This window comes from Pseudomonas sp. HP_12, from assembly GCF_055283955.1.
Genome location: NZ_JBTOQG010000001.1, coordinates 112,725 through 343,410, shown reverse-complemented (window position 1 = coordinate 343,410; position 230,686 = coordinate 112,725). Strand labels below are relative to the sequence as shown.

Genomic DNA, 230,686 nt, shown 5'->3' with positions numbered 1-230,686 from the left:
TCATCTCCGAGCTGCAGGGCCATGCCGCTTTCGCCGGCTGCACGGTGCTGTTTCTCACCAGCTCGCAACTCGACGATGGCAGTCCCGAGCACACCATGGTTGACGGTGTGATCGAGATGGGCGAAGACATGGTCGGCTCCCGTACGGTGCGCCGGATCAAAATGCGCAAGACCCGGGGCAGCGGCGCGATCCCCGGCGCCCATGAATTCGAGATCAACGACCAGGGCATTTCCATTTACCCGCGTCTTGAATGCATGCTCACCCGAACCGGTGCGATGCCCGAACACCCTCACACCCTCCTGAGCAGCGGCATTGGCGGGCTGGACTCACACATCGGTGGCGGTCTGGTCCGGTCGTCGGTGACGCTGATCATGGGCCCTTCAGGCGCCGGGAAGACGTCTCTGGGCATCCAGTTTCTGAGCCAATGCTCTGCGCAGGAGCCGGGGCTGTACTTCGGCTTTCATGAGTCGCCGCAGCGGGCCATGACCAAAGCGCGTTCTCTGGGCGTGGACTTCACGGCGCTGCAGGCGTCGGGCGCGCTGCACGTCGTCTGGACACCGGCATCGGCAGGGCTTATCGACCGGGTGTGCTACGACCTGCTCGACAGGGTGGAGCGGCTGCAGATCAAGCGCGTCTTCATCGACAGTCTCAATGCCCTGAGTCGGGCGGCCACCGATCAGCGTCGGGTGCCGGACGTTCTCGAAACCGTGCTTGGCGAGCTTCGCGCGCGCGGCGTCACGGTTATGGCTTCCTGGGAAGCGCATCGGTTGTTCGACGATCAAACGAGCATCCCGGCGCCTGACGTCTCCGGCGTGGTCGATAACCTGCTGCTCGTCCAGTTCGTTCAGCATCGGACTGAACTTCAACGCCAGGTTTCTATTCTGAAGATCAGAGACAACGCCTACGATCCCTCGCCACTTGAAGTCGTGATGAGCAACGCTGGAATCACCATGAAGAAGGTCTGAGATATGCGATTCGCAACGTGGGGATGGCCAGAACCATTGAGTTGCCTGACCAGGTGCCTGACCCTCGCGACATCGTGGGCCCGCCGGGAAATGGCCCTCTGATGCCAACCATTCTGATCATCGATGATGAATACCTGATTGCCGATATCCTCAGCTTCGCGCTGGAGGACGAGGGCTTTCAGACCGTGGTGGCCGGAAGCGGGCGCAAGGCACTGGAGATTCTTGAACGCGAGCGCCCCGACTTGATCATCACCGATTTCATGATGCCCGGCATGACCGGTCTGGAACTTGCCGAGACGATCAAGTCTCGGGACGTGCACATGTCGACGCCTATCATGCTCATGAGTGGCGCCCAGGCGTACATGGGGGCCGAGCGGCCAGACCTGTTTGATGAGGTGATTGAAAAGCCCTTTGATATCGACCAGGTCATCGGCAAGATTCACGCCCTGTTTCAAGCCCGCCGCTAAGCCCGCCTGTAAGGTTCTCGCAGTCCATCGTTATTGCCGTTGAACGAATCGATTCAGCCCAGGGTCGATACTGATAACGCTTATTGAGATGGGCAGTGCAATGAATACCTGGTACAGCAAATCGTTGGGTGAAGGCACCGTCGTCTACCGCCGCTTACGTGTGTTGAACGAACTTCGTCATCAAGTTTGTCCCGACGCTTCCTGCCCCTATTCGCTATACATGGACGCCGTCAGCGCGGAAACCATCGTGTTGTTTGATCCCGAGCAGATTGTGCTGGCCACCGCTTTTGGCGCACTGCCGTGTGGGCAACCCCATATCAATGGGGTTCGGTTGATCGATCTTGAATACCGTCCGCTGCCCGTCACATCCCAAAGTGCACAACTGTTCAGCTCTCCACGCATCCACCCGCAACCCCGGTTCTACGCTGAATACCGCGCGTGACGAGTGGTGCCCTTGAATATTCAAGCTGATAACCGACGCAAGCCAGTTCCAGCGTGAGCGGCTGCGTTTGCTGTCAGTGCTGACCGCAGGAGAATCATCATGGCCGTGGCCGTCGTCAGACTGGAAGGTGAAGACATCCCCCTCGAACACAGGCAGTCGGGCGCAACCGCCGTCTTCCGTGTCAAAGATGACGAGGGCGCCGTACTATATTTCGAAGATGAAGTGGAAGCGGCAAAGTTGGCTGTTGAACTAAGCAATGCCGAGCAATCTTGAATTGGCAGCGGTCTGACAGAAACTTGTGCTCAGTGATTTCTCAACAGGCTTAATATCGCATCGGTGAATTCTTGCGGTGTTTCTTGCGGCACATTGTGGCCCACTCTCGCTATCACTTGCCGCCGGACTGGGCCTGCAAAGCCCCGTATCGCTGCACTGTCCTTGCGTTTCGATGAGACGCCATCGTCTGCTCCTGCCAGAATCACCGTGGGCACTATGATCGGGGGCTTCTGCGCGAGCTTCTCCTGAATCGCCGCGCAGGCAGGATCGCCCGGCGCCAGTCCATAGCGGTGTCGATAAGAATGCACGACCACGTCGATAAAGTCCGGGTTATCAAATGACTGCGCACTTTCAGTGAACCTGGATTCCGCAAATTGCCACGTTGGTGACCATAATTTCCAGAGCAAGTGGCAGAACTCATTTCGATTGGCCGCAAGGCCGGCGCGTCCGCGCTCACCGTGCAGGTAGTACTGATACCAGAGCCGTCGCTCTGTTTCGGGTGACGCAGGTGTGGTGGCTGCAGCAATGTCCTGAATGTTGTAGCCCGGGTCGCAACTGACCAGCCCGGTCACCCGTTCCGGCCACAGCGCAGCCACCACACACGCCGCGCGTCCGCCCCAGTCGTAGCCAGCGAGAATGGCTTTCGGGATATTCAATGCATCCAGCAGTGCCAGCAGGTCGGCGCCCAATGCGGCCTGTTCGCCCGAGCGGGGCGTGGCTGAATCCATAAAACGGGTAGGGCCGTATCCCCTCAGATAAGGCACGATGCAGCGGCAGCCGGCCTGGACAAGCTGCGTCGACACGTCGTCGTACGCGTGAATGTCATAGGGAAATCCGTGGAGCAATACCACAACCGGCCCATCGCCTGGGCCCATGTCGTGATATGAAACATCCAGCACGCCAGCAACTATATTCTTCACGGGAGTACTCCGGCAGACAGCAGTGAGGGAGCCCTGACGAATGCCGGGCTGACGTGTGAGGCGAAGAGGTTAAAACGATCCAATTGCGCGATTGGCAATTGCAGACTAACAACAGAGCAATGATCGAATCACCGATGCCGCGCGACGGGCGCGGGCATCGGGAGATCGGCAACGGAGCGAAGGCTAATCACCTGTCCCCCCGTTTACAGACCCATCAGGAAACCCAGGATTCGACGGTGTCGGAACCGTGTTCGGCTTTCCATTCTTTCAAGGTCTTGTGATTGCCGCCTTTGGTTTCGACGACTTCACCGGTGTGCGGGTTTTTGTAGACTTTAACGGCGCGGGCTTTGCGAGTGGTCTTCTCGGGGGCAGTAGCGTTCTTGCCCTGTTTGGATCCGGTAGGGTGATCCAGAATCGAAATAATATCTTTCAGGCTCTTATTGTATTCGCCGAGCAGCGTACGCAATTTGCCTTCGAATTCGATTTCCTGTTCCAGGCCTTTATCGCCTTTCATGGCCTCAAGGGCCGCGAGCTGATCGGCAAGGTGACGTTCGAGTTGGCGGTATTCAGCAAGTTTAGACATTGGAACTCCATGTTTCGGTTTGTTGATACTGACGTGCGGCGTTAGCACTGGCGAACATTGGAGCGCACGGTGGTGACTGGTGTGACCGTGGACACTGTAGTGCGAGTGGGTGCATGGATGCCAGTACTAACAGCAAACTTTTCTGCCTTCTTTCCTGCCTTGACTGCAAAGCTGGCAGTTCAAATGGCGCAGGCCGCTTTACAACATCAACGGCCGTCACGTTTCGGCCAGGGCTGCAGGCTGCAAAGCGGTATTCAAAGCAGGCTTCAATGCCAGGCCGCCAAACGAGGTGGTCGGGTCTACATAACGCAGCGCCGATTTAATGTCTTTCCAGCCGACGTAATTCATCAGGCTTTTAATATCCCAGCCGTTACCGGACGCCCAAGTTGCAAATCCTCGACGCATTGAGTGACTGCTGTAGAGGTCATCAGGCAACCCGGCGTCTTTAAAGATGCGCCGCAACATCGGCACCAGGCTGTGGGAATTGATGGCTTCCATGGACAGGTTGCCCCAACGATCAATACGGCGGAACACCGGACCGTGGGTCAGGCCGGCCACGGTAATCCAGTTGATATAGGCATTGACCGGGCAGAGCGTCTTCAGCGCGGGGGTGCGAAACGTGGTGCCCTCATGCTGGCGGTCGCCTTTGGTGTAAGGCAGATAAAAGCTGATGCCTTCGCCCGCCTGGGCCTGGGTGTTGCCGACGTCCAGTCTGGCCAGCTCATCGCCGCGGAACCCTCGCCAGAAACCGATCAGGACCAGGGCGATAGAGCGTCGGTGACGCATCAATGACTTGTGGTCTCCACGTGCCCAGGCAGCATCTGCCTCGTTCTCCAGCCACGTCACCGCTTGCTCGAGGTGACGCAACAGCAACGGCGCCGCCTGTTTGGCTTGCGCCGGGTGGACGACGCGGATGCCTTTGAGCAGCTGCCGCACCGTGGGCGTTTTAGTCGGGTCCGGAAACCCCTGGGTGACGTGCCACTGGGCCAGCGCCGCCAGACGCTGCTTCAGCGTGCTGATGGCGTGTTTGTCGGCGTACTCCGCGAGGTAGCGCACGATACCGTCGCCCGTGGTGGGCAGGTAACCGCCCCAGACCACTTCGAAATGTTCGATCGCTGCCCGGTAGCTGCGGCGCGTGTTGGCGCGGGTGCCTGCTGACAGGTACCGATCTGCTTTCTCCATACATACCTCAATCGACGTGACACGGGCGCTTTGCTGGCTCAAATCGCGACTTCAGCGTTTGGAAAGCGATAAAGCACTATTATCGGCTCCTGGCAGAAACATTTCCACACAACGTTTTAACTGGTATCGTGACCTGTAATAGCGTGTTACGTAACACGGTACGAAATTGTAGGAGATGGCATGGCACGCGGTGGCATTAACAAGGCGGTAGTGGAGCGGGCCCGACAGGCATTGCTGAGCAAGGGCGCTTACCCCAGCATCGACGCGGTGCGCGTGGAACTGGGCAACACCGGTTCGAAAACCACCATTGCCCGCTATCTCAAAGAGCTGGACGCCCAAGCGCCGGCCGAAGCGTCGTCCCGACAGCGCATGGGCGAAGAGCTCAAATCATTGGTTGAAAGCTTGCTTGATCGGCTGACGGAGGAGGGCGAGGAGGTCGTCGCCCAGGCCCAGGCGGACTTCGATCGTCAGCGGATAGCCTGGGAGGCCCGACTGGAAGCCCTTGAGCTGGAGCTGAAATCAGCCCGGCACCAGTGCGAATCCCAGCACGCCGCGTTGACCGAGCAGGGCGCCCAGCTGCAAACCACCCATTCTTCCTGGCAGTCGGAGCTGACGCGCAATGCCGGTCTGAGCCAGCAGTGCCAGGACCTTGAACGGCGGGTGCAGGACAAAGACCTGCAGATCCAGTCCCTCGAAGAAAAGCATGTGCACGCCCGCGCCGCGCTGGAGCATTACCGCGAGGCCATCAAGGAACAACGCGAGCAGGATCAGCGTCGCCACGAAGCCCAGCTGCAGCAGATTCAGCTTGAACAGCGAAAACTTCAGGAGACACTGGTCATCAAGCAGGATGAATCCACGCGCCTGAACCGCGACAACGAACGCTTGCTCGGCGAAATGCGTCAGCAGGTTCGGGCGCTGGCCGATCAGCAAGACCAGACCCAGCGCCTCGCCACAGAACTCCGCGAAGCGCAGATGGCCACCGCGAAAGCCGATGGCGCCCGTGAGCAGCTGCAGGAGCAGTTGGCGGCGATAAAAGTGGACAGTAAATCTCTGGCGACAGCAGTGGCACTGGCCAATGAGCGTTTGGCGCACGCCAACCAGCAGATAGCTGCCTTGACCGAAGACAACGACAGCCTGCGTGCTCAGGTGCAGCTCATCATTGCCACACCGCCGCCGATACAGACGTAAGCGACCTGCCGGTCTTCAGCTTGCGGAAAACCATGCCAAACCAGCCCACCCCCGATGTCATCAAATCCGCCAGCCCCTCGACCGTTGCTTTGGCGCGGGGCTCGTTGTTCAAATTTGTGTTCCTGCTGGCAGGCGTGTTTCTGCTGGCCGCTTACCTGTTGGCGTTCCTCGCCCATGACCTCGATCACACCGAGGAGATCGAGAGCGCTTTCTACACCGACAAGGCGGTGCGCTCGCTGCAAAAAACGCTGACCGTCACGACCAAGGATTATGCGTTCTGGGGCGATGCCTACCGTTACCTGCACCTGAGTGTCGACCCCGACTGGGCCTTTGTCCGTCAGAACATCGGGCCGACGCTATTCAGCGATTTCGGATTCCAGGGCGTGTTCGTCATCGATGACACCGGCCGCACGGTGTATGCCGTGGTGGAAGGGCAACTGGAAAAGGTCGATGCCGAGCCGTGGCTGGGCCCTGCCAAGGACGCGTTGCTGGCCCAGGCCCGGGAGGGCGCCGAGACAGAAACCCCTGTTACCACTTTCATTGACTTGAACGGCACACCCGCGTTGGTCGCTGCAGCCGCCATCACCCCTGGCACCGATCCAAGCGTCGTGCCTGATGGCCGGACGCCCTCGGTGTTGATCTTCGTCGATGTGCTGGACGACGCCAAGCTGGCCGTTCTGGGCAAGGAATACGGCGTAGAGGGGTTGCACGTTGCAACGGCCGACGAGCGCGACCAGGTCTCGATCTTTCCGCTGGGCGAGGGCGGTGTCGCCGGCGCCTTGCACTGGACACCACCCAAGCCTGGCCAGCGATTGCTGGCCCTCGGTTTGCCGCTGATTGGCCTGGCCGCGGCGCTGGTGTGCCTGATGACCTGGGCGATCTTGCGTCGCACCACCGCCGCGGCGCGCTCCCTTGATGACAGTTACGCGTCCCTGCAAAAAAGCGAAAGCGCCCTCGCCACCAGCGAAGCGCGCTTTCGTGACGTGGTTGAAGCCAGCTCGGACTGGGTCTGGGAGATCGACAGCGAAGGGCGCTTCACTTACCTTTCCGACCGCTTCGAAAGCGTCACCGGCTTGAACCGCACGCAGTGGATCGGGGCACTGATGGACGACCTGCTGCAGACCGAGCTCGGCCGGGTGTCCCAGTGGCTGGCGATCCCCAACCGTCGCCCTGACATCACCATTCAGTGCCGCTACCTGGAGACCTGCGGCCGCGAGCGCATCAGTCGTCTGTCGGCGCGTTCTATGACGGCGAGTGGATTCCGTGGCACGGCCACCGATGTCACCGAAGAAGTGGAAGCCCGTCGGCGCATCGAGTTTCTCTCCCAGCACGACGCCCTGACCGGGCTGCCCAATCGGGTCCGCTTGCAGGAGTTTCTGGACGGCAAACTGAAAGCATTGCCAACCCTTGACCAGCCACTGGTGATGCTGAGCATTGACCTGGACCGCTTCAAGCCGGTGAACGACCTGCTCGGCCACGCCGCCGGCGACCGCGTGCTCAATGACGTGTCCAGTCGGCTGTCCGATTGCGTGCGCCATGGCGATCTGGTCGCGCGGGTGGGCGGCGACGAATTCGTGCTGATCCTCAGCGACGCCCAGACCCAGGACGAAGTCGAATCGCTGTGCCGGCGACTGATCGAGTCCATCGAACGCCCGGTGCAGATCGACGACCAGGAAATATTCGTCAGCGCCAGCATCGGCATCGCCATGGCACCCACCGATGCGCGCGAGGCGGCCGAGCTGCTGCGCTACGCCGATATCGCGCTGTATGAGGCCAAGGCCAGCGGTCGCGGCACCTGGCGGTTTTATGCTGGCGACATGAACGCCAAAATCATCGAGCGCAGGCGTCTGGAGAGCGACCTGCGCTATGCGATCAAACACAACGAACTGCGTCTGCATTTCCAGCCACGCTTTCGCATTTCCGATGGCAAGATGGTCGGCGCCGAAGCGCTGGTGCGTTGGCAGCATCCGCAGCGCGGTCTGATTCCGCCGGACACCTTCATTCCCATCGCCGAAGAAAGCGGGCTGATCATCCCCCTCAGCGACTGGGTCATGACCCAGGCATGCGGTGAAGCCGCGCGCTGGCCGAAACACCTGTTCATTTCCATCAACCTGTCGCCTGCCGAATTCAAGCGCGGCAACCTGCCGGCGCGCATTCAGTTCGCCCTCAAGGCCACCGGGATCGAGCCGTCGCGGGTCGAACTGGAGATCACCGAAGGGGTGATGATCGAGGACGCCGTGGGGGCGCTCGATGTCATGCAGACGCTGAAGCAGCTGGGGGTGCGCATCGCCATGGATGACTTCGGCACCGGTTATTCGTCGTTGAGTTACCTGCGCACGTTCCCCTTCGACGGGCTGAAGATCGACCGCAGCTTCCTGACCCGCCTCAGCGAAAGCGAAGGCGACCGCTCCATCGTGCAGGCCATTGTCGGACTGGGCCGGGCGCTTTCACTGACGGTCACGGCCGAGGGCATTGAAACCGCCGAGCATCTGGCATTGCTGAAGGCAGTGCAGTGCGAGGAAGGTCAGGGGTATTTTCTGAGTCATCCCCTGACCACGTCGGACTTCCACGCGCTGCTGGACGCGAGAAGTGCGGCAGCGGCGGATACAAACGTATAAAGTGCCCGCGCTGTCCCGGCAGCACCTCTTCCATCACATCCGCTGCCGCACCCGGCCACTGTTCATTTCTGGAGTGTTCATGACTCACCCGCGCGCTGTTTTCACCGAAGGCTCGGTGGCCCGGCACGTCATGGTGATGTCGAGCACCAGCGCGTTGAGCCTGCTCGCGGTGTTTCTGGTGGACATTTTCACGCTGCTCTACGTGTCGATGCTCCACGACCCGATGCTGCTCGCCGCGACCGGGGTGGCGAAGGTGCTGATCTTCCTCAACAGCGCCGTCTCCAGCGGCCTGATCATCGCCGCCGCCACGGTGTTGTCCGAGCGGATCGGTCATCGCGCATCGAAGGCGTCTTCGCGGCTGGTCACTCACTTGATGCTGATGGTGGTGATCGCGTCGGGCGCGGCGGCGGCGTTGCAACTGGCGCTACTGGTGCCGCTCACTCGCTGGCTCGGCGCGGACGCCAGCACCTACGAAGCCGCGCGGATTTTCATCTGGCTGACCCTGCCGTTCAGCGTGCTGCAATCGGCCATGCAAATGGCGGCACAGATCCTGCGAACCGCCGGCGACAGCCGCCGCGCCCTGTGCGTGGTGCTTTCGGGCGCGGCGACACTGGCCCTGGCCGATCCACTGTTCATTTTCGGCTTTGGCCTCGGGCTTGAGGGCGCGGGGATTTCCTATGCGCTGTCGGCGCTGGTGTCCCTGAGCCTGGGCATTTACTGGCTGCGGGCGCGGCTGGCGATGCCGTTTTCCATCCGCTGGCGACTGCTGCGCCTGCACACGCGCAAGGTCATGCGGGTCGGTTTGCCAGCGATGGTCGGGAATCTGGCGACGCCCGTTGGCCTGACCTATCTGGTTTCGTCGATCGGCGCCTATGGCACATCGGCGCTGGCCGCCATGTCGGTGATGGACCGCGTCATGCAGTTCGCTTACTGCGTGTTCTTTTCCCTGCCCAGCGCCCTCGCGCCAGTGCTAGGGCAGAACATCGGCGCCCATCGACACGCTCGTGTGGCCAGGGCCATTGGCTTCAGCCGCAAGCTGGTGATCGTCTACGGCCTGTTGGTCTGGGCCGTGCTGTTGCTGGCGGCGAATCCGCTGGCGGACACCTATCAACTGGAAGGCACCGGTCGGGCGATCTTTCTTGCGTTCTGCCACGTCGGCGGCGGGCTGTGGGCGCTGATCGGGCTGGATTTCGTCGCCATCGCGATGTTCGTCACCCTGGGCCGCCCATGGCTGGTGGCGCTGTTCGCCTGGCTGCGGGCGACGCTGGGCACCGTGCCGTTCGTGCTCGGCGGGATTCACCTGTTTGGCGCGGCCGGTGCGTTCCCGGCCATGCTGACCGGTAACGCATTGATCGCCGTGACTTCGATTACAATCGCGTCCCTGACCGCCAGACGGTTTTTTCAGCGCCGGGGCGCTGCCCAGGCCGTGGCGTGAGCAGGCCAATGCCGGGCTCTGTCAGGCTTTATCCGAATCAACGAGACAAGGTGTTATGACAGACGACGAATCAGGGAATGACTCGCCCGAGGTGGCCTCGCCGAAACGCCGCCGTGCGCCAAAGGGTGAAATGCGTCGCGCCGCCTTGCTCGATGCGGCGACGCTGATCTTCGCCCGCAATGGTTACTCCAGTGCGTCGATGAAGGACGTCGCGCAGCTCGCCGGCATCACCACCGTTGGCTTGCTGCATCACTTTCCCAACAAGGAAGCGCTGCTCAATGCGCTACTGGAGCGTCGGGATCAGCGGGTGGTGTCGCGGTTCAGTGAACTGACCATGGAGATGACGCTGGAGGGGTTCATCAAATTCGTGCGGATGAGCATGAGCTTCAGCGTCCAGGACGCGGCCGAATGCCAGGCAGCGATGGTGCTCAACACGGAAAGCCTGTCCGAGGCCCATCCGGCCTTCGACTGGTACAAGACGCGCTTTCACATCACCCACGAACATGCGCGGGGGCATCTGCAGGCGTTGATCGAGGCGGGAGAGGTGCGGCCGGACATCGACGTGAAGGCGCTCGCTCAGGAGATCTTTTCGGTCATGGACGGTGTGCAGATCCAGTGGCTCAGGGCCCCGGAAGATGTCGACGTGATGGCCGTATTCGAGGGCTATCTGCGCCGTTTGAACGCCGACCTTCAAGCTCGTCCCTGAGCTTGAAGTGACAGTTTGAACCCCGACCGGAAACCCGACCGGGTACCCACTCAGTAGGTTTGCGAAGCGCTGACCTGCACTGCCTTGCGCAGTGGCAGCGGCAGCGGGTTGCTGTCGCGGGTGGTCAGGTGTTCCGGGAACAGCGTGATCAAGGTGCGATCCAGCGGCAGGTCTTCGGAGTCCGGCCCTACGAGGATCTTGAACTTGCCGGCGTCCACATCCCAGCTGTCGGTCTTCTCGACGTAATACGCCAGGGAGCGCGAGTCGATCGGGATGCTCACGGTCTTGCTTTCACCCGGTTGCAGGTAAACCTTGGTGAAGCCCTTCAGCTCCTTCTCGGGACGGTCGACCGCCGGGTTGTTCGGGTGTACGTACAGCTGGGCCACTTCGAAGCCGGCCTTGTCACCGGTGTTGGTCACTTTGAAAGTGACATCGACGGTGCTGCCCGGCGCCATGACGTTGGTCGACAGCTTCAGGTCGCTGTAACCGAACGTGGTGTAGGACAGGCCGTAGCCGAACGGATACAGCGGCTTGGCGTGCTTCTTGTCATAACCGCGATAACCCATGTACAGGCCTTCGCTGTAGGTCATTTCGGTCAGCGCATTGTCGCCACGGTAGGCAGCCGGATCCGGGTACGACGCGTAGCTCGGGTTGTCCTCGATCTTCTTGTCGATGGTGATCGGCAGCTTGCCCGACGGGTTGACCTTGCCAAACAGAATCTCGGCCAGGGCCTGGCCGCCTTGCTGACCCGGGAACCAAGCTTGCAGCGATGCGCCGACCTTGTTGGCCCACGGCTGCATGTCCATCGAACCGCCGCCGTGCATGACCACTATGGTGTTGGGGTTGGCTTTGGTGACGAAGCTGATCAGCTCTGCTTGCTGGTCAGGCAGCTCGAAACCGTGGTCGGAACCTTCGCCTTCATGCTCGTAGTTGGAACCTGTTGCGATGACGACCGCGTCGTACTTCGACAGGTCCTTCGGTGGACGCAGCGCGGCCCAGCTCATCTGCACGCCAGTCACGCCACCCAGTGCCGGGATGAAGTTGCCCTGAATGCGTTGGTACTCAAGCTTCACCGAGTACGACTTGCCAGCCACCAGTGCGGCGGTTTTACCCGACGTCGTCAGCGCGTTGACCACGTCGGCAGAGTACGGCGCACCGTCGCTCTGCAGGACCAGCTCATCATTGACCCAGAGTTTGTACGGGCCGTCCGCACGGACCTTGAACACCTGGGCGCCGGAAACGGTCGGCTTGATGGTGGCCGTGTAACGCGCCGAAAACGCGCCCGGGGTCGGGCTGAAACCGGACACCGCGGTGGTGCCTGCGTTGGTTTCGTTGGTGCCGGTGGTCCAGTTGAGGTTCACGCCGGGTTCAACGCGGGTCACGACCGGGCTTCCGGAGAAGCTGGTGTTGGAGAAGTATTCCGCCTTCACGCCGGCGTTGTTGACGTTATTGCTGCCCACCGCAGGCTGAAACCAGGCCGAGGCTTTAGGGTTCAGGCTCAGCTCGGACAGGTAGGTGACGTTGGTGCTGCTGGACGCCAGTTGCTGCAGACCGCTCAGCTCGGTGACGTAGCTGTTGGGCGGCGAGTTGGCGGTGCCGAACGGCGACGCAGGCGCCTGATAGGCCCAGTCACCGATGACCGCGATCTTCGCGTCGCGCGCCAGCGGCAGCAGCGGTTTGCCGGCCGCCGTGTTCTCGTTGCGCAGCAGCACGATCGACTCACGCGCCGTGTTCAGCGATGCGCGCTGGCCGTACTCGGGGTGGTCCAGGGTCTTGGCGGTGTTGAGGTTTTCCTGGAAGTCGTAGCTGACGATGGCGCGCAGGTTGCGTTTGACCTTGTCGTCGATGACGTTCTGGCTCAACTGGCCGCTCCACACGTACGGCATCAGGTTGGCTTCGGTGAATTGCAGGCCCGACGGCATGTCGATGTCGGTGCCGGCCCAGGCGCCTTTGAACGCGTCATGGATTGCGTTGAAGTCACTGATCACGGTGCCCTGATAACCCCATTCACCCTTGAGCACGTCAGTGATCAGGTGATGGTTTTCACAGGCGTAATCGCCGTTGATCTTGTTGAAGCCACACATGATCGACGCGACGTTGGCGTTCTTCACCATCGACTCGAAGCCCGGCAGGTACAGCTCGCGCAGGGTACGCTCGTCGACCACCACGTTGACGGCCTGCCGGTTGGCTTCCTGCTCGTTGGCCAGGTAGTGCTTGCCGCTCGCCTGAATGCCCTGAGCCTGAATGCCGTTGACCACGGCCGGCGCCAGTACGGCGCCGATGAACGGGTCTTCACCGCTGGCGTATTCCGCCGAGCGCCCGTTGTACGGCGTGCGGTACAGGTTGACGCCGGGGGAGAGCATTTGCTGACCGCCGGAGATCCGCGTCTCGTAGGCAATCGCCAGACCGAATTCCTTGGCGCGGTTGATGCTCCAGGTCGCCGCGAGGGCGGACTGCGACGGGTACTGCGCGCCAAAGGTGGCGTTGTTGACGTGCACGCCCATGGAGGAGTCATAGGCGACGGTGCCCTTGATGCCCCATTTGAGCAAAGGCGGGATCATGTGGCCGTCGTTGACGCGGGTGAAGTTGATCTTCTCGGACTGATTCATGTTGTCGAGGATCGAACTGACCCGGGCTTCGACGGCGTTGCCGGTGGCAGGCGTGACCGCCGCCAGTGCCAGGTTGGCTTGCAGCACGCCAAGGGACAACAGGCTCAAGGCCAGGGTGTGTTTGAAGGCTGACATCGGGAATGCGCTCACTGGTCGCTGACGGTGGCCGGACGGCGGGGTGCGTGGGTCGGTCATGGCTTCTGCACCAGAACCGGCGCGTCACCGGTGTCGACCGGCGCATCGAGCATGGCGGAAGAGGTCTGGGTGGTCGGCACGGCAACCTTGTCGACGCCGGACAACTGATCGCGCTGTTTCTCAACATTTACGCGAAGTGTTTCTGCCGAGTTCGTTGTTTGGGTGTTCGTGGAGTCCGCCGCAACAGCAGCAAAACTGCAGGCGCCGAAAAGCACGACGCTGCAAACAGACAGCAGGGGTCTATTCATCGATTGTTTCTCGATTGATGGGGTGTGGAAAATATATGAACGCGCAAACCCGCCCCGTGAGAACAGGACGAACGTTAAGTCTGCGGAATCTACTGATTAGTTCAGGGTTTGCAAGATTATTTTTAAATTAGACGAGCGGTGATCGAAAAGCCGCGTTCAGGAGGGTTTCCGAGCAGGGCAGAGTGCTGGGTAGCAGACTATGAATCACTATTTAACGCAATAAATCACTCGTTTAATCGATTTAAGTGGCGATTAATTGCTCAGAATAACGGATAAACGTGACTTATATTGCTATGTGGAAAACCTAATTGCTATTAGGTTTAGCTTGCTGATAAGCTCTCTCCGCGCTGAGTAATCCTCGACCATTCAGACGACTGCATAGCCGCCTTAGTTGCCGATACACAGTCGCCAGCTATGGCGGTTAATAGCATTCAGTCGTTTAGTTATATTCAACTAAAAAGTACCCAAGTTAAACGCAGGCCGATTGAAAGCCGTTGGATGAATCATCCGCGGCTTATAGCGCGTGGGCGCTATTAAATAGCCGCCGTATTCATTAGTTAACCCTTCATCCAGACCCATAACCGCCATGCCCCTAAACCCGCTCGACGCCAGACAGTTGCAGATTCCGGACGCCGAGCAGGTCTGCGCATGGCTATCGGCGAACGCCGGGCTGAAGGCTGCTGATCTGGAGCGGGCGCGGCGCTTGATGGCCGAATCCGAAGGGTCCGGGCTGCTGGCTTTACTGACCCGCCTGGGGCTGGTCTCGGAAACCGAGATGGCCCGGGCCTGGGCGGCGCTGCTGCAGATACCAGTCCTGACGCTCGACGCGGCGGCCGACATGCTTGATCCCTTGCCGGCCCTGACCGAGCGCTTCATGCGGCATTTCCAGGTGGTGCCCCTGGCGTGGCGCGAAGACGGTCTGCACGTCGCCTCCGCAAACCCATGCGAGCAATACGCCTTCGAAGCCATCGCCTATTGCTGTCAGGTGCCGGTGTGGCTGTCGATCGGTTCGCGCAATGACGTCGACACCCTGATCGAGCGCTATTACGGCCAGGGCCGCAGCGCCATCGGCACGCTGATCGAATCCCTCGACGACCACAACGGCTCGCCCGAAGACATCGAGCACTTGAAGGACCTGGCGTCGGAAGCGCCGGTGATTCGGCTGGTCAACCTGATCCTGCAGCGGGCCGTCGAGCAGCGGGCCTCGGACATTCACATCGAGCCGTTCGAGAGCCAGTTGAAGGTGCGTTATCGCATCGACGGCGTGCTCCACGAAGCCGAAGCGCCGCCGTCCAGTTCCTCGGCAGCGGTGATCTCCCGGCTGAAAATCATGGCGCGCCTCGACATCGCCGAACGGCGCTTGCCCCAGGACGGCCGGATCATGCTGCGGATTCAGGGCAAGGAGCTGGACCTGCGGGTGAGCACGGTGCCTACCAGCTTTGGCGAATCGGTGGTGATGCGCCTGCTCGATCGACAAACCATCAACTTCGATTTCCCCAGCCTCGGGTTCGACGGCGAGCGCCTCGATGCCTTTCTGGCGGTGCTCGAGCGGCCCCACGGCATCCTGCTGGTGACCGGGCCGACCGGCTCTGGCAAAACCACCACGCTGTACACCGCGCTGTCGCGGCTCAACACGGCCGAACGCAAGATCATCACCGTTGAAGACCCGGTGGAATACCAACTCGAAGGGATCAATCAGATTCAGGTCAAACCGGCCATCGGTCTGGACTTCGCCGGGGCGCTGCGCTCCATCGTCCGCCAGGACCCGGACGTGATCATGATCGGTGAAATGCGCGATCTGGAAACCTGCCGCATCGCCATTCAGTCCTCGCTGACCGGCCATCTGGTGCTGTCGACGCTGCACACCAACAGCGCGGCGGCAAGTATCACGCGCTTGCTGGACATGGGCGTCGAGAGCTACCTGATCGCCTCGACAGTCAACGGCATTCTCGCCCAGCGCCTGGTGCGCCGCCTTGATCCGCTGACCCGCGAAGCCTTCGAAGCCCCCCAGGCGCTGATCGACGAACACGACCTGGAGCGCTTCACCGACCAGCGTCCGATTCTTCTGTACCGCCCGCGCACCGATGCGCCCGGCGGCGGTTATCGCGGCCGCAGTGCAATCACTGAACTGCTGGTGATGAACGAGGAGCTTCGCAGCCTGCTGATGAGCCGCGCCGATGCCTCGACGCTTGAGCAGGCCGCGCGGCGCGCCGGGTTGCGCACGCTGCATGAGGAAGGCCTGCGTCAGGCGGTGGCGGGGATTACCTCGCTGGAAGAAGTCCTGCGCGTGACCCGAGGCGAATGACATGACGCCGTTCAAATACCGCGCGCTGGACGGTCAGAGTGCTGAACACAATGGCCTGCTGGACGCCGCCGACCGTGACGCCGCCATCGCCTTGCTGCACAAGCGCGGCTTGATGGTCCTGCAGATCGACCCGTCGAGTCTGGGCGGTCTGCGTCAGGCCCTCGGCCGCGGCGCATTGAGCGGCGCCGCGCTGATGAGCTTCACCCAGCAACTGGCGACCCTGCTCGGCGCCGGCCAGCCGCTGGAACGCTCGCTGACCATCCTGCTGCGCCAACCCGGCCAGTCCCGGAACCAGATTCAGACCCGCGCGCTGATCGAGCGCATTCGCGAGCAGGTCAAGGCCGGCAAGCCGCTGTCGGTGGCGCTGGAAGAAGAGGGCCAGCAGTTTTCCCCGCTGTACATCAGCATGGTCCGCGCAGGGGAAGCCGGCGGCGCACTGGAAAACACCCTGCGTCAGCTCAGCGAGTACCTGGAGCGCAGCCAGATGCTGCGCGGCGAGGTGATCAACGCGCTGATCTACCCGGCGTTTCTGGTGGTCGGCGTGCTCGGCTCCCTGGCGCTACTGCTCGCGTATGTCGTGCCGCAATTCGTGCCGATCTTCCGCGACCTCGGCGTGCCGATTCCCTTCATCACCCAGGCGATTCTCTGGCTCGGGCAGTTCCTCAGTGAATACGGGCTGATACTGCTCGCCGGCAGCATCGCGTTGATCTGGATCATCGCCCTGCGCGCCCGCGATCCCCAACGCCGCTTGCGACGTGACCGGCGTCTGTTGCGCATGCGTGTGATCGGCCCGTTGCTGCAGCGCATCGAAGCGGCCCGGCTGGCGCGCACCCTCGGCACCTTGCTGAACAACGGCGTGGCGCTTTTGCAGGCGCTGGTCATCGCCCGGCAAGTCTGCAGCAACCGCGCGCTGCAGCAGCAGGTCGAGCAGGCCAGTGAATCGGTGAAAGGCGGCGGCACGCTGGCCAGTGCGTTCGGCGAGCAACCGCTGCTGCCGGACCTGGCCCTGCAAATGATCGAAGTCGGCGAACAGGCCGGCGAACTGGACACCATGTTGCTGAAGGTGGCCGACGTGTTCGACGTCGAGGCCAAACGCGGCATCGACCGCATGCTCGCCGCGCTGGTGCCGACCCTGACCGTGGTCATGGCGGTGCTGGTGGCGGTGATCATGCTGGCCATCATGCTGCCGCTGATGAGCCTGACCAGCAATATTTGAAGCCCACCCCCTTTCAATCAGAGAACCAGACCGATGCGCCGCACGCCGTTCACCGCTGTCACCCGCCGCCAGCGCGGCTTCACCCTGCTGGAAATGCTCGCGGTCATCGTGCTGCTAGGCATCGTCGCCACCATCGTTGTGCGTCAGGTCGGCGGCAACGTCGACAAGGGCAAGTACGGCGCCGGCAAGGCGCAGTTGGCGAGCCTGAGCATGAAGATCGAAAGCTACGGCCTGGACTTGGGTTCGCCGCCGAAAACCCTGCAGCAACTGGTCGAAAAACCGGCCAACGCCTCAGGCTGGGCCGGGCCGTACGCCAAGCCGTCGGACCTCAAAGACCCCTTCGGTCACGCCTTCGGCTATCGCTTTCCGGGTCAGCACGGCCCGTTCGACCTGATTTTCTACGGTCAGGACGGCCAGCCCGGCGGCGAAGGCTACAACGCCGACCTGGGCAACTGGGAGTAATCGGCGAGCATGAACGGGACTGGGGCAAGCCGCGGTTTTACCCTGCTGGAGATGCTGGTGGTCATCGTCTTGATGAGCATCGGCATCGGCGTGGTTGGCTTTGGCTTGCATAAGGGTTTGCAGCAGGCCGCGGACCGTCAGTTGCTCGGGCAAATGGTTCAGGCCCTGCGCACGACCCGCAGCGCGGCGATCATCAGCGGGCAGCCTCGGGAGACTTCATTTGATCTCGACCGCCGCACCTTTCAGGCCCCCGGCAAACGGCCCCAGCAATGGCCGGCTGAAGTGGGCGTGCAGCTGAACACGGCGGCGGATCTGAATGCAGCTGTCGCGTTCTACCCGGACGGCAGTTCCAGCGGCGGCAATCTGCTGGTGTTCCAGGGTGAGCGGCGCTGGCGCATCGACATCGGCTGGCTCACCGGCAGCGTCAAGAGCCGTGCTTTGCCATGAAGGCTCGCACCGGTCAGGCCGGTTTCACCCTGCTGGAAATGCTCGCCGCGCTGGTGGTCATGGCCCTGTGCGGTGGCGTGCTGTTGATGGCGTTCGGGCAAAGCGCTCGCTCGTTACAGCAGGTTGATCGCGCGGACCGGCTCAGTCAGGCAGCGCGTTCGGTGCTGGATGATCAGGCCGTCGGCGTGTTGCAACCGGGGCTGAGCAACGGCGTGATGGACGATGGCATTGAATGGGCAATGAACGTCTGGGCGTTGCCCACCGACGCCGGCCAGCCGCGAATGTTGCGGGTGAATGTGATCGTCAGCGAAGGCCGGCGTGAGGCGCGGTTCAGCACCCTGCGGCTGGTCAGTCCGGCCAGGGCGAGCACCCAATGAGCAAACGACAAACCGGTTTCACGCTGCTGGAAATCATGATCGTGCTGAGCCTGCTGGCGGTGCTGCTGACCCTGGTCGGCGGCGCGCTGGTGGGGGCGAATCGGGCGATGGTGAAGGCCGATCATTACACCTCACGGCTGGATGAGCGGCGGGCGGCCCAGGGCTTTTTGCGTCAGGCCATCTGCCAGGCGCTGCCGCTGGATCTCGCCGAAAACGACGCTTCCGGCGCGGGGCTGTTCGTGGGTTCGGCCCAGCGCATGCAGTTCGCCGCGACCTTGCCGGGCAACCTGGGCGGCGGCATTCAGCTGCACACCCTGGAGATGTCCGGGCCGGAAGCGGACCGTCGCTTGCAGATCGCCTTCGCCCAGGTCCAGGACAACGTATTGCGCGCGTGGGGTGAGCCCCAGGTGTTGCTTCACGGGGTAAACAGTTTGTCGTTGAGCTATCGCGGCGTGACGCCAAAAGGTGAGGCGACCGGCTGGCTGACTGAGTGGCCGTGGCCCAACCGTTTGCCCCGCGCCGTGCGCGTCGAGGTGCAGATGGACGGCCCGGTGAACTGGCCCAGCCAAATCATCGCCCTGCGGCTGGACCTGTCCGGCGGTGCATCCGGTGCTACGTCCGCTGCGGGAGGCGCGCAATGAATCGGCAGCGCGGCGTGGCCTTGTTGCTGGTGCTCTGGGCAGTGGCGACGCTGAGCCTGTTGCTCGGCGGTCTGGCCGGCTGGGTGCAGCTGGAAACCCGACAGGCTTTATGGCAGCGGCAGCACACCCAGGCGCTGCTGGCGGCCCAGGCCGGGATGAGCCTGGCGTTGCAGTCGTTGCTGGACCTGAATCACCGACCGCGCTGGATCGCCGACGGCCGCACCGTGCCGCTGGCCTTCGACGACGCGCAGATGGTGGTCAGCGTCAGCAGCGAGCGCGGCAAGCTCGATCTGAATGCGGCCAGCAACGAGGACATCACTCGGGTCGCCCAGGCCTGCGGCGCTGATCGCGACGAGGCGACCCGCCTGGGCCGTGCCTTACAGGCGCGTCGCGACGGCAGCGCTGCGCCGTTGCGGGTCATCGAAGAACTGCGCCAGGTCCCGGGGATGACCCAACGCCTATACCAGCGCATGGCCCCGGAAGTGACGCTGTGGAGCGGGCTGTCTCGGCCGGACGCCGCATTCGCCTCGCCGTTGCTGCGCAGCGCCTTGAATCTGCCGCAAGAGACAGCCACGGGCACCGACCCTGGCAGCGTGCTGAGCATCGACAGTCAGGCGCAACTGCCGGATGGCGTTGTCGCCCGGCTTCAGACCACCGTTCTACTGTCCCCATCGGAGGGTAACGCTCAGCCTTATCGGGTGCTGCGTTGGCAAGAATGAATTCACTCCTTTCAGTCCCTGCGCCGCTTCGGGCATACCTGGCCAACGTCGAACGGCGCTGGCAGGGCAGCGTGGCGCAACGTGTCTGGCAGCTCTGGCTGGCGGAATTGCGAAGCTGCGTGCCGGCGCGTTTGCGCCATCGCCTCAGCGCACAGGTACCCGTGCAGACCCATCGCTGGCCCATCACGATGCCCGGCCCCGAAGTGCAGGCCGGCGCCCGGCAAGTGTTGATGCTGCCGACCCCTTTGGTGATGATTCATCGCCTGCAGTTGCCGACGGCGGCGGCGCGGGATCTCACCGCCGTGGTCGGCTATGAGCTGGACAAATACACGCCGTATCCCCGCGACCAGTTGCTTTATGTAGTGCGCCAGGACGGCCGCAGCGCCGGGTGGTTGCAAGTCACCCTGATCGCCATCCTCCGCGAGCGCATGAACGCGATTCTGGCGGACTGCACCGCCCTCGGCTTGAAGCCGCAACGGGTGGACGTCTGGGCAGAGGACGGCACGCCGCTGGGCATCGACCTGCTGCCCGACGCCGCGCGTCCGGTGAATCCGCGCGCAGGCGTGGACCGGCGTCGTGTGCTTGGCGGGTCATGCGCCGTGCTGCTCATCACGCTGATGGGCCTGTGGCTGCACGATCGTCAGCAACGGCTGCAAGACATGCGCGCCACGGTGCAAGCCCAGAAAGCCGAGGTGGCGCAGGTCCAGCAACTGCGTCAGCAACTGACCAACACCCTCGGCGCCGCCGATTACCTGAACCGGCACAAGGCCGCGCGCCCGACCATGGCCGCGCTGATGAGTGAACTGACCGCCTGCCTGCCCGACGACACCTGGCTGGAGCAGCTCGAAATCGACGCTGACGACGTGTCGTTTTCCGGCCAGAGCGTGCGTGCCAGTGCGCTGATCGGCCGTTTGAAAGACTGCCGCAGCCTGGAAAACCCGCAGTTTCAGGGCGTGATCCAACCCGACGCCGCCAGCGGCAAAGAACGCTTCGCCTTGCACGCACGCCTGCATCAGGAGGCCACCGATGGGCCGAACACTGACACCCCGTGAACGTCGCGGCGCTGCATTGATCGTCCTCGCGCTGGTGATCGGCGCAGGCTACTGGCTGCTGATCGACAGTTGGTTCGCCGGCCCGCTGCGGGACATGGCCGAAGAGACCGAGCAACTCAAGTCCCAACAGCAGCGCTACGCCGGCGTGCTGCAGCAGCGCGAAAGCCTGACCGCAGCGCTGGAAACGGCCGCGCAGGACCCGGCCAGCAGCACGAGCCTGTTGACCGGCGAAGACCCCAGCGCCGTGGCCGCCGATCTCATGCAGCACGTCGCTGACGTCATCACTGCCCAAGGCGCGAACGGCGCCGGCTGCACGCTCACTCAACGGATGCCGATCACCCCGGAGCAGGACGGCAGCGAGCCGTTTCGCCAGGTCAAGGTCAGCGTCACCCTGGAATGCGCCATCGAGCCGTTGATGGCGGTGTTGCACGGGCTGGAGTATCAGCGGCCGTTGCTGTTCATCGATCACATGAGCGTGCGCCGCGCGAGCAGTGCGCCTGGCAAAGGCGGGGCAGGGCGGTTGACGGTGCAACTGCTGATTCGCGGCTATTTGCAGCCGGTGGCGGCCAAGGCAACTGCCGATCAACCCGACGCCGCGCAGGCCGCCCCATGATGCGATTCCCGATAACGGCCGAGCGCGCGCTGATGGCCGTCGCCCTTGTCCTGCTGGTGCTGATCGCTCTGGTGCTCAACGGCACCTGGCAGTCGGCGGACTGGCTGCCTGCCGAATCGGCTCATCGCCCGGCCGTCGCAGCAAAAACGCTGGTGTTGTCGCCCGTGGCATTGCCCAGTCTGGCCAACGCCTGGCAGACCCCGCTGTTCAGCGTCGACCGCCGACCGGACCTGCAACAGCCGGCCAATCAGGCAGCGTCCAGCCTGAGCGGGCTGACCCTGACCGGCGTGCTGCTCGACGGCACGGTGCAGCTGGCATTCATCAAACCGGCCACCGGCCCGGCGCTGAAAGTCCGCCTCAACGGGCCGTTGCCCAACGGCTGGACCCTACGCGCCATCAGCCCGACGAGTGCCACGTTTGGCCTCGGCGAGCGCAACGAAACCCTCACTGTCCGGCGCCTGCGATTGCCTGCGCCGTCGACCTCACCACCGCTTTCCCTTTCCCGTGAAGACCTCCATGAACCTGCCCCGTAATCCTTCCCTGCGCCGTGCCCGCAGCACCAAACCCGTCGCGACGCTGCGCTCGCCCTTGCTGTGCCTGGCGGCGGCCGTCGCCCTGAGCGGCTGCACCACTGCGCCGACGACCCTTGAGCCGGACAACGGCATGCTCCGCGAGGCGCTGGACGGAACCGGAAGCCAACGCCGGCCGGTCGACCCGCGCAGCGAACAAATGCCGGTCCAGGCACAAGCCAGTCCCGCGGACAGCTCGACGGCGACTACCGGTACCCGGCAAATCATCAGGGGCACCCAGCGCTTCGTGAAAACACCGGCGCCGACAGCCGCAACGCCTCGCGCGGCGGAAGGCGACATCGTCTTCAATTTCGCCAACCAGCCCATCGAAGCGGTGGTCAACAGCATCCTCGGCGACATGCTTCACGAGAGCTACACCATTGCCCAAGGGGTAAAGGGCGAAGTGAGTTTCTCCACGTCCCGGCCGGTCAATCCGCAGCAGGCGCTGTCGATTCTGGAGACCCTGCTGTCGTGGACCGACAACGCGATGATTCGCCAGGGCAATCGCTACGTAATCCTTCCGGCCAGCCAGGCGATTGCCGGCAAACTGGTGCCGGAAATGGCCGTGGCCCAGCCCTCTGCCGGGTTGTCGGCGCGGCTGTTCCCGCTGCGCTACATCTCCGCCACCGAGATGCAGAAGCTGCTCAAGCCGTTCGCCCGGGAGAACGCGTTCCTGCTGGTGGACCCTGCGCGCAATGTGCTGAGCCTGGCGGGCACCGCTGAGGAGCTGGGGAACTATCAGCAGACCATCGACACCTTCGACGTCGACTGGCTCAAGGGCATGTCGGTCGGCGTGTTCGGCCTGCAACGGGCCTCGGTCAGCGAGCTGATGCCGGAGCTGCAGAAGCTGTTCGGGCCGGACAGCGGCATGCCGTTGGCGGGGATGGTGCGCTTTCTGCCCATTGAGCGGACCAACTCGGTCGTGGCGTTTTCGTCCCAGCCTGAGTACCTGAACGAAGTGGGCACCTGGATTCGCACCATCGATGAGGGCGGCGGCAACGAGCCGCAGCTGTACGTGTACGACGTGCGCAACATGAAGGCCACTGACCTGGCGAAATACCTCAAGCAGATCTACGGCACGGGCGCGGTACAAGAGGAGAGCGCGGCGAAGGTCGCGCCGGGTTTGCGCACGCGCTCGATGTCATCGTTGACGGGGGGCACGTCTGGCGGTCTGGGTTCAGGTAGTGGATTGAATGGCAGCGCCGGTTTGAACAGCAATGGCCAAGGCGGCATGTCCCAGAACGGGACTCAGAACACGGCGACCTCGGACGACGAGCAGGAGCAAGACGCGGACACCAGCAGCGACAGCGGTTCCGACGACAGCACGTCATCGGCCACTGCCAGCTCGGGCAACGGGCAGAAAGGCTTGGACTCGACCACCCGCATCTCGGCGCAGAAGAGCAGCAACCAGCTGCTGGTGCGCACGCGGCCAGCGCAGTGGAAAGAGATCGAAGCGGCGATCAAACGTCTGGACAATGCGCCGCTGCAAGTGCAGATCGAAACGCGGATCCTCGAGGTCAAGCTGACCGGCGAGCTGGATCAGGGGGTTCAGTGGTACCTCGGTCGCCTGGCCGGCAATTCCACCAGCACAACCGTCGCCAACACTGCCGGCAGTCAGGGTGCGCTGGGGGGAGGCGGTGCCGGGCTGGGTTCAACGGATTCGCTGTTCTATTCCTTCGTCAGCACCAACCTGCAGGTAGCGATTCACGCGCTGGAAACCAACGGCCGCACCCAGGTGCTGTCGGCGCCGTCGCTGGTGGTGATGAATAACGAAAGCGCGCAGATTCAGGTCGGCGACAACATCCCCATCAGCCAGACCACCGTCAACACCGGCACCTCGGACACCACCCTGAGCAGTGTCGAGTACTTGCAGACCGGCGTGATTCTGAACGTCGTCCCGCGCATCAACCCAGGTGGTCTGGTGTACATGGACATTCAGCAGCAGGTCAGCGATGCCGACGACACCGTGACGGTGAACGGCAACCCGCGCATCTCGACGCGCTCGGTGTCGACTCAGGTCGCTGCGCAAAGCGGGCAGACCGTGTTGCTCGGCGGGCTGATCAAGCAGGACAACAGCGAGAGTGTCAGCGCCGTGCCGTACCTGGGCCGGGTGCCCGGGCTGGGCTGGCTGTTCGGCAATCGCAGCAAGTCCAGGGACCGCACCGAGTTGCTGGTGCTGATCACGCCGCGGGTCATCAACAGCAGCAGCCAGGCACGCCAGGTCACCGACGATTATCGTCAGCAGATGCAGTTGTTGAACGGCGCCGGCACGCCACAAGCCCTGCGCTAGACGCTCGCGCAGCTGTAACAAAGTTTTCCAGGGTGCGGGGTGTGAGCGCTAATATGGGCGGGAACGCTTGCGAACGGGCGGCTCGGACGTCCCGTTTTCGCCCACTTCCCACACGGGAGCCATCACCGGCCCCAACACGGAAAACCAACGATGATCTTGAGAGTGACTGGGGTGGTGATGGCGATTTTCGCCATTGCCCTGTTGTACATGGGTGCGCAACTGGTGGCCGCCGGCGGCTCGGCGGCGTACTCGATTATTGCCCTCGCGGTATTGGCTTCGGCGGTGCTGCTGATGCTGAAGAAGCAATCAGCGCTGACGGTGTATGCGCTGCTGATGTGGGGGATTCTGATCTGGATCGTCTACGAGGTCGGCTTCGACAAATGGCAGTGGATTCCGCGCGGCGACCTTTTCGCGCTGCTGGGTCTGTGGCTGGCGCTGCCGTGGGTGGTGCGTCCGCTGTACAAGGCGCAGAACCCGGGCGACACGCGCCGCTTCCATCCGTTTCTGGGTGGCACCGTGGGCGTGATGATACTGATCGTGCTGGCGGTGATGTTCTACGACCCGTACCCGGTGGCCGGCAAGATCGACACCCCGCAGGCGACGCGCAGCACGGGCGAAGCCGCTAACGACTGGGTCGCCTACGGCGGCACCAACGACGGTCAGCGTTTCTCCAGCCTCGACCAGATCAATGCGGGCAACGTGAAGAAGCTCTCGGTGGCGTGGGAATACCACACCGGCGATCTGCGCGATGCCGCCAAAGACGCCGGCGAGTACACCTTCGAAGCCACGCCGCTGAAGGTCAACAACCGGGTCTATGTCTGCACCGCACACAACGAAGTGCACGCGTTGAATCCTGAAACCGGCAAGCTGGACTGGAAGTGGGAACCGGAGAAAAACCGCTCCTACCTGCAGCAGCATCAGACCTGCCGCGGGGTCAGTTACTACGCGTCGGCCGCAACGGCTGCGGCCGATGCCTCGCCGAGCCAGTGCGCCAAACGCATCCTCACCGCCACGACTGACGCGAAGCTGGTAGCCCTCGACGCCGATACCGGCAAGCTGTGCAGCGATTTCGGCAACAACGGCGTGGTCGATCTCAGCGCCAATATGGGCGATATCCGTCCCCACGCGTTGATGCAGACGGCAGCGCCGCTGATCGCCGGTGATCTGGTCATCGTCGGCGGTTCGGTGATGGACAACGGCTACAACGACGGCAACCCGTCGGGGGTGATCCGCGCCTACAACGCCATGACCGGCCAGTTGGTGTGGAATTTCGATCCGGCCAACCCGGCCATGACCCAGCCCATCGCGGCCGACCAGACCTACCCGCAGGACACACCCGTGGCGTGGGGCACCTTGAGCGCCGACATGAAAAACGGCCTGGTGTTTGTGCCGTTCGGCAACGCCTCGCCGGACGAGCTGGGCATCAACCGCGACCCGAACAGCAACACGGAAAAATTCCGCGACACCCTGGTGGCCCTGGACTTGAACACCGGTGCGTTCAAGTGGAAATTCCAGTCGTCGAACAACGACCTGTGGGACCGCGATAACCCCTCGCAGCCGACCCTGATGGACGTGGGCAAAGAGGGCAGCAAGCAACCGGCGCTGATCCTGCCGACCAAAGTGGGCAACATCTTTGTGCTGAACCGGCTGACCGGCGAACCGATTTTTCCGGTCGATCAGGTCAAGGTGTCGACCCAGGGCGGCGTGCCGGGCGAGCATTTCGCGCCGACCCAGCCGGTGTCGAAGATCAACTTCATCCCGGAACCGCTGAGCGAAAAATCGATGTGGGGCCTGACGCCGTTCGATCAGATGTCCTGCCGCACGACCTACAACACGCTGCGCTACGACGGCAATCCATGGACGCCGAGCACCGAGCAGGGGTCGCTGATCTTCCCGGGCAACATCGGGGCGTTCAACTGGGGCTCGGTGGCGGTCGACCCGGATCGGCAGATTCTGATCGCCGCGCCGGTGCGTCTGGCCTACACCTATCACCTGATCAAGCGCACCCCGGAAACCGCCGAGAAACGGCTGTTCACCCAGGACGGCACGCCGTACTGGAACGAGAACTTCAACGGTGACTACGCGATTCGCATCAAGCAGTTCGCCTCGGCGCTGGGCGTGCCGTGCATTGCGCCGCCGTGGGGCCGCATGGTCGGGGTTGACCTGACCACCGGCAACACCGAGTGGATGCGCCGCACCGGCACCACCCAAAACCTCAAGACCAGCTTCCTGCCGGGCCGCTTCCCGATCGGCTTCCCGATGGGCATGGTCGCCCACGGCGGTCCGCTGGTGACGGCGGGCGGCGTGGTGTTCCATGGCGCCACGGCGGACAACTTTATCCGCGCGTACGACATCAACACCGGTGACGTGCTCTGGGAGAAGGAGCTGCCAGCGGGCGGCCAGGCGACGCCTTCGACTTACATGGGCAGCGACGGCAAGCAGTACGTCGTCATCTCGGCCGGCGGGCACGGCTCGCTCGGTACCACGTTGGGCGACAGCGTGATTGCGTTTCGTCTGGATTGATTGACTGACGTGTGAAAAGGCCGTGACGCAGTGGTGCGTCACGGCCTTTTTTTGTGATGGCATCCCGCAAATTCGAGTGTGCTCACACCGGCGTCTTCCCGGCTGAAGCCGGTCCTACAAAACTAATATTCAGCAGCATCCCCTTCAGCCCTAAAAAACGATGTCCCGGTAGAACGCTTTCAGCGTATCAACGAACTCTTCGGACAATTTTGTCCGCGTCTGGGCCGGGGCCCACATGACGTAGGTGGGGAAGAGGATCTGCGGCACGAACGGGCGGATCACGATATCGCGATGGCGATAATCACGGGCCACCAGCGGGTGGGCGAGGGTGATGCCCATGCCCAGTGCCACCATCTCGCAATTGATCGCGCTGTACTGCGCCTCCACGGTCATGACCCGTTCCACGCCCGCCTGCTCGAACAGGCCATCGACCAGCGCACGGGTGCCGTCGCCGTGGCAGAGCGAAACAAAGGTCTCTCCCTCCAGGTCGGTAAAGGTGATCTCTTTCCGGCTCGCCAATGGATGAGCCGCCGGCAGCACGCACACCGCCGCCACTTCGCTCAGCAACTCGATCTGCTGACTGTCGACATCGCCGGGGTGCACCACAATCCCCACGTCGCAGAACTGCGACTTCACCCATTGCTCGACGGTGGGCGAGGAGTTCACGTGCAGGGAAACCGTCAGTTCCGGTCGCGACTCGGTAAACGCCTTCAGCACCCGGGGAATCATGCTCAGCCCGGTCGAAGGCACCGCCGCCACCCGCAAGCGCCCCGTGCCCAGGTTACGGATGTTTTTGGCCGACAGCTTGAGGCTGTCCAGCCCGACGTAGGCCCGCTCGACCTCTTGAAAAAACGCCTGACCCTCCTGGGTCGGAATCAGTCTGACGCCCGCCCGCTTGAACAGGGTCAGCCCGGTGCTCAGTTCCAGTTGGGCAATCAGCCGGCTGATGTTGGGTTGCGAGGTAAACAGCACCTCCGCCGCAGCGGTCATGGAACCCAGGCGCATGACGCTGCGGAAGGCTTCGATCTGTCTCAGGTTCATGGCGCGCTCCATATCAAATATGAATAACTAAGGCGGATATCCGTATTTGACCATATGGAGGGGCCGTCGCAATACTCGAACCAGCCACCCATAGCGCACATGAAGATGCGCCACCCCGCGATGGATTCGCCGGGAGCATGCACGCTGCATGCACGCTGCATGCACGGCCTCGGTTCACGCCGAAGCGACTGACGCATTGTTCGATCTGCCCCACGCACTTCGGAGATAGTCTGTGAATAGCCTTGACCTTCCCTCAGCAGCACGACCGTTTCGTCCCTTCCATCGCAATGCCGTGGCTATTGCCCTGACGCTCGCAGCAATCAGCAGCACGCCGGCCTTCGCCGAGACCACGCTGTACGTGGCCGGGGTCGGCGGTTCCACCGAGCAGATGTACAAAAACCGCGTCATCCCGGCCTTCGAAAAACAGCACAACGTCAAAGTCGTCTACGTGGCCGGCAACTCCACGGAGACCCTGGCCAAGCTGCAGGCGCAGAAAGGCCGTCAGCAGATCAACGTCGCGATGATGGACGACGGCCCGATGTACCAGGCGTTGCAGATGGGCCTGTGCGAAAAGCTCAGCGACGCGCCGGTCTACAAGGACCTTTATCCGCTGGCCCGGCTGAGCCCTGAAGCCACGGGGATTGGCGTGGTAGCCACCGGTATCGGCTACAACGAAGACGCGTTCAAGAAGCGCGGCTGGGCGGCACCGGATTCCTGGGAAAACCTCACCGACCCGCGTTTCAAGCAACTGCTCGGCATGCCGCCGGTGACCAACACCTACGGCCTGCACACGCTGGTGGAAATGGCCCGTCTGAGGGGCGGCGGCGAGAAAAACATCGACCCCGGCTTCAAGGCGCTCAAGGATGAAATCGGCCCCAATGTGCTGGCGTGGGTGTCGGCGCCGGGCGAGATGGACGGCATGATGCAGAACGGCGACATCGTCATGGCGGTGTACGGCAGCGGTCGGGCCGTGGCGTTGCAGGGCACCGGCTTCCCGCTGAAATTCATCTACCCGAAGGAAGGCGGCATCGCACTGCAGGTCGCCGCGTGCAGCGTGACCCCCAACGCGCAATCCGAACTGGCCCAGGCGTTCATTCAGTACGTGCTGTCACCTGAAGTGCAGGAAATTCAGGCGCGGGAGAATGGTTTTGCGCCGGTGAACCAGACCGTCAAGCTGCCGGACGACGTCGCCGCGCGCATGCCGTACGGGCCGGAGAAGGTTAACGCGCTGATCAAGGTCGATTGGGAAACCATCAACCAGCAGCGCAGCGAGTGGACCACGCGCTGGAACCGCACCGTCGAGCGATAGCGGTCGATCTACCGATCCCTTTCGCTGATCGACAGTCGCTGATCGACGTAAGCGCCGATCTTCCCCAGCACCCTTCTGGAGACGCAGGTTCGCCTGCGTGGCACGCCCATGGCATTTCTCACCCTTGAAGGCATCGTCAAGACCTACGGCACGTTCAGGGCCATTGACGGTTTGAACCTAGAAGTCCGGCATGGCGAGTTCATCGCCTTGCTCGGCCCGTCCGGGTGCGGCAAGACCACCACGCTGCAATCCATCGCAGGCTTCGTGCAGCCCACCGAAGGTCGCATTGTCCTCGACGGCCGCGACATCACCCACGTGCGCCCCGAGCAGCGCGGGCTGGGCATCGTCTTTCAGAGTTATGCGCTGTTTCCGCACATGACCGTGGCGCAGAACATCAGCTTTGGCCTGGAAATGCGCGGCGTGCCCAGGGCCGAGCGCGGCAAGCGCGTCGACGAAGCGCTGGATCTGGTGCGCCTCGCGGGCCTCGGTGAGCGTTACCCGAAAGCCTTGTCGGGCGGTCAGCGCCAGCGGGTGGCGATTGCCCGCGCCCTGGCGATCCGTCCGAACCTGCTGCTGCTCGACGAGCCGATGTCCAACCTCGACGCCAAGCTGCGCGAAGAGATGCACATCGAACTGCGGGCGATTCAGCGCGAGCTGGGCATCACCACCATTCTGGTGACCCACGATCAGGTCGAAGCGATGACCATGAGCGACCGCATTGCGGTGATGCAGAAGGGCCGCATCGTGCAGATCGACACGCCTTTCGAAGCCTACGAGCGGCCGCATTCGCCCTTCGCGTCGGCATTCCTCGGCAAGACCAACGCCTTCGCCGGCGCCGTGCAATTGCGCAACGACCGTTGCTGTCACGTGCAGGTCCACGACACGCTGATGCACGTGCCCCACGAAGACCGCACGCTGGGGAATGACGTCAACGTCTACATCCGCCCGGAGAAAATCCGTCTGGTGGCGCTGGGCAGCGGGCGGTTTTCCGGGCGCGTCCGGCTGCGGGTGTTCCTCGGCAATCTGTGGCTGATGGCGGTGGAAAGTCGCCTGGGCCTGGTGCACATGACCCTGCCAAACCTCGGCATGCCGCCGCCGGAGGAGGGCAGTGAGGTCGGGCTGGATTGGTCGGATGACGACCTGCGCCTGCTGGACCGGGAGGTCACCCATGGCCAGGTATGACGCCGAACGGGTGGGCGTGGCGCCGTGGTTGCTGAGCGGGCCGGCATTGCTGGTGTTCATCGCGCTGTTGCTGGCGCCCTTGCTGCTGACCGCCGTGCTGTCGTTGAACCTGTTCAGCGACACCGACGGCGTGGTGCCGAGCTACAGCCTTGGCAATTACCTGGAAGTATTCAAGGACGATTACTTCCACGAGATCTTCCTGCGCACCGGCGGCATGGCCCTGGCAGTCACGGTGTTGTGCGTGCTGTTGGGCATTCCGGAAACCATCATCATTGCGCGCATGGCGCCGCGCTTGCGTTCGCTGTTCCTGCTGGTGGTGTTGGGGCCGCTGCTGATCTCCGTGGTGGTGCGGACCCTGGGCTGGGCAATCCTGCTGGGCAACAACGGCCTGATCAATGATGCCCTGCAAGCGCTGGGAATCACTGACCAACCGGTGAAAATGCTGTTTACCCAAGTCGGCGTGGTCATTGCCCTGACCCACGTGCTGGTGCCGTTCATGGTCATTGCGGTCTGGGCCACCCTGCAACGGCTGGACCTTCAAGTGGAGTGGGCAGGCCTGTCCCTCGGCGCGTCGCGACTGACGGTGTTCCGCCGGATCATCCTGCCGCAGATCATGCCCGGCGTGCTGTCCGGCTCGATCATCGTCTTCGCCCTGGCCGCGTCGGCCTTCGCCACCCCGGCGATCATCGGCGGCCGACGCCTGAAAGTGGTCGCCACGGCGGCCTACGACGAGTTCCTCGGCACCCTCAACTGGCCCCTCGGCGCGGCCATCGCGATGCTTCTGCTGCTGGCGAATCTGATCATCATTCTGGGTTGCAGCAAACTGGCCGAGCGCCGGTTCAAGCAAGTCTTCGAGTAGCCGACCATGCACAAGAACGGATTTTTCTCGCTGCTGTTCCATGCCTTGTTCGTCACGTTCATCGTCGCGCCGCTGGTGGTGGTGATGGCCATGGCGTTCACCAGCAAGGGCTACCTGTCGCTGCCCACCGAAGGCCTGTCGCTGCGCTGGTTTCGGGCGCTGGCGGACAACCAGGACATGCTCGACGCCTTCGCGCTGTCGATCAAACTCGGCCTGGCGTCGGCGACCATTGCCGCCCTGCTGGCGATACCGGCGGCACTGGCCATCAGCCGTTATGACTTTCCCGGCCGGGGCGCGGTAACCGGGTTTCTGCTGTCGCCGCTGATGATCCCCTCGGTGGTGCTCGGCATCGCGTTCCTGCGCTTCTTTTCCCTGGCGCAGATCGGCGGCTCGTTCTGGGCGCTGACCCTCACCCACGTGATTGTCGTGCTGCCCTATGCGCTGCGCCTGACGCTGGCCTCGACCATCGGCCTTGAGCGGGACATCGAGCACGCCGCGCTGTCCCTCGGTGCCAGCCGCTGGACGGCGTTTTACCGGGTGGTGCTGCCGCGGATTCGCACCGGTGTGGTCGGCGGCTGGATGCTCGCGTTCATCCAGAGCTTCGACGAACTGACCATGACTGTGTTCGTCGCCACCCCCGGTACCACGACGCTGCCGGTGGCGATGTACAACCAGATTTCCCAGACCATCAACCCGTTGATCACGGCGGTGTCGACGGTGCTGATCGTCGGCACCTTGCTGCTGATGCTGATATTGGACCGAATGGTCGGACTGGACCGGGTCTTGATTGGAGAAGGCAAATGAGTCAGGGCACACAGAGCGTCATTCACTCGGACGTGATCGTCATCGGCGGCGGGCTGGTGGGGACGGCAGTCGCTTACGGCCTGGCCCGCAGCTGCGCCGACACCGTGGTGCTGGACCAGGGCGACGATGCGTTTCGCGCCTCACGGGGCAATTTCGGTTTGGTCTGGGTTCAGGGCAAGGGCCACGATTTGCCGGACTACTCGCGCTGGACGCGTTCCTCGGCGAGCCGCTGGCCGGACTTCGCCCGGGCGCTGATGGCCGACAGCGGGGTGGACGTGCAGCTCCGTCAGCCCGGTGGCTTCCACATGTGTTTCAGCGACGAGGAGCTGATCGAGCGGCAATCGCGTCTGCAAACCCTGCAGGACGCCCTCGGCGACTATCCCTTTCAGATGCTCGACGCCGCCGACCTCAAGGCGCGCTTGCCCTTGATCGGCCCGTCCGTGGTGGGCGCCAGTTACACGCCCCAGGACGGTCACGTCAATCCGCTGAAACTGCTGCGCGCATTGCACACCTCGGCCCAGGCCAAAGGCGCGCGGTTTTACGGCGGCATTCAGGTGGATTGCATCGACGGTGCCACCGGTGAGTATTGCGTCACCGCCGGCACTCAACGCTTCATCGCGCCACGGGTGGTGCTGGCGGCCGGGCTGGGCAATCCGGGGCTGGCCCGCCAAGTGGGGCTGCATGCGCCAGTGGCGCCGAACCGCGGCCAGGTGCTGGTCAGCGAGCGGGTCCGGCCGTTTCTTGATCACCCGACGGTCCACGTTCGGCAGACCGACGAAGGCACCGTGCAACTGGGCGACTCAATGGAAGAGGTGGGGTTCGACGACAGCACCTCCACCCACGTGCTTGAAGCCATCGCCCGGCGCGGTGTCGCGACCTTTCCATTGCTGCGTGAGGTGCGGCTGATTCGGGCCTGGGCGGCGCTGCGCGTCCTGAGCCCCGATGGATTTCCCATTTATCAGCAATCGGCCAGCCACCCGGGCGCCTTCGTGGTGACCTGCCACAGTGGCGTGACCCTGGCCGCCGCCCACGCCCTGCGCATCGCGCCGTGGGTGATGGGCGGTGCCATGCCTGACGAGCTCGGCGCATTCGCCGGCGAGCGTTTCCTGACTGACAAGGTGTTTTCCCATGCGCACTGATCCGCTGTTTCAACCGGTCATGAGTGAAGTCAGGTCGACGCGGACTGTCCGCCTCAGCTTCAACGATCAAACCCTCGAGGTGCCAGCGGGCATCAGCGTGGCAGCGGCACTGCTGATGTCCGGGATCAACCGTTTTCGCGCGACGCCGGTGAGCGAATCGCCTCGGGCGCCGTATTGCATGATGGGCGTGTGCTTCGAGTGCCTGGTGGACATCGACGGCGTGCCCAACCGCCAGAGCTGCCTGATCGAAGTGGCGGACGGCATGCGCATCCGCTCCCAGGAAGGCGCGCGGGACCTGATTTTCCAGCCCTGCGATGTGCAGACCGTCGGGGTGCAGTCATGAATGATCTTTTTGGCGGCGTCGTCGACGCTGTGGACGTGGTCGTCGTCGGCGCAGGTGCCGCCGGCATGGCAGGCGCCGTGGCCCTGGCCGGGTTCGGTTTGCAGGTGGTGTTGCTGGACGAGCAGGGCAGTCCGGGCGGGCAGATTTATCGCGGCATCACCCTCGCGCCGCTGTCGCGAAGGGATCTCCTCGGCGCGGATTATGCCCATGGCAACTTGTTGGCCCAGGCCCTGGCGTCGTCATCGGTGCGTTATGAAAAAGGCGCGGCGGTCTGGCAGGTGATTCGGGATCATCAGGTCAGCTACCTGCGCGACGGACGCTTGCACACGCTTCAGGCCAAGGCCGTGTTGCTTGCCACTGGCGCCATGGAACGGCCGTTTCCCATTCCGGGCTGGACCTTGCCCGGTGTCATGAGCGCAGGCGCCGCGCAGATTCTGCTAAAGAGTGCCGGTCTTGCGCCGACCGAGCCGGTGGTGCTGGCCGGCTGTGGCCCGCTGCTGTACCTGCTCGGCTGGCAATACCTGCGCGCGGGCGTGCCGATCAAGGCCTTGGTTGATACCACGCGGCCGGAAGATTACTGGCGGGCGCGGCGTCATCTGTTCGCGGCGCTGCGCGCCTGGCCGTATTTGCGCAAGGGGCTGGAATTGATGCGCAGCCTGCGCAGCGCCCGCATCCCGCACCATACGGGCGCCGAGCAACTGGCGATTGAGGGTGACGACGCCGCCACCGCATTGACCTTCACCGTGGCCGGCAAGGCTCAGCGGATCGACGCGCGTTGCGTGCTGTTGCATCAGGGCGTAGTCCCGAACATCCAATTCAGTCAGTCGTTGCGCGCACGCCATGTCTGGGACGTCGATCAGTTGTGCTTCAGCCCGGTGGTCGACCCGTGGGGTGAGCTGGACGTGCCGGGGATGTTTGTCGCCGGTGACGGCGCCGGCATTGGCGGTGCCCAGGCCGCGGCCCTGCAGGGTGAGTTGGCGGCGCTGGGCATCGCGCAACAATTGGGCAGGTTCGATACAGGTCAGCGTGATGAACGGGCAGGGCCGCTGCGTGAAAAGCTCGCGTTAAACCTGCGCATTCGGCCGTTTCTTGATGCGCTCTATCAGCCGAAGGAAGCGAACCGCATCCCCGCCGATGAGGTCATCGTCTGCCGCTGCGAGGAAGTCACGGCGGGGGACCTGCGCAAATTCGTCGCCCTGGGCTGCGCCGGCCCCAATCAGGCCAAATCCTTCGGCCGCTGTGGCATGGGGCCTTGTCAGGGCCGGATGTGCGGGCTGACCGTCACTGAGGTGATCGCCAAGGCCCGCGGCGTGTCGGCGGCGGAAGTCGGCTACTACCGCATTCGCCCGCCGATCAAGCCCATCACCCTGGGAGAGCTGGCCGGTGAGTGAGGCGCGGGCAAGGCACAGCGACGTGCTGGTGATAGGCGGCGGCATTCACGGTCTGAGCACTGCGCTGCACCTGGCTCAGCGCGGCGTCGAGGTCACAGTGCTGGAGGCTGACTACTGCGGTCGGCATGCCTCCGGGGTCAACGCCGGCGGGGTGCGCACCCTCGGCCGTCACGATGCGGAAATCCCCCTGGCGCTGTCGTCCCGCGCTCTCTGGCATGACCTGGCGCAGACACTGGGGGATGACGGCGGTTTCGTGCCCAGTGGCCAGCTCAAACTCGCGGAAACCGCCGCCGAACTCGATGAATGCCGACGGCGGGTCGAACACTTGCAGCGCCTGGGTTTCACCCATGAAGTGCTGATCGACGCTCAACAGGTGTTCGAGATCATTCCTACGGTTGCCCGGCATGTGGTGGGCGGCATCTGGGTCAAGGATGACGGCTATGCCATTCCCTACAGAACGGTGACGAGCTTTCGGCTGGCGGCGGAAAAGCTCGGGGTGAAGGTGCTTGAAATGACACCGGCCCAACGCATCGAGCAACGCGGCAGTGAGTGGCAAGTCACCACGCCCGCCGGGGTGTTCAGCGCCGGGCATCTGGTGATCACCGCCGGGGCCTGGGCGCGGGAGCTGGCCGAACAAGTCGGCGAATCGGTGCCGGCCCATCCCGAAGGCTTGATGCTGATGGTGACTCACCGCGTCGCGCCGTTTTGCGCGCCGGTGCTGGGGGCAACCGGTCGCTCGCTGTCATTCAAGCAGTTCGCCAATGGCACGGTGGTGATCGGCGGCAAACTGATTGGCAGCGTGGATTTCCCGGCGCGCCACGGCGAAGTGGACCTGGCCCGGCTTGGCATCAGCGCGAGGACCGTCACCGACCTGTTTCCCCATCTCAAGCACCTGGGCGTCAATCGCGTCTGGGCCGGCGTCGAAGCGTTTACCGCGGATGATTTGCCGGTGATTGGCGCGAGCCGCAAGGCCAGTAATCTCAGTTATTCCTTCGGCTTCTGCGGCAGCGGCTTCCAGATGGGCCCCGGCACCGGCAAGCGCCTGGCGCAGCAGATCCTCGGCGAGCATTCGGACATTTCGCTGGAGGCGTTCGACATCGGCCGGTTTGATGACGCCCGTTGTAAAACGCCTCAGTTCGATATTTCAAGCGGCGCCCATTTAGTCGTTCGATAAACCCTTAACACCCTCCCTCCCATAAGGAGTTCACATGCTGGAAATCAATCGCATCGAAACCAACCAACGCATGAGCCGCGTCGTGCAGTGCAACGGCTTTACCTTCCTCGGCGGCCAGACCGCAACGGATCGCACCCTCGACATCAAAGGGCAGACCGCGCAAGTGCTGGAGAAGATCGACAACTACCTGGCCAAGGCCGGCCTCGATAAAACGCGGATTCTTACCGCGCAGGTCTGGCTGTCGGACATCGCGGCGAATTTCGCCGGCATGAATGAAGTCTGGGACGCCTGGGCGCCGGAAGGGCACGCACCCGCGCGGGCTACCGTGGAATCACGCCTGGCAGCGCCGGATTTGCTGGTCGAAATCACAGTGGTGGCGGCGGGCTGAGTCAGCCGGCTGTGTGAATGCGCGGCGCCGGGCGGGGTCTATCCCTCACCCGGCGTTGTCGCTCAAGGGCGGACAGACGCTTCGGCGGAGTTGGTCACCAGGTGATTCTGGGTCGCGCGGCGCTGCTGGGTAATCAGCACCTGGGGCACCGATGAACAGCGGTATTTGATGCCCTTTCTGGTCGGCATCACGGCAACGCTTTCCATGCATTCTGCGCGGGTCGAATACGCCGTCGGCTGGCTCTCGTCCAGACATCCTTCCCCACCGGAACACATAGTCATTACAACCACAAAGATGCTCTTCATTGCTCTCATTCCTTTTTGGCAAATCACGGCGCGGGACAGCGGGTGTGCGGCGATTTTGAGGGGAGGTGATGGCTTATGGCAATGCGGCGGAGATGCATTTCGTCGGGAATATGACGCTTTTCAGCGTCGTGTTGATTTAGGTGTCGTTTGGCAGTCGGTAATTTGACGCCATCCTTTTAAAGGGGGTTTGCTTTACTCAAGTCTGGCGTCAATTCAATGCGCTGGCGTGGGTCTCCAGAACCGTTTTAGAGACCGGAATCTGGCTCGGACTCAATAACGCGCAACCAGTCCCAGCGTGCCTGATAGTCCTGCGCCTTTTTTCGGAACTGCGCCGGTTGCGGGAAGTTCGGGTTCATACGCAAAACCCCCGGTTCGAGCTCATCCAGGCCATGGGGCGCGTAGAGCTCGCCCGTGTCGATGTGCAGTCCGACGCAGGTCGAGCAGATGAGGAAGCGGTCAATGCCTTCTTTCGCGGACTGGAGCGGCGGGTAGTCATAGCCAAACCGATCTGCGAACCACAGGTGCACGCGCGCCTGATTGCGCAGCTCCACTTTGACGTCCAAGTCCTCAAAGAGCGCCTGCGCCGCCACAATGACGCGGTTCTCTGCCTCCCATGAGAGGTCCTCATCGAAATAGAACACGTCGTAATCATTCACGCCCCATTCGGCGGGACGGTTGGATAGCCGATTCCAGACCGCCTGAAACAGGCAGCCTGCGGTGAGCAGGGTCTGGTTGAGCCCCAGGGATGGAAGTCGCTCGACAAGTTGAGCGTTAACCGGGTTGGACAAGGCCAGATCGATGAGGGTGGAGGCGGTCAGTGTCATGTGGACTTCCTGGGTGGGGCAGCTTTGGCAGCGAGCTCTGTTTGAAAAAAAACCGATCAGGACGGGTCTGCGCGGGTGAATCTACCGCCGCTGTTTGCCTGCTCAAGCAGCGGCAGAACATCCTCCAATGCATCCACGGTAGTGACGGGCGCCGCTTCCGACTGCGGCCAGGGGTGAAACCCGCTTAACCACACTGCCTTCATGCCAGCGGATTCAGCGCCTTTGACGTCGTTGATCGGATGATCGCCCACGTACATGCATTCGCCTGCATCGAGCCCCAGCAGTTGAGCCGCCTGCAGAAAAATCCGCGGATCGGGTTTTCGCCAGCCTGCTGCCTCGGAGCTCACCAGATGCGTGACGTGCCGTGCAAAGGGGAGGCGAGCGACTGTGCGCTCGCGTGATCGCTGGGTGCCGTTGGAAATGATACCGACGGTGATGCCGTGTCCCAGCAGCGTGTCTATCAGCGTCCGAGCGCCCGGCATCTCGACGGTTTGCGCCGGGAACAGCTCGACCCAGTGCGCTGCCAGCTCTGCCACGTCCACCGGTAGCCGCCATTGCAGGCGTTCAACCAGCGCTGATGCGACAGCCATTCTGATAGTGGGGTGAGGACTGTCCGCTGATAGATAACCGCCGTTGTCCTGAGCTGCAATCAGGTCGGCGATCAGCGCAAGATCATGGCTGCCAAGGTGCGATGCATACTCGCGCACAAACACTTCCGCGTAGGCATCGATGCTTTGCCGGCGATGGACCAGCGTGTTGTCGAGGTCGAACAAAACGGCGCGGATGTGCATGGGTGGTTCAACTCAAAATGTTGTCTTCAAAGGGTCTGATTTATTTGATCTTGAACACCACTGGCGGCGCTGGCATCCCTCATATGAGTAAATTAGCCTGCTTTTTCAGTACATCCTATGGGGAGTCTAAGATGCTCATCGTCTTCAGTGGTTTGCCCGGCACCGGTAAGACAACCCTCGCCAAGGGTCTGGCCGCGACGCTGGGTGCCGTCTATGTGCGCATCGATACGATTGAACAAGCCCTTCGTGATTCGCCGGAATTTGCGCGGGATGTGGGCCGCACGGGTTATCAGATCGCCTACGAGTTGGCGGCCAGCAACCTTGGTTTGGGCAGCACGGTGGTTGTCGACTGTGTGAATCCCGTGATGGAGAGCCGGAGAGCGTGGACCGACGTATCCTCTCGCTCTGGCGCGCCACTGATGAATGTTCAGGTCATCTGTTCCGACATGACGGAGCATCGGCGCAGGGTGGAGACCCGGCAGGTCGATATCCTGGGGCTGACGCCTCCTACCTGGCAATCCGTTATGAACCATGAGTATGAGCCTTGGGACAAATCACCCTTCACCGTAGACACCGCACTTGATTCCCCGGCAGAGGCATTGGCAGCGATCGTCGAGCATATTTCAGTATATGAATCCAAAGGCACCTGAATTGAAAAAAGGGGCCTCAACCAAACCGCTCAACCATGAACTCGATAAAGCTGCGGCCTTGGTCTAGGCCTGGCGGTCAGGCAGATGCAGCAGGTTCAACGGATGAGGTGATCAATTACCGTGAAGTCGCCGAGCCGGTCACGCGACAGTCATAAACCAGACGGAAGGCAGGGGGGGGTGACTCAAGTTGTGACGCGCTGGGCAGATAACCGTGATGTCAGTTACATACGCAACATTGTTCAAGGATCGAACCCATGACCCAGCGTCAATCCAGCCCCATTTCCGTTCTCCGCTCTCGGCGCTTTCTCGGGTTCACCCTCGTTCCGGTCGTGCCCGCCGTCGCCTGGATACTGTTCCAGTCGACCTCTCTCCCTAACCTCATCGCGTGCGCGGCACTGGTTCTGGTCGGCCTCGGCGCGGGGGTGTGGAGTGCTGTTTCCCAACGTGACGTGGTGCTGCGAGCCACTGCCCGAGCACAAGCGGATCAGTCAGAGGCAGACGCGGCGAGCAACGGCATGACCTCGCGGGTACAACTCGATGAGGTATTGCTGGGCGCCATGCCGATCTGGGCCCGGCAAGTGGAAAGCTCTCGGTATCAGACCGAAGAAGCGATTGTGAATCTGACCAATCGCTTCATCGGAATCGCAGCGCGGTTGCAGGAAACGGTTCAGGCTTCCCAGCGCGCGGCCGGCGAACTCGACGGGCAAACCGCGGACGGGGCGCTCGAAGTGCTGTCCCTCAGCGAAAGCGATTTAAGCCAGGTGATCAACTCGCTCAAGGCCGCTCAAACCAGCCGTGACCAGACCCTGGCCCAGGTGCGCGGTCTCACCGCGTATACCGGCGAACTGCGCACCATGGCCGCCGACGTGGCGGCGATTGCCGCGCAGACCAACCTGCTGGCACTCAACGCCGCCATTGAAGCGGCCCGTGCGGGTGAAGCCGGTCGCGGCTTTGCCGTGGTGGCCGACGCGGTACGCAGCCTGTCGAGCAAATCCAGCGAGACCGGCCAGCAGATGTCGGCCAAGGTCGACATCATCAATAACGGCATCACCCAATTGGTGCACGCCGCCTCCAGCAGCGCCGATCAGGACAGTCAATCGGTGGCCGCGTCAGAGAACAGTATTCAAGTCGTGCTCGAGCGTTTTCATAACATCACTCGCCGCCTGGCCGAATCCGCGGACCTGCTCAAGCAGGAAAGCCGGGGCATTGGTGACGAGATGACCGAGGTGCTGGTCGACCTGCAATTCCAGGACCGTGTGAGCCAGATCCTCAGCCATGTGCGGGACAACATGGACGACTTGCATGGCCACCTGCTCCAGGCCAGCGAGGCCCCGGAGCAGGCGACGTCCATCGATGCCCGCCAGTGGTTGGCGCGCATGGACGCCACTTACGCCACTGACGAGCAGCGGCGCACCCATCGTGGCGAGACGCCTGTGCAGCAGAACTCTCAAGACATCACCTTCTTTTAGGAGCCCCTCATGGCGAAGAATGTATTAGTGGTCGACGACTCCAGCAGCGTGCGGCAAGTGGTAGGCATTGCCTTGAAAAGCGCCGGTTACGACGTGATCGAGGCGTGCGACGGCAAGGATGCGCTGGGCAAGCTCACCGGGCAGAAAGTGCACCTGATCATCAGCGACGTGAACATGCCCAACATGGACGGCATCACCTTCGTCAAGGAGGTCAAGAAGCTGGCCAGCTACAAGTTCACCCCGATCATCATGCTGACCACCGAATCCCAGGAGTCGAAGAAGGCCGAGGGCCAGGCGGCGGGTGCCAAGGCGTGGGTGGTCAAGCCGTTCCAGCCCGCGCAGATGCTGGCAGCGGTGTCGAAACTCATCCTGCCCTGAATCCTTGCGCGAGGGAGTCTGCGATGCCCATCACCATCGAAACACTCGACGACAGCACCTGCGTCAGCATTGACGGCGAGCTTACGATCTACTCCGTCGCCGAACTGGCGGGCGCGCTATTGCCGCAGATGGGTGGGGCGCCACGCCTGAAGCTCGACCTCTCGCAGGTCATCGAAATGGATGGAGCGGGGCTGCAGTTGCTCGCGGTCATCCAGCGTGAAGCCGACAACGCCGGCACCGCGTTAAGCGTCACCGGCCAGAGCGTGGCGGTCACGCAGGCCCTTGAGCTGTGTCGCAAAGCGGCCTCATAGCCAGCGCCCGCCACGCCAGTCTCAGCCACGTTCATTGCACGTTCATTGATAGACAAGGAAGGTCCAGGTGAGCATCAATCTCGACCAGGCATTGCAGACATTCATTGTTGAGGCGCACGAGCTGCTGCAGGTGATGGAGCAATCCCTGCTGCAACTGGAAACCGAGCCCGCTGACCAGGATGCCATCGGCGCGATTTTTCGTGCCGCGCACACCATCAAGGGTTCCGCCGGTCTGTTCGGCCTGAACCCCGTCGTCAGCTTCACGCACATCGTCGAGGACGTACTCGACCGTCTGCGCGACGGCAGTGTGGCAGTCGACACCGGGCTGATCGCGGTGCTGCTCAAGTGCGGCGATCATATGCTGGAGTTGATCAATGTCGTCGCCAGCCGTGGCGAAACGCTCCAGCCTGCGGCCCTGGAGCGTGAAGCGGCATTGCGCGAGGCGTTGAGCACCTATCAGGCCCCGCACAGTACTCCCGACACCGGCGTTCAAAACACCGAAACCGGCTCTGCCGACACGTCAGCCGAGGTGCTCTGGCATATTTCCCTGCGCTTCGGTGTGGACGTGTTTCGCAATGGAATGGACCCGCTGTCGTTCCTGCGCTACCTGGAAACCTTGGGGCAGATCACGCAGGTCACGACCCTCACCGACAGCATTCCGGCACTGGACAGCTGGGACCCGGAAAGCTGCTACTTGGGATTCGAGATCGAGCTGCGCTCAACGGCCAGCCACGCCACCCTCAACGAAGTCTTCGACTTTGTGCGTGACGACTGTGAAGTGCGCATCGAGGCCGTCGACCAAACGTCAGACGATGCGGTGTCCACCGGCAGCGAACTGGTTGCCCAGGCGGAGCAGGGCCCATTGACGGCGTCGGTGCAGCGGCTACCGGCGGCCAGTGAGCCGAAAACCCGGGACGGCAACTACGTGCGCGTCAATGCGGACAAGCTTGACGAGCTGATTAACCTGGTCGGCGAACTGGTGATCGCGAGCGCCGGTGCCAGCCTGTTGGCACGTAACTGTCAGAACGACCCGCTGCAAGAGGCGACCTCGACGGTATCAGGACTGGTGGAGGAGATTCTTGATGGCGCACTGCACCTGCGCATGATCCCCATCGGCGACACGTTCAACCGCTTCCGCCGCGTGGTGCGCGACATCAGCCAGGAGCTGGGCAAGGACATCGAGTTGACCATCAGCGGTGCAGAAACCGAACTGGACAAGACCGTCGTCGAGAAAATCGGCGACCCATTGATGCACCTGCTGCGCAACGCCATGGACCACGGCATCGAAAGCGCCGATGCCCGGCGCGCTGCCGGCAAGGCGGGGAAGGGCCATCTGAGCCTCAACGCCTACCACGACTCGGGCAGCATCGTCATCGAAATCGCCGACGACGGCAACGGACTCAACCGCGAACGGATCCTGGAGAAAGCTCAAGAGCGCGGTTTGGTGGCCAGCGGCGCGGTGCTTTCTGATCAGGAGATCTACAACCTGATTTTTGAACCGGGATTCTCGACCGCCGAGGCGGTGACCAATCTGTCGGGCCGTGGCGTCGGCATGGATGTGGTCAAGCGCAACATCACGCTGCTGCGCGGCACTGTCGATCTGGACAGTCGCCCGGGCGAAGGCACCGTGGTGCGCATTCGCTTGCCGCTGACCCTGGCGATCATCAACGGTTTTCTGGTCGGCATCGATACATCCACCTACGTGATTCCGCTGGACATGGTTCAGGAATGCATCGAACTGGACGAACACCAGCGCCAGTCGAGCCGCGACCAGGGTTACCTGGATTTGCGTGGCGAGGTGTTGCCGCTGGTGGACCTGCGCGAGCACTTCAGCCACGAAGGCAGCGCCGGCCGACGCCAGAATGTGGTGGTAGTCCGCTACGCCGAGCACAAGGCCGGGCTGGTCGTTGACGACCTGCTCGGTGAGTTCCAGACCGTGATCAAACCGTTGGGCAAGTTGTTTGGCGCACTGCGCGGCATCAGCGGCTCCACCATATTGGGCAGTGGCGCGGTGGCCCTGATCCTCGACATACCGGCCTTGCTCAACCAAATCGTACAACTGGAAGCCCGCACGACTCAGGCGGCTTATTCGCCAACCGTCGTCGCCCGCTGACGTATTCGCAACACCCTGGAGGCTCCACGATGAAATGGTTTTACGATCTCAAAATATCCACCAAGTTGATCAGCTCCTTCCTGGTGGTCCTGGCACTCACCGCGGCGATGGGCGTCTTTGCCATTCATCAGCTGGGGGCCGTGAACCAGGCGGCCCAGGACATCCGGGGTAACTGGATGCCTTCCATGCGTGCAGCGGCAGGCATGCGTTTTTTTGCCGCCAACTATCGCTTGAAAGAGTACCGCTCCATAACGACCGACGTCGCTGAAGAGAAGGCTCAGGCTGAGCGGGAAGCCGCCGAGTCCCGCCAGCAGTTCGAAACCCGCGTGGGCACCTATGAGCAGTTGCTGTCGAACGACGAAGATCGTCAGCTTCTGGCCGCTGCGAAAAGCGCATGGGCCGCCTACCTGGCAACCAGCAATCAGGTGCTTGAACTGTCCCGGCAGAACCAGGAAGACCGGGCACGCGTCTTGCTGAGGGGCGAGTCCAAAACGCGCTTTGATGATGTGACCAACCGCCTGCAAAAAATGGTCGAGCTCAATGACGGCGGCGCAACGGCTGCCGGTGACAAGGGCTCGGCGCTGTATGAAAGCGCGCGCCTTGCGATCATCGTGGCGCTGGTGGCGGCGTTATTGATCGGCCTGGGTCTGGCTGTGTTCATCGCGCGGATCATTTCGCGTCCGCTGAGACAAGCCGCCACCGCCGCCGAGCAGTTGGCCGAAGGCAATCTCAGTGCACCTATCGCACCGGGGACGAAGGATGAAACCGGCATGGTGCTCAACGCCATGCGCAACATGGTCGGCAAGCTGGGACACATCATCGGTGAAGTGCGTAACGCCGCCGACAACCTGGCCAGCGCGTCCGAGCAGGTCAGCGCCACCGCGCAATCGATGAGCCAGGCCACTAGTGAACAAGCGGCGAGCGTCGAGGAAACCAGTGCCTCGATCGAGCAGATGAGCGCCAGCATCAACCAGAACACCGAAAACGCCAAAGTGACCGATGGCATGGCCAGCAAAGCCGCCAAGGAAGCCACCGAAGGCGGCGATTCGGTGCAGCAGACCGTTGTGGCAATGAAAAAAATCGCCCAGCGCATCAGCATCATCGATGACATCGCCTACCAGACCAACCTGCTGGCCCTCAACGCCGCCATCGAGGCCGCTCGAGCCGGCGAGCATGGCAAGGGTTTCGCGGTAGTCGCGGCCGAAGTGCGCAAACTGGCCGAACGCAGTCAGGTGGCCGCCCAGGAAATCGGCGAGCTGTCTTCCAGCAGTGTGGACATGGCCGAGAAGGCCGGCAAGTTGCTCGGTGAGATGGTGCCGTCCATCAACAAGACCAGCGACCTGGTGCAGGAAATCAGCGCGGCCTCCGAAGAGCAGGCCGCCGGTGTCGCGCAGATCAACACGGCGATGACCCAGCTCAACCAGGTGACCCAGCAGAACGCGTCGAGCAGCGAGGAACTGGCCGCCACCGCCGAAGAGATGAGCAGCCAGGCCGAACAGCTGCAACAGGCCATGAGTTTCTTCGTGCTGGATTCAACACCACGGCCCGCCGCTCAAAGCAACAGCGTGGACAACTCCGGCAGCAAGCCGGGCCATCAGCCGCCTCGGGTCAAACCGCAGCCGCCGCGCAAAGCGTTTGCGTACAGCATGGCCAGTGCCCCGGACGAATCGGAATTCACCCGCTTCTGATCACACCAATCGATGCGGGCCTACAGGGATAACGACATGGGCGCAGTGACCACCACTCGGCAAACCGCAGTTGCGGTGGATGAGGACGCGCAGTACCTGACCTTCATGCTCGGCGGCGAAATGTTTGCCATCGGCATTCTGGGGATCAAGGAAATTATTGAATACGGCAGCCTGACGGTGGTGCCCATGATGCCCGCCTTCGTGCGCGGGGTGATCAACCTGCGCGGTGCGGTGGTGCCGGTGGTCGATCTGTCGGCGCGCTTCGGGCGAGCCAACTCCGCGATCACTCGGCGCTCCTGCGTCATCATCATTGAGGCGAGCACCGAGGAGGGGCAGGCGCAGGACATCGGTTTGCTGGTCGACACCGTGTCTGCGGTGCAAGAGATTCCGTCCGCGCAGATCGAGCCGCCGCCCAGCTTCGGCGCACGGATTCGATCGGATTTCATCAACGGGATGGCGAAGGTCGATGGCAAGTTCGTGATTGTGCTGGATGTAGACAACGTGCTGTCCATCGATGAAATGTCCAGCCTTGCCGAAGCCGGTCAGGTACCGTCCCTTGATCTCGACCCGCGTTGAGGCCCGAACATGGCAGACACCGCTACCATCGATGACCGTGAGTTCGGTCAGTTCCAGAGCTGGCTGTACCGCGCGGCCGGCATCAACCTGTCGCCCGCCAAGAAAGCGCTGGTGGCCGGGCGCCTGTTCAAGCGCCTCAAGCATTACGAGCTGCAGAGTTATGGCGAGTATTTCAAGCTGATCATGAATGACCAGCGCAAGGGCGAGCTGCAAGTTGCCCTGGATTTGCTGACCACCAACGAAACCTATTTTTTTCGCGAGCCCAAGCACTTCGACTTTTTGCGTCAGCAGGTGCTGCCCAAGGCTGCGCCGGGCAAGGTGTTTCGGGTGTGGAGCGCGGCCAGTTCCTCGGGCGAAGAACCCTACAGCCTGGCGATGACCCTGGCGGAAGGCCTGGGTACCACGCCCTGGGAAGTGGTCGGCTCGGACATCAGCACCCAAGTGCTGGCCAAGGCGCGCAGCGGCCATTACGCCATGGGGCGTGCCGAGACGTTGCCTCAGCCGTTGCTGGTCAAGTATTGCCTGAAGGGCATCGGGCGCCAGGAGGGGACCTTCCTGATCGACAAAACCCTGCGCAGCCGCGTCAACTTTGTCCAGGTAAACCTCAACGAAGCGCTGCCCGCACTCGGTGAATTCGAGGTGATCTTCCTGCGCAATGTGATGATTTACTTTGACCAGCCGACCAAGGCCCAGGTCGTCGCACGCATGCTGCCGCTGCTCAAACCCGGTGGCTACTTGATCATCAGTCACTCGGAAAGCCTCCACGGTGTTAATGACACCCTGAAGCTGGTGGCGCCCTCGATTTACCGCAAGCCATGAAAATGCCCGTCGGCGCCGCCGAAGTGGTATTGGTCCCGGGTCAGGTCAGTTTCGCGACTCGCCCGACGCGCTTGCGCACACTGCTCGGTTCCTGCGTAGCGATCACGTTCTGGCACCCGCAACGGCTGATCGGCGGCATGTGTCACTTCATGCTGCCAGGACGCCTGCGCCACGATCAGCCGCTGGACGGCCGATATGGCGACGAGGCGCTGGAGTTACTGCTTCAACACGCCCTCGCCAATGGGACTCACGTCCAGGACTACCAGATCAAGCTGTTCGGCGGCGGCAGAATGTTTCCCGATCAGCCGCGCGACCCGCGCACGCAGGACGTCGCCAGTATGAACATTCGCGCGGCGCTGGCCCTGGCCGAGCGTTACCACCTGCACCTGACTGCTCAGGACATGGGCAGCACCGGTCACCGCACGATCATGTTCGACGTGTGGAACGGCAACGTCTGGGTTCGGCACCAACCAATGGGAACACTTCAACACGATGCCTACCAAAAAAATCAGCGTACTGCTGGTCGATGACTCGGCCGTGGTGCGTCAGGTGCTGATGGCCATTCTCAGCGACACGCCGGATATCCACGTCATGGGTGCCGCGTCCGACCCGATTTTCGCCATGGACAAGCTCGCCCGGGAATGGCCCGATGTGATCGTACTGGACGTGGAAATGCCACGGATGGACGGCATCACCTTTCTCAAGAAAATCATGAGCGAGCGGCCGACGCCGGTGGTCATCTGTTCCTCGCTGACCCAGAAAGGCGCGGAAACCTCCCTGCAGGCGTTGTCGGCAGGCGCAGTGGAAATCATCACCAAACCCACGACCGGGTTGAAAAATTTCCTGATCGAATCGGCAGCCGAGTTGGTGGCCGCGATACGCGCTGCCGCCAACTCCAACGTCAGGAACCTGAGAAAGCGCAGCGCCAGCCCGGCGCCGTTGCCAGTTCCGGCCGGTAAGTTGACTGCGGATGCGATCCTGCCTGCCGCCAGTGGCCACGCCATGGCACAGACCACTGAGCGCATCGTCGCCATCGGCACCTCCACGGGCGGAACCCAGGCGCTGGAAGCGGTGCTCAAGGCGCTGCCGAGGGTGTGTCCGGGCATTGTGATCGTGCAGCACATGCCGGAGAAGTTCACCGCCTCGTTTGCCGAACGCCTCAACAGCATCTGTGCGATTGAGGTGCGCGAAGCGCGGAACAACGATCGAATCCTCCCAGGCTTGGCCTTGATCGCGCCCGGTGGCAAGCACCTGATGGTCAACCGCAGTGGCGCTTATTATCACGCCCAGGTGATTGACGGCCCGCAGGTGAATCGGCATCGACCTTCAGTGGATGTGCTGTTTCGGTCGGTGGCCAAGTTCGCCGGCAAGAACGCCACCGGGATCATCATGACCGGCATGGGCGATGACGGCGCGCGCGGTCTCAAGGAGATGCTCGACGCCGGCGCCGCCACCGTGGCCCAGGATGAAGCGAGCTGCGTGGTGTTCGGCATGCCCAAGGAGGCCATCAAGCTCAACGCTGCCCAGCGGATCATGCCGCTGGAGCATATTCATCAGGCAATCCTCAACAGTTAGCCTGACCGCTGACCTTCAGCATCTGCCCAGGGAATGACCGATCACGATCGCTCTTTCATGGGCAGACGCTTGACCGAATACGCCCGCTTTTCATCCTCGGAGTTGTAGTAGACGTTCTGTGTCGTGCTGAGGCTGTTATGGCGCAGATCGACCTGCAGATCCTTCATGTCCCGGTGCGGTGCATCGAAGGTCGCCGAGGTGTGGCGCAGCCAGTGCAAGGACGCCGCGCGCAGGCGACCGACGTCTTCATCCGGCCAGTGCTCGGCCTGCATGCGCTGCAGCGCGCGATCAAATACCTCTTGCAGCAGCACGCGGATATGCCGGTCGGATAACCCGGCGCGTCCCCGTTGAGTGGCAATCAGCGGTGTGCTTTCGCGGAAGCCGGGCAGGGGTGACAGGCCCTGGTGCAGACGCCAGCGCTTGAGGTAGTTGTCGACATAGTCGTCACGCACGCTGATCTTGCCGGCTTTATTGCCTTTGCCCACCACGTGATACCACCAGTTCCCGGCGCCGTCCTTGCGCAGACCGCCCATGGTCGGCTTCCAGTTATCGCGGCCCACCAGATCGGAAACGCGGAGGTACATGGAGAAAATCGTTGCCACGATAAACAGCGTGCGCTCGTACTTGGCGTCCTCGGCCGCCAGCAACTCGGCGGTCTCCAACACGAAATCCCACTGCAGCGAGGTCAGGATGCGCGTGTCCTGGTTCTCGGTGTTGCGCTCTTTGTATTTGCTCTTTTGCTTCACCGCGCGAAACGGGTTTTGCTCGCAGAAACCCTCATCAATCGCGTGCTGGAAAAAGCTGCCACACACCGCGAAGATCTGCGCGATAGAGCCTTGGGCCAGCCGATACGTGTCCTGAAGGGCAGGCCGGTTTTCTTCCTGCGCGCGCTTGCGTTCTTCCTTGGCGACGGTTTGGCTGAAGGGGCGCCAATCAGGGTTGAGCACGTAGGTGTCCGTTGCGGTTTTTTTGCGCGCACCGAGGCGGGTGAAGCGGGATTTGACCACCGGACCTACCCATGCCGGATCGGGCGCCAGGCAGAATTCCATAAAGTTTTCAGCCTGGGTGCGGCGCATGGCGAGGAGGGGTGTTCTGGATTTGAGCAGCGTCCACAGCAGCAGACGCTCGACGTGGGTCCGGTAGGAATTGAACGTGGATTCGTTGCCGGCGTAGGACTTGAGAAAGCTGCGCACGGCGCGGTAGCCTTCGACCGCCTGGGTTTCAGCAGGGAATTGCTCCAGATAATCCCGGATCGCCGGAAGCTCTTCCTTTAAGGAACTGAAGTTCAGCTCACCGAACTTCGCGTAGGTTTCAAACAGCGGATGGGGTGACGAAGGCGCGGGCATGGAATTCGCTGGCTGTAAGTGCGGGAGGTGCCGGCATGATCCTGCAGGTGACGTGCATATGCAATATCCGGGTCTGACAGTTATCGGATATTGCATTTTTGGGTTGGGGTGTGTTAGTCGGGGTACCTGGATCTCTCTGGCTTTTGTGGGCTGATTTGGGCATCTCAGGCCATTGGGCTGGTTGCTTCTGAATCGGGCTGCGGTTTTGCGAGGTTTTGGCGAGTTTTGGCAAGTTTGGGCGTGTGAATGCGGCGGTTTTGCTGACTGTACCGGCGTTGTCAGTCTCGCGTATATGGGCTGCAGGGCCTGTATTACGGGGCTTTCAGAGAATACTCGGCCGTAATCGAGCTTAAATGTTCGACTTTAGACTGCCTTAGGTTAAGTGGTTTCGTTGGCTTACCGTGCGGGCTGTCCTGGGTTTTGGCTGGGGACGGCTGGGCCTGTTAAGACTGGGTATCGAGGGTTCGCTGTTTAAATCAGGGTGATCAGGCACGTGATGTTGAACTGCGTCGTTATCGGTCGGAGCCTAAGCCGTGTGAACTGCGGTGCGAATCTTTGGCGTCCGTCAGACATCGGCATTCACTTAATGCGAGCACTAAGTGCGATTCGGCTGCTGAGTGGCTGTGGCGCTCATCGGGTGTTCGGTGCGAATTCAAACGTGGGCCTGGCATTGCAAGAAGCAGCTGTAGCGAACGCAGATCGTGATGGATGGGGCTGGGGACTTAAGGTCGATCGGTAAGCGTCGGAATCTGGAGCGAGCGTTGGTGTGGGTTGAGCTGGAATGCTGAAGGCGCAGGGTTTTGGATTTGAGAGGCAGCACATTCGATTCTCCGTCACACCGCCTCAGCACCGTAATACCTTGTTACGCATAATGTATATTATGTTAAATTATGAAACACTTTACGTTGTACATCAGCCCAGCCGCTTCTTGACAGCTGGACTCCAACAGCGCCTGTGATGCCGAACCTTACGCTCTCCAGGTCTTGGCGATCTGAGCGCACGCATCCTCCACCTTGTCATGCCGACTCGTTCTTTCTCAAAATGTCGGTTAGGCCATAACGTCTTTCTCAAGTACCGGGCTCAAGATGCTGGCGAGTTTTCTCGCGGGTGATGGCAACCCTGACGAGCAAACCGGTGACATGCCAGTGAGCATCCGCGCCCTGCTGACGCTAATCCTTCCGCTACCGTTACTTTTGCTTTGTCTGAAACTGCAAATATTCAAGCGCTTGGAACGGCCGCAGTCATCAGTCAGTGAGGGCGTCGAATCAGCGTTAAAGGTGTGCGTAAGTGTTATCCGTTCGGGTAAAGTGGCGCCGCTCGATAATTGGATTCGGGCTTTATTCAATGGAGTTTGTAAGTGAAGTCCTTCAGCAAAATCATCGTTTCTGCAGCATGTGGTCTGGTTCTCGCGGGTTGCACCGGCACCGCCATGAAGACCCAGCAATACGACAGCAGCCAGTACACCGTCGTTGGCCATAGTGAGGCAAGCGCCACTGGCCTGATGCTTTTCGGTCTGATCCCGATTCGTCAGAACGACCGTTTTGTCCGCGCGCAGAGTTACGCCATCCAGGCCAAAGGTGGCGATGCGCTGATTAACACTCAAGTGCAGGAAAAGTGGTTCTGGGCATGGGTTCTGAACGGCTACACCACCACCGTATCCGGTGACGTGATCAAACTGAAAGCCGCTCGATAAGTAGCGCTCGGTTTAAGAGAGCCCGGTTCGCCGGGCTTTTCTGTTTTTAGCGGTTGGAATGTATGGTGCCGCAGAAGTGTGCGGCGAACAAAACGGTTTGAATGTTTGTGGTCCTCAATAAGCATTCGGCGGACCTCTGCGCGCCACTTAGTGTGCGCCCGGATCCGACTTCGCTCTGGCGGCTGCTCTTGCCCTGAAGGCGCTAACTTTGGCAATCGTCCCGCAAGCCCTGCCATCCACCCCGCCTTTGGTCATGCCACACCAACGTTTGCTACCGTTGCGGGTGTTGTCGTAGAAAGCCCAACGGCAATCGCCACACGTTTTAAGTCGCGACCATGTACCTGACGAAATGGCATTGGCTACCGCCGCAAGAATATAGGCAATGTAACTGCCGTCTGCAGGCATCACACAGAGTTGGGACGCCCCCTCCTCCACAGATTTAACGCGAACTGACAGAGAGACTCGCGAGAACCAGGCGTTCAGCAGACCATTCGCCTCATCCAGTCCCTCGCATGACTTACGTAAGTCCGAGCGCAACTCCCGTAGCTGCTCCAAGGAATTCTTATCGGCCGGAGGATGAAGCGAAAGTGCCTCGCGCCAGCTTTCAGCGTCCCTTGCAAGCAGCGGCAGGTCATCCGTTGCCGTGCGTGTCTGGTTTGGAATCGACCACGTGTTAATGAAGCGTCGAACGTATTCGAGATCCCCCGGTGCTGCTTGATGCTGAGGTTGCATCGCCCTCTCCTATTGCAAACGCCATTTATCTAGGTAACCATCAAAATAACATTGACGGTTACGGAGCCTCAACATGATCAAGGAAGTGCAGCCCGAACGACCGTTCTGGCCCCACGATATCCGCAGATTGCTGTGGATGCAGGGTCTGATGAATGCCTCCCATTTTATGACTATCCCACTGCTGGCCCTGTATATGTCGGCGAACCTTCATTTTGGTGCTGCCGCACTCGCGTCGGTGATGTCCGCCAATTTGCTTTCCGCGCAGGTGTTGCCGCTCGCCGCAGGCGCGATTACTGATCGGTTCGGCTCACACAGGGTCATCACCTTGGGCCTCCTGCTGCGAGGCTTGGGCTTTCTGGGTTTCAGCTATTTCGAGGGGGTGAGCGCCTGGGTAGTCTTCGCGGTGATCGCCGGTACCGGTGTCGCATGCTACGAGGGTGGCGTGTATGGCCTCTTCGGCCGGCAACCCAAAGAATCCCACTCAGCCCTCTTCGCGTCCAACAACCAAATGCTGAACGTCGGAGCAGTGGTGGGTCCTACAGTCGGCGGTCTTGCGGGCCTGGCTGATATTCGTGTGGCTTTCGGAGTCAGCGCCATTTTGTTCATTACCCTCAGCGTCGTCGCCCACCGGTCGAAATTCGGATCATCAGTGAGCTTCCGAAGGCAGTCCATGATTGAAAGCCTGAAGGCGGCCGCCACACATGCCGGGCTATGGCGGTTGATCGTGGTTTCATTACCGTGGTTTTTCCTGTTCCCACAGCTCTACGTTGCGTTTCCAATGTACGCAGGACAACTGGCCGGGCCTCATGCCGCTTCCGCCATTTATGTCATCAATGGCGTGGCCGGCCTCGCCTTTATCATTCTGGCGAAAGGGTGGATGACGAAAGTAAATCCTGCATCACTGACCACTTGGGCGTATCTGGGGGCGGGAGCTAGCTTCGCCAGTCTCGCTATGCTGCGCGGCATCGAATGGTTTCTGCTGTTTATCGTCGCCTATTCAGTCGTCGAGACCATCCTGTTGCCCACGCTCGAAAGCATGACCGCATCATTGGCAACGGAAGGGAGTCAGGGAACATTCTTCGGAGTGATGAGCGCAGTGGGGGCGCTCAGCGCCGCCGCCGGTTATTACGTGGGTAGCTGGCTCATACTAAACCGCACCCCTGTCGAGACCTGGTTAGCATTAGGGAGCGTAGGGCTTTTGGGATTTGTCAGCTCAGTGCTGTTACTTCGTGGGCCGGAATCCAAGGCGCTTGTCAGCTAATCTGCGCCTTGGCGAGCGGGTCGTTCGCGTGCACCGCGCGTCTACAGGTCCGACTACCTTTATTCCTCACCAAGGAGGTGGATTCCTAAATCATGCCGATCAGGTGCAAGGTGTGGCTTGAGCGTCAGTGCCGGAATTTCATAGTCGCCAGCGTTTTGCCTGCGAAACCGCAAAGGCTGGTCAAGGAACAGGTTATCCAGCCGAGTGGCATAGGCTGCGCATATCTGTTCGAACCGATCGGCGTCGGTTTTGCTGGTTTTATAGATCGGGAACGGCGGCATCACAGTGAATCCCGGGTAGAAAAGCACACCGTGCTGGATAGGGAACAGCACGTCATTCAAGGCACCATTGACGCCCCGGCCACTGTAGTGGGATTCCCAACCTCCCATCGTGACCACCAGCATCGCACGCTTGCCCGCCATGCTTCCCTCGCCGTAGCGATCCCCCCAGTGGCTTTCGCTGTGTTCGCCGACGCCGTAGGCAAAACCATGGGCGTACACGCGATCAATCCAGCCCTTCAGAATCGCGGGCATGGAAAACCACCACAAGGGAAACTGGAAGATCACGGCATCGGCCCACAGCAACTTGGCCTGCTCGGTCTCGATGTCCGCCGGCTGGGTACCGGCGACAAATACGCGATGGGACTCTGTCGCCGGGTTGAAGGGCTTATCGCTGGCGTAGCCGGGTGCGTCGTCCGGGTCCAGGGCGGCCTTCCAGCGCATCTGGTAGAGATCCGAGACTTGGACGTCATGCCCTGCGGCTGTCAGATGGGCAACCGCAAAATCTCTCAATGCGCCATTGAGAGAGCGAGGTTCGGGGTGGGCATAGATTAGAAGTAGCTTCATTGCGGGCTCCGAGTGGGTTGATGGCCTCACCGTAGCGTCGGGTCTACTATGTTGGAAATGAATTCCCGAAACACATGGTATTTACATGGGCAATAGCTTGCATCGGCTGGATCTAAATCTTTTGGTCACGCTGGACGCGCTGTTGGCCGAGCAAAACGTTACCCGAGCGGCGCGGTTGCTGAACCTTGCTCAGCCAACTGTCAGCCTGCAGCTAGGCCGTCTCAGAGAGATGCTGAACGATCCGTTGTTGCTGCCGGGCCCTCGAGGGATGTTGCCCACAGAGCGGGGTCGCGAATTGCGTGGCCCGCTGCGTGAAGCACTCGCGGCTCTAGAAGGCGCGCTCAGCCCCACTGTGGCCTTTGAGCCCTTACTGTCGACTCAAACCTGGAAGGTGGCTGCCAGTGATTACGCCACTGCCGCTCTGGTATGGCCGTCACTCGGGCCGATGCGGTGCCTTGCGCCAAACACTCGATTGGCGCTGCTCAGCAAATACCCGACCGACCTGGCTCATGATCTGGAGAACGGTCGGCTCGACCTGGCTTTGCACATCCGCGATGAAGCGCCGCCGAAGTTACGGCAGCGCTCGTTGGTTCACGAGCGCTACGTGCTGGCCGGGCGGCGTGATCACCCGGCGTTGGCGTCCAGGCTAAGCCTCAAAGCGTTCTGCAAGCTTGAGCATGCGGTCATGTCTCCAAACGGAGCGGGTTTTGTAGGCAGCACTGACCAGGCACTTGCTGCCAAAGGTCTGGAACGGCGCGTCGTCTTGTCGGTGCCCAACTTCAACTCGCTGCTATCCGCATTGGCGCACAGTGATCTTGTTGCAGTTGTGCCTGAAAGGCTGGTACGTGATGAGCCGGCCCTCCTTGTCCAGGAGCCGCCGCTCAGCATTCCGGGGTTTGAAATGCTCATGCTATGGCCGGAGCGACTGCACCGAGACCCCGCCCATATGTGGCTACGCGAACTCATCGCTTCGAATGTGCCTGGAAAGCCCAATCCCCAGGTCTGAGTAGTCAATGCGACGACTCAATGCTGTCGGTCGATCAGTCGCAGTCGATCCGACGCTGAACACACGTCAGCGCTGTGACATCGCAACTAACCGGGGAAGCGCGGTCGCCTTTCATCACTCTTTGCAGTGGCCGCGCTTTTTCTGATGCTTGGTGCAGTATTTTTTGTCATCCCCATGCAGCCATTTGTCTTGCTGCGCTTTTTCCCAAGGCGACAGACAGGAATTGAAACCGCGTCCCCACCCTTGCCAGTAGCGCCCTTGGAGATGAGCCCGGGCGTCAGCATCCCGCGCCTCATAGCCCGCCCCCTGCTCCCGAGCTTCGCAGCCACGATGGAAACCTTCCCCGTAAGCTCCGGTTAGAGGAACTGTCTGAAACCAGGCGCACCCAGTCAGACACAACATCACAAACATGACAATCCAGGTACTGAGGAACCGTTTGGCCACAAAGCCCTTCCCGGGGAGCGAGAGACATAGAAGTTGAGATCCACGAATGAGATCACAATGGCATCACTTTGTTCGGCGAGAGGTCTGTGCTATCAGGATATTTAGTGCCGAATGAAAAGAAGGTAAGCATGAACAACACCCGAACTGCATTGGTGACAGGTGCTACCAAAGGGATAGGTTTAGCGCTCAGCTCCCATTTGACAGAGTCAGGATGGGATGTGGTTGGCATCGCCAGGCGAGCGATTGACAATTTTCCCGGCACGCTAGTGCTGTGTGATTTAGCTAACGCCCAGAAAACGGGTGAGATGCTTCGGAAACTGTTAGAGCGGACTTCCATTGACGCCGTCGTCAACAATGCAGGTATTGCGACCCCGCAGAGCCTTGAAAAGCTTGACCTTGAGACACTCCACAGCGTCCTTGACCTGAATGTGAGGGCGTCGGTACAGGTCACTCAGGCTTGCCTGCCATCCCTCAAGCAGTCCTCTGCAGGACGCATAGTGAATGTTTGCAGCCGAGCCATTTATGGAGCACGAGATCGAACAGCATACTCTGCCGCCAAAAGCGCTTTGGTGGGCATTACTCGTACTTGGGCGCTTGAATTGGCGCCGATCGGAATCACAGTAAATGCAGTCGCGCCTGGCCCTATAGAAACAGAGCTTTTCCGAGCCACAAGGCCAGTGGGGAGTGATGCTGAGCGTCAAATACTATCCACGATTCCGATGCGAAGGCTGGGAACGCCATCAGAAGTTGCCTCGCTGATCACCTTCCTGCTTAGTGAAAGTGCATCCTTTGTGACGGGCCAAGTGATCAGCGTCGATGGTGGCGGAAGTCTGGGAGGCAGATAGCGACTCAAGAAGTATAGATAGTCAGCCACCCTCTCATCGCCTTTAGCTCCAAGCGCACCTCCTCCAGCCAAACAAACCGGCCAGGAGGCTATGTGAAGATGAATTAAATGAGTTGCTCGTTGCCTCCGGCGCACTCGCATCGTAAGCAAATAAACGGGGAGCCTCAGGAGATTCCTGTCCACGCTTTCCTCCCCCCGAAGCTGCTAGGGGGCAGTCCTCGGGAGGCAGGCACATCTAAACTTAACGGGAAGACACCTGTAGGAGCGTCCCTCGTTCTTCACTCAGCGGCGAAAGAGACGGTCCAGAATCAGCAAAGCAATTCCACCAATGGCAACTGCAGCGACTGGTTTCTCTTTAACAAACGCAGAGATGCTGTCCATCGCATCGCCATAAGCTTGGGTCAACTGACCAGAAGCCTGGCGACCGGTACCTTCCGCCTCCAGCTTCGAATCACCAAACAGTTTCCCTACTGCGCTCTGTGCTTTGCCGGCAACCTGCTCTACAACGCCTTCTACCTGTTCGCTCTTCATGATTCACCAAACCTTCGTGTGTGAGTGACCCAGGATCAGCCTGGGATTGGCGCAACGTGCGCAGAATTAGGGGACGGGCGCAGTGATTAGTTCAGCGGGGATGAGCCTCCGGATTCCTCCGCATGACACCCACCACCCCTACCCGCCGCCATCCTGACCGAGACGCGGCCTTCGAGAAGGCTGCTGACTACTGATTTCGCAACCTTTTAGAACCACAGTGCGACACAACAGTCTGTCCCTACACACCTTTCCATCTCATAGGGATCTTCATGATCATCGTTCATCATCTCAATAATTCCCGCTCGCAGCGCATCCTCTGGCTACTCGAAGAGCTCGCCCTGCCCTACGAAATCAAGCACTACCAAAGAGACGCCAAGACCAACCTGGCGCCACCTGAACTGAAAGCCATAAACCCGCTGGGCAAATCACCGGTTATTCAGGATGGTCCTCATGTGCTGATCGAATCCGGGGCTATCGTCGATTATCTGATCCGCCGCCACGGCGACGGCCGCTTGCAACCTGACCCGGCCACCGCAACCTATGACGAATATGTGCAATGGCTACATTTCGCAGAAGGGTCGGCCATGCTGCCGTTGATGCTCAGCCTTTATGTCGGGCGCCTTGGGGAAGCTGGCAAGCCGCTGCAGCCGCGAATCGAATCTGAACTGGCCAACTATCTAGGTTACCTGGAGACCGCCTTGAAACTTACTCCCTACTTGTTGGGTGAAGAAATCAGCGGCGCGGATATCCAGATGAGCTTTATTGGCGAGTTTGCAAAGTCCCAAGGCATGCTGCACGACTACCCTGGCCTCTGCGCGTGGATCGACCGGTTCCAGGCGCGGCCGGCCTATATCAGTGCGGTAAAAAAAGGCGGTGATTACAAGTTCGCAAGCTGAGTACTAAACACGCCGGCTTGGTAGGTCCTGCCCAGGAAGCGTCTCCAAACGCTTCACAGCTCACGTCAGAGCGCAATCGCAGCCATAAAAAAGCCGTCTTACGACGGCTGTTTCAACTCCAACGGGTCATTTAACCAACCAGTTCTCAACCTCGTCGCCGAACTGGCCTTTCCAGGCTTTCAGCAGCTTGTGGTTGCCGCCCTTGGTTTCTACGACCTCACCTGTCAGCGGGTTTTTATAAACCTTCATCTCTCGGGCCTTACGGGTCTTTTTCTCGGCAGCCACTGGAGCAGACGGCCGACCGCTGGTTCCCTGAGGATCGAGAATGCCGACTATCTCTCTCAAGCTGAAGCCGTACTCTCCGAGCAGGCCACGCAGTTTGGTTTCAAATTCGATTTCTTTCTTCAAACCGCTGTCATTTTTCAGGGTTTCAAGTTCGGCAAGCTGGGCTGCGAGCTGTTGTTCAAGTTTGCGGAATTCAGCAAGGCGGGACATTTAAATCTCCAAGGTCGTTATGATATGACCGATGTTAGCCGAACGCCGGTAATCAGTCATTCGCCTAGGTATATCTATTCCGCTTCGAATCCTGACGGGCTGCACCCAACCGGTTTCTCCAGCTTACTGGCTGAAGCGTTGCTCTCGCCGAGGCGCATCAAGCACAGCGCTCATACGTAAGATAATCATGTGCGCCGGTACCCGTGTGTACAAAGCCAAACCGCTCATACATCAACCTTGCAGGGTTGTCTGCTCGCACACTCAAGCGCAACTGACTAAAGTCCTGACTCTTGGCATCTAGCGCATACGCTGCCAGCAGCGCTGTTCCAACGCCGCTGCGCCTATAACTTGAATCTACATGGATTGTGCAAAGCTCAGCGCATTCGGGCTGCCGAGTCCAAAGTGAGTAACCTGCGAAATGACCGTACAAAAGAGCTATGTTTAGCCGATCGAAATTCTCCACCCAGCATGTCAGGTGCTTCTCGAATTGGGAGTTCCAGGAAGCCTCGTGGTCGGGCTCCCAGGAACGGATATAGCTCTGCTCTCCCCGGTAGATGGCCGGGAGATCGGTGACGACTGCTTGTCTCATTATGAGTGTCATTTCCTGCCCTTGGAGTGTGTCGCCCGTCCGCTCTTTGAGGCTAAAACTTGCTTAGAACACGGGCTCACTTTGAGCGACGGCGTTCGTTGATGATCACAGGCTCTGCTGTAGCTCTCTACCTTCGGCTGCGGTGATCAATGCTTGAGTGAAGAATCCAACCCCACCCCCGTCATCTCTTCAATCAGCAACACCATCGACGCCGTGTACTCGACATTCGATCGCGTCACAATCTCATAAGGCTCGCTAGTGGACTGAATCGTCAGCGCCAGCTTCACCAACATACCGTGCTCCACCGCCATTTGAGCGACGTCGTTCGGCATGACGGCCACCAGATTCGGATCCTTGAGCAGCAGCGACAACGTCGTGAAGGTCGACGAGGTTTCGATCGCGTAAAGCGGAAAGCTCAGCCCCACCTGGCGAAACTCGCGCTCCAAGGTCAGGCGCATGGGCATGTTGACCGGGAAGACTACCCAGCGGCTGTCCATCAAGTCGTCCAACTGCAGCTTCGGCGCATGTGCCAGGCGATGCGCCGGATTCGCCACCACCACCAGCGGTTCCTGTGCGCGGAAGCGGGTTTGATAAGCGCCCGGACGCGGGCTCACGCTGGTTCGGCAGATCGCAACGTCCAGCCTTCCCTGATCCAGCAAGCTCAACAACCGCGAACTGGTGTCTTCGACGATGGAAATTGACAACTCCGGCTGTTTGTCACGCAGTCGCGCCAGGCTGTCCACCAGCGTCGGCACGGCCCCCATGATCGTGCCGATGGCCAGACGCCCGCCTTGTCCTTTCAGGATGCCGACCATTTCTTCGCGAAGGTGCTCAAGGTCGGTTTGAATCAAACGGGCATAACGAATCACGCAGCGGCCAAGATCGTTGGCCTCCAGACCCTTGCTCGTGCGCTCGAAGAGGCTGGAACCGAAAACCGTCTCGATTTCCTGCAACGCCTTGGTGGCGCCCGGTTGCGACAGCGCCATGATCTCGGACGCCTTGCGCACCGAGCCATGCTCGTCGAGGGCAATCAACAGGCGCAGCTGCTTGAGTCGCAGGCGAGACACCATGGATGAGAAGGACGGCAGCATGGGTATACCTAAAGGTTATCGCTTGGGTCGTAACTCTCATTAGGCAGCAGCAGGCTGGAAATTTAAAGTGGCCTCAACCATAACAACAAGCCGAGGCCTCACCATGCGTTTAATCCAGTTTGAAGATTCCACGGGCCAGCGTCGTGTTGGCGTGGTCGAGGGCGACTCGATTCAGGTGGTCAACGGCACATCCAGCACGCGCACCCTTGCCCTCGCCGCCATTACCAATGGCCACAGCCTGCAGCAGGAAGTTCAAAGCGCGGGCACCTCACTGTATGCCGAAGGTTATACCCGGCTGCTGGAAACCCACCGCGTCCTGCCGCCACTGGACCATGAAGACCCGGCCCATTGCCTGATCAGCGGCACTGGCCTGACTCACCTGGGAAGCGCTTCGACTCGCGACAAAATGCACCAGGAAAAAGCCGACAATCAGGCTGAGATGACGGACACCGCGCGGATGTTCCAGTGGGGGATCGACGGCGGCCGTCCGGCGGCCGGCACCGTGGGCGCTCAGCCAGAGTGGTTCTACAAAGGCGACGGCTCGATTGTGGTACGCCCGAACCAAGCGTTCCAGTCGCCGGGCTTCGCTGAAGATGCGGGCGAAGAACCCGAGCTGACCGGCCTCTACGTCATCGGCCATGACGGCACGCCTTACCGCCTGGGCTTCGCCTTAGGCAACGAGTTCTCCGACCATGTCATGGAGCGTCGCAATTACCTGTACCTGGCCCACTCCAAGCTGCGCAACTGCGCCTACGGGCCAGAGCTGCGCGTCGGTGATCTGCCCCGACACCTGGCGGGCACCAGCCGGATCTGGCGCGACGGCAATGTGTTATGGGAAAAAGAGTTTCTCAGCGGCGAGGACAACATGTGCCACAGCCTGGAGAATCTGGAATACCACCACTTCAAGTACACCCAGTTCATGCGCCCGGGCGATGTGCATGTGCACTTCTTCGGCACGGCCACCCTGTCGGTTGCAGACAACGTCAAAACTCAGCCGGGTGATCGGTTCGAGATCAGCATGGAGGAGTTCGGAAAACCCCTGTGCAACTCCTTCGAAGTCGTCGACTCAGCGTTCAATGTTGGAGAAACAAGATCGCTCTGAAGGGTCAGGCCCTGCACCGGGCCCTTAGCAACGGATGCATTTCATAATAAACATAAGAGTGAGATGAACATGACCACTGGCAATGTACAGGCCGTTACGCCTGCTGCTTCGACGAGTGCCGCGAGCGCCCGTCCCACCACGGTGCGGTGGAGGATATTCCTGCTTCTGCTGCTCCTGTCGGCCATCAACTACATCGACCGGGCTTCGCTGTCCGTTGCGCTGCCGTTGATCTCCGCTGATTTCAACATGACGCCGGCGCTGGAAGGTTTGATGCTCAGCGCGTTTTTCTGGTCGTATGCGCTGATGCAGATCCCTGGCGGCATGCTGCTCGACCGTTTTCAGACCCGCAACATTGTCGGCATCGCCACCATTGGCTGGGGCCTGTTTCAGGCCTTGGCCGGCGGCGCGCACAACTGGATCACGCTGCTCATTACGCGCATCGGCCTGGGTGTCGCAGAGTCACCGATCATGCCGGCCGGGGCCAAGCTCAACGGCGCCTGGCTCACGCCCAATGAGCGCGGACGCGGTGCGACCCTCGTCGATGGCGGCGCACCGCTGGGCACTGCATTGGGCGCCATCCTCATCGCGGGATTGATCACCTGGTTTGGCTCCTGGCGGATCGCATTCGTCATCGCCGGCGTCGGCACCATGGTCGTAGGCGTCTGGGCGTGGTGGTACATCAGAAACCACCCCAGTGAACACCCCAAGGTCAATGCCGCGGAGCTCGCGTACATCACTGACGCCAATGAGGCGGCCAGAAAAGCCACGGGCGGGCGCAAGGCGATCCTCAAGGAATTGCTCAAGAGCCGTTCCGTGCTGGCCATGTTCGCGGGCTTCGCTTGCTACAACAGCGTGTTTTACGGCCTGCTGACCTGGATGCCGAGCTACTTGCACCAGGCCCATAACCTGGACATCAAGGCCATGGGCGGCGCGACCTTTCTGATCTTCATGTGCGGGTTCATCGGCGAACTGTTTGGCGGCTGGGTGGCGGACAAATGGAAAGCGGCCGGCGGTCAACCCAACACGGTCATGCGCAGCATGTTCGCAGGCTCCGCAGCCATTGCCGCCCTATGCATTCTCGCCGTGGCTTATACCGGCGACGCCATCGCTGTCATCTCGCTGCTGTGCGTCGCGCTGTTTTTCATTCGCTGGTGCGGCATGTACTGGTGCCTGCCCGCGATCCTCGGCGGCCAGTCCAAAGCGGGTGTGTTGGGCGGCAGCATGAACTTCTGCGGGAATATGGTCGGCGTGATTGTGCCCATCCTGATTGGCCTGATCGTGCAGTACACCGGTTCGTACTTCCTGGCGCTGATCTTCTTCGTCGTCATGGCATCCGGGCTGATGCTGTTCTCCAGCCTGATCGATTACCGCGAGCGTGGACTGGCCTGACCTGCCCTGCACGCTCCACTCCCATTGCGCTCACTGAATAAACCGAGGCAATCGTCATGCAGCTCATAACTACAACAGGCAGTGCAACCGCTGCCAATGCCGTGATCAGACTCAACGTGCTGGACGATGTGTTGATCGCGCGGCAACCACTGGTCAAAGGTCTGGTGCTTCAAGCCGAAGGTATCGAGGTGCTTGAGCCTGTGCCTTCCGGTCACAAAGTCGCGGCGCGCCATATCGACGTGGGCCAACCCGTGCGCCGCTACGGCCAGATTATCGGCTTCGCGAGCCAGCCCATCGAAGCGGGACAACACGTCCACGTCCACAACGTCGCCATAAGCGATTTCTCGCGGGACTACGCGTTCGGTGTCGACGCCAAGGGCAGCCCCGCCCCGACCGCAGAGACCTTCATGGGTATCGTGCGCGCCGATGGCCGTGTGGCTACTCGCAATTACATCGGCATTCTGACGTCGGTCAATTGTTCCGCGACTGTGGCGCGGGCGATTGCCGACTACTTTCGCCGCGACATTCACCCTGAGGCGCTGGTTGAATACCCCAACGTCGACGGCGTCGTCGCGCTCACCCACGGCGTGGGCTGCGCTGTCGACCCGGGTGGCGAGGCACTGGCCATGTTGCGCAGGACGTTGGGGGGCTATGCCGTTCACCCGAACTTTGCCTCGGTCCTGATGATCGGCCTGGGTTGCGAGACCAACCAGATATCCGATCTGCTGGCCGCGCAGGGCCTCACCAGCAGCCATTCGCTTCGCACGTTCACCATTCAGGGCACCGGCGGCACGTCGAAAACCATTGCCAGTGGCATCGCCCAAGTGAAGTCACTGCTGGCAGAAGCCAACAACGTCAAACGCGAACCCGTCAGCGCCAGGCACCTGATCATCGGCCTGCAATGTGGTGGATCGGATGGCTACTCGGGCATCACGGCCAACCCGGCCTTGGGCAATGCGGTCGATCGCCTGGTGGCAGCTGGCGGCACCGCGATTCTGTCGGAAACGCCAGAGGTCTACGGCGCCGAACACCTGCTGACCCGTCGCGCCGTCAGCCAGACGGTCGGTGAAAAGCTCATCGCCCGTATCCACTGGTGGGAGGCCTATTGCAAGCGAATGGACGCCGAGCTGAACAACAACCCTTCTGCGGGCAACAAAGCCGGAGGCTTGACCACCATTCTGGAGAAGTCGCTGGGTGCCGTCGCCAAGGCGGGCTCCACCGATCTGGTGGATGTCTACGAATACGCTGAAACCGTCAGGGCGCACGGCCTGGTGTTCATGGACACCCCCGGCTACGACCCGATCTCCGCCACCGGCCAGGTCGCCGGCGGCGCCAATCTGATTGCCTTCACCACGGGGCGCGGTTCGGCGTATGGCTGTGCGCCCTCGCCGTCCATCAAGCTCGCCACCAACAACCGTCTCTGGGAAACCCAGGAAGAAGACATGGACGTCAACTGCGGCGGAATCGCCGACGGCTCCATGACCATCGAAGAACGCGGCGAGTACATCTTCCGCATGATGCTGCGCATCGCCTCGGGTGACAAAAGCAAAAGCGAACAGCATGGCTATGGCCAGAACGAGTTCGTACCGTGGCAGATCGGCGCCATCACTTAAGACTTCGCATCCCCTTTTGCATCCCCTTCGACACGCGGGCTCCCGTCGTCCAGCACGACGCGGAGCCGCTTCATTTAGCGGGCTTCCCGTCTCGCAGATTCATTACTCATTTAAACAGGAAACCTGACATGACTCAGATGCTCGGTCTGAACTACATCGGTGGACAGCGACTCGGCGCTGGCAGTGTGCAGCTGCAAAGTTTCGATGCGACCACAAACGAGGCCCTCCCCGGCCATTTCACCCAGGCGACCCGAGACGAAGTCGACGCGGCAGCCAGGGCGGCCAGCGCTGCCTACCCGATTTACCGCCATCTGCCGGCGTTCTGCCGCGCTGAATTCCTGGACAGCATCGCCGACGAGCTGGATGCCTTGGGGGACGACTTCGTCAGCACCGTCTGCCGTGAGACGGCGTTGCCTGCCGGGCGTATCCAGGGCGAGCGTGCTCGCACCAGTGGGCAAATGCGCCTGTTCGCCAACGTGCTGCGTCGCGGTGACTTTTACGGCGCGCGAATTGACCGGCCTTTGCCGGATCGTAAACCCCTGCCCCGCCCCGATTTGCGTCAGTTCCGGATCGCTGTGGGCCCGGTCGCCGTGTTCGGTGCGAGCAACTTTCCCCTCGCATTCTCCACTGCCGGGGGAGACACCGCTTCCGCTCTGGCGGCGGGTTGCCCGGTGGTGTTCAAGGCGCACAGCGGCCACATGGCCACCGCCGAATGGGTCGCAGACGCGATCATGCGCGCCGCCGAGCGCAGCGGTATGCCCGCGGGTGTGTTCAACATGATTTATGGCGGCGGGGTCGGCGAGTGGTTGGTCAAGCATCCATCGATTCAAGCCGTGGGGTTCACCGGCTCCCTCAAAGGCGGCAACGCCTTGTGCAAGATGGCGGCGGAGCGTCCCCAGCCGATTCCGGTGTTTGCCGAGATGTCGAGCATCAACCCGGTGATCATCCTGCCGGAGGCCCTCAAGGTGCGTGGCGACACCATTGCCAAGGAGCTCGCGGGTTCCGTGACCTTGGGTTGCGGGCAGTTCTGCACCAATCCCGGGCTGATCGTCGGCGTGCAGTCGGCCGATTTCTCGGCGTTCCTGGCCCGCTTCGCTGCGCAGATGAACGATCAACCGGCGCAGACCATGCTCAACGTCGGCGCCCTCGCCAGCTACAGCAAGGGCCTGCAACACTTGCTCGCTCATCCCGGCGTGGAGCATCTGGCGGGGAGTCCGCAACAGGGTAATCAGGCTCAACCGCAGTTGTTCAAAGCCGACGTCAGCCTGCTGCTCACCGGTGACGAACTGCTCCAGGAAGAAGTATTCGGGCCAGCCACGATCGTCATCGAAGTCGCCGATCAGGCGCAACTGGCCGCAGCGCTCAATGGCCTGCGCGGACAGTTGACCGCCACCGTCCTCGGTGAAGCGGAAGATCTGCTGGAATACCGCTGGCTGACCGAGTTTCTCCAGGAGAAGGTCGGCCGGATTCTGTTGAATGGCTATCCGACCGGCGTGGAAGTCACCGAGACGATGGTGCATGGCGGGCCGTACCCGGCGACGTCAGACGCCCGCGGAACATCGGTGGGGACATTGGCCATTGACCGCTTCCTGCGCCCGGTGTGTTTCCAGAACTACCCGGACGATCTGCTGCCACCCGCACTTCAAGACGCCAACCCGTTGGGGATTCGGCGGTTGGTGGATGGGCAGCATACGAATGGAGCGCTGTGACAGGTAGGTCGACGGAGCCATAAAAAACTGCCTGATTCGAGCGGTTTCTGTCAGCGGTTCGGCCCAACTGATGGTACGACGCGCTGTTTTCCAGATTCAAACATCGTCAGGCGTGACTCTGATCCGATAGCAATCAGATGGCCCAAGCGTTTCGCCACTCGCAGATTGAACCGCCATCCTCATCACCGGCTGACCGGTTGCGTTGTCCAGCAGCACTGAGCGGGTTTCATGGGGTGCAAACTGAAAACGTTCGCCCCACTGACGCAGGCTGACCACTATCGGAAATATTTCACGTCCTTTTTCGGTGAGGACGTATTCCTTGTAGGCGCTGCCATCGGACGCAGGGCAAATCTCAAACACCCCGACTTCAACCAACGCCTTCAAGCGCGCAGCCAGAATATTCTTGGCCACGCCCAGGCTCTTTTGAAACTCGCTGAATCGACGTATATCGTCGAACGCGTCGCGGATGATGAGCAACGACCATCGATCACCGATGACCTCCGAAGCTCTCGCAACCGGGCACTCGTGCCGGTGTGACGAATCGTGGTCGATCATCATTTACCTTCCGAACGGTGAGGCATGTGAAGCACTGCGTAACTCCTGAAAATCTGGTTGCAAACTGAAACAGGATTAAGCCAGAATCCATTCAGGTTGCACATTGCAACCAGTCTACCGGCAAGGAGCGAGTTATGACAGAGAATAATAAGTCGACACCGGAAGGATTGTCCCCGTCGTGTCCACCGCAATCCAGGCCGCATCGGAGTCCGGACGTCATCCCCCAAGAACCGACGGTATCGGCGTGGCTCACGCTTTTGTTATCGGTCACTTGTGCGCTGGCGGTTGCCAACGTTTATTTCGCCCAGCCCCTGCTCGACGCCATGGCCGAGAGTCTGGCCGTTGACGCAGGACTGATCGGTGTCGTTGTCACGGCGACTCAAGCCGGTTATGCGCTGGGTTTGCTGCTCATCGTCCCGTTGGGTGATCTGGTCAATCGCAAAAGGCTGGTGCTGAGTCAGACAGCTATATCGGCCATTGCGCTTGCGGCAGTCGGCGCGGCGCCGTCCTGGCTGGCGCTACTGGGGGCCTTGATCGTCGTGGGTTTGATGGCAGTGGTCGTTCAGGTGCTGGTCGCCTATGCCGCCGTCCTTGCAGCGCCGTCACAACGGGGGCAGATCGTTGGCAGGGTCACCAGCGGGATTGTGCTGGGGATTCTTATGGCGCGTTTTGCTTCAGGCATCGTTGCGGATCTGGCGGGCTGGCGTGCGGTGTATTTCGTGTCCTCGGGCTTGATGCTCACGCTCTGCGCAGTGCTATGGAAAGGCTTGCCTGACTCCCCATCGCCCCGCGGCTCAGGCACCTACCTGAAACTGATCGGGTCGGTTTTCACGCTGATGATCAGCGAGCCGGTGTTGAGAATACGCGGGGTGCTGGCTCTGCTCATCTTCGCGGCGTTTTCTGTGTTGTGGACGGCGATGGTCATGCCCTTGAGCGCCCCGCCGCTCTCGCTTTCGCACACGGTCATTGGTCTGTTCGGTCTGGCGGGAGTGGCAGGTGCGCTTGCCGCCAGGCGAGCAGGACGCTGGGCCGATCAAGGTCTGGGGCAGCGAGTCACCGGCGTTGCGCTGGGCGTGCTGACGTTTTCCTGGTTACCCATCAGCTTTGCGCAGACGTCACTGCTGGCCTTCGTCTGCGGCGTGATCCTGCTCGACTTCGCCGTCCAGGCGGTCCATGTCACCAGTCAGAATCTGATCTTCGCGGCGCGCCCCGATGCGCAAAGTCGCATGGTCGGGGCTTACATGTGTTTCTACTCGATAGGCAGCGCCTCAGGCGCGGTGGCTGCAACCCAGGCCTATGCGCGCTGGGGATGGGACGCGGTGAGCCTGCTTGGCGCCTGCATCAGCGCCGCCGCGCTGATCCTGTGGTTCGTGACCCGTAACTCAGGCGCTTTGAGCCGCAGAAACAGTCTGATGTGAAGCTTCCAGCTCCCGTACAAGTGGCAGTACGTGTTCACCGAAATAAGCGACTTCCTCCTGAAAGTGCAGAAATGCAGAGAGCACCAGATCCACGCCCACGGCTTTCAGCGCCACAATGCGCTCCGCAATTTGCTTCGGCGTTCCAATCAGATTCGTTTTAAACCCGTCGTTGTATTGAACCAGGTCTTCAAACGTGGATTTGGCCCAATTACCCTCACCTTCAGGACTGGCCTTACCGGCCTGTTTTGCCGCATCGCCGAAGGCATTCACGGCTTCCGGGTCAGCCTGATCGATGATTTCCTGGAGCACCGCGCGCGCTTGCTCTTCGGTTTCGCGAGCGATGATGAAGGCATTGACCCCGATCTTCACTGAATGCCCGTTGGCCGCTGCCTTCGCGCGAATATCATCCACCTGCGCCTTGATACCTTCTACCGTGTTGCCATTGGTGAAGTACCAGTCGGAGACGCGTGCAGCCATGTCCCGGGCCGCGCGGGAACTGCCGCCCTGAAAGATTTCAGGATGGGGCTGCTGAATCGGTTTCGGACGCAGTGTGTAATTGTGGAAGCGATAGAAATCGCCTTTGAAGGTGAAATTGTCGGTTGTCCAGACCCCTTTCAACGCCTGGATGAACTCTTCCGAACGACGGTAGCGCTCGTCATGCTCCAGCCATGGTTCGCCAATGGCCTGGAATTCACCTTTGAACCAGCCACTGACGATGTTGATCGCCACACGGCCGGCCGTGAGTTGATCGATTGTCGCCAGTTGCTTGGCAACCACGGCGGGCGTCCAGGGCCCGGGAAGGATGGCGGCAATCACCTTGAGTTTCTCGGTCGCCGCCAGCAATGCATGGCTGAACGCAACAGACTCATGCTGGTTATCGGCGCCGTATCCGGCGGTGAAACGGATTTGCGTGAGCCCGTACTCAAAACCCGATTGCTCGGCAATTTGCGCGAGCTTGCGGTTGTATTCGATGCCCCAGTGGGTGCGCTGCTCGATTTTACTGACGATCAAACCGCCGCTGACGTTGGGTACCCAGTATGCGAATTTAATTGCGTTCTGACTCATCTACCGATCTCCAAATAGAGCAAGCAAGCCGCCCGGCGTGGTCGCCAAGTACGCTGTGCCCACTTGCCTGACAAGGAAATAGCAGCAACTGTGCCAGCTGTTCATACCTAGCCTTCTCAATAAGTTACGGCCCGGCCATGTGTTTACCTGACGCCTGGCAAACAACGCTTTGCTGAACAGGTGTTTCCAGACCAACAGTTGTCTTTAGCGCACGCGGCGAAACGCTGTCGCGGAGCAGCCAGCCAAACAGCACAACTGTTGATGCATCAACAGCAGCGTCCGTGAATTCAACGCATCAACCCTGATTAATCGGCCATTTAGGGTCCGGCATGGAGCATGCAAAGAGGGTGTAACAAAGCCGCCAGCACTGGACGGCTCTTATCCTCACGGGAGTTTCCCATGCCTGACGCGCTGAACAATCCGCTTTCTCTGGGTACCGACTACGAAGCGCTCGCCAGTCGTTTTCGACCGTTGTTCCAGCAGATTGCTGCTGGCAGCCTTGAGCGAGAACAGGCTCGTACCCTTCCCTACGAACCCATCAAGTGGCTCAAACAGGCCGGGTTCGGTGCTGTTCGGGTGCCCAGGGAATATGGCGGCGCCGGCGCGTCTGTTGAGCAACTGTTCCAACTGCTGATCGAACTGGCTGAAGCCGACTCCAACATTCCGCAATCCCTGCGCGGCCACTTCGCCTTCGTGGAAGATCAACTGCATTCGCCCCCGACGGCGGAACGCGACACATGGTTTCGGCGCTTCGTTGAAGGCGATCTGGTGGGCAACGCCTGGACAGAAACAGGCACTGTGAAGCTCGGTGAAGTCATCACCAAAGCGATTCCGGACGGAGCGCAGTTTCTGTTGAGCGGGAAAAAGTACTACAGCACCGGCAGTCTGTTTTCAGACTGGATCGATGTGTACGCGCAGCGCTCGGACAATGGTGCCGACGTAATTGCAGTGGTGGATGCCCATCACGCCGGCGTACTACTAAGCGATGACTGGGACGGTTTCGGCCAGCGCACTACAGGCAGTGGGACCTCAGTGTTCAATAACGTTCCAGTTCCCGCTACACACATCATCCCCTTCGAAAACCGTTTCAAATATCAAACCGCGTTCTACCAACTGGTGTTGCTGGCGGTATTGGCGGGCACAGGTCGGGCTATAGAACGCGACATTACCCAGCAGATCCGCGAGCGCACACGCGTTTACAGCCACGGTAATGCCAGCCGCGTCAGCGCCGATGTCCAGATCCAGCAGGTGGTGGGCCAAATTTCCGCTCAGGTTTACGCTGCACAGGCCACCACTCTTCGCTCTGCAAGACCGTTGCAGCAAGCCTATGAAGCTCGCTTTTCGGGGAACCCCGAGGCAGAGCGAACGGCAAACATTGCAGCAGAAATCGAAGCGGCGAAAGCACAGGTCGTCGTCTCTGACCTCATTCTGCGAGCCGCTACCGACCTGTTCAATGCGCTCGGCGCCTCAGGCATCAGCGTCAATAAAGCCCTGGATCGACACTGGCGTAACGCGCGGACCGTCGCGTCCCATAACCCGCTCATTTACAAGGCGAAGATCGTAGGTGACTGGAGTATCAACGGCACCGAGCCACCCTATGTCTGGCAAATCGGGCAGGGAGAGCCGGAGGCCAGGCCGCAATAAACGGCGACCCACCCCAAACCCCGAACGTATTCTGCTCAGCCCGCGAGGCGGCCCGTCTATTCCTGCGTACCGGTCATCTCCAATCCCCTGACGACGTTGCTCAGATTGATCAGCGTCATCCAGCGCACCTGATCACCCTTGCCGATGCTCACCAGGCTGCGCAGGCGGTCGTTGACCGAACCCCTGACTCTGACGCTCTGCTCCCAACCCTCGGGATGCTCGGAGGCCGGGTGGGTGAAGGTTTCAATGGAGTCGGTCCGGTTGACCACCAGCCCGAAGCTATTAAGCTCGCCCTTGACCAGCAGTACCCGCTCCAGCCTATTGTCGGGAGGCGTTCCGCCTTCTATCAGACTGCTCAGGCAGACCAGCGGAATCTGTTCGCCACGTAAATTGAAACTGCCCAACAAATGGGTTTCCTGTTGCGCGAAGCGGACAAAGTGCTCAGGCATATCCAGGATTTCCAGCACTTGGTCCAGCGGAACCACGAACGGCTGAGAGGCCTGGAACACCAGGCACGTCTGGTTCATCTGCGCGAGACGAGAGGCGAGCGCATCCTGGCTCGGCGGACTGGTCTGGTAGATCCGGGCGAAACTGAGCGTCTCCTGTCGCTCCACCAGCGCGCGATGTTCCAGCAACAGCGCCTGTTCTCCGTTTTCCAGGCCGACGACACCGGCAAAGAGCGCGGGCTCCCGTAACCCATAACGCGGCAACGGCAGGATTTCATGAGCACGCTTGCGCACGATCGAGATCATTCGGTCATAGGTCAGACCGATGCGATAGCCTTCCCGCGAGGTCAACACCAGCAATTGGGTCTGGTTGCACGCCTGCTCAGTCGCCGGGCATTCAATGCCCAGTATCCGGTTCAGGTTCAAGGCAGGCACATCCACGCCACGCCGGTTCACCACGCCCAGGCAATAGTCGCCCCCCAGCTTGCTGGGCAGCATCTCCGGTCGGTCCACCAGCTCGGTGATCGCCTTCGCGTCCACGGCGTAGCGCTTTCCTTCGCACTCGAACAACAGCAAGTGATGCAGCTCTCGGGCGGGGTCCTGAACCTGCTTCTCCTGGTTTACATCCCAGGAGTGCGCAGTCAAGACCTGGGGCAAGCCGCACAGTGCTTGCAGATCGAGCCGGTAGATCATTCGCTCACTGTCCAGCAGCGCGAGTTCGGGCAGCAGCGCAACCGCGGTGCCCTCTCCGCTGAGCCGGCACAGATTTCGCGGCTCGACCTTCATCACATCACTGACGCCGCTGACCGCAATGCCCAGGCGTCGACCTTGATGATTGACGATGGCGACCATCTCCAGCGGATCGTGAGAGGAGACGTCATGCTCACCGAGCAACGACCGCAGTTCGATCAGCGGCAGCGCCCTCCCGCGCAGGCTGAACATGCCGAGCAGCGCGCCGCCTTGCTGCGGGTGAGGCTGCAGCCGGGCGGGCCAGTTGATCACCTGTTCCAGTGCGTGGGCGTCGATCGCGACTTCCAGCCCGGCAATCTTGACGACCCCAAAAGCCAGGGCGTCGCTCACAGGCTTTCAACCTGGCCTGGCACGCTCAGGCCTTTGCCCAACCCGGTCGCCAGCTTGATACGGTTGAGCTCGCCGATCAGTTCGGCTACCCGCTCAGCCAGATGATGCTGTTCCTGAGTGGCCGCGCCGATGGTCGTCATCGCGCCATTGGTTTTTTCGACACCGGCCACGATCCGCTCGAACGCACTGCCCGCGCTGCGGGAGATCTCGCTGCCGGAATTGATGCGGCGCACCGTCTCCTGAATCAGTTTGTTGATTTTGGTAGTGGCCTGGGAGGATTTTTCAGCCAGCTTGCGCACTTCATCCGCCACCACTGAAAAGCCCAGTCCATGTTCACCGGCCCGTGCCGCTTCGATCGCTGCGTTGAACGCGAGCATGTTGGTCTGGCCGGCGATCGTACTGATCACCTCAATGATTTCCTGGATGTCCTCTGCCGATTTGCCAATGGTGTCCATCGCCGCCGACGCCTCGTTGAGGGTCTGGGAACCGCGCTGGGCTTCATCCTGGGTAATGCGTGCCTGATCGTTGGCGTCGCCGGTGGTTTTGACCACTTCGGCAATGGCCTGCATCAGGCGGGTGACTGACTCATCCATGGCCTGGGTCTTGGCTTCAATGGCTTCTTCCAGCTCGACCTGGGCGGTAATGTCGGTGGCGAACTTGACCACCTTGTAGGGTTGCCCCACCGCGTTGAACACAGGATTGTAGGTGGCCTGAATCCATATTTTCTGCCCGTATTTGCTGATGCGCATGAAGCGACCTGTGAAGAACTTGCCGCTGCTCAGGGCGCCCCAGAACTCACGATAAGGCGTGGTCTTGACGTACTCGGGTTCACAGAACAGCGAGTGATGGCGGTCCTTCAATTCCTCCATCCGGTAACCCACCAGATCCAGAAAGTTAGCGTTGGCCGAGAGAATATTGCCGCTCAGGTCGAATTCGATCACGCCCTGGGCGCGGTTGATGGCGTTGACCTTGCCTTCGTGCTCCATCGTCCGCAGTTTGGTCTCGGTGACGTCGGTGGCGAACTTGACGATCTTGTAGGTCTGCCCCTGGGCATCAAGAATCGGGTTGTAGGACGCTTGAATCCACACATCCCGACCGTCCTTGCTCAGGCGCTTGTACTCGTTGGAGTCGTATTCCCCCTTGCCGAGTTTCTCCCAGAACTCGCGGTAAGCCAGAGAAGCCGCGTATTCGGGTTCACAGAACATGCGGTGATGTTGGCCCACGACTTCTTCCAGGCTGTAACCCATGGCCGCGAGAAACTTGCTGTTGGCGTTCAACACATAACCTTCAGGCGTGAACTCGATCAACGCCTGGGAGCGCTCGATTGCAGCGATTTTGCTTTCCCATTCGGCATTGCGATTGCGCACTTCCGTGACGTCGCTGGCAAATTTGACGATTTTGAAAGGCTTGCCGTTGTTGTCCATTACCGGGTTGTAGGTAGCCTGCAGCCAGATCTGGCGCCCGTCCTTGGCCTGACGCTGGTACTGACCGGCGTCAAATTTACCGGTGCCCAGCTTCTCCCAGAACATCAGGTATTCCTTGCTGGTCGCATAGTCGGGCATGCAAAACAGCCGGTGATGGCGCCCACGAATTTCCTCGATTTCGTAACCCATGCAATCGAGGAAGTTCTGGTTGGCGTACAGCACGTTGCCCTGCAGGTCGAATTCGATGACGGCCTGGGAGCGGTCGATGGCGCTCAGGAGGGAGTTCAAGTCAGCGCCGGCCTGGGCAAGTTCGGCAGCAGGGTTTGATCGGTTGTTCATGGGGCAGGTCCGCTAATTGGAGTTGGATGGGCGGGGTTCCTTCCCTGAAAGTAACAAGCAGCAGCTATTCACTTTCCAGCGTTCGAGAGCGTCGCCTGAGATGAAGCTCGGGGAAACTCGGCTTGCGTTGTTCGCTGGCCAGGCAACAATCGGCGGGCCTGGCCAGTACAAAACGTGCGTGCTGGCCTATTCGCATCGGCTGCGGATGGGATGAACTTGAGCCCGGGTTGTACATTTATTTATGCATGTACAACGTTGTACCTCGGCAAGTCGACCGGCGGGGGTTGTAGGGTGCCTCGGCAGGCCTTTAACATTCACTGGCTTTTTGAAGCACATTGAAGGAGACACCGTGTCTTTGTCCCTCTGGCTGCCTACGCCGCCTTAGCGCTACGCCCCCCTCGCAACACGCTGACCGCCCCCTGATTGCGGTCTAATTCTGCCGTGCCTGATTGATCGTCGCGGCGACCCCAAAAACTCTATTGATTACAGACGCACCTGCATGCCTCAGCGTTTGGCGCTGGGCCTCATGCCGTGCCTGCTATGGGTAAATACATGCGCGAACCTATCAAAACCGCCTGGTTATCAAACATCAGGGCGGATGTCCTTGCCGGCCTGGTGGTGGCGCTGGCCCTCATCCCCGAGGCCATTGCGTTTTCCATCATTGCCGGCGTCGACCCCAAGGTCGGTCTTTACGCCTCATTCTGTATTTGTACGGTCATCGCCTTCATTGGCGGTCGTCCCGCGATGATTTCCGCCGCCACGGGCGCCATGGCGTTGTTGATGGTGAACCTGGTCAAGGACCATGGCCTTCAGTACCTGCTGGTGGCGTCCCTGGTGTGTGGCGTTCTGCAGATAATGGCTGGCTACCTGCGGCTGGGCGAACTGATGCGATTCGTGTCTCGCTCGGTCGTCACCGGCTTTGTGAATGCCCTGGCAATCCTGATCTTCATGGCGCAGCTCCCCGAGCTCACCGGGGTTACCTGGCCGGTTTATGCCATGACCGCGGGAGGCCTGGCGATTATCTACTTCTTCCCCCGCCTGCCCGTGCTGGGGAAACTGCTTCCTTCGCCGCTGGTGTGCATCGTTGTACTCACAGCTGTTTCAATCAACATGGGCCTGAGCATCCATACAGTGGGAGACATGGGATCGTTGCCCGACAGCTTGCCGGTTTTCATGTGGCCGGATGTCCCGCTGACGCTGGAAACACTGTTGATCGTGCTGCCCTACTCTGCCGCGCTGGCCGTGGTGGGGCTACTCGAATCGATGATGACAGCGACCATCGTCGACGACCTCACCGACACGGGGAGCGATAAAAACCGTGAGTGCAAAGGCCAGGGTGTCGCCAACATCGCGGCCAGTCTCATCGGTGGCATGGCGGGTTGCGCCATGATCGGGCAATCGATGATTAACGTGAAATCGGGTGGCCGAACCCGCTTGTCGACCCTGAGCGCAGGGGTGTCCCTGCTGATCATGATGGTTTTCCTGGGTGACTGGCTGGCCCGCATTCCCATGGCAGCATTGGTCGCGGTCATGATCATGGTGTCCATCAGCACCTTTAGCTGGGATTCCATCCGCAACCTCAAGGCGCACCCCCTTCCAACCAACATCGTAATGATCGTCACGGTGGTGGTCGTCGTTGCCACAGACAACCTGGCGTTCGGCGTCATCGCCGGCACCTTGCTCGCGGCGATGTTCTTCGCCAACAAGATCGGGCATGACCTGGAGGTCACGTCCAGCCGCGACCCTGAACATCGTCACCGCACCTACTACGTATCAGGCCAGGTGTTCTTCGCCTCATCGGACCGGTTCTCCAAGGCCTTTGATCTCAAGGAGCCATTGGCAACGCTGGCCATTGACCTGCGCGAGGCCCACTTGTGGGACATTACGGCAGTCGCGGCTCTGGACAAAGTGGTGTTGAAGCTTCGCCGTGAAGGCGTGCAGGTGGACGTGATCGGGATGAATCGGGCGACTGCCAGCCTGGTGGACCGCTTCGGCATCCATGACAAACCGGGCAGCGTTCATACACTGATGGGGCATTGACGGCCCGCGATGCGAGCTGTGGCTGTGGCTGCGGAGCGCCCGTCAAGCGCCCGTCCATGCTCCGTTGTCCGGAAAGCCACCGGGGCGATGCGGCGGTACGCGCGTTCGTCCGTTCGAACGACCTGTTGAACTTCATCGCCGCGCCGATACCGAAGATGCTGAACGATCTGCCCGTGGGCGGCCGCTCTCCCGCACAGCCGTACACGCCCTTGCTCGACCCGATGCGGGTCGAACGATGGCCTGACACTTCGCCCCCTTTTCAGGTAATGCACATGGCAGCAAAGGCTCACCTCGGTTTAAAAAATCATGAAGTTCTGGGGCATTTTCTAGACGCAGCTTCGCACCTGACCGGGGCGGCGGGCGCCATACTGATCCTGCAAGACGAAGACCAATGGCACACGGTAGCGACCCACGGCGCCGCACCGCTGGTGCGTCCGGACGAAATCACCGGCGGTTGGCTGAAGATGATGTTGTCCTACGGTGACGTCGTCGACGTAGGCGCAGCGATGCCCGCTGACACCGTACTGCCTGCCGGGCTCGATCAGATTGTCAACGCATCGCTGGTGTGCGTCGCGATCAGGGATTGCAACGCGGTGCTGGCCGGAGCGGTACTGATGACAATCCCGCTGCCCCATACACGACTCAGCGCCGCACACATCTACGGCCTGCAAACCCATGCCGCCGATCTTTACGACGCGCTGAAGATGGACCCGGCCAACGGGGCCGGCGCGTCTGCGGTGATCGAACGTCTGCGCTTGCTGGAGTCGGTGGTGGTCAACGCCAAGGACGCCATCCTGATCACCGAGGCGGAACCCATCGATTTGCCGGGGCCACGCATTGTTTATTGCAATCCAGCGTTCCTGACCACCACCGGCTTCAGCCTCGACGAGGTCATGGGAAAGACGCCGCGGATTCTGCAATGCCCGGAGACCGATCGCCAGACGCTGCAAAAAATCAGGGATGCGCTGCAACGGTGGGACCCTGTTGAAGTCGAGCTCATCAACACCCGGCGTGACGGCACTCAGTTCTGGGTGCAGCTCAGCATCGTGCCGGTTGCAAACGAGAAAGGCTGGTTCACCCACTGGGTTTCCGTTCAGCGCGACATCACCGAGCGCAAAGACGCAGAGCAGCATTTTCGGCAGGCTCAGCTTGATCGTGAGGAGCGCGTGGCGCTCGAGTCGAGGTTGATCGAGCGAGAGCGTATTCAGGACGAGTTGTCCTACGCGGCGTTTCATGACGAGTTGACGCGGCTCAAAAACCGGGGCTATTTCATGGCCCGCATCCATTCGGCCCTAAGCAAAGGGACCACGCAGAAGCCCGGCGCGGCGACGGTGTTGTACCTGGATCTGGATCGATTCAAATACGTCAACGACGGCATGGGCCACCACGCCGGGGACAGCCTGCTGAAAAGCGTTGCCCTCCGCCTGAGCGAATGCATCGATCCCACCGCGGTGATTGCCCGCATCGGAGGCGACGAGTTCGCGATCCTGTTGACCGACGAAGGCCATCAGGAACAGGCCATCGAGACGGCCAAGCGCGTGACCCACGCCTTAAGCCTGCCGACCGCCATCGACGGGCAACAACTCTTTATCTCCTGCAGCATTGGCATTGCGACGCTGGACGTTCAGCACACCACCGCCGAAGACCTGATCCGTGACGCGGACGTGGCCATGTACGCCGCCAAGAAGAAAGGCCGTGGCAGCTGGGCCGTTTTCGACCTCTCGATGCGTCAGGCGTCGATCGACATGCTGCTGATGCAGAACGCGCTCAAGCACGCGATCACCCGCAATGAGTTCTATCTGGTGTACCAGCCGATCTATTCCATTGCGACTGAGACGATCGTAGGCGTTGAAGCCCTGGTCAGGTGGCGCCACTCGACTCTCGGCATCATCGCGCCGGATGTGTTCATCAGCGTCGCAGAGGACATTGGCGTCATCTGCGACCTTGGGCAGTGGGTCATGCGCAGCGCGTGTCGCGAAGTCAAGAAATGGAGTGACGCCGCCGGAGCAGTCACCCTCAAGCTGAACGTCAACGTGTCCGGCGTTGAACTGAACCGCAGCGACTTCGTCACGCAGGTCGCCGAGATTATCGCCGAGACCGGATTCGATGCCCGCGCCCTGCAGATCGAGATCACCGAGTCAGTGTTCCTCCATGAGCCGGAGATTGTGGCCAAAACCCTTGAAGACCTTCGCGCTCAAGGCATCCGCATTGCGCTGGACGATTTCGGCACCGGGTACAGCTCCCTTGGTTACATCGACCGCTACCCCATTGACGCGATCAAGATCGACCGTTCCTTTGTCACGCGCATGATGAAACATGAACGCAGCGTCGCCATCGTCAACAGTATTTTGTCGCTGGGGCAGGCACTGGACCTGGCGATTGTCGCCGAGGGCGTCGAGACCCTTGGCCAGCTCGATCAGCTCAGGGAATTAGGCTGCCCTTACGCCCAGGGTTTCCTGCTCAGTCCGCCGGTGCTGGCTGAAGATGTGCTGGCGATGCTGATGACGAACAAACGCCAGCCCCTCCCTTGATGCGTTAGCCACTCGAAGCTGCCGTTGCCAGGGCCACGTGCTGTATGAGCTGGAAGCGCTTACGCGGCTTAAACGATGTCGTCAACCACACCGCCATCAACCCGCAGCGCTGCGCCGGTAGTGGCCGATGCCTGGGGCGAGCACACGTAGACGATCATATTGGCGACCTCTTCGACGGTGGCGGCACGCTGAATAATCGAGCTGGGACGGTGCTCGGTTACGAAGGCCTTGGTCACTTCCTCCAGGGATTTGCCCGTGCGCGCCACTTCACTTTGCATCATGGCGGCAACGCCATCGGACAAAGTCGGCCCCGGCAGCACGCTGTTGACCGTCACCCCGCTGCCCGCAACCCGTTTCGCAAGGCCCCGGGCCAAGGCCAACTGCGCGGTCTTGGAGACGCCGTAGTGAATCATGTCAGCGGGGATGTTGCGTGCGGACTCGGACGACACGAACACCACCCTGCCCCATTTCCTGGCCACCATTGCCGGGAGCAGTGCGCGACTCAGGCGTACCCCTGACATCACGTTGGTCTGCCAGTAGCTGTCCCACACCTCATCTTCGGTTTCAAAAAAATCCTGGGGGCCATAGATCCCGGCGTTGTTGACCAAGACGTCGATAGGCCCGGCCCCCTGCAGCAGCGTTTCAACACCGCCTGCATCACTTAGATCTGCGGCGACGCCGGTAATCGTGGCACCGGGCGCAGCGCTCACCAATCGGGCAATTGCTTGCTTGACCGAGCTTTCACTGCGGCCATTGATCACCACCTCGGCACCCGCCTCGGCCAGACCTTTGGCAATCGCGAAACCGATGCCGCCGGTTGACGCGGTAACCAGCGCACGTTTGCTATTCAGCTGAATGTTCATTTCCACTCCGTCACGTTTGGGTTGGGGGGCAGTACAGAACTCACCCTATTTGAGCTGCCACGGCTTGCATAGACGCAATCGCGTCTTTCGCCATCGAGTGGCCACAAGCCGCGTCTCAGAGCCTTTTGCCAGCATTTACCGTTCGTCACTCCCGGCCAATCTCTTTGAACGACAGGCCGGCACGGTCGTACTAAATCTGGCGCATATATGTCCATATCTGCACCTCATTCTTCTGGAGAACCCATGAAAGCCATTATTTACAACGGTCCTTACGACGTCAGCGTTCAGAACGTTCCCGATGCCAAAATCGAAAAAGCGACCGACGTGCTGGTCCGCATTACCACGACCAACATCTGCGGCTCCGATTTGCATATGTATGAAGGCCGCACCAGCTTCGAAACGGGCCGGATTCTGGGTCACGAGAACCTGGGCGAAGTCATCGAAGTGGGCGCCGCAGTTGATCGCGTGAAAGTGGGCGATATGGTCTGCCTGCCGTTCAATATCGGTTGCGGCTTCTGCGAAAACTGCGAGCGCGGCCTGACCGGCTACTGCCTGACCGTCAACCCTGGCAGTGCCGGTGGTGCCTACGGTTTTGCGGAAATGGGCCCTTATGAGGGTGGTCAGGCTGAATTGCTGCGCGTGCCGTATGGCGACTTCAATTGCCTGGTGCTGCCTGAAGATGCCAAGGAGAAAGAAGACGACTACGTCATGCTGTCTGACATCCTCCCAACCGGCTGGCACGCGACTGAGTTGTCCGGCTTGCTGCCGGGTGAAAGCATCGCGATCTACGGCGCAGGCCCGGTCGGACTGATGGCCGCCCATGCCGCAATGATCAAAGGCGCCTCGCAAGTCTTTGTGGTCGACAACCATCCAGACCGTCTGGCACTCGCTGCCAAGCTGGGCGCCACGCCGATCAACACGGCACAGACCCAGGCCGTGGAGCAGATCATGAATCTCACCAATGGCAAAGGCACTGACCGTGGCTGCGAATGCGTGGGCTATCAGTGCTGCGACAAGCATGGCCATGAAGCCAATCACGAAACCATGAACAACCTGGTCGCCTCCACCAAGCCCACCGGCGGTATCGGCGTCGTGGGTGTCTTCGTGCCCCAGGATCCCAACGCTGCAAGTGATCTGGCGAAAGAAGGCAAGATGGCTTTCGACTTCGGTTCCTTCTGGTTCAAGGGTCAGCAGATCCGTACCGGCCAGGCCAATGTCAAGGCGTACAACCGTCGCCTCGCCGAGCTGATCCATCATGACCGCGCCAAGCCGTCGCAGATCATTTCCCACAGCCTGAAGTTGTCCGAAGGTCCGGACGCCTACAAGCACTTTGATCAGCGTGATGACGGCTGGACCAAAGTGGTGCTCAAGCCTTCGGCGTAACGCTGCCGGGTAATCCGTCGACGTCACGCGTTGACAGGCGATCGGGACCGGAGGGGATTTTCTCCTTCGGTCCCGAACTGCGTTTACAGGCCCGAAACGTGCCGCATGTGAGGCATTTACCCCGGTTCCTTCCACGGCAAAGCAACTCACAGCACCTTGCGTATCTCGGCGACCACCTGCATCGTCGCGTCTTCGATCCGCCCTTCGTTTCGACACAAAACCCAGCCGTTATCAGAGACCGCCCGCGCGAACGCCTCAGTGCAAGCCGCGTGCTCCTCCAGCCTGTGAATCACCGTGCTGCTCAACCCACGCCGTCGTGCGGCTGCCCTCGCCCATGAAACCTCGGCCGCCGTCACGACCCCTACGTGCAAATCCGGCACCTGCACCTCCTGGTCGATGTTCAGCTGCAGGATGTCCGCAAAAGGGACGGTCCGGCGAAACGCGGCATCGGACGGGTACCAGCGGTCGATCAGGATGATGCTGTCAGGTGGCTGTCTGGTCAGCACGTGCTGCGAAATCCAGCCACGGCTGGCGGCCAGACGCTTGCACACCTCCCACTCCAGATCCCGGTCCGGACCTCTCACCAGTTGGTTAACCAGGGCCATGGTTTCACGCCGGTGAGGGTCACTTTTGCTTTCGCTCAGCCGGATCACTTTGTGCTTATCAGCCCTCAGTGATTGGGTGATGGCTTCCAGCAGAGTGGTTTTACCGACACCCTTTGGCCCGTCCAGCGAAACGAACAGCGGACGACTCATGCTTCAAACAGCAAGGGCTTCGTCAATGGCGGCGGTGAGGCGTGGATCGTCGGCGGTCACATCCGGCGCAAAGCGGCCAATCACCTTGCCGTCTCGCCCGATCAGGAATTTCTCGAAATTCCACAGCACGTCGGCGCCCGAGCCGCTTTCGATGCCGTAGCCCCTGAGGCGCTCACGGAACGGCCCGTCGCCGGTGGCAGCGGGCTGGGCGGCGGTCAGTTCGCGGTGGAGCGGGTGCGTATCATCGCCGGCAACCGAGATCTTCGAGAACAGCGGGAAGTGCACGTCATAAGTGGTCGAGCAAAACGACTGGATGTCGCTGTCACTGCCCGGCTCCTGTTCCTTGAAGTTGTTGGCCGGAAAGCCCAGCACTTCAAGCCCGGCGTCTTTCTTGCCTTGGTAAAGGCTTTCAAGCCCTTCGTATTGTGGCGTCAGTCCGCATTTGGAAGCTACGTTCACCACCAGCAGCACTTTGCCCTTGTACTGGCCCAGAGTGGCTGGCGTGCCGTCGATTTGCTTGAGGGGAATGTCGTACAGAGAATCCGTCATGGGTGGCTCCTGCTTGCTGGGTCGGAATGTCTGGACCAACCTCATCGGTCAGCCTTTAGGGACACCTTAAAGCATGCGGCCGATGATTCGTTGATGTTTTTCGCCCTCCTCCCAAGGCTTTGTCAGAGAGGCAGAACATGGTTCGGCCCTTTCCTCGTTTCCGGTCGAGCGGAGATACCGTTCAGCGTCCCGGGCGTAATTCTTCGATCAACGGTCAGAACCTATTTGACATTATGGCAGTCTGACATCACATATTATTTTCTCGGCCCTGCGAGGCCTGACATGAATGACCTGCACCGCCGCAACCCGTGTCGCCTGCCTGTACTGCTATTGATCACGCTGTCCACGGTGATCGCACTTTCCATCGTGTGGGAATTCGAGCTCGAAGCCTGGGTGATGCGCTGGCTCGCCTTGCCCTATGACGCTGACTTCGAAGACGCCGAAAGATGGCGATTCGTCCTCACTGTCACAGGGTTTTCCCTGATCTCGTTGATCATCCCGACGATCCTGCTCAAACGCCTGATCGCCAACGCCCAGTCCAGCTTCCGCGGACTGAAACAAGCACAGGCGCAGACTGAAACCCTGGCCACCTATGACTCGCTCAGTGGGCTGATCAACCGGCGCATCTTCATGGACATGGTTCGCAATCAGCTCGGTTTGAAGCGGCCTGCGGCAGTCATGCTCATCGATCTGGACCATTTCAAGGCGGTCAATGATCAGCACGGCCACGCCGCCGGCGATACGGTGCTCGTGGAAATAGCGCGCAGGCTTGAAGCCATCGCCGACGATAACGGCGGCGTGGCGGTGCGCCTGGGCGGTGATGAGTTCTGCCTGCTGTTTCTCACGTTCAAACACCAGGCCGAGCTCTGCCGGATCGCCGAGGCGGCTGTGTCCGGGCTTGGCGCGCCATTGTCCGGCGCCGTCGAGCCTTCGGCGTTGGGCGCCACCATTGGCATTGCACGCTCGTGGACCGACGCACAGGAGGCTTCGGCGTTGCTGCACTGCGCCGACACGGCGATGTACCGAGGCAAGAAGGACGGGCGTTCCACCTACAACTTCTACGACAGCGAATACGAAAAGCAGCGCCGGGCCCAGGCCGACCTTGAACTGGCACTGAGACGGGCGGTTGAAGCAGACGAAATCGTGCCCTACTTCCAGCCCATCGTGGCGCTCCCTTCTCAGGAGGTTGTGGGATTTGAAGTCCTCGCACGCTGGCTCAAGCCCGACGGCAGCACCGCCACACCGGCCGACTTCATTCCGGTGCTGGAGCGCCTGGGATTGATCCCGGCCATGACCCGCTCGCTGATCAGCCAAGCCTGTCGCGCCGCGAATCGTTGGGACGATCACCTGCGCTTGTCCATGAACGTCAGCGCCGCCATGGTGACCGACGCGCTGTTTCCCGATCAACTGCTGGAGCAGCTGCGGCAAGAGCAGTTTGCGTTTCACCGCTTCGAAGTCGAAATCACCGAGGAAGCCCTGGTCGGCAATCTGGACGTGGCGCGGCAGAACCTGAGCAAATTGCACGAGCACGGCATTACGGTGGCGCTGGATGACTTCGGTATCGGGTATTCCAGCCTGTATCACCTGACCCGCCTGTCCATCGACAAGATCAAAATAGACCGGTCGTTCTTTGAACCCGGGCAAACCGATCACCTGCCCATGGTCGAAGCGATCCTGGGCATGGCGCGCAGCCTGAAAATGCAGGTCACGGCCGAAGGCGTCGAGGAGTTCCACCTGCCCCATCTGCCGTCCTGGCTGGCCAACAGCGGATGTGATTATGCCCAGGGCTACCTCTACGGCCGCCCGAAGCCTGCTTCGAGTCTGTTCTGCTACAACCACCCATCGTTTGCCCAGCTGGCAGGCTGAGGCATCGTCGGCATGTGCGCGGGTCATAGCGTCTGCGCTTCCGGGTCTTCGCGGGCCAGTCGGCGCGGCTCAGTCAGTGCGGTTTGAAATGCACTGAACGCTGGCGCCGGCCTTGACTCCAAATCTTGCCCCGACGCTCACGGCCAACGTGTCGCGTCGGCGAGCATTCGAATCATCTGCCAGATCAAGGAATTCCCATGACCGATCCACGTAACGTCGCCCACGACAAAAAAGTCCAGCAAGAGAAGAAGAACCACGGCGAAGAAGTCGCGCCGGATGCCGTGCACGCGCCGCAGCCAGGCATGAAGCCGGCGCTCAAGCACGACGATGATGCGACTGAGCACGACGAGCAAGCGTGAGTCAGGCACTGGCCTGAGTGTGAGATCACCGGTGGGCGGCGCTGACTGACCGTCACCTGCCGCCCTATCGGCGCCCACCTCGTTTGGACGTGGCATGGGTTCATCTCAACACGGTAAAGATCGCCTACGACGCCTTCGACGTGTTCAAGTTGAACAACGTCGCTGCCGTGCCTCTTCGGTAGTCGGTCGGCGTCTGGTTCATCTCGTAACGGAAGTGTCGATTAAAGTTCGACAGGTTGATGTAACCCACTTCAAAGCAGACATCGGCGATGGACATCTGCGTCTGCAGCAGCAAGCGGCAGGCTTTCTGGATGCGCAGCTTGCGCATCAGGTCGATAAACCCGTGGCCCGTCGCGCGCTTGAAGAACCGCGAGAACCCCGGCTCGCTCATGTGCAGGCGCTCGGCGATCACTGACAGCCTGATATCCCCCGTCAGCTCCCGTTGCAGGTAGTCGAACGCCCGATGAACCCGCTCGGCGCTTTTGGCATCCAGAGCAGGCGCGTAGCACGAACTCGCCAGCGTGCGAGCTTCACGGGTAGGCGCTGTGCTCAGGATGTTGAGCAGCTCGAGAAACAGCAGCAAGCGTTGCAAGCCGTTCGCCGTGCCGATGCGTTCAAGCAGCTCGGCCGCCTGAATTGCTGTACCGCCGGTAAATTCCAGCCCGCGGCGGGCGCGGTCAAACAACCCCTGCAGTTCACCCAGTTCAGGCAGCGTTTCGCGCAGCGCCAGCAACGTAGCGCCGTCGAATTGCAGTACGACGTCCCGGCCTTGCAGGTGCTCCCCCGGCGCCAGATCGCCCATCCAGTCATGGGGCAGATCAGGGCCGATCAGCGCGACATGGCCGGGGCCGAAAGCGCCGATGTAATCGCCCGCCACCAGTTTGCCGCTGCCTTTGCGGATCAGATGAATTTCGTACTCAGGGTGATGATTCCAGCGCGCGAGCGGATAGGGATAGTCGTGCTCGTACCAGCGAAAACTCTGCTGGGGCGCCGGCAGGATGATCTCCAGTTCGGCAGGCATCTGCTCGAATAAGGCGGTTCGGCTTTCAGGCATGTCTGCCCCTTTTTTGTCGTTGTTGGCGCGAGCGTCCACACACCATACCCCTCTTGCTTCCCTCAGCTCCACCTCGCCTGCCACTGCGCGCTGATACTTTTTTAGCCGGACGCAGGGCTGGGCTGCACGGTTAAAAAAGCATCAGTGGAACATCCTCAGCGTGTTTGTTGCAGCGCGTGCGAGCTGCTGTAATCGGCACGCCACTGCCCCGAAGTGAGACGTCAGAGGGACCGGCAGTGCTCAAAAACAACAATAACGATTCCGCGCCACCGGCGTGGAATGGAGATCACCATGAAGATCACCCATCACGCTCTGCTGCTGTCTGCCGGTCTGTCCCTGGCGGGCGTCAGTCAGGCTGCCGAGACGATCACCATCGCCACCGTCAACAACAACGACATGATCCGCATGCAGCGGCTTTCCAGGGTATTCGAACAGCAGCACCCGGACGTCAAGCTCAATTGGGTGGTGCTCGAAGAAAACGTCCTGCGCCAACGACTGACCACCGACATCGCCACCCAGGGCGGCCAGTTCGATGTGCTGACCATCGGCACCTATGAGACGCCATTATGGGGCGCAAAAGGCTGGCTGGAGCCGATGAAGGATTTGCCGGCCAGCTACGACCTGGACGACATCATCCCGTCCGTGCGCCAGGGCCTGTCGGTCAACGACACCCTGTATGCATTGCCCTTCTATGGCGAGAGCACGGTGACCTATTACCGCACCGATCTGTTCAAACAGGCCGGGCTGAGCATGCCCGAGCGCCCGACCTGGACCCAGCTCGGCGAGTTCGCCGCCAAACTGCATCACCCCGATCAAGGTCAGTACGGCATGTGCCTGAGGGGCAAGGCCGGCTGGGGCGAGAACATGGCCTTGCTGACGACGATGGCCAACGCCTTTGGCGCCCGCTGGTTCGACGAACAATGGCAACCTCAGCTGACCAGCCCCGAGTGGACGGCCGCTGCCAACTTCTACGTCAATACGCTGAAAAACTACGGCCCGCCCGGCGTCTCCAGCAACGGCTTCAATGAAACCCTGGCGCTGTTCAACAGCGGCAAATGCGCAATCTGGGTCGATGCCAGCGTGGCAGGCTCGTTCACCACCGACAAAGAACAGAGCCGGGTCGTGGACAGCGTGGGTTTCGCGCCGGCGCCCGTTGAAGTGACCGACAAGGGTTCGTCCTGGCTGTACGCCTGGTCCCTGGCGATTCCCGCGACCTCCAAGCACAAAGATGCCGCCAAGACGTTCACCACGTGGGCCACCTCCAGGGAATACATCCAGCTGGTCGCGCAGAAGGATGGCATCACCAACGTGCCGCCTGGCACCCGCACCTCCACCTACAGCGACGCGTACCTCAAGGCCGCGCCGTTCGCCAAAGTGACACTGGAAATGATGAAGCACGCCGACCCGACGCACCCGTCGGCCCAGCCTGTGCCCTACGTCGGCATCCAGTACGTGACCATCGCGGAATTCCAGGCGATCGGCACGTCCGTGGGCAAACTCTTCTCGGCCGCGCTCACCGGCCAGATCACTGTCGAGCAAGCCCTGGCGTCCGCGCAGTCGACGACGGAGCGGGAAATGAAACGCGCCGGTTACCCGAAAAAATAAATGCCCTGTCGGCAGCCCCCTGCCGCCTCTTTCTGCATGACGGATGACTCTTTCAATGAAACGACTCGAAGGTAAAAGCGCACTGATCACAGGTTCAGCCCGGGGTATCGGGCGTGCCTACGCCGAAGCCTACATTCGCGAAGGCGCGACAGTGGCCATCGCCGACATCAATCTGGAGCGCGCGACCCAGACCGCCACCGAACTGGGCGCCAGTGCCTACCCGGTGAGGATGGATGTCACCGATCAATCGTCCATCGACGCGGCCATTGCGGCCGTCGTCGCCACCACCGGCAAGCTGGATATCCTGATCAACAACGCTGCATTGTTTGATTTGGCGCCCATCACGGACATCACCCGCGAGAGTTACGAGCGGCTGTTCTCCATCAATGTGGCCGGCACGTTGTTCACCCTTCAGGCGGCGGCCAGGCAGATGATCGCCCAGGGTCATGGCGGCAAGATCATCAATATGGCGAGCCAGGCCGGCCGGCGCGGCGAGGCACTGGTGGGCGTTTACTGCGCGACCAAGGCCGCGGTCATCAGCGTGACCCAGTCAGCGGGACTGAACCTGATCAAGCACCGGATCAACGTCAATGCGATCGCCCCGGGCGTCGTCGACGGCGAGCACTGGGACGGTGTGGACGCGCTGTTTGCCAAACACGAGAACCGGCCGTTGGGCGAGAAGAAACGGCTCGTCGGCGCCGAAGTGCCGTACGGCCGCATGGGCACTGCCCAGGACCTGACCGGCATGGCGATCTTTCTGGCGTCGGCTGAGAGCGATTATGTCGTCGCCCAGACCTACAACGTTGATGGCGGTAACTGGATGAGTTGAGCCCAAGGAGTGACCTCCAGGATATCGGGCATTGCTTTGCATCGGGCCTTACGCGACCCGGTGGAATTGAGTATACCGAGACCGGCCTCTTCCCGGCTGAAGCCGACTCCACTGACTGATCGCGCACATCCCGTTATGATTGACCGCTCAATGAAAAGGGACGCAGGTCACATGGACATCAGAGAATCAGGCGTCATCGCCACAGCCAATGGCCTCGCGATAGACCCCGACGTGCGCTTCGAATGCGTCGGCTGTGGCGCGTGCTGTCGCGGCCGCTTCGTGCCCTTGACCCTGGGTGAAGCCGTGACCTGGCTGAAACGCGGCGATCCTGTGGGGGTATTGCTTGAGGCATTCGACGATTCACTCTGGCCGGTCGACTCACCCGAGTACGCCTACAACGCCGGGCGATCCGCGCCGGTCACCGGCGGTTCGGGCACGCTGCGGGTGACGGTGATTCTGGCGGCCAATGCGATCCCTGAATGCCCGAACCTTCAAAAAGACGGGCTCTGCTCGGTGTATCTGGAGCGGCCGCTGGTGTGCCGGATCTACCCGATGGAGATCAGTCCTTTCATTGAGCTGAAACCTGAAGCCAAGGACTGCCCGCCGGAAAGCTGGCAACAGGGCAGCCTGCTGGCCTCGGATCAGGGGTTGGCGATGCTGGTCCAGCAATCCCGCCAGACCGACCGCGAGGATGCCCGACGCAAAGTGGCAGTGTGCGAAAGCCTGGGCCTGACCGTCGCCGGCTGGAAAGGCAACGGTCTGGTGATTCACCAGCCCTCGGTCGAAACACTGCTCGCCGCCTGCGAAAGCGCTGAGGTCAATGCCGGCCCCGCTGCTCAAGCCTGGCAGATCAAGGCAGAAGACCCGGCGTTGAGGGCTTATCTCCACGCTCAGTCCGTGCCCCTGGCTGACTCACCCAGCGACGATTACATCTTCCACCCACTGCCCCGCTGAACGGCCGCCGCTGAACCGCTTGCAGCTTGCCGCCTCAGCCTATTACCCGCGCATACACCCCCCGGTCCACATTCCCCCCGGACAGAATGACACCGACCTTCTTCCCTGCCATGGCCCGGCGTTCCTGGATGAGCGCCGCCAGTGCAGCGGCCCCTGCGCCCTCCGCGAGGTTATGGGTGTCGGTGTAATAGACGCGCATGGCCTCGGCGATTTCTTCCTCGCTGACGGCGACGATGCGCTCCGCCCCGGTTCGATAGATCGCGAAGGCCGCAGGAATGGGCCGGCGTACGGCGAGGCCGTCGGCGAAGGTGTTCGCCGACGGGGTCTGCAAAATAGTGCCTTCCTCGAACGACCATTTGGCGGCCGCTGCCTCGGTGGAGACCACACCGACCACCCGAGTCTCCAGGCCCAGCGCGTCACGGGCGGCAATAACGCCGCAAATGCCCGACCCACAGCCGATCGGCACGTAAACCGTGTCCAGATCCGGCGCGGCCATGAACAACTCCAGCCCATAGGTGGCCACGCCCTTGAGCAACTCGATGTGGAATGGCGGGACCAGGTAGTGCCCATGCAGATCCGCCAGCCGCGCGGCCTCTTCCCGGGCTTCGTCGAAATCCCGGCCGCATTCGATGACGGTGCCGCCAAGTGCACGCATGGCGTTGTTCTTCTCCGGCGAGTTGCCTTCCGGCACCACGATCGACGCACTCAAGCCCAGCGCGGTGGCGGCCAGCGCCAGGCTCTGACCGTGGTTGCCCCGCGTCGCCGTGACGATGCCTCTGACGGTCGGGAAAGTGCGGTTGAGCCAGTGCATGAACGTAATTCCGCCGCGCACCTTGAACGCTCCGGTGGGCGTGTGGTTCTCGTGCTTGACCCACACCGTGCTGTTCAGCCGCTCGGCCAGTAACGGCCACGGGTATTGGGCGGTGGGCGGCATGACCTCGTACACCTGGCGAGCGGCCTGTTCGATATCGTCCCGTGTCAGTCCGTGCATGGGCTGTCTCCTCGAAAATGTGGCCCAGTCTAGGCAGACGCTCGCCGCGCCGGCTTTCAAAAAACTGACCTGACTTTTGCTGAATCACTTGATTACTATGAGGCCCATGAACCCGACAAAACGCCCGCCCCACTCGCTCCCGTCTGAACCGGTTCGCCGTGTCGAAGCAGGCCCGTGGATGATCGAATTGCTGCCTGCCGCCGGTTATGCCACGCGGTATGTGGCGACCCAGGCGGCGATCGGCTTTGCCTTCGAAAGCCAGCGTGGTCTGCACGCCATCGGCAGCGACCGGGTGCAGCCCTTCGACGCAGTGCCCAACGGCCTGGCGTTCGTGCCCGCCGGGTGCGACGTGTTATCGGAGTCGCCCGCGGGCGGTGAATACCTGCGGCTGCTGCGCACCGACGGGCTCGCTCTGAAGGGGGATCACGCTTTCAACAACCGCATTGATGCTCAATCGATCGTCCTGGCCATGAGGATGCGCGCGGCATTGTTGCAGCGCTCGGCGGCGGATGACTGGGAGGGCTGGGCGCTGGCCCTAGCTGAACGGGCCGATAACAAGAGCGCTTTCGACGCGCCGCTGCAAGGCTCGATCAACGGCAGCCGGATGCGCAGACTCGATGAGTTCATCGACGCCGGCATCGACGGCCCGCTGGGGGTGCAGGCCATGGCGCAGATGCTGGGGTTGTCCGAGGGTTATTTCATCCGGGCGTTCAAGCACACCACGGGCAAGAGCCCGCACAGTTACCTGATCGACCGGCGTATGGCGAAGGCCCGGGCCCTGATGCGCGATTCAAGCGCGCGACTGGCGGAGATCGCCCACGCCTGCGGCTTCAGCTCCCAGGCGCATATGGCGACGGCGTTTCGGCTGCGCATGGGCATCAGCCCGGCGAAGCTACGCAGTCAGTTGTCGTCGTAACTGTTCACGCGTCTCACCAGCCGTGCCGCTGCAGCACCGCCTTGATAGCGGGGTGATGATCGACGACGTCCAAAGACCCATGAAACTCGGGCCGGGACGCCCGGAGGTGTTCCCGCGCCCCACTCCACTGGCTGGCCACGCAGGCGAGAATTTCGACGGCGCTTGGGGCATGGGGATGCCAGACAACCGGGTTGTAAAACACATCGGCGAACACCTCCCACTGACTGTGCAGCTTGCTCCGGGCACCTGCGACCAATCGGTCTAATTGGCCAGGCTCGGCGTCAGGCAGCCACCGCTCCGGATAATCGATCAGGCCGATGGACGCATAACAATTGGTGGTGAGGTACGCCAGGGCCCGGAGTTGCTGGGCTCGCTTAAGGGTGTCTTGAGACAGCAGGCCGGACAGCGGAAAGGCCAGGCCCAGGTGCGTGAGGATGGCCGCGCTCTCCGTCATCACTCCGCCGCCGGGGATGACCATCGTCGGCACCTGCATCAACGGGTTCAGACGCTTCAGCTCGTCCTGCCCTGCACCGGCTTCCCATGAACTTGCGCCCATCAAGCGGTAATCGGCGCCGCACAGCGTGAGCGCGATCTCAATAGCGGCCGAGCCGGATCTGTCGGCCCCGAATAATCTGAACATGCTGTCTCCCGCTCTCATCAGGCTTTATAGCCGTGGCGCCGTTGCCATTCATCCGCAACATCGCCCAGGGTCTTGGCGCTGTCGTTGCGTATCCACGCCATGAAGTCGCGGTCGAACTTGAAGGCCGGCCCGCACTGCGCGGTCATGAACCGGCGCACGTTCTGGGTGTTGCGGTAACCATGGGTGACAGGGGTGTCTCGGGAAAGGGATTCGCTGTGCCAATCGAAGGCCATGGGGACTTGGTCCAAGTAAGGGGGGCGCCGCACAGTCTAGTCGGGAAATACGTATGGGTCAGACCGAGCGACAGGCGCCAGGCAAGGCAGTGCGCCGGTCGCGGGATCCATTCCACATTTATTTCAACTATCCCCCCCTCTTACAGTCACACAGTCATTCCCGCCCATTGACTGATGATGTATCCGCATGAGTTTCATTCTTTGCATGACCGTCTTCGGTGTCCTCCTGATGCTGCTGGCGCTGACTTCTTCTTACCTGCGCTGGCTGCCGGTCACGACGTCGGCGGTGTGTCTGGCGTTTGGCGCCGCGATCGGGCCCTGGGGCCTGGACATCGCGCAGCTCGACGTTCGCGATGCACGCCACTGGCTTGAACGCCTGACTGAAATCGCCGTGCTGTTTTCCCTGTTCAACACCGGTATCAAGCTGCGCCTGCCCCTGAACCGCGGCGCCTGGCATTCGGCGTATTTGCTGGCCGGGCCGGTGATGCTGGCGACGATTGCCGGTGTCAGCCTGACCGCCCATTACCTGTTCGGCCTGTCATGGCCGATCGCGCTGTTGCTCGGCGCCATGCTCTCGCCCACCGACCCGGTGCTGGCCGGGCTTGTGCAGGTCAACAGCGCCCAGGACCTGGACCGGGTGCGCTTCGGCCTGTCCGGTGAGGCCGGGCTCAACGACGGCACCGCGTTCCCCTTCGTGATTTTCGCCCTGATGTTCATCACCCACGGTTTTTCGGATTTCGACTGGACCCAGGGCTGGCTGCTGAAAAACATCATCTGGGGCGTGCCCGTCGGGCTGATGCTGGGTTACGGCCTGGGCCGTGGCGTCGGGCATCTGATGATTTACCTGCGCATCAAGAACGCCGACAGCACCCTGTCGCCGAATGACTTCCTCGCCCTGGCGCTGATTGCGATTGCCTACGTCACCGCCGAAGGCCTGGGCGCCTATGGATTCCTGGCGGTGTTCGCGGCGGGCATTGGCCTGCGTCACGCCGAATCCAACACCACCCAGTCGGAGGTGCCTTCGGAACACGTGGCCATTCCGGTGGTGGGCCACACCCACAGCGATCCGGAGTCGGCGATCATGGGCGACCGCGATTCGCTGTCCGACAGTCAACTCGCCGCCGGCGTGATGATGGGCGACATGATGGTATTCGGCAGCCTGGTGGAGCGCGCCATGGAGGTGCTGCTGATCACCCTCCTCGGCGCGGCCCTGGCCAGTTACTGGGACTGGCGCGCCGTCGGTCTGGGCCTGGCGTTGTTCTGCGTGATCCGGCCCTTGAGCGTGTGGCTGCTGATCAGTGGCAGACTGCTCACCCGGCCGCAGAAAGCGCTGGTGGGCTGGTTCGGCATTCGCGGCATCGGCACGCTGTATTACCTCTGCTATGCGCTGACCCACGGCCTGCCGACCGAGGCGGTCCACACCACCATCAGCCTGACGCTGTCGGTGGTTGCGCTGAGCATTCTTTTGCACGGGATCAGCATTCAGCCGCTGCTGGAGCGCTATGAGCGCAGCATCACCAGGGACAGCAAGGACTAGCGCAGGGATCGCGAACACTTTGATCTGCAGAGCCGGCCTTGTGACTAAAACCCTCGTGATAGACAGCGTCGATGACCCTATCGGAACAAGCGATTGGACGCTCAAGACCCCGATCGGTAGCGTGCTCACTAATTGATCAGGCCTTTTGGGCGCCCTCTGCCATGCGGTTTAACGTCGCAGCGGCACGCCCATCAGAGATCGGCGCGGTGTCCGCTGACACTCCCGCGCACCAAGACTGGATGCTTGAACCCCTCCTTCGTTTTCGCGTCACGGCTCATTCAGTCGTGGCGCGGTTCATTGCTTGCGAGCCTGAAAGCCTATGTCCATCAATACACCGCAGCAGATCGCCGAGATCACCATCGAGGCCGGCGTCAAGAAGTCCCATCTGCCGACCCCGGCGATCCTGGTGCTGGGCTTTCTCGCCGGGGCGTTCATCGCCCTGGGCTTTTTGCTGGACATCCACGTCAGCACGATGATCCCGCCGCAGTGGGCCTCATTGGGCAACCTGCTGGGCGCGGCGGTGTTTCCGCTGGGTTTGATTCTGGTGATCCTCGCCGGCGGCGAGCTGCTCACGGGCAATATGATGAGCCTGCCGACGGCAATGTTCGCCGGTCGGGTGCCGCTGTCGGCGGTGGCGCGTAACTGGGCGCTGGTGACGTTCGCCAACCTGCTCGGCGCGCTGTTCGTCGCCTACTTCTTCGGCCATGTGCTGGGCCTGACGGAAGGTGCGTATCTGGCCAAGACCCTGGCCATCGCCAAGGCCAAGGCCAGCGCAGATTTCAGCCAGGCGTTTATTTCCGGCATTGGTTGCAACTGGCTGGTGTGTCTGGCGGTCTGGTTGTCATACGCCAGCAAAGACGTGACCGGAAAGGTCGTTGCCATGTGGTTCCCGATCATGGCCTTCGTCGCCATCGGCTTCCAGCACGTCGTCGCCAATATGTTCGTGATCCCGGCGGCGATCTTTGCCGACGCCCTGAGCTGGACCGATTTCGTTGAAAACTTCGTCGCGGTGTTCCTGGGCAACGCCGTGGGGGGTGCAATTTTCGTCGGGCTCGCGTATTACGTGTCCTATTCGAAAGCCATTCAGGCTTCGGCCGCCGGCGTCGCTGCAGCCAGTATCGAGCAGCAGACCGGTCGCCAGATTTAACGCTGCAGCCGCGCGCTTCGTTGCTGCAGGCGCGCACCCTGTTTCTGCCACGCGTCACGTTGTGAGAGTAATCAATGTCAGATCGAGTCCTGATGGACAGCTATTCACGCAAGGTCGATTACGTCCGCATGTCGGTCACGGATCGCTGCGATTTTCGCTGCGTGTATTGCATGGCCGAGGACATGACGTTCCTGCCGCGTCAGCAGATTCTTTCCCTCGAAGAAATCCATCAACTGGCCGAGCGTTTCGTAGCGCTCGGCACAAAGAAGATTCGCCTGACCGGCGGTGAACCACTGGTGCGCTCCGGCATCGTCGGGCTGGTTCGCAGCATCGCCGCCCTGCCCGGCCTGCGCGAACTGTGCATGACCACCAACGGCTCGCAGCTGGACAAACTCGCCGTGCCGCTGTTCGAAGCCGGCCTCAAGCGCCTCAACATCAGCCTCGACAGCCTGGACCCGGCGCGCTTCAAGGAATTGACCCGCACCGGTGATCTGAGCAAGGTCATCGCCGGAATCGACGCTGCCAACGCGGCGGGCTTCGAGCGCACCAAACTCAATTGCGTGGTGATGCAAGGCCGCAACGACCACGAGATCAATGATCTGGTGGCCTTCGCCATTGATCGCGGCGTCGATATCACCTTTATCGAAGAGATGCCGCTGGGCACGATCAGCGAGCACAGCCGCGCCGAGTCGTTCTACTCCAGCGAGCAGGTGCGCGAGCGCATCGCCGAGCGCTACACCCTGGTGCATTCGACGGAAACCACCTCCGGGCCTTCGCGTTACTGGCGCGTGGCTGAAGCGCCGCACATCCGCATCGGCTTCATCTCGCCCCACAGCCACAACTTCTGCGCAACCTGCAACCGTGTGCGCGTCACGGTGGAAGGTCGTTTGCTGTTGTGTCTGGGCAATGAGCATTCGGCTGATTTGAAAGCTGTGCTGCGGGCCAATCCGGGGCAACCGGACAAGCTGGAAAAAGCCATCGTCAACGCCATGCAATTGAAGCCGTGGAAGCACAACTTCGAGCTCAACGATGACGTGCAGGTGGTGCGTTTCATGAACATGACCGGCGGCTAATACGCCCTTGGGGCTGAGCTGTCAGCGCATGACGAAAAGCCTGGCAGCCTCCAGCCCCGAGACTGCCAGTCCTTGCTGAACAGGCTGATCAGCCCTTGATGAAGCCCAGCAGGATCGCGTTGATTTCTTCCGCCTGAACCGTGCACATGCCGTGGGACCCACCCTTGACCACGTGCAATGTCGAGCCTTCTACCAACTCGTGACTCTTGTAGCCGGACGCGACGATCGGGACGATCTGGTCGTCATCGCCGTGCAGGATCAGGGTTGGCACGTCAATCTTTTTCAGGTCTTCGGTGAAGTCGGTTTCCGAGAACGCCTTGATGCAATCGAATTCGCCTTTGACGCCGCCGAGCATGCCGATGGACCAGAACGAGTCGATGGCGCCCTGGGAGGTTTTCACGCCGTCGCGGTTGAAGCCGAAGAACGGCACGGCCAGATCCTTGAAGAATTGCGAGCGGTCGGCGGTGAAGCCGGCGCGGATGCCATCAAACACGTCGATCGGCAGGCCTTCGGGGTTTGCGTCGGTTTTGAGCATGAGGGGTGGCACGGCGCCGATGAGGACGGCTTTGGCGACGCGAGCGGTGCCGTGGCGGCCGATGTAGCGGGCGACTTCACCGCCGCCGGTGGAGTGGCCGATCATGATGGCGTCTTTGAGGTCGAGGGCTTCGAACAGTTGGGCGAGGTCGTCGGCGTAGGTGTCCATGTCGTTGCCGTCCCAGGTCTGGCCGGAGCGGCCGTGACCACGGCGGTCGTGGGCGATGACGCGGTAGCCGTGCTGGCCGAGGAAGAGCATTTGTGCATCCCATGCGTCGCCGTCGAGGGGCCAGCCATGGGAGAAGACGATCGGCTGGCCGGAGCCCCAGTCTTTGTAGAAGAATTCGGTGCCGTCTTTCAGGGTCAGGGTGGTCATGGGATGCGGTCCTCGGGATAGGGTTCGGGGGAAGGTTGAGCGTAGTCGCTCGTGGCGCGGCTGGATTGGAGATATGTGCTTGTTTGCGCTTCGCGAGATCAGGATCAAGATCAAGGGCGTCGGCCTAACGGCTCGACTGTTTCGCCTTCGGCGAGTTACTTGGAAAAGCACCCCAAGTAACCAAGGGTGCCTGCTCCTGGTTTGGCCCTTCCTTCGTCAGGGTTCCTTCACTCCGATCTCGCTCCGTGGGCCCGCGCCGAACGGACATCCATGTCCTGACGGCGCTCTCGCCGCATCCATGCGGCTCGGCCCACTCCACGAGACCTGCGTTCAGCCTGCACCCAAGTCGCGACTGGCGGTGACTGGCCTTTTTGCGTACGAAGATCAAAAGCGCTGCGCAGATCAAGAGCTTCCCGGCTGAAGCCGGTCCCACAGGATTGCTGACCGCACGCGGTGTGTTAGTGGGACCGGCTTTAGCCGGGAAGAGGCCGGTGTGGACGCCATCAATTTCCTGGCGACCACCATCCATGTAGGAGTGAGCTTGCTCACGAAAATGACCGCAAGCGGTGTTTTAGTGGGACCGGCTTTAGCCGGGAAGAGGCCGGTGTGGACGCCATCAATCTCTTGGCAACTACCATCCATGTGGGAGTGAGCTTGCTCACGAAGACGGCGTGTCGGACGCTGAAGATTTGATCGTGCTCACGCCCGGCCTAACCAGCGCGCAAGATGCCTCAGCCCTGGCTGCCTCCGCGGCTCAACGCACCCAGACGACCGGAGATCGACTGCATGCCTTTGCCCAGTTCGCGCAGGGTGCCGGCATCCCGGGCGCCTTGTTCGCTGGAGGCGTGGATGCGCACCGCCAGCTCATTGATTTCGTGAGTGACGTGGCTCTGCTCCTGGGCGGCCACGGCGATTTGATGGGCGCGCTGGACGATGTCGTCGAAGCTGAAGACGGTGGTGCCCAGTGTGGCGGCAACATTAACCGCCTGCTGCACCGACTCACGGGTGCGATGGGCGCCGTTCTGCATCGTCGAGACCGCCGCACTGGAGGCCTGACGCAGTTGCGAGATCATCTCTTGAATTTCGTTCGCCGAGGCCTGGGTTCTCCCGGCCAGCGTGCGCACCTCATCAGCCACCACCGCAAAGCCGCGCCCTTGCTCACCTGCACGCGCCGCTTCGATCGCGGCGTTGAGGGCCAGCAGATTGGTCTGTTGGGAGATCGATTTGATCACCTCCAGCACGCTGCCCACGCGCTCGATGTCATCGCCCAGTTGGGTGATGGCGCCCGCCGCGCCGGCAATGTCCGTTGCCAGCACTTCGATGGACTGGCTGTTGCTGTTGACCTGATCCTGGCTTTTCTGCGCATCGCCCAGGGAACGGCGGGCGGTGTCGGAGCAGTCGGTGGTGTTCTGGGCGACTTCGTTGGCACTGGCCGACATCTCGGTGATTGCGGTCGCCAGTAAGGTGTTGTCCTGACGCTGGGATTCGGCCCGCTCGGCGACGCCTTGGGACAGCTGCGCCAGCTCGTTGGCCTGGCGTTCCAGGGACACCGACTCCTCGGCGATGCGGTGCAGCATGTCGCGCAGGGAACCGGCGTAGCGGTTGACCGACTCACGCAGCGCGCCGATCTCGTCGGCCCGCACAATGGCCAGTTGAGTATCGATCTGACCGCCCTGCCCCAGACTCGATATCTGCGCGGTGGTTTCCTCCAGCTGCGCCAGCAGGCGCTTGCCGGCCAGCCAGGCCAGACCCAGCAGCACCCCAAGCAGCGGCAGCAGAAACAACAGAATCTGGCCGGTGAGGCGGTTGGCCAGGCCGACGACGCGGGCTTCCGGGGTCACCAGCCCAATGCGCCAGCCCGTGCCGGCCATGGTCGCCAGGGTGACGTAGGCCGGGCCGTTGAGCCGACCGTCGTGCTCAATCCTCAGGGTCGAGAGGGCCGAAGTGTTGCTCGCGAGCTGATCAGCCACCGGCTTCAACCAGGGTTGTTCCTGGCTCAAACCGGTAATGGTCAGCAGGCCCTTGGTGCCCTTCGCATCGGGGAAATACAGCAAATTCCCTGAAGGATCGACCGCAAATGCGTAGCCGTCCGTAACGCCGCCTTTCTCTTTGAGGAAAGCTGCCAGACCATCAAGTTTCAAATCGATGGTCGCGACACCGGCGAACGCGCCCTGCGCCCGATAAGGGACGCTGCAGGTGGTCATTGCCACGCCGCTGACCGGGTCCTGATAGGCATCGGACCAGACGCACCGGCCTGCCGGTGAAGACTTGGCCCCGGTGTACCAGGATTCAGCCTGATAAGGCGGCGTTTTGGCCTGATTGTATTCGTCCGAGAAGCCCAGTCGGTTGCTGGCGTCCCGTGCCCAGAAAAAACTGCGACGTTCGGTGCCTGGGGAAAAGGCATTGGGCTCCGGCCACACGCCGCCACCGGCGATGGCGGAATCCCCCTGGCTGTCGATCAAGCCGGGGAAATTGCTCATGTACAGGGTTTCTTCGTGTGGCAGTGTCTCCGCCAGCAGCGCCATGGCGGCAGCGGTCCCCTCGATGCGGCTCAATGGCAACGCCAGCTGACGGGTAATGGCGCTGGCTGACTGCTCCGCCGACTCGGTGCCGGCGGCCACCAGTTGGGGTTTGCCCCCCAGGGTCATGACCGCGAAAATCGCGACGGCCGTGAGAATCAGCAATGTCAGGATCCCCAAGGTCATTCGTCCAGCAATACGGCGGGGAATCAACGACATGGTCAAGCTCCGAAGGAAATGTAGGGCTACATTTGCAACGGCCGTGACAGGGAAAAGTTGAAGCCGGACCGAGGTTTAAACGGCATAGGCGACAGGAGGTCATGGGATGACTCGCCAAACGTCTCCCCGCCCGCCCCGTTCAGACCTCCATTGCGTCCCGCGCCACCCGAATGTGGTCGGGCAGCTCCGCGGAATGCTCCAGCAACCACGCATCCAGCGTATGCCCGACATGGGTCAACACGGCCTGATCGGGCTTGAGCGCTTCAATGATCTGCAGCGCCAGGTTCACATCATTGTGGTTGCGCGGCGTCTGCGGTTGCGGCGGCATGGAGCAGTCGAGGACCAGCACGTCGACCGCCTCGCGCTGCAAAAAAGCCTGTGTGTCGTGGGGCAAACCGACGGTGTCGGTGAGATAGGCGATGCGGCGGCCACCGCCTTCCAGCAGGTAACCCAGCGTCGGCTTGGAGTGCAGCAGCGGCAGCGCGGTGACTTGCAGTTCGCCCAGGGCGCGGCTTTCGAACGGCATGAAGGGCTGACTGAAATCGAGAATGCCGGGGTGTTTGTACAGGTCCGACAGCCCTTCCGGGTCCACCGGGCCGTGCACCGGGATGATCAGACCCTGGCCCCAGCGCAGGTGCAACAGGCCCTGGGCATGGTCGGCGTGGTAGTGGGTTTGCAGGATGCCGCTGAGGCTGCGCGGCGGGAAGCGTTCAGTCAGGTCGGGCAAGCCGCTGTCGATCAGCCAGCGTTGCTCGCCCAGTTCCACCAGCGCGCAACACGGGCGGCGGCGCAGGCGTTGGTCGGCGTGGGCGGCGCAACAGGCCACGCATTCGCAGCCGTAGACCGGCACTTGCCGCGCATCCCCCGTACCCAGCAGGGTCAGGCGCATGCGGGGGTTCGCTCCAGTCGCTGCAACAGTCGGGCGACGGTTTGCTCCAGCGCGCCGGAGTTGTCGAGCACGATCAACGACGGGTCGCTCACCTGTAGGTCGTCAGCAAACTGCGCGTTGCGCGCCAGTCGGGTTTCGATGTCTTCGGCCGATTCCCGTGCCCGGCTGAGTAATCGATCCCGCAGCACCGATTGATCCACCGTCAGCAGCACCACCCACAGCGACGGATACCGCGACCGCGCTTGGGGCAGATGACCGCGCGAGCCGTTGACCAGCACGTCGTGCCCGTCGGCCAGCCATTGATCGATCTCTTTGGGGATGCCGTAATGCAGGCCGTTGGCGAACCAGCTCAAGGCAAACGCGCCCTGGGCCTGCAGTTCGTCGAAGCGCTCGACGCTGACGGCCTGGGCCGCTTCGCCCTTAGCTTCCGCCGAACGGGTGATGACCCGCCGCACGATGCGGCAGTCCCGCTCGGCCAATGCCTCGCGGGCCGCGTCCAGCAGGCTGTCCTTGCCCGAACCCGACGGCCCGATGAGATAGATCAACCTGCCTGCCATCAGAACACCCTCTTCGCTTGTCGCCAGACTTGTTGAATGATTGGCAGTGTGCCGACAGCCCGGGCGTGGATCAGGTCGGCGCGCAGGCCGACGCGGATCTCGCCGCGATCGTGCAAGCCCGCCGAACGGGCCGGTGCCAGGCTCACCGTGGTCACGGCACGCGCCAGCCCGGCGCCCGTCGACTCACCCGCTGACACCTGCGACTCATCCAGCTGAGCCCCCAGGGTGAACGCCGCCTGCAACAGGCTGGCCGGATAGTAATCGCTGGAGAGAATATCCAGTAGCCCTTCTTCGGCCAGTGTCGCCGCCGCGATGTTGCCCGAGTGCGAGCCGCCGCGAACGATGTTCGGCGCGCCCATCAACACGCTCATGCCCAGACGCCGGCAGCCCTGCGCGGCCTCGAGGGTGGTCGGGAACTCGGCGATGCTCATGCCGTAGGCCGCCGACTCCTCGACGTGGGCCAGTGTCGCGTCGTCATGACTGGCCACCGACAGCCCGCGTGCCAGGCAGATGTCGACGATGGCCCGGCGATAACGGTCGCTGTAGGTCTTGGAGTTGGCGACCTGCTCAACGATGAATTCGTCCATCTGCTCAATGCTCAGGTGGTATTTGCCCATGTAGTACTCACGGTACTTGGATTCGAGGGCGAACTGGCGCTGGCCCGGCGAATGGTCCATCACCGACACCAACTGCACCAGCGGCTGCTCGACCAGGTCGCGGAACACGCTGAGGGTGTCGGGGTGGCAAACCTCGCAGCGCAGGTGCAGGCGGTGCTCGGCGCGGGTCATGTCGGCGGCGTTGGCCTTGGCGATCGCGTCGACCATGCCTGGCAGTTGCTGCATGCGCTTGCCCTTGGGATTGACGTCGCCGATGGACAGCGCGTCGAACACCGTGGTGATGCCCGCCGCGATGATTTGCGCGTCGTGGCTCATCACCGCCGACGCCGACGGCCAGTCCACACCGGGGCGCGGGCTCAGGTGTTTTTCCAGGTTGTCGGTGTGCAGCTCGACCAGCCCCGGCAGCAGGTAATCGCCGTTGAGGTTCTGCGCCTGGGACAGCTGGCTGATGCTGTCGTCCACCTCGCTGATCAACCCGTCGCGCAGGACGACGGTGCCGGTGAAGACCTGCTCGGCGGTGACGATCTTGGCGTGGGTCAGGATCTGTTCGTTCAGCATTGTTCGGTCTCCTTCGGGCTCGATGCCATGGATGCCATTGAGGCCTGCGGATCAAGGTCGGGCGGGGTCATGTCCAGATGGCGGTCGGACACCGCTTCCCGGGCCAGTCGGTCGTGGAAGATGCCGATCACCGCAGCGCCGGCGCTCTTCGCCTCATTGATCAATTCGAGGACCACCTGGCGATTGCCGTCGTCCAGCGATGCGGTCGGCTCGTCCAGCAGCATCACCGGCCACGGCACCATGAAGCCGCGGGCGATGTTGACGCGCTGCTGTTCGCCACCGGAAAACGTCCCCGGCGCCAGTTGCCACAGGCGCTGCGGAATGTTCAGCCGAGCGAGCAGATGCTCGGCGCGGGCCTGGGCGTCTTCACGCTTCCAGCCCCGGGCCAGCGCCGGTTCCATGACCACGTCGAGGGTGGCGACGCGAGGAATGACGCGCAGAAACTGGCTGACGTAACCGAGGGTGTGCTGGCGCACTTGCAGCACCTCCCGGGGCGCGGCGCCGACCAGTTCCAGCCACTCGCCCTGATGCTGCACGCGAATGCTGCCGCCAGACGGCAGGTAGTTGCCGTACAAGGTGCGCAGCAGCGTGCTTTTGCCCGCACCGGAATGGCCGTGAAGCACCAGGCATTCGCCGCCACTGACGGCGAAGTTCAGGCCGCGCAGCACGTTGAGCACGACGCCGTTCTGCTGGTGCAGGGTGAAGGTTTTCGAGAGGTCACGGACCTCGATCAGCGTGTTCATTGAAGGCATCCCGAAAGGCGGATCATGGCTGCAGCACCGAAGACACCAGCAGCTGCGAATACGGATGTTGCGGGTCGTCGAGGATCTGGTCGGTGAGGCCGGTTTCGACGACGTGGGAACGGCGCATGACCATCAGCCGATCGGCGAGCAAGCGGGCCACGGCCAGGTCGTGGGTGACGATCACCACCGCCAGGTCCAGCTCGCGCACCAGGCCGCGCATCAGGTCGAGCAAACGCGCCTGCACCGACACGTCGAGGCCGCCGGTGGGCTCGTCCATGAACACCAGCCGTGGGCCGGACACCAGATTTCGGGCGATTTGCAGGCGCTGCTGCATGCCGCCGGAAAAGGTCCGCGGCAGGTCGTCAATGCGCGCCGGGTCGATCTCCACCTGATTGAGCCAGTCCAGCCCTGCCGCCCGCAGCGCCTGATAATTGCGCACGCCCTGGGCCATCAGCCGCTCGCCGATGTTGGCCCCGGCCGACACCGCCATGCGCAGGCCGTCCCGAGGGTTCTGCTCGACGAAGCCCCATTCGGTGCGCAGCAAGGTGCGCCGCTCGGCCTCGCTGGCGCTGTACAGGTCCAGCCACTGGCCGGCGCTTTTGTGGGTGTCGGCGAGGCGGTAATCGATGACGCCGCTGTCGGGCGGGCAACGGCCGCTGAGCAGTGAAAGCAGCGTCGACTTGCCCGAGCCGGACTCGCCGACAATGCCCAGCACCTCCCCCGGGTACAATTCGAAACTGACGTCCTGGCAGCCTTTCTCCGGGCCGTACAACTTGGTCAGGCCGCGCACTTTCAGCAGTGGCTGGGTGCGATCGCGGTTGATCTGTTGAGCGGCGTTCATTGCGCAGCCCTCCCCTGGCTAACCCGTTGCGCGCAGTAGTCGGTGTCCGAGCAGACGAAACTCTGAGTGCCCTGATCGTCGAGGATCAGCTCGTCGAGGAACGAATCCTGGCTGCCGCAGATGGCGCAGTGGTGGTCCCACTTCTGCACTTCAAAAGGGTGATCTTCAAAATCGAGGCTGGTGACGCGGGTAAAGGGCGGCACGGCGTAAAGACGCTTCTCGCGACCGGCGCCGAACAGCATCAATGCCGGGCTCATGTCCAGCTTGGGGTTGTCAAATTTGGGGATCGGCGACGGGTCCATGACGTAGCGTTCGTCGACGGTCACCGGGTAGGCGTACGCCGTGGCGATGTGGCCGAAGGTGGCGATGTCTTCGTAGAGCTTGACGTGCATGACGCCGTAATCATTCAGGGCGTGCATGGTGCGGGTCTCGGTTTCCGACGGTTCGATGAAGCGCAGCGGCTCGGGAATCGGCACCTGATAGACCATTATCTGATCGGCGTGCAGCGGCGTTTCCGGGATGCGGTGGCGGGTCTGGATGATCGTCGCCTCGGGGGTGCGCTCGGTGGTGGCGACGCCGGCGGTGCGGGCGAAGAAGCGGCGAATCGACACCGCGTTGGTGGTGTCGTCGGCGCCCTGATCGATGACTTTGAGCACGTCCTCGGCGCCGAGGATCGCAGCGGTCAGTTGCATGCCGCCGGTGCCCCAGCCATAGGGCAGCGGCATTTCACGGCCACCGAAGGGCACTTGATAACCGGGAATTGCCACGGCCTTGAGCAGGCCGCGACGGATCATGCGTTTGGTCTGTTCATCCAGATAGGCGAAGTTGTACGCCCCGTCTCGCGGCGTCGGCGGTAATGGCTGTGGGCGTGGCGGCGTTGCGGCATTCATTGGGCCTGCTCCCTGGAGGGCGTGCGCAGTTTGCGGATCAGTTCCAGTTCGGCCTGGAAGTCCACGTAGTGCGGCAATTTCAAGTGCGAGACGAAACCTGCGGCTTCGACGTTGTCGCAGTGGGCCAGGACGAATTCTTCCTGCTGGGCCGGCGAGACGATCTCCTCGCTGTATTCCCCGGCGCGCAGCGAGCGGTCCACCAGCGCCATGCCCATGGCTTTGCGTTCGGCGTGCCCGAAAGCCAGGCCATAGCCGCGAGTGAACTGCGGCAGCTCGGTGGCGGACCCGACGAACTGGTTGACCATCTCGCACTCGGTCACTTCGATGGCGCCGATGGAGATCGGAAAGCCCAGCTCTTCCGGCTCGATCCACACCTCCACTTCTCCCACCCGAATCTCCCCGGCAAACGGGTGGTTGCGGCCGTAGCCGCGCTGGGTCGAATAACCCAGCGCCAGCAGAAAGCCTTCATCGCCCCGGGCCAGCGCCTGCAGGCGCTCGGCGCGGCTGGCCGGGTACTCCAGCGGCTCGCGGGTGATGTCGGCGACCGGCGCGCCGGTGTCCTGTTCTTCCTTGATCAGGCCTTCTTTGGCCAGCAGGCCAGAGACCCGCGGACAGGCCTGAACCGTTGCGTCGGCCTGGGTTTCAGGGCCGGGAAACTTGCCTTCGGCCAGTAAGGTGAAATCAAGCAAGCGGTGGGTGTAATCGAATGTCGGGCCCAATAGCTGCCCGCCCGGCACGTCCTTGAACGTGGCCGACAGACGTCGGTTGAGCTGCATGGCAGAGGTGTCGATGGGCAGGCTGGCACTGAAGCGGGTCAGCGTCGTGCGGTAGGCGCGCAGCAGGAAAATCGCTTCAACCAGATCGCCCGCCGATTGCTTGATCGCCAGCGCCGCCAGTTCGGCGTCGTACAGCGAGCCTTCGGTCATCACCCGGGCGACGGCCAGCGGCAATTGCTGACGGATCTGTTCCACGCCCAGTTCCGCGACCGACGTGTCGCCCCGGCGCTGTTTCGCCAGCAGTTTGTGGGCATTGTCGATGGCCTGTTCGCCACCCTTGACGGCGACGTACATCAGGCCACCCCTCTTGACGGCTGAGGCTTGAACAGCACCTGGGTGCTGCGCGGCAGGCCGAGCAATTCATTGCCCGCGACGAAGAACACGTCGATTCCCCGGGGGAAGTCATTGCGCGCTTCGCGCTCCTGCCAGAACGCTTCCTGCAACGGCAGGCTGACGTGGTTTTTGCTTTCGATGCCCGGGCCACGCCAGGCCAGTTGCGTGCCGCCCTGCAGACTCGGCAACTGGACCAGCAGCGTGCAGGACTGGTCGGGATAACGATCGTTGCCCAGGTCAAAACCGCTGAGGTCGTGCAGCTGGCTGTCGTCGAGCAGCGCGAAGCGGGCGTTCTGCCGGTCGCTGACGATCGGGCAGCCACAATGGAAGGTCAGGTTGGCGCGAATGGCCTGGGTGTCGAACGTCGGCGCGAGCCACAGCGGCGTGTCGATGTCCAGCAGCGCCAGACACAGGGCGTGGCTGGCCGCAGCAAGGCCTTCGAGGTGCGGCGGGGTTTGCGTGGCGAGCAGGCTTTGCGCGACACCGGGACCGGCCAGCGCCTTGAGGGCGGCGCGAAAACTGCGCTGTGCATCCAGCACCGGATCGGCAAATGCCGGCTGCAACAGCGAAGCGGGCAAGGATTGAGTGGCGAGAGAGGTGCTCATCAGTTTTCTCCTCTGACCAAGGTGAAGAAGTCCACTTTGGTCGCGGCGGTTTCGGCTTGTTGTTGGGCCCGGCGCAGATCCTGCGCGCGGGCCAGGGGGGCGATCAGGTCAGTCATCCAGTGCGCCTGTTGCGCGCCCTGCAAATGCGCGTCGGCCAGGGCGGCGAGTTCGGCGTGGGCCTTGTCGCGCCCAGCCAGGTAGCTGAAGCCGGTGCGGCCGTCGGCCAAGCGCACCACGCAGCGGGTCACGGTCATTTCGCCAACGTTGAACGGCGCACCGCTGCCGCCCATGCGGCCCCGCACCAGGGTCATGCCAATTTCCGGCGCACGGATCAGTTGGTAGTCGGCGTCACGCAACGCGGCTTCATGGGCCAGCAGTTCGGCGCGGCGGCTGCGCGAGAGCACGCCGATCCAGTGCTGGCGGGCAGCGTGGCCGGGTGTTTGGGCGTCGGGCGCGCTGGAAGAAACGGGTGTGGCAGTCATCGAGGGCATCTCCGTCAGGTGACGATCTGATACTGGAAGCGGTCGGAGCGGCTGGTGGAATGGGCGATCTCCACCGGGTTTCCGTGCGCATCGTGGGAAAGGGTCAGCACCGTCAGCGCCGGCAGGTGACGCGGCATCAGCAGCACGCTGGCTTCTTCGCGACTGGGCAGGCGCGCGCCGATCAGGCTGAAAGTGCGGGTCAAGGGCAACTGTCGCTCGGTGAGGAACTGGCGCACCGAGCCGCTGACGTAGTCGGCGATCAGTGACGCGCGGGTGGCGCAGTAGCGGTGGCGAATCAGGCAGACCGGCTGGCCGTCGAGGCGGCGCAGGGTTTGCAGTTCAATCAGCGGCGCATGGGGTTCGAGGCCCAGATGCCCGGCCTCCTCCGCCGTCGCCGTGCAATGGCGGCGTTGCAGCAGGACCGCTTCAACGCCGTGGCCCAGCGCCGCGAGGGATTCGCTGTAGGCGCTGCCGGCGGCAACCGGGTACACCAGCGGACGGCCCAGCACCTGGGTGCCTTTGCCCTGGCGGCGCAGCAAACTGCCTTCGCGCACCAACTCGTCGATGGCCCGGCGCACGGTGTGCCGGTTGACCTCAAAGCGCGCCGCCAGCTGGATTTCGGCGGGCAGGTATTCACCGGCGGTGTAGCGGTCGAGTTCACGGCGCAGGGTTTGCGCCAGTTCGAGGTACATCGGTTCTCGGTGTAGGGCTTCGGATTGTCTAGACAACTGCATGGCTAAAAAAAGGGTTCGCACCCTCTCCTGTCGTGGTCGTTAGATGAACTGCTTGCGCAGGCGCTGGGAGAAGATGTCGATGACGCTCACCACCACGATGATCACCAGCAGCACCGAGCAGGTCTGGGTGAACTGGAAGGCGCGGATGTTTTCCCAGAGGATCACGCCGATCCCGCCGGCACCGACCATTCCCACCACCGTCGCCGAACGCACGTTGGATTCGAAGCGGTACAGCGCGTAGGAAATCCACAGCGGCATCACCTGCGGGATGACCCCGAAAATCACTTCCTGCAGGGCACTGGCCCCGGTGGCTCGCACGCCTTCAACGGGGCCGGGATCAATCGCTTCCACCGCTTCAGCAAACAGCTTGGCGAGCACGCCGGTGGTGCTGATCCACAACGCCAGCACGCCGGCGAATGGGCCGAGGCCGACCGCCACCACGAAGAGCATGGCGAAGACCATTTCGTTGATCGATCGGAACGAATCCATGACCCGGCGCAGCGGTTGATGAATCCACCACGGCGTGATGTTGTCGGCGCAAAGGATGCCCAGCGGCACCGAGCAGACGATCGCCAGCAACGTGCCCCACAGGGCGATCTGCACGGTGACGATCATTTCCTTGAGGTACGCGCGCCATTCGTGGAAGTCGGGCGGGAAGAAGTCGGCGGCGAACGTCGCCATGTTGCCGGAGTCGCGGTACAGGGCGAGCGGGTTCATTTCCGCGCCGTGCCAGGCCCAGGCCATCATCGCCAGGAACAGGCCCCAGCCCAGGTATTGCGGCCAGCTGCGCTTGCCAGCGGCCTGGATGTAAGCAGCGTGAGTGGTCATAAAAAGTCCGGTTGCGATCGGGTGAGGCGTCATGACTGGCGCGCCGTGCCTGCACGGGGCTTACCCCCACAGGCAGGCGTGCCCCGTGCATCAACCCGCCTTGGCGGTGCCTTGTTTTTCCAGCTCGGAAATACGGTCCTGCAGCTTCGCCAAACCAGCGTCGATGTCTTTCAGGCGGGTGGCCTTTTCGTCGGCGCTGAGGGTGGTGCTGGCGGTGGTTTCGGTCTTCTGCTTGAACAGCTCCAGCTGGCGGATGGTCAGCAACTGGTCGTCCGAAGACTTGAGGAACTTGCCCATCTGCATGTTCTTCAACACGGCCTTTTCTTCGTCGGTGCCGCCGTAGTTGGCGAAGAAGTCGCGGATCTTGTTCTTCTCCGCGTCGGACATGCCCTTGCGCCAGACCATCGGGTCGGCCGGGATCAGCGGCGATTTCCAGATCACCTTGAGCATTGCGGCCTTGTCTGGCTGGGTGACTTCCAGACGGTCCCAGCTTTCGGTGTTGAAAGTGGCGACGTCCAGTTGCCCTTTGGCCACGCTGAGGGCGTTGACTTCGTGGCTGGAATTCAGCGTCCGTTTGAAGGCGGTGGCGGCGTCGACGTGATTCTGCGCGAACACGTAGTAGCCCGGCACCAGGTAGCCCGAGGTGGAGTTCGGGTCGCCGTTGCCGAAGGTCAGTTCCTTGGCGTGCTTGAGCATGTCCTCGACCGAATTGATCGGGCTGTCCTTGCGCGCAATGATCACGCTCCAGTAGCCAGGCGCACCGTTGGCCGCAACGGTCTGGGCGAAGATCTCGCCGCCGGAACGGTCCACCGCTTCCATGGCCGCCTTGTTGCCCAGCCAGGCCACGTCGACCTTGTTGAAACGCATGCCCTGAATCAGGCCGGCATAGTCAGAGGCGAAGGTGGCGTTGACTTTAAGCCCGGTCTTTTTCGACATGTCGTCGAGGAACGGCTGCCACACGCTTTTCAGGTTCTGCGACGACTCGGTGGACATGATGCCGAAGTTGATGACGGTGTCGTCGGCCTGCGCGTTGCCCAGCAGGCAACCGGCGGCGACAGCGGCAGACGCGAAGACGCGCCCGATACGGTTCAACATGGGGAACTCCCGGAGCTGGTTTTGGGTGTGGGGTTGGGTGTTGCCTGTTACCGGTGCCGCCACCGAGTCAGGCGCGAGCCAACATCAGTCGCGACGGTCGTTCGGTGTCCCGCGCGCTGCCGTCGAACATCAGGCTGGTATCGGCGTCGGCGCCATACAAGTCGTTTAGGAACTGGCTGTTGAGCTCGGCGCCGTTGCCGTCGAAGTGAATCCGTCCGCCCTTGAGCGCCACGGCACGCGGGCAATAGCGCACGGCGTAATCCACTTGATGCAACGTGACGACGACGGTCTTGCCGTCCCGGCGATTGATGTCGGCGAGGATTTCCATGACCTTGCGCGCAGACTCGGGGTCGAGGGAGGCAATGGGCTCGTCGGCGAGAATGACTTCGGCCTGCTGGGTCAGCGCGCGGGCGATGGCCACCCGCTGCTGCTGGCCGCCGGACAGGGTCGAAGCCCGTTGCGGCGCCAGATCGGCAAGGCCGACGCGGTCAAGGTTGGCCATGGCCCGGGCCTTTTCCTCGGCGTTGAACAGGCCCAGGCTGCCACGCCAGCGAGGCATACGGCCCAGACAGCCGAGGAGCACGTTGTCGAGCACGCTCAGGCGATTGACCAGATTGAACTGCTGAAAGATGTAGCCGATGTCGGCCCGCAGGCGGCGCACTTTGCCGTTCAGCCGGCCCGAAGCCTGCACTTCCCGGCCCAGCACCTGGACGCTGCCGCCATTGGTGCGATCACAACAGGCCAGACCGGCCAGATGGCGCAACAGCGTGGATTTGCCGGAACCGGAAGCGCCGATCAGCGCAACCATTTCCCCGTGTTGTATAGACAATGCAAGGTCAACCAAAGCGGTCTTTCGGGCGAATGTCTTGTTCAAGCGGTCGACGTGGATGGCTGCGGTCATGGGCTTCTCTGGTGTTGTGATTCCAGCGTCCTGCCGGGGATGAATGATCAGCCGCACGACCGTCCCTGGCCGCGTTCGGTGCGAGTGACATTAGGGGCAGCCTGTGGCAGTTCCATGAATCGACGATGACGACGGCGTTTCACTTCGGAGACGGTTTGATGCGGGATTTCTCGGGGGGTTTGTGGACATCACGAGGTTAAAGGGCGGTCTAGCGGCGGTGCGGGCTAGACAAGTTGGAGGGTTGTTGAGGATTCAGTGGAGGGGATTGCGGGAGGGCTGAAACAAATAATTCGTGCCGTTGGTCCGTTGGCAGAATGCGATGCCGCTAGTGGTGCCGGCTTTAGCCGGGAAAGCGTCGGATGTCACTGCGGAATTTAGGGTGTTCAGACTGGCCTCTTCCCGGCTGAAGCCGGTCCCACTATGGACATGCGTTTCGACCGTAGGACTGGCTTTAGCCGGGAAGGCGTCGGGTGGCGCGCTGCGGGATTGAGGGTGTAAAGGCTGGCCCCTTCCCGGCTGAAGCCGGTCCTACAAGAGCACCGCATCCCGTCAGTAACACCTGTGACGCGGAGCGTCAGGGGATGCATTCCCACGCGTAGCGTAGGGAACGATCACCTCGTACCTAGTGGGACCGGATTCAGCCGGGAAGCTTTTGATCTTGATTTGCTTTTAATCTTCATACGCAAAAAGCCCAAACACCACAAATCGCGACTTGGGTGCAGGCCGAACGCAGACGACGCGCAGTGGGTCGAGCCGCATGGCGGCGAGAGCGCCGTTGCGGACATGGATGTCCGTTCGGCGCGGGCCCACGGAGCGTCGTGGGAGTGAGGTATTCCGACGAAGGAGGAACCCAACCGAGAGCAAGCACCCTTGGTTACTTGGGGTGCTTTTCCAAGTAACTCGCCGAAGGCGAAACAGAGGCCGTTAGGCCGACGCTCTTGATCTTGATCTTGATCTTGATCTTGATCTTGATCTTGATCTTGATCTTGATCTTGATCTTGATCTTGATCTTGATCTTGATCTTGATCAGGCGTTTAGATCCGGAAAGTGCCGACCAGATGCTGCAGCCGTGCCGTCTGATGCTCCAGATGCGCACAAGCATCGAGAGTGGATTTCAGGTTATCGACGCCCTCCTGATTCAGCGTATTGATCTCCGTAATGTCGACATTGATCGACTCTACCACCGCCGTCTGCTCCTCGGTCGCGGTCGCCACCGACTGGTTCATGCCATCGATCTCACTGATCCGGCGGGTCACGCTATTGAGCCGTTCGCCCGCCTGATTGGCGATAGTCACACTGTTCTCGCTCTGGCGCTGGCTCTCGGTCATGTTGATCACCGCATCGCGCGCGCCGACCTGCAACTCCTCGATCATGCCCTGCACCTGCTGCGCCGAATCCTGGGTGCGGTGCGCCAGATTCCTCACCTCGTCCGCCACCACCGCAAAACCACGCCCCGCTTCCCCTGCCCGCGCCGCTTCGATGGCAGCGTTGAGCGCCAGCAAGTTGGTCTGCTGAGAAATACCGGTAATCACTTCCAGAATCTGCCCGATGTTGGCGGTCTTGTTGTTCAGCGTTTCAATGTTGGCGCACGACTCGCTGATCTTCTCCGACAGCTGATTCATCGCCGTGATGGTCTGGCTGACAACGCCCTGCCCTTCGCTGGCCAGTTGCGTGGCCTCGCTGGAATGCTGCGACGCCAGCGCGGCGTTCTGGGCGATTTCCTGAGCGGCGGCGCCGAGCTGGTTGATCGCAGCGGCCACACTGCTGGTGCGGCTGGTCTGCTGATCGGAATTGCCCATCGACGAGTTCGAGGCACCGACCACGCGGGCCGCGACTTCACCCAGCTGCCCGGCGGTGGAGGCCACTTCGCGGATCGAGCCGTGAATACGCTCCACAAAACGATTGAACGACTGCGCCAGCGCGCCAAACTCATCCTGGGACACGATGGCCAGACGCATGGTCAAGTCGCCTTCTCCGTCGGCGATGTCCTGCATGGCACGGCCCATCTGGTGCAACGGCTGCATCAGCACGCGGATCAACAGGCCCAGCAGCACCATGATGATCGCCACAGCGATGACCATCGCGAAAATTGCCGAAGAGCGGAATTCGCTCAGCATCGAGTAGGCAGCGTCGCGGTCAAGCACCAGCGCCACGTACCAGTTCGCCGACGACAGCCCCTCCACCTTGGTAAACGAGATGATCTGCGCCTTGCCGCCGGACTCGATTTCCGCCACGCCCGGCGCGATGGTTGGCGCACCGCTCGGATAGGCTTCGCTGACGTTCTTGAGGATCAGCTTGCTGTCCGGGTGAATCAGAATCTTGCCGTCGGCGCTGACGATGTACGCATAACCGTGGCCGCCGAAGTTCAGCGAGTTGATGGTCTTGCTGATGGCGTCCAGGGAAATGTCCGCACCCGCGACGCCGATCATCTGCCCTTGCTGGCGGACCGGCGTGGCCAGTGTCACCACCAGCTTGCCCGACGAAGCTGCGATGTAAGGCTCGGTGACGATAATGCCCTGCGCCGCGTCGGCCGCCTTGTACCAGCCACGGGCCCGCGGGTCATAGTCGGCCGGGCGATTGCCCGTCGGCACGGAGAACATCACGCCGTCCTTGCTGCCGAAATAACTGAGCTGGAAATTGTCCGGATACACCGGCAAACCGATCGCCCGCTGCAAGCTGTCCTGGGCCGGACCGTCGACCGCGATCTGCTGGGCCATGGAGTTGAGCAACTGCGTGCGGCTGTCGAGCCAGGTTTGAATGTTTTGCGTGGTCAGACTGCCCATCTGTTGAAGTTCGGAGGCGACGCTGTTCTTCAGGGTTTCGCGCTGGCGATAATCGTTCACCAGAATAAAACACGAGAAAGCAACTACCACGATGAGTGCAGCGGCCAGCAAGATCTTTTTGCTGAAACCCAGACGTTTGATCATATGCGTGTGTCCATAACAGAGATGACAGCGACAAGAGTGCGATGCCGATAGGTGCGCTGCGCTTTGCACGGGTGCTGCAGGAAAGAGAAGGCACGGCCTGAAAGATGTTTCGGCAGCGAACCCGGGGAATTTAGGGCCGGATGTCGATGAAAGTTGAGTGCTGTTCTATGAGGGGAGAAATAGTTCAACTTCAATTCAATTGCGGGGCATTAGTTCAAGTAGTGGATCCAATAAAGACCGTTAGTTGTATAGGGCTTATATAACCGAGCTAAATACTGGCGGGGTTGATAGCCAATCTGTTTGCGCAGCCAATTGCGACCGACTCCGACGGTAAGACCGGCTTCAGCCGGGAAGCTGTCGAGGGATCACACCCGATCGGTCATCGCCGCCATGGCCACGGAGGTGGCAGCGGTGCGGGTTTCGACGCCGAGTTTGATGTAGATGTGTTCCAGGTGTTTGTTCACCGTTCGCGGGCTCAGTTGCAGGATGTCGGCGATGTCTTTGTTGGTTTTGCCGCAGGACACCCAGCGCAGCACTTCGATTTCCCGGTCGGTGAGCTGGAAGCGGCGGGACAATGTGCCGTAGGCGGATTTGTCTTCGAACGTCACCGGCTGCGACGCCGTGCGGGCGGTTTGCAGGATGCGCGCGGTGCGCAAATGTGAAGCGACCCGGGCCAGCACTTCGGCGCACTCGATCGGCTTGGTGACATAGTCGATGGCGCCGGCCTCGAAACCCTGCACCACGTGCTCGCTGTCGGTCAGCGCGGTCATGAACAGCACGGGGATGTTGGCGGTGTCCGGTTGCGCCTTGATCTGGCGGCAGGTGTCGAAGCCGTTCAGGCCGGGCATCATCGCGTCCAGCAGAATCAGGTCCGGACGCCGACGCTGGATGCGGGTCAACGCACTGTGCCCGTCCAGCGCCACCAGCACCATGTACCCCGCCTCGTCCAGCGCATCGGACAGCAGCGCCAGGTTATCGGGTACGTCATCGACGATCAGGATGACGCCGTTTTCAGCGGCTCGGGTCATGGCGTCCATTAAGGGCCTCCTTCAATTGAAGACTGAGTTCATCCAGGCGAAAACCTGACGCCAGGGTGCGCAGGCGGGTGACAAAACCGGCGCTGTGGGTGTTCTCGCGCTCGATGGCGTCGAGTTTTTGTTGAATGCCACGGATGTAGCCCAGGCCGCACAGTTCATACAGCTCTTCCAGATCCTCCCGCGACGGCAACACCCCCGGCGTCTGCACGAGCACCGGGGCGCTGCGCAAACGCCGCTGCCAAGTCAGTTGCAGATGATGCTGAATGCGGTCCAGCAGTTGCGGCAAATGCAGGGGTTTGGCCAGGTAGTCATTGCACACCTGCAGGCTGCGTTCCTTGTCATCGGCGAAGGCATTGGCGTTGGCCGACAGCACGATGATCGGCGCCAGGGACAGCGCGTTGCGGCGGATCATGCGACTGGTCGCCCAACCGTCCATGTCCGGCATGGACAGGTCCATCAGGATCAGGTCCGGGTGCAGCAGCGACACCTGCCTGACCGCCTCTTGCCCGTTGGCCGCCTGCGCCACGTCAAAACCCAGCGGCATAAGCATGCCGCTGATGACCTTGCGGTGCTCGATGTGATCGTCCACCACCAGAATCAGCCGCCGCGGACCGTCGTAACCGATGACGTCGTGGTTGACGTCGACGATCGCCTTGGGCACCCGCACTTCGGACAGGAACAGCCGCACCTGAAACCGCGTCCCTTCCTCGGGCTGGCTGCTGACGGACAGGGCGCCGCCCATCAACGCCGTGAGCATCCGCGTGATGGTCAGCCCCAGGCCCACGCCGTTGTCTTGCCGTACCAGCCCGCCCCGTTCGAACGGCTGGAAAATCCGTTCGATCTGTTCCGGCGCGATGCCGATCCCGGTGTCGATGATGTCGAAGGTCGCTGTTTCACGCCGGTAACTGACGCGCAGGCAGACTTCTCCGCTGTCCGTAAAGTTGATCGCGTTGCCCAGCAGGTTGATCAGAATCTGCCGCACCCGCTTCTCGTCGCCGCGCACCACTTCCGGCATGCGTCCGATCAGCTCCAGTCGAAAGTGCAGGCCTTTCTCCCGGGCCGTGCTGGCGAACATTTTCTCCAGATCGTCGAGAAACTCCTGGAACAGGATTTCCGTCGGCTCCAGCCGCAGCTTGCCGGCTTCGATCTTGGCCACGTCCAGCAGGCCGTCGATCAGCGACAGCAAATGCGAACTGCTGCGCATGATGGTCGCCAGGGAATCCAGGTGTTTACTCGGGGTGGCGACGTCCCGCTGCAGGATCTGGGTGAAACCGAGAATGCTGTTGAGCGGCGTGCGCAGCTCGTGGGAAAGCCCGGTGACGTAGCGACTCTTGGCGGCGTTGGCGGCCTCCGAGGCTTCCTTGGCCTCCTGCAGCGCCTGATCGGTTTTGTGGTGCGCCTCGATTTCCTGCATCAGCAACGCTGTCTGCCGCTCGGATTCTTCCAGGGCCACGCGCCGGCTCTCCCGGGTCAGCACCACCCACCAGGCCAGTACGCCGGCGAACACGCAAAAGGTCAGGAACGCCTTGAGAAACGCCAGCATCAGGGTGTGATGCACCTGCGGTGATTGATCGATCAACCCATGTGAAACCTGGCTGTAAATCATCGTCAGCGCCCCGGTCAGGGTCAGCACCAACACGGTAAGCAGGCCCAGGTAGTGCGCCAGTCGGGTGTGCAGGTACTGGCGCGGCAAGCGGGGCAGCAGGCGGCCGATCAGGTCCTCGAATTGCATCGACAGCCGCGAGCGGGTTTTGCATTGATCGCCGCAACGGGCGTCCAGCGAACAGCACAACGAGCAGATGGGCGAACCGTACGCCGGGCACCAGGCCATGTCAGGGGTTTCGAAACGGTTGCTGCACACGCCACAGCGCAGGCTGGTCTGGCGGCCGAGGGGGAACAGCAGACCGGGGTCGCTTTCCCGGGCGATGTAGTAACGGCCTTTGGTCAGCCAGGCGATCAACGGCGCCGCGACCAGTGCGCTGGTCAGGGAAATCAGCGGCGGCGCAGCCCGCGCCACCTCCCCCAGCGCACCGAAATGGGCACACATCGACAACAATGAGGCAATGAACATCGCGCCGACGCCCACCGGGTTGATGTCGTAGAGGTGCGCGCGTTTGAACTCAATGTACTTGGGCGACAGGCCGAGAGGCTTGTTGATCACCAGATCGGCCACCAGCGCGCCAATCCAGGCGATGGCGACGTTGGCGTACAGGCCGAGCACTTCCTCGATGGCGTCGAACACGCCCAGTTCCATGAGGATCAGCGCGATAGCGACGTTGAACACCAGCCAGACCACCCGGCCCGGATGGCTATGGGTGACCCGGGCAAAGAAGTTCGACCAGGCCAGGGATCCGGCGTAGGCATTGGTCATGTTGATCTTGATCTGGGAAATGATCACGAACAGCACCATGGCCGCCAGCGCCCATTCCGGGGACGCAAACACATCATTGAACGCCACCAGGTACATCTGCGTCGGCTCGGCCGCGCGCTCGATGGGCACTTGATGCTGCAGGGCGAGGAAGGCGAGAAAGGCGCCGGCCATGATTTTCAGGCCGCCGGGGATGACCCAGCCGGGCCCGGCCATCAGCACCGCGGCCCACCAGCGCTTGCGGTTGCGGCGGGTTTTCTCCGGCATAAACCGCAGGTAGTCCACCTGCTCGCCGATCTGCGTCACCAGGGACAACGCCACGCTGAACGCGGCACCGAACAGCAGCAGATTGAACGTGCCGCCCTCGCCCTCCCGGCCGGCAAAGGTGGTGAGGTCGGACAGCGCGTCGGGGTTTTTCCAGATCACGAACACGTAGGGCACGATCAGCAACGTCAGCCACAACGGTTGCGACCACATTTGCAGGCGACTGATCAGGGTGATGCCGTAGGCCACCAGCGGGATGACGATGATCGAGCAAATCACGTACGCCAGCGCCAGCGGAATGTGGGTGTACAGCTCCAGGGCCAGCGCCATGATGGCCGCTTCCAGGGCGAAGAACAGGAAGGTGAAACTGGCGTAGATCAACGAGGTGATGGTCGAGCCGATGTAGCCGAAGCCGGCGCCACGGGTCAGCAGGTCCATGTCCACGCCATAGCGCGCGGCGTAGTAGCTGATGGGCAGCCCGGTGAAAAAGATCACCACCGTCATGGCGATGATGGCCCATAAGGTGTTGGTGAAGCCGTAGCTCATCACCAGCGCGCCGCCAATGGCTTCCAGTGCCAGGAACGACACAGCCCCGACAGCCGTGTTGGCGATGCGGAATTCCGACCATTTGCGGAAAGACTTGGGCGTGAAACGCAACGCGTAGTCTTCCATGGTCTCGTCGGCGACCAGACGATTGTAATCGCGGCGCACCTTGATGATGCGTTGAGAGCCGGAGGGTCGCACTGAGGGGTTCCTGATGAGAGAGAGCGAATTCGCCACTCACCGTCCTTGCTGGCGCGAAACTGAGAACTGTGTTCAAACAGCAACTTCTGTGCCGCGGGCGCAATCATGCCTCGGTCCGGCGTTCCCGGCCCTACGTCAAATGACGTACGCGCATACGTCACGCTGCGTATACCTCGATTCCCGCGCCCGCCTCATCCTTGCTCGCAGCTCGCGACGGACCCTCACCCGGCCGCCGCGAATCACCAGCACAGGAGCGGGAACATGGATTCACGACTGACAGGCCCCACGCGCTTTTTCCCCCGACGCCTGGCATTGGGGGCGGCAGCCCTTTCGCTGATCGCCGCCAGCGTGTTCAGCCAGATGACCCTGGCCGACGATGTCAACACCACCGGTCTGGCCGTCACGCCGACCGAAGTGACCGTCGGCCAGCTGCACTCGGCCACCGGCACCATGGCGATCTCCGAAACCGGTTCGATCCAGGCCGAACGCCTGGCCATCGACCAGATCAACGCGTCGGGCGGCATCCTCGGTCGCCAGATCAAAATCGTGCAGGAGGACGGCGCGTCCGACTGGCCGACCTTCGCCGAGAAAGCCCGCAAGCTGCTGGTCAACGACAAGGTGGCCACGGTGTTCGGCTGCTGGACCTCGGCGTCGCGTAAGGCGGTGTTGCCGGTGTTCGAGAAAGAAAACGGCCTGTTGTACTACCCGACCTTCTACGAAGGGCTGGAACAGTCGAAAAACGTGATCTACACCGGGCAGGAAGCGACCCAGCAGATCCTTGCCAGCCTGGACTGGATCGCCAAGACCAAGGGCGCCAAGACCTTTTACCTGATCGGTTCGGATTACATCTGGCCGCGCACCTCGATGAAGATCGCCCGCAAGCACATCGAGAACGTGCTCCACGGCACGGTCGTCGGCGAAGACTACTACCCGCTGGGCAATACCCAGTTCGGCTCGCTGATCAACAAAGTCAAATTGAAGAAACCTGACGTGGTGTTCGCCGCAGTCGTGGGCGGCTCCAACGTGGCGTTCTACAAGCAGCTCAAAGCCGCTGGCGTCGATTCCACCAAGCAGACGCTGTTGACCCTCTCGGTCACCGAAGACGAACTGCTGGGCATTGGCGGCGAGAACATGAAGGGCTTCTACGCGTCGATGAAGTACTTCCAGAGCCTGGATAACCCCAACAACAAAGCGTTCGTTGAGGCGTTCAAGGCCAAGTACGGCAAGGATTCGGTGATGGGCGACGTGACCCAGGCCGCCTACCTCGGTCCGTGGTTGTGGAAAGCCGCGGTCGAGAAAGCCGGCAGCTTCGACGTCGACAAAGTGGTGGCGGCGTCCCCGGGCATCGAGCTGAAGACCGCGCCCGAAGGCTACGTGAAGATTCACGAAAACCATCACCTGTGGAGCAAGACCCGCATCGGTGAAGTCCAGGCCGATGGCCAGTTCAAGGTGGTTTACGAGTCGGACTTGATTGAGCCGAATCCGTTTCCGAAGGGTTACCAGTAATTGCTGCTGACATGGCGCGCTGATCGTTCCCACGCTCTGCGTGGGAATGCCGGTCCGGCCGCTCTGCGGCCATGCAGGACGCGGAGCGTCCGGGCTGCGTTACCACGCTGAGCGTGGGAACGATCAAGCACACGTGGATGGCCAATCAATTTTTCACCTCGGAGACCATCATCATGGAATGGCTATCGGAATTTGGTGCCATCGCGGCCATGCAGGGGTTCAACGGGCTTTCCGTGTTCTGCGTGCTGTTGTTGATGGCCCTGGGGCTGGCGATCATTTTTGGTCAGATGGGCGTGATCAACATGGCCCACGGTGAATTCCTCACCATCGGCGCCTACACCACTTACCTGCTGTCGACCCTGGTGCAGACCTATTGGCCGTGGATGCAGCCGTACTATTTCTTCTTTGCCATCGCGTTGTCGTTCGTGGTGGCCGGTGCCGTGGGTTGGGTGGTGGAGTGGGTGATGATCAGTCGCCTTTACCACCGACCGCTCGACACCCTGCTGGCGACATGGGGCCTGTCCCTGGTCATGCAGCAAGCGTTCCGTTCCATCTTCGGCGCCCGTGAAGTCAGCGCCAACCCGCCCGAATGGCTGATGGGCGCGGTCAACCTCACTGAATCCATCGAAATCCCGCGCAACGGCCTGTTCGTCATGGGCCTGACCGTGCTGATGACCGGCGGGATTTTTCTCATGCTGTACCGCAGCCGCTGGGGGTTGCACGTCCGCGCCACGGTGCAGAACCGCATCATGAGCCGGGCGGTGGGCATCAACACCCGCAAGGTCGACCGCATGACCTTCGCCCTGGGCTGCGGCGTTGCCGGGGTCGCGGGGGCGGCGTTCACCACCATCGGTTCCACCGGCCCCACCGCCGGCTCCCTGTACATCGTCGACACCTTTCTGGTGGTGGTTTTCGGCGGCGCGGCCAGCCTGTTCGGCACCATTGCCTCGGCGTTCGCCATTGCCCAGACCCAGTCGCTGTCGGAGTTCTTCATGAGTGGCTCGATGGCCAAGGTCCTGACCCTGTCCATCGTGATCCTGATCCTGTTGATGCGCCCCCAGGGGTTGTTCGCCAGCAAGGTTCGTAAATAAGTGTGCGCCAGAGAGGTAGCCCCATGAACGCGCTAAACAAAATGCTCGGTGGACGCCAGGGCGTGGTCGGCCTGCTGATCCTCGCGGCCCTGATCCTGGTGGTCTTCCCCCTGACTCTGGACGCCTTTCGCCTGAACATGGTCGGCAAATACCTGACCTACGCGTTCGTCGCCGTGGGCCTGGTGTTGTGCTGGGGGTACGGCGGCATTCTCAGCCTGGGGCAAGGGGTGTTCTTCGGCCTGGGCGGCTACTGCATGGCGATGTTTCTCAAGCTCGAAGCATCTGATCCGGAGAGCACGAAAATCCAGTCGACCCCTGGCATTCCGGACTTCATGGACTGGAACCAGATCACCGAACTGCCGTGGCTGTGGGTGCCGTTTCACAGCTTCACGTTCACGGTGATGGCGGTCATCGTGTTGCCGGTGCTGCTGGCGTTGATCATTGGCGTCGCGCTGTTCAGACGCCGGGTGGGCGATGTGTATTTTTCCATCGTCACCCAGGCCATCGCGTTGATCCTCACGGTGCTGATCATCGGCCAGCAAGGCATGACCGGCGGGATCAACGGCATCACCGATCTCAAGACCCTGCTGGGGTGGGACATCCGCAGCGACAGCGCCAAACTGCTGTTGTACTTCATCAATGCGGGCCTGCTGTTCGCCTGCATCCTGTTCGGCAAATTCATCCTCCATTCCAAACTCGGCCGGCTGCTGATGGCCATGCGCGACAAGGAAGAGCGCGTGCGGTTCTCCGGTTACGACGTGGCGGCGTTCAAGGTCTTCGTGTACTGCGTCGCGGCGTGTTTCTCGGCCATCGGCGGGGCGATGTTCGCCTTGCAGGTGGGGTTCATGTCGCCGTCGTTCGTGGGCATCGTGCCGTCCATCGAGATGGTGATCTTCGCCGCCGTCGGTGGGCGCATGTCGCTGCTGGGCGCGGTGTACGGCTCGCTGCTGGTGAATTACGGCAAGACCTACTTCTCCGAGTCGTTCCCCGAATTGTGGCTGTACCTCATGGGCGGGCTGTTCATCGCCGTGGTCATGTATTTCCCCAACGGCCTGGCCGGTCTGTGGGAAAGCCACGGGCGCAAATGGTTGTCGGGCTTCACGCGCAAGCCGGCACCGGTGATTGCCTCCCCTGCCCCGGTCATCACGCCACCCCCCGCCCCCGCTGACAAGAAAGCCGCCAGCCCGCTGGAGATTCAGCCATGACCCGCCCGACAGGCTTTCAGATGAACAAACCGGTCCTGGCCATTGAGGGCCTGACCGTGTCCTTCGACGGTTTCAAGGCGGTGGATGACCTCAACCTGTACATCGACCGCAACGAAGTGCGGGTGGTCATCGGCCCCAACGGCGCGGGGAAGACCACGGTGCTCGACCTGATCTGCGGCAAGACCCGGGCCACGGGCGGCAGCATCCAGTTCAAGGACCGCGAGCTGACCACCATGAACGAGTACGACATCGTCCGTGCCGGGGTCGGGCGCAAGTTCCAGACGCCATCGATCTACGACAACCTGAGCGTGTTCGAGAACCTGGAGATGTCGTTTCCGGCGGGGCGCTCGGTGTTCGGCGCGCTGTTCTTCAAGCGCACCCAAGAGGTGCTGGACCGGGTCAATCAAGTGGCCGCCGACATCTTCCTCGGTGACCGGCTGCAGCAGCAGGCGGGCCTGTTATCCCACGGCCAGAAGCAGTGGCTGGAGATCGGCATGTTGCTGATGCAGGACCCGGAACTGCTGATGCTCGACGAGCCGGTGGCGGGCATGAGCGTCAGCGAGCGGGCGCAAACCTCCGACCTGTTGAATCGCATCAGCCAGGGCCGTTCGGTGCTGGTGATCGAGCACGACATGGAGTTCGTCAAGAGCATCGCCCACAAGGTCACGGTGCTGCATCAGGGCAAGGTGCTGGCCGAAGGCAGCATGGAGTCGGTGCAGAACAACCCGAAAGTCATCGAAGTCTATCTGGGCCATTGAGGAGCGCAGCATGTTCAACATTCAGCAGCTGGCATGTGGTTATGGCCAGAGTCAGGTCCTCCACGACCTGAGCCTCTCGGTGCAGAAGCAGGAAATCGTCGCGGTGATGGGCCGCAACGGCATGGGCAAGACCACGCTGTTCAAGAGCCTGATGGGCATCCTGCCGCAATGGGGCGGCCAGGTTCAGCTGGACGGCGTGGACGTGTCCGCCCTGGAAACCCACAACCGTGTCGCCGAGGGCATGGCCTACGTGCCCCAGGGGCGGATGATTTTTCCGTCTATGAGCGTGCTGGAAAACATCCAGACCGGCCTCCCCGCCTCAGCGGGCGGCAAGGTCCCGGAAGACCTGTACGCGCTGTTCCCGGTGCTGTTCGACATGCGCGGCCGACGCGGCGGCAACCTGTCCGGCGGCCAGCAACAGCAGCTGGCCATCGCCCGGGCCCTGGCGACCAATCCCAAGGTGTTGTTGCTCGACGAGCCCACCGAAGGCATCCAGCCGTCGATCATCAAGGACATCGCCCGCACCCTTAAAGAGATCCGCGCCCTGCGCAACCTGACGATCATCGTCTCGGAGCAGGTGCTGTCCTTCACCCTGGAAATCGCCGACCGCTTGCTGGTGATCGAGAAAGGCCGCTTCGTCATCGAAGAAACCCGCGCCAATGTCGATGAAGCGACGATCAGTCGGTATTTGTCGGTGTAGCAAGGCCCGGAGACATGCAGCGTCATTAGCACCTACCGAGAACCCAAGGAGAACCCCCCATGACCGATACCTTGATCAAAGTCGACCTCAACCAGCCTGTCACCGAAAACGAGCAGATCCACAACCGCTGGCACCCGGACATCCCGATGGCCTGCTGGGTCAAGCCGGGGGATGATTTCATCCTCGAAACCTACGACTGGACCGCTGGCGCGATCAAGAACGACGACGATGCCAGCGACGTGCGCGACGTCGACCTGACCACCGTGCATTACCTGTCCGGGCCGGTCGGTGTGCATGGCGCCCAGCCCGGCGACCTGCTGGTGGTGGAGCTGCTGGACATCGGCGCCCGAGCCGATTCGCAATGGGGCTTCAACGGCTTCTTTTCCAAACAGAACGGCGGCGGCTTCCTCACCGAGCATTTCCCCCTGGCGCAGAAATCCATCTGGGATTTCAAAGGCATGATGACCAGCTCCCGGCACATCCCCGGCGTCGAGTTCGCAGGCTTGATTCACCCCGGTCTGATCGGCTGTCTGCCGGATCACAAGATGCTCGCCGAGTGGAACCGGCGCGAGCAGGAACTGATCGACACCGACCCGGACCGCGTCCCGGCCCTGGCCTGTCCGCCCTGCGCCAGCACGGCGCACCTGGGCAAACTCAAAGGCCCGGCCCGCGACCTGGCCGCCGCCACGGGCGCACGCACCGTGCCGCCCCGTGAGCACGGCGGCAACTGCGACATCAAGGACTTGTCCCGGGGCTCGAAAGTGTTCTTCCCGGTCTACGTCGACGGCGCGGGTCTGTCCGTGGGCGACCTGCACTTCAGCCAGGGCGACGGCGAAATCACCTTCTGCGGCGCCATCGAAATGGCCGGCTGGGTGCACATGCGCGTCGAGCTGATCAAGGATGGCATGGCCAAGTACGGGATCAGAAACCCGGTCTTCAAACCCAGCCCCATCGTGCCGAACTACAACAACTACCTGATCTTCGAGGGCATATCGGTCGACGAAGCCGGCCAGCAGCACTACCTGGACGTCAACGTCGCCTACCGCCAGGCGTGCCTGAACGCGATCAACTACATGACCAAGTTCGGTTACTCCCCGGCCCAGGGTTATTCGCTGTTGGGCTCGGCACCGGTGCAGGGTCACATCAGCGGCGTGGTCGACATCCCCAACGCGTGCGCCACCTTGTGGCTGCCGACCGAGATCTTCAAATTCGACATCAACCCCAACGCCAATGGCCCGACGAAATTCATCGACGGCACCGTGGATTTGCCGATCGCGCAGGATAAATAACGCCGGGCTGACTCCCGACCTGCAGGCGCGAATGATCCGCGCCTGCAGCATGCACTCTGACGAGAGGATTTGAGCCATGCCCCTGTACGAATACGACTGCCCTGACTGCGGGGATTTCACTTCGCTGCGGCCCATGGCCGAGAGCGCGCTGCCGTGCGAGTGCCCGGCATGCGGCGCATCGAGCCTGCGGGTGATTCTGTCCGCGCCAGGGCTGAGCACCATGCCCGGCAACACCCGCACCGCCATCGCCCGCAACGAGCAAAGCGCCCACGCGCCAAAAACCATGGACCAGTACAAAGAGAGCCGGGGGCACCCCAGCGGCTGCAGTTGCTGCGGCCCGACGAAAAGACTCGAACCGACCAAAGCCAATCCCCACGCCCTGAAAGGCAAGCCAGCGGGCCGACCGTGGATGATCAGCCATTGATCTTTAAACGGAATCTTTATAGGGGACTGATTTATTTATCGCGCTTCTTTGATAAATCAATCTGTCCCCGAGGAAGGTAAACGAGCCGGGAGACAGATTAACTTACGGTGAAGCGCTGTAAATAAATCAGTCCCCTCCCCACTAGTTCCCTCCGCACTTACGACTCGAGATGACAGCGCACGGACTCCTCACTGCCTTTTACCGGTAATAACGCCTGGGGCTTTTCGCAGCCGTGGGTGGCTTTCGGGCAGCGGTCGCGAAAGTAACATCCGGTCGGCAACGTGCGATTGCCCGGCAGCTCGGTCGGCGCCGACACCTGCGCGTCGTCCACCGCCACCCCCAGACGCGGCACCGCCTCCAGCAACAGCTGCGTATACGGATGACGCGGCCGCTCCAGCACTTCCGCCGTCGTACCCAACTCCACAATCTGCCCCAGGTACATCACCGCCACCCGGTCAGCCATGTGCCGCACCACCGAGACGTTGTGGGAGATCAGGATGTAGGTCAGGTCGCGACTGCGCTGCAGCTCGGCCAGCAAATTGAGGATCTGCGCCTGCACTGAGATGTCCAGTGCCGAGGTCGGTTCGTCGAGGACGATGATGTCCGGGTTGGACGACAAGGCCCGGGCAATCGCAATCCGCTGACGCTGTCCACCGGAAAACTGATGAGGAAAGCGATCAAGGTATTCCGTGCGAATACCCACCTGAGCCGCCACCTTCTCCGCGATGCCACGCATGTCGTGGCGCGGCGCCGATCGCTGAACGAACAACGGCTCGGTGATCACTTTCCACACCGGCAGCCTGGGGTCGAGGGACGACTGCGGGTCCTGAAACACAATCTGCACGTTGCTGCTTCGTTCCTTGTCGCTGTTGTAAATCCAGTCGAGTCGCCCGGATGTTGGCTTGATCAAGCCCATCAGCAATTGCGCCAGGGTGCTTTTGCCGCAGCCGGATTCGCCGACCACGCCGAGGGTTTCGCCGGCACGAACCTGGAGATCGATGCCATTCAGGGCATGGGCCAAAGCCTTGGGCCGACCGAGCCAGTCCTTGCCCATCGGGTAATGCACGCGCACATCTTGCAGACCGAGGATGGTCGGGCTCTCGCCAGGCGATGTCTGCAGGGCTGAATGGATCATGGCCGCGACTCCTGTGGGGTGGCGTGTAAGGGCGCGCTCAACCAGCAGGCGCTTTTGCGGTCGGCGGCGGCGTCGATGGTCTGCATCGGTGGGCGTTGCAGGCATTGCGCCGTGGCATGGGCGCAGCGATCCAGGAACGTGCACCCTTCCGGCAACGCCGACAGATTGGGCACTTGGCCGGGAATAGTCATCAGGTCCTGGCCCGGTTCGACTTGCTCCGGCAATCCGCTGAGCAGGCCCTGGGTGTACGGATGCCGGGGGTCCGCCATCACTTGCGCGGTGATGCCCTGCTCCACCACTGCGCCGGTGTACATCACGTACACCCGGTCGCAGAACTGCGACACCAGCGCCATGTCATGGGTGATCAGCAGAATCGCCGTGCCCCGCGCCCGGGCCTTTTCCCGCAGCAGCAACAGCACTTGCCGCTGCACCGTGACGTCCAGCGCGGTGGTCGGTTCGTCGGCGATCAGCAATTGCGGATCGCAGGAGAATGCCAGCGCAATCATCACCCGCTGACGCATGCCGCCGGAAAGCTCGAAGGGGTAGCTGTTCATCACCTGCTCGGGGTCGGCGATGTGCATGTCCCGCAGCAACGCGATGGCTTTGGCCTTGGCGTCGGCCTTGCTCAGCCGTTGGTGATGAATGATCACGTCAAGCATCTGCCGACCGATGCGCCGGGTCGGATTGAGCGCGGTCATGGGTTCCTGAAAGATCATCGCGGCGTCACGGCCACGCACGCTCAACAGGTCCTTTTCTTTGGCGGTGAGCATGTCGCGGCCGAGAATGCTCAGGCTGCCACTTTTCACCTCGTAGGCGCGCTCCGGCAGCAGGCGCAGGCTGAGCATCGCGGTGACCGACTTGCCGGAGCCGGACTCGCCGATCACACCGACGATCTCGCCGGGATTGACGTGCAGCGACACGCCGTTGAGGGCCTTGACCGTGCTTTTATAGGCCGGAAATTCAATGCACAGATCGTCGATGACCAGCACCGGGGCCTGCGCGGTAAGGGATTGTTGTGCGGAAGCTTGCATGGTCATTTCCCCTGCTGCCGTGGGTCGAGCAAGTCACGCACGCCGTCGCCCAAAAGGTTGAAACCGGTGGCGGTGATCAGAATCGCCACGCCGGGAAAGGTCGAGTACCACCATTGATCGAGGATGTAGTTGCGCCCGGTGGCGACCATCGCGCCCCACTCCGCCGTCGGCTGTTGTGCGCCCAGGCCGATGAAGCCCAGGGCCGAGGCCATGAGAATGGCGCTGCCGATGTCCAGGCTCAGCTGCACCAGCAACGGCGGCATGGCGTTGCGCGCCACGTGCCAGATGACCATGTGCCAGCGTCCGGCGCCGAAGGTTCCGGCCGCCTTGACATAACCCATCTGGCGGATGCTCAGGGCCTGACCTCGGGCCAGCCGCACGTAGAACGGAATCCGCACCAGGGTGATCGCCAGCATGGCGTTGAACAGGCTCGGGCCCAGTGCCGCGGCCAGGGCCATGATCAGCACCAGCGACGGCACCGACAGCATGATGTCCATCAGGCGCATGATCAGGCTGTCGAAACGCCCGCCGATGATGCCGGACATGCAGCCCAGCAAGCCGCCGGCAAAACACGAAGCGAAGGCCACGAACAGACCGACGCCGACGGATTGCCGGCTGCCGTACAGCACGCGGCTGAACAGATCCCGGCCCACTTCGTCGGTGCCGAACCAATGGGCGGCGGACGGCGCGGCCAAGCGCTGGGTCAGGTTCAGCGCGTTGGGATCATGGGACGCGAGCCAGGGCGCAAAGGCCATCACCAACAGCACTATTACAGTGATCAGCAGCCCGGCCATGGTCAGCGGACTGCGGCGAATCTGATGGGCCAAGTAGGCCCATTTGTCTTGCCAGCGCGAGGCGGCCGGCAGTGGCGCCACGGCGGGCGCGATGATCGGAGTCGTCATGTCAGTTGACCTCGCCAATGCGCGGATCGATCAGGCGGTACAGCAGATCGATGGCCATGTTCAGCAGCACGTAAATGAAAGAGACCATGATCGCGAAGCCCATGACCGCCGGAAAATCCAGCGACTGGATCGACTTGACCACATAGGCGCCCATGCCGGGCCAGGCGAACACGGTTTCCGTGAGCACCGCGCCATAGAGCAAGTCGCCCAGGGTCAGGCCCAGCACGGTGACCGAGGGGATCAACGCGTTGGGCAAGGCATGGCGCAGAATCACCGCCCATTTCGACAGGCCGTAGGCCCGCGCGGTACGGATGTAATCTTCGCCGAGCTGGTCGAGCATGGCCGAGCGGATCTGCCGCGCGACGACGCCGAGGTTGACGAAGCCCAGGGTGATGGCCGGCAGTATCAGGTGCTGCACGGCGTTGAAAAACAGCCCGGTGTCGCCGGCCAGCAGCGTGTCGATCAGGTAGAACCCGGTAACGGTTCGGGGCGGGTCCAGCCCTTCGTCAAGACGACCGCTGCCGGGCAGCCAGTTCAAATGGCCGTAGAACAGCACGATCAGGCCCAGCCCGAGCCAGAACGCCGGGGTCGAAATCCCGGTCACCGCCAGGGTGCGCGCGACTTGGTCAATGAAGCGGTTGTGGTACACCGCCGAGAGTACGCCCAGCGGCACACCCACCAGAATCGACAGGGTCAGGGCCGCCAGCGCCAGTTCCAGCGTGGCCGGGAAGAACGCCTGCAAATCTTCGAGCACCGGGCGATGGGTGCGAATCGACGTGCCCAGGTCGCCGTGCAGCAGGTCGAGCATGTAGCGGCCGTATTGTTGATACAGCGGCAGATCCAGCCCCAACTGATGGCGGATGTTGTCGACGATGGCGTCGGTGGCGCGGTCCCCGGCGATCAGTCGTGCGGGGTCGCCCGGAATCAGGTGCGAGATGGAAAAGGTAATCAGAGAAACGCCGAACACCACCAGCAGCAGGCCGCCCAGGCGTTTGCGCAGCATATTCAGGAAGGCCATGGGGCACCTCGGTCACGCAGTCGATCAATAACGCGAAACAGCTCGCGGACACAGCGCTGCTTCACCGGGCCCCGCCTCCCTTGCAGGGCCCTATGAGTCACAGCGATTTACGGGATGCAGCGCTTACTTGGTGATCGTGCCGACGTTGAACACCTGTTCCAGCATCGGGTTGAACACGTAGCCCTTGACCTTCTCGCTCATCGGCAAGGTGTAGGCCTTCTGATAGAGGTAGGCGTAGACGCTGTCGTTGAGCACGATCTTCTGCGCCTGCTGGTACAGCTCGGTGCGCTTGGCCATGTCGTTGGTGGTCGCCGATTCACGAATCAGCTTGTCCACCGCCGGGTTGTCGTAGAACGAACGGTTGCCGGCCAGGCCTTTCAGCTTCGAGTCAAAGAAGAAGTTCATGAACATGTAGGGGTCGGCGAAGTCCGGGCTCCACGAGCCGATGGCGATGTCGAAATCACCGGTGCCCAGGCGCTCACGCATGCTGGCGTTGGCGAGTTTTTCCAGCTTGAGGTTCACGCCCAGCGGTTGAAGGCCGGCTTGCAGGGTCAGGCCGATGGGCTCCCAGTTCGGGTCCTTGTCGGAGTACATGAACGTCAGGTTGCTGACCTTCGGCGACACTTTCCCAAGATCGGCTTTGGCCTTTTCCATGTCCTGCTTGAACGCCGGCAGCTTCTCGTCGTAGGCCCACATGCCCTGGGGGATCGGCCCGTTCAGCGGCTTGGCTTTGCCTTTCAGGATGCCGTTGATGATGCCGTCGTAATCCAGGGATTCGACAATCGCGCGCCGCGCATCGGGGTTATTCATCGGCGCTTTCTGGGTGTTGAGGTAAAGCAGCGTCACCCGTAGCGACGGGTAATCGCCAACGACGATGCCGGACTTTTTCGCCAGCGCTTCGAGCTGGTCTTCGGGCATGTCTTCGATGATGTCCAGGTCACCGTGCTCCAGCTGCAGACGACGCACGGAAGCCTCGCCGATGATCTTCACCACGACTTTTTTCAGGGTCGGCTTGGGACCGGCGTAGTAGCTGTTCTGCTCCATGGTCAGGGTCTGGCCTTTCTGCCAGTTGACCAGCTTGAACGCCCCCGAACCTGCGGTGTGGTTGGACAGGTAGGCGTCCGCGCCTTCGGTTTTCTTCGCAACGTCCGGGTTGATGATCGCCGCGCCGTTGTGGGCCAGCGTGGAGAGGAACGGCGCGTACGGCGCTTTCAGGGTGAAGCGCACGGTCAGCGGATCGACCACCGACACGGCCATGTCCTCGGGGAAGGCGCCGGACGGGCCTTGCTTGAGCTTCATCACCCGGTCAAAGGAGAACTTCACCGCCTCGGCGTTGACCTCGGCGCCGTCATCGAATTTGTTGCCGGGCTTGAGCTTGAATTCCCAGGTCAGGTTGTCCGCCGAGGTGGTCCAGCTGCTGGCCAGCTCCCCTGCCACTTCGGTGCTGCCCTTGCCGTTTTCGACCTTGTAGGTCACCAGCCGCTGGTACGCCGGGTAGGTCACGGTCCAGTCGTTGTTGTCGATGGTCACGGCCGGGTCGAGGGTCTGCGGGTCGGACGGCTTGCCGATCATCAGGGTGTCCTGGGGCACGGCTGCGCTGGCCGATTGCCAGGCGCCAAGGCCCATAGCGGTGCAGAGGACTGCCATCGCCAGCGTGCGTGGGGTAAGGAGTGATTTCATGCCGGTTCCTTGATCGTTCGATGTCTGAAAGTTCGTCAGGTTTGTTATTGAAGCTATACCGGGCAGTTCAAGCTCACAGGCCTCAGGCCTGCGAAATGGCGCGCCCTGCTCTTGCGAGGTCGGGTGACGCCAGATTCAGCCGGGATTCATGGTTGTCCCGGTCGTGTGCGGTGTTGCGTGATGCGTGATGCGTGATGCGTTTTTAGTGAGCGGGCTGGATCGAGCCGTCGTCGATCAGCGGATAGTCATCGGCGTCGGGCAGTTCGTAGTGCCACCACTCGCTGTCGATGTAGGTGAACCCCGCCGCCAGCATGATCCCCAGCAACAGCAGGCGGTTGCGCTGTATGTCGGCGGGCAGATCAGCGAAGAACTGATGGGACTGCTCGCGCATGTCGTCGAAGCCGGTGCCCATGTCCAGGGCGTAGCCGCTGGCGTCGATCAGGGTCAGGTCCACGGCCACGCCCCGGGTGTGGTGGGAACCCAGGCTGGGGTCGCGCACGTATTCGGGGTTGGGCAGCGCCTGCCACAGCAGGTATTGCGCGTACCCCGGGCGATAGGCGTCGAAGATGCGCAGGCGCAACCCGGCCTGGCGCGCCAAGGTGCTCGCCTTGCGCAGACAGCGCTCGGCGTCGCGATGCAGCAGGCAGCGCGGATCCTGGTAAATCTGCTTGCCGGCGAGGTTGTCGACGCCGGCGTAGATCAGGTCGACCTCGACCTGCAGCGCGTGGACATCGACTTCGACGAGGGGGCTATTCACGTAACGAAACTCCAGATCAGCATGTTCATTCATTATGTATTGGGGGCGATGCTTCCCCCCGTAGGACCGGCTTTAGCCGGGAAGCCTTATCTATTCAAACTGGCCAAACAGTTGTTGCAGCTCACGGTTCTTCGCCAGCCTCTGGTCGAGGCGGTCGCCGTATTTATCGGCGACCGCCGACACCATCAAATTGAACAGGCAGGTCAGCGGCGCCAGGGAATCCCAGAACTGCCCCACATCGGAATTGAGCTGCAGCAGATCGCTCGGGTAATCCCTGGCCCACGGGCAATGAAAATCGGTGATAAAGGCCAGGCCTACGTTCTGCTGGTGGGCGACTTCGCAGAAGGTCCGCGTCACGGCGGAATAGGTGCGGAAGTCGGCGATCACGGCGTAGGGATTTTCGAACTGGGAATTCAGTGATTCGGCGTAGGTGCCGGACAAACCATCGACGTAGTACACCTTGGGCCGGATGTACTCCAGGTGACTGAAAAACGCGTTGAGGATGCCGCGGGTGGTCTGAATGCCGACGATGAACACCGCGTCGGCGCTGTGCAGCCGCTCAACGATGCGGGCGAAGGTTTCGCCACGGGCCAGGGCGTAGACCCGCTGGATCGCTTCCAGCTCACGGTTCATCGAGCGTTCCAGCGCATCGCCCTGGGTGTTTTCTTCACGAAAGGCGCCGAGCCGATCAGTGATCACCCAAGGGCTGGCGCTGTCACCGCGCAGGCTCTGTTTGACGTCGTCGATGTTGCGATAGCCCAAAGAGCGCAGGAACCGTCCGACCGAAATGCCGGTGGTGCCGGTCTGCTGGGCGATGCTGTCAGCGGTTTCGAACGGCAGCTTTTGCGGATTGGCCAACAGGTAGCCGGCGATGCGCTTGCCGGTGGGCGTCAGGTCGCTGAACCGCTGTTCCAGTGCATCGAGGAAGGGACGCTTTTCCATGGGAATTCCGCAGAGGGAGCCGGGTTGCGTGGACCGGGATAATGTTATCCGGCGGTCATTTTGCAACAAGATGTTAGCAACATAACATCGTGTTTCGAGATGGCACAATGATTATTTTTAAGAGATTGGCGAGGGGCAAGCGGCGTGTTTCAGGGTGGTGCGAGGGTGCGGAGGATGCGCGTTTTGGGGGCGAAAAACGGCCACCTGTATCTTTCAGAAAACGAGGGTTCATCTGCAAAAGCGCACTGCAATCACAAATGAACCCATGCTGAGAGGGTATCTATTTATGCCGCGCTCTCGCCGAAGAATCGGAAAAGCACAGCGCGATCATTTCCATTCTCCCGGTAATAGGCCTTCAACAGGATATCCACTCCGTTCTGGATGATAAGCTCAGTGGCCGGTCCGATGTTTGGGTGAACCACTGAACCGTCTGAACCAAACGCCATGTCACGATTCCCGTCTTTCAGCAACCGGATCAATCGGACATCAAGCGCTGTTTGATTATAGGAGATGACCATGCGCTGTTGATCGTCGACCGTCATCAGAGCAAAGGTCTGGATCGACGTATCAACCTCAGGGACGACCAATGGCTGCCCACCGTGGAACGCTGGATCATACCCGCCGTATTGAGTCAGTTTGATAATCACCAGCTTATTCTTGCCGTCACTGTCTTTAATATTCGCCTGAAGCGTTACGCCGTTATCATCGCCGTAACAGACTTTCTTTAACAGGATGTTAGTGACGCCGGGCAACTCAGGGAACTCAGAAAGATCAATAATTTTGCGACCGCCCGCAAACTGCGTGTCGAGCTCGCCGGCCGAGGTATATCGGGAGACAACGCCCAAGACCCTGCCATTGTTGAAATGACCCGCCAGTGTGACGCTGCCGTCGCTGGCCGCTGCATAGTCTGCCCAAACATCAGACGTGGGCGTAATCGCTTTAACCCCGTGATCGCCCCAACCCTTAGCCGGAAGGCCGTTAACGTCGAGTTTGACTAGGTGAAAGGTAGCAACTCTGTTATTGATGAGTCTGCACGGAAATAGAATGCTGCCATCCTGTTGCCGCACGGACGCGCGGACGGAATTCCAAGGGGATGGGTATTCCTTTCTGTCGGTGTCGGCTTCACCGTCTACCTTTAACTTAAACAACTGCTTGCCGCCTTTACCGAACTTGATATCTGGCTTGCCAGTTGCGAATATCCGAATGGCGGCCGGAACGTTCACCAGAGAACCGGTACCTTCTGGCTTCAGGAACTCCGAAACCCCGACGCAGGTGATAGTTGTCTCCTTTTGATCAGTGCTGAAAATAAAACCTTCGCTGTCCAGAACGGTTGGGTAAAGGTCGTCCATAAATGGGAAAATGAAGCGCCCCCCATTGCCAAAATCATGATCCAATGTTCCATCCGGCTTATGACGGCCGATATTACCCTTATACGACCCCCTTTGACCGTTTTGGATTTCGTAAAATTCTTGGTCACTCTTACTTCGCGGATCAGGCACATACAGTTGATAGGGGTTCAGAATATAACCACTACCGTTGAATTCAACATCTCGATCGCCCGCTTGATGAACAGCGTTGGCAGGATTCGCTTTCTTATCACTCATGATCGTTCTTCCTTGAGGATTTAATTGAAACCAAAGACTACCCCCAATCAACATCTCCGTCCACTGAGTGAGATTATTCATATTTTCAATACAGAACTGAAAATATCGAATACAAACAAAGTGTTAGCATCGGTTATAGCGAATCGCAATTATGCCAACTTCGATTCAATCTAGGCAGCAAATAAACATCGCAATAAATGGCAAGCTACTCATGAGTATCTGTTCTAGCAGTCAACGCGTCGGCGCTGTAAAGCTGCTCGACGATACGGGCGAAGGTTTCGCCACGGGCCAGGGCGTAGACCCGCTGTATCGCTTCCAGCTCACGGTTCATCGAGCGTTCCAGTGCATCGCCCTGGGTGTTTTCTTCACGAAAGGCGCCGAGCCGATCAGTGATCACCCAAGGGCTGGCGCTGTCACCGCGCAGGCTTTGCTTGACGTCGTCGATGTTGCGATAGCCCAGCGAACGCAGGAAGCGCCCGACCGAAATGCCGGTGGTGCCGGTCTGCTGGGCGATGCTGTCAGCGGTTTCGAACGGCAGCTTTTGCGGATTGGCCAACAGGTAGCCGGCGATGCGCTTGCCCGTCGGCGTCAGGTCGCTGAACCGCTGTTCCAGTGCATCGAGGAAGGGACGCTTTTCCATGGGAATTCCGCTGATAGAGCCGGGTTGCGTGGACCAGGATAATGTTATCCGGCAATCATTTTGCAACAAGATGTTAGCAACATAACATCGTGTTTTGAGGGCTTACAACGCTTTTTTCAAGAGATTTCAAACGGGGATTTTGGTGATTCAGGGTGGTGCGAGGGTGAGTGGAAATGCGCGATTAGGGGGCAAAAATCGACGCTTTGGCGGGATGAGAATGTGGGTTGCTAGCACCGGCGCCTTCCCGGCTAAAGCCGGTCCTACAAAGGGCGCGCGGTGTGTCAGCGGGCCTGGACCAGCCGAGATATCGCCGGTGCGACTGGATGCATGCGATTTATTGGTAGGACCGGCTTTAGCCGGGAAGAGGCCTGTGTGAACACCCCCGATTTTTTGACAAACCACGCTCTTTAGTTCCTGAAAATCCTATGCAGGGACAAGGCTTAAGTAAGGTGATTAAAAAGATTTTTTAGTTGTATATCTATACACCTGTCACCTTTGACAGTAGACATCGACACTTCAACTAAATAACTTGGATTCTGCACAGGGAGCAATAGGCAGTCACCGGTAACAGGTAAAGCCATTCCCTGATTGATGATTGTGAATCTCTATCCGGAGCAACCACCGATGGCAAACTTTAAAGTGACTCTAGTGGACCCGACGGGAATTAAACAAACGCTAAACGTACCCGAAAACCAATACATATTGGAGGCAGCGGAAGACGCGGGAATTGTACTACCCTTCAATTGCAGAGCGGGCGCCTGCTCTAGCTGCACAGCAAAGATAATAAAAGGTAGTGTCAATCAATCCGAAGGTTATTTTCTGCATCCAAGACATTTATCCGATCAATTTGTTTTGCTTTGTGTGGCGTACCCTACCAGTGACTGCGTCATTGAGACCGACAAGGAGGTGGATTTGGAATGATCCAGTCTCATTACTGCATTTGGACAGTGGAGCTGAATAACCGAAGGGTGGCCTAGTGCGATGCTGCAATTGTAAATAAACCTACTTGCAAACCTGTTTTCGTTTAGATCTGGCTTGGCGCGGCGCCATGAATCGAGACGCCGGGCGGCGCCGGTTTTCCCCGAATCAAGGCAGTAGCACGATAAGCTTCGAGCCGCGAGGTACCAGCGAACCTTCGACAGCAGGATACCGCTGGCCCAGTAGGATGCATGCAATCTGTTTAGTGGGATCGGTTTTAGCCGGGAAGAGGCCCGTGTGAACACCCTCGATTTTGCGGGGTAGCAACCGACGTCTTCCCGGCTGAAGCCGGTCCCACATGGGTACGGGATTTATTTGTGGGACCGGCTTTAGCCGGGAAGAGGCCTGTGTAAACACCCTCGATTTTGCGGTGTGGCAACTGACGCATTCCCGGCTAAAGCCGGTCTCACATTGGATGCATGCCGCCAATCAGCGCAAATTAGTCTTCGCCAATTCCAGCACCATGTCCGCTTTACCGTTCATCACAGCCTTGAGCATGAACAGGCTGAAGCCTTTCGCCTGGGCGAGTTTGATCTTCGGCGGCATGCCCAGTTCCTGTTTCGCGGTCACGACATCCACCACCACAGGCCCTGGATGTTCGAAGGCTTTCTTCAGCGCATTGGGCAGGTCCGCCGAGTCTTCCACGCGAATCCCCAGAATCCCCGCGCCAATGGCGATGTTGGCAAAATTGGTGCTGTTGAAGTCAGTGTCATGGGGCACGTAACCGCCTGCCTGCATTTCCATCGCCACAAACCCCAGCGAGCTGTTGTTGAACACCACCAGCTTGATCGGCAGGTTCAGTTGGCGGATCGACAGCAAGTCGCCCATCAGCATCGACAAGCCGCCATCACCGCACAGCGCTACCACTTGCCGTTGCGGGAACGCCGCTTTCGCGCCCAGCGCCTGGGGCATGGCATTGGCCATGGAGCCGTGGTTGAACGAGCCGAGCAGCGAGCGCTTGCCGTTCATGGTCAGGTAACGCGCCGCCCACAGGGTCGGCGTGCCGACATCGACGGTGAAGATCGCGTCCGGGTCGGCGTAGGCATCGACCAGTCGCGTCAGGTATTGAGGGTGAATCGGCTCGCCATGGCCTGACGGCGTGGCCAGTTCATCGAGCTCGTCGCGGGATTTGGCGTAATGATCCAGCGCCTTGTCGAGGAACTTGCGATCGGCGTGGGCCTTGAGGCGGGGCAGTACGGCGTCGAGGGTTTCAGCGACGCCGCCGGCCAGACCGAGGGCCACCGGCACGCGACGGCCGAGGGCCGTCGGATCGATGTCAATCTGGATGACGGTTGCTTTTTCCGGGTAGAAATTGCGGTATGGGAAGCTGCTGCCGAGGATCACCAGCGTGTCGCAGGCCATCATCGCGTGGTAGCCGGAGCTGAAACCGATCAGCCCGGTCATGCCGACGTCGAAGGGGTTGGCGTATTCGATGTACTGCTTGCCGCGCAGAGCGTGAACCACTGGGGCCGACAATTTTTCTGCCAGCGCCACCACCTGATCGTGGGCCTCGGCACAGCCAGCGCCCGCAAGAATGGTCACCGCCTTGGATGTGTCCAGCAGGTCCACCAGGCGTTGTAAATCGGCTTCGGCCGGGATGACCCGCGCAGGCGCGTGATCGACCCACAGGGGTTTGATGTCAGGCGCTGCGCTCAGGGCGACGTCGCCGGAAATCACGATGACCGCAACGCCGCGCTGGCTGATGGCCGCGCGCATCGCCCGCTCCAGCACCCGAGGGAACTGCTCGGGGGTACTGACGGTTTCGACGAAGTGGCTGCACTCCTTGAACAGGTCGGTGGGGTGGGTTTCCTGGAAGTAATTCAGGCCGATCTCGGAGGACGGAATCTGCGCCGCGATAGCGAGGACTGGCACACCGCTGCGATGGCAGTCATACAGGCCGTTGATCAAGTGCAGGTTGCCCGGGCCGCAACTGCCCGCACACACCGCCAGCTTGCCGGTGGACGCCGCTTCCGCCCCGGCCGCGAACGCCGCGACCTCTTCGTGACGGGTGTGCATCCACTTGATCTTGCCCAGACGCTGGAGGCTGTCGGTCAGACCGTTCAGGCTGTCGCCGCTGACGCCCCAGATCTTCGAGACGCCGGCTGCGGCGAGGGTTTGGGCGAGGTAATCGGCGATGGTTCTGCTGGACATGGGGCAAGTTCCTTGTCGAGTCGAATGAGCGCGCGGTGCCGGAACAGACATCACGCGTGGTCTCAAATCGACCCGTCACGCCGGGCACAGTTCAGTGCGTGTGGGCAAACGTGCCTACCCACCCACAGACGCCTGCCATCACACCGGCGGCTGGCCCGGCGCCTTGCTCGGCGCGGCGATCTGCACCTTGGGGTTGATTGGTGTGACACTCGGCGTCGCGTACTGCTGTTTCAGGTGACCGTCCTGATCCAGCAGCCAGGCATCGAGGATCTCCCGCACCACGGGACCCGCCACCCGTCCGCCCGCCTCGCCGTTCTCGATCATCACCGCGACGACAATCTTTGGATTGGCCGCGGGGGCAAAGCCGACGAACAAGGCGTTGTCGCGGTGCCGTTCCAGCGTCTTGTCGCGGTTGTAGCGTTCGCCCTGCTTGATCGCCACCACCTGCGCGGTGCCGCTCTTGCCGGCGATGCGGTACTGCGCACCTTGCGCGGCCGCACGGGCGATGCCGCGCGGGTCGTGCATCACCGCTTGCATGCCGTTGTTGACCTGATCCCACTCGTGGGAATCGCGCAGCACGATGTTCGGCATCGGATGCTCGTCCACCGGCGCCACGCCGCCGATTTCCTTGGCCAGATGCGGACGGTGCCAGATGCCCTTGCTGGCGATCAGGGTCGTCGCCTGGGCCAGTTGCAGCGGCGTCACCTGCATGTAGCCCTGGCCGATGCCGAGGATCACGGTTTCCCCCGGGAACCAGGCCTGACGCCGGGTGATGCGCTTCCATTCCTTGGACGGCATCAGCCCCGCCGATTCTTCGAACATGTCCAGCGAGACCTTCTGGCCGATACCGAACATGGTCAGGTAATCGTGAAGGCGGTCGATGCCCAGCTTGTGGGCCAGGTCATAAAAATAGGTGTCGTTGGAGCGCATGATTGCCGCGTACAGGTCCACCCAGCCATCGCCGCTGTGGTTCCAGTTGCGGTACTTGTGATCGAAATCAGGCAGCTGGAAATAGCCCGGGTCGAACACCCGCGTAGACGGCGTGACGACCCCGCTGTCCAGCCCGGCAATCGCCACTTCCGGCTTGATGGTCGAACCCGGCGCATACAAGCCGCGCAGCACGCGGTTGAACAACGGTCGGTCAACCGAATCCCGCAGCGCCGAATATTCCTTGAAGCTGATGCCGGTAACGAACAGGTTCGGGTCGAAGCTCGGCTTGCTGACCATCGCCAGCACTTCGCCGGTGGCCGGATCGATCGCCACCACTGAGCCGCGACGATCGCCCAAGGCATGTTCCGCCGCCTCTTGCAGCTTGATGTCCAGGCTCAGGGTGATGTTCTTTCCGGCCACCGGATCAGTGTGTTTGAGCACGCGCAATACACGACCTTGCGCGTTGGTTTCCACTTCTTCGTAGCCGACATGGCCATGCAGCTCGCTTTCGTAGAAGCGCTCGACACCGGTCTTGCCGATGGACTGTGTGCCGCGGTATTCCACCTGATCGAGCTGAGTCGCTTCCTTCTCGTTGATCCGCCCGACGTAGCCGATGGAGTGGGCGAAGTGCTCCGCCAGCGGGTAGTGGCGAACGAACTGGGCCTCGACGTCCAGCCCTGGCAGGCGGAACTGATTGACCGCCAACAGGGCGATCTGCTCTTCGGTCAGTTCATACAACAGCGTCACCGGCACGAAGCGGTGAGGCGAGTTTTTCATCGCCTTGTCAAAAATAATGCGGTCCTCGTCGGGCAGGTTGAGGATCTGCATCAGTTCGTCGATCACCGCATGCCAGTCGCCTGCGCGCTCGCGGGTCATGGTCAGGTTGAAGCTGGGCCGGTTGTCGGCGAGGATCACGCCGTTGCGATCGAAGATCAGCCCCCGCTCGGGCGGAATCGGCAGGACATGGACGCGGTTGTTTTCGGAGATGGTCGAGTGGTAGGCGAATTCGGTGACTTGCAGGAAGTACATGCGGCACACCAGCGCGACGCTGAGCATGGCCACGAACACGGCGCAGGCGATCAAGCGTTTGTTGACCAGCCGGGTTTCCTTCTCGTGGTCTTTTAAAGGTATTGGATCGGGCATTTCTGCAGCTACTCGGTGAACAGATGGACAGCACAGTCAGCACCCCGCGTGAATAGGCGGGACGCAAATGGCGTGCACGATACCAAGAAGTGCTCCTGGCGACGGACTCGGCTTTATGAAGATTCTGTCAGGTTCGAGCCGCCGCCCGCGCTGACACTCAAACCGTAAGGCCCGGTTGGGCGAAACGACACGCGCCGTCGCCGGCTCATTGTTACTCGAACGGACCGTGACTGTTACGGGATCGGTAAGAGTCATTTACAGAATTCACTCGCCGCAACACGTCGTAACACATCTATCATGCCAGTTGGCGTGAAAAAACAGGGATCAGTTACGGCAACTCCCCGCTCAGCGTGCGCTATTCGGCCGCCGGGCTGCCAGAGACCCAATGTCACACCCCGCCAAGAGCCACTTGCCGTGCACATCGTATGCGCGGCAACACCCGTGATAAAGAACGCAGAGCACAGCCCCGGCACGGACCATTCCCCAATGGCCTGTGGGGCGTGGTTTTGCAGGAGCCCTGAATGACAGAGAAATCCAAAGGCCTTACCCGCCGCCAGTTGCTCAAAGGTTCAGCCACGACGCTGGCCGTGGGCGCCGCCGCTACGGCCCACGCCGCCACCGTCGTTGGTGTTCCACAGTGGGTGCCCTTCGACCACAACGGTCCGATGCATTACGACACCCCCGGCTGGCAGTTCTTCACCGACGCCGAGGCCACTGCGGTGGAAGCCATTGTCGCCCGACTGATTCCCGCCGATGACCTCAGCGTCAGCGGCAAGGACGCCGGCTGCGCGGTGTTCATCGACCGTCAGCTGGCCGGCGAATACGGCACCTTCAGCCGTCTGTACATGCAGGGGCCGTTCGTTCAGGGCACGCCGATGCAGGGTGACCAGTCGGAACTGGTGCCGCGCCAGCGCTACCGTCTCGGCCTCGCCGGCCTCGAAGGCTATTGCCAGAAGCAGTTTCAGAAAAGCTTCAGCGGCCTGACCGCAGAACAACAGGACAAGGTCCTGACCGGTCTGGACAAGGCGGAAATCACGCTGGACGGCATCGACGCCAAGCTGTTCTTTCAGCAGGTGCTCGGCAACACCATGGAAGGCTTCTTTGCCGACCCGGTCTACGGCGGTAACCGCGACATGGTGTCGTGGAAAATGATCGGCTTCCCCGGTGCCCGCTACGACTACCGCGAGTACATCGGGCTGCACAACCAGAAGCTGAATCTGGTGCCGCTCTCCATCATCGGCAGCTCCGCCTGGACCAAGAAGGGTTAATTCGACATGGCCAAAAAACTACCTTCCACGGACGTCGTGGTTGTCGGGCTCGGCTGGGCCGGATCCATCATCGCCAATGAACTGGCTGACGAAAATCTGAAGATCATCGGTTTCGAACGCGGCCCTTGGCGCGACACCGCCGCTGATTTCAACGTCGCGTCGGCGGCGGACGAACTGCGCTACAACCGCCGTCAGGACCTGATGCTGAGGACCCGGCAAAACACCACGACCATTCGTAACAGCGTGACCGAGACAGCGCTACCCATGCGCAGCTGGGGTTCGTTTCACCCGGGCAATGGGACCGGCGGCGCAGGCAATCACTGGGCCGGCATCACCTTCCGTTTCCAGCCCCACGAATTCCGGCTGCACAGCCACCTGACCGAGCGTTATGGCAAGGAGTTGTCGCCTGAATTGACCCTGCAGGATTGGGGCACCGACTGGGACGAAATGGAGCCGTTCTACGCCAAGTTCGATCGCCTGGCGGGCATCTCCGGCAAGGCCGGCAATATCAAAGGCGTGATCCAGGAAGGCGGCAACACCTTCGAAGGCGCGCGCTCGGAGGAATACCCGAACCCGCCGACAGCACAGACTTACGCGCCGACGCTGTTCGCCGAAGCCGCGAAGAACCTGGGCTACAAGCCGTTCCCGGTGCCCTCGGCCTTGGTATCGCGTCCGTACGTGAACTCCCTTGGCGTGGCCATGGGTGCCTGCACCTTCTGCGGTTTCTGCACCAACTACGGCTGCGCCAACTACTCCAAAGCCAGCGCCATCACCACGGTGTTGCCGGTGCTGGTGCGCAAGCCGAACTTCACCGCGATGACCAACTGCGAAGTCCTGCGCGTGACCATGGACAGTAGCGGCAAGCGCGCCACCGGCATCGTCTACATGGATTCCAACGGCGAAGAGTGGGAACAACCCGCCGAACTGGTGGTGATCAGCGCCTTCATCTTCGAAAACGTGCGCCTGATGCTGCTCTCCGGCGTCGGCCAGCCATACGACCCGGTGACCAACACCGGCACCACGGGCCGCAACTACGCCTACCAGACCGCCAACAGCGTGCGCATGTTCTTCGATGACAAGAACTTCAACCCGTTTATCGGCGGCGGCGCCATCGGCATGGGCATCGACGAGTTCAACAACGACAACTTCGACCACTCGGGTCTGGGTTTCGTCGGCGGCGGCAGCACTCGCGTGACGCCGATCGGCGCCGCGCCCATCGACTCCCGCCCTCTCCCGCCCGGCACCCCGGCCTGGGGTTCGGAGTGGAAGAAAGCCACGGTGAAGAACTACGCCAGCACCATGTCCATCGGCTGCGAAGCAAGCAGCTACGCGACCCGCACCAACTACCTGTCGCTGGACCCGACCTATAAAGATCCGCTGGGTCGTCCGTTGCTGCGCATCACCTTCGACTTCCCGGAGAACGACCGCAAGATGGCCGCTTACGTCACCGGCAAGGTCGGCGAAATCGCCAAGAGCATGAACCCGCGGCATATGGTGCCCAGCTCCCAGCAAGGGCATTGGAACAGCGCGCCGTATCAGTCGTCGCACATCGTCGGCGGCTTCATCATGGGCGCCGACCCGAAAAACAGCTCGGTGAACAAGCACCTGCAAGTGTGGGGCGTGCCGAACCTGTTCGTGGTCGGCTCTTCCGCCTTCCCGCAGAACCCGGGCTACAACCCGACCGGCACCGTCGCGGCGCTGGCCTTCAAAGCGGCGGATGCCATCCGCACCCGCTACCTCAAGCGTCCAGGGGAGATGATCAGCGTATGAAGACTCTTCTGACGGTCTGCGCAGGCGTTATCGGCCTGTCTGTTTCCCTGGCTCATGCCGCAACCGGCGCCGATTCCTACAACATCGTGGAAAAAGGCCGCTATCTGACCACTCTGGGCGACTGCACCGCGTGCCACACGATCCCGGGCAAGCCGCTGTTCTCCGGTGGCGTGATCCTCGACACGCCGTTTGGCAAGCTGGCCGGCGCCAACATCACCCCGGACCCGGCGACCGGCATCGGCCGCTGGAGCTTCGAGGATTTCCAGAACGCCATGTCCAAGGGCCACGGCCTGGACGGCAAGCGTTTGTACGGCGCCATGCCGTTCACCGCGTACACCAAGGTGCTGCGTGAGGACAATCTGGCGATCTTCGCGTACCTGAAAACGGTCGACCCGGTGGAAAACAAGGTTGAAACCAACCAGCTGCCCTTCCCCTTCAACGTGCGCACCAGCTTGATCGGCTGGAACCTGATCAACTTCAAGGAAGGCGAATTCAAGGCCGATCCGCAGAAGTCCGAGCAGTGGAATCGCGGCGCGTATCTGGTGGAAGGTCTGGGCCACTGCGGCACGTGCCATACGCCGAAGAACCTGATTGGCGGTGACAAGAACGATCAGTTCCTCACCGGCGCCAATCTGCAGAGCTGGGTCGCACCGAACATCACCTCCACTGGCCACGATGGCATTGGTGCGTGGAGCGAGGCGGACATCGTCAAGTACCTGAAGACCGGCGCAAACCGTTTCGACATCGCCTCCGGGCCAATGGCCGAGGAAGTCGAGCATTCTTCGCAGCACTGGAAGGATGAGGATTTGCTGGCGGTGGCGGTGTACTTGAAGGACGGTGCCAAGCCGGTTGAGGCGGCCAAGCCAGTCGCTGCGGATGATGCGGCGATGGTGGCGGGCAAGGCGATTTATGCGGATCGCTGCTCGGCGTGCCATACCCCGACCGGTGAAGGCGCGGCCAATCTGTTCCCGAAACTGGCGTTGGCGCCGTTGGTGAATAGCAACGATCCGTCGTCACTGATTCGTGTGGTGCTGGCGGGCAGTCGTGCGGGTGCGACGGATGCTGCGCCGACGGCTCCGGCGATGCCGGCGTTTGGCTGGAATCTGTCGGATGAGAATGTGGCGGATGTGCTGACGTATGTGCGTAATACGTGGGGCAATGCGGCGCCGGCGGTGTCCGGTTCGGATGTGAAGGATGTGCGTGAGGGGTTGAGGGCGAAGTAGTTTTTCCGCCTGCCTGACGATGGAGATCAAGATCAAGATCAAAATCAAGAGCGTCTGCCTGGGGGCAGACGTTTCGCCTTCGGCGAGTTACTTGATAAAGCCCCAAGTAACCAAGGGCTTGTGCTCCTGGTTTGGCCCTTCCTTCGTCAGGGTTCCTTCACTCCGGTCTCGCTCCGTGGGCCCGCGCCGAACGGACATCCATGTCCTGACGGCGCTCTCGCCGCATCCATGCGGCTCGGCCCACTCCACGAAACCTCCGTTCAGCCTGCACCCAAGTCGCGATTTGTGGTGTCTGAACTTTTTGCGTTTGAAGATCAAAAGCTTCCCGGCTAAACCCGGTCCCACTGGCTGCGCGCGTTGCTTTTAGTGGGACCGGCTTTAGCCGGGAAGAGGCCTGTTTGCGCACCGATATCGTCGGAGGGTGAGCTGGATACCCGCCCATCATTCACTTGTACGATGTCTTATCACGAGGTATTACTAGCGTCCCGTAAAAAAATAATAGAACGGAGATCGCTACATGGACTCATCCCTGTCCGCCTTGCCCCCGCACGCTGAAACCGCTGGTCACTCAAGCGGCAACACGCGCCGCAGCTTCCTGAAAAAATCCCTCGCTGTCTCTGCCACGCTGGCCACCGTCGGCACCGCCGCCCTGCCCCGCCTCGCTTCTGCTGCAGAGCCTTTGAGCCAGCGATACCCGGATCCGCTCATTCACATTCTCGACGACAGCTTTCTCGAACTGCGGGTCTTCAACGCCAGCGTGGAAAAACTCGCCACCGGCATGCGTTGGGCCGAGGGGCCGGTGTGGGTCGGCGACGGGCGTTACTTGCTGGTCAGCGACATCCCTAACAACCGCATCATGCGTTGGGACGAAATCACTGACACTTTCACGGTGTACCGCGAGCATTCCAACTTCTCAAACGGCATGTGCCGCGATCGTCAGGGACGCCTCATCGTCTGCGAAGGTTCGACCACGACCAGCGAAGGCCGGCGCATCACCCGCACGGAATACAACGGCACCATCACCGTGCTGGCCGACAGCTTCGACGGCAAGCCCTTCAACTCCCCCAACGACATCGTCTGCAAAAGCGACGGCTCGATCTGGTTCAGCGACCCGCCCTTCCAGACCAGCAACAACTACGAAGGCCACAAAATCACCCCGACCCAGCCCCACGCCGTCTACCGCATCGACGGCGAGAGCAGGAAAGTCACCCGGGTGATCGACGACCTCGCCGGCCCCAACGGCCTGTGCTTCTCCCCTGACGAAAAGACCCTGTACGTCGTCGAAGGTCGCGCCAAACCCAACCGCCTGATCTGGGCCATCGCGGTCAAGGACGACGGCACCCTGGGCGAACGCCGCAAACACATCGAAGGCCTGGACTACGCCGCCATCGACGGCATGAAGTGCGACGAAGCGGGCAACCTTTGGTGTGGCTGGGGCGGCAACGGCGACCCCAAGGCCGACCTCGAAAAACTCGACGGCGTGCGGGTCTTCAACCCCCAGGGCAAGGCCATCGGGCACATCTCGCTGCCAGAACGCTGCCCGAACTTGTGCTTCGGCGGACGCGAAGGGAATCGGTTGTTCATGGCGAGCAGTCACTCGATTTATTCGCTGTTTGTGAATACGCGCGGGACTGCGTTTGCGGTTTAAGGGGCTGGCTGGATCACAAGACGGTCAAACGACCGTCTACCTGCGCACTGCTCTTGGACTAAAGGGGACCGTCCCCTTAAGGATTTAAGTGTCACAGTCCGAAAATATGAAGATGTCCAAGTTGAAATGCCTCGCTCAGCTCAACTTCCTCATTAACGTCCCCCTCACTCAAACACTTGCATGGCCTATTCTCCAGCGCTACGCGCACCAGGTCATGTAGCGCCGACGATTTAAAATTGACCTCAAGCCATAGTGTACTGTCATCATCATGGCTCAAGCGTGCGTCATAATCCGCTTTAGTCTTAGAATTTTGATCTTTCAAGTACAAAAATTCTTGATCTGCTCGAACGCAAGACTCACTCGCCTTTAAAAAATCCATAATGCGCTGAGCTGTAAGATCGTTGGAAAACACCAGTCTATATTCATGACTCATGAGCCGTGCGGCCTCCCTCGGACTGTGTGTAAATCAATGGAATTAAGAATGCCGATATGACTTTTGTTTGGATCCGTCGTGCCGGTGCCATGATCATCTAGAGTGTTTCCATAAGGATTAACTTTATTGAGCGAAAGGAGTCCGACCCCTTTAACAGCCCCTCTAAGCCTGATTGGTCACAGGCGAGCGAGATTTTCTGCCCCGAACGCAGGATAGGTCTGTCATAGGGTGCCGGTGCAAAAGATCGGTATTGCACCTGGCGTTGCGAGTTGCGCCTGCTCACCGGTCTTACGCCCAAATATCAAGTTCTCCATGGCTTGAACAAAGCCCAGTCCCTGTATCCAAAGCCCGTCGTGGATGAGGCTCAAGAGGTAGCAGCAACCCTTTTCGTCGATCAACAGCGCGCCGTGGCCGTGATGGACTTCGGCGATGCTCACCAAGGTAGTGCCCAGGCGTTGCTGCCACTCAAGGAAATCTTCGCTTCCATGCAGATGTTCAAATGTGCCAAAGGCGACATCACTGGTAGCACACTCCTCTCCTGCGCCGCAGATGCCCACCTGCACCCCGGCAAGCTGTTCAAGTAGAGCAGCGGCAGGATGCTCGGGTGGAACGTAATGCGGTAGTGGTATGGTGGAAGTGCTGGGCCAGCCTGCGGCAAGAAACAGTGGGCTCAGGCTTTCAGGGAGTTCGATTAGCGGGGGTACGTTCAATGTGTCGGTCACGATTTTACCAAGCTGTTAGTGGGAGATATAAAGAAAAAATAAAGGAGTCTGTCCCATTCGAACACGCTGGAATCGGATCGGATCGGTCAGGCCGACTTCTTCGGCGAATTCAGAGAGTTAAAGGGTCCGTCCCCTTCAACTCTGTAATGTTGGAGGATGCTTAAGACGAAAGGCCTTATGTAATGGAACTTCATCATCTTGCTCCCCACCCTCTAAGCATCTGTATTGTTTGGTGTCAATTGCAGCCTTCAGCAACTCGTATAAATTCGGGGATCGAAAGCCTACTTCGAGCCAGAGTGAATTAGAGTCCTCTAGCGTTAGTCTCACATCATAGGCTGCTTCACTGTTCACACTCAGCTCTTTCAAGCAAATACATTCGCCAGCCGCACCAATGCATGCCGTACTGGTTTTCACCGAGTCAAGGACATTGCGAGCTGAAAACGAGTCCTCGAATACTAATCTGAATTCATGGCTCATAATCCGCGTGGTCTCCCCCGGACAATAGGTAAGTCTTTAGGGTTACGAATACCAATATGGTACTTATCTGGATCGGTTGTTATCTCTCCTTTATCGTCAAGCTGGTTTTCACATGGGTCCTCTTTGTGCATGTGCGAGTTAAAGGGGTCTGTCCCCTTTAGCCCAAGATCAACACGTTCGTGCCTAGTGCCTTCCACTCTAAAGGTGTGACTGATAAAAGCATCTGCGCCTCCGCACTTACTCGCATTATCGATATATTTTCCGCCTTTTTGAAAGCATCGTCACGGATGGCAAGATCCTTCCTGAGAAGTGTTGCCTTTAACTCACTCAGATTTTGCTTAGAGTTAACGGGGTCCGTACCCTTTAGCCTCTTAAGCCAGCTAAAGGGGCAGCGCACTTTCGCTTTTTATCTGCACAATTAAGAGGGTTCACCCCCTATAATGCTCTACATTAATAAAAGATTAACTCGCGGACGCTGTTCACGAAACGAATCTCGGCATCACCGCCCACTATTTCTTCAAACTCTCTAAAAAAGAAGTCCAAGTCCTTTGAGAACACAAAGAATGCATCACGACCATGCTCTCCAGACACCAATGCTCGTAGTATGTAGTGGCAGCTTTCATGTAGTGCTTCATACAACTCTTTTCCGTTTATCGATAAATATTGAGCCTGAACAATACTAGCTAGCATCGAACTTTTAGGCATTGTTGTGGGCCTATGCCTCGAGATCACGTTGTGTTTCCTGAGGTCTTTGTCATACTGCATATGTTCTTGAACCAGCCTTTCGAATTTGCCGGCTTTACCTCGAAACAGGAGCCGAGGCATTCCTTCGACGTCTTCCGCCAGTGGTATTTTTATACTCAAATTATTTATATCGACTGAATAGCATTTTGATACAAGCGCTTTTATAGCCGCTTCACCTTGGGCCGTCGTTCCGAAGCCAACCCCTCCTTGCAGATTCGTAGCCATCACCAAGGCGAACTCGTCAGTATCATCCGCGGACATTTCTCTTATAAAATCGTTAGCATGATTTTTAAACTCACCAAATTCGGCTTTAAAGCATAAGATCTTGTAGTATTTCATATCAGATTCCTTTACGTCCTGCCGGGTAGGTGAACACTATTACCGCACCCTTTGTATTTGTGGCGTGAACATGTGGAATTTCATGGTGAGCTGGTTGATCATCTCCGACCAAGTCAGGGTGCCCATCTGGATGCTCGAACACCTCTGCTACACCATTTTTATCCCTGCGCCCTAGCGTGGTGATCCCGCGACTTTTCATACAGTTGCAATTCACTCCATGGCTACTCAGGTTGAGATCTTTCATTGGGATCGCCTCCCCACCTCTACCTAACCGCGGTACCTGAGCATGTTGCTGGGCCTTTTTCATTGCGCTCCTACGGCTATTTGTTGCGACAACTTTTTGCAAACCGAGTGGGTCGATCCAACCCGTCGGATTTGAAACGTAGTGATAGAGATTCAGCCCGCCACTGTAGCCAATCGGATCCTTGCTGATAAACCGCCCGACCTTTGGATCATAGTACCGATGGCGGTTGTAGTGCAGGCCGGTCTCGTGGTCGTGGTATTGGCCCTGGAATCGGATGGGGTTGGTCAGGCCGATTTGTTGGGCGAATTCAGAGCGCTGTTCTTGTGCTTCGCCCCACGCTTTGTATTGGGCGCTCCAGACGATGTTGCCGTTTTGGTCGGTGATTTCCTGGGGCGTGCCGAGGTGGTCGCATTGGTACCAGGCGAGGACGTCGATTGGCAGTGCGACCGGTTTGTAGTTCCAGAGCGGATCTTCCTTGAAGTTGTAGCGGCCGGTGTAAGTTGGCTGGCTGACGAGACGAATCGTTTCGTGGCGGATGGCCTGGGCCACCGGGACGAAGGTGCCGGGTTCGTGGATGTAGTGGACGGTTCGGCCGAGGGCGCCGGCGTATGGCGGCGGACTGCTTTCCCAGGCGAGGTTGTCTCCGTCCCAGCCGTATAAGGTGAAGCCGCAGCCGAGCTCGCGCTCTTTGCGGGCGTGTTCGTTTTCATTCCAGCCGGTGCCGGCTTCTGGTCGCGGTCGGTAATGGGCTTTTGAGAGTTTGTAGAGGCGACGTCCGAGGGGGTCGTAGCCGAAGTCGACAGTGAGGCGCGGATCGCGGAAGTGCACCAGACGATCGAATAGGTCCCAGTGCAGTTCGCTGCGCAGGCCGTTGGTCCAGCGCTCGGTCTGGTTGCCGCGTTCGTCGTATTCGTAGTGGTTGCCGGCGTAGTCGCGGAGCAGGTTGTCCACGAGTTTATGGCGGACAGGTTCGGGGTCTAGAGGGCGGCGCACGGGTGCGGCGCTGTCGTTGAGCAAGTTGCTCGCAGGGTCGAAGGCGAAGGTTTCCAGGCCCAGGCGGCTGGTAGCGCTGAGCAAACGACTGACTGGGTCGTAGCGGTAACTTAATTGGCCGCGACGGCTGTCATTGATGTCGGTGAGTTGGCCAGCTGCGTCGTATCGGTAAGCACGTTTGATCAGGACGGATTTATCGTCGCTGCGCCCTAACAATTGTTTCTGCAGGCGTCCCGCTGGGTCCCAAGTCTGGGTTTGCAACAGTTGGTTGCCCTGATGACGGGCGACCTCTCGGTGTAAATCATCGCGCTCGTAACTGAGCAGTTCGTGCTCGTCGAGCTTCAAGCCGAGCAGATGGCCACTGCCGTAGGTCAGCCAGCTGACGCGATGGCCGTCCGGGCGAATGGTGGCAATGCGGTTGTTGAGCGCGTCGTACTCATGCTGCCACACGGCAACCAGTGGTTTATCCAGGTTCGAGTAATGCTGGTGCTCTCGCAGCAGATTGCCAGCCGGGTCGTGAAACCATTGCAGTTTGCTGATGGCGTTGGTCGCCATGACCAGATGGCCGTTGCCGTCGTAGGCGAAGGTTTCGCTTTGGGCTTGTTCGCCGAGGGTGGCGCGGCGTTCGGTGAGACGGCCCATGGGGTCGAAGGTCAGCGCAATCGTGCGCTGGCCGTTCACCGTCTGAGCAAGACTTCCTGTTTCGGGATCGTATTGATAGCGAGTCGAGCGACCGTCGAAGCCGCTTTCTTCCAGCACCCTGCCGACCGGATCGTAGTGAAAGTGCGCGCGGCGTTCATTTTCGTTTTCTAGCGCTACCAGTCGGCCAAGCTTGTCCCAGCGATAGCGCAAGGTTTGTTCGGCGGCGTCGACGCGTTCGGCGATGAAGCCGGCAGCGGTGTAACGCCATGTGGTGCAGCGTTCAAGGCCATCGGAATGAGCCAGCAAACGACCTTCGCCGTCCCGGTTAAAGCGTTCTTCGGTTTTGTCCGGGTGTTTGATCAACACCAACTGGCCTGATTTGTATTCGTAAGCGGTGCTATGCCCGGCCGGGTCGGTGAAGCGGATCATCTGGCCGCGTTCGTCGTATTCCCAGCTACTCACCTTCCCCGAGCAGTCGGTGTACTTAGCGAGTTGTCCGGCGTCGTTGTAGGCCAACGACTTGGTATTGCCGTTGGCGTCCTTGATCGCCGTAGGAAGGCCAAACGTGTTGTAGGCGTATTCGGTCACCATCTCTAACGGATCAATCGCCTCAACGAGATTGCCGCGAAGGTCATAGTCCCGTTTCCACAGCCCGCCTTCGCCATCGCTGATCTTGATCAGATGGCTTTTGTTGTCGTAGGCGTAATTGATGACGCTGTGATCAGCCCGGGTGTGCTCGGTCAGGTTGCTGAGTTTGTCGTAGCGATAGCGGTCGGTACTGCCGTCGGTATGAACGTGGCGGATGATGTTCTTCGCGGCGTCACGGAAGAACCATTCGGAACGGCCATCGGCATGACAAATGCGGTAGGTGTAACCCAGGCTGTCGTAGTAATGCCGGGTTTCATGACCCAAAGCGTCAGTGACGTAGGTCAGACGGATGTTTTCATCCCACGCCAGTCGGGTTTCGAAACTGCCGTCATCGGCCCATTCGCGAATAGCCTTTGCGTCGGGACCTGTTCCCTGCCATTGCAGATTCAAACCACGATTGGTGCGGTCGGTATAGCGGGTAATCAGGTGGTCTTGATACTGATAACGCCAGGCAGCGCCGTTCTCATCCTGGGCCAGAACAAGGTCACCGAAATCGTCGTACTGATAGGCACACAGTTGGCGTTTGACGTCGCCATCACGAACCTCCCAAAGACCGGTGAGACGCCCCTGATCATCGATCAAAGTGCCCAGGCGCAGATGAACTTTGTTGACGTCTTTTTCCGAGTAAGTGACTAACTCGGAGAGCACCATCCGATCTCCATGGCGATGCTCGTGATGCAACATAACCCCGGCGCCGTTGGGCAAAACCTTGTTAATCAGAACAAAACGGTTACCCCGCTGAACATAGGTTTCCCTATGCTCAAGCCCCCGCATCAGCACCAACCGATCTTTGCTGAGGCGAATGACGGTCAGGTTCTCAATGGCATTGAAGTGAAAGAGTTTTACCTTGGGAAGAGGGAACTCATGGCTGCGTCCGTCGAAGTCATGAAACACCAAACCGTCGTCAACGAGATCGAAACGTGTAGTAAACGCCGTAATCCAGCGCGCACCGATAAGATCATCATCAAACGCATCAAGACTCGAACAGTAAGTCCGCGTCCACTCAATCGGAAAAGGCCCTGGCAGGCTGAAATCGGTATGGCTAACCGACTCCGAACCCATCGCAAAACTGATGCTCCTCGCCGTCGACCCACAGGCACATTCACAAGGGCACGGACACGTACAGTTCTTCCGCTTGTTAGGCCGGGCTTTCGCAGGCTTCTCGAATCCAACCGTTTCCAGCTTCCCTTCGCCGCCCTGGCGCCTGGCCTGATTAACAACCCCCGGCTTGATGTTAAAGGCTTGCCCATGCCCATTGCGCGAACGCCAACTGACCAGGGCGTCACCCAGCATGAGCAGCAGCGAACCAATGGAATTCTGAACCCCAGGATCCGCCAGACCAGTAATCCTGGTGCGAAGCTCCGGCCCCATGGCGCGCAACAATTTGGCCTGTCTGACTATCTCCGCCTTAACCGCGTCAGGCACCAAATGCTCGACGGCGCCGTTAACCGCACCCTTACCCGCAGCAACGCAAACATCCGCAGCCGCCGCAAAAATGTTGCCAATGGCAGCCTTGGGGTCATAGGCCCACTGATCCCCAGCGGCCTGAACCCACTGCTCGGCCTCAAGCAAATCAGCCTTGGCGTTCAGCTTCGGGTCAACCAGCTGTTCAAGACCGGCAGCGATCTCAAGGAGCACGCCTTCCCCAAGTTTCCCGGCATCCTCAAGAATCCCCGGAAGCTTCCCCTGCGCCTGCGTCACAAAGTCATCAAGCGTCCCGACGATGTCCGCATTGAGGTGCCCGATCAGCACCTCGATCAGCGAATCACCCAGCACCATCTTGCCCGCCTGACGCATCTCCTGGCGCACCAGAAACAGCGTCGGCCGCAGGCTCATCCGCGCTGCCGCCATGGTGGGCGGCGTTGGCAGCACACCAATCAGATTGATGCCCAAACTCACCCAATCCAGCGGGTCGCGCTTCTCGCTCGTCGCCAGCCGAACGATGTCATTGAGCGCATCGACCAGTGCCATGATGTTGCCCACCACGGGCAAAAAGCCCGCAGCGTTCTTGATCCGCTCAAGCGAAACGACCCCGCCGCTGATGTCCTGCAGCCAGGCATCGACATTGGCCGCACCCGCCCCGACGTCCTCAAGCTGAATCAGATCAAGCGGAACAATCGCCACCTGAGCTTCGCGCTCTCCAATGCCCGCGCTCATGACAACTTCTCGCCGGCCAGCAGGCCGGACACTTCAAGCAAGCCCTCATCCACCGTGGGCACTGGCAGGCTCGGAAGCTTGCCGCTTTTGATCATCCCGCTCAGAAGGCCTGAAGCGATCGGCAGAGCCGCAGTCGCCAGCGGCGGCAAGCCGAAACCCGCCGCCCCAGCGTCAACAGCGGCCGTCATGACGTGCGCAACATCCCAGTTCTTGCTCGGCAGCCCCTCGCTAACCTCCGTCTCTAACAGCGCCGGAACCTCCCCCGCACTCGGCGGCAGGACCGGCCATTCGGGCTTGCCGATGAAGCTGCTCTCCGTCCAGGTGTCCGCCGGGTCTTTGCCGAAGGACACCCGTCCAGGCCCGGGTGCAGCACCGGGAACGGTCGCGAATCCCTTGGCATCAAGGGACCCTTTAAGGCGCTGGCCCAAGGCATCGATCACCTCGAAACCCCCGCCCTGAATCCCTTGCTGCCCCGCGTACTGGTTGAATAACTCAAGGTCGCCCTGCCCCGGCTTCGGGGGCTCGGGGAACACGCCCGCGAGGTTTTTCGCCGAGGTGTAGGCGAAGTTGGCGGCATGGGCGGTGTACGGACCGGTGGTGACGTGGGTGATGCCGGCGGCGTTGTAGGTGGTGGCGCTGCCGCCGCCCTGAATCACCAATTCGGTTTTGGCGGTGAGGGTGATGCGCTCGGCGTTGGCGGTGATGTTGAGTTTGGCCAGCAGGTTGATGCTGTCCTTCAGGGCGCGCACGTCGATGTCGCCGGACGCCGCAACCAGACGCCAGCCGAGGCTTTGCACGAACAGACGCATGCCTTGGCTGGCGCTGGCCAAAAGGCGTTTACCCACGGAAAAGCTGGTGTGCCCTGTGCTGCTCAACGCCAGGTGCTCGCCGGTGGCGATGTGGCTTGAACGCGGCGTGGTCAGGGCGATGCCGGCCGGGCTGGCGAGGACCAGATGCGGTTCGGTGAATTCGGGAAACTCGTTGGCACTTTTGTTCGCGGGGCCGCTGCCGAGCACGCCCTGATGCTGGGCGTGCAGCGCTTTGGCGACGTCATCCTGATCGCCGGGCTCCTGGGCTTCCAATTCCTTGGCCTGCAGCGCGAAGCCGTCCTGCTGATCGGCGGCAGTGGCCAGGCGTTCGGCGGTTTCCGGCAAGTCCTTATGGTGCTTCGACTCGTTGGGACGCGGCTCGGTGGTGATCAACAAACCTGCAGCGGCGCGCACGGCGCCATGGCGGTCGGTGCGCAACTCGAAACCCTCGCCCCTGGGCTGGCCGCCGGCGGGTCGCGGATGGGTCAGGTAACCGAGGTTGATGGCACTGGCACCGTGATCGCTGCGCAGGGCAATGCTGATCTCGCTGGTGGTGTCGTCGATGCGCAGTTCGTTGGCGCGGCCCCCCTTGTATTCCTTGCTCTTGACCGTGGCCACGGTCTTGAAATCGGGCAGTTTGTAAGGCGGCAAATGAGCGCCGTGGTACAGGCAACCGGTGATGAGGGGCTGGTCGGGATCGCCTTCGAGGAAGGTGATCAGAACTTCCATGCCGACCCGCGGCAGGTTGATCGCACCGAAGTTCTGGCTGGCCCAGTTCGAGGCCACGCGCATCCAGCAGCTGGTCTTGTCGTTGTGCTGGCCGTCGCGGTCCCAGAAGAACTGAACCTTCACCCGGCCATGCTGATCGCAGTAAATCTCCTCCCCTTCGGGCCCGGTGACCACGGCGCTTTGTGTGCCCAGCACCTTCGGTTTCGGGTGCTCCAGCGGTGGTCGGTAGTGGACGTCCCACGGCGTCGCGCTGAAACGGTTGCGATAGCCCTGATGGAAATCGCTTTTCACGTCAGTGACGTCGCTGGTGATGACCTCTTCCAGCACCTGGGGCTGCTTGCCTTCGTGGAAAACTTCGGTCAGCAGCCACAGGTCGTTCCACAGCGGGTTGGCGTGCCCGGTCAGGGCGAGAAAATGGCCACTGACCAGCCGCGGTTGATCGCTGCTGCCTTCGGCGAGCCGGTAGTCGCTGCGGTGGCGCTCGAGGGCGCGATTGGCCAGATGGCGGCCACGTTCGCGATCGGCGAAGCGGCCGGGGTAGTCATAATCTTCGAGGTCGGGAACGGCCGCACTTTTGGCTGTGCTCTCCAGTTGAAACTTCGGTTTGGTGAAGTCGTAATCGCGGCGCGTGGTGCGGCTGGTGCGGGTGTTCATGCGCAGGCCGAAGCGCTTGATCACCTGGGCATCGGCGACCAGCCCGGTGTCCTGTTGGTAGAGCACCGGCGCCAGCTTCGGGAACACCGTCTGGTCGTCGCCGAACACCAGCAGATGGCCCTTGGCGCTGTGCTGAAAATGAAAGTGAATGCCTTCCTCTTCGCACAGCCGCTGGATGAAATGCAGGTCAGATTCGTCGTACTGCACGCAGTAGACGCGCTCGGGGTAGGTCGCGCCGAGCTGGAACCGGTAATCGATGGCAAGAATGCCGTGCTCTTCCAGGACCTGGCTGATGATCTGCTGCACCGTCATCTGCTGGAAAATCCGCTGATTGATCCGGTGCGCCAGATAAGCCAGCTGCGGTCGCAGGGAAATCCGATAGCGGGTCAGGCGCTTGCCGGCATCACCCTGGGCGATGCTGTAAACCAGCCCGTGAACCCCGGTGCCGTCCTCGGCCAGCTGCAGAAACGTCTGCGCGTGCAGCAGGCTTTCCAGATCGAGCGCTGACTTTTCGCTGACCAGCTCCAGCTCGAATTCGAAGGGTTGGTTGAGGCGCTCCCGACCGGTGAAAGACAGCACTTGAAACAACGTGTCCTGCCCGTTGAGGGTCAGGCTGAATTGGGCTTGGTTGGCCGGTGCGAACATCCCTTGTTCCTTATGCGCTGTTGCGGCAGACGTCGATGCAAAGGGGGTGATCAACGGCTGCAAATGCGTGGAAGGACAGCGAACCGCCGGGCGTCGGCGGTGCTCTCCGCGGTCTGAAAATCACGACCGATCGGGGTTGATCGCGCATTCAGAAGACGACGGAGATATCAAGGGCCGTGCCAGCAGGCGCGCGGCCCTTGTGCCACAAGGGTTTGCGGGGGGTTCTTGCGAGCTGTGCGAGATGCCTGGTCAGAATTCACGGGAAATATGCGCAAGAAGTTGCGCACCCCTGCGCAAGTTCTTGCGCACTCCCCTGCAGCCCACGAGCAACGTGCCCTGCAGGTCGGTAAGCCAGCAATTGGCGACGGTCACTGCGCAACTTCTTGCGCATGATGGCGATGGGGAGTCACAGGGAAGTGAGGGGTGTCACAGGGTGTGAAGAGGTCCAGCAGGAATCGGCGGCGTTGCGCCACCGATCCCCATGGCGCCGGATCAGTATTCGGCGTCGGCGTCCGCCAAGTGAGTGTTGAATGCAGGCCGCGTCCCGCCCACTCGCGCAAGGAAATACAGCGCCACACCCACCAGCATCAGCGCCCCGGCACGCAGCCAGGTTTCGGCACTTTGCTGAGTCAGCAGGATCAGGCACGACACGATCGCCAGGACCGGCACCCACGTCGGGACGCGGAAGTGGTCAGCCTCGACGGTGTCCTTGCGCAGGATCAGCACGGCGAGGTTGGTGCTGATAAACACGAACAACAGCAGCAAGACCACCGTCTCCGCCAAGGTTGCCAGTGAGCCGGTCAGGGTCAGGATGATCGCGACCACTGTCGTTGCGACAATGGCCACCCACGGCGTCCGCCGCTCAGGCAGCACGTTAGACAGCGCGTTGGGCAGCAGGCCCTGGCGCGACATGCCATACGCCAGACGGCTGGACATGATCATGGTCAGCAGCGCGCCATTGGCCACGGCCACCAGCGCAATGAAAGCGAATAACTGGGGCGGAATGCCCAGATGCGACGCCTTGACCACTTCCAGCAGCGGTGCCGAGGAATGCACCAGTTGTTCGATAGGCATGACGGTGGCAGCGGCGATGCCGACGCCCATGTAGATGGCCCCGGCGATCAGCAGCGCACCGAACAACGCGCGGGGATAGACCGTGCGCACGTTGCGCACCTCCTCCGCCAGATTGGCCGAGGTTTCGAAGCCCACGAACGAATAAAACGCCAGTAACGCAGCGCCAAGCACGGCGAACGCGGGGTTAACGCCCGCCTTGAATTGCACGGCGCGTGACAGGTCCGCGTCGCCGGAGCGGAAAAACCACACGGCGGCGACAATCACCAGCAACAGGCCCGAGACTTCAATCACCGTCATCACCAGGTTGGCGGACAGCGATTCCTTGATGCCCCGCGCGTTGAGCAAGGCGATGACCACCAGGAAGATCAGCGCCACGACGTGAGGCGGCAGATCGATGAAAGGCGCCATGTAGTCGCCGGCGAACGCCAACGACAGCCCGGCCGCGCTGGTCACCCCGGCGGCGAGCATGCAGAAGCCCACCAGAAACGAGATCAATGGCGACTTGAACGCCTTGCCGGCAAACACGGCAGAAGCGCCGGCGTGGGGATATTTGGTGACGAGTTCGGCGTAAGAGCCCGCAGTGAGCATCGCGAAGCACAGCGCAATGAGCAACGGCACCCAGATCGCGCCGCCCACTTGACCGGCGATGGTCCCGGCCAGGGCGTAGACACCGGCGCCGAGCACGTCTCCAAGAATGAAAAGCAGGAGCATGGGGCCTGTGACCGCGCGTTTGAGTGCTCGGCCTGGCTGAGCAAGTGGTGTCGTCATAGGTTGGCTCCGAATCAGGTGGCTCTTACAGGGCTTGGTTGAAACGTGTGAATCTAAGGGTAACGGGTCCAACCGAGACATAGCCGACTAAACACTTCCCGGCTGAAGCCGATCCTACGGGAATTCGGTGCCGTTGCAGGACCGGCGTTAGCCGGGAATGCGCACTGATGAACGCCACCCCTCTTACTGCTTCACGCCGGCTTCCAGGTCACCGCATCTATCCCCAATCGCTCGGCCTTGGGCTTGGAGAGTTTGATGGCTCTGTCGCTCCGGTATTTGGGGATGTCGGCCACACCGGCGTCCACCGCAGCCCAGTGCCACGCCTCAGCGTTGTCCATTTGCGTGGCGCACACGTAGAACCAGCGTGGCTTGCCATGGAAAAGGTATTCGATGCGGTAGTGTTGGGTATGTTGCATGGTCTTGATCTCGTGCAGGGGTCGATTTCGTTGTTTGATTTCCATCTTGGGTGGACGACTGACTCACCGCAGGCGGGTTGAGCGACAGACTAGGGATCCGCTTGTGGCCCGGCGGATCGACTGTTGGTACCCGGCGGCGAGGGTTGGGTGGGTTGCATGATGTGGGCGCGACCGGCGGGGTCTGCCAACTGCACCGCATCGCCGTGCTGCCAGGCGTCGGCGCCCTTGAGCACCGGCTGGGCCTGAATGTCCGCGCGTTCCGAGCGTTTCTCCCGGGTATCAATACCCATGCGGCGGTTGCGCTGCTCGACCATGGCCGGGTCCGCCTGGCCGTCCGCGGTGAAGCCCATCATCAGTTGGGGCACGCCCAATGGCAGTTGCTTGTCCTGGTCGGTGTGCCAGGTGTGCCAGGTCTTGCCATAGGTATTGGCAAGTTTGGCCATCAAGGCGTGTTCGGCGGTGGCAGGAATACCGGGAGCCACCAGTTGCCCCGACTTCACTTCATGGGCATGGCTGTGCCAGAAGCGCTTCTCGCCATCAGGCAGCTTCTCGAAGAGTTGAGCGCTGATGATGTATTCAATGCCCATCAACTTGGCATCCCGAACATTGCCGTCGTAAATCACGCACTGAATGAACTCTTCACTCAGCACCGAGCAATAGTGATGAGCTTCCATCTGCACGTCAGGATGACCGTTATAAAAATGAAAGCCATCCAGATACGCGTTGAGCGCTTCGATGGGCGGACGCGACTGCAGTGTCGCGGCACCCGCGTCGAGCACGCCGAGGGTTGCGCTGGTCGGCTTGCCGGGAGTTGGCACACTGGATCGAGTGTCATCACCCGCGCACCCACTCAATGCACCACAGGCCAAGGTGACCGATAAGGCCAGTCTCAGGCTGAAACAGGCTAACGTCTTCTCAGGGGATGACCGCATTGAAAGTCTCCATAGTTGAGGCCTCAGGCTTTCAAGGGCGGCTTCGTGCCGCGTTCTAACTGGGCGGGGAACCCATTGATTCAATCAAATGCAAATAAGCCGGGGCAGACAATGCGCCGGTATAAAGTTGACCCTGTGCTGAAGCCGGATGTTCATCCTTAATGTCAACTTTCGGGACGAGCGGCTCAGAGGCGAATTAAGACTGTTAGTTGACGCGTTATATCAATCAAAGAGATGTATTAAGTCCGGCAGCGGCTTCGAATCATTCATTCGGATAGGTGCCGCTTCAGGTCAAATAACAGCCCGCACCGCTAACCCGACACTTATCCAAGCCTCTTAACCATCGAACAGCGCGGCGCACTGGATTAGTTGTCCGTCAGTGACAGTCGACACAATCCGTTAGTTGATATCGGGGAGCCATCATGATTTCCGTCAACGAAAAACCCGGGTAACTTCGCCAGCGATCATGAGCACGTCAGTCGCTCGCCCGCCTCACCGCTTCAGTGCCCGCCCAGTCCACAGGCTCTCCAACGGCAATGCGCTCGGCCTGATCACGCCCCCGCTCAAGCCCTTGCTCGACGGTCGATTCCGACGCCGGCAGCCTGAACAGATGCTCCACCACCCTTTCCCCGTCCGCTGCGTAAACACAGACCAATACTTCGACGAAGTCGCCATTGGCCCGGGCGCGAACTTCCAGCTGACAACCATTTTCCGCCGCCTCGCTGTAGGACTCGTCGGTGAGTGTTAGTTGCACCCAGCCCTGATAGACATCACCACGATTGAACATTAAAAACTCCTGATTGGATTGATAAGTAGCCGTCGCTAGTTGCACTGGCAAAACGCCCCCCGATTGACGCGGGTCACCCGCGAAAACAACGGGATGGGTTCATCGCTCGCTTCGTTAGTTCACCGTGTTTCACGGGGGCCAGTACGCTTGAACATTCATCTGATAGCGAACGTCCAGTAGCAACCACCCAAACAGGCTGGTCCTTACAACCGTTGCAGGGTATGCACCGGCATGGCATGGGCCGGCCTGTCACTTCCAGCCCAACTGCTTCTGGATGTCCCGACGATAAGGGGTGTCGATCTGGGCCGGTACCTGGCGAATGTAATCCCGGGCATGCTCGAGCTTCTCGCCGGTCAGGCTTCGCAGGTACGCCAGGGCGTCCTCGCTCGTTGGCAGGCGACCCTCGCTACGAAAGCGCGGCGGCAGCGCTGTCCAGATCAGCGCATCGATCTGGCGCTCGCTGGCCCACTGCGCCAGCGGCCCGGTTGAAGACGCTTCCACCCGATACACGCCGATGCCGTCCTCCCGTTCTGCAGGGATCTGCTCACGTTCACGCAGCGCACTGCACGCCTGCTCCAATGAATCGGTCGCCAGGACGGACCAGAGCACCCGGCATGGCGGCGCGTTCAGGCAGATGGCCGTGGCCAGCTCGCCGCCATCACCTATCCGCGAGAATTCGACCGGTAACGCCGGCCCGTCCACAAACCACTCACTGGCGAGCGGCAGTGCGTCCGGCTTCCATATCAATGAGCCCCAACCCAAACAGGCTATTACCATCGCTTTTGCATCCTTCCAGGGTGTACATGAAGTTTCTCGACGGCGGGTGTTCTTTCAGCTTCGCCACGCGCCCGTGTGTTGCGCATCTTCCGTTGGGCACGGCAACGCTGAAAAAAGTCATTTTTTTGCACAACGCCAGCGAGCCAGAGCGCCCGGCGTCACAAGCGCTGCAATGGCTATAGAAACCAACCCTGCCGCCGATATCCTCTAACAGTCATAACGTTCTGCAGCGCTGCAAGTTGTGGGGTTCGCCGTTTTTTTCTTTTGCGCGCGTTGGGTTCCTAGTCATGAAATTCCCGTCTTTTGATCGACTGAAAACGCTGATCTGCGTCCAGCGAGACAACACGCGACTGATGGAAGCGCAATACATTGCGCTGTCCAGACAGTTGCCCATGATGTACGTCATCCTGCTGATCAACACCCTCGCCCTCGCGGCCACCCATTACGGCATCGCTCCGCTGTGGCTGACCGTCTACATCCCGCTGTTGCTGACCCTGGTAGGCACCGTACGCGCGGTCCTCTGGTGGCAGAGCCGCAGTCAGACCCTGACCACCGAGCAGATCTTCAAGAAACTGACCCGCACCAATCAGGTGACGGTGGTCATTGCGTTCGGCTTCACGATCTGGGCGCTGCTGCTGTTTCCCTACGGCGATACGTACACCAAGTCCCACGTGGCCTTCTACATGGCGATCACGGTGATCGTCTGCATCTTCTGTCTGATGCACCTGCCTTCTGCAGCGATGATGACCACGGCGGTGGTCAACATCGCCTTCGTGGCGTTTTTCGCCAGCGCCGGCAATGCCACGTACACCGCGATGGCGGCCAATGTCTTTCTCGTCTCGCTGGCGATGATCGTGGTGCTGCAGAACCATTACGGCGAGTTCACCCGGCTGGTGAACATGCAGATACGCACGGAAAAGCTCAGTGATGACAATGAACGGCTGGCCAACGAAGACAGCCTCACCGGCCTGCCCAACAGGCGAAGGTTTTTCAACCTGCTCGACCGTGAACTGAACCACGCCCGGCACGAGGACACGCGACTGGCGGTGGGGATGATCGACCTGGACGGTTTCAAGCCGATCAACGACTCCTATGGCCACGGCGTGGGCGACAAGCTGTTGCGCCAAGTCGGCCAGCGGCTGCGGGCGTTTGCCAGTGAGCAGCTGCATGTGGCTCGCCTGGGCGGCGATGAGTTCGGGCTGATCATCGTCAGGGCCGGTGATGAAAGCGACCTGATCAAACAAGGCCAGTCGCTGTGTCGCACCATGCGCCAGCCGTTCGTGATCGGTGACATTCAGGTCAGCATCAGCGCCTCGATGGGCCTCGTGGTGTTTCCGGACCTGGCGAGCACCTCGACCGAGGCCTATGAGTTCGCCGACTACGCGCTCTATACCAGCAAGCGCGAAACACCCGGCGAGCTGTGCATGTTCTCGCCTGGCCAGCATCAACGCCTCAAGCGCGACATGCTTACCGAGCAGGGCCTGCGCCAGGCCAATGTCGCTGAAGAATTCACCCTGGTGTTCCAGCCGATCGTCGACATCCGAACCTCGCGCACGGTGGCGTTCGAAGCGCTGGCCCGGTGGATGAGCCCGAAGCTGGGCAACGTCGCGCCGGGCCACTTCATCGGTGTGGCCGAGCGGATCGGGCTGATCCACCGCCTGACGCCACCGCTGCTTGAAAAAGCCCTGCACGCGGCGCAGTTGTGGCCGGACGATGTCAGGCTCGCTTTCAACCTGTCGGCCCACGATTGCTCGTCGATGGAGGCAGTTGAACAGTTGATTGAGGTGATCCGTCAGAGCGGTTTCGACGCCTCGCGGCTGGACCTGGAAATCACCGAGACCGCGGTCATCAAAGACCTCGTTCAGGCACAACGGGCGATCAACGCGTTTCGTGAACTGGGCTGCGGTATTTCCCTGGACGACTTCGGCACCGGATATTCAAGCCTCAGCCAGCTCCACGCCCTGCCGCTGACCAAGCTGAAAATCGACCGCTCGTTCATCACCGACATTCATCAGAACGCTGCGAGTTTCAAGATCGTCAAATCACTGTTGGCCCTGAGCCAGGACATGGAGTTGCAATGCGTCAGCGAAGGTGTTGAAACCGATGCAGAGCTGGAAGCGTTGCGGACCCTGGGCTGCACGCTGGTGCAGGGTTACCTGTTCTCACGGCCGATGCCCCTTGAGCAGACCCTGGAGTGGATCGGCTCAACGTCGAGCGCGCCTGCGGCGGCGGTCGTTCTGTGAAGGTGTTCCGGGGAGAGAACAGCGGCGCTTATCGCCGCTGAGAGGATGGCAACGAACGTTGCCGATCAGACGCTGTGCTGGACTTTCATCATGGCCAGGCCAATGAAGCGTCGCGAGTGTTCCTGAAAATCGCGGACCTGGGCGGCGAACTGCTCTTCGCGGGCGTCCTGGTGGCGCGTGCTGAAACAGGTGGCAACGTCGGCGATGACCTGCGTCGTGTCGTTGAGGGTCTGGTGCAGCGTGCCCAGAATACCGACCGCATTGCGATTTGAAATGGTTACTTCTCGGTGATTGCCGGGGAGCGTCCTGCCCGCAGACGGCTGCTCGTCCGCATCCAGTCTGTCCGCAGTGCCCGCCAGGGCGTTGCCGGAGAATAGGTAATGCATGTCAACGCCAGCATCACAGACGCGCTGAAGATAATCGGCCTTGGGTGATCGATGGCCACTTTCGTAGTGACCCTGGGCGTTAGGTTCGACGCCGCCAATTCTGGCGAACGCAATTTGCGTCAGACCAAGCCGTTTGCGTTCTTTTCTCAATCGCGTTCCAAGCTTTTCCATGAGCAAACTCCTGCTGAATTCACGCCACACGATGGAGCGGTGGGTGCAATGGGGGGCTGGAGTGCGAGCTTCCTGGGTTAGCGAAATAGCCTCGTACGGTGGGGACCCACCACTTTACAGTGTTTGCAACATTCGCGAACAAGTATTTCAGTTCTTCAGCCTTTACAACGAGCCAAAGAGGTACTTAGCCAGTTTGATTATGTCCATATGAATAGCACTGGGGACGTTGCAGGTGGGGTAGATGTTTATCCCGCCAACAGCCGCATTTAACGCTTGAGAGGGTTTAAATGGCACCGGACGACGGGTTAATTGGCGACCCACGCGATGTGGGTGCATTAGCGCAGTTGCGCCAAAGATAACTAATTCGTTTGAATACGATAAACATTCAAACGAGGTAAACCTGCCTTCGCGCACTGTTTAAAAATGGGTCTTGGATTGAAACATGTTTTAGGCAAGGTCAACGACAGGCCACTGCCTCCAGCATTTACCTCCAATTGAGAACATTTCCCGAAATCGGCCGACGATCGGTAGCGCTGTCAGACTTACTTAAAAAGATCTTTTAAAACAGCAGCTTGTGGCCATATTTTTGTAATCCTAAGATGATCGTCAAACAATTTCCTATTGAAATCGGATGGATCCACTCTAAATTTGTGCAAAACGGCTTTCACCCAAACAAGAAAAGAAGTTGCGCCTGGCTCTATGAGTGGGGCGGCTGGTATGACACGCCATTAACCGCGTTGTTGTAGTGCTAAAAGCGAAGAAAGGGACTGTCACATGGATAATATTGTTGTAGCCAACAAAGCAACGTCTGAACTCACTGCCAACACCTGGGGAGATCTTTCACTCAACTCACCGTCCGTTGTTCAAATGCCCGTCCCACCCAGCCAAGTTGCTTCGGTCTCCCGTAACGGGCAAGACCTTGTGGTGAATTTGAAAAATGGCGAACACATCAAAGTCGCCAACTTTTTCAACACCGCGCCTGACGGTCCCAACAGCGACATGGTGTTCCAGGGCGAAGACGGCACGCTTTGGCAGGCGCAGTACGACACCCAGTCCTTCAACGGTTTCACATTCGACGAAGTCGATTCCCTCGACCAGCTCATCGCCGACGCCGGCGTAGTAAGCGGTTCGACCCCTACGTTTGCGATTGCCGGGCTCGGCCTGTTGGGCGCCGGCGGTGCGGCCGCCGCTGGCGTTGGCGGCGGCGGTGGTGGGGGTGGCGGCGGTGGTGCTCCCGCTGACACCTCCGCGCCCCTGGCGCCGGGCAACTTGCTCGTCAGTGCAGATGGCACTCTGCTGACCGGCACCAGTGAAGCCGGCGCGACCATTCAGGTGCGCAACAACGCGGGAGCCCTGCTCGGCAGCGGTGTCGTGGCGCCGGACGGGACGTTCAGTGTGACCCTGAACCCGCCGCAAACCAGCGGCCAGCCACTGGCGGTCAGCGCCACCGACCCCGCAGGCAACGTTTCACCGACCACCCAGGCGCCAACGCCCGACACCGGCGGTGATCAGCCTGGGCCAGATACCACGGCTCCCGGCGCTCCGGCCAATCTGGCGGTCAACCCCACCGGCAGCGTGCTGACCGGCACCGGCGAAGCGGGCGCGACCGTTCAGGTGCGTGCCGCCGACGGCACCCTGCTGGGCAGCGGCGTTGTAGCGGCAGACGGAACCTTCAGCCTCACCCTGAGCCCGGCGCAAACCGACGGCCAGTCGCTGACCGTGACAGCCACCGACGCCGCCGGCAATATCTCCGCGCCGGCTCAAGCGCTGGCACCGGACATCGATGTCACTCCGCCAGGCGACACCACGCCGCCCGATGCGCCGGCCAACCTCGCCGTCAGTGCCAACGGCACCCGGCTGACCGGTTCCGGCGAAGCGGGCGCGACCGTTCAGGTGCGTGCCGCCGACGGCACCCTGCTGGGCAGCGGCGTCGTCGCAGCTGATGGCACCTTCAGCCTCACCCTCAGTCCGGCGCAAACCGACGGCCAGTCGCTGACCGTGACGGCGACCGACGCCGCCGGTAACGTCTCGGCGCCGTCTCAAGCGACCGCACCGGACATCGACGTTCCACCGGTCGACACCACCGCGCCCAATGCCCCGGGCAATCTCGTGGTCAGCGCGGACGGCACGCGCATCAACGGCTCCGGCGAAGCGGGCGCGACCATTCAGGTGCGTGCCGCCGATGGCACCCTGCTGGGCAGCGGCACGGTCGGCGCAGACGGCACGTTCAGCCTCGGCCTCACTCCGCCTCAAACCGACGGTCAGTCGCTGACCGTCAATGCGATCGATGCCGCAGGCAATGTCTCCCAACCTGCTCAGGCCCAGGCGCCGGACATCGACGTCACTCCGCCTGGCGGGGATGTCACGCCGCCGGATGCACCTACCGGCATTGCCATCAGTGGCAACGGCGCGATCGTCAGCGGCCGTGGCGAAGCCGGCAGCACCGCGAGCGTCATCGATGCCAACGGCAATGTCATCGGGACGGCCGTTGTGGGCACCGACGGGCTGTTCAATATCACCCTGAACGCGCCGCAAACTGCCGGTCAGTCGCTGCAGGTCACCCTCACCGACGCCGCCGGCAATACCTCGCCTAACGTGCCACTGCAAGCACCGGACACCACGCCGCCAGCGGCGCCCTCGGATTTCGTCCTGTCGGCTGACGGCCTGATCCTCACCGGTCGTGCCGAAGCCGGCTCTCGCGTCCTTGTGCGCGATGCGTCGGGTGCGGTCATCGGTGCCACTCGCGCCGGCCTTGACGGCACGTTCAGCGTGACCCTCGACACCGCGCAGACCAACGGCGAAAAACTCAACGTCATTGCCACGGATGCGGCCGGCAACTCTGCCTCGGCCGAGCTGACCGCGGCCGACACAACGCCACCCGCCCAGGTCACCGATGTGGTGATCAGCTCCGACGGCACCCAGGTGTCAGGCAAAGGCGAAGCCGGCGCGACGGTCACCCTCCTCGACGCCACCGGCGCCGCAATCGGCACTGTGGTGGTCGGCGCCAACGGCACCTTCTCCACAACCCTGACGCCGCCGGTCAACCCCGGTGATCAGGTGCAGGTCACCCAGACCGACGCCGCAGGCCTGCCGTCCCCCGTGCTGGTGGTCACGGCGCCTGACGCCAGTGGGCCGGCGACGCCTTCCGGGCTGGTCATCAACGCCGACGGCACCCAGCTGACCGGTACCGCAAGCGCCGGATCGCTGGTCCAGGTGCGCGATGCCAACGGCGTGCTGCTCGGCAGTGCAACGGTTGGCAGCAACGGCAGCTTCACCGTCGTGCTCAATCCGGCCCAGGCCAACGGCGAAGTGCTCGATGTGGTCGCGGTGGACGGTCAGGGCGAAAGCTCGGTCACCGTTCCCGTCACCGCGCCCGACATCACCGGTCCTTCCGCCGCCACTGATCTCGCGGTGGCCAACAACGGACTGACCCTGACCGGCCGCGGCGAACCGGGGTCGACCGTTTCAGTGCGCGACGCCCAGGGCAATGTCATCGGCACCGGCGTAACGTCGGCGACCGGCAACTTCAGCGTCACCCTTGCTTCCGCTCAAACCAATGGTCAGGCGCTGCAGGTGGTCCTGAGCGACGCCGCCGGGAACCCGTCCCTGGCGACGCCGGTCACCGCGCCGGATCTGGATGGCCCGCTGCAACCGTCGGCCATCAGCATCGATGCCAGCGGCACCACGCTGACGGGCACCGGTGAGGCCGGGTCGACGATCACCGTCACCGACGTCAACGGCAACGTGCTCGGCACCGCCGTTGCGTCTGCGAACGGCCAGTTCAGCGTGATCTTGAACAGCCCGCAGAACAACGGCCAGACCCTGCTGATTGGCGCCAGCGACAGCAGTGGCAACCCGGCCTCGCCCGTGAGCTTTGTCACGCCCGACACCCAAGCGCCGGCCGCACTGACCGGCGTTGCCCTCGACGGCGCCGGGCTGATTCTCACCGGCACCGGTGAAGCCGGTGCAACCGTGACGGTGCGTGATGCGGGCGGGAACATCATCGGCACCGGCCAGGCCGGCGCCGATGGCCGCTTTACCCTGACCCTGACAGCGGCGCAAACCGATGGTCAGCTGTTGCAAGTCACCCAGGCCGACAGCGCGGGCAACCAGTCGCTGCCGGTCCCGGTCACTGCGCCGGACCTTAGCGCACCGGCACCGGTGACCAACCTCGATCTGTCGGCCAACGGGTTGATCGTCACTGGTAACGGCCAGATCGGCGCCACTGTCACCGTCAAGGACGCCCTCGGCGCGACCCTCGGCAGTGCCGTGGTGGGCAGTGACGGACGCTTTGAAGTCACCCTGTCCAACGCGCAGATCAACGGCCAGGCACTCAACGTCTCGCAAGTGGATGGCTCGGCCCTGGCGTCTCCGACGGTGCAACTGCAGGCAGCGGACATCCAGGCGCCCGACGCCCCGACCGGCCTCACCCTGAGCGCTAACGGCCTGACGCTGAGCGGCCAGGGCGAACCCGGCGCGACGGTCAACGTGCGGGATGCCAACGGCACGCTGCTGGGCACCGCGACGGCCAATGCCGTGACCGGTCGATTTGACGTCACGCTCAATACGGCCCAGGTCGACGGCCAGGTGCTGTTGGTCAAACAGACCGACGCGGCGGGGATCCTCTCGCCCGCGGCCTCTTTGACCGCACCTGACACCACCGCGCCCGACGCGCCGACTGGCATCACCATCAGCAATGACGGCCTGACCGTGTCCGGCACAGGCGTTGCCGGCGATACCGTTCAAGTGCGCGATGCCAGCGGGACCCTGCTGGGCTCCGCCACCGTCGCCAGCAACGGCAGCTTTGCGCTGACCCTGAGTCCGGCGCAGCTGGACGGACAGGTGCTGAGCGTCACCCAGACCGACGCCAGCACCCTGCCCTCGCCGCCCGCGTCTGTCACGGCGCCCGACATCACGGCACCTCCTGCGGTCATCGACCTCACGCTCGACGGCAATGGCGTGCTGACCGGCACCACCGTGCCCGGCGGTTCGGTGAAAATCCTCGATGCCAACGGCATTCTGATCGGCAACGCCACCGCCGGACCTGACGGCACGTTCACGTATACCCTTCAGTCCGTCCTGAGAAACGGCGAGACGGTGCAAGTGGTCGCCACCGATGGCACCAACGACGCCCTGGCGACCCAAGTGCTCGCCCCCGACACCACCAGGCCGGTCGACGTGACCAACCTGGCGATCAGCCCCGACGGCGCGAGCGTCTCCGGCGTCGGCGAGCCCGGCACCACCGTTACCGTTCGCGGGCCGGGCAATGTGCTGCTCGGCACCGGCACCGTCGGCCAGGATGGCGCATTCGTCATCGGCCTCAATCCGCCTGCCGCCATCAACACCAACGTCGACGTCATCAGCACCGACGCCAGCGGCAACGCGTCCAACCCGGTTATCCTCCCAGGGCCGGACGGCACGCAGCTGGCGACTCCCAGCGACCTGGCCGTCAGCAGCGACGGTTTCATTCTCACCGGCGCCGCCACTGCGGGAAGCACGGTCAACATCCTCGACAGCAACGGCGTCAGCCTGGGCAGCGGCAGGGTCAACAGCCTCGGCCGCTTCAGCATCCTGATGCGTTTCGCCCAACTGAATGCGCAGACCTTGCACGTCGTCGCCACCGATGACGCAGGGCACACTTCGGTCACCGCGCTGGTGGTCGCCAACGACCTGACGGCACCCGAAGCCCCGGCCGGGCTGACCATCAACGCCGATGGCAGCTCTGTCACCGGGCGCGGTGAAGCCGGTGCCACGGTGACCATTACAAACAGTGGCGGCACGGTGCTGGGTTCCGGGGTCGTCGCGAGCAACGGCGTCTTCACCATCGCGCTGACCCCGTCCCAGCTGGATTCGCAACCCCTGACGGCGACCCAGGTCGATCAGGCGGGCAACGTTTCCCAGGCCGGCAGCATCATCGCGCCGGACCTGACGGCGCCCGACGCCGCCACGGGTCTGACCATCAACAACGTCGGCACCGTGGTCAATGGCCTCGGCGAGGCTGGGGCGACGGTGACGATCCGCGACGCCGCGGGCAACATCCTCGCCACGGGGCTGGTCAATCAGAGTGGCCAGTTCCAGGTCACTCTGCCAAACGCCGTCACCACTGGCGCGGCGCTGACCGTAACCCTGACCGACGCGGCGGGCAACGTCTCGGCCGGCACTGCCCTGGCGACGGTGGACACCACTCCGCCGGCCCTGCCACAGAACCTGTTGATCAGCGCCAACGGCAGCACGCTTACCGGCACCGGCGAGGCCGGTGCAACGGTGAAAGTCCTCGACGCCAGCGGCACGCTGCTGGGCACCGCGCTGGTGGCAACTGACGGCACCTTCACCGTGACCCTCGCGCCTGCGCCCAACAACGGCCAGGCTCTGGACATCAGCCAGACCGACCCGAGCGGCAACGTCTCGCCGTCGGCGAACCTCACGGCGCCGGACATCACTCCGCCTGCCGCCCTCACCCAGGTGTCGGTGAACGCCGACGGCCTGACGGTGATTGGCCGTGGCGAACCTGGCGCAACGGTATCGGTGCGCACGTCCGGGGGTGCCCTTCTGGGCACGGCGCTGGTGGCCGCCAATGGCGCGTTCAGCGTCACGCTGAGCACCGCGCAGATCAACGCCGAAGTCTTGACCGTCACCCAGGAACACCCGCCCGGCAACGTGTCGACGGCGGTCAATGTGACGTCCGTGGACCTCACTGCGCCGGACAGCCCGACCGCCCTGCTGCTCAGCGGCAGCGGCGTGCAACTGGCGGGGAACGCCGAAGCCGGCAGCACCGTCATTGTCCGCGATGCGTCCGGCAACGTGCTCGGTTCAGGCGTCGCCGGGGCCAACGGCGTGTTCCAGGTCACTCTGTCCAGCCCGCAACTCAACGGCCAAAACCTGAGCGTCACCTCCACCGACGCGGCGGGTAATGTCTCGGTGCCCGCGGCTTATCAAGCCGCCGACACCACCGCGCCCTCGGCTGCCAGCAACCTGGCCGTCAGCGCCGATGGCCTGACCCTGGGCGGGACCGGCGAGGCCGGGGCAACGGTGGTCGTGCGCGATGCCAATGGCAACGCGCTGGGCACCGCGACTGTGGCGACCAATGGCAGCTTTACCGTCGGGCTGAACCCGGCGGCGACCGCTGGCTCTACCCTGATCGTGATTCAGACCGACGCCGCCGGCAATCCTTCCGATGCCAGCACGGTGGTAGCCCCCGGCAATCTCGCGGAACCTGCGCCAATCAATCTGGCCCTCAGCGCCGACGGCCTGACCCTGAGCGGCACCGCCAACGCCGGCAGCACGGTCAGCATCCGTACCGCCTCCGGTGTGCTGCTGGGCACGGCGCTGGTCAACGGCGACGGCACATTCAGTGCGCAGCTCAATGCCGCGCAACTCAACGGTGAGTCGCTCTCGGCCATCGCCACGTCCAGCGACGGCATCAATTCGCTGTCCACCGGTTACCTGGCGGCGGATGTCACCGCGCCCGGGCAGCTCACCGAGCTGGTGCTCAATACCAACGGCGTCACCCTGACCGGCCACGGCGAAGTGGGCGCAACGGTGACGGTGCTGGGCGCTGGCGGGGTCATCCTCGGCACCGGGCAAGTGGGCGTCGACGGCAACTTCTCGCTGACGCTGAACGCGCCGCAGATTGCCGGTCAATCCCTGAGCGTCAGCCAGACCGACGTCGCGGGTAATGAATCAGTCAGCATCGCGCTGACCGCCCGAGACCTGATTGCCCCGAATGCGCCGCTCGCCCTGGCGGTGACGCCAGACGGCGCGGTGCTGTCGGGCACCGGTGAACCGGGTGCCACGGTCAGTGTGTTCAATGCCAGCGGCGCCCTGATCGGTTCCGGCAGCGTGCGCATCGACGGCACCTTCCAGCTCACCCTGACCAACCCGCAAGCCAACGGCGAACTGCTGGCGGTCACCCTGACCGATGCGGCCGGGAATACGTCCCTGCCCGCCGACCTGACCTCGGTCGACACCACGGCGCCGCTCGCCCTGACCCAGCTGAACATTTCCAGCGATGGCGCGACGCTGACCGGCCGCGGTGAAGCCGGGGCGTTTGTCACGGTGACCAACAACCTCGGTGCCCTGCTGGGCACGGCAACAGTGGGCAGCACCGGGGCGTTTACCCTGGTGTTGGTCCCGGCGCTGTCCAATGCCGAAGTGCTGACGCTGGTGCAACGGGATGCCGCCGGCAACGTGTCGCCCCAGGCCAGCCTGACCACGCCGGACTTCACGCCGCCCGAACAGCTCGACAACGTGCGCATCAACGCAGCCGGCGCGGTGATTACCGGTACCGGTGAAGCCGGCGCCACTGTCACCGTCCGTGATGCCAGCGGCACCCTGCTCGGCTTAACGCTGGTGCTGACCGATGGCACGTTCAGCGTCACCCTCTCCACCCCGCAGATCAACAACCAGGTACTGAGCGTTCAGCAGGCCGATCCGCCCGGCAACGTCAGCGTGCCCGCGACGGTGATCGCTCCGGATTTGACCCCCCCGACGGTCGCCACCAACCTGCAGTTCAATGCCTCCGGCAGTGTTCTCAGCGGCAGCGGCGAAGCGGGCGCGGTGGTGCGCATTACCCTGGCCGATGGCACGCAAGTGGGCACCGGCACCGTGGGTGTCGATGGCAAATTCCTGATCACCTTGAACCAGCCTCAGAACGACGGTCAGCCCGTATTCGTCGTGCTCACCGACGCGGCCACCAATGCCTCGGCAGCCGGCTCCGTCGCCTCACCTGACCTGACACCGCCCGCAGCGGTCACCAACGTGCAAATCGATAACACGGGCGTGGTGGTCAGCGGTCGCGGTGAAGCAGGCGCCAGCCTGTTGATCACCGATGCCGCCGGCAACATTGTCGGCACAGGCGTGGTCGGCGTGGACGGCAATTTCGCGGTGTCGCTGTCGGTACCGCAAATTAATGGCGAGCTGCTGTCGGTGGTGCAACGGGATGCTGCGGGCAATCCGTCCGCCGGCGCCCCGGTAACGGCACCGGACACCACGCCCCCGGCGCTGCCGGTGGTGACCGCGCTGAGTGCCAACGGCCTGACGCTGACCGGCACCGGTGAAGCGGGCGCGACGGTCAAAGTGACCAGCGCGACCGGCGCCAGCCTCGGCAGCGCCACTGTGCTGGCCGACGGGACATTCAGCGTCGCGCTGAGCCCTGCCCAACTGAACGGCGAGAAGCTCAACCTGACCCAGACCGACGCGGCGACCAACGTCTCCGGCACCGTGGTCTATCAGGTTGCCGACGTGACCGATCCGGCTGCGGTGACCAACCTTTCGGTCAGCCAGGACGGGCTGACGCTGAGCGGACGCGGCGAACCCGGTGCTTCGGTGAGCGTTTCGCTGACCGGCGCAAGCGCGGGCACGCCTGCGCTGGGCACGGCCATCGTGCTCGCGGACGGCACGTTCAGCGTTTCGCTGTCGACTGCGCAGCTCAACGGTCAGTCGTTGTCGGTGGTGCAAGTCGACGCAGCGCTGAACGATTCGGCGCCGGTTCCCGTCGTCGCGCCGGACATCACGCCACCCGCAGTGCCGGTGTTCACCTCGCTCACCGGCAACGGCACGATCCTGCAAGGCACGGCCGAAGCCAACAGCACGGTGACCGTGCGGTCCGCCGACGGCACGTTGCTGGGCACCACGCAGACCGACGCCGGTGGACGTTACGAGGTCGGGCTGAATCCTGCGCAAACCAACGGGCAAGTCATCTCCATTACGACAACGGACGCGGCCAACAACGCTTCCGCGCCGCTGGTTTACACCGTGCCGGACACTCAGGCGCCTGATCCTGTCAGCAACCTGACGATCAGTGCCGATTACCTGCTGTTGGCAGGTCGCGGTGAAGCGGGCGCGACAGTGACCGTCAAAAACTCCCTGGGTATCACGCTCGGCATCGGACAGGTGGCTGCCAATGGCACGTTTGTGGTGGGCCTGCCTGCCGGCATCAGTGCCAACGACGTCCTCACGGTCGGTCAGGCGGACGCCAGCGGCAACGCCTCCGGGACCCTCGGCCTTACGGTCCCCGTGACCCCTCCACCGAATGCACCAACCAATCTGCTGGTCAGCGCCGACGGACTGACGGTCACAGGCAGCGCCGCAACGGGCACCACCATCACGGTGTACAGCGCAACGGGCGTTGTGCTCGGGACGGCGGCTACCAATGCGGGCGGCACCTTTAGCGTCACACTCAATACCGCGCAAACCAACGGCGAAAGCCTGGGCGTGACGGCCAGCACCGGGGCGGGCGGCGCATCCTTGCCGGCTGCAGTGCTGGCGGCCGACTCAACGCCGCCGGCGGCGCTCGCCGACCTTGCAGTCAATGCAACCGGCACCTTGGTGACCGGTCGTGGCGAAGCCGGGGCGACGGTGACCATCACCACTTCCGACGGCGTCACCCTTGGCACTGCGCTGGTCAATGCCGGCGGCACCTTTGGCGTCCTGTTGAGCCCGGCGCAAGCCAACGGTCAGATCCTCAACGCCTATCAGACCGACACCGCGGGCTTGCCGTCGGCCGTCCTGCCGGTCACTGCGCCCGACATCACCGCGCCCAACGCACCGGTGTCGCTGGTTCTCAATGGCGCCGGCACCGTGCTGAGCGGGATTGGCGAAGCCGGCGCGACAGTGACCGTGCGCAGCAGCCTCGGCGTCGTCCTCGGGACGGCAACCGTCGCCCTGGACGGCACGTTCAACGCCAACCTGTCGGCGGCGCAACTCAATGGCCAAGTGCTGACGGTGAGTCAGCGTGACGTCGCAGGCAACATCTCGGTGCTCGCCAATGTGGCTGCCGTCGACACCACGCCGCCTGCTGCGCTGACCAATGTGGCGCTGAATGTCGCGGGCCTGCAGGTCTCCGGTTTCGGCGAGGCCGGCGCAACCGTGCGCGTGACCAACGCAGCCAACACCGTGCTCGGCACGGCAGTGGTCAATGCGGCGGGCGGGTTTGTCGTCTCGCTCTCCAGCGCGCAGTTGAATGGTCAGGTGCTGAGCGTCCAGCAAGTGGACGCGGCGAGTAACGTCTCGGCCGTCACGACGGTTAATGCCCTCGACCTTCAGGCGCCGAATGCACCGTCCGCTTTGTTGTTGGCCGGCAACGGCCTGACCCTCACCGGCAGCGGTGAAGCCGGCGCGACGGTCAACGTGCTCAACGCCGGCGGTACGCTGCTGGGGACCACCACTGTAGGCCTTGGCGGGACGTTCAACGTCACCCTGAATGCTGCGCAACTGGACGGCCAGGCGCTGACGGTGCGTCAGGTCGACGTCGCCGGCAACGTGTCGGCTGCCGGCAGCCTTCTGGCACCGGACATCACGGCGCCGGGCGCACCTACAGCGGTGACCGTGAATGCCAGCGGTTCTGTGGTGACCGGGACCGGTGTCGCCGGTTCGACGGTGACCGTGCGCAATGCGCTGGGGGCTGTGCTCGGCACCACAACAGTGGCCGCCAACGGCAGCTTCACGGTGGCACTGAATGCCGCGCAGATCGATAACCAGGTGCTGAGCATCACTCAGGCGGATGCCGCCGGGAATGTGTCGGTGGCCGCCAGCGCTATCGCACCTGACCTGACGCCGCCTGCGGCACCGGGTGCGCTGCTGGTCAGTGTCGATGGCCTGACGGTCAGCGGCACCGGGGAAGTCGGTTCGACGGTGCAGATCAAATCCACCGGCGGCGCGGTGCTCGGGACGGGCACCGTCGGGGCCACGGGACTGTTCAGCGTCACCCTCGCCCCTGCGCAGATCAATGGGGAAACCCTGCTGGTCAGCCTCACCGACATCAAGGGCAACCTCTCGGTGGTGGCCAACGTCACCGCGCCGGACATCGACGTCAATACCCCGGTCATCGCCAGTGACAACCTCGCCACGGCGTCGGTCACGCTGGTACCGGTGAAGACCACGCAGAATTTTGCGGACTCTTTCACCACGCTGCTTGCCGGGTTCTCCAAGGCGTTTGTGTTCACGGTCAACAGCGGCACCAGCCTTGATCCGACCCTGACGCTGACCACCGGCAGTGCGGTGTCCTTGCTCGACGGCGTGGTCTACACGCTGCAAGTGAAGAACGCCAGCGGCAATTGGGTCACGCTGGACGTCAACGGCAACGGCGGTCTGATCGACCTCGTGGCCCTGACCGGCCAGGGCGTGCGGGTGAACATCGGTGATTTGCTGGGTGGCGATTACCGGCTGGTCGTGTCGAGCACCGGCATCGGCGTGGTGACCAACGTCACCACCCAGCTGCAGCTGGACGTGACCAGCCTGACCCAGTTCAACGGGGTAGCCGGTGCCGCCGTGACCGGCAACGTCATCACCAACCCGGGGGTTGACGGCCAGGCGGACGTGACCGGCCCGGACAACGGCGCGGTGTTGCAGGTGCTGAAAAACGGCAGCTACGTCACGGCCAGCGCGGGCACCACGGTGCAAGGCCTGTACGGCACGCTGACCATCGACGCCAGTGGCAACTACAGCTACACGCCGAGCGGCGCGGTCACCAGCGTCGGCAAAGTGGATGTCTTCAGTTATCAGCTGGTGCACCCGAACGGCCTCAGCGACACGGCCAATCTGTACGTGCGCATCGACAGCCCGCAGGCCACCGAGGTGTGGAGCGACAGCAGCCTGGCCAGCCCGGCGCTCCTGGTCGACGCCACCAACGACATCGCGGTCAGCGACATCACCCTGGTCAACAAGGAGGTCATCACCAACTCGACGCTGGGCAGCTTCAGCGTACCGCTGGCCGGCACCGGCAACGGCTCGTGGACCACCAGTGTGGCGGCCGGCACCGTCACGGACCTTACGGTGGTCGTCAACTCGAGCAACCTGCTGAGTCTGCTCGGGTCAATGACCGTCGGCCTGTACAAGCTCAACACCACGACCAACCAGTACGTGCTGGTGAAAAGCTACGGCGGCAATGCGCTGTTGAACCTGGGCAGTGGCAACTACGGCATCCGTTTCGACGATCAGACCGCCGGCAGCTATCAGGTAAAAATCAGCACGGGCGGCGTCGGCCTGTTGAGCACGGTGAACGCCAGTCTGATCAACGACGCCACCTACACCAATCAATTCGTGGTCAGCAGCTACACGCCGGTGGCGGGCAATCTGCTCACCGACACCGCCGGCGGCGGCGCTGATGTGCTGGGCTCGGCGTACACCGTGCTCAATGTGCTGGCGGCCGGCAATTACGTGGCGCCGGGCTACAACGGCACCACGATTGTCGGCACCTATGGCTCGTTGCTGGTGCAGGCCGACGGGCGCTACACCTACACGCTGACGCCGGGGCAGACGGATGCGGTCATCGGCCATGAGGACGTGTTCACTTACCAGCTCAAGCACCCCAACGGCACCACCGACACGGCGACGCTGACCATTGATCTGGAACAGGCCGGTGCCGCCGTCACTACCTCGTTCGCGGCGCTGTCTACCGTGGCGAACGTCGATGATCACAGCGCTACGGCCGTGGCCACCACCGGTGCCGAGCTGATTCAAGGCACGGCGGGCAACGATACGCTGGACGGGTCCCACGGCGGCGCGGTCACCCTGCAAGGCGGCGCCGGCAACGACACGCTGATCATCGCCGACCAGCATTTCGCCTCGGTCGATGGCGGTACGGGCACCGACACCCTGCTCTGGGCCGGGGGCGATGCGACCATCAACCTGGGCGATCTGCAGAGCCGGATCCACAACATCGAGGTGCTGGACCTGAACCACAGCAGTGCCGTCGCGCTGACCATCAGCCTGGCGGACCTGGTCTCCATTACCTCGGCCGACAACAACACATTGATCATCAAGGGGGGCAGCGAGGACACCGTGCACATGACCAACACCTGGGTCGCCGGCGGTGCGCAACAGGCCGATGGCGTCGATTACACCCAGTACACGCCGCAGGAAGATCCAACCCATCATCTGTGGGTGCAGAACGGTATTCACGTCGTTTGATCAGCCCGCCGTCTGGCGCTGCCAGCGGCGGGGTTCAACCGGCCGATCAATGCGCTCGGCCGGTTGATTCAACAAAAGGGAAGCTCTGTATTCGTACAGTAAGGAAGCCATGTGGAGCGCGTTCGCAAGCAGAAATGGCCGGCGGTCGTTCTGACCCTCGGCCTGTGTCACCCGATGTTTTCCGTTGCGCTGGCGGAGGATCAGATCGATCCCGGCCTGCGCAGCATCAGCCCTTCGCGCCTGCAGGCAAAGCCTGCAGATCAGCGCCGCACCGGCAACAGCCCCACGGGCAGTGAGAAAAGCAGTTCTAAAGGGAGTGCTAATGGCAGGAGCATTAGTGGTTCTGGCCCCGACGCAGTCATGGTCAAGGAAGACAGCCAGACCCTGGGCCTCGAACAGGCGGTCAGGCTCGCCGTTGACTGGCACCCCAGCATCAGCGAAGCGATCGGCACCCTGTATCAACAGGCCGAGGGCATCAACGTGGCCGAAGCCGGTTACTACCCGCAGATCTCCGGCGGGATAAAAGGCGGTTACACCAGCGGCTACGGCAGCGATGACGGCAGCCAGTCGGTGAGCATCTCCCTCAAACAGATGCTTTACGACTTCGGTAAGGTGTCGAACTCGGTCGAAGCGGCCCGGGCCAAGGTAGCGCGCAGTCAGGCAAGCATTCTGCTGACCATCGATCAGGTCAGCCGCGACACCGCGTTCGCCTACATCGAGGTCCAGCGCTACCAGCACCTGGTGGACATCGCCCGGGAGCAGATCCGCGGCATCGGCGACATCGTCGAACTGGCCAGACAGCGCAGCGACATGGGCGCGAGCACTCGCTCCGATGTGGTTCAGGCGCAGTCCCGCGCCGAGGGCGGCATGGCCACGCTGCAGGAGTACAAAGCGCTGTACGCGCGCTGGCAGTCGACGCTGACCAACCTTCTCGGTCGGCAGACCCCGCCCCAGGTCAGCGACACCTTCACGCCCTCGATGACCGACGCCTGCACCGCGCCCGTGAGCACAGACGTCCTCCCCGCCGTGCTGCAAGCCGTGGCACAGCGCACCCAGGCCCAGGCCGAACTGGCCCAGGCCAAAGCCGAAGCCTATCCGACACTGTCGTTGCAGCCGTCGATTAACCAGTATCTGGACGACCACTACGACGACCAGAACTCGAGGATCAATCGCACCCAGGCCGGGATCTTTCTCAACCTGGAAGTGCCGATTTATCAGGGTGGCGCCATCAGCGCCCGCAGCCGCGCCGCCAACTATGCGCTGACCGCCGCCGATTCCGCCGAGGACGCCGCCCGCCTGCAGGCGCGGCAAGGGCTGGGCGAAGCGCAGGCACAGACATCCGGCCTGACGCGCCGGCTCAGCTCGCTGGAATCGCGGCAGACCAGCATCACCGAAGCCCGCGAGCTGTACGGCCGGCAGTACCTGGAACTGGGCACCCGGCCGCTGCTCGATCTGCTCAACGCCGAGCAGGAAATCCACCAGTCGCGCTTCGACCTGGCCAACACCCAGGCCGACCTGCGTCGCCTGCAAATCGACTGCTTGTACAACAGCGGTGCGCTGCGTCGCGCGTTCGGCATCGATCACAGCACCATCCAGCACGTGGAGATCCTGCCATGACCGAGACCATCGTCATCCCCGAAGCCCCTGCGGCAGGCCCCGATCGTCCGGATTACTCGCCGTGGCTGGAAGCCATCCTCACCGTCGCCCGGCATTACCGCCTCGACGTGTCACCGGAAAGCATTCGCCTGGCATCCACCAACAGCGAGGGCCGTGTCGAAGAAGTGGTTCGCTACATGGCGCGCCAGGCGGGCTTGAGCGTCAAGTTCGCCCGCTACGACCGCAAGAGCCTGTCGCGCTGGCGCACGCCGCTGCTGGTGCAGCTGCGCGACGGCCAGGTCGGGGTGATCGAAAGCGTCAGCGAGCAAGGCGAACTGGGCATCGCGTACAGCGGCGATCAGGGCCTGCAAAGCCGCATCGACCCGGCCGTGCTTGCCGAGCAGGCGCTGCGCACGGTGATCCTGCGGCCCATCCAGCCCCTGAGCGACGTGCGCACCGACGACTACATCAAGCCTTACGACGAGCACTGGTTCCGGCGCATCGTCCTCAGCGACCTGCGCCCCTATCGCCAAGTGATGCTGGCGTCGCTGGTCGCCAACCTGCTGGGCATGGCGGGGGTGCTGTTCTCCATGCAGGTCTACGACCGGGTGATTCCGGCCGAGTCGCTGCCGACGCTGTACGTGTTGTTTGGCGGCGTGATGCTGGCGCTGGTGTTCGACTTCGTCATGCGCATCATGCGTCTGCGCATCACCGACGTACTGGGCAAGCGCGCCGACCTGCGGGTGTCGGACCTGGTGTTCGGCCACGCCCTGCGCCTGCGCAATTCGGCGCGGCCGAAATCCACCGGCTCGTTCATTTCGCAGCTGCGCGAGCTGGAGCAGATTCGCGACCTGATCACCTCCAGCACCGCCACGGCGCTCGCGGACATGCCGTTCTTCTTCCTGTTCTTGCTGGTGTTCTATCTGATTGGCGGGACGCTGGTGCTGATTCCTCTGGTCGCGCTGGTGGCGATGGTGCTGCCCGGCGTCCTTGCCCAACGCAAACTGGCGCGGCTGGCCAATGCCTCGATGCGCGAAGCCGCACTGCGCAACGCCATGCTGGTGGAAGCCGTACAGGGCATGGACGACATCAAGGCGCTGCAGGCCGAGCAACGTTTCCAGCAGCAGTGGAATCACTACAACGCCGCGTCTGCCGACAGCAGCCTGAAATTGCGTTCGCTGACCAACAGCCTGGTGGCCTGGACCCAGAACGTGCAGGGCGCGGTGTTTGCCGTGGTCATCGTGTTCGGTGCGCCCATGGTGATTGGCGGCGACCTCACCACCGGCAGCCTGGTGGCCGCCTCGATGCTGGCCTCGCGGATGATGGCGCCGATGGCACAACTAACCCACGTGCTTACCCGCTGGCAACAGGCGAAAGTCGCGCTGCAGGGGCTCAATCGGCTGATGCAGATGCCGGTCGATCACCCCGAAGGCAGTCAGCGCGTGCATGTGCCCGCCATTCGCGGGGATTACGTGTTGCGTCAGGCCGGCTTCAAGTACAGCGAAGAGGCATCGCTTGCGCTGAGTGGCATCAACCTGAACATACGGCCCGGTGAGCGCGTCGCCATCCTCGGGCGCAACGGCGCGGGCAAGTCGACGCTGCTGCAGGCGCTGGCGGGTTCGATGGATTTGTCCAGCGGCGAGACCACCGTGGACGGCATCTCCCTCGCTCACCTGGACCCGGCCGACCTGCGCCGGGACGTCGGCCTGATGTCGCAGCAGGCGCGGCTGTTTCACGGCACTCTGCGCGACAACCTCACCCTCGGCGCGGGCCAGGCCAGCGATCAGGAAATCATCGCCGCCCTGTCGGTGACCGGCGCGCTGGAGTTTGTCCGCCAGATGCCCAAGGGCATGGACCACCTGATTCTCGAAGGGGGTCTGGGCCTGTCCGGCGGTCAGCGCCAGAGCCTGCTGCTGTCACGCTTGCTGATTCGCCAGCCCCAGGTGCTGCTGCTGGACGAACCCACGGCGTCACTGGATGACATCACCGAACGCCAGTTGCTGGAAAAACTCTCGACCTGGTGTCAGGGCCGCACGCTGATCGTCGCCACCCACCGGGTCAGCCTGCTGCAACTGGTGGAACGGATCATCGTGCTGGACAACGGTCGCATCGTCATCGATGACCACCGCGACGCCGCCCTCACCCGACTCAGACAGCCGCAAGGAGCGCAGGCATGAACGCACTGACCACGGAGCAAACTCCACGGCTCGCCGACCAGATCACCTACCTCGACGGCAAGGACGAGCGCAGCATCACCGGAAGCGTGCGGGTGATCTGGACCTGCGCGCTGATGCTGGCGTGCTTTATCGCCTGGGCGGCCTGGTTTCAGGTGGTGGAAGTGTCCACCGGCACCGGCAAGGTGGTGCCCAGTTCCAGGGAGCAGCTGATTCAGTCCATGGAGGGCGGGATTATCAAGGAGTTGAACGTCAGCGAAGGCACGCTGGTGGAGCGCGGTCAGGTGCTGGCGCAACTGGATGCAGTGAAGAGTGAATCGAACGTCGGTGAAAGCGAGGCGAAATACCGGGCGGCGCTGGCCAGCGTCAATCGGCTGCAGGCGGAAGTCAGCGAGAAACCGCTCACCTTCGATGCGTCGCTGGACAAGTACCCGGAGCTGCGCCGCGCGGAGACGGACTTGTTCAACGCCCGGCGCAGGGGCCTGAGCGAAACCCTGACCGGCATCGAAAGCTCGCTGAAGCTGGTGCGCAGCGAACTGGACATCACCGAGAACCTGGCGAAGATCGGCGCGTCGAGCCGGGTCGAAGTGCTGCGCCTGAACCGCCAGCGCTCCGAGCTTGAGCTCAAGGCGACCGAGGCGCGTTCGGAGTACATGGTGCATGCCCGCGAAGACCTGGCCAAAGCCAATGCCGAGGCGCAGATGCTGTCGGCGGTGATCCGTGGGCGCAGCGATTCGTTGTCACGCCTGACCTTGCGCTCGCCGGTGCGCGGCATCGTCAAGGACATCAAAGTCACCACCATCGGCGGGGTCGTGCCGCCCAATGGGCAGCTGATGCAGATCGTCCCGCTGGATGAGCAACTGCTGATCGAAACCCGCATCTCGCCCCGGGACATTGCTTTCATTCACCCCGAGCAGCAGGCCAAAGTGAAAATCACGGCCTACGACTATTCGATCTACGGCAGCCTCGACGGCAAAGTGGTCACCATCTCGCCGGACACGATTCAGGATGAGGTCAAGCCGGAAATCTTCTATTACCGCGTGTTTATCCGTACGGACTCGGATGTGCTGCGCAACAAGGCGGGCAAGACCTTTGCCATCGTCCCCGGGATGATCGCCACCGTGGACATCCGCACGGGTGAAAAAACCGTGCTGGACTACCTGATCAAACCCCTCAACCGCGCCCGTGAAGCCCTGCGCGAGCGTTGATCAGTTGACCGCGAGATGAACCGGCGCTGGCGTGGCAGGCTTGAGCTGCGCCATGTAACGGGTCCACTCGCGGTTGATTTCGTTGTACGGCATGAAGATGCTGATCCGTGGCTGGTTGGCCAGGTCTGGACGCTTGATCTTGGCCAGGTCGCTGGAGGTCAGCAACGCCACGGTGATCCCCACCACCTTGCCATCTGCGGCGAATACCGGACCGCCCGACATGCCCTTGGCCACCGGGCCATCATGGGTGCCGTACATCACGTTGCCTTCTTTTGCGTCCAGGCGAACCATCGCCGGCAGCGCATGGCCTGTGCCTTTCACCGACATGTAAGCGGAGTTGTAGCCCACGGAGGTGAGCTCTTCACCCGGCTGGTATGAACGCCACATCGGAACGGAATCGGCTTTGTGCTTGAAGAACTGCACGTCGCCCTGCCCCTGAAACACCGCGCCCGAGATGTAAGGGATGTGTTTGACGGTCACCGCGTAATCTTCATTCCACTGGATCGCGGTGCCCATCAACAGATAGGGCCACGGCGCACCGGAGTGGACGACGAAGGCTTGGTCAAAGACAGGATCCTGGGTAAAAGCGGTGGGCATTCCGTTGCACCCGCTGATCAGCACTGAGGCTGCAACAAGTGACTTGAAGGGGCGCATCTGGTTTTCCGTGTGTGAGGATGGATGACGGGAGCGAATATGTCATTGCGCCATCACTCTGGCAATAGAGTGTAACTACCACCCGACTAGTGGTAATGCACTCAGGTTATTGGATCCAACCTATTTGGATCATGCAACGACCTGCGTCACGCTCAATACCATTCATTTGCGGATAATTCGGGAAATCCAGGCCAGTTAATGAATTATTTACCCTCTGCACCTATCAGATGCAGATCGGTCTGCCACTACTACGACAGCACACATTCTCCACGGAGTGCATGGACTGCCGTTGGTCGGGATACTGATCGCCGCAACGTCACACCTCTACCTGCCGGGACTTTTATGAGATCACGCAAGAAAACCGTCAACCCGATCGGGTTGCAAGACATCACTATTGTCGACGATGCCAAGATGCGGAAGGCCATCACCGCCGCCGCCCTGGGCAACGCAATGGAATGGTTCGACTTCGGCGTCTACGGGTTCGTGGCGTACGCACTGGGCAAGATCTTCTTCCCCGGCGCCGACCCCAGCGTGCAGATGATCGCGGCCCTCGCGACCTTTTCCGTGCCCTTCCTGATTCGCCCCATCGGCGGCGTGTTCTTCGGCGCCATCGGCGACAAATACGGGCGACAGAAAGTCCTCGCCGCGACCATCGTCATCATGTCCCTCAGCACCTTCGCCATCGGGCTGATCCCCTCGTATGAAACGATTGGCATCTGGGCGCCGATCCTGCTGCTGTTGGCGAAGATGGCCCAGGGTTTCTCGGTCGGGGGCGAATACACCGGCGCTTCGATCTTCGTGGCTGAATACGCGCCGGACCGCAAACGCGGGTTCCTCGGCAGCTGGCTGGATTTCGGCTCGATCGCCGGTTTCGTACTCGGTGCCGGCGTCGTGGTGCTGATCTCTTCCGTCGTCGGCGAGGAGAAATTTCTCGAATGGGGCTGGCGCCTGCCGTTCTTCCTCGCCCTGCCCCTGGGCATGATCGGCCTCTACCTGCGTAACGCCCTGGAAGAAACCCCGGCATTCCAGCAGCACGTGGAAAAACTCGAACAGGGTGACCGCGAAGGCCTGGCCCACGGCCCGAAAGTGTCGTTCAAGGAGGTCGCCACCAAGCACTGGCGCAGCCTGCTGACCTGCATCGGCGTGGTCGCGGCCACCAACGTCACGTATTACATGCTGCTGACGTACATGCCGAGTTACCTCTCGCACAACCTGCATTACAGCGAGAACCGCGGCGTACTGATCATCGTCGCGATCATGGTCGGCATGCTGTTCGTGCAGCCGCTGATTGGTTTCCTCAGCGACAAGATCGGCCGTCGGCCCTTCATCATTGCCGGCAGCATCGCTCTGCTGGTGCTGTCGATTCCGGCGTTCAAACTGATCAACAGCGGCCAGCTCGGCTTGATCTTCGCCGGCCTGCTTATGATCGCGGTGATCCTCAACTTCTTCATCGGGGTGATGGCCTCGACACTTCCGGCGATGTTCCCCACCCACATCCGTTACAGCGCGCTGGCGAGTGCCTTTAACGTGTCGGTGTTGATCGCCGGCCTGACCCCGACCGTGGTCGCCTGGCTGGTTGAAACCACCCAGGACCTGTACATGCCGGCGTACTACCTGATGGTCGTTGCGGTGGTGGGCCTGATCACCGGCCTGACCATGAAGGAAACCGCGAACAAGCCGTTGCGTGGCGCAGCGCCGGCGGCATCGGACCTCAACGAAGCCCGTGAACTGCTGCAGGAGCACCACGACAATATCGAACAGAAGATCGAAGACATCGACACGCAGATTGCCGAGTTGCAAGCCAAACGCGAGAGCCTGGTTCAGCAGCACCCGCGTATAGATTGATAGCAACTTATCCAAACAGATGGCCGCGACGGTATCCCTGCCGTTCGCGGCCATTTCGGCAAATTTGTCTGAACCGCTGCGTCCCTCTCCCGGTCAGGTCTTGCATGAGCATTCACCCGCTTCTGTGCAGGCACTGACAGGCGGACAGAGAACTGAAAGGCAGCCTCCTCCCCATGACCGACATCCTTGATCACTTGCCCCCCGTGCTACGACCGCAAAGCGAAATGATCCTGGCCGACATACGCGCCTCTGGCTCGACCATCGATGTGGTCAAGAGCGGCGCTCAGGCCAATGGCTTCGTGCTCGGTTTGCGTTGCTGCGGGGGAATCGACGCGCAGCAGGCCGAGCAGCTTTCCGAGTTCTACGACGCCGTCGTGGAGTCGCGGTTGAAACGGCTGACGCTCGGGTTGTCCTGAGCAGCTTTATGCGGCTTGCCTGAGCACCGGGCGCGTCCCTTTTATTTTTAGCCATAGTCAGCGGATGACATGTTTACCAACGGAGCCACACCATGCGATCCAATACTTCCTTTCTTTTCGACCTCGACGGCACCCTGACCGACAGCGTTTATCAGAACGTCACGGCGTGGAAAGAAGCCCTCGATTCGGAAAACATTCCTCTGGCGATGTGGCGGATCCACCGCAAGATCGGCATGAGCGGCGGTTTGATGCTGAAGATGCTGTCCCGGGAAACCGGGATGGAAATCACCGAGGCGCAGGCCGAGCGGTTGAGTAAAAGGCACGCCGAGGCGTATGAGAGAACCCAGGATCAGATCATTGCTTTGCCTGGTGCGGTTGATTTGCTGAAGACGCTGGACGATGAGGGCTTTCCTTGGTGCATAGCGACCAGTGGGGAGATGTCGACGGCGCAGATCAATTTGAAGGCGTTGGGGCTGGACCCGAAGAAGATCAATCTGATCACGCGCGATGATGTGAAGAACGGCAAGCCGGACCCGGATTTGTTTGTGACGGCTGCGAAGAAGATCGACGCGAAGATTGAGGATTGTCTGGTGATCGGTGATGCGATCTGGGACATGCTGGCGGCGCGGCGGTGCAAGGCGACGGGGATTGGGTTGCTTTCGGGCGGCTACGATGTGAGTGAGCTGGAGCGGGCCGGGGCGTTGCGGGTGTATGAGGATCCGCTGGCGCTGCTCAACCATCTCGATGAGATCGCTACGCGGGATTAGAAGCTTAAAAGCGTCTGCCTGGGGGCAGACTGTTTCGCCTTCGGCGAGTTACTTGGAAAAGCACCCCAAGTAACCAAGGGTGCTTGCTCTCGGTTGGGCCCGACTTCGTCGGGTTCCTTCACTCCGGTCCCGCTCCGTGGGCCCGCGCCGAACGGGCATCCATGCCCTGACGGCGCTCTCGCCGCATCCATGCCGCTCGGCCCACTGCGCGAGACCTGCGTTCAGCCTGCACCCAAGTCGCGATTGGCGGTGACTGCCCCTTCCCTGTATGAAGATCAAAAGCAGAGCAAACGCATTCTTGGCAGGACTGGCTTTAGCCGGGAATACGCAGGCCGGATCACTCCCAATTTCGCTGAATGCACGCGCTGCTCTTAGTGGGACCGGCTTTAGCCGGGAATACGCAGGCCGAATCACTCCCAATTTTGCTGAATGCACGCGCTGCTCTCAGTGGGACTGGCTTTAGCCGGGAAGAGGCCAGTTCATGCGCCACTAATCTTGGCCGTTGAAACCGGCTCCAGACTCGACGCGCTGATCATTCCCACGCTCCGCGTGGGAATGCATCCTCCGACGCTCCGCGTCACCCCAATCGGCTAACCACCCTGCCTTCACTCACCCGCGTTATAAACCGGATAGTCGATATACCCCTCTTCCGTCCCGCCATACAACGTGGCCGGGTTGACGGGGTTGAGGGGCCAGCCGTTGGCGATGCGGACCGGCAGGTCGGGGTTGGCGATGAAGGGGCGGCCAAAGGCGATGAGGTCCGCCAGGCCGGCGTCGATCAGGCGGTTGCCGCGTTCGGCGGTGTAGCGGCCGGCGTAGATGATGCGGCCGGTGAAGGCTTCGCGGATGGCTTTGCGGAAGGTGTCCGGCAGTTCGGGGGCGTTGTCCCAGTCGGCTTCGGCGATGGAGACGTAGGCGACGCCTGCGTTTTCCAGGACCTTGATGGCTTCGACATAGGTGTGGTGCGGGTCGCTTTCCACCAGGCCGATGTAGACGCGTTCTTCGTCGGTGCTGGCAAACAGCGGCGAGAAGCGCACGCCCAGACGGTCCGCACCCACGGCTTCGGCGACGGCAGTGACGATCTCGCGCAGGAAGCGCAGGCGGTTTTCCAGCGAGCCGCCGTATTCGTCATCGCGGTGGTTGGCGTGCTCGGAGATGAACTGGTTGACCAGGTAACCGTTTGCCGCGTGAATTTCCACGCCATCGAAACCCGCTTCGATCGCATTCTTAGCCGCCTGGGCATACAGCGTGACCAGCTCGCGGATTTCCTCGACGGTCAGCGCACGAGGCGTCGGCGGTACGACCAATTGCCCTGCGCCCGGCGCCGTTTCGATGAACGCCTTGGCGTTGGCCGCCGGGATCGCCGAGGGGGCAACCGGCGCTTCACCGTTGGGCTGCAAGGCGTGATGGGACACACGGCCCACGTGCCAGAGCTGAGCGAAAATCACGCCCTCTTCTGCATGTACCGCATCGGTCACTTTGCGCCAGCCTTCGACCTGCTCGGCGCTGTAGATGCCCGGCGTCCATGCATAGCCCTGGCCGCGCGGCTCGATCTGGGTGCCTTCGGTGATCATGAAACCGGCGGACGCCCGTTGCTGGTAGTAGCGTGCCATCAGGTCCGAAGCGATATCGCCCGGCTGCAGGCTTCTCTGCCGGGTCAACGGCGGGAAGGCAATGCGGTTTTTCAGCACGTGCCGACCGAGGTTGACGTGGGTGAGCAAGGGTTGAGTGGACATGGGTGATACTCCGTTCAAGTCGTTGGAAGTGTTGGCTAGATCGTACTGCGTAGACCAGTCGTCTAGTGGATGGCCGGGAGTCTAAAGCGCACGTGCAGACCCGGCAATGTCAGATCCGCAATGATTCCGGACATCGGCCGCAGACAACGCTACTTGCAGAATCTTGCGCTTTTGAGATCCCCTACCCAGACAACCCGTTGCAGTCGGCCGTCCCGCGCTTATGATTCCGCGCATCGAACGTTGGTCGACCCTCGGCAATGCCAGTGGGCTCATTGGTCAACACCCCACATCCTGAACAGGCACTCCATGAACATCATCCGCAGCAAAGACTTCACCGGTGACCGCCCATGGGCCGCGTTGGACATCGCCAACATGAACGGCATCACCACGCGACTGCACTGGACGGATCAGCCCTACAAATGGCACGTGAATGATGGTCAGGAGGTTTTTGTGGTGCTGGACGGGCAAGTGGAGATGCGCTTCAAGCAGGACGGCGTCGAGCACAGAACCGTGCTGCACATCGGCGATATTTTCTACGCCTCCATCGGCACCGCCCACGTTGCCCACCCGTTGGGTGAAGCGCGGATTCTGGTGATCGAAAGCGAGGGCAGCGTCTGAGCCAGGCCGCCTGATCACTGCAAAGTGGTGGTGATTCGACGGTCCCCTTCCCGGCTGAAGCCGGTCCCATTAAACACCGCATTCATCCAGTGGGACTGAAGCCGGTCCCACTAGAACACCGCGCTCATTCAGTGGCACCGCATACCCTAGTGGGACCGGCTTTAGCCGGGAAAGCGTCAGAGGCCACACCGCAAAATCGAAGGTGCTTGGACGGGCCCCTTCCCGGCTGAAGCCGGTCCCACTAAACACCGCATTCATTCAGTGGGACTGAAGCCGGTCCCACTAAAACACCGCGCGCATTCAGTGGCACCGCATACCCTAGTGGGACCGGCTTTAGCCGGGAAGGCGTCGGATATCACACCGCTAAACCCAGGGTGTTCGAAATGACCGCTTCCCGGCTACCAGCCACAAGATCGATCAATCAAGGCTTCCACGCCCCGCCTTCAACAATCACCGCCGACGGATCGGTGTCCGCCGCCAGTTGATCGCGCACGTACTGGTTGTACAGCGAGAGCAGATACTTCTGCTGACCGAGGCTGGCCAGTTCGGTGTTCACCCAATCGCGCAGTTCAGTGTTGCCCTTCTTGACCGCCGGAGCGATCGGCGCTTCTTCACCGAGTTTCTGTGCGAGCACGCGGTATCCCGGGTTCTGCTTGGCCCAGCTGAACAGCACCAGGTTGTCCTGGGCATAGGCATCGCCTCGGCCATTGGCCAGCGCTTGCAGCGACTCGGAATTCTTCTCGAACTTGAGCAGCTTCCAGTCCGGGTGGTTCTTGGTCAGCCAGATATCCGCCGTGGTGCCGGTGGTGACGATGACGGTTTTGCTCGCCAGATCGTCCAGCGTCTTCACCGGGCTGCTGTCCGGCACCAGGGCCTGCACGGCGACGCGCAGGTTGGGGTGAGTGAAATCGACCACTTGCGCCCGTTCCGGCGTCACGGTCATGTTGGCGAGGATCAGGTCAACCTTGTCGCTCTGCAGAAACGGAATGCGGCTGGCGGGCTCGACCACCACGAACTCGATCTTCTTCTCGTCGCCCAGCAAGTCCTTGGCAAAGCGCCGACCGAGATCGGTGTCGAAGCCGACGTAGTCGCCCTGTTCGTTAACGAAACCGAACGGCGGTTTGTCGCTGAAAACGCCGACAATCAACGTGTCGCGCGCCTTGATTTTTTCCAATGACCCTGCGGCAGAGTCGGCGGCATGGGCGGCAGCCGTGCCGACCAGCAATCCGAGGGCGAGCAGTGGCAATACGAGGGCAGATTTAAGGGTCACGATGCTTTCCTTTTTGGCATGTTTTCTACGTACGAGAATTTCTCCAGGAACTGCTGCGCGCGTGCGGTCTGCGGGGCGCTGAAGAAGGATTCGGGGTCGCTCTGTTCGGCGATACGGCCGCCGTCCATGAACAGGATTCGATCGGCCACGGCGCGGGCGAAGGCCATTTCGTGGGTGACGATCAACAGGGTCATGCCACTGCGGGCCAGGTCGAGGATGACTTCCAGCACCTCCTTGACCATTTCCGGATCAAGCGCAGCGGTGACCTCATCGAACAGCATGACCCTGGGGTTCATGCAAAGTGCGCGGACGATGGCGATGCGTTGCTGCTGACCCCCGGAAAGCTCGCGCGGATAGGCGTCGCGTTTGTCCAGCAGGCCCACGCGGGTTAACAGTGTCTCAGCCTGTTGCTGCGCGTCGACGCGTGTGCGCTTCTGCACGCTCAACGGCCCTAGCACAATGTTCTCCAGCACGGTCATGTGCGGGAACAGGTGGTAGCTCTGAAACACCATGCCGATCTGTTGCCGCACCTGGCGCCAATCGGTGTTGGCCGGCAGGTCCTGACCGGCAAAGCGGTACTGCCCGGCATGGCCGAGTTCGAGACCGTTGAGGCAACGCAGCAAGGTGCTTTTGCCGCAGCCGCTGGGGCCGAGAATCACCACCACTTCGCCTTCGCGAATGCTCAGGTCAACGTCTTGCAACACCGGCACCGAACCGAAGTTTTTGCTGAAGCGGGTCAGTTTTATCAATGGGCTCATGAATGATTCCAACGCCGCTCGAGCACCCGCGAAGCGGCCGAGAGCGGATAACAGGCAAGAAAGAAAAACACGAACAGGAAGCCGTAGATCGGCACCGACTCATAGGTCCGCTCGATGATTTGCTGGCCGATCTTGATCACGTCGACGACGCCGATCAGCACCGCCAGGGAGCTGGTTTTGATCAGCCGGGTGAAGACATTGATCAGCGGCGGCGTCATACGCCGCAACGCCTGGGGCAGCAGCACGCGGCCGTAGAGTTGCAGCTGGCCGAGGCCAATCGCGAGCCCCGCTTCCCGTTGCCCTTTCGGAATCGAGCGCAGCGCCCCGCGCACCACTTCGCCGGTTTCACTGGTGCCCCACAGCGACAGCACCAGCACCGCGCACCAGAAGCCGGGGATGCTCCAGCCGAGAAAGATCGGCAAACTGAAAAAGAACAGGTACAGCCAGACCAGCACCGGAATCGCCCGGAACAGCTCCAGGTAGACAATCAGCACCCCGTCGATCCAGCGCACCCCGAGGTTGCGCAGCACGCCATAGATCAGCCCGCCGACACTGCTGAAGACGATCGCCAACAGCGAAATACCCAGCGTGCGACCGATGCCCTGGGCCAGTTGCGGCGCCGAAATCCACAGCAATTCAAGACCCGAACTGGCCATGCTGGAGCCTCCTTTCAATCAGGCGCAGCAGCAGCGACAGCGGCACGAACAGCAGCACGCACAGGCCGGTCATGACCGCGAGCATTTCGTAGGTTTTGTAGTACAGCGCGATGTAGCTTTTGGTGGTGTAGAGAATTTCCGGTACCGCCACCGCCGAGACCACGGTGGTTTCCTTGAGCAGAAAGATGAAGTTGGCGAACAGCGCCGGCAGGCTGAGGATCCCGGCCTGGGGCAGGATGACGTGGCGCAGCAACTGCCAGCGCGACAGGCCGATGGACAGCCCCGATTCGATCTGCGATTTGGGCACCGCGTCGATGCCCGCGCGCAGGATCTCGGTCAGGTACGCGCCGCCCATGAAGGTCATGGCAATGATCGCCGAGGCAAACCCGGAGATGCGGATGCCCAGCGTCGGCAGCGCGAAGTAGATGAAAAACAGCTGGATCAGCAACGGCGTGTTGCGCGCCAGCTCCACATAGACGCGCACCAGCGGACGCAGGATCGGCACGCCGAACGCGGTGATCGCGGCATTGATCAGCGCCACGCACAGCGACGTGCCGATGGCGATGACGCCCACCTGCAACGTGACCCCGACGGCGCTGACGAATGCGGGCAGCGTGGACACGGCAAATTCGACATCGAACGCCATATCAACCCTGGCCCTGGTTGGTGAGGTTGTCGCCATCGACGGGTGGATCGATGCCGGTCGGTCCCGGCGCTGAAAGGCTGTGCGGGTTTAGTGATGGGGCTGTAGGCACATTAACTCCTGCCAATGACGGGTAAAACGCGACGCCATGGGTGGGTCGACGCGGGTTTGTTTCTGAGTCATTGCAGGCTTTATGCCACGCCGGAAGGTCCCGGGATTCAGCGCGATCGAGGGTCGTTAAGGGGCGTAACTGTTTGTTTTCCATGGCAAGTGGTGGAGTGCTGTTGCTGGGACAACAGTGTCAGCGGCTTCCATGATTGGAGGTCCGAAGCACAGGCTGGCACCGCGCTTACCCAAGGCATTGCCATGGCAGGCTTTTTTGTCGATGCCGCATCGCGGTTTGGTCGATCCAGCGTCGTGGGCATACGCCTTGCTATCTCCACAGCACTCCGCGCTTTCGGGCTTTACGCACAACAAGCCGTGCCGCGGACCTCGCCCGTTCCGATCCGATCCAGGAGCCTCCCCATGACCCAACGCACTGAAACCCTCAAGCTCGGCCTGTTCCTGCGGGCCACCGGGCATCACATCGCCGCGTGGCGCGACAGTGGTTCCGAGGCCGACGCGGGCATTCGGCTGGACCACTTCATTGATCTGGCGCGCAAGGCCGAGGCGGCCGGGTTCGACACGCTGTTCCTCGCCGACAGCGTGTCCGTCAGGGGCATCGATGCACCGACGTTCGACCGGGTCATCGCGCCGAGCCTGAGCTTCGAGCCGCTGACGCTGTTGTCGGCCCTGGCGACCGTGACCTCGCGCATCGGCCTGATTGCCACGGCCAGCACCAGTTACAGCGAGCCGTACAACCTGGCGCGACAGTTCGCCTCGCTGGACCAGATCAGCGGCGGCCGTGTGGGCTGGAACCTGGTCACCAGCAGCGACCCCGACGCGGCGAAGAATTTCGGCGGCGGGCATCAGGGCGAGCAAGCGGCGCACGCCGACCGCTACAGCCGGGCGCGGGAATTTCATGAGGTGGTCGACAAGTTGTGGGACAGCTGGGAGGACGACACGCTGCTGCTGGACAAGGACAGCGGCGTGTTTCTGGACCGCAGCAAGCTGCACCGGGCCGACCACCGGGGCGAGCACTTCCATGTGCGCGGGCCGCTGAACGTGCTGCGCTCGCCCCAGGGCAAACCGGTGCTGGTGCAGGCGGGTGCTTCCGAGGATGGGCGTGCGCTGGCGGCCGCGACCGCTGAAGCGATCTTCGCCGCGCATCAGAATCTCGGCGACGCCCAAGCGTTCTACAGCGACATAAAATCCCGCGCGGCGGTGCTGGGGCGCAAACCCGAGCACATCAAGATTCTGCCGGGGGTGACGATCTTCACCGCGCCGACCTCCGCCGAAGCCCACGCCAAACATCAGCGCCTGCAGAATCTGGTGCACCCGGAAGTCGGCCTGAGCTTGCTGTCCGGGCTGCTCGGCGGCGTCGACCTCTCGCACCTGCCGCTGGACGGGCCGCTGCCCCAAGACCTGCCTGCCACCAACGCCTCGAAAAGCCGCCAGCAATTGATTCTGCAACTGGCCGGCGAGGGGCTGAGCATCCGCGAGCTGTACCTGCGGCTGGCCGGCGCACGGGGTCACTGGACCCTGGTCGGCTCACCCGAAGAAGTGGTCGATCAGCTGCAAGCGTGGTTTGAAGGGTACGGTGCCGACGGCTTCAACATCCTGCCGCCGACCTACCCCGAGGGGCTGGACGATTTCATTGCGCTGATCCTGCCGGAGCTCAAACGCCGCGGCCTGGTGCCCACCGATGGGCCGACCGGCAAGACCCTGCGCGAACGGCTGGGCCTGCCCTACCCGGCCCACCCGGCAACGCTTGCGCGCGGCGTTCTGCTGGCGGTATGACAACTGAGCCTTTCCCGGCTAAAGCCAGTCCTGAAAGGTAATCGCGGTCCTACTATGTGCGCGCGGTCCCATTGGGCGGGTGCTGTGGGGACCCTGACAGACATCAGGGTGCCCGTTCCTGCCAAAGCGCCTTCGCCGCCGTTTCAAGCCGGACACGCTGCGTATACTCAAGCGCGACGAAGCACAGGACTTCGAACCGCCGGGGGCTACGATGCTGGACGAACATCAATCTCCTCTTTATGACCGCTTCCCGCCGCCAGCGGAACAACACTGGCCGGAGGCGATTCGGCACCCTTCTCTGCAGCCCCTTGCGCGCCCGACCGCGCATCTCGCTTCCCCCTGCCATCAGGACGCCGCCGCGCAAAGCGATTACACCCTGAGCCTTCACGCCCGCAAGATGGCCGAGTTCAGTGCCTCCATCGCCCATGAAATCTGCCAGCCTCTGCTGGGCATCGCCGCCAATGCCGCTGCCAGCCTGCGCTGGCTGCAGCGCGACGTGCCAGAGATCGAAGAGGCCATTGCCGGTCTGAAGGACATCCGCGCCGGCTGTGAACGCGCTGCCAACATCGTCAAGGCCCTGGGAGCGCTGGCCCGTCAGGCGCCTTTGCAGCTGCAGATCCTGAAGATTGACGACGTCATTCGCGAAGCCATACGCCTCACCCAGCCTGCGCTTACCGCTCAGCGGGTGCGGCTCGAAACCGGTTTGTTCGTCGACCAATCCATCGTCGCCGACGCCGTGCAGTTGCAGCAATTGCTGGTCAACCTCATCACCAATGCCGTGGAAGCCATGGCCGGTAACCGCGACGCCGCTGTCCTGCGCATCAATTCATTCACCCTCAAAGACGGCGTTGAGGTGTGCGTCGAAGACAACGGTCCGGGCATCCCCGCAGACCGCCGCGAACAGATCTTCGGCGCGTTCTATACCACCAAGAGCAGCGGCCTCGGCGTCGGGCTGGCGATCTGTCGCGCGGTGGTGGACGCCCATCACGGCCGCATCTGGGCACAAGCCTCGGCCAGCGGCGGCGCACGCATCCGTGTTCAGCTGCCGACGTGCTGTTACTGAAAGGCTGCCCGTCCTCTAGCCATCCCCCAACGACGCCTCATCGAGCCCGTGCCGATCAGCCGCGGCAGGCATGCCGCACATCCCCGATTTCGTCCAAACGCCAATCATTCACATTCGTTCGCGCAATCCCCTAGAATGCCGCCTGGATTCAGGCTCGTGCCCCCTGCGCTGGCAGTGGCGGTAACAGAAAGGCGATCAAGGCATGCGCGACATTCCAAAGCAGAAAACAGTGGCGGTGGTGCTGTTCAACGACGTGCTCATGCTCGACGTGACCGGCCCCATGGACGTTTTTTCGATTTCCAATCGACTGCTGGCGCCGGAGAAGCAGTACCAACTGATCACCGTGGCCGAACCCCCGCTGCTCATCCGCAGCTCCTGCGGGCTCAAGGTTCAGGCAGACCTGGCGCTGGACGATCTGCCGGGCGACATCGACCTGCTGCTGGTCCCCGGCGGGCCAGGCGCGTATGGCGTCAGCCATCCTCAGCTCACCGCCTGGCTACCGGCCGCCGCCCAGGGCGCAGGGCGTTTCGGGGCGATCTGCACCGGGGCGTTTCTGCTGGGTGACGCCGGTCTGCTCGACGGCTACCGCTGCACCACCCACTGGAACTACGTTGAGCGGTTGGCCCGGCGCTTTCCCGCCTCCCGGGTCGAAACCGAGCAGATCTACGTGGTCGACCGCAACCTGATCACTTCCGGCGGCATTACAGCGGGGATCGACATGGCCCTGGCCATCGTCGCCGAAGACCACGGCAAAGACATCGCGCTGGAAGTCGCCAAAGTGCTGCTGGTGGTGATGAAGCGTCAGGGCGGACAAACGCCCTACGGCCCGTTGCTGGCAGCGGTGCCCCGGGATGACAGCGCGATCGCCCGGGTGCAGGCCTACGTCGTGGACCACATTGATGAGCCCTACACCGTGCAGCGCATGGCCGACCTGGCGGCGATGAGCCCGCGCAATTTCGCCCGGGCCTTCCAGCGCGAAGTCAGCCTGACGCCCATGCAATTTCTGCTCAACGCGCGCATCGACCATTCACGCAAACTGCTCGAAGGCAGCGACCTGCCCCTCAAGGTCGTGGCCAGTCGTTGCGGCTTTGGCAGCGCGCGGCACATGCGCAAGGCGTTCAGCGAGCGCATTGGCGTGACGCCCGGACAATACCGTCAGCAGTTCGGCGGCGACTGAACGAGTGCGCGCGTCAGTCATCTGATCTTCAAGGGCGGCCATTGCGCCGCACACTCGCAAACAGGCTCGCAGACACGCACACTGCGCTGCTTGTCTGAAACACACACCGTTCAATCGCTGGAAGGACTTGCCCATGACCACCCACACCGAAACCGCGCTGCTTGCCGGAGGCTGCTTCTGGGGCATGCAGGACTTGCTGCGCCGCTACCCCGGCGTCGTCTCGACCCGCGTCGGCTACTCCGGTGGCGACGTCGACAACGCCACCTATCGCAACCACGGTACCCACGCCGAAGCCATCGAAATCGTCTTCGACCCCGAGCAGATTTCCTACCGCAAAATCCTGGAATTCTTCTTCCAGATTCATGACCCGTCGACCCCGAACCGCCAGGGCAATGACCGGGGCGTGAGCTATCGCTCGGCGATTCTCTACCTCAACGACCAGCAGAAAGCCGTGGCCCTGGACACCGTGGCCGATGTCGATGCCTCGGGCCTGTGGCCGGGCAAAGTCGTCACCGAAATTGCCCCGGCCGGACCGTTCTGGGAAGCCGAACCCGAGCATCAGGATTACCTGGAGCGCATCCCCAACGGCTACACCTGCCATTTCATTCGCCCAAACTGGACACTGCCGGTGCGGGACAAGGCCACTACCGCCTGATTGGGTTTACTTTGACGGGGGGCCGCGTGCCAGAGCGGTCCCTCGCACATCACGGTCATCGCCGAAGTAGAGTCTCCAACTGGCATCCGTGCATAAACTAATAACCAAACGATATTTAGCCAATTCTTTTTAGAACATTATGATTCGTGGCTTGCGCCCTCTCGCGCCTCACTCGCCACGAGTTCGCCATGCCCATACTTCGTACCATCGCTGGCACTTTCATTCGAAACGCATTGCTGACCGGTCTGGTCGCTGCGATGGCGAGCGGTTTCGCGCTGTCGGCGAGTGCTCGAGAAACGGTGCGCATCGGTTACCAGAAATCCTCCACCCTGATCACCCTGCTCAAGACCCAGGGCACCCTTGAGCAGGCACTGGGGAAAGACAACATTGACATCACCTGGCACGAGTTCCCCAGCGGATTGCCCCTGCTTGAAGCCCTGAACGTCGGCAATGTCGACATCAGCGCGGACGTCGCCGATACCGTGCCGATCTTCGCCCAGGCCGCGAACGCCAAGCTCACCTATTTTGCTGAAGAGTCGCCCTCGCCCGCCGCCCAGGCCATCGTTGTGCGCACTGACTCGCCGATCCGCCAGTTGTCGGATTTGAGAGGCAAGAAGATCGCCGTGACCAAGGCGGCCGGCACCCATTACCTGTTGATCGCCGCGCTGAGCAAGGCCGGCCTTTCGTTCTCCGATATCCAGCCGGCGTACCTGTCCCCGGCAGACGGCCGGGCGGCGTTCGAGAATGGCAAGGTCGACGCCTGGGTGACGTGGGAACCCTTCCTCACCAGCGTGCAGCGCCAGTTGCCGACGCGCACGTTGACTGACGGCGTCGGCCTGGCAAGTTACAAGCGCTATTACCTGACCAGCACGCCCTACGCCAAGGCGCATCCCGAGGTGCTGAAGCGGGTTTACGAACAGCTGCAACAGGCCGGCGGCTGGATCAAAGGCCACCCCCGGGAAGCCGCGCAAGTGCTCGGCCCGCTATGGGGCAATCTGGACGTGGAAACCGTCGAGGCCGCCAACGCACATCGCAGTTATCAGGTCGAGCCGGTGAAGGCCGACCAACTGGGCGAACAACAGAAGATCGCTGATGCCTTTTTCAAGGCCGGGCTATTGCCCACTGCTGTGGATGCCAAGGACGTGGACATCTGGACGCCATGAATGGAGCACCTGGCGTTGCCAACCGCTGCACCTGACCCTTCATTCCCACTCTTGAGCGCACTTGATGAAAGGCTTAAAACCGCTGTCGCTGTCTGCCGTACTCGGCTCCGCCCTGCTGCTGAATGCCGTGTTTTCGTTCTCCGCCGTCGCCGGCCTGCTGGAAAAGGGCCGCAGTCAGGGCCTGACCGCCGGCATCGCCAATGAGCAACCCTATGCGTACGTGGGCACTGACGGGAAAATCGTCGGCGCCAACGTCGAAATCCTCCGGGCCATTCTGGAGCCCCTGGGCATCAACAAAGTTGAACTGCCGATCACCGAGTTCGGCTCGCTGGTGCCGGGTCTTGCGGCAGGTCGTTTCGATCTGATCGGTGCTGGCCTGTTCATCAATCCGGCGCGCTGCAAAGTGATTGGCTATTCCAACCCGGTCACCCGTTCCGGCGGCGCGTTTCTGGTCAAGGCCGGCAACCCGCTGAAGCTGCACAGCCTCAAGGACGTCGCGGCCAACGGCAAGGCGCGGCTGGCGACCCAGCCCGGCAGCAATCAGGTGCAGGAAGCCAAGGACAGCGGCATCAGCAATGGCAACGTCGTGCTCTTCGACAAGGACACCGAAGCCCTCGCCGCGCTGCAGGCCGATCGCGTCGACGTGGTGTACTTCCCGGATGCCGAGATCATCGGCCTGCTGAAAAAAGCCGAGGGCACGCCGGTTGAACGGGCGCTGCCGTTCGAGCAGATCCCGGATGCCGACGGCAAACCGACCTGGAATTACCACGCCTACGGCCTGCCGAAAAACGATCCGGCGTTTACCCAGGCGTTCAATGAGCAACTGGCGAAACTGCGCGCGTCCGGCGATCTGCTGAAGATCCTGCAGAAATACGGCTACACCGAAAACGAACTGCCACCCGCAGACGTGACGGCCGAGCAACGCTGCAACCGTTGAAGCCAACCTGATGCCGATGCCGATGCCATTGTAGGACCGGCTTCAGCCGGGAAGGCATCGGTGATGCACACCGCAAAATGGAGGGCGCCAGCAAGGGCCTCTTCCCGGCTGAAGCCGGTCCTACAGACCGCGTGCATTCAGTGGGACCGGCTTCAGCCGGGAAGGCGTCGATAGGCACACCGCAAAGTTGATTTTTCACCCCGCAACATAACGGCCCCAGCCCATACGAGTACGGCCCATGCTTTTTGATGCTTCCACCCTGGACACCGCGCGCTTCATCGCCCGCCAACTGGCCAACGGCGCACTGGTCACCCTTGAAATCACCTTCTTCGCCCAGGTCGTCGTGGTGGTGATGTCGTTTGTCATCGCGCTGATGCGCCTGTCGCCGTGGCGCGCGTTGCGCTGGATCGCGACGGTCTACGTCGAAATCCTGCGTGGCATCTCCGCCCTGGTGCTGCTGTTTTACCTGTTCTTCATCCTGCCGCTGTTCGGCATCACCCTGGCGCCGATGACCACCGGCATTCTCGGCCTGGGCCTGACCTTCTCCGCCTACGGTTCGGAAATCGTCCGCTCCGCCCTGAGCAACGTCGCCCGGGGCCAGCGCGACGCGATCAAGGCCCTGGACTTCGACGCGATCACCGCGTTTCGCCGAATCATCCTGCCCCAGGCACTGCCGTTCATGCTGCCGCCGATGGGCAATCAACTGGTCGAATTGCTGAAGACCACCTCGCTGGTGTCATTGATCACCCTCAGCGACCTGACCTTTTCCGGCGGTCAACTGATCACCACCCTAGGTCAGCAGACGCTGATCTGGAGCATTGTGCTGGTGTGTTATTTCGTCATGGCCTGGCCGCTCAGTTGGCTGGTCAAGCGCTACGAGCGACGGGTCACCCACTGGCGTCGCGGGGTGGCGCCATGAACTTCGATTACGCCTTCGCCTGGTCCATCGTCCCCGATCTGTTTCAGGGGCTGCTGGTGACGCTGCAAGTGGTGATCCTCGGCTTTCTGCTGGCGGTGCTGCTCGGTCTGCTGCTGGCCATCGCCCAGCGCTCGAAAAAAGCGCTGGTGCAACGACTGAGCGCCGGCTACCTGAGCTTCTTTCGGCACACGCCGCTGATGGTTCAGCTGTACGTGCTGTTCTTCGCCCTGCCCCTGGCCGGCCTGACCCTGCCGCCGATTTCCACCGGAGTGATCGGGCTGGGGCTGTACTACGCGGCCTACATTGCCGAAGCCTTTCGCGGTGCCATCGAAGGCGTGCCGGCCGGTCAATGGGAAGCGGCCAGGGCACTGGATTTCGACAGCGCCACCACGTGGCGGCGGATCGTCCTGCCCCAGGCCCTCAAGCCGATGCTGCCGGTGCTCGGCAATTACCTGATCGGCATGTTCAAGGAAACCCCGCTGCTGGCGGTGATCACCATTCCCGAGCTGTTCCAAGCGGCGAAACAGATCGCCGGCATGACCTACCGCTACAACGAGCCCTACACGGTGATGGCGCTGATGTTTCTGGCGATCAGCGTGCCGACCTCCCTGTTGTTCAACTATTTCGAGAGGCGCAGCCATGTCTGATCTCGCACACGCTCTGCCCGGCGCTTCGCCGCAGATCATCCTCAAGCAAGTGGTGAAAAACTTCGGCGCGACCCGGGTCATCGATCACCTCGACCTGAGCATTCCCGCCGGCCAGAAAGTCGCGCTGATCGGCCCTAGCGGTTCGGGCAAATCCACGGTGCTGCGCCTGATCAAGGGCCTTGAGGCCTATCAGCACGGCAGCATCGAGGTGGCCGGCGCGCCGGTGCCGGCCAAATCCGGCGGCTGGCACTGGCCCGGCGCGAAAAAGCCACCGGTGGTGCACCGGGTGGGCATGGTGTTTCAGCAGTTCAACCTGTTTCCGCACCTGACCGTGCAGCAGAACGTCACCGAAGCGCCGCTTCAGGTGCTCAAGCTCAGTCGCGAAGAGGCCCTGGAGCGCGCCCATCAATACCTCGGGCTGGTCGGTTTGAGCCACAAGGCCGATGCCTATCCCGCGCAGCTTTCCGGCGGCCAGCAACAGCGCGTCGCGATCGCCCGGGCGCTGGCCATGCGGCCCCAGGTGATGCTGTTCGACGAGGTCACCTCCGCGCTGGACCCGGAGCTGGTCGGTGAAGTGCTGGCGGTGATCCGCGCCATCGCCCACGAGCAGCAGATGACCATGCTGCTGGTGACCCACGAAATGAAGTTCGCCCAGGACATCGCCGACCGCGTGCTGTTCATGGAGGCCGGGCGCATCGTCGCCGATGGCTCGCCGACCGAGGTGCTGGTCGACCCGGACAACGAGCGCACGCGGCGCTTTCTCAATCTGGTGGAGCAACGTTGATCGGCCGGGGGTCAGGTTCGTGCGCCGCCGAAAAAAACCGAACTCGCTGACCGCTCACACATCCAACCTTCATACCCCAAAGCGAGGATGAATCCATGAGCAACGACACCCCGGTCGACCCACGCAACGTCACGCAGCCTGACGCGCCTACCCTCGACAGCGCAGGCAAACCTGTCAATGTTGTGCAGCGTGACCTCAACGACCCGGACGACGACACCCGCGCGGTGGACGAAGTCATCACCCCGACCTCCATTCGGGAAAAGGAACAGGACGCCGAAGAGCTGAACAGAAAGTCAGCTGAAATCGAACGCAAGGTTGCTGACGGCCGTTGATTCAATCCGGGCGGCCTTACAGCCGCCCTGCTTCCTGAACGTGTATCCACTCCCGGCAACATCTGCCGCGCCGCAATACCGATTGTGTCCGCACTGGCCTTTTCCCGACTTAAGCCGGTCCTAGGTGCCCAGCAGTGCGCGCACGGCGTCGAGCACCGCGCTGATCTCGAAGGGCTTGTCGAACACCTTGCTGAACAGATCGGGCCGGGCGATGCCCAGATGGGACTGCGCACCGCTCATCAGCACAATGGGAATCTGCCCCAGGCTCTGATTCAAGCGAACCGCTTCCGCCAGCTCGATGCCGTTCATCCCGGGCATCATGTAATCGGTGATGATCAGCTGCGGGCGCTCGCGTTCGAGAATGCCGAGGGCCTTCAATCCGCTGCTGGCGGTGACGGTCAGGTAGCCTTCGTCTTCCAGCGCGAAGCTCAGTATGTCGGCGATGAGGTACTCATCATCGACAATCAGAATCGTGGTCATGCAGCCCTCCGCGCGAACGAGCGATCATCGGCTCGATGACGACTTCTACGCCGTTGCATTGCCTGAATCGTCGAGGGCATGAAACGCAGCCTTTTTCACAGTCAGACCCTGCTCGCCAATCAAGACGTCCAGCAGGGCCGGGTCGTAGGGGTTATCGCGGATTTTGAGGATCGACAGTTGCCGGGTCAGCCCCGCTGTCGATTGCGCAAAGCGGATCAGCATGAGGTTGTCGACAATGCCCGACATGTCCGGGGCCGGGGCGTCGATCTTGCCGCCGATCAGGCCGCGGATTTCCCAGCTGCAGACCACCGTGACGCCACGGGCGCGAAGCTCGCTCATCAGGGCACTGAAGAGGTCGAGAATCCGCGATTGATCGGCCGAAGCGCGGGCCATGCCACCGAGGCTGTCGAGGAACACCCGCTTGATGCCCTGCTGCTCGACGATCCTCAGCAGGTCGAGGGCAAGTTTGTCGATCAACTCGGCGCTCGCCGATTTCCAGGCAATGTGCAGCGCACCGGCGCGTTCCAGCGCTTCGAAGTCCAGCCCGAGCGCCGCCGCCTTCACCCGAAGGCGCTGGGGCGACTCGTAGAAGCCAAACAACAACCCGGGCTCGTCGGGCGTTGAGCGAGCGAGGAAATTGAGGCCGAATGTGGTCTTGCCAGTGCCCGACGGGCCGAGGAGCAAGGTCACCGACGATTCCACCAGACCACCGCCAATCAACGGGTCCAGCGTGTCGATGCCGCTGGGGACTACACTGAATTCAGCGCTGTCGCGCAGCGCCGAGTGGGTGATGGTGCTTTCGAGGCGCGGGTAGACGACCAGGCCGTTTTCGGTGATTTCGCATTCGTGGGCGCCGGGGATGGCGCCGCTGCCGCGGGTCTTGCGCGCCTTGATGCGGCGTACGGAACGGTTGCCGACCAGTTCTTCACCCATTTCCAGCACGCCGTCGACCATGGTGTGTTCGGGGCTGCCGTCATCCAGCTGGGAGCTGGTCAGAAAGAACACCGTGCAACCGGCGAAGGCGGCATGGCCCTGCAATTCGGAGATAAAGCGTTTGGTGTTGAGGGTGGACTCGGCTTTGGAGCGGGCATTGAGCAGCCCGTCGAGGATCATCACCGTGGACTTCTGGCGGACGATCTCCCGGCGCAGCAGCTTGACGACTTCATCGAGGCCGTCGTTTTCCATGGTGTCGAACGCGCTCACGAACTGGATCTGGTCGCCGACCCGGTCCTTGTCGAAGAAGCTCAGCGTGGAAAGAAACTGAAACAGCCGCTCGTGGGGTTCGGCGAGCAGGGTCGCGAACAGCACTCGGCCGCCATTGCGGATGTGATTGAAACCGATCTGGTTGGCCAGAATGGTTTTTCCGGAGCCCGGTCGGCCCTGAATGATGTACGAGGATCCGGCAACGAAACCGCCCATTAGCAGCTCATCAAGCCCTTCAATTCCGCTCTGAAGGCGTTTTAGCTGATTCAAATTTGCTTCCTCCGCCACCGTATTGGCGTGGTGAATATTGCGAGTTAAGTCCGCGACTAATCGCGGATTATTGAGTTTTTAAGGAAGCTTTCCAAGGGCAATCATCAATTCTCATGACAGATTCACACGCATTCGCCGACAGACATTGCGACGAATCAATTCGAACGAGTGTTTATCACTCGACCGAATCGGATCCGGGTTCCGGGGCACAACCGTCCGTCTCGGCCTGGGACTGCTCGGTGCGCCGCTCGGGATCGTCGGGCTTGATGGGGGCGGACAACGGGTATTCAGGCGTGTCGTCACGGTCTGCCGGTTGATCGTCAGCAGTCCCGCGAACGAGTGATGAGCGGTCTGGGCACATGGTTGCAGGTCCATTGAGGGAGGCAGGTGTTGGAGCGCACCGGCAGGCACTCGTGCGGTTCACCGGACCAATGGAGTGAGCGGTGTCGTGTGCATCGAGCTGGATTGGCTACGACCTCAACTGTAGGAGCGGCTTTAGCCGGGAAGGCATCAATAGTCCCGCTGCAAAATTGAGACTGTACCCACTGGCCTCTTCCCGGCTGAAGCCGGTCCTACTGCCGGGAAGGCGTCGGTCGTTACAACGCAAAACGGAAGGCGCTCACACCCGTTTTTCCCCGGCCTCATCGAGATTCAGCAACACGGTAAAACAGCATCCGCCGTCATCGCGGCTGGTCAGGGTCACGGTCCAGTGCTGATTGGCGCAGATCCGCTGAACCAGCGACAACCCCAGGCCCAGCCCCTCACCGCGCTGCTCGTCGCCGCGCACGAAGGGCTGGAACATGGCCTGCTGTTTTTCCAGCGGAATGCCGATGCCGCTGTCCTCGACGCTGAAACCATCACTGCGCAGGGTCAGCTGAATGAAGCCCTGATCGGTGTAATGCCAGGCGTTGCGCAGCAAATTGCCCATCACCGAGCGCAGCAAGGGCGCGTTGTAGACCTCACCGTCCCCGTCGTGGCGCTGATAGATGAAGCGCAAGCCTTTGGCTTCGATGGGCGTGCGCCAGGTGTCCACCAGCTCATCGGCAATCAGCTCCAGCGAAGAACGCTGACCCTGAGGCGTGTTCTTGCCCTCCGTGCGCGCCAGCAGCAGGAAGGTTTCGACCAGTTGGTTCATCCCCGCCGTGGCCTTGCCGATGCGCTTTACCTGCGTGCGGGAGCGGTCATCCAGCGCCGGGTATTCCATCAGCAATTCGCAGGACGTCGCCAGCACCATGAGCGGCGTGCGCAGTTCATGGCTGACGTCGCTGGTGAACAGCTTCTCGCGGCTCAATGCGGCGCGCAGCCGGCCCAGGGTTTCGTCGAATGAACGGGCCAGCGCACCGACTTCATCGTTGGCGTAGTCGCTGGCGAGCACCGGCGCCATCTCCAGCAACTGATCGCGATGACGCACCTGGCCGGCCAGGCGCGACACCGGCGTGATCACCCGGGACGCGAGCAGCCGACCCAGCAGCACCGCCAACAGCACGCTGAGAAAGAAACCGACCAGCACGACACCGAACAGAATGCGCTCGCGCTTTTCGAACTTGCGCTGATCACGCAGCAGTACGTAGTGGCGCCCGTTTACCTCGGAGACCATGGCGTAATAGGCTTTCTTGCCGCGGAAGAACTCCTGGAATCCCGGGCGCAGGCCCTTGAGGTCGTCGCTCATGGCGAGGTCACCAACGCCCTCGTCGGCGTAGAACAACTCGTCTTTTTCCGGCCGGTGGCGCCAGTCGTTGACGCTGTCCACGGCCAGCAGCCGGTGCAGATTGCCGCCCAGGCTCATGATCGTCAGGCGCTTTTCGACCACGTGCACGGTGGCGATGATGCCGACGGCGAATACCCCGGCGACCAGCGCGCTCATCAACGCAAATACGATGACAATCCGTTGTTTAAGGCTGTGTTTGATGTCCATGAAGGTCCGTGCATGGCGGTACTCGAATCCGGGGCGTGGCCCCACCGGCGGCGATTATCCGGTGCGGGATGTCATGGTTTTGTCAAATGCCGCCCTCTTTCCGGCTGAAGCCGTTCCCGTTGGAAATCAGCGGCCGCATGAGCAACATGCCGACCGCGCACCCGCCCATCAGCAGGCAGGTGACGATGAAGACCACCGGCATGCCGAAATGCCCGCCCAGGTATCCCCCGGTCAGTGGCCCCAGCACCTGACCGATGTACTGGCAGGACGTGGAGTAGCCGAGCATGCGCCCGGCGACGGCGTCGGGCACGGAATGGCGGATGATCGCCGCAATGCACGGCCACACGCCGCCCAGGGCGATGCCCATGAGAAAGCGCAGCAGCACCAGCTGCCAGGCATGGGTGACGAACGCCTGGGGAATGAGCAAGACAGCCGCCGCCGTCAGACAGCCGATGACCACTTTCCAGTGGCCGATGCGGTCGGCGAGTTTGCCAATACGCGAGGCCGACAACACACTGGCCAGGGCAGTGGCCGACATCACCAGCCCGGCCATCAGCGTGACGTTTTCGCTGTGCATCTGGGTCAGGTACACGGTGATGATCGGCTCGATGGACATGATCGAAAACATCACCAGACAGGCCACAACCAGCATGGTCAGCACCGGTTTCCTGTCCGCGATGACGTCCCAGGCCCGCACAGCCGGCGCTTTCGCCACGCCAGTCTGACGCTTGGGCCGAGGTGCCTCCTTCATCAGAAACAGCGTGGCAAGGAAGGTCAGAAAGACCACGCCCCCGGCCAGGAAGAACGTGCTGCGGATGCCGATCAGCGGCGGCAACAGCCCGCCAATCAACGGCCCGGTCAGATTACCGGCCATGATTCCCGACGAGAGCATGCCCAGCGCCCAGCCGGTGCGCGCCTTGGGCGTCTGCGTGGCCACGAGAATGGTCGCGCCGGAGGCATAGCCGCCGAGCAACCCTGCCAGCAAACGCAGCCCGACCAACTGATAAATGTTCTCTGCCAGCCCGATCAGCGACATCGCCACCGCCATACCCAGGCTGGCACGAATCAGCATGAGCTTGCGCCCGTAGCGATCACCCAGCCGCCCCCACAGCGGCGCGGTCAGCGCGGCAGACAGAAAGGTCGCGCCAAACGCCACCCCTGACCACTGCACGATGGCGGCCTGATCAGTGACGCCCAGGTGCTCGACATACAGTGGCAGAAACGGCAGCAGCAAGGTCATCGCAACGATGGTGGTGAACGCGCCGAACACACAGACGGCCAGGTTGCGCCTCCAGTGTTCCTCGACGAGGGATGGCTGGGATTGAGAGGGCGTGGTCATGACGGCTCTACCGTGAACGGAATACGCTCACGGTAGAGGGCTGAGGGCCATAAATAAAATTCATGTTTTTCATGCGGGGGATTCCAGCCAGGAATAACCCCCTGCCGCTAAAGCGGTGGCACCCGATTCACGACGCCATGGACGCGCGCGGTATCGTGAAACGGAATTCGCTGCCGACGCCCTCTTCACTGGTGGCCGTCAGTTCACCGCCGTGAACCTTGACGATCCCTTGGGAGATATAGAGCCCAAGGCCGGTGCCATTCGGGTTGCCTTCACGTCTGCGCCAGTAGCGCTCGAACACATGGGGCAACTGATCGCTGCGAATACCCTCCCCGGTATCCACCACGGTGAACACCACATGGTCGCCCGCACCCGCCGCCGTGACCTTTACGCTGCCAGCCTTGGGGGTGAATTTGATCGCATTGCCCACCAGGTTGGAGAGCACCTGAAACATGCGCTCCGGATCGGCGAAAACCGTCAGCTCGGGTTCGGCGTGAAAGGTCAGGTCGATGAATTTGTTCCGCGCCAGTGGCGTGAGCAGTGACCAGGCGTCTTCGAACAACTGGCTGACTTCCAGCCGCTCGGCGTCGATGAAGTAGCGGCCGGCTTCGATCTTTGACGTATCGAGCAAATCCTCCAGCAGGCTGCTCATCCGCGAAGACGCGCGCTGCAGGATGTCGACGGCAGAGCTGAGTCGTTTGGTAGATGCTGTGGCGTCGGCGTTGATCACCCGCTGCATCATGCCGCACTGCATGACGATAACCGTCAGCGGGCTGCGCAGGTCGTGGGACACCACCGCCACCAGTTCATCGCGGGCACGCACCGCCTCTTTCTCGCGCAGCACCTGCCGTGACAGGTCTGCCTCCAGCGCAGAGCGACGCAGATCGGACACCGCGTAGACCTCACCGGCGCTCCAGGTTCTGGCCTTGCCCTCGACCTGCTGTTCCCACAGGGCAAAGGATTCCCGTGGTTGCAGGCGATCATTGACGACCCGTTTGGCCTGTTGCGGGTTGCCGCTCCACTCCACGCTGCCCCTGACTTCGGCGCGAAACCACAGCACCCCGTTGGCCACCGGCTTGGGCAAACTGAACGCCAGCAGTCCGCTGGCCACGCGTTGATACGCTTGCGCGTCGGGGAACACGGCACCAAGGCTGGACGTCTCGAACACAGATCCGGGCCGGTTCTGCAGCCATTGCTGCAACGCGCTCACTTGCTCGGTGCTCGGGCACTGGCCGATCAGGTGTACCTGACCGTCGATGATCACCGCCGCACCGTTGGCGTCGACCAGTGTCAGCAGCGCCTGGGCGTGTTCAAGCAGCCCGTTGTAGACGTCGTCAGCGGACTCGTTCATCGCCCTGGACAGCCTGTCCAGCATGTGATGCTTGGCCAGTCGCTGGCGCTGAGTCTGCTGATCTTCCAGCAGGCTGATCTGCATCGACAGCACTTGCCCGATGGTCTGGCAGGCCGAGCGCAGCGTGTGCGGCACCTGCAGCGGCTCGCGATTGCCGCAACTGATCAGGCCCCAGAGGCGTTCATCCTTGAGCAGGGAAATGCTCATTGATGAGCGCACGCCCATGTTGTGCATGTACTGACAATGGATCGGCGACACGCTGCGCAGCACCGCGTGGCTCATGTCCAGCGGCTCGCCGGTATCCGGGCGCAGGGCCGGGACCAAAGGCGCCGGCACATACGCGGCGTCGGGGATGATGCGCAGCCAGTTCAGGCGGTACAGCTCGCGGGCCTGCTGCGGGATGTCGGTGGCGGGGAAAAACAGCCCCAGGTAGGCGTCCAGGTCGGCCGTCGCCGACTCGGCAATGACCTGCCCGTGACCCTCCTCTTCAAAGCGATAGATCATGACCCGGTCGTAGCCGGTCAGTGCACGGATTTCCGAGACGCTGATGGCGTACAGATCGTCCAGCGATTTGGCCGATTGCAGGCGACGCAAGGTGCGCGTGAGGCGCGGCCCCAAGTGCTGCATCGATGCCTGTGTGGCGATGGGCTCAAGTTCCAGAAACAACAGGCCTTCGTGGCGATGCAACAGGCCATCGAATGCCTGCCCGGCACATTGCATCGGCAATGGATCGAGGCTGTGCAGATCCGCGTCCTGAACAGCGTCGCGCAAAGCGTCGGCCTGCGCCTCGCCCAGCCAGCGTACCAGCGAGTCGCCGGCCTGCACGTCGCCGGGGATGCCCAGCATTTGCCAGGCATTGGCGCTGGCCTGTTGCACGGTCCAGTCGGTTTCGAGCAGGGTCAGCAGAACGCCGTGGGGCTGAATGGCGCCCGGGATACGAATCGGTTCGTTGGCGCAGGTGTCCAGCAGCTCATCCATATTCAGCGTGTGGTCAAGCGTCATTCAACACTCCCGTTTGCTCCAGCCAGGTTTGAAAGCAGTGGAAAGTGGCACAGGCCGCCTGCACCACCTCGGCGTTGTGCAGCGGCGTATCGAACTCGGCCAGTTGCTTGAGGAAGGCCTTCCACAAACGCCCGGTGTCGCGGCCGTACACGTCCAGAAACTCGCCGCCGCTGTCGGCGTCGACGCCCAGCCTGTTGGCGATGATCCGGCGCAGCACCTGCCCCCCCAGCGTAGCCCCTTCCATGACATACATCACACCGAGCAACTGCGCGACGCTGTCGATGGCGGGCAGTTCGGTGCACAGCGGCAACGCCTGAATCTGCAGGTCGTCCAGGCCGAGGGCGTGCAGATCCTTGATCAGCGCGGGGATTTTCTGCCGGGCGGGGTCGATGGCCTGGGGCGCAAGAAAGCGCTCAATCGATTGTTGCAAGGGCAGATGGAAGCCGTAGTAGGCCGCGATGATCCGTTTGTAGGTGCCGAGATCAAGCTGGGGGTGGGTCAGTGGCAGTCGGGCTTCGAGTGTCGAGTGCTGGACGGCGGTAGCCGTTCGCAATTGCTGAAGGACACTGGCATAGGGGGCCGGGACGCAAGGGTCGCGCAACGCAGGGGTGATTTCAACCAAGGGCGAAAGTGTCCGGTCTGAGCGGACGTGCCTGAACATGCGGCAGCCGCTGTTGAGGCAGATGATGCGCGCACACTAATGGAGACAGTGCCCGGCTGTAAATATGGCTGACGGGGAAATGCCGACGTTCGGCCGGGCGGTACGTTCTCTGCGCGACCTTGGCCGTCGGCAAGCCTTGATACACGGGTATTGTCACAGCCAGGCCAATGCGGCGAGCAGGCCGAGCAATCCGCCGATGAGTAATCCGATCCACATCGCGGTGCGTTTTTCTGCAGTGACCTTGATGTCGGTGGACGTTGGCTGCGTGGCTGCAGAGTTTCTCTGGGTTGGGGTGTTTCTCTGGGTTGAGGAATGAGTCCCGATGTGCAGCGATGGGGGCGGCATGGCGTTCGGCGCGACCAGCACCGCGGCCTGAGCTTCGCGCTCGATCCGCGACGCCCGTTGCGCCACCTGCGTGCGCAAGCCTTCCAGACTATTGATGGACACAGGAATCCGCTCAAGCAGCGTCCGGCGCACGTGCTCAAGCTGCACGCAAAACAGACCGAGGTCCGCCAGATCGCCGACATTGATCTCCAGTTCACGCAGCACCGCTTGACAAGAGCCGAACAGTCCATTGAGGAGTTCCGCCCGCGCCGGCCCCCCTCGCGGCCAGGGTTGGGCGTCTGCCCGCAACAGGGTTTCCAGGACCGACAGGCCTTCGTACATCCCGTTCAGCCCGGCCAGATGACTGCGCGCCAGGGCGTAACCCGCCGCCGTTTGCAGGTCCGCGCCATTGCGGGCAAAGACACCCAGGCAGCACTGCTCGACGTGCCGCCAGTCGACATCAGGACAGGCGGGATGAGCGAGCCTGGCCATTTCGGTGCGCAGCATGCGGTATTCGGGCAGCGCGCGCGGATCGCCCCCAGGCTGGATGTCCAGGCCCGATCGCCTTTTTGCCTGGCCGCTCACGTTCGGCCCTGCACATTATGGCGCTTGAGATGACGCACCACCGCCCTTCCCTCCGGGCTCAAGGTCGTGCCGAACGTCGCGGTGCGGTTCCCTTCAAGGGTAGCGTCGAGGGCGTAGACCAGATGGCCCGGCTGGGTCTGGGGCAACAATTCGATGTCCAGCGACAACAGGCGCGGCTCGTACTTGAGCAGCGTGTCGGCGATGGTTCGCATCAGCCCATGGGCGGCAGAGGGCAAGCCTTCGAGCACAGCGCCCATGTCCGGCAGGCCGTAATTGGGCAAGTGCGCGAGGGTGCCCTCGCGGCTGTTGAGCACGCGTTGCACATTGTCCAGCACCGAGAGCACGTATTGATCGTCTTCCCCCACCCGTGACAGGTCGAGCTCGCCGCTGAAATTCTGCAGCAGGGTTTCGTACAGCGAAGGGTTGAGCTCGCTCATGGCTCAACCCTCGGCCAGGGGGCGCAGGGTCAGCCGGCTTTCGCCCAGCTCGATGACCCGGGGCCGGTCCGGGTCGAGGTCGTCGCGGGTGAGCAGCAAGCGCCATTCATTGAGCTGCAGATCGGGCTCGCGGAATAACCCGACCACGGCGACCACTCCGGCGTTTTCGTTCAGCGGCACATCCAGCGGCGCGCCCTCCCCGGGCTTGATCACCAGCGATCGCTGATCCAGCAGGTCAGCGCCGAGCACCTGGTCGGCGTCCCGCAGCAGGTCGTCGTAGGTGGCTTTGCTCGCCGACTTGCCATCGCGCAGCTGATACACCCGCACCATCACCGGCACCGACAGCGCGCGCATGTCCGTGCCGTCGGTGTTCAGGGCCAGGCGGCCGTCGAAGTCCAGACGCAGCGTTCTGATCTGTTTGTAGAAGATCGCCTGGGTCATTGCTGCGGTGGATTCGGACACGCTCTGTGTCACCCCGCAGCCGCTGACGAAGAGGCTGAGGGCGATGACGGACAGTGTTTTATAAATAATAGGCGACATGGGTGGGTTCTCTTTCCTGAGGATTGATGTGGAGCCCCTGGTAACGGCCCAGATGGATAGTGATGATGTCGTTTATCCCGGCAGCGCTGCCCTGCAACCCGAGTCCGGCGGTCATGCCCAGCAGCACACCTCGTCCGCCGAGCGCTGGCACCGGCAGGCAGCCGATGGGCAGCGACAGGCGCAACCGCGCGGTACAGCGCCAACCGAGGTAAACCTGCAACAGCACCCGCAGGTCGCTGTGCAAACCACCGCCGGGCAGCCATTCCCGCGCCTCGTCGTGGTCGGCGGTGAACAGCGTCAGCAACAGTTCGCTGTTGACGTCGCGGCCGACGCAGCCCAACGGCGTGCCCTGGGACAGACTCACCGGCCGCGCCGACGACAGGCTGGCAGGCGCGTCGAGGGCAATGTTTCGCGGCCAGTGCGGCTTGATCGACGCCTGAGTGCGAGACGCCAGCAAATGCACCAGCGCCGAAATGCCCTCGGCGTTGCGGGTTGGCAGACGCATCACGCCGAGCAACGCCAGAAAACGCGACAGCGGCGTGGCGATGCGTTTCGCGGTGCCGGGGATGCCCAGCCCGATCAGCCCGAACAGGCACTGCGAGGTGGGGTCGGCCCCAGCGGGCGCGAACGAGGCCGGGTAGGAATACTTGCGCCAGATCCGGTAGAACTGGGTGAAGACCCGATGGTTGAAGATGTCGAGAAACCCCTCCAGCGCCTCGTGGCCTTCGCGCTTTTGCGCAATGTCGTCGAGGTAGCGCGTCGGCATCGGCGAGTCCACGCCGTAGAGGCCGAGCAAGCGGGTGCGCACGGTTGCAGGTAGCGGCTGATCCTCAGACGACCACTCCACGGCTTTCAACTCACTGGCAGGAAAACCCATGCCGGGATCGGGCCGGAAGCGCACCGGATCATCCGCCGGATCTTCCGAGCTGCCCAACGGCGGCTGCTCCGGCGCAGCGTTTTCCAGCAACTGGCAGAAGCGGTAGACGCTCGCCTCGGCCACCCGACCCTGCACGGCAGCGAGCCATTCGGCGACCCTTAACCGGGAATCCGCTGGCTGTGGTTTTCGCTCCATCGCAGGCTCCTCCCGGTCGGTTGCAGAATCAGGGTGATCTGGGTGAACAGATGGATGTCGGCGTACAGCACGAAGAACCGGTTGAGCATTTCGCCGAACAGGCAGATATCGCCCTCGCCGGCAAAGCCTTTGGCATCGAGGGTCACTTCGATTTCCACGCCGCGCAGCAGAAAGCCTTTTTCGAAGCGCTGAATGAGGTGGTGACGCACTTCCACGATGGATTCCAGACGCCGGCGATTGAGCTCGCTGCCGGTCCAGTCGTACAGCGCCAGGGTGCCGCGCAGCACTTCGGCGCTGTCGAGCATCGGCAGAAAGTTCGAGCCCAGATGGCTCAACACCCGCCAGTGAAAGCGGTCGCGGCTGGGCGGATAACACGGCAGGGTCGGCGCGCACAGGTTGCGCACCCGCAGACCGGACTGGGTCGTGTGCAGCGGCGTGTCAAGGATCGTGCTTTGCAGCGCTTTTCTAGGCAGTTGCCCATTGGTGCCGGTAAGGCGCAGGGACAGGCACGGCCGCTCGGTCAATCGATCGAGGTCGGCGCCCTCGCCGCCCAGTATCAGCCAGGTGTCGTGCAGCCCGTTCGCGCCGCGCTTGAGGCGGGTGTGGAAATAACGCTCGGGCGCCTCGTCACGGAGCATGCCGCCCTTGTGCCGGAAGCTGGAAAACGGCACGTACTCTTCCCGCCCCGAGTCGCGGGACGCCGTTACCCGGTCGACCGAATAGATTTCGGTGTGGCCGTCCTGCAGGCGCATGGGCCGCAGCAAATAGTCGGCCTGCAAGGGATCAAGGGACAGCGGGTCGGCCTCCAGCGGAAACAGATTGATCGCCGGCACGGCGTGCAGGCGAATGTGCTCGCTGCTCAGCGAAAATGCATGGGGCCAGGGCACACTCAGGACAGCCTCGAGTTCGAACCACGGCGCGTCCGGCGCGATGCTCATGTTTTCGAGCCCGTGCAGGGTCACGAACATGAATTTCTCGCGAAAACTGAAGTACTCCAGCAGCAACTGATAGCCACTGAAGGCGCTGTCGCCCTTCGGCCAGAGCCGGTCGTCATCACCGAAGCCCTTGGGCCCAAAACGTCCTTGCAGCGGTTGGCGCTGCGCGTCCCCGGGCTGACGCACATAGAGCGCCTGAGTGCCCAGGGTCAGCGCGTGATGCAACGCGTTGGCCACCGCCGGGGTGGCGTTGAGGTACAGCGGGATGCGGCGCAAATCCAGCTGGCCCCAGTTGCTCAGCGCCCCGCAGGAAAACCGCAGGCGAATCACCGAGCGCCCGTCCGGTTCCTGAGCCAGGCGCACCGAATCCAGCGCCAACGGTCGCAGGGTCAGGTCCTGGGTGGTGGTGTAACTGCAGCGCGTGCGCTGGGGGCCGATGGGTTGCGACTGAATTTCAAAGCCGGTCGCGACATGCTCGCTCTGCTTCATCTGGTTTAAGTCGGGCTGCAGCTCGACGATCGACAACGACGGAATCGTGCGCAGGTAATGGGGCCACAGCAGACTGACCAGGCCTTCGGTCAGCTCCGGCAGGTCATCGTCGAGTTTTTCCCGCAGCCGTCCCATGAGGAACGCGAAGCCTTCGAACAGCCGCTCGACGTAGGGATCGTGGGCGCCGGGTTTGTCCAGATTCAGCGAAGCGGCGCGGTCGGGAAACGCCTGGGCGAACTCCTTGCCGGCCTCGCGCAGGTAGCGCATTTCCGCATCGAAGTAACGCAGGGTCAGATTGTCCGTGTTCAAAAAAACCTCCTGGTTGAAAGTGTCAGCCGCACAGCACTGCCGCGCGCACCGGGTCCATAGCCACCAGAGCCGCCAGCAGCGGCTCCATCCGTTTGCCCAGCGCAGCCTTGTCGGCGTCGCTGCGCTGGGCTTTCATGCGCAGCAACTTGAGCAGCCGCGCCTTGACTTCAAACACCCGCGCCGGCTCCCACTGAGCGAGCACATGGCGCTGGGCCGTGGCGTCCAGTTCGCCGAGGACGTGCAACGCCAGCTCGCTTTTGCCGTACTGTTCGGCGACCCGCGCCATCAGCAGGCGCAGCAGCCAGCGCTGCCGGCCGCCGTGAATGTCGGGCCGCGTGTCGAGCCAGCTCAGCGCCACCTCGACGCCGTCGCGATCGGCCTGGGCCAGTGCCTCGCTTTCGAGGGCCAGAATGTCGGCTTCGTCCGCGTTGGAAGCGGCCGTCGCGGGCAGCCAGGCAGCCACGCTTTGAGTGCTGACGTGCTGATCGATCCACTCGCGGGTAGTCTCGTCGGCAAAGGCCGAGCCGTCGTCCCAGCACAAGGTTTCGAGGCCCGGCAGTCGCTCCAGGAGCAGGCCCAGATCCTCTTTGACGATGCGCGCCCAGCCCTCGGACGGCGCCGGTTGCCGGCTCAGCGCCTGGTACAGAAACCATTGCAGGTCGAGCCAGAAATGGTTCACGCCCTCGGCGAACATGCGCTCCACCTGATCGAGCAACTCGTTCCAGCTCTGTTGCAGGTACAGCCGCTTGAGTTGCGCGCGGTATTCGGATCGGGGCGGTGCCAGGCGTGTGCGGCCAGTGGCGTCCTGGGGCGGCGACTGGTGCACGGTGTCCCAGCGCAGACTTTTCATCAGCCGATGGGCCGCCAGCCAGCCCTGGGGTTGTTCGCGCAGATAGCTGGCCAGCGCGCGGCCGCTGTCCAGCAGGTCGCGGCCCGAGCGGATGGTATTGGACGCGGGGCCGGCGCCGTGGGTGGCGGCTTGTTTAGTGGCCTGAGGGTTCGCAGCGTCATGGCTGGCACTGAATTGCGGCACCACGGCATCCAGTCCGCCGGCCTGGGCCAGCCGTGCCGACAGCGCCGAGTACAGCGTGCCCAACTCAGGACGCTGGTCGACGGGCCATTGTTCAAGCACGTCATCCAGCCAGGCGAGCGCGGCGACCGTGCGTTCGGCCTCGGCCTTCACCACTTCCGGGTACAGCGTCAGGCTGTCGAGGACTTTGGCGCTGGCCAGCCACTCCAGCGCGACCTTGCGGCTGTTGGGCCGCGCCGGCAGCACCTCGACGCTGTAGCGATCAACCATGGCGGCCAGCAGATTCAAACCGTCCGCCAGCCCCGCTTCGCCGTCCCGCTGCAGGCGCGCCCACAGGTAATAGGTGAGCACGCGCAGGTCCTTGCAGGTGCCTTTGAGGAGTTTTTCCGCCAGTACGATGACCCGATCGGCGTCTGCCCCGGACAGCTTGTTGACCTCCTCGCGCATGCTCTGGAAATCATCGTCATAGCCGGGGTCCTGACCCACATTTGAGTCACCACTGATCGGAGCCAGCCATGACGCCCACTCGGTAGCGTGGGCCTTGGCGAGGGCCACCGCGTCGCGCTCACCCAGCGTCGTGGCGATCAACGCTTGCAGGCTCATTCCGTCACCTCGGCGCGCGACGGGGTTTGCGCGCTGGCGATGCCGTTGAGGAAGATCTGTCGCGGCAGTTTGAAATTGCGCAGCGCCAGCAGGCTCATCGGTCCCGCGCCCAGCTCGGTGCGCATGTGCCAGGTCAAGTCCAGGCCGTCCGGCGCCGGCACGCTGATGCGGTAGCGGCTGTCGCTGTCGTCCAGCGCGGTGACCGTGGCGGCGTCCAGCAAACGGATCAGCCCCCAGGCGCCCTGAAAGTCACCGTACAGACGCTCGCCGCTGCGCACGCTGGTCCATGTGAGGCTGGCGCCGGGGTAATCGCTGCTGCCGGGCCAGGCAAAGCGCTGCCAGCTCTCCTTCTGATTGAAGTACTGATGGCGCGCGCCATTGAGCACGAAGGTGGTCTGTACCACGTCGCGCACCGCCTTGCCCTGCAGCTCGAAGTTGATGCCCATGCCGCCGTCGGTGTAGAGCACGTCGGCCAGGTGGCTGAGCTGATTGACCGCCGCGAGAAATTTCGGGTTGATCAACAGGCCCTGACCGTGGGCCGGGTCCACCCCCCAGCGACCGCCATCCTTGCGCAACACGCCGGTCAGCTCCCGCTGCAAGAACTGCTCAATGCGCCCCGAGTCCGCGCGGATCATCTTGCCCAGCATCGTCAACGAGGCGTCGCTGCCGGTGGCGGCGAAGGGATAACGGCCGAGAAATGCCTTGTCCCATTCATCAACCACCGCCTGCTGCCACTGCCGGTTCAGCGCGATCGCCGAAGGTTCCAGCACCTTGCCCCACGCCTGCTCCAGCGGCTGCACGAACAGCGCATGGGCCACGCCGTCCCACTCCTCGCCGAGACTGGCCGCGAGGAGCTCGCCGTAGGCCCGAGTATCGGTAAGGTCGATGTTCTTGCTCTGGAACACCGTCTGCGCCATGGCCTGGGTCATGCCCTGGGGATCGGCGGCGTGACTGACCTGCTGCAACTTCAGGCGCACCCGGGTCACGCGGGTCAGAAACGCTTGCAGGCTGAGGTCGTCATCGCCGCCCTTGCCTTCCGGGTCCTTGCCCAGCAACCCCAACAGCGGGCCGAAGGTCGGATCCAGCGGCCCGGCTGGCGTGTCGAGCTGCTGGCTGATGGCAGGGACCTGCGACGGGCGCTCGCTGCCCATCAGCTTCTGCGCCGACTGCATCAGCGAGTCCTTCAGCCCCTGACTGCGATGGCCGGCCTGACCCTGCCACGCCAGGGTGTTCATGAAGGCAATCAAGGGTGACTGGCGGACGTCGCTCATCAACGTCAATTGATCGATGACGTCGGCCAGGCTGTCGGCCCGTCGCCACTGCACGCTGTTGAGAAACTCCAGCCAGGCGCCGGAGTAATCATGGAAGTAGCGCTCGGTCAGCCGCGCTCGCAGCTGTTCCGGCGAGGTGTTCGCGACGCCGCTGTTTTCCCGGTCGCTGAGCACCCAGTCGATCTGCTCGCGGCGGGCCCCGACGATGTCGTCGATCGCCTGACGCACCTGCCCTTCCCACGCCTGCCGGGTGAACACACCCGGCACACGCGCCTCGGTGAAAAACAGCGGCCACGCCTCTTTGTCATCGACCATCTGCTCAACCCCGAGATCGGGAGCGTGAGTCGCGGCGGCCTCCAGCACCTGCTGATACAGGCTGGCTTCGCCATTGCGCTGGCCCAGTTGCACCAGCAACACCTGCCGCGCCTGGGCCACCAGCGCGTTATCCACCTCGATGCGCCACTGCGGATTGGCCTTCAGTTGCTCGGCATAAAACTGCCACAGCGTCGGTGAAAGCCCTTTCCATAAACCCGGCGACACGCCCATGCGCGTCGGCTCGGCATGACCGAGGGCCGTGACCAGAAACCCGGCGTCCACTTTCTCCGGGCGGGCCATCATCAGATAGGCCTTGAGCTGCACATATGCGTTGTGCGCGCCCTTGGCCCGCCGAGGACTGTCAGCGGGCGATGCCACCAAGGCGGCGAGTTGGCGCTTGAGGTTCTCAGCCGCCGGGTCGCGCATCAGCCGGCTATTGGCTTCCACGTAGCGCGGCCACATCGCCGCGAGCAAGGCATCGTTCTGACTCAGCCCGAAGCGCTGGAACCACGGCTCGCCCCGCCGCGCGCGGTCCTTCAGCCGTCCCATTTCGAGGATCAGCGCGTTGAGGGCGAGCAACGGCTCATCGCCGTTGCCCGACGGCTCCACGGCCGCGAAGGACGACTTGATGTCGAGGATCTGCGCGCGGTGGGTGGAAAACGACAGCAGTTGGCCGGTCAACCCGATCAGCATGGCGCCGAGGGTCAGTGCATAGGTGAGGCGAGTGACAGGCCAGCCCAGGCGCCGGACGTCGCGAGGTGTGTCCGCGAGCACGCCGGCCCACGCAGGACCCGGCAGCCACAGATTGCCGACGGACTCGGTCGGTAGCGCCGGCAAACTGAACCACAGCCCGCGTAACGGCACGCCCCGCGCGAACTTGCCCAGCAATGGCGTCAGGGCTTGGTGCCAGCGGGCGATGCCCTCTGCTTTCAGGTTGGAGGACAACCGGGAGAGAAAGTCATGGTCAGGGTAGACCGCCAGCTCGGCCAGGCCCATCTGGTGCAACGAGTCGTCAATGGGGGCCAATATTGTCTGCAATTGCGAGCCGCTGAAGTGCGGGGGCAGCAGCGACCCAGCGGGCCCCCGTGGGTGCTTTTGCTGCGTCCGATTGCTCTCGCAGACCTCCCACAGGTGCAGCGGCAACTGCCAGCCCAGGGTTCGCGCCAGTTGTTGCAGACCGTCGACGCCACTCGCCATCGTCGCGGCGTTGGCGCTTTGCTGCTTATCAAGGGCCCAGACCACGCCGTCAAGGCCGCGCCGCTGGGTTACGGCGTGCCAGCGGGTGGCGGCTTTGCAGAGCTGGGATTGCGGGCTGCCGCCCCACAGCAGCACGGTGTTCTGGGATTCAAGCCACTGGGCGTCGGCAAGGCCTGGGGCGATGGCTTCGATCTGTTCGGGCTCGCCGACGACCAGGATGAAGCGGGTGCGGGTGCGCTGGAAGGCGGTGTATTGGTGGTGGAGGTGCTCTTTGAGCGCATCGGTGATCTGTAGCGCCTTGTCCTCGCACGGTCCAGTTCCTTCGGCAGACGCTGGCTGGGGAGAGATTTCACTGGCTTTTCTGAGATATTCCGCCCGCCCCAACCGTTGCGTCAGCCACTGAAAACTCACCGCGCCCGCACCGGCCGTTATTGTGGCGGCCGCAACACCCAGCAGCCATGCGGTTTGTTCTTCGCTGCCGGCAGCGATGCCCATGAGGTGAGGGAACTGCCATATCAGAATTATCAGGCCGAAGCCCACCACCAAAATGGCTGTGCGAACAACGAACCCGATAGAACGTGGAATACGCATAAAAAAGCTCCTGCTAGGGACGCGCGGGGACGGGCGTCAAGACCATGCCCCAGAGTGCGGTTTCACCCGAACCCTCCCCGGACAAAACAAATTGAGGTTTGGCTTCGTGCTGCAGATTCAGCGCAGCGGCGGCGATGGCCAGCCACGGCGCGGCAGGTCCGGCGTGGCCCAGCAACGCGTCGAGATCGATCAGCTCCGGTTTAACGTCCGCCGTCGGCAGGGCCGCTGGGATCTGTGCAGCAATTGTGGCGTTGCGCGCCCCATCGACACCTGCGCGCCAGACCTGACCGACCTGCTCGGGCTGCAGCGGCACCCAGTCCAGCGCTTGACGCATTGCCCGGATCAATGAGGTGTCGTCTTGCTCGCGTTCCCGTTCAGGACGGTGAAGGCAGGCAAGCGTCGTCACACCGCTATGGTTCGTGGGGTTTGCAAGCAGCAGCCCGACGGCGGCCTCAGCCGTTGCATCGGCGTTCGAGGGGGCGATCTGCAGCGCGATGACCATCAGTGGGCTCTGGTCCGCAGCGCGTTGGTCGAGCCATTGGTCGACAGCGACCATGCCTGTTTCGGCAACGGGCACTGGGGCGTGCCGGATGCCTGACTGTTGCCACGCCTGTTTCCAGATGTCTTGAAGCGTTTCCTCGGGTACACTGGTCTCAACCGTAAGCAGCAACGCAATCGGGCTGTCTTGTGGGAATTGCGCCAATGCAGGTGCCAGATCACCGAGCACTCTGCGCAAGGCCCCATCCAGCACATCCTCAGCCGCTTCGGCTACATCCCCGGGCAAGCGACTGTGACGTGCCACACCGCCAAGTCTTGTTACCTGGGATTTGATGGCGGGTTCGTCCCCGAGCATCAGATCGAGCAGAGGGTGTGTATCCGAGTCCGGCGCTCGCAACGCGGTGTGCAGGCTTGCGCCCAATACGTCAAGCGAGCGGCGACCACAGCTGATCCGCTGAGCCAGGTCCTCTTCCCGCACCTCATCCCAGCCGTCGGCCGAGCGCTGTTGGCCGGCGAAGATCATCGCCCTTAACCCGGCAACGGCAGCCCAGATCATGGCCGACAAAGACACCGCCGGCCCCAGGATGATTGGCCGGCCCTCCTCCGCTGCCGGGATCAGCAGCGCCTGCGCGACCAGGCCTGCCATGACCAGCAAGACGAGTGCGCCAATCCACAGCCACACCCGGGGCCGACCGGGTCGCTGAGCAACGGGCGGCACTTGATCCAGTCTGACCGGCATGACTAACGTGCGCTCGCTTGTGGCATGGACGAAATCAACAGGCATCCGCATGCGCAGCGATGGCCGTGAAAGGCAACCGGAATACCGTTGTCATTGAAGGCGGCGTGCCCTTCGGCCACGAACGTCGGGCCATGCCCGGGCAGCGGACAAAAGACAGGATCGTTCAGCCGGGCGACGCCAATGCCGCCGAATTTCATGACCCCGGAACCCGAAAGCACCTGGCCGCCTCCGGTGTGTGTGTCGCCTATGCGGATGATGTTTTTCATGATGTTTGTCTCTTGATGGCAGAAATAAAAGTTGATCGAATCCACCCAACTTCATAGAGGTCGGGGACGTAACAGTGCTTTGCACAAAAAAGTGCATTGCAGGAAAAGCCCTTCAGAACGTGCGTTTGGTAGTCCTTCAGGAGTTTTTAGATGCCTCTGAAAACTGCCTATGGGTAGCGCTTGCTCGTGCGCCCGCACCCAGGTTTTATTTGGATTTACGGCATCTATTGACGGCCATTTTTGTCAGTTTGGCTTCTGTTAACCGATCTAATAAAAACGGATCATGAGAGCGGATGACATCTAGATATACCGGCTTATCCGGCTGAGGCTTGTTAAATACCAAAAAGGCCAGCTTTTGTTTGAAGTAATAACAGCCCGACGACGTTTTCACGTATTTCTCGGGCTTTGCATTCGACAGATCATCCATGGAGGCATATCGATCGTATACCTCAACCTTGCCAATTTTTCCCAGGAGAAAGTCTCCGCTAGTTTTATTGCTGATCATTGGCCATGTGTCGAATGCGTAGACTGAATGCATCCAAGTATTAGCGAGCTCCTGTGCAATGCTCTGAGAGTCTTCGTCGATCTTTGCATTGAGACCGCACATCCCCGCAAGCACTCCAGCGCCATTTCTCGAGTTTCTGCCATCGGCATACGCGCAATCGATATACGCACCGCGCGCATCTGCTTTTAAAGTGTAGTAATAACTGTCTCTTCCGAAAGCGAACAGCGCGGGCGCATTATTGATGAGCTTTACGCCTGTCGATAAGCCATATCGATCGCCGACAATATTGGGATATTGAAACTCCTGACCGCTAACATGTGCTGTCAGGGTTCCATCTTTGTCGTTGGAAGAAATTGAAAAGGCTGCGTTCACCCCGGTTGCCATCGACAGGCACATAAGCCCCAGTAACACCTTCACGATTTTCATAGCGATTTCTCCGGACAGCCTTCGTGACTGCTTTAATTTTCTTTTTAAAAGGTCCCGTGCATCGGGATCAATTAGTTGCTAGCCGCAACTGTCTTTATTTGCACGCGTCAATGCCTGAGTGCCGTTCCTGTTAACGGCACTTTCTGACGGCCATTTTTTTTAATGTGGCTTCTGTTAACCGATCTAACAAAAACGGATCATGAGAGCGGATGACATCTAGATATACAGGATTATCCGGCCGAGGCTTGTTAAACACTAGGAAGGCCAGCTTTTGTTTGAAGTAATAACAGCCCGACGACGTTTTCACGTATTTCTCGGGCGTTGCATTCAACAGATCATCCATGGAGGCATATCGATCGTATACCTCAACCTTGCCAATTTTTCCCAGAAGAAAGTCTCCGCTGGTTTTATTGCTGATCATTGGCCATGTGTCGAATCCGTAGACAGAGTCTTGCCAGTCGTTTGAGTAGTTTTGAGCGATGACCTGAAAGTCTTCGATAATTCTCTCATCGAGCCCGCACATACCAGCAAGCACTCTGGCCCCATTTGTGGAATTTCTGGCATCGGCATACCCACAGTCAATATGCACACCCCCTGCATGCGTTTTTAAAGTGTAGTAATAGCTATCTCTACCCAAAACGTAGAGCGCGGGCGCATTATTGATCAGCCCGTCCGTCGTCCAGAGACCATCTTGGTCACCAATAATATCCGGGTACTTAAATTCATGACCATCCACACGCGCTGTTAAGGTCGTATTATCGGCACTAGATGATAAGGAAAAATCCGCGCTTAGCCCAGTAGACATTGACAAACACATGAACATCAGTGTTGCGCGCTCAATTTTCATAATAGCTTTCCCGACAGTCTTGATGACTGCTGTAGTATTTTTTCAAAGCGCTCTGCGTAGGAAGCAATCAACGCTGCTTTATCCATCTTATTAATAATTTGCCTAGCATATAAATAGTCGCGCGTATCACCTTTGAAATAATAAGAGAGTTTCCTCCCTGTAAAAAGCCCTTTGGTCATACCAATGATCATAATAGGCACTGAATGCTCGAATTTAGCCGCCGCATCCGGATCAGCGACATAATCGATGCCTCGCAAATCAGAAAACTCTCGATAATTAGTCTTCCATGTTAGATGCACACAACCGCGCCCTCGATATTTAAACCCATCGCCCTTACTGGTATTTCCGTATTTCACAGCTTCCGCTCGCTGGCCTGGGTTAGGAGCAAGTACAGGGTCGTACTTATTAAAGTAAGAAAGCTCTCCAATCTCAGGTTTTTCGCTGAAAAACTCGCGTGACGGCCAGTGATAGGTTTCATGTCTGACCGTTGCCAACATATAAGCAACCTCGTACACGCTCGCGACGTCGGTCGATTCCTCGTAGTACTTGTTGATCGCCAAGACGGTCCTGCGCAGATTTTCTCTTGAGCCCGCCGTAAGCGCAGGCGTGCCCGGAGCGAAGCAAGTGTGTTCCGCGGCATACAACGTTAAAAATGCTTCGACATCTATTAGCCCACCTGTCTTCTCAAAACACCCGATCAGCCCCACCGGATGCAGATGATGGACTTTCCCATCTACAGGCAACCCAAGCCGCCCGGCCACCTCGGCCCACCAACTCATCGCCTTGATCCGCTCCTTCTCCGCCAACCAGTTCAGGTCAGGCGTCGAGCCGCCATGCCCCAGCAAATCGTCCAGCGCATCCCACTTGCCCGGGACGTGATGCCATTCGCTTTGGTAGCGAACAATCAGTTGGGAAATCGACTGCGCGTGGGCTGGCAATCTCAGTGCGGCTTGTATCTCGCTGCCGCTCAGTTTGCCGTCGCGGTTACGGTCAATGATGTCGAACAGACGCTTTTTGATCGGGCCTTGGTCGGCTTTGTCAGCCGCCGCGCCATGGCGGGTGACCTCGTCCTCGTTGAAACGCCCTGCTTCACGCATAAAAGAGGCGAGCATGCTCCGCGGCGAATCGTAGTCTGCCAAGGTCTCGTAACCCTCCCACGACCACGGACTCAGCCACGGCGTCACGCCCACTTCTTCACGCACCCAACCGTCGAGCAGGTTGTTGTCGGCGTCGTGCAGCAGCCCGTCCAGGCGATACCAGTTGCACGCTTTGCTGTCGCCACTGGCAGGCACCGCGATTTTTCGCTCGGCCGGCAAACCGTCGAGCAAACTTTTGGGAAGCAACAATTGCGCAGCGCTGAACGTGCCTGCCGCCTTCAACGTCGGCGGTTTTTTGCTGCTGAAGGTGCCCTGATGCGCGATTACGCGAGTGCCTTTGACGAGTTTCAGCCAGGTCCTGCTGCTGCCGGGCAGTTTGTCTGCCCAAACGCGGCTGAGGCCCAGGAACATTTTCACGTCGCCCGCGCTGAACACCTCCAGGTGCAGACGATTCTCCGGGTAATCGACGGCGCCTTCGTGATATTGGCCTATGTGCCCGATCAGTTCACCGGCCTTGATCGCAACCGGCTTATCCAGAACGACAACGCTGCCCCGCGCTTCCGGCTCGGCTGCGCCGCTCTGCAACGAAGCGAAGTGCACGTATTGATTGACCTGCTCCAGCTTGCGAAACCGGCCCGTACCGCTGACCGTCACCTCGGTGCCTGGATACAGCGTGCCGATCTCGTTGCCTTTGCGAACCATTGGCTGAGCACGGACGTTCAGGGGCGTCTCGGAAACGACCCGATGCTGCTCGCCCGCCATGGGTCGCAGGAAGTCGGCGCAGACATAACCTCGCACCGCACCGCTGGCGTCTTTCAGGTGATCGGGGCCGGGGGTGTTTTCAAGCTTGCGATAAGTGCCTTCGCCGCTGACCTGGACTTCCGCACCACGCGGCAGCCAGCCGATGATCGCGCCCTTGGTTGCCTTGTTGCGCACGTTCAGTCCGCGTTGCCCGGGGTAGTCCCCATGGATGTCGTTAACGTCGACGCGAACTTGAAGGGTCGATCCGGATTTCCAGAATCCTGGCCTGACGACAGCCGAGTCTTTTTCGTACGCCGCCCAATCCCGCAAATGCATGTAGAGGCTGTAGATAATCAGACTCGGCGGCGTGTCCGTGCTGCCTTTGATGGCAGGCGGCTGCAAGCGGTGCCGCACCAGCACGAAATTCCGCGAGAACGGCTTTGAAACGGGCTGTTTATTGACGACATACGTGGTGTCTGGCGACTGCTCATCAATGCGATAGGTCACCACTTCACCGTCCGCGATGCAGTGCACGCTCGACTGGTCCAGCGTGCCCGCCGTTCCCGCATCAAAATGCACACCGCCATGCCAGAGCCCGCTGCTGCCGAGGGGATAGCTGCCGCTCGCAGCATTTGCCAGGTGGGTCAGTTGTTGGAGAGCATCGCGTTTGTCGCGGAAGGGATGGCTCCAGTTTTGGACTGGTTGCAGTAGGTCGGCATCTCGCTGCGCGTCGGCAGATGAACGCGGCGGCAAGGTGTCCGGCGTTGGCAGTATCGGAGACTGGGTTTCTTCCAATCCGAAGGGCCGGGCAAACAGAGTATTCATAGCGTTATTCGCTCCTGCGATGACGGCGCGGTGCGCCCGTGAAGTCCATCCGCCCTTTTTCAGGCGCGCGACAGTAGACGGGCCTGGCGGGGAGCCGGGCCTTGCTCGTTAAGGATGTAAGCCGGAGCACTCGGTAAATTGCAGTTGGGGCTGAACAGCAAATTACTGGACGCGCTACGACATTGAGGTGCCCGCTGGCAAGTCTTGACCCTGCCGTTAGGTGGCGACGAAGGCCTGTTACGCCCATGGCCAAATTACCAACTGCCATAGGGAATACCGTGCTGGTCAATCCAGGCCTGTGCCGCTGGATTTGGTGCTCTGTAATACAGCCCCTTATTGTTCAGATAAGGGCCGCGAGGTTCGACCTCGGCCTGAAAGCGGCCTACCTCTTTGAAGCCCAGGCAAGATCCGCCAACCCAAACTTTAACAATCCCGCCGGCTGCCATGCCCAGAGTGATCATTTCTCGATAGTCGGTTTTCCACTTGTTATTCCACTGGCATAGGACACGCTCGGGTCGAACCATCTCATCACGGACCCATTGCGGTATTTGAATTTTGATCTTGTAAGCCTGGGGCTCCACCAGTGACTGCCAACGCAGGAATAGCTGGTCGGGCAGATCGACGTTATTTATAGGTTTCCCGCCCGACACCCCTTGGTGCCAGCCCTCCACTTTCCCGGTGTAACTGGCGACGCCGCCGTGAACTCGGAAGAATGCAAGTCCACGTTTGTCCAGCACATCAACGGTCTCAACCCAGACTTCCATGTGTTTTGGGGCGGCGAAACCTACGTACCAAGCCGGATACGGCAGCTTGGGGGTTGGGGGTAATCCTGGGCCGCTCGCGCAGGCGCTGAGGCTTAGTGACAGACCGGCTGCGCAAACCAGCCTTTTCAGGCGGAGAAGCAAGTCTGCAACTGAGCCGCTTGAGCCAAGCCGCGATTTCGCCTGCGGTTGCGTGCACTGGTAGTGCTCGGGCGCACTCATGGCTTGGTTACCAACTGCCATAGGGGATGCCGTGTTGGTCTATCCAGGCCTGTGCCTCTGGATTCGGGGCTCTGTAGTAAAGCCCTTTATCGTTCATATAAGGGCCACGAGGTTCAACTTGGGCCTGAAAGCGGCCCACTTCCTTGAAGCCCAGGCATGGCCCACCCACCCACACTTTCACGATCCCTCCGGGAGCCATTCCCAGAGCAACCGCGAAACGGTAACCCTCTATCCATTCTTTTGAGCCGCGGCAGTAGACCCGCTCTGGCCTAACCATTTCAGCGCGTACCCACTGAGGAATGTGAATTCTGAGCTTGTAAGCCTGCGGCTCAACGAGTGACTGCCAGCGCAGGAAGATTTGGTCAGGCAGATCTACGTTGTTTACGGGTTTTGACTTTCCCCCCCCTTGATGCCAGCCCTCGACCTTCCCTGTATAACTTGCGACGCCGCCGTGCACTCGGAAAAATGCAAGTCCACGCTGATCTAAAACATCTACGGTCTCCACCCACACTTCCATGTGCTCTGGCGCGGCCAACCCTATGTACCACGCCGGATACGGCAGTTTAGGACGCGGGGGGAGTCTGAGCTCACTCGCGCAGGCAGTAAGGCTCAGCAGCAAACCGACTACACAAATTAGCCGTCTCATTCTGGGTAACCTTCTTGCGGACGATTGAGATGTACGTTCCTACGATTCAGCGGTGCCGGCTTGCTAAGTAAGAAGGGGCCTCGTGGGGTCCAGTGCGCGGACAAGTGGATGTAACGCGCTCGTAGCAACGCTTCTTCCGCAGGTTCAAGTCGTACGAGCCGGTCTGTCATTACCCGCTGCAAAATTCGCTTGGCGATAGGCAGGAGTTCATCCGGTAACTTGAAGCGTTTATCCGTCTCGGTAATAACGTCGAACGGCACTCCATGACGCACACCCAGCTCGCGCATGACACGCAATGCAATCAGGCTCAGTTCGCCATGCACGGGGCGCTCAAGGATCACAGTTATCCAGTAGTCCTGCATGACCGACTCAACTTTGCCGCGAGGACTGGTTGCTGCAGGCCAGGCTTTCACGGCAACGTAGCCATCACGGGCCACGGCTGATTCGCGCAATACCTTGGCGTCCGCCTCTGCACGGCCCCATGCGGCATGGGATTCAACCTTTTGACCGGTCGGAACGCTGGCCTTGCCGGGCCGCGTCATCCACAACTTTTCTCGCGCTCGTGGGAGATAGCCCCCACCGACATCGGAGTGGGCTCCCGGCAGACCTATCTGGAGGTGCGTGTGGTGCACTTGATTAAGAGAAAAGTCGGCGCGGTACTCGTCGAGCGCCTGAAGCTGGATAACCTGCCGCGCGCAGTCGGGTGGCAGGTAGAGATTTACGCCTCGATTGACGTCATCGCCGGGACTGAAGTCGCCACGCATAGGCGTCGAGATCGCAGCCACCGTATCGAACAGGCCTATCAAGTTGATGCATACGTCTGCCGAAGAGTCAAAACCGTTTCTTAGGCCGAAGTTCCCGGCTTTGAGCACTTCGGCAAATATGCCGCACTGCGGCTTGAGGAATTCATTTGCACAATGACGCGCCGCCGCTGCTCCACGGCTGAATCCGAAAATATCGAATTCCACTTTTTGAATCAAAGTTCCCGAATTGATTTCTTCAAAAAAGCTGAGCTGGTCCTTGATGGATATTGGTGCCTGTTTGACGCGAGCCACTACCCCAGTTTCACCCTGTCCTAGGCCTTGACCAATCAGCCTGTCATCTTTGCCGCCACTGCGAGTACCGATGCCCTCCATGTATACAGATAAATAGGCGATGTTTTGGTCTGCCTTGAGCAGAGTGTTGCTGTTATCCGGATACAAGTCATACAAATACGCTACGTTACTCGGCGCATTCCCGTAACTGTTATCCGGAGCGCTGTTAAACGCACTCCCGTCAAACTCCTCAAACCCATACTGCTTGCACGTCGCCGCAATACTCTCCAGCTCTTCACGGCTGAAACTGTCCAAATCCGATTGTCGGCACTGTGCGGTCGCCGCCGCATTGCTCTGATTATTCCCGGTCCCGTCAAAGAACAACCCGATGCGCAGGGTGATGCCTTCAGTGATTTCCTCTTCCTCTTCTTCCTCCTCAAGTGGCTCGGGCTGTTTAACTGGCGCAGCATTTTTAATCATGCTCCGTTCGTAGTGAATGTTGCCGCCACTGAAGCTCGGCCAGAACTCGTGCAATTCCGGCGGTATATCCAACAACGGTGGCAAAGCAGGCAGTTCAACCTCCTGCGCGGCTTTCGGTCTGAAGTCGAAGTGCGCGGCTTTGATGAGATAGTCGCCGGCGGTGCCGGATTCAATACTGCATTGTTCGATCGCCACGTAACTTCCACCCGCGTTGAGGACGATCCGCTTCTTCGCCGTGATGTGAATTTCATCTTCGGTGCTGGTGATGTTTATGCCCCGGCGAGCGAGTAATTCCAGATTATTGTTCTGTGCCTGGACGCTCACCGGGCCTTCGTTGGAGATTAGCTTCAGGCCGACCTTGCGGACGAACAGGCTCAGGCCCTGGCCGATACCCATAAAGAGTTTCTTGACCACGCTGATGTCGGTGTGGCCGCCCGCGTTGAGCATCAGGTTGTCTTGCGCGGCCAGTTGCAGATGTTTGCCGCTGGTCAGGGCAATGCCGTCCGGAGCGCTGAGCAGCAGCACCGAGGATTTGAGCGCGTCCAGGTCCTGTTTCAGCAGATCGAGTTGCGCCTGCACGTCGGCGGGGTCGGCTTGACTGACTGCGGCGTCTGCCGAGATTGTTTCCAACTGATCGCCGGCACTTTGCAATCGACCGACCGCCGCGCTCATGTCGAGCTGTTTACCCTGCGCCTTGGTCTGTTCTTCCGCACTGATAAACACCCCACGCCCGGCCCGAATCGCGCCCCAGCCGTCCGTGCGCAACTCAAAGCCTTCACCGCGCTTATCCTTCTCGTTGTCGACCAGATGCCCAAGGTTTAGCTGGCTCTTGCCGCTGTGTTCGGTGCTGAGTTTGATGTGCTCTTTGCCGCGGTCGTCTTCCATGCGCAGCTTGTTGTTCGCCGGCGTGCGCAGGACATTGCGTTTGTAATCGCTGCGCAGCAGCGTCACATGGTCGGGATGGCGACTGTCATGAAGCGCGTGAGCGATATAGGGTCGATCCGGGTCGCCCTGCTCAAAGGCAACAGCCACCTCGGTCCCGCAGATCAACGGCAGATGCAGGCCGTGGGTATCGCCGGCATAGGGACGGGCAATGCGCAACCAAAGACTTTCTTCACCCAGCTTCCAGTTGTCGCGATCAAACAGAAAGCTGACCTTGTAACGACCTTCACTATCAATGTGGCTATACGGATCGTTGGCCAGCGAGCTGGCGACACGAGCCGGAACAGTGCCCGCTATCTCACGCTTGGCCAGCAACGGCGGCCGAAAACACACACTCTCCGAATACGGAATAGCCTCAAAACTCAGCTCGAAACTGCGATCCCGCGCCGCACGCAGCTTCAATCCTGTAACGACTGCTCCCGGCTCAAACGCCTGGGGCGCTCCACCGGAAATCGCCAGCACCTGCGCCAACCCCAACGAAGCGCTGCTGCTTATCCCACTCAGCCGCGTCTGACCATTCAGATACCGCTCATGCCGCAACCGCCCATAGAAAAACCCGCTTTCCCCTTCTAAATCCTCATCCTGATCCAGCTTGTCGCCAAGCACCTTGTACGGCTCGGCATAGTGATACGCCTCGCCATAAGTCGTGGAATCCCCCCGCGTCTGGTCCACATCCCCATCCAGCCACGCACTAGCATCCCTATGGTGATAAGCCCGAAAGTGAACGCTCTTCTCCACCACTTCATGACTGGCTTGCAGCCCCCAAACCCCATCCTGGCCACTGCTGCCCAACCCGGACTGCGGCCGAAACGGCAAGCTCACACGCGGCCGGACGTAATGCCGCTGATCATCATGAAACTCGACGACCGCAATCCCCAATCGCTCATCGTTAGTGAAGCGGTACCAGATCCCCACCTCAGCCAACAGCCGCGAAATAAACGCCAGATCACTCTCGCCGTACTGCATCACCTGCTCACGCGTCGGATACTCCCGCACCAGCGTGAACAGAAAATCCTGCCCCTCAAAATCATGCCGTGACCGCAAGATGCTCTCGACAATCTGCGGCACCGACTGATGCTGATAAATCCGAAACTGCCGCCCACGACCCAGCAAGGCCAAGCGCGGCTCAAGCGTCACTTCATAGCGCGCCTCGTCAGCGGAACCGGACAGCCGCTTAAACCCGGTAATCACCCCATGCAGCGTCCGCAGCGCCTGAACCTTAGGCACCGGCAGGCCAGGAATAGCCATCGGCAACGTGTGGGCCGCCGCATGCAGACTGAACTGCGCATCCTGCGCGAGCATCCGCTCGGCGCCGATGTCCCGATCAACCGAGGTAAATTCCACCCGGTAATGAAAGGGCTGACTCAGGCGTTCTTCACCCTCAAACGCCAGCACATCAAGCGCGACAGGCAGGTTAAGAACGGTCAGCTTGTGACGGCTATGGTCGAAAAACAACCCAATGGAATCGTTCATCATTCACCCTCCACCGAAGCCAGGGCTCCGACGAACTCAAGGGTGATGCCCTCCTCCGTGCAGTGCCCCAGCACCACGCCCCGCGTAGCCAATCGCGCGGCCTGGCGCTGCAGCAGTTGCTGACTCAGCACCGGCAAAATCTGCTGATTGAGCAAGCTGTCGATGTTCCGCGCGCCGCTGTCGGGGAGCAGGCAGGCCTCCACCAGCGCGTCATGCAGGCGCTCATCAATCCGGCACTCCAGCCCGTAATGCCGGCGCAACCGCTCCGCCACCTTGCCCAGCTTGAGCGCGACGATGCGTTTGAGCGCAGGCGCCTGCAGCGGCTGGTAAATCAGCGTCTGAAAACGCGCCAGCAACGCCGGCTGAAAGTGCTCGCGCAGCACCGGCCGCAGTTGCTCGTGCACTTCGCCGTCGAGGGCGTCGGGGTTCGCCAGCAGGTAGTCCTGCAGCAGGTCGCTCCCCAGGTTGGAAGTCATGACGATGACGGTGTTGCGGAAGTCGATTTCGCGCCCTTCGCCGTCGCGCATGAAGCCCCGATCGAAGACCTGATAAAACAGGTTGAGCACGTCGCGGTGGGCCTTTTCCACTTCATCCAGCAGCACGACGCTGTAGGGTCGCTGGCGCACCGCTTCGGTGAGCACCCCGCCCTGTCCGTAGCCGACGTAACCCGGCGGCGCGCCTTTTAGCTGGCTGACGGTGTGGGCTTCCTGGTACTCGGACAGGTTCAGGGTGATCAGCGATTTCTCGCCGCCAAACAGGGTGTCGGCCAGCGCCAGGGCGGTTTCGGTCTTGCCGATCCCGCTGCTGCCCACCAGCAAGAATACGCCTAGGGGGGAGTCTTCTTCAGTCAGTCCGGTTTTCGCAGCGCGCAGTCGTTGAGCCAGCGCCGTCAATGCGCGGTCCTGCCCGATGACGCGGGATGCCAACGACTGCTCCAGCGTCAGCAGGCTGGCCTGTTCGTCCT

Annotated in this window: 187 protein-coding genes and 4 pseudogenes (2 of these 191 only partly in view); 93 read left to right on the top strand and 98 right to left on the bottom strand. The window is 61.6% G+C overall.

The genetic code is table 11. The features are described 5' to 3' along the window. The 4 genes from ACYASU_RS01510 to ACYASU_RS01495 form a co-directional block, all read left to right on the top strand. Positions 1-965 carry the 3' portion of an ATPase domain-containing protein gene (locus tag ACYASU_RS01510; RefSeq protein ID WP_463581706.1) on the top strand. It extends 424 nt beyond the left edge of the window, so only the last 965 of its 1,389 coding nucleotides appear in the window; its start codon lies beyond the left edge, outside the window; the stop codon is at positions 963-965. Between the two features lie 101 nt (positions 966-1,066). Next, positions 1,067-1,432, top strand: a complete 366-nt coding sequence (locus tag ACYASU_RS01505) for a response regulator (RefSeq protein WP_463581705.1) — start codon at positions 1,067-1,069, stop codon at positions 1,430-1,432. A gap of 100 nt (positions 1,433-1,532) precedes the next feature. Next, complete coding sequence (locus tag ACYASU_RS01500) at positions 1,533-1,874, top strand: hypothetical protein (RefSeq protein ID WP_282367967.1); 342 nt, start codon at positions 1,533-1,535, stop codon at positions 1,872-1,874. Positions 1,875-1,973: 99 nt separating this feature from the next. After that, on the top strand, positions 1,974-2,147 hold the full coding sequence (locus ACYASU_RS01495) for a hypothetical protein (RefSeq protein ID WP_463581704.1): 174 nt from the start codon (positions 1,974-1,976) through the stop codon (positions 2,145-2,147). A 29-nt stretch (positions 2,148-2,176) separates the two neighbouring features. Here the strand turns inward: ACYASU_RS01495 and ACYASU_RS01490 are convergent, their stop codons facing one another. The 3 genes from ACYASU_RS01490 to ACYASU_RS01480 all read right to left on the bottom strand — a co-directional run bounded on the left by ACYASU_RS01490 (position 2,177) and on the right by ACYASU_RS01480 (position 4,832). Beyond that, complete coding sequence (locus ACYASU_RS01490; RefSeq protein WP_463581827.1) at positions 2,177-3,022, bottom strand: alpha/beta fold hydrolase; 846 nt, start codon at positions 3,020-3,022, stop codon at positions 2,177-2,179. Between the two features lie 259 nt (positions 3,023-3,281). Next, positions 3,282-3,650, bottom strand: a complete 369-nt coding sequence (locus ACYASU_RS01485) for a histone-like nucleoid-structuring protein, MvaT/MvaU family (RefSeq protein WP_192173877.1) — start codon at positions 3,648-3,650, stop codon at positions 3,282-3,284. A 216-nt stretch (positions 3,651-3,866) separates the two neighbouring features. Then, a complete protein-coding gene (locus tag ACYASU_RS01480) occupies positions 3,867-4,832 on the bottom strand; it encodes a tyrosine-type recombinase/integrase (protein WP_346630376.1) in 966 nt (321 codons plus the stop codon). A gap of 180 nt (positions 4,833-5,012) precedes the next feature. On the opposite strand from ACYASU_RS01480, the gene ACYASU_RS01475 reads away from it, so the two are divergent. From ACYASU_RS01475 to ACYASU_RS01460, 4 genes are all read left to right on the top strand, one after another. Further along, complete coding sequence (locus tag ACYASU_RS01475) at positions 5,013-6,020, top strand: DNA-binding protein (protein WP_463581703.1); 1,008 nt, start codon at positions 5,013-5,015, stop codon at positions 6,018-6,020. A 32-nt stretch (positions 6,021-6,052) separates the two neighbouring features. Further along, complete coding sequence (locus ACYASU_RS01470; protein ID WP_463581702.1) at positions 6,053-8,638, top strand: bifunctional diguanylate cyclase/phosphodiesterase; 2,586 nt, start codon at positions 6,053-6,055, stop codon at positions 8,636-8,638. A 79-nt stretch (positions 8,639-8,717) separates the two neighbouring features. Further along, positions 8,718-10,073, top strand: coding sequence for an MATE family efflux transporter (locus ACYASU_RS01465; protein WP_463581701.1), 1,356 nt, complete (start codon positions 8,718-8,720; stop codon positions 10,071-10,073). Between the two features lie 55 nt (positions 10,074-10,128). After that, positions 10,129-10,779: a TetR/AcrR family transcriptional regulator gene (locus ACYASU_RS01460; protein WP_463581700.1), complete on the top strand. Its 651-nt coding sequence runs from the start codon at positions 10,129-10,131 to the stop codon at positions 10,777-10,779. 50 nt (positions 10,780-10,829) lie between these two features. Here the strand turns inward: ACYASU_RS01460 and ACYASU_RS01455 are convergent, their stop codons facing one another. After that, positions 10,830-13,523 carry a beta-glucosidase gene (locus ACYASU_RS01455; RefSeq protein ID WP_463581826.1) on the bottom strand — a complete coding sequence of 898 codons (2,694 nt, stop codon included), beginning with the start codon at positions 13,521-13,523 and terminating at the stop codon, positions 10,830-10,832. Between the two features lie 56 nt (positions 13,524-13,579). Next, complete coding sequence (locus ACYASU_RS01450) at positions 13,580-13,831, bottom strand: hypothetical protein (protein WP_463581699.1); 252 nt, start codon at positions 13,829-13,831, stop codon at positions 13,580-13,582. Positions 13,832-14,417: 586 nt separating this feature from the next. Between ACYASU_RS01450 and gspE the strand changes: the two genes are divergently transcribed. From gspE to ACYASU_RS01390, 12 genes are all read left to right on the top strand, one after another. Beyond that, the gene (gene gspE, locus ACYASU_RS01445; RefSeq protein WP_463581698.1) at positions 14,418-16,136 is read left to right on the top strand and encodes a type II secretion system ATPase GspE; all 1,719 of its coding nucleotides are present in this window, start codon (positions 14,418-14,420) and stop codon (positions 16,134-16,136) included. Position 16,137: 1 nt separating this feature from the next. After that, complete coding sequence (gene gspF, locus ACYASU_RS01440) at positions 16,138-17,352, top strand: type II secretion system inner membrane protein GspF (RefSeq protein ID WP_463581697.1); 1,215 nt, start codon at positions 16,138-16,140, stop codon at positions 17,350-17,352. 33 nt (positions 17,353-17,385) lie between these two features. Further along, positions 17,386-17,814 carry a type II secretion system major pseudopilin GspG gene (gspG, locus tag ACYASU_RS01435; RefSeq protein WP_463581696.1) on the top strand — a complete coding sequence of 143 codons (429 nt, stop codon included), beginning with the start codon at positions 17,386-17,388 and terminating at the stop codon, positions 17,812-17,814. Positions 17,815-17,823: 9 nt separating this feature from the next. Next, complete coding sequence (locus tag ACYASU_RS01430; protein WP_463581695.1) at positions 17,824-18,261, top strand: GspH/FimT family pseudopilin; 438 nt, start codon at positions 17,824-17,826, stop codon at positions 18,259-18,261. Next, positions 18,258-18,638, top strand: coding sequence for a type II secretion system protein (locus ACYASU_RS01425; protein ID WP_463581694.1), 381 nt, complete (start codon positions 18,258-18,260; stop codon positions 18,636-18,638). The genes ACYASU_RS01430 and ACYASU_RS01425 overlap by 4 nt, the downstream gene beginning before the upstream one ends. After that, entirely contained in the window at positions 18,635-19,279 is a 645-nt protein-coding gene (locus ACYASU_RS01420) for a prepilin-type N-terminal cleavage/methylation domain-containing protein (RefSeq protein ID WP_463581693.1), read from the top strand. The genes ACYASU_RS01425 and ACYASU_RS01420 overlap by 4 nt, the downstream gene beginning before the upstream one ends. Beyond that, positions 19,276-19,998, top strand: a complete 723-nt coding sequence (locus tag ACYASU_RS01415; RefSeq protein ID WP_463581692.1) for a type II secretion system minor pseudopilin — start codon at positions 19,276-19,278, stop codon at positions 19,996-19,998. Before ACYASU_RS01420 ends, ACYASU_RS01415 begins: the two co-directional genes overlap by 4 nt. Further along, positions 19,995-21,050: a PilN domain-containing protein gene (locus ACYASU_RS01410; RefSeq protein WP_463581691.1), complete on the top strand. Its 1,056-nt coding sequence runs from the start codon at positions 19,995-19,997 to the stop codon at positions 21,048-21,050. The genes ACYASU_RS01415 and ACYASU_RS01410 overlap by 4 nt, the downstream gene beginning before the upstream one ends. Continuing rightward, positions 21,025-21,663 (top strand): type II secretion system protein GspM, encoded by a 639-nt coding sequence (gene gspM / locus ACYASU_RS01405; protein ID WP_463581690.1) that lies wholly within the window; start codon positions 21,025-21,027, stop codon positions 21,661-21,663. The genes ACYASU_RS01410 and gspM overlap by 26 nt, the downstream gene beginning before the upstream one ends. Next, positions 21,660-22,196 (top strand): hypothetical protein, encoded by a 537-nt coding sequence (locus tag ACYASU_RS01400; protein ID WP_463581689.1) that lies wholly within the window; start codon positions 21,660-21,662, stop codon positions 22,194-22,196. The genes gspM and ACYASU_RS01400 overlap by 4 nt, the downstream gene beginning before the upstream one ends. Beyond that, positions 22,180-24,522, top strand: coding sequence for a type II secretion system secretin GspD (gene gspD / locus ACYASU_RS01395; RefSeq protein WP_463581688.1), 2,343 nt, complete (start codon positions 22,180-22,182; stop codon positions 24,520-24,522). Before ACYASU_RS01400 ends, gspD begins: the two co-directional genes overlap by 17 nt. Positions 24,523-24,672: 150 nt before the next feature. Then, complete coding sequence (locus ACYASU_RS01390; protein WP_463581687.1) at positions 24,673-27,045, top strand: membrane-bound PQQ-dependent dehydrogenase, glucose/quinate/shikimate family; 2,373 nt, start codon at positions 24,673-24,675, stop codon at positions 27,043-27,045. A 150-nt stretch (positions 27,046-27,195) separates the two neighbouring features. Here ACYASU_RS01390 and ACYASU_RS01385 read toward each other — a convergent pair whose 3' ends face one another. Further along, positions 27,196-28,086, bottom strand: coding sequence for a LysR substrate-binding domain-containing protein (locus tag ACYASU_RS01385; protein ID WP_346630361.1), 891 nt, complete (start codon positions 28,084-28,086; stop codon positions 27,196-27,198). A gap of 232 nt (positions 28,087-28,318) precedes the next feature. On the opposite strand from ACYASU_RS01385, the gene ACYASU_RS01380 reads away from it, so the two are divergent. The 9 genes from ACYASU_RS01380 (at position 28,319) to ACYASU_RS01340 (ending at position 36,675) form a co-directional block, all read left to right on the top strand. Beyond that, complete coding sequence (locus ACYASU_RS01380) at positions 28,319-29,395, top strand: ABC transporter substrate-binding protein (RefSeq protein ID WP_423571394.1); 1,077 nt, start codon at positions 28,319-28,321, stop codon at positions 29,393-29,395. Between the two features lie 108 nt (positions 29,396-29,503). Beyond that, complete coding sequence (locus tag ACYASU_RS01375; protein ID WP_463581686.1) at positions 29,504-30,577, top strand: ABC transporter ATP-binding protein; 1,074 nt, start codon at positions 29,504-29,506, stop codon at positions 30,575-30,577. After that, positions 30,564-31,436 (top strand): ABC transporter permease, encoded by an 873-nt coding sequence (locus ACYASU_RS01370; protein ID WP_463581685.1) that lies wholly within the window; start codon positions 30,564-30,566, stop codon positions 31,434-31,436. The genes ACYASU_RS01375 and ACYASU_RS01370 overlap by 14 nt, the downstream gene beginning before the upstream one ends. A 6-nt stretch (positions 31,437-31,442) precedes the next feature. Then, on the top strand, positions 31,443-32,240 hold the full coding sequence (locus ACYASU_RS01365; protein WP_463581684.1) for an ABC transporter permease: 798 nt from the start codon (positions 31,443-31,445) through the stop codon (positions 32,238-32,240). Then, positions 32,237-33,379: an NAD(P)/FAD-dependent oxidoreductase gene (locus ACYASU_RS01360; RefSeq protein WP_463581683.1), complete on the top strand. Its 1,143-nt coding sequence runs from the start codon at positions 32,237-32,239 to the stop codon at positions 33,377-33,379. The genes ACYASU_RS01365 and ACYASU_RS01360 overlap by 4 nt, the downstream gene beginning before the upstream one ends. Next, entirely contained in the window at positions 33,369-33,722 is a 354-nt protein-coding gene (locus ACYASU_RS01355; protein WP_463581682.1) for a (2Fe-2S)-binding protein, read from the top strand. The genes ACYASU_RS01360 and ACYASU_RS01355 overlap by 11 nt, the downstream gene beginning before the upstream one ends. After that, positions 33,719-35,113: an FAD/NAD(P)-dependent oxidoreductase gene (locus tag ACYASU_RS01350; protein ID WP_463581681.1), complete on the top strand. Its 1,395-nt coding sequence runs from the start codon at positions 33,719-33,721 to the stop codon at positions 35,111-35,113. The genes ACYASU_RS01355 and ACYASU_RS01350 overlap by 4 nt, the downstream gene beginning before the upstream one ends. Before the next feature lie 22 nt (positions 35,114-35,135). Then, the gene (locus tag ACYASU_RS01345; RefSeq protein ID WP_463581680.1) at positions 35,136-36,287 is read left to right on the top strand and encodes an NAD(P)/FAD-dependent oxidoreductase; all 1,152 of its coding nucleotides are present in this window, start codon (positions 35,136-35,138) and stop codon (positions 36,285-36,287) included. Between the two features lie 37 nt (positions 36,288-36,324). Next, positions 36,325-36,675: a RidA family protein gene (locus ACYASU_RS01340; RefSeq protein ID WP_407073248.1), complete on the top strand. Its 351-nt coding sequence runs from the start codon at positions 36,325-36,327 to the stop codon at positions 36,673-36,675. A gap of 62 nt (positions 36,676-36,737) precedes the next feature. Here ACYASU_RS01340 and ACYASU_RS01335 read toward each other — a convergent pair whose 3' ends face one another. The 3 genes from ACYASU_RS01335 to ACYASU_RS01325 all read right to left on the bottom strand — a co-directional run bounded on the left by ACYASU_RS01335 (position 36,738) and on the right by ACYASU_RS01325 (position 38,595). Further along, the gene (locus ACYASU_RS01335; RefSeq protein WP_192173851.1) at positions 36,738-36,980 is read right to left on the bottom strand and encodes a hypothetical protein; all 243 of its coding nucleotides are present in this window, start codon (positions 36,978-36,980) and stop codon (positions 36,738-36,740) included. Positions 36,981-37,225: 245 nt separating this feature from the next. Further along, positions 37,226-37,804, bottom strand: a complete 579-nt coding sequence (locus tag ACYASU_RS01330) for a nucleotidyltransferase family protein (RefSeq protein WP_463581679.1) — start codon at positions 37,802-37,804, stop codon at positions 37,226-37,228. A gap of 56 nt (positions 37,805-37,860) precedes the next feature. Next, positions 37,861-38,595 carry an HAD family hydrolase gene (locus tag ACYASU_RS01325; protein ID WP_463581678.1) on the bottom strand — a complete coding sequence of 245 codons (735 nt, stop codon included), beginning with the start codon at positions 38,593-38,595 and terminating at the stop codon, positions 37,861-37,863. 131 nt (positions 38,596-38,726) lie between these two features. Here ACYASU_RS01325 and ACYASU_RS01320 point away from each other — a divergent pair, with 131 nt between their 5' ends. The 10 genes from ACYASU_RS01320 (at position 38,727) to ACYASU_RS01275 (ending at position 48,174) form a co-directional block, all read left to right on the top strand. Continuing rightward, positions 38,727-39,245: a P-loop nucleotide/nucleoside kinase family protein gene (locus tag ACYASU_RS01320; RefSeq protein ID WP_463581677.1), complete on the top strand. Its 519-nt coding sequence runs from the start codon at positions 38,727-38,729 to the stop codon at positions 39,243-39,245. A gap of 254 nt (positions 39,246-39,499) precedes the next feature. Beyond that, complete coding sequence (locus ACYASU_RS01315) at positions 39,500-40,714, top strand: methyl-accepting chemotaxis protein (RefSeq protein WP_463581676.1); 1,215 nt, start codon at positions 39,500-39,502, stop codon at positions 40,712-40,714. A 9-nt stretch (positions 40,715-40,723) separates the two neighbouring features. Next, positions 40,724-41,092: a response regulator gene (locus ACYASU_RS01310; RefSeq protein WP_065990830.1), complete on the top strand. Its 369-nt coding sequence runs from the start codon at positions 40,724-40,726 to the stop codon at positions 41,090-41,092. 23 nt (positions 41,093-41,115) lie between these two features. Beyond that, complete coding sequence (locus tag ACYASU_RS01305; RefSeq protein ID WP_463581675.1) at positions 41,116-41,403, top strand: STAS domain-containing protein; 288 nt, start codon at positions 41,116-41,118, stop codon at positions 41,401-41,403. Positions 41,404-41,470: 67 nt separating this feature from the next. Beyond that, positions 41,471-43,516 carry a chemotaxis protein CheA gene (locus ACYASU_RS01300; RefSeq protein ID WP_463581674.1) on the top strand — a complete coding sequence of 682 codons (2,046 nt, stop codon included), beginning with the start codon at positions 41,471-41,473 and terminating at the stop codon, positions 43,514-43,516. A 29-nt stretch (positions 43,517-43,545) separates the two neighbouring features. Further along, the gene (locus tag ACYASU_RS01295; RefSeq protein WP_346626038.1) at positions 43,546-45,204 is read left to right on the top strand and encodes a methyl-accepting chemotaxis protein; all 1,659 of its coding nucleotides are present in this window, start codon (positions 43,546-43,548) and stop codon (positions 45,202-45,204) included. Between the two features lie 36 nt (positions 45,205-45,240). Beyond that, positions 45,241-45,780, top strand: a complete 540-nt coding sequence (locus ACYASU_RS01290; protein WP_463581673.1) for a chemotaxis protein CheW — start codon at positions 45,241-45,243, stop codon at positions 45,778-45,780. Between the two features lie 9 nt (positions 45,781-45,789). Then, entirely contained in the window at positions 45,790-46,599 is an 810-nt protein-coding gene (locus ACYASU_RS01285) for a CheR family methyltransferase (RefSeq protein WP_463581672.1), read from the top strand. Next, entirely contained in the window at positions 46,596-47,129 is a 534-nt protein-coding gene (gene cheD / locus ACYASU_RS01280) for a chemoreceptor glutamine deamidase CheD (RefSeq protein WP_463581671.1), read from the top strand. The genes ACYASU_RS01285 and cheD overlap by 4 nt, the downstream gene beginning before the upstream one ends. Continuing rightward, complete coding sequence (locus ACYASU_RS01275) at positions 47,092-48,174, top strand: protein-glutamate methylesterase/protein-glutamine glutaminase (protein WP_463581670.1); 1,083 nt, start codon at positions 47,092-47,094, stop codon at positions 48,172-48,174. The genes cheD and ACYASU_RS01275 overlap by 38 nt, the downstream gene beginning before the upstream one ends. A gap of 41 nt (positions 48,175-48,215) precedes the next feature. On the opposite strand, the gene ACYASU_RS01270 is transcribed toward ACYASU_RS01275, so the two are convergent. Continuing rightward, positions 48,216-49,520 (bottom strand): tyrosine-type recombinase/integrase, encoded by a 1,305-nt coding sequence (locus ACYASU_RS01270; RefSeq protein WP_463581669.1) that lies wholly within the window; start codon positions 49,518-49,520, stop codon positions 48,216-48,218. A 1,357-nt stretch (positions 49,521-50,877) separates the two neighbouring features. Between ACYASU_RS01270 and ACYASU_RS01265 the strand changes: the two genes are divergently transcribed. Then, complete coding sequence (locus tag ACYASU_RS01265; protein ID WP_282367849.1) at positions 50,878-51,213, top strand: hypothetical protein; 336 nt, start codon at positions 50,878-50,880, stop codon at positions 51,211-51,213. Positions 51,214-51,360: 147 nt separating this feature from the next. Here ACYASU_RS01265 and ACYASU_RS01260 read toward each other — a convergent pair whose 3' ends face one another. Next, entirely contained in the window at positions 51,361-51,945 is a 585-nt protein-coding gene (locus tag ACYASU_RS01260) for a CGNR zinc finger domain-containing protein (protein ID WP_346630335.1), read from the bottom strand. Positions 51,946-52,018: 73 nt separating this feature from the next. Here ACYASU_RS01260 and ACYASU_RS01255 point away from each other — a divergent pair, with 73 nt between their 5' ends. After that, a complete protein-coding gene (locus ACYASU_RS01255; RefSeq protein WP_463581668.1) occupies positions 52,019-53,206 on the top strand; it encodes an MFS transporter in 1,188 nt (395 codons plus the stop codon). Between the two features lie 59 nt (positions 53,207-53,265). On the opposite strand, the gene ACYASU_RS01250 is transcribed toward ACYASU_RS01255, so the two are convergent. After that, complete coding sequence (locus tag ACYASU_RS01250) at positions 53,266-54,051, bottom strand: NAD(P)H-dependent oxidoreductase (protein WP_192174713.1); 786 nt, start codon at positions 54,049-54,051, stop codon at positions 53,266-53,268. Positions 54,052-54,136: 85 nt separating this feature from the next. Here ACYASU_RS01250 and ACYASU_RS01245 point away from each other — a divergent pair, with 85 nt between their 5' ends. Beyond that, positions 54,137-55,057 (top strand): LysR family transcriptional regulator, encoded by a 921-nt coding sequence (locus tag ACYASU_RS01245; protein ID WP_463581667.1) that lies wholly within the window; start codon positions 54,137-54,139, stop codon positions 55,055-55,057. A gap of 572 nt (positions 55,058-55,629) precedes the next feature. Next, a complete protein-coding gene (locus ACYASU_RS01240) occupies positions 55,630-56,346 on the top strand; it encodes an SDR family oxidoreductase (protein ID WP_463581666.1) in 717 nt (238 codons plus the stop codon). 281 nt (positions 56,347-56,627) lie between these two features. On the opposite strand, the gene ACYASU_RS01235 is transcribed toward ACYASU_RS01240, so the two are convergent. Continuing rightward, positions 56,628-56,876, bottom strand: coding sequence for a CsbD family protein (locus ACYASU_RS01235; RefSeq protein ID WP_133775252.1), 249 nt, complete (start codon positions 56,874-56,876; stop codon positions 56,628-56,630). Between the two features lie 269 nt (positions 56,877-57,145). Between ACYASU_RS01235 and ACYASU_RS01230 the strand changes: the two genes are divergently transcribed. After that, on the top strand, positions 57,146-57,772 hold the full coding sequence (locus ACYASU_RS01230; protein WP_463581665.1) for a glutathione S-transferase family protein: 627 nt from the start codon (positions 57,146-57,148) through the stop codon (positions 57,770-57,772). A 126-nt stretch (positions 57,773-57,898) separates the two neighbouring features. On the opposite strand, the gene ACYASU_RS01225 is transcribed toward ACYASU_RS01230, so the two are convergent. The 3 genes from ACYASU_RS01225 to ACYASU_RS01215 form a co-directional block, all read right to left on the bottom strand. Next, the gene (locus ACYASU_RS01225) at positions 57,899-58,267 is read right to left on the bottom strand and encodes a histone-like nucleoid-structuring protein, MvaT/MvaU family (protein WP_192174709.1); all 369 of its coding nucleotides are present in this window, start codon (positions 58,265-58,267) and stop codon (positions 57,899-57,901) included. A gap of 157 nt (positions 58,268-58,424) precedes the next feature. Further along, on the bottom strand, positions 58,425-58,856 hold the full coding sequence (locus tag ACYASU_RS01220) for a GNAT family N-acetyltransferase (protein WP_463581664.1): 432 nt from the start codon (positions 58,854-58,856) through the stop codon (positions 58,425-58,427). Positions 58,857-59,002: 146 nt separating this feature from the next. Beyond that, positions 59,003-59,947 carry a LysR family transcriptional regulator gene (locus tag ACYASU_RS01215; protein ID WP_463581663.1) on the bottom strand — a complete coding sequence of 315 codons (945 nt, stop codon included), beginning with the start codon at positions 59,945-59,947 and terminating at the stop codon, positions 59,003-59,005. Between the two features lie 103 nt (positions 59,948-60,050). Here ACYASU_RS01215 and araD1 point away from each other — a divergent pair, with 103 nt between their 5' ends. The 4 genes from araD1 (at position 60,051) to ACYASU_RS01195 (ending at position 65,760) form a co-directional block, all read left to right on the top strand. Beyond that, complete coding sequence (araD1, locus tag ACYASU_RS01210; protein WP_463581662.1) at positions 60,051-61,049, top strand: AraD1 family protein; 999 nt, start codon at positions 60,051-60,053, stop codon at positions 61,047-61,049. 69 nt (positions 61,050-61,118) lie between these two features. Then, positions 61,119-62,438, top strand: coding sequence for an MFS transporter (locus ACYASU_RS01205; RefSeq protein WP_463581661.1), 1,320 nt, complete (start codon positions 61,119-61,121; stop codon positions 62,436-62,438). Between the two features lie 56 nt (positions 62,439-62,494). Further along, on the top strand, positions 62,495-64,051 hold the full coding sequence (locus ACYASU_RS01200; protein WP_463581660.1) for a UxaA family hydrolase: 1,557 nt from the start codon (positions 62,495-62,497) through the stop codon (positions 64,049-64,051). A 128-nt stretch (positions 64,052-64,179) separates the two neighbouring features. Next, positions 64,180-65,760, top strand: coding sequence for an aldehyde dehydrogenase (NADP(+)) (locus tag ACYASU_RS01195; RefSeq protein WP_463581659.1), 1,581 nt, complete (start codon positions 64,180-64,182; stop codon positions 65,758-65,760). Positions 65,761-65,856: 96 nt separating this feature from the next. Here ACYASU_RS01195 and ACYASU_RS01190 read toward each other — a convergent pair whose 3' ends face one another. Then, the gene (locus tag ACYASU_RS01190; RefSeq protein WP_463581825.1) at positions 65,857-66,315 is read right to left on the bottom strand and encodes a winged helix-turn-helix transcriptional regulator; all 459 of its coding nucleotides are present in this window, start codon (positions 66,313-66,315) and stop codon (positions 65,857-65,859) included. Positions 66,316-66,449: 134 nt separating this feature from the next. Here ACYASU_RS01190 and ACYASU_RS01185 point away from each other — a divergent pair, with 134 nt between their 5' ends. Further along, positions 66,450-67,733, top strand: coding sequence for an MFS transporter (locus ACYASU_RS01185; RefSeq protein WP_463581658.1), 1,284 nt, complete (start codon positions 66,450-66,452; stop codon positions 67,731-67,733). Here the strand turns inward: ACYASU_RS01185 and sfnG are convergent. Then, complete coding sequence (gene sfnG / locus ACYASU_RS01180) at positions 67,698-68,798, bottom strand: dimethylsulfone monooxygenase SfnG (protein WP_463581657.1); 1,101 nt, start codon at positions 68,796-68,798, stop codon at positions 67,698-67,700. The genes ACYASU_RS01185 and sfnG overlap by 36 nt on opposite strands. A 399-nt stretch (positions 68,799-69,197) precedes the next feature. On the opposite strand from sfnG, the gene ACYASU_RS01175 reads away from it, so the two are divergent. Then, entirely contained in the window at positions 69,198-70,442 is a 1,245-nt protein-coding gene (locus tag ACYASU_RS01175) for an acyl-CoA dehydrogenase family protein (RefSeq protein ID WP_463581656.1), read from the top strand. Positions 70,443-70,498: 56 nt separating this feature from the next. Here the strand turns inward: ACYASU_RS01175 and ACYASU_RS01170 are convergent, their stop codons facing one another. Further along, a complete protein-coding gene (locus tag ACYASU_RS01170) occupies positions 70,499-71,968 on the bottom strand; it encodes a chemotaxis protein CheW (protein WP_463581655.1) in 1,470 nt (489 codons plus the stop codon). Continuing rightward, positions 71,965-73,731, bottom strand: a complete 1,767-nt coding sequence (locus ACYASU_RS01165; protein WP_192174682.1) for a methyl-accepting chemotaxis protein — start codon at positions 73,729-73,731, stop codon at positions 71,965-71,967. The genes ACYASU_RS01170 and ACYASU_RS01165 overlap by 4 nt, the downstream gene beginning before the upstream one ends. 552 nt (positions 73,732-74,283) lie before the next feature. Here ACYASU_RS01165 and ACYASU_RS01160 point away from each other — a divergent pair. Together ACYASU_RS01160 and ACYASU_RS01155 are read left to right on the top strand one after the other, a co-directional pair. Then, complete coding sequence (locus ACYASU_RS01160) at positions 74,284-75,771, top strand: SulP family inorganic anion transporter (protein ID WP_463581654.1); 1,488 nt, start codon at positions 74,284-74,286, stop codon at positions 75,769-75,771. A gap of 272 nt (positions 75,772-76,043) precedes the next feature. Further along, positions 76,044-78,302 carry a putative bifunctional diguanylate cyclase/phosphodiesterase gene (locus ACYASU_RS01155; RefSeq protein ID WP_463581824.1) on the top strand — a complete coding sequence of 753 codons (2,259 nt, stop codon included), beginning with the start codon at positions 76,044-76,046 and terminating at the stop codon, positions 78,300-78,302. A gap of 68 nt (positions 78,303-78,370) precedes the next feature. Here ACYASU_RS01155 and ACYASU_RS01150 read toward each other — a convergent pair whose 3' ends face one another. After that, positions 78,371-79,165 (bottom strand): SDR family NAD(P)-dependent oxidoreductase, encoded by a 795-nt coding sequence (locus ACYASU_RS01150; RefSeq protein WP_463581653.1) that lies wholly within the window; start codon positions 79,163-79,165, stop codon positions 78,371-78,373. Positions 79,166-79,408: 243 nt separating this feature from the next. On the opposite strand from ACYASU_RS01150, the gene ACYASU_RS01145 reads away from it, so the two are divergent. After that, positions 79,409-80,548 carry a glutathione-independent formaldehyde dehydrogenase gene (locus tag ACYASU_RS01145; RefSeq protein WP_192174678.1) on the top strand — a complete coding sequence of 380 codons (1,140 nt, stop codon included), beginning with the start codon at positions 79,409-79,411 and terminating at the stop codon, positions 80,546-80,548. 146 nt (positions 80,549-80,694) lie between these two features. On the opposite strand, the gene ACYASU_RS01140 is transcribed toward ACYASU_RS01145, so the two are convergent. Both ACYASU_RS01140 and ACYASU_RS01135 read right to left on the bottom strand, forming a co-directional pair. Beyond that, complete coding sequence (locus ACYASU_RS01140; protein WP_463581652.1) at positions 80,695-81,303, bottom strand: dTMP kinase; 609 nt, start codon at positions 81,301-81,303, stop codon at positions 80,695-80,697. A gap of 3 nt (positions 81,304-81,306) precedes the next feature. After that, on the bottom strand, positions 81,307-81,852 hold the full coding sequence (locus ACYASU_RS01135; protein WP_463581651.1) for a glutathione peroxidase: 546 nt from the start codon (positions 81,850-81,852) through the stop codon (positions 81,307-81,309). A 282-nt stretch (positions 81,853-82,134) separates the two neighbouring features. Here ACYASU_RS01135 and ACYASU_RS01130 point away from each other — a divergent pair, with 282 nt between their 5' ends. Both ACYASU_RS01130 and ACYASU_RS01125 read left to right on the top strand, forming a co-directional pair. Next, positions 82,135-83,718: a putative bifunctional diguanylate cyclase/phosphodiesterase gene (locus ACYASU_RS01130; protein ID WP_463581650.1), complete on the top strand. Its 1,584-nt coding sequence runs from the start codon at positions 82,135-82,137 to the stop codon at positions 83,716-83,718. Positions 83,719-83,915: 197 nt separating this feature from the next. After that, positions 83,916-84,077 carry a hypothetical protein gene (locus ACYASU_RS01125; RefSeq protein ID WP_141695236.1) on the top strand — a complete coding sequence of 54 codons (162 nt, stop codon included), beginning with the start codon at positions 83,916-83,918 and terminating at the stop codon, positions 84,075-84,077. A gap of 124 nt (positions 84,078-84,201) precedes the next feature. On the opposite strand, the gene ACYASU_RS01120 is transcribed toward ACYASU_RS01125, so the two are convergent. Beyond that, positions 84,202-85,131 (bottom strand): helix-turn-helix domain-containing protein, encoded by a 930-nt coding sequence (locus ACYASU_RS01120; protein ID WP_463581649.1) that lies wholly within the window; start codon positions 85,129-85,131, stop codon positions 84,202-84,204. 291 nt (positions 85,132-85,422) lie between these two features. Here ACYASU_RS01120 and ACYASU_RS01115 point away from each other — a divergent pair, with 291 nt between their 5' ends. The 3 genes from ACYASU_RS01115 to ACYASU_RS01105 all read left to right on the top strand — a co-directional run bounded on the left by ACYASU_RS01115 (position 85,423) and on the right by ACYASU_RS01105 (position 88,519). After that, positions 85,423-86,736 (top strand): ABC transporter substrate-binding protein, encoded by a 1,314-nt coding sequence (locus tag ACYASU_RS01115; protein ID WP_463581648.1) that lies wholly within the window; start codon positions 85,423-85,425, stop codon positions 86,734-86,736. Positions 86,737-86,791: 55 nt separating this feature from the next. Further along, the gene (locus ACYASU_RS01110) at positions 86,792-87,565 is read left to right on the top strand and encodes an L-iditol 2-dehydrogenase (RefSeq protein ID WP_463581647.1); all 774 of its coding nucleotides are present in this window, start codon (positions 86,792-86,794) and stop codon (positions 87,563-87,565) included. Between the two features lie 171 nt (positions 87,566-87,736). Then, entirely contained in the window at positions 87,737-88,519 is a 783-nt protein-coding gene (locus tag ACYASU_RS01105) for a YkgJ family cysteine cluster protein (RefSeq protein ID WP_463581646.1), read from the top strand. A gap of 34 nt (positions 88,520-88,553) precedes the next feature. On the opposite strand, the gene ACYASU_RS01100 is transcribed toward ACYASU_RS01105, so the two are convergent. Then, entirely contained in the window at positions 88,554-89,510 is a 957-nt protein-coding gene (locus ACYASU_RS01100) for a threonine dehydratase (protein ID WP_463581645.1), read from the bottom strand. Between the two features lie 97 nt (positions 89,511-89,607). On the opposite strand from ACYASU_RS01100, the gene ACYASU_RS01095 reads away from it, so the two are divergent. Next, the gene (locus ACYASU_RS01095) at positions 89,608-90,426 is read left to right on the top strand and encodes a helix-turn-helix transcriptional regulator (RefSeq protein WP_463581644.1); all 819 of its coding nucleotides are present in this window, start codon (positions 89,608-89,610) and stop codon (positions 90,424-90,426) included. A 13-nt stretch (positions 90,427-90,439) separates the two neighbouring features. Here the strand turns inward: ACYASU_RS01095 and ACYASU_RS01090 are convergent, their stop codons facing one another. After that, positions 90,440-91,066, bottom strand: coding sequence for a glutathione S-transferase family protein (locus tag ACYASU_RS01090; protein ID WP_463581643.1), 627 nt, complete (start codon positions 91,064-91,066; stop codon positions 90,440-90,442). A gap of 17 nt (positions 91,067-91,083) precedes the next feature. Next, on the bottom strand, positions 91,084-91,299 hold the full coding sequence (locus tag ACYASU_RS01085; RefSeq protein WP_463581642.1) for a DUF6434 domain-containing protein: 216 nt from the start codon (positions 91,297-91,299) through the stop codon (positions 91,084-91,086). A 187-nt stretch (positions 91,300-91,486) separates the two neighbouring features. On the opposite strand from ACYASU_RS01085, the gene ACYASU_RS01080 reads away from it, so the two are divergent. The 3 genes from ACYASU_RS01080 to moaA all read left to right on the top strand — a co-directional run bounded on the left by ACYASU_RS01080 (position 91,487) and on the right by moaA (position 95,056). Continuing rightward, a complete protein-coding gene (locus ACYASU_RS01080; protein WP_463581641.1) occupies positions 91,487-92,836 on the top strand; it encodes a cation:proton antiporter in 1,350 nt (449 codons plus the stop codon). Positions 92,837-93,155: 319 nt separating this feature from the next. Then, a complete protein-coding gene (locus ACYASU_RS01075; RefSeq protein ID WP_463581640.1) occupies positions 93,156-93,983 on the top strand; it encodes a formate/nitrite transporter family protein in 828 nt (275 codons plus the stop codon). Positions 93,984-94,057: 74 nt separating this feature from the next. Then, positions 94,058-95,056 carry a GTP 3',8-cyclase MoaA gene (moaA, locus tag ACYASU_RS01070; RefSeq protein WP_192174649.1) on the top strand — a complete coding sequence of 333 codons (999 nt, stop codon included), beginning with the start codon at positions 94,058-94,060 and terminating at the stop codon, positions 95,054-95,056. A gap of 88 nt (positions 95,057-95,144) precedes the next feature. Here moaA and ACYASU_RS01065 read toward each other — a convergent pair whose 3' ends face one another. The 20 genes and pseudogenes from ACYASU_RS01065 to ACYASU_RS00970 form a co-directional block, all read right to left on the bottom strand. Then, positions 95,145-95,966: an alpha/beta fold hydrolase gene (locus ACYASU_RS01065; protein ID WP_463581639.1), complete on the bottom strand. Its 822-nt coding sequence runs from the start codon at positions 95,964-95,966 to the stop codon at positions 95,145-95,147. Between the two features lie 731 nt (positions 95,967-96,697). Beyond that, positions 96,698-97,297: pseudogene (locus ACYASU_RS01060) on the bottom strand (methyl-accepting chemotaxis protein); the annotation flags it as partial. A 525-nt stretch (positions 97,298-97,822) separates the two neighbouring features. After that, positions 97,823-98,446: pseudogene (locus ACYASU_RS01055) on the bottom strand (PDC sensor domain-containing protein); the annotation flags it as partial. Between the two features lie 397 nt (positions 98,447-98,843). Continuing rightward, complete coding sequence (phnP, locus tag ACYASU_RS01050) at positions 98,844-99,593, bottom strand: phosphonate metabolism protein PhnP (protein ID WP_463581638.1); 750 nt, start codon at positions 99,591-99,593, stop codon at positions 98,844-98,846. Continuing rightward, complete coding sequence (gene phnN, locus ACYASU_RS01045) at positions 99,584-100,150, bottom strand: phosphonate metabolism protein/1,5-bisphosphokinase (PRPP-forming) PhnN (protein WP_463581637.1); 567 nt, start codon at positions 100,148-100,150, stop codon at positions 99,584-99,586. Before phnN ends, phnP begins: the two co-directional genes overlap by 10 nt. Then, positions 100,150-101,325 (bottom strand): alpha-D-ribose 1-methylphosphonate 5-triphosphate diphosphatase, encoded by a 1,176-nt coding sequence (locus ACYASU_RS01040; protein ID WP_463581636.1) that lies wholly within the window; start codon positions 101,323-101,325, stop codon positions 100,150-100,152. Before ACYASU_RS01040 ends, phnN begins: the two co-directional genes overlap by 1 nt. After that, positions 101,319-102,068 (bottom strand): phosphonate C-P lyase system protein PhnL, encoded by a 750-nt coding sequence (gene phnL, locus ACYASU_RS01035; protein WP_463581635.1) that lies wholly within the window; start codon positions 102,066-102,068, stop codon positions 101,319-101,321. Before phnL ends, ACYASU_RS01040 begins: the two co-directional genes overlap by 7 nt. 22 nt (positions 102,069-102,090) lie before the next feature. Further along, positions 102,091-102,909, bottom strand: coding sequence for a phosphonate C-P lyase system protein PhnK (gene phnK / locus ACYASU_RS01030; protein ID WP_463581634.1), 819 nt, complete (start codon positions 102,907-102,909; stop codon positions 102,091-102,093). Then, entirely contained in the window at positions 102,906-103,799 is an 894-nt protein-coding gene (locus tag ACYASU_RS01025; protein WP_463581633.1) for an alpha-D-ribose 1-methylphosphonate 5-phosphate C-P-lyase PhnJ, read from the bottom strand. Before ACYASU_RS01025 ends, phnK begins: the two co-directional genes overlap by 4 nt. After that, entirely contained in the window at positions 103,796-104,869 is a 1,074-nt protein-coding gene (locus ACYASU_RS01020) for a carbon-phosphorus lyase complex subunit (protein WP_463581632.1), read from the bottom strand. The genes ACYASU_RS01025 and ACYASU_RS01020 overlap by 4 nt, the downstream gene beginning before the upstream one ends. Beyond that, complete coding sequence (gene phnH, locus ACYASU_RS01015) at positions 104,869-105,486, bottom strand: phosphonate C-P lyase system protein PhnH (protein ID WP_463581823.1); 618 nt, start codon at positions 105,484-105,486, stop codon at positions 104,869-104,871. Before phnH ends, ACYASU_RS01020 begins: the two co-directional genes overlap by 1 nt. 26 nt (positions 105,487-105,512) lie before the next feature. Beyond that, positions 105,513-105,995: a phosphonate C-P lyase system protein PhnG gene (gene phnG, locus ACYASU_RS01010; protein WP_463581631.1), complete on the bottom strand. Its 483-nt coding sequence runs from the start codon at positions 105,993-105,995 to the stop codon at positions 105,513-105,515. A gap of 14 nt (positions 105,996-106,009) precedes the next feature. Beyond that, entirely contained in the window at positions 106,010-106,729 is a 720-nt protein-coding gene (phnF, locus tag ACYASU_RS01005) for a phosphonate metabolism transcriptional regulator PhnF (RefSeq protein ID WP_346626124.1), read from the bottom strand. A gap of 39 nt (positions 106,730-106,768) precedes the next feature. Beyond that, positions 106,769-107,557, bottom strand: a complete 789-nt coding sequence (gene phnE, locus ACYASU_RS01000; protein WP_122535792.1) for a phosphonate ABC transporter, permease protein PhnE — start codon at positions 107,555-107,557, stop codon at positions 106,769-106,771. A 90-nt stretch (positions 107,558-107,647) separates the two neighbouring features. After that, positions 107,648-108,652 carry a phosphonate ABC transporter substrate-binding protein gene (gene phnD / locus ACYASU_RS00995; RefSeq protein WP_463581630.1) on the bottom strand — a complete coding sequence of 335 codons (1,005 nt, stop codon included), beginning with the start codon at positions 108,650-108,652 and terminating at the stop codon, positions 107,648-107,650. A gap of 67 nt (positions 108,653-108,719) precedes the next feature. Beyond that, positions 108,720-109,553, bottom strand: coding sequence for a phosphonate ABC transporter ATP-binding protein (phnC, locus tag ACYASU_RS00990; RefSeq protein ID WP_463581629.1), 834 nt, complete (start codon positions 109,551-109,553; stop codon positions 108,720-108,722). A 1,034-nt stretch (positions 109,554-110,587) separates the two neighbouring features. Beyond that, entirely contained in the window at positions 110,588-111,352 is a 765-nt protein-coding gene (locus tag ACYASU_RS00985) for a methyl-accepting chemotaxis protein (protein ID WP_407073227.1), read from the bottom strand. A gap of 93 nt (positions 111,353-111,445) precedes the next feature. Continuing rightward, positions 111,446-112,480, bottom strand: a pseudogene (locus tag ACYASU_RS00980) (HAMP domain-containing protein); the annotation flags it as partial. A 365-nt stretch (positions 112,481-112,845) separates the two neighbouring features. Next, positions 112,846-113,517: a response regulator gene (locus tag ACYASU_RS00975; protein ID WP_463581628.1), complete on the bottom strand. Its 672-nt coding sequence runs from the start codon at positions 113,515-113,517 to the stop codon at positions 112,846-112,848. Then, a complete protein-coding gene (locus ACYASU_RS00970; protein ID WP_463581627.1) occupies positions 113,492-116,893 on the bottom strand; it encodes an ATP-binding protein in 3,402 nt (1,133 codons plus the stop codon). Before ACYASU_RS00970 ends, ACYASU_RS00975 begins: the two co-directional genes overlap by 26 nt. Positions 116,894-117,154: 261 nt before the next feature. Between ACYASU_RS00970 and urtA the strand changes: the two genes are divergently transcribed. The 7 genes from urtA to ACYASU_RS00935 all read left to right on the top strand — a co-directional run bounded on the left by urtA (position 117,155) and on the right by ACYASU_RS00935 (position 123,866). Continuing rightward, positions 117,155-118,399, top strand: coding sequence for an urea ABC transporter substrate-binding protein (urtA, locus tag ACYASU_RS00965; RefSeq protein WP_192172205.1), 1,245 nt, complete (start codon positions 117,155-117,157; stop codon positions 118,397-118,399). 173 nt (positions 118,400-118,572) lie between these two features. Next, positions 118,573-119,490 carry an urea ABC transporter permease subunit UrtB gene (urtB, locus tag ACYASU_RS00960; RefSeq protein ID WP_423571535.1) on the top strand — a complete coding sequence of 306 codons (918 nt, stop codon included), beginning with the start codon at positions 118,573-118,575 and terminating at the stop codon, positions 119,488-119,490. 23 nt (positions 119,491-119,513) lie between these two features. Next, positions 119,514-120,695 carry an urea ABC transporter permease subunit UrtC gene (urtC, locus tag ACYASU_RS00955; protein ID WP_463581626.1) on the top strand — a complete coding sequence of 394 codons (1,182 nt, stop codon included), beginning with the start codon at positions 119,514-119,516 and terminating at the stop codon, positions 120,693-120,695. After that, positions 120,692-121,453, top strand: a complete 762-nt coding sequence (gene urtD / locus ACYASU_RS00950) for an urea ABC transporter ATP-binding protein UrtD (protein ID WP_463581625.1) — start codon at positions 120,692-120,694, stop codon at positions 121,451-121,453. The genes urtC and urtD overlap by 4 nt, the downstream gene beginning before the upstream one ends. Before the next feature lie 10 nt (positions 121,454-121,463). Further along, the gene (gene urtE, locus ACYASU_RS00945; protein ID WP_463581624.1) at positions 121,464-122,153 is read left to right on the top strand and encodes an urea ABC transporter ATP-binding subunit UrtE; all 690 of its coding nucleotides are present in this window, start codon (positions 121,464-121,466) and stop codon (positions 122,151-122,153) included. A 59-nt stretch (positions 122,154-122,212) separates the two neighbouring features. Then, the gene (gene fmdA / locus ACYASU_RS00940) at positions 122,213-123,442 is read left to right on the top strand and encodes a formamidase (RefSeq protein WP_463581623.1); all 1,230 of its coding nucleotides are present in this window, start codon (positions 122,213-122,215) and stop codon (positions 123,440-123,442) included. A gap of 76 nt (positions 123,443-123,518) precedes the next feature. Next, entirely contained in the window at positions 123,519-123,866 is a 348-nt protein-coding gene (locus ACYASU_RS00935) for an FmdB family zinc ribbon protein (protein ID WP_463581622.1), read from the top strand. 157 nt (positions 123,867-124,023) lie between these two features. On the opposite strand, the gene ACYASU_RS00930 is transcribed toward ACYASU_RS00935, so the two are convergent. The 9 genes and pseudogenes from ACYASU_RS00930 to ACYASU_RS00890 all read right to left on the bottom strand — a co-directional run. Next, on the bottom strand, positions 124,024-125,001 hold the full coding sequence (locus tag ACYASU_RS00930) for an oligopeptide/dipeptide ABC transporter ATP-binding protein (protein ID WP_463581621.1): 978 nt from the start codon (positions 124,999-125,001) through the stop codon (positions 124,024-124,026). Further along, positions 124,998-126,032, bottom strand: a complete 1,035-nt coding sequence (locus ACYASU_RS00925) for an ABC transporter ATP-binding protein (protein ID WP_463581620.1) — start codon at positions 126,030-126,032, stop codon at positions 124,998-125,000. Before ACYASU_RS00925 ends, ACYASU_RS00930 begins: the two co-directional genes overlap by 4 nt. Before the next feature lie 2 nt (positions 126,033-126,034). After that, positions 126,035-126,934 carry a D,D-dipeptide ABC transporter permease gene (gene ddpC / locus ACYASU_RS00920; protein ID WP_463581619.1) on the bottom strand — a complete coding sequence of 300 codons (900 nt, stop codon included), beginning with the start codon at positions 126,932-126,934 and terminating at the stop codon, positions 126,035-126,037. 1 nt (position 126,935) lies between these two features. Continuing rightward, positions 126,936-127,952 carry an ABC transporter permease gene (locus tag ACYASU_RS00915; protein WP_346628248.1) on the bottom strand — a complete coding sequence of 339 codons (1,017 nt, stop codon included), beginning with the start codon at positions 127,950-127,952 and terminating at the stop codon, positions 126,936-126,938. Positions 127,953-128,075: 123 nt separating this feature from the next. Continuing rightward, positions 128,076-129,632, bottom strand: a complete 1,557-nt coding sequence (locus tag ACYASU_RS00910; RefSeq protein ID WP_192172215.1) for an ABC transporter substrate-binding protein — start codon at positions 129,630-129,632, stop codon at positions 128,076-128,078. 202 nt (positions 129,633-129,834) lie between these two features. Then, complete coding sequence (gene ddpX / locus ACYASU_RS00905) at positions 129,835-130,389, bottom strand: D-alanyl-D-alanine dipeptidase (protein ID WP_463581618.1); 555 nt, start codon at positions 130,387-130,389, stop codon at positions 129,835-129,837. Between the two features lie 90 nt (positions 130,390-130,479). Beyond that, a complete protein-coding gene (locus ACYASU_RS00900; protein WP_463581617.1) occupies positions 130,480-131,331 on the bottom strand; it encodes a MurR/RpiR family transcriptional regulator in 852 nt (283 codons plus the stop codon). Between the two features lie 284 nt (positions 131,332-131,615). Then, positions 131,616-132,935 carry a hypothetical protein gene (locus tag ACYASU_RS00895; RefSeq protein WP_463581616.1) on the bottom strand — a complete coding sequence of 440 codons (1,320 nt, stop codon included), beginning with the start codon at positions 132,933-132,935 and terminating at the stop codon, positions 131,616-131,618. Positions 132,936-133,167: 232 nt separating this feature from the next. Next, positions 133,168-133,575: pseudogene (locus ACYASU_RS00890) on the bottom strand (MurR/RpiR family transcriptional regulator); the annotation flags it as partial. A 591-nt stretch (positions 133,576-134,166) separates the two neighbouring features. On the opposite strand from ACYASU_RS00890, the gene ACYASU_RS00885 reads away from it, so the two are divergent. Then, on the top strand, positions 134,167-134,496 hold the full coding sequence (locus ACYASU_RS00885; RefSeq protein WP_463581615.1) for a 2Fe-2S iron-sulfur cluster-binding protein: 330 nt from the start codon (positions 134,167-134,169) through the stop codon (positions 134,494-134,496). A gap of 486 nt (positions 134,497-134,982) precedes the next feature. Here the strand turns inward: ACYASU_RS00885 and poxB are convergent, their stop codons facing one another. Together poxB and mrdA are read right to left on the bottom strand one after the other, a co-directional pair. Further along, entirely contained in the window at positions 134,983-136,704 is a 1,722-nt protein-coding gene (poxB, locus tag ACYASU_RS00880) for a ubiquinone-dependent pyruvate dehydrogenase (RefSeq protein ID WP_463581614.1), read from the bottom strand. A 138-nt stretch (positions 136,705-136,842) separates the two neighbouring features. Next, the gene (gene mrdA / locus ACYASU_RS00875; RefSeq protein ID WP_192172219.1) at positions 136,843-138,777 is read right to left on the bottom strand and encodes a penicillin-binding protein 2; all 1,935 of its coding nucleotides are present in this window, start codon (positions 138,775-138,777) and stop codon (positions 136,843-136,845) included. 521 nt (positions 138,778-139,298) lie between these two features. Between mrdA and ACYASU_RS00870 the strand changes: the two genes are divergently transcribed. The 4 genes from ACYASU_RS00870 (at position 139,299) to ACYASU_RS00855 (ending at position 144,686) form a co-directional block, all read left to right on the top strand. Next, positions 139,299-140,045, top strand: a complete 747-nt coding sequence (locus ACYASU_RS00870) for a gluconate 2-dehydrogenase subunit 3 family protein (protein ID WP_463581613.1) — start codon at positions 139,299-139,301, stop codon at positions 140,043-140,045. A 6-nt stretch (positions 140,046-140,051) separates the two neighbouring features. Then, positions 140,052-141,815 carry a GMC family oxidoreductase gene (locus tag ACYASU_RS00865; RefSeq protein ID WP_463581612.1) on the top strand — a complete coding sequence of 588 codons (1,764 nt, stop codon included), beginning with the start codon at positions 140,052-140,054 and terminating at the stop codon, positions 141,813-141,815. Beyond that, on the top strand, positions 141,812-143,038 hold the full coding sequence (locus tag ACYASU_RS00860) for a c-type cytochrome (RefSeq protein ID WP_192172222.1): 1,227 nt from the start codon (positions 141,812-141,814) through the stop codon (positions 143,036-143,038). The genes ACYASU_RS00865 and ACYASU_RS00860 overlap by 4 nt, the downstream gene beginning before the upstream one ends. 517 nt (positions 143,039-143,555) lie before the next feature. Beyond that, positions 143,556-144,686: an SMP-30/gluconolactonase/LRE family protein gene (locus ACYASU_RS00855; protein ID WP_463581611.1), complete on the top strand. Its 1,131-nt coding sequence runs from the start codon at positions 143,556-143,558 to the stop codon at positions 144,684-144,686. 91 nt (positions 144,687-144,777) lie between these two features. Here ACYASU_RS00855 and ACYASU_RS00850 read toward each other — a convergent pair whose 3' ends face one another. From ACYASU_RS00850 to ACYASU_RS00805, 10 genes are all read right to left on the bottom strand, one after another. Beyond that, positions 144,778-145,119: a hypothetical protein gene (locus ACYASU_RS00850; protein ID WP_463581610.1), complete on the bottom strand. Its 342-nt coding sequence runs from the start codon at positions 145,117-145,119 to the stop codon at positions 144,778-144,780. 221 nt (positions 145,120-145,340) lie between these two features. Further along, entirely contained in the window at positions 145,341-145,841 is a 501-nt protein-coding gene (locus tag ACYASU_RS00845) for an SUKH-3 domain-containing protein (RefSeq protein WP_463581609.1), read from the bottom strand. Between the two features lie 927 nt (positions 145,842-146,768). Beyond that, positions 146,769-147,401 carry a hypothetical protein gene (locus ACYASU_RS00840; RefSeq protein ID WP_463581608.1) on the bottom strand — a complete coding sequence of 211 codons (633 nt, stop codon included), beginning with the start codon at positions 147,399-147,401 and terminating at the stop codon, positions 146,769-146,771. Between the two features lies 1 nt (position 147,402). Further along, on the bottom strand, positions 147,403-152,085 hold the full coding sequence (locus ACYASU_RS00835; protein ID WP_463581607.1) for an RHS repeat-associated core domain-containing protein: 4,683 nt from the start codon (positions 152,083-152,085) through the stop codon (positions 147,403-147,405). Further along, on the bottom strand, positions 152,082-154,922 hold the full coding sequence (locus ACYASU_RS00830; RefSeq protein ID WP_463581606.1) for a type VI secretion system Vgr family protein: 2,841 nt from the start codon (positions 154,920-154,922) through the stop codon (positions 152,082-152,084). The genes ACYASU_RS00835 and ACYASU_RS00830 overlap by 4 nt, the downstream gene beginning before the upstream one ends. A 492-nt stretch (positions 154,923-155,414) precedes the next feature. Then, positions 155,415-156,764, bottom strand: a complete 1,350-nt coding sequence (locus ACYASU_RS00825; protein WP_463581605.1) for an APC family permease — start codon at positions 156,762-156,764, stop codon at positions 155,415-155,417. 191 nt (positions 156,765-156,955) lie between these two features. Then, positions 156,956-157,180, bottom strand: coding sequence for a DUF6555 family protein (locus ACYASU_RS00820; protein ID WP_282373075.1), 225 nt, complete (start codon positions 157,178-157,180; stop codon positions 156,956-156,958). Between the two features lie 89 nt (positions 157,181-157,269). Further along, complete coding sequence (locus tag ACYASU_RS00815) at positions 157,270-158,112, bottom strand: OBAP family protein (RefSeq protein ID WP_463581604.1); 843 nt, start codon at positions 158,110-158,112, stop codon at positions 157,270-157,272. 475 nt (positions 158,113-158,587) lie between these two features. Next, entirely contained in the window at positions 158,588-158,899 is a 312-nt protein-coding gene (locus ACYASU_RS00810) for a hypothetical protein (RefSeq protein ID WP_282373073.1), read from the bottom strand. Between the two features lie 249 nt (positions 158,900-159,148). Then, positions 159,149-159,676 (bottom strand): hypothetical protein, encoded by a 528-nt coding sequence (locus tag ACYASU_RS00805; protein WP_463581603.1) that lies wholly within the window; start codon positions 159,674-159,676, stop codon positions 159,149-159,151. A gap of 287 nt (positions 159,677-159,963) precedes the next feature. Between ACYASU_RS00805 and ACYASU_RS00800 the strand changes: the two genes are divergently transcribed. Beyond that, positions 159,964-161,919 carry a putative bifunctional diguanylate cyclase/phosphodiesterase gene (locus tag ACYASU_RS00800; protein ID WP_346628233.1) on the top strand — a complete coding sequence of 652 codons (1,956 nt, stop codon included), beginning with the start codon at positions 159,964-159,966 and terminating at the stop codon, positions 161,917-161,919. Between the two features lie 65 nt (positions 161,920-161,984). Here ACYASU_RS00800 and ACYASU_RS00795 read toward each other — a convergent pair whose 3' ends face one another. Continuing rightward, the gene (locus ACYASU_RS00795) at positions 161,985-162,476 is read right to left on the bottom strand and encodes a helix-turn-helix domain-containing protein (protein ID WP_463581602.1); all 492 of its coding nucleotides are present in this window, start codon (positions 162,474-162,476) and stop codon (positions 161,985-161,987) included. A 774-nt stretch (positions 162,477-163,250) separates the two neighbouring features. Between ACYASU_RS00795 and ACYASU_RS00790 the strand changes: the two genes are divergently transcribed. From ACYASU_RS00790 to ACYASU_RS00775, 4 genes are all read left to right on the top strand, one after another. Next, on the top strand, positions 163,251-176,384 hold the full coding sequence (locus ACYASU_RS00790) for a BapA/Bap/LapF family large adhesin (protein ID WP_463581601.1): 13,134 nt from the start codon (positions 163,251-163,253) through the stop codon (positions 176,382-176,384). Between the two features lie 174 nt (positions 176,385-176,558). Further along, positions 176,559-178,001 (top strand): TolC family outer membrane protein, encoded by a 1,443-nt coding sequence (locus ACYASU_RS00785; RefSeq protein ID WP_463581822.1) that lies wholly within the window; start codon positions 176,559-176,561, stop codon positions 177,999-178,001. After that, positions 177,998-180,157: a type I secretion system permease/ATPase gene (locus ACYASU_RS00780; protein WP_463581600.1), complete on the top strand. Its 2,160-nt coding sequence runs from the start codon at positions 177,998-178,000 to the stop codon at positions 180,155-180,157. Before ACYASU_RS00785 ends, ACYASU_RS00780 begins: the two co-directional genes overlap by 4 nt. Then, a complete protein-coding gene (locus tag ACYASU_RS00775) occupies positions 180,154-181,362 on the top strand; it encodes an HlyD family efflux transporter periplasmic adaptor subunit (protein WP_192172236.1) in 1,209 nt (402 codons plus the stop codon). The genes ACYASU_RS00780 and ACYASU_RS00775 overlap by 4 nt, the downstream gene beginning before the upstream one ends. Here ACYASU_RS00775 and ACYASU_RS00770 read toward each other — a convergent pair whose 3' ends face one another. After that, entirely contained in the window at positions 181,363-181,959 is a 597-nt protein-coding gene (locus ACYASU_RS00770; protein WP_463581599.1) for a trypsin-like peptidase domain-containing protein, read from the bottom strand. A gap of 399 nt (positions 181,960-182,358) precedes the next feature. Between ACYASU_RS00770 and proP the strand changes: the two genes are divergently transcribed. From proP to ACYASU_RS00755, 3 genes are all read left to right on the top strand, one after another. Then, on the top strand, positions 182,359-183,861 hold the full coding sequence (gene proP / locus ACYASU_RS00765) for a glycine betaine/L-proline transporter ProP (protein ID WP_192172238.1): 1,503 nt from the start codon (positions 182,359-182,361) through the stop codon (positions 183,859-183,861). A gap of 173 nt (positions 183,862-184,034) precedes the next feature. Continuing rightward, a complete protein-coding gene (locus ACYASU_RS00760; protein WP_282372359.1) occupies positions 184,035-184,277 on the top strand; it encodes a hypothetical protein in 243 nt (80 codons plus the stop codon). A gap of 92 nt (positions 184,278-184,369) precedes the next feature. After that, the gene (locus ACYASU_RS00755; protein ID WP_423574507.1) at positions 184,370-185,044 is read left to right on the top strand and encodes an HAD family hydrolase; all 675 of its coding nucleotides are present in this window, start codon (positions 184,370-184,372) and stop codon (positions 185,042-185,044) included. 605 nt (positions 185,045-185,649) lie between these two features. Here the strand turns inward: ACYASU_RS00755 and ACYASU_RS00750 are convergent. Then, positions 185,650-186,780 (bottom strand): alkene reductase, encoded by a 1,131-nt coding sequence (locus ACYASU_RS00750; RefSeq protein ID WP_463581598.1) that lies wholly within the window; start codon positions 186,778-186,780, stop codon positions 185,650-185,652. Positions 186,781-187,086: 306 nt separating this feature from the next. Between ACYASU_RS00750 and ACYASU_RS00745 the strand changes: the two genes are divergently transcribed. Further along, complete coding sequence (locus ACYASU_RS00745; RefSeq protein WP_463581597.1) at positions 187,087-187,398, top strand: cupin domain-containing protein; 312 nt, start codon at positions 187,087-187,089, stop codon at positions 187,396-187,398. Between the two features lie 421 nt (positions 187,399-187,819). Here the strand turns inward: ACYASU_RS00745 and ACYASU_RS00740 are convergent, their stop codons facing one another. Genes ACYASU_RS00740 through ACYASU_RS00725 form a run of 4 tightly spaced genes read right to left on the bottom strand, consistent with a single transcriptional unit; the run spans position 187,820 to position 190,728 of the window. After that, complete coding sequence (locus ACYASU_RS00740; RefSeq protein WP_463581821.1) at positions 187,820-188,671, bottom strand: transporter substrate-binding domain-containing protein; 852 nt, start codon at positions 188,669-188,671, stop codon at positions 187,820-187,822. Then, a complete protein-coding gene (locus ACYASU_RS00735; RefSeq protein ID WP_463581596.1) occupies positions 188,665-189,426 on the bottom strand; it encodes an amino acid ABC transporter ATP-binding protein in 762 nt (253 codons plus the stop codon). The genes ACYASU_RS00740 and ACYASU_RS00735 overlap by 7 nt, the downstream gene beginning before the upstream one ends. Next, a complete protein-coding gene (locus tag ACYASU_RS00730) occupies positions 189,423-190,082 on the bottom strand; it encodes an amino acid ABC transporter permease (RefSeq protein ID WP_463581595.1) in 660 nt (219 codons plus the stop codon). The genes ACYASU_RS00735 and ACYASU_RS00730 overlap by 4 nt, the downstream gene beginning before the upstream one ends. Then, positions 190,063-190,728: an amino acid ABC transporter permease gene (locus ACYASU_RS00725; RefSeq protein WP_463581594.1), complete on the bottom strand. Its 666-nt coding sequence runs from the start codon at positions 190,726-190,728 to the stop codon at positions 190,063-190,065. Before ACYASU_RS00725 ends, ACYASU_RS00730 begins: the two co-directional genes overlap by 20 nt. 522 nt (positions 190,729-191,250) lie before the next feature. On the opposite strand from ACYASU_RS00725, the gene ACYASU_RS00720 reads away from it, so the two are divergent. The 10 genes from ACYASU_RS00720 (at position 191,251) to ACYASU_RS00675 (ending at position 200,301) form a co-directional block, all read left to right on the top strand. Further along, a complete protein-coding gene (locus tag ACYASU_RS00720; RefSeq protein ID WP_463581593.1) occupies positions 191,251-192,624 on the top strand; it encodes an LLM class flavin-dependent oxidoreductase in 1,374 nt (457 codons plus the stop codon). A 211-nt stretch (positions 192,625-192,835) separates the two neighbouring features. Continuing rightward, complete coding sequence (locus ACYASU_RS00715; protein ID WP_463581592.1) at positions 192,836-193,687, top strand: sensor histidine kinase; 852 nt, start codon at positions 192,836-192,838, stop codon at positions 193,685-193,687. 202 nt (positions 193,688-193,889) lie between these two features. Continuing rightward, positions 193,890-194,864 carry a GlxA family transcriptional regulator gene (locus ACYASU_RS00710; RefSeq protein ID WP_463581591.1) on the top strand — a complete coding sequence of 325 codons (975 nt, stop codon included), beginning with the start codon at positions 193,890-193,892 and terminating at the stop codon, positions 194,862-194,864. Positions 194,865-194,997: 133 nt separating this feature from the next. Further along, a complete protein-coding gene (msrA, locus tag ACYASU_RS00705; protein WP_463581590.1) occupies positions 194,998-195,519 on the top strand; it encodes a peptide-methionine (S)-S-oxide reductase MsrA in 522 nt (173 codons plus the stop codon). Positions 195,520-195,776: 257 nt separating this feature from the next. Further along, complete coding sequence (locus ACYASU_RS00700) at positions 195,777-196,682, top strand: aliphatic sulfonate ABC transporter substrate-binding protein (RefSeq protein ID WP_463581820.1); 906 nt, start codon at positions 195,777-195,779, stop codon at positions 196,680-196,682. A gap of 64 nt (positions 196,683-196,746) precedes the next feature. Beyond that, positions 196,747-197,619 carry an ectoine/hydroxyectoine ABC transporter substrate-binding protein EhuB gene (gene ehuB, locus ACYASU_RS00695; protein WP_346628221.1) on the top strand — a complete coding sequence of 291 codons (873 nt, stop codon included), beginning with the start codon at positions 196,747-196,749 and terminating at the stop codon, positions 197,617-197,619. A gap of 238 nt (positions 197,620-197,857) precedes the next feature. Then, the gene (gene ehuC / locus ACYASU_RS00690; RefSeq protein WP_065991599.1) at positions 197,858-198,538 is read left to right on the top strand and encodes an ectoine/hydroxyectoine ABC transporter permease subunit EhuC; all 681 of its coding nucleotides are present in this window, start codon (positions 197,858-197,860) and stop codon (positions 198,536-198,538) included. Beyond that, on the top strand, positions 198,535-199,185 hold the full coding sequence (ehuD, locus tag ACYASU_RS00685) for an ectoine/hydroxyectoine ABC transporter permease subunit EhuD (RefSeq protein WP_463581589.1): 651 nt from the start codon (positions 198,535-198,537) through the stop codon (positions 199,183-199,185). Before ehuC ends, ehuD begins: the two co-directional genes overlap by 4 nt. Further along, positions 199,178-199,969, top strand: coding sequence for an amino acid ABC transporter ATP-binding protein (locus tag ACYASU_RS00680; protein ID WP_192172254.1), 792 nt, complete (start codon positions 199,178-199,180; stop codon positions 199,967-199,969). Before ehuD ends, ACYASU_RS00680 begins: the two co-directional genes overlap by 8 nt. Before the next feature lie 95 nt (positions 199,970-200,064). Then, a complete protein-coding gene (locus ACYASU_RS00675; RefSeq protein WP_463578883.1) occupies positions 200,065-200,301 on the top strand; it encodes a hypothetical protein in 237 nt (78 codons plus the stop codon). Between the two features lie 120 nt (positions 200,302-200,421). Here the strand turns inward: ACYASU_RS00675 and ACYASU_RS00670 are convergent, their stop codons facing one another. The 23 genes from ACYASU_RS00670 to tssH form a co-directional block, all read right to left on the bottom strand. Then, positions 200,422-200,781 (bottom strand): response regulator, encoded by a 360-nt coding sequence (locus ACYASU_RS00670; RefSeq protein ID WP_463581588.1) that lies wholly within the window; start codon positions 200,779-200,781, stop codon positions 200,422-200,424. Positions 200,782-200,826: 45 nt separating this feature from the next. After that, the gene (locus ACYASU_RS00665) at positions 200,827-202,254 is read right to left on the bottom strand and encodes an ATPase domain-containing protein (protein ID WP_274605507.1); all 1,428 of its coding nucleotides are present in this window, start codon (positions 202,252-202,254) and stop codon (positions 200,827-200,829) included. Positions 202,255-202,429: 175 nt separating this feature from the next. Beyond that, a complete protein-coding gene (locus ACYASU_RS00660; protein ID WP_423574519.1) occupies positions 202,430-202,615 on the bottom strand; it encodes a hypothetical protein in 186 nt (61 codons plus the stop codon). Positions 202,616-202,873: 258 nt separating this feature from the next. Next, complete coding sequence (locus tag ACYASU_RS00655) at positions 202,874-204,169, bottom strand: sensor histidine kinase (RefSeq protein WP_463581587.1); 1,296 nt, start codon at positions 204,167-204,169, stop codon at positions 202,874-202,876. Positions 204,170-204,251: 82 nt separating this feature from the next. Next, a complete protein-coding gene (locus ACYASU_RS00650) occupies positions 204,252-205,508 on the bottom strand; it encodes an MFS transporter (protein WP_463581586.1) in 1,257 nt (418 codons plus the stop codon). 127 nt (positions 205,509-205,635) lie between these two features. Then, a complete protein-coding gene (locus ACYASU_RS00645; protein ID WP_463581585.1) occupies positions 205,636-207,861 on the bottom strand; it encodes an ATP-binding protein in 2,226 nt (741 codons plus the stop codon). Next, on the bottom strand, positions 207,851-208,483 hold the full coding sequence (locus tag ACYASU_RS00640; RefSeq protein WP_346630249.1) for a biliverdin-producing heme oxygenase: 633 nt from the start codon (positions 208,481-208,483) through the stop codon (positions 207,851-207,853). The genes ACYASU_RS00645 and ACYASU_RS00640 overlap by 11 nt, the downstream gene beginning before the upstream one ends. Before the next feature lie 192 nt (positions 208,484-208,675). Further along, entirely contained in the window at positions 208,676-209,431 is a 756-nt protein-coding gene (locus tag ACYASU_RS00635; RefSeq protein ID WP_463581584.1) for a type VI secretion system ImpA family N-terminal domain-containing protein, read from the bottom strand. Continuing rightward, complete coding sequence (gene tssE, locus ACYASU_RS00630) at positions 209,428-209,868, bottom strand: type VI secretion system baseplate subunit TssE (RefSeq protein ID WP_463581583.1); 441 nt, start codon at positions 209,866-209,868, stop codon at positions 209,428-209,430. Before tssE ends, ACYASU_RS00635 begins: the two co-directional genes overlap by 4 nt. Before the next feature lie 3 nt (positions 209,869-209,871). Then, positions 209,872-210,408: a type VI secretion system lipoprotein TssJ gene (tssJ, locus tag ACYASU_RS00625; protein ID WP_463581582.1), complete on the bottom strand. Its 537-nt coding sequence runs from the start codon at positions 210,406-210,408 to the stop codon at positions 209,872-209,874. Further along, entirely contained in the window at positions 210,389-211,480 is a 1,092-nt protein-coding gene (gene tssG, locus ACYASU_RS00620; RefSeq protein WP_463581581.1) for a type VI secretion system baseplate subunit TssG, read from the bottom strand. Before tssG ends, tssJ begins: the two co-directional genes overlap by 20 nt. Beyond that, entirely contained in the window at positions 211,444-213,213 is a 1,770-nt protein-coding gene (gene tssF, locus ACYASU_RS00615) for a type VI secretion system baseplate subunit TssF (RefSeq protein WP_463581580.1), read from the bottom strand. The genes tssG and tssF overlap by 37 nt, the downstream gene beginning before the upstream one ends. A 22-nt stretch (positions 213,214-213,235) precedes the next feature. Beyond that, entirely contained in the window at positions 213,236-214,846 is a 1,611-nt protein-coding gene (gene tssA / locus ACYASU_RS00610) for a type VI secretion system protein TssA (protein WP_463581579.1), read from the bottom strand. Beyond that, on the bottom strand, positions 214,843-218,220 hold the full coding sequence (locus ACYASU_RS00605; RefSeq protein ID WP_463581578.1) for an ImcF-related family protein: 3,378 nt from the start codon (positions 218,218-218,220) through the stop codon (positions 214,843-214,845). Before ACYASU_RS00605 ends, tssA begins: the two co-directional genes overlap by 4 nt. Before the next feature lie 13 nt (positions 218,221-218,233). Next, positions 218,234-219,457 carry a hypothetical protein gene (locus ACYASU_RS00600; protein ID WP_463581577.1) on the bottom strand — a complete coding sequence of 408 codons (1,224 nt, stop codon included), beginning with the start codon at positions 219,455-219,457 and terminating at the stop codon, positions 218,234-218,236. A 2-nt stretch (positions 219,458-219,459) separates the two neighbouring features. Continuing rightward, complete coding sequence (locus ACYASU_RS00595; protein WP_192172271.1) at positions 219,460-219,723, bottom strand: PAAR domain-containing protein; 264 nt, start codon at positions 219,721-219,723, stop codon at positions 219,460-219,462. Positions 219,724-219,928: 205 nt separating this feature from the next. Further along, a complete protein-coding gene (locus ACYASU_RS00590) occupies positions 219,929-220,654 on the bottom strand; it encodes a hypothetical protein (protein ID WP_463581576.1) in 726 nt (241 codons plus the stop codon). Positions 220,655-220,784: 130 nt separating this feature from the next. Beyond that, positions 220,785-221,501 (bottom strand): hypothetical protein, encoded by a 717-nt coding sequence (locus ACYASU_RS00585; protein WP_463581575.1) that lies wholly within the window; start codon positions 221,499-221,501, stop codon positions 220,785-220,787. Next, a complete protein-coding gene (locus ACYASU_RS00580) occupies positions 221,498-224,164 on the bottom strand; it encodes a hypothetical protein (RefSeq protein ID WP_463581574.1) in 2,667 nt (888 codons plus the stop codon). The genes ACYASU_RS00585 and ACYASU_RS00580 overlap by 4 nt, the downstream gene beginning before the upstream one ends. Before the next feature lie 254 nt (positions 224,165-224,418). After that, positions 224,419-225,147: a DUF2931 family protein gene (locus ACYASU_RS00575; protein WP_463581819.1), complete on the bottom strand. Its 729-nt coding sequence runs from the start codon at positions 225,145-225,147 to the stop codon at positions 224,419-224,421. Between the two features lie 7 nt (positions 225,148-225,154). Continuing rightward, positions 225,155-225,793, bottom strand: a complete 639-nt coding sequence (locus tag ACYASU_RS00570) for a DUF2931 family protein (protein WP_463581573.1) — start codon at positions 225,791-225,793, stop codon at positions 225,155-225,157. Then, positions 225,790-229,722 (bottom strand): type VI secretion system tip protein VgrG, encoded by a 3,933-nt coding sequence (gene vgrG / locus ACYASU_RS00565; protein ID WP_463581572.1) that lies wholly within the window; start codon positions 229,720-229,722, stop codon positions 225,790-225,792. The genes ACYASU_RS00570 and vgrG overlap by 4 nt, the downstream gene beginning before the upstream one ends. Beyond that, positions 229,722-230,686, bottom strand: the end of a protein-coding gene (tssH, locus tag ACYASU_RS00560) for a type VI secretion system ATPase TssH (RefSeq protein WP_463581571.1). It continues 1,669 nt past the right edge of the window; 965 of the gene's 2,634 nt are visible here — the last part of the coding sequence; its start codon lies off the right edge, out of view; its stop codon occupies positions 229,722-229,724. Before tssH ends, vgrG begins: the two co-directional genes overlap by 1 nt.

What these genes read in the sequence shown, in the direction of transcription:
- gspF (WP_463581697.1), top strand. Translation starts at nt 16,138, where the DNA reads ATGACGCCGTTCAAATACCGCGCGCTGGACGGTCAGAGTGCTGAACAC.
- proP (WP_192172238.1), top strand. Translation starts at nt 182,359, where the DNA reads ATGAGATCACGCAAGAAAACCGTCAACCCGATCGGGTTGCAAGACATC.
- ACYASU_RS01470 (WP_463581702.1), top strand. Translation starts at nt 6,053, where the DNA reads ATGCCAAACCAGCCCACCCCCGATGTCATCAAATCCGCCAGCCCCTCG.
- ACYASU_RS01390 (WP_463581687.1), top strand. Translation starts at nt 24,673, where the DNA reads ATGATCTTGAGAGTGACTGGGGTGGTGATGGCGATTTTCGCCATTGCC.
- ACYASU_RS01195 (WP_463581659.1), top strand. Translation starts at nt 64,180, where the DNA reads ATGACTCAGATGCTCGGTCTGAACTACATCGGTGGACAGCGACTCGGC.
- ACYASU_RS01080 (WP_463581641.1), top strand. Translation starts at nt 91,487, where the DNA reads ATGAGTTTCATTCTTTGCATGACCGTCTTCGGTGTCCTCCTGATGCTG.
- ACYASU_RS00805 (WP_463581603.1), bottom strand. Translation starts at nt 159,676, where the DNA reads ATGGTAATAGCCTGTTTGGGTTGGGGCTCATTGATATGGAAGCCGGAC.
- ACYASU_RS01500 (WP_282367967.1), top strand. Translation starts at nt 1,533, where the DNA reads ATGAATACCTGGTACAGCAAATCGTTGGGTGAAGGCACCGTCGTCTAC.
- ACYASU_RS01430 (WP_463581695.1), top strand. Translation starts at nt 17,824, where the DNA reads ATGAACGGGACTGGGGCAAGCCGCGGTTTTACCCTGCTGGAGATGCTG.
- ACYASU_RS01220 (WP_463581664.1), bottom strand. Translation starts at nt 58,856, where the DNA reads ATGAGACAAGCAGTCGTCACCGATCTCCCGGCCATCTACCGGGGAGAG.
- ACYASU_RS01385 (WP_346630361.1), bottom strand. Translation starts at nt 28,086, where the DNA reads ATGAACCTGAGACAGATCGAAGCCTTCCGCAGCGTCATGCGCCTGGGT.
- ehuD (WP_463581589.1), top strand. Translation starts at nt 198,535, where the DNA reads ATGAACTTCGATTACGCCTTCGCCTGGTCCATCGTCCCCGATCTGTTT.
- ACYASU_RS01285 (WP_463581672.1), top strand. Translation starts at nt 45,790, where the DNA reads ATGGCAGACACCGCTACCATCGATGACCGTGAGTTCGGTCAGTTCCAG.
- ACYASU_RS01330 (WP_463581679.1), bottom strand. Translation starts at nt 37,804, where the DNA reads ATGACACTGACCGCCTCCACCCTCATCGATCTGGCCTTGTCCAACCCG.
- urtB (WP_423571535.1), top strand. Translation starts at nt 118,573, where the DNA reads ATGGAATGGCTATCGGAATTTGGTGCCATCGCGGCCATGCAGGGGTTC.
- tssJ (WP_463581582.1), bottom strand. Translation starts at nt 210,408, where the DNA reads ATGTCGCCTATTATTTATAAAACACTGTCCGTCATCGCCCTCAGCCTC.
- ACYASU_RS00810 (WP_282373073.1), bottom strand. Translation starts at nt 158,899, where the DNA reads ATGTTCAATCGTGGTGATGTCTATCAGGGCTGGGTGCAACTAACACTC.
- ACYASU_RS01455 (WP_463581826.1), bottom strand. Translation starts at nt 13,523, where the DNA reads ATGTCAGCCTTCAAACACACCCTGGCCTTGAGCCTGTTGTCCCTTGGC.
- ACYASU_RS00575 (WP_463581819.1), bottom strand. Translation starts at nt 225,147, where the DNA reads ATGAGTGCGCCCGAGCACTACCAGTGCACGCAACCGCAGGCGAAATCG.
- ACYASU_RS00700 (WP_463581820.1), top strand. Translation starts at nt 195,777, where the DNA reads ATGGCGAGCGGTTTCGCGCTGTCGGCGAGTGCTCGAGAAACGGTGCGC.
- ACYASU_RS00855 (WP_463581611.1), top strand. Translation starts at nt 143,556, where the DNA reads ATGGACTCATCCCTGTCCGCCTTGCCCCCGCACGCTGAAACCGCTGGT.
- ACYASU_RS01295 (WP_346626038.1), top strand. Translation starts at nt 43,546, where the DNA reads ATGAAATGGTTTTACGATCTCAAAATATCCACCAAGTTGATCAGCTCC.
- ACYASU_RS01415 (WP_463581692.1), top strand. Translation starts at nt 19,276, where the DNA reads ATGAATCGGCAGCGCGGCGTGGCCTTGTTGCTGGTGCTCTGGGCAGTG.
- phnF (WP_346626124.1), bottom strand. Translation starts at nt 106,729, where the DNA reads ATGCAGTTGTCTAGACAATCCGAAGCCCTACACCGAGAACCGATGTAC.
- ACYASU_RS01120 (WP_463581649.1), bottom strand. Translation starts at nt 85,131, where the DNA reads ATGCCTGAAAGCCGAACCGCCTTATTCGAGCAGATGCCTGCCGAACTG.
- ACYASU_RS00605 (WP_463581578.1), bottom strand. Translation starts at nt 218,220, where the DNA reads ATGCGTATTCCACGTTCTATCGGGTTCGTTGTTCGCACAGCCATTTTG.
- ACYASU_RS00745 (WP_463581597.1), top strand. Translation starts at nt 187,087, where the DNA reads ATGAACATCATCCGCAGCAAAGACTTCACCGGTGACCGCCCATGGGCC.
- ACYASU_RS01450 (WP_463581699.1), bottom strand. Translation starts at nt 13,831, where the DNA reads ATGAATAGACCCCTGCTGTCTGTTTGCAGCGTCGTGCTTTTCGGCGCC.
- ACYASU_RS01085 (WP_463581642.1), bottom strand. Translation starts at nt 91,299, where the DNA reads ATGGCCTTCGATTGGCACAGCGAATCCCTTTCCCGAGACACCCCTGTC.
- ACYASU_RS00715 (WP_463581592.1), top strand. Translation starts at nt 192,836, where the DNA reads ATGCTGGACGAACATCAATCTCCTCTTTATGACCGCTTCCCGCCGCCA.
- ACYASU_RS00775 (WP_192172236.1), top strand. Translation starts at nt 180,154, where the DNA reads ATGAACGCACTGACCACGGAGCAAACTCCACGGCTCGCCGACCAGATC.
- ACYASU_RS00720 (WP_463581593.1), top strand. Translation starts at nt 191,251, where the DNA reads ATGACCCAACGCACTGAAACCCTCAAGCTCGGCCTGTTCCTGCGGGCC.
- ACYASU_RS01025 (WP_463581633.1), bottom strand. Translation starts at nt 103,799, where the DNA reads ATGAATGCCGCAACGCCGCCACGCCCACAGCCATTACCGCCGACGCCG.
- ACYASU_RS01490 (WP_463581827.1), bottom strand. Translation starts at nt 3,022, where the DNA reads ATGGGCCCAGGCGATGGGCCGGTTGTGGTATTGCTCCACGGATTTCCC.
- ACYASU_RS01095 (WP_463581644.1), top strand. Translation starts at nt 89,608, where the DNA reads ATGAGGCCCATGAACCCGACAAAACGCCCGCCCCACTCGCTCCCGTCT.
- ACYASU_RS01315 (WP_463581676.1), top strand. Translation starts at nt 39,500, where the DNA reads ATGACCCAGCGTCAATCCAGCCCCATTTCCGTTCTCCGCTCTCGGCGC.
- ACYASU_RS01160 (WP_463581654.1), top strand. Translation starts at nt 74,284, where the DNA reads ATGCGCGAACCTATCAAAACCGCCTGGTTATCAAACATCAGGGCGGAT.
- ACYASU_RS00760 (WP_282372359.1), top strand. Translation starts at nt 184,035, where the DNA reads ATGACCGACATCCTTGATCACTTGCCCCCCGTGCTACGACCGCAAAGC.
- ACYASU_RS00895 (WP_463581616.1), bottom strand. Translation starts at nt 132,935, where the DNA reads ATGAGTGATAAGAAAGCGAATCCTGCCAACGCTGTTCATCAAGCGGGC.
- ACYASU_RS01485 (WP_192173877.1), bottom strand. Translation starts at nt 3,650, where the DNA reads ATGTCTAAACTTGCTGAATACCGCCAACTCGAACGTCACCTTGCCGAT.
- ACYASU_RS01175 (WP_463581656.1), top strand. Translation starts at nt 69,198, where the DNA reads ATGCCTGACGCGCTGAACAATCCGCTTTCTCTGGGTACCGACTACGAA.
- ACYASU_RS00790 (WP_463581601.1), top strand. Translation starts at nt 163,251, where the DNA reads ATGGATAATATTGTTGTAGCCAACAAAGCAACGTCTGAACTCACTGCC.
- ACYASU_RS00885 (WP_463581615.1), top strand. Translation starts at nt 134,167, where the DNA reads ATGATTGTGAATCTCTATCCGGAGCAACCACCGATGGCAAACTTTAAA.
- ACYASU_RS01270 (WP_463581669.1), bottom strand. Translation starts at nt 49,520, where the DNA reads ATGCCCGCGCCTTCGTCACCCCATCCGCTGTTTGAAACCTACGCGAAG.
- ACYASU_RS01150 (WP_463581653.1), bottom strand. Translation starts at nt 79,165, where the DNA reads ATGAACATTCAGCTGAATAGCAAACGTGCGCTGGTTACCGCGTCAACC.
- ACYASU_RS01365 (WP_463581684.1), top strand. Translation starts at nt 31,443, where the DNA reads ATGCACAAGAACGGATTTTTCTCGCTGCTGTTCCATGCCTTGTTCGTC.
- ACYASU_RS01140 (WP_463581652.1), bottom strand. Translation starts at nt 81,303, where the DNA reads ATGAGTCGTCCGCTGTTCGTTTCGCTGGACGGGCCAAAGGGTGTCGGT.
- ACYASU_RS00915 (WP_346628248.1), bottom strand. Translation starts at nt 127,952, where the DNA reads ATGGCCTTCCTGAATATGCTGCGCAAACGCCTGGGCGGCCTGCTGCTG.
- ACYASU_RS01250 (WP_192174713.1), bottom strand. Translation starts at nt 54,051, where the DNA reads ATGAAGCTACTTCTAATCTATGCCCACCCCGAACCTCGCTCTCTCAAT.
- ACYASU_RS00840 (WP_463581608.1), bottom strand. Translation starts at nt 147,401, where the DNA reads ATGAAATACTACAAGATCTTATGCTTTAAAGCCGAATTTGGTGAGTTT.
- ACYASU_RS00865 (WP_463581612.1), top strand. Translation starts at nt 140,052, where the DNA reads ATGGCCAAAAAACTACCTTCCACGGACGTCGTGGTTGTCGGGCTCGGC.
- ACYASU_RS01505 (WP_463581705.1), top strand. Translation starts at nt 1,067, where the DNA reads ATGCCAACCATTCTGATCATCGATGATGAATACCTGATTGCCGATATC.
- sfnG (WP_463581657.1), bottom strand. Translation starts at nt 68,798, where the DNA reads ATGAGTCAGAACGCAATTAAATTCGCATACTGGGTACCCAACGTCAGC.
- ACYASU_RS01205 (WP_463581661.1), top strand. Translation starts at nt 61,119, where the DNA reads ATGACCACTGGCAATGTACAGGCCGTTACGCCTGCTGCTTCGACGAGT.
- ACYASU_RS01075 (WP_463581640.1), top strand. Translation starts at nt 93,156, where the DNA reads ATGTCCATCAATACACCGCAGCAGATCGCCGAGATCACCATCGAGGCC.
- araD1 (WP_463581662.1), top strand. Translation starts at nt 60,051, where the DNA reads ATGCGTTTAATCCAGTTTGAAGATTCCACGGGCCAGCGTCGTGTTGGC.
- ACYASU_RS01185 (WP_463581658.1), top strand. Translation starts at nt 66,450, where the DNA reads ATGACAGAGAATAATAAGTCGACACCGGAAGGATTGTCCCCGTCGTGT.
- phnK (WP_463581634.1), bottom strand. Translation starts at nt 102,909, where the DNA reads ATGAACGCCGCTCAACAGATCAACCGCGATCGCACCCAGCCACTGCTG.
- ehuC (WP_065991599.1), top strand. Translation starts at nt 197,858, where the DNA reads ATGCTTTTTGATGCTTCCACCCTGGACACCGCGCGCTTCATCGCCCGC.
- ACYASU_RS00835 (WP_463581607.1), bottom strand. Translation starts at nt 152,085, where the DNA reads ATGAGCGCGGGCATTGGAGAGCGCGAAGCTCAGGTGGCGATTGTTCCG.
- ACYASU_RS01360 (WP_463581683.1), top strand. Translation starts at nt 32,237, where the DNA reads ATGAGTCAGGGCACACAGAGCGTCATTCACTCGGACGTGATCGTCATC.
- ACYASU_RS01110 (WP_463581647.1), top strand. Translation starts at nt 86,792, where the DNA reads ATGAAACGACTCGAAGGTAAAAGCGCACTGATCACAGGTTCAGCCCGG.
- ACYASU_RS01465 (WP_463581701.1), top strand. Translation starts at nt 8,718, where the DNA reads ATGACTCACCCGCGCGCTGTTTTCACCGAAGGCTCGGTGGCCCGGCAC.
- ACYASU_RS00795 (WP_463581602.1), bottom strand. Translation starts at nt 162,476, where the DNA reads ATGGAAAAGCTTGGAACGCGATTGAGAAAAGAACGCAAACGGCTTGGT.
- ddpC (WP_463581619.1), bottom strand. Translation starts at nt 126,934, where the DNA reads ATGACGACTCCGATCATCGCGCCCGCCGTGGCGCCACTGCCGGCCGCC.
- ACYASU_RS01240 (WP_463581666.1), top strand. Translation starts at nt 55,630, where the DNA reads ATGAACAACACCCGAACTGCATTGGTGACAGGTGCTACCAAAGGGATA.
- ACYASU_RS00910 (WP_192172215.1), bottom strand. Translation starts at nt 129,632, where the DNA reads ATGAAATCACTCCTTACCCCACGCACGCTGGCGATGGCAGTCCTCTGC.
- phnG (WP_463581631.1), bottom strand. Translation starts at nt 105,995, where the DNA reads ATGACTGCCACACCCGTTTCTTCCAGCGCGCCCGACGCCCAAACACCC.
- ACYASU_RS01320 (WP_463581677.1), top strand. Translation starts at nt 38,727, where the DNA reads ATGCTCATCGTCTTCAGTGGTTTGCCCGGCACCGGTAAGACAACCCTC.
- ACYASU_RS00800 (WP_346628233.1), top strand. Translation starts at nt 159,964, where the DNA reads ATGAAATTCCCGTCTTTTGATCGACTGAAAACGCTGATCTGCGTCCAG.
- ACYASU_RS01475 (WP_463581703.1), top strand. Translation starts at nt 5,013, where the DNA reads ATGGCACGCGGTGGCATTAACAAGGCGGTAGTGGAGCGGGCCCGACAG.
- ACYASU_RS00820 (WP_282373075.1), bottom strand. Translation starts at nt 157,180, where the DNA reads ATGCAACATACCCAACACTACCGCATCGAATACCTTTTCCATGGCAAG.
- ACYASU_RS01375 (WP_463581686.1), top strand. Translation starts at nt 29,504, where the DNA reads ATGGCATTTCTCACCCTTGAAGGCATCGTCAAGACCTACGGCACGTTC.
- moaA (WP_192174649.1), top strand. Translation starts at nt 94,058, where the DNA reads ATGTCAGATCGAGTCCTGATGGACAGCTATTCACGCAAGGTCGATTAC.
- ACYASU_RS01310 (WP_065990830.1), top strand. Translation starts at nt 40,724, where the DNA reads ATGGCGAAGAATGTATTAGTGGTCGACGACTCCAGCAGCGTGCGGCAA.
- ACYASU_RS00580 (WP_463581574.1), bottom strand. Translation starts at nt 224,164, where the DNA reads ATGAATACTCTGTTTGCCCGGCCCTTCGGATTGGAAGAAACCCAGTCT.
- ehuB (WP_346628221.1), top strand. Translation starts at nt 196,747, where the DNA reads ATGAAAGGCTTAAAACCGCTGTCGCTGTCTGCCGTACTCGGCTCCGCC.
- urtE (WP_463581624.1), top strand. Translation starts at nt 121,464, where the DNA reads ATGTTCAACATTCAGCAGCTGGCATGTGGTTATGGCCAGAGTCAGGTC.
- ACYASU_RS01350 (WP_463581681.1), top strand. Translation starts at nt 33,719, where the DNA reads ATGAATGATCTTTTTGGCGGCGTCGTCGACGCTGTGGACGTGGTCGTC.
- urtA (WP_192172205.1), top strand. Translation starts at nt 117,155, where the DNA reads ATGGATTCACGACTGACAGGCCCCACGCGCTTTTTCCCCCGACGCCTG.
- ACYASU_RS00595 (WP_192172271.1), bottom strand. Translation starts at nt 219,723, where the DNA reads ATGAAAAACATCATCCGCATAGGCGACACACACACCGGAGGCGGCCAG.
- ACYASU_RS01125 (WP_141695236.1), top strand. Translation starts at nt 83,916, where the DNA reads ATGACCGATCCACGTAACGTCGCCCACGACAAAAAAGTCCAGCAAGAG.
- ACYASU_RS00750 (WP_463581598.1), bottom strand. Translation starts at nt 186,780, where the DNA reads ATGTCCACTCAACCCTTGCTCACCCACGTCAACCTCGGTCGGCACGTG.
- ACYASU_RS01355 (WP_463581682.1), top strand. Translation starts at nt 33,369, where the DNA reads ATGCGCACTGATCCGCTGTTTCAACCGGTCATGAGTGAAGTCAGGTCG.
- ACYASU_RS00935 (WP_463581622.1), top strand. Translation starts at nt 123,519, where the DNA reads ATGCCCCTGTACGAATACGACTGCCCTGACTGCGGGGATTTCACTTCG.
- ACYASU_RS01290 (WP_463581673.1), top strand. Translation starts at nt 45,241, where the DNA reads ATGGGCGCAGTGACCACCACTCGGCAAACCGCAGTTGCGGTGGATGAG.
- ACYASU_RS01040 (WP_463581636.1), bottom strand. Translation starts at nt 101,325, where the DNA reads ATGCTGAACGAACAGATCCTGACCCACGCCAAGATCGTCACCGCCGAG.
- ACYASU_RS00600 (WP_463581577.1), bottom strand. Translation starts at nt 219,457, where the DNA reads ATGCCGGTCAGACTGGATCAAGTGCCGCCCGTTGCTCAGCGACCCGGT.
- ACYASU_RS01255 (WP_463581668.1), top strand. Translation starts at nt 52,019, where the DNA reads ATGATCAAGGAAGTGCAGCCCGAACGACCGTTCTGGCCCCACGATATC.
- ACYASU_RS00650 (WP_463581586.1), bottom strand. Translation starts at nt 205,508, where the DNA reads ATGACCACGCCCTCTCAATCCCAGCCATCCCTCGTCGAGGAACACTGG.
- ACYASU_RS00925 (WP_463581620.1), bottom strand. Translation starts at nt 126,032, where the DNA reads ATGCAAGCTTCCGCACAACAATCCCTTACCGCGCAGGCCCCGGTGCTG.
- ACYASU_RS00590 (WP_463581576.1), bottom strand. Translation starts at nt 220,654, where the DNA reads ATGAAAATCGTGAAGGTGTTACTGGGGCTTATGTGCCTGTCGATGGCA.
- ACYASU_RS00780 (WP_463581600.1), top strand. Translation starts at nt 177,998, where the DNA reads ATGACCGAGACCATCGTCATCCCCGAAGCCCCTGCGGCAGGCCCCGAT.
- vgrG (WP_463581572.1), bottom strand. Translation starts at nt 229,722, where the DNA reads ATGAACGATTCCATTGGGTTGTTTTTCGACCATAGCCGTCACAAGCTG.
- ACYASU_RS01305 (WP_463581675.1), top strand. Translation starts at nt 41,116, where the DNA reads ATGCCCATCACCATCGAAACACTCGACGACAGCACCTGCGTCAGCATT.
- ACYASU_RS00710 (WP_463581591.1), top strand. Translation starts at nt 193,890, where the DNA reads ATGCGCGACATTCCAAAGCAGAAAACAGTGGCGGTGGTGCTGTTCAAC.
- ACYASU_RS00660 (WP_423574519.1), bottom strand. Translation starts at nt 202,615, where the DNA reads ATGTGCCCAGACCGCTCATCACTCGTTCGCGGGACTGCTGACGATCAA.
- msrA (WP_463581590.1), top strand. Translation starts at nt 194,998, where the DNA reads ATGACCACCCACACCGAAACCGCGCTGCTTGCCGGAGGCTGCTTCTGG.
- phnN (WP_463581637.1), bottom strand. Translation starts at nt 100,150, where the DNA reads ATGGCAGGCAGGTTGATCTATCTCATCGGGCCGTCGGGTTCGGGCAAG.
- ACYASU_RS00870 (WP_463581613.1), top strand. Translation starts at nt 139,299, where the DNA reads ATGACAGAGAAATCCAAAGGCCTTACCCGCCGCCAGTTGCTCAAAGGT.
- ACYASU_RS00830 (WP_463581606.1), bottom strand. Translation starts at nt 154,922, where the DNA reads ATGTTCGCACCGGCCAACCAAGCCCAATTCAGCCTGACCCTCAACGGG.
- phnP (WP_463581638.1), bottom strand. Translation starts at nt 99,593, where the DNA reads ATGCGCCTGACCCTGCTGGGTACGGGGGATGCGCGGCAAGTGCCGGTC.
- ACYASU_RS00900 (WP_463581617.1), bottom strand. Translation starts at nt 131,331, where the DNA reads ATGGAAAAGCGTCCCTTCCTCGATGCACTGGAACAGCGGTTCAGCGAC.
- phnL (WP_463581635.1), bottom strand. Translation starts at nt 102,068, where the DNA reads ATGAACACGCTGATCGAGGTCCGTGACCTCTCGAAAACCTTCACCCTG.
- cheD (WP_463581671.1), top strand. Translation starts at nt 46,596, where the DNA reads ATGAAAATGCCCGTCGGCGCCGCCGAAGTGGTATTGGTCCCGGGTCAG.
- ACYASU_RS01145 (WP_192174678.1), top strand. Translation starts at nt 79,409, where the DNA reads ATGAAAGCCATTATTTACAACGGTCCTTACGACGTCAGCGTTCAGAAC.
- ACYASU_RS01165 (WP_192174682.1), bottom strand. Translation starts at nt 73,731, where the DNA reads ATGAACAACCGATCAAACCCTGCTGCCGAACTTGCCCAGGCCGGCGCT.
- tssG (WP_463581581.1), bottom strand. Translation starts at nt 211,480, where the DNA reads ATGGAGCGAAAACCACAGCCAGCGGATTCCCGGTTAAGGGTCGCCGAA.
- ACYASU_RS00770 (WP_463581599.1), bottom strand. Translation starts at nt 181,959, where the DNA reads ATGCCCACCGCTTTTACCCAGGATCCTGTCTTTGACCAAGCCTTCGTC.
- ACYASU_RS01400 (WP_463581689.1), top strand. Translation starts at nt 21,660, where the DNA reads ATGATGCGATTCCCGATAACGGCCGAGCGCGCGCTGATGGCCGTCGCC.
- ACYASU_RS01020 (WP_463581632.1), bottom strand. Translation starts at nt 104,869, where the DNA reads ATGTACGTCGCCGTCAAGGGTGGCGAACAGGCCATCGACAATGCCCAC.
- ACYASU_RS00730 (WP_463581595.1), bottom strand. Translation starts at nt 190,082, where the DNA reads ATGGCCAGTTCGGGTCTTGAATTGCTGTGGATTTCGGCGCCGCAACTG.
- ACYASU_RS00645 (WP_463581585.1), bottom strand. Translation starts at nt 207,861, where the DNA reads ATGACGCTTGACCACACGCTGAATATGGATGAGCTGCTGGACACCTGC.
- ACYASU_RS00570 (WP_463581573.1), bottom strand. Translation starts at nt 225,793, where the DNA reads ATGAGACGGCTAATTTGTGTAGTCGGTTTGCTGCTGAGCCTTACTGCC.
- mrdA (WP_192172219.1), bottom strand. Translation starts at nt 138,777, where the DNA reads ATGCCCGATCCAATACCTTTAAAAGACCACGAGAAGGAAACCCGGCTG.
- ACYASU_RS01135 (WP_463581651.1), bottom strand. Translation starts at nt 81,852, where the DNA reads ATGACGGATTCTCTGTACGACATTCCCCTCAAGCAAATCGACGGCACG.
- ACYASU_RS01245 (WP_463581667.1), top strand. Translation starts at nt 54,137, where the DNA reads ATGGGCAATAGCTTGCATCGGCTGGATCTAAATCTTTTGGTCACGCTG.
- phnD (WP_463581630.1), bottom strand. Translation starts at nt 108,652, where the DNA reads ATGTTGAACCGTATCGGGCGCGTCTTCGCGTCTGCCGCTGTCGCCGCC.
- poxB (WP_463581614.1), bottom strand. Translation starts at nt 136,704, where the DNA reads ATGTCCAGCAGAACCATCGCCGATTACCTCGCCCAAACCCTCGCCGCA.
- ACYASU_RS01495 (WP_463581704.1), top strand. Translation starts at nt 1,974, where the DNA reads ATGGCCGTGGCCGTCGTCAGACTGGAAGGTGAAGACATCCCCCTCGAA.
- ACYASU_RS00585 (WP_463581575.1), bottom strand. Translation starts at nt 221,501, where the DNA reads ATGAAAATTGAGCGCGCAACACTGATGTTCATGTGTTTGTCAATGTCT.
- ACYASU_RS01225 (WP_192174709.1), bottom strand. Translation starts at nt 58,267, where the DNA reads ATGTCCCGCCTTGCTGAATTCCGCAAACTTGAACAACAGCTCGCAGCC.
- ACYASU_RS01190 (WP_463581825.1), bottom strand. Translation starts at nt 66,315, where the DNA reads ATGATCGACCACGATTCGTCACACCGGCACGAGTGCCCGGTTGCGAGA.
- ACYASU_RS01260 (WP_346630335.1), bottom strand. Translation starts at nt 51,945, where the DNA reads ATGCAACCTCAGCATCAAGCAGCACCGGGGGATCTCGAATACGTTCGA.
- ACYASU_RS01200 (WP_463581660.1), top strand. Translation starts at nt 62,495, where the DNA reads ATGCAGCTCATAACTACAACAGGCAGTGCAACCGCTGCCAATGCCGTG.
- tssE (WP_463581583.1), bottom strand. Translation starts at nt 209,868, where the DNA reads ATGAGCGAGCTCAACCCTTCGCTGTACGAAACCCTGCTGCAGAATTTC.
- urtC (WP_463581626.1), top strand. Translation starts at nt 119,514, where the DNA reads ATGAACGCGCTAAACAAAATGCTCGGTGGACGCCAGGGCGTGGTCGGC.
- ACYASU_RS00975 (WP_463581628.1), bottom strand. Translation starts at nt 113,517, where the DNA reads ATGGACGCCATGACCCGAGCCGCTGAAAACGGCGTCATCCTGATCGTC.
- ACYASU_RS01235 (WP_133775252.1), bottom strand. Translation starts at nt 56,876, where the DNA reads ATGAAGAGCGAACAGGTAGAAGGCGTTGTAGAGCAGGTTGCCGGCAAA.
- ACYASU_RS01155 (WP_463581824.1), top strand. Translation starts at nt 76,044, where the DNA reads ATGGCAGCAAAGGCTCACCTCGGTTTAAAAAATCATGAAGTTCTGGGG.
- ACYASU_RS00930 (WP_463581621.1), bottom strand. Translation starts at nt 125,001, where the DNA reads ATGATCCATTCAGCCCTGCAGACATCGCCTGGCGAGAGCCCGACCATC.
- ACYASU_RS00680 (WP_192172254.1), top strand. Translation starts at nt 199,178, where the DNA reads ATGTCTGATCTCGCACACGCTCTGCCCGGCGCTTCGCCGCAGATCATC.
- ACYASU_RS00670 (WP_463581588.1), bottom strand. Translation starts at nt 200,781, where the DNA reads ATGACCACGATTCTGATTGTCGATGATGAGTACCTCATCGCCGACATA.
- ACYASU_RS00985 (WP_407073227.1), bottom strand. Translation starts at nt 111,352, where the DNA reads ATGGGCAATTCCGATCAGCAGACCAGCCGCACCAGCAGTGTGGCCGCT.
- ACYASU_RS00725 (WP_463581594.1), bottom strand. Translation starts at nt 190,728, where the DNA reads ATGGCGTTCGATGTCGAATTTGCCGTGTCCACGCTGCCCGCATTCGTC.
- gspD (WP_463581688.1), top strand. Translation starts at nt 22,180, where the DNA reads ATGAACCTGCCCCGTAATCCTTCCCTGCGCCGTGCCCGCAGCACCAAA.
- ACYASU_RS01065 (WP_463581639.1), bottom strand. Translation starts at nt 95,966, where the DNA reads ATGACCACCCTGACCCTGAAAGACGGCACCGAATTCTTCTACAAAGAC.
- ACYASU_RS01410 (WP_463581691.1), top strand. Translation starts at nt 19,995, where the DNA reads ATGAATTCACTCCTTTCAGTCCCTGCGCCGCTTCGGGCATACCTGGCC.
- ACYASU_RS00655 (WP_463581587.1), bottom strand. Translation starts at nt 204,169, where the DNA reads ATGGACATCAAACACAGCCTTAAACAACGGATTGTCATCGTATTTGCG.
- ACYASU_RS00735 (WP_463581596.1), bottom strand. Translation starts at nt 189,426, where the DNA reads ATGAGCCCATTGATAAAACTGACCCGCTTCAGCAAAAACTTCGGTTCG.
- ACYASU_RS01420 (WP_463581693.1), top strand. Translation starts at nt 18,635, where the DNA reads ATGAGCAAACGACAAACCGGTTTCACGCTGCTGGAAATCATGATCGTG.
- ACYASU_RS01335 (WP_192173851.1), bottom strand. Translation starts at nt 36,980, where the DNA reads ATGAAGAGCATCTTTGTGGTTGTAATGACTATGTGTTCCGGTGGGGAA.
- ACYASU_RS00815 (WP_463581604.1), bottom strand. Translation starts at nt 158,112, where the DNA reads ATGCGGTCATCCCCTGAGAAGACGTTAGCCTGTTTCAGCCTGAGACTG.
- fmdA (WP_463581623.1), top strand. Translation starts at nt 122,213, where the DNA reads ATGACCGATACCTTGATCAAAGTCGACCTCAACCAGCCTGTCACCGAA.
- ACYASU_RS00860 (WP_192172222.1), top strand. Translation starts at nt 141,812, where the DNA reads ATGAAGACTCTTCTGACGGTCTGCGCAGGCGTTATCGGCCTGTCTGTT.
- ACYASU_RS01370 (WP_463581685.1), top strand. Translation starts at nt 30,564, where the DNA reads ATGGCCAGGTATGACGCCGAACGGGTGGGCGTGGCGCCGTGGTTGCTG.
- urtD (WP_463581625.1), top strand. Translation starts at nt 120,692, where the DNA reads ATGACCCGCCCGACAGGCTTTCAGATGAACAAACCGGTCCTGGCCATT.
- ACYASU_RS01130 (WP_463581650.1), top strand. Translation starts at nt 82,135, where the DNA reads ATGAATGACCTGCACCGCCGCAACCCGTGTCGCCTGCCTGTACTGCTA.
- ACYASU_RS01115 (WP_463581648.1), top strand. Translation starts at nt 85,423, where the DNA reads ATGAAGATCACCCATCACGCTCTGCTGCTGTCTGCCGGTCTGTCCCTG.
- ACYASU_RS01090 (WP_463581643.1), bottom strand. Translation starts at nt 91,066, where the DNA reads ATGTTCAGATTATTCGGGGCCGACAGATCCGGCTCGGCCGCTATTGAG.
- ACYASU_RS00755 (WP_423574507.1), top strand. Translation starts at nt 184,370, where the DNA reads ATGCGATCCAATACTTCCTTTCTTTTCGACCTCGACGGCACCCTGACC.
- gspG (WP_463581696.1), top strand. Translation starts at nt 17,386, where the DNA reads ATGCGCCGCACGCCGTTCACCGCTGTCACCCGCCGCCAGCGCGGCTTC.
- ACYASU_RS01230 (WP_463581665.1), top strand. Translation starts at nt 57,146, where the DNA reads ATGATCATCGTTCATCATCTCAATAATTCCCGCTCGCAGCGCATCCTC.
- ACYASU_RS01100 (WP_463581645.1), bottom strand. Translation starts at nt 89,510, where the DNA reads ATGCACGGACTGACACGGGACGATATCGAACAGGCCGCTCGCCAGGTG.
- tssA (WP_463581579.1), bottom strand. Translation starts at nt 214,846, where the DNA reads ATGAGCCTGCAAGCGTTGATCGCCACGACGCTGGGTGAGCGCGACGCG.
- ACYASU_RS00785 (WP_463581822.1), top strand. Translation starts at nt 176,559, where the DNA reads ATGTTTTCCGTTGCGCTGGCGGAGGATCAGATCGATCCCGGCCTGCGC.
- ACYASU_RS00850 (WP_463581610.1), bottom strand. Translation starts at nt 145,119, where the DNA reads ATGAGTCATGAATATAGACTGGTGTTTTCCAACGATCTTACAGCTCAG.
- ACYASU_RS00825 (WP_463581605.1), bottom strand. Translation starts at nt 156,764, where the DNA reads ATGACGACACCACTTGCTCAGCCAGGCCGAGCACTCAAACGCGCGGTC.
- gspE (WP_463581698.1), top strand. Translation starts at nt 14,418, where the DNA reads ATGCCCCTAAACCCGCTCGACGCCAGACAGTTGCAGATTCCGGACGCC.
- ACYASU_RS01105 (WP_463581646.1), top strand. Translation starts at nt 87,737, where the DNA reads ATGGACATCAGAGAATCAGGCGTCATCGCCACAGCCAATGGCCTCGCG.
- ACYASU_RS01215 (WP_463581663.1), bottom strand. Translation starts at nt 59,947, where the DNA reads ATGCTGCCGTCCTTCTCATCCATGGTGTCTCGCCTGCGACTCAAGCAG.
- ACYASU_RS00675 (WP_463578883.1), top strand. Translation starts at nt 200,065, where the DNA reads ATGAGCAACGACACCCCGGTCGACCCACGCAACGTCACGCAGCCTGAC.
- ACYASU_RS01480 (WP_346630376.1), bottom strand. Translation starts at nt 4,832, where the DNA reads ATGGAGAAAGCAGATCGGTACCTGTCAGCAGGCACCCGCGCCAACACG.
- ACYASU_RS01460 (WP_463581700.1), top strand. Translation starts at nt 10,129, where the DNA reads ATGACAGACGACGAATCAGGGAATGACTCGCCCGAGGTGGCCTCGCCG.
- phnE (WP_122535792.1), bottom strand. Translation starts at nt 107,557, where the DNA reads ATGACCACTCACGCTGCTTACATCCAGGCCGCTGGCAAGCGCAGCTGG.
- gspM (WP_463581690.1), top strand. Translation starts at nt 21,025, where the DNA reads ATGGGCCGAACACTGACACCCCGTGAACGTCGCGGCGCTGCATTGATC.
- phnC (WP_463581629.1), bottom strand. Translation starts at nt 109,553, where the DNA reads ATGACCGCAGCCATCCACGTCGACCGCTTGAACAAGACATTCGCCCGA.
- ACYASU_RS01275 (WP_463581670.1), top strand. Translation starts at nt 47,092, where the DNA reads ATGCCTACCAAAAAAATCAGCGTACTGCTGGTCGATGACTCGGCCGTG.
- ACYASU_RS01325 (WP_463581678.1), bottom strand. Translation starts at nt 38,595, where the DNA reads ATGCACATCCGCGCCGTTTTGTTCGACCTCGACAACACGCTGGTCCAT.
- ACYASU_RS01425 (WP_463581694.1), top strand. Translation starts at nt 18,258, where the DNA reads ATGAAGGCTCGCACCGGTCAGGCCGGTTTCACCCTGCTGGAAATGCTC.